A 230686-nucleotide genomic window follows, 5' to 3' on the forward strand; every position below is an offset into this window, starting at 1 on the left:
AACTGGGCGTGCCGGGCGAAACCGAGTACCGCAACAAGGGCGTCGCCTACTGCCCGCATTGCGATGGCCCGTTGTTCAAGGGCAAACGCGTTGCGGTGGTCGGGGGCGGGAACTCCGGCGTCGAAGCCGCGATCGATCTCGCGAACATCGTCGAGCATGTCACGTTGGTGGAATTCGATAGCAAGCTGCGCGCGGACGAAGTGTTGCAGGCCAAGCTGCGAAGCCTTGGCAATGTTGATGTCCTGGTCAACGCCAAGACAACCGAAATCACGGGTGCCGAAGGTCGCGTCAATGGACTGGTCTATGAGGATCGCACCAGTGGCGAAGAGAAAGTGATCGCGCTTGCCGGCGTCTTCGTTCAGATCGGATTGGTGCCTAACACGGAATGGCTCGGCGACAGTGGCCTGGCGCTGTCGCAATATGGCGAAATCGCAGTGGATGATGAGGGTGCAACCAACCTGCCCGGTATCTTCGCAGCAGGCGATTGCACCACTGTCCCTTACAAACAGATCGTCGTGGCGATGGGCGAAGGTTCGAAAGCCGGGTTGTCTGCGTTTGACTTTCTGATCCGCAATGCTCCGGCAGGGGAACTCGCAGCAGCGGCCTGATCCGGTCCTGGTGATCATCGTTGAAGGCGCGTTCTCACACCGATGGGAACGCGCCTTTTCACATCCTCGATCAAGCGTGACACAACAGCGGTTCAATCGATCAATATCTGCCAATTAATCGATTGGACGGATCAGACGGAATCCGCCATCTCGTCCATCATTGTCACAATAGCGATTCTGAAAATCGAAAAAGGAGAGACGAGATGGATGCGAAGACAGGCGATATCAGCGGCGGCTGCCCGTTCACCGGGAATGGTGGCATGCGCGATTTGCTGGGCCGCACGAACCGCGATTGGTGGCCTGATGCCCTGCAACTGGACATCCTGACCCAGCAAGGCCGCACCGTCGATCCGATGGGCGAAGACTTCGACTATTGCGAAGCCTTCAACGCTGTCGATTACGATGCGCTCAAAGCCGACCTGACCGCGCTGATGACCGACAGCCAGGACTGGTGGCCGGCAGATTATGGCCATTACGGCCCCTTCTTCATACGTATGGCATGGCACGCCGCAGGCACCTATCGTACCGGCGACGGTCGCGGTGGTGCGGGCAGCGGGCAGCAACGTTTTGCGCCGCTCAACAGTTGGCCGGATAACGGCAACCTCGACAAGGCGCGCCGCCTGTTGTGGCCGATCAAGCAGAAATACGGCAAGCATATCAGCTGGGCGGATCTGTTCATCCTGACCGGCAATGTTGCGATCGAAAGCATGGGCGGCCCGGTCTTCGGCTTTGGCGGCGGACGTGCGGACGTGTTCGAACCCGAAACCGTGTATTGGGGCACCGAAGAACAGTGGGTCGACACTGGCGCCGAAACCCGCATCATCCCTGATGAAGGAAAGGCATTGGAGAACCCGCTGGCCGCGATCCAGATGGGCCTGATCTACGTCAATCCGGAAGGCCCGGGCGGCAATCCCGATCCGCTGGAGTCGGCCCGCGACATGCGCGAGACCTTCGCCCGCATGGCCATGAACGACGAAGAGACTGTCGCTCTGACCGCTGGTGGCCACGCCTTCGGCAAGGCCCACGGCGCGGCCCCATCCGACACTTTCGGCGGGGCGCCGGAAAGCGAAGCCCTCGCCCTGCAAGGCTTCGGCTGGCTCAACGACAAGGAAGAGATCGCCAAGGGCAATATCACGACCTCGGGCATCGAAGGCGCATGGTCGAACAACCCCACATCGTGGAGCCACGACTATTTCCGTCTGCTGTTCAAATATGACTACGAACTGACGGAAAGCCCGGCCGGGGCCAAGATGTGGACGCCGGTCAATCCTTCCGAAGAAGATATGGCACCTGACGCCCGCGATCCGGACAAGAAGGTTCCGACCATCATGACCACCGCCGACATGGCGCTGAAGATGGACCCGGATTATCGCAAGATTTCGGAGCGCTTCCACAAGAACCCGGAACAGCTGGACGATGCTTTTGCGCGCGCCTGGTTCAAGCTGTGCCACCGCGATATGGGCCCCAAGGTCCGCTATCTCGGCCCGGAAGTACCCTCGGAAGATCTGATCTGGCAGGATCCGGTTCCCACCAACGAGAACCCGCCCATTGGCGAAAGCGAACTGGCAGACCTGAAGCGCGCCATCCTCGACAGCGGGCTGACCGTTTCCGAGCTGGTCAAGGCAGCATGGGCCTCGGCTTCGACCTATCGCAACAGCGATCACCGTGGCGGTGCCAATGGCGCACATATCCGCTTTGGGCCGCAGAAAGACTGGGCTGCCAATGACCCTGAAGAGCTGGCCAAGGTCTTGGCCAAGCTGGAAGAGGTCAAAGGTGCACACCGGATCAGCATGGCCGATATGATCGTGTTGGGTGGTACTGCCGCCGTTGAAAAGGCTGCCAAGGATGCCGGTTACGACGTCAGTGTACCGTTCACCGGCGGTCGCGGAGACGCTGTGGAAGAGCAAATCGATGCCGAGAGCTTCGAACCGCTCGAGCCGTTTGCCGACGGTTTCCGCAACTACCTGCGCACCAAGGCGAGTGTGAAGACCGAAGACATGCTGGTCGACAAGGCCAACCTGCTCGGTCTGTCGGTTCCCGAAATGACCGCGCTGGTCGGCGGGATGCGGGCACTGGGTGCTGTAGCCGGTAATACCGGACATGGCGTGCTGACCGATCGTCCGGGTCAGCTGACCAACGACTTCTTCGTCAACCTGCTCGACATGGCCACCGAATGGAAAGTGGTCGACGAGAGCGGCGATGAAGAATTTGTCGGCAGCGACCGTGCCTCGGGTGAAGAGAAATGGCGCGCAACCCGCACCGATCTCGTCTTCGGGTCCAACTCGCAGCTTCGCGCTGTGGCCGAAGTCTATGCCGAAAACGGTCACGATACGAAGTTCGTCAACGACTTTGTAGCCGCCTGGACCAAGGTCATGGATGCCGACCGGTTTGACATCACCTATCAGCGCTATCACGGCTAAGCCGCCGCGCTACACCAACAGCGAGGGCCCCCGGCAGAGATGCCGGGGGCCTTTTCTTTGGCCATTGGGCGTGTTTGGTGCCAAGGCGCGCGGCTATGGCTTCCGTCCCGACTACTCCACCCTCCCGCCAGGCGCGCCTGTTAGCTGCTGCGATCGCGTTCCTTGCGCTGGCCGCGCTTGGTGTCCAGCCCTCACTGGGTGAAGGAACCCTGCTGGAAAATGCTGGCGGGCTCGTCCGCTTTTTCACCATCTGGGGCAATATTGCTGCGGCAGTGATTATGGGCTGTATCGCGCTGGGCAGGCCGGTCTCGACACCGGTCATGGCCGCGTTGGCGACAATGCTGACAGTCATCGCGTTGGTCTATTGGGGTTTGCTCGCGGCTGATCATCACCCCGTCGGGCTCGATCGGATCACGAACCAGGTCTTTCACACGATTGTGCCGCTTGCCGTGATTGGGTGGTGGCTACGTTTCACCCCGCCCGCACCAGCAATCCTGCCGCTGGTGCCAGTGATCATGGCGCCTCCATTGGCGTACGGTCTGTTCGCTTTTGTGCTGGGGGAATTGACCGGCTTCTACGCCTATTTCTTCCTCGACCTGCCGCAATTGGGCTGGGCCCAATTCCTGCTCAGCAACCTGGTTTTGGCGGTGTTCTTTGCCGTCCTGGGGGCCGGCCTTGTCGCCCTCAAAAACGTGGCAAGCCGATATATTTGACGGCCAGACTGCGGGCTAGATCCAGCCCGCATCCTTGAGCCGCTGAACATTAGCCCGGCTGACAGGCGCTTCCAATCCGCCCCCAAGCACAAGCCGCACATTGCGGCCCTCCCGCTTCACATCCTTCACTGCACCGCGCGCGACCCACCAGCTGCGGTGGACCTGCATCCCTTCAATCCCCCCCAGCTCTGCCATTGCATCGCGCAGCCGCATGAGCACGAGATCGGAACCCAATGCGGTGTGCGCTCGCACATAATGGTCCTCCATTTCCAGCGCCAGCAAACCTGTGCCGAGTTCAGGCGGCAAACGGTCGATGAAGCTCGGCAGGAATTTTGAGGCTTGGGTCGGCTCTTCCTCCGCAAATGGCGGGCAATCACCCTGTACAGCCCCTCCAGCAGTTAAACCGTCGGCCTGCCGGCTCTCGATCAGAACGAAAAACGCCGTCACTGCACCGCCGATCAGAAAGACGTAGAAATAGGATGTCAGCGCCTGTTCCAGCGTCGGCCATTGTATGGGCCCGGGCAGAAAGCCGATACTCCACACAATTGCCGTCATCGGAATGGTGGCGATGGCGACGCCCATCAGCCACAGAAGTGGCTTGGGAAGGTGGAGCGATGCCTCGAGACGGTTCACCAGCCAGCTCATCGGACTGTAAACGGCGTAGCCAATCCAGGCGAAGGCAACCCAGCTGACCAGTCGCAGAGGCAGCGGCGCGTTGATGGTGCCAAAGGGTCCGATGAAGCCGAGAAAAAGGCCAATCGCCGTCATGATCGATAAATCGATGATGATCTTGCGGGCAAGAGATTGGGCAGGTGCGGGAACGGGCTGCGTCATCATTGGCGTTTCTGGCGGCCCATTCGCGCTTCGTAAAGTGGCAGACCCCGCAAAATCAGGGCGTAACCGGCCCGTTCGCGCATGCGGCAATCCAATCGCGCATGGCAGGTTGCGGGCGAATGGGCGGGCGGCATTGTGGAATTCGTATTACAGAGATGGAGACAACAATGACCACACTTTCCCTGCCCTTCTTCACTACCCCCAAGGCCAAGCCAGGCTTTGATATCGGCCCCATCACCCGCGGTATCGTGGGCACTGCCGCGATTGCGATGTCGCTGGCTTGTATCATTGCACTGGCCCGTTTCGCCTTCGGTATGGCGCCCGATCACCCCGCCCTGCGCAACATTCCGGTTCTGATCCATGTCGTCACGGTACTGCCGGCAGTCCCGCTCGGCGCATATTTGCTGGTCGCGCCCAAAGGCACCCCGATGCACAAGATGCTCGGCAAGATCTGGCTTTCGCTGATGGTGATCACTGCGATTGCGATCACCTTTATCCGCGGCGGTACCGATTTCAGCTGGATCCACATTTTCGTGCCGATCACCCTTCATGGCGCATGGAAGACTGTTGCAACCGCGCGTGCCGGCAAGATCGCACAGCACAAGAGCCATCTCGTCGGCATGTATCTGGGTGCGCTGATGATCCCGGGCATCTTCAGCTTCATGCCCAGCCGTCTGATGGGCACCTGGCTGTTCGGCTAAGTGTCGCGTTCGGGCGCGATCATCTCTGGCGCCTGAGCACGACATAGAGCGCACCGTCGCCTCCGTGGCGGCGGTGCGCTTTTCGTATGGCCGCGATGCTTTCGCCGTGTTCGCTAGCCGCAAGCCAATCGAGGATCTTGGCCCGGATCGCACCGCGCCGTGTGGCCCGATCAGCGGGATCGACCGGACGTGCCTTGCCGGTCACCACCAGCACCACCCGCGCGCCGATGCTGCGCGCCTGCTCCATCCCGGCCATCAGGCGCGAATAGGCGGCATCCAGCCCGTGATCGTGCAGGTCGAGCGACAGGTCGGGCGTGATCTCCCCGCCTTTCAGTCGCTTGTCCCAATGCCCGTCGAGATTGCCAACAGGGTTGCGGCCTCGGGCCGCTACGGCCGGAGCAGCAGGGACAGCTGGCGCCGACGGTTTGGGCGTCTTGCGACGAGCGGCAGGCTTGGGCATCGGGCGCGGCGGTGCGTCGATCTTGGTGGCTGCGACGCTGGCCGGGTGGATAGGCTCGACCGTTGCGGCCAGCTTCTCCCACACGGTAGCTTCGGCATCGCTCAGGCCACGGGGATGGGTCACTGCCCTGCTTTGGCGGCCTGGAGACGTGCTACCGTGCCCTTGGGCAACAACACCAGCGCCTGGCCGCGTCCGCTCATTCCTCCGGCAATCTCGCGCGCATCGCCGCCATTGCCCCAGAAAGTATCAAACCGGTTCGCGCCCTTGATTGCCCCGCCGGTATCCTGTGCGATCCACAATCCGTCTGCCACATCGCGATCGAGATCAAGGAACACGGGCGCCCCGTAGGGTACGAAACGGGGATCGACGGCAACGCTGCTCTCGCGGCGGACTGGCACGCCGAGCGAGCCAAGCGGCCCATCGGTGGTCAGCTCGCGAAAGAAGATCCAACTCTGGTTGAGGCGCATCAGGGCGCGGCCATCCTCGGGATTTTCGCGCAGATAGCGGATGATGCCCTGCATGCTGCCTTCGTACTGGCCCGGCCCGTCACCCAGCAGGCCGCGTTCGCGCATGACGCCCCCGATACCGGTATAACCGCGCCCGTTCTGCCCGGCATATCCGATCCGCATCACTGTGCCATCGGGCTGGCGCAGCAGGCCGGAACCCTGGATCTGGAGGAAGAACATCTCTATCGGGTCTTTGGCCCAGGCGAATTCCAGCCCGCGGCCCGCCAATGCCCCGTCTTCGATTGCCGCGCGATCGAAATAGGGAACATGCTTCCCCTCTTCGTTGATCCGGCCCAGTGGGGGCCTACCTGTGCGTTCGGCCTCGGGCATATCATCGGGCCAGGCCCGCACCAGATCATCGGGCACGCGATAGACAGGCACATCATAGCCGGGGAGCTTGGTGCGGCTGCCCTCGATCTCCGGCTCGAAATAGCCGGTCGCAAAGGCCGCACCGTCGCCGATCCGTGCTGTTTCGAAATGCTGGAGGAAAAAGTCAGCGCCACGGGATGCCGGCCACGTGCGTGCAGCATCACAGGCAGGTTGCCAGTCTTCAGGCCGGGTCAAGCCGCTGCGGTCATCCTTGCTGGTCAACCATCGGCAACTTGCCACGAACGCTGAAAGGGCGGAATTGGCATCCGGCCTGGAAAAGCCCAGCGTGCCTACGCCCGGCCCGACCGCAAGCCCTGCGGCAAATGCGCTTTGCGCCACAACAGTAGGCGGCGGCGGATCGATGATGGTGCTGGGCGGCTTTGCGTCGGGCACAACAGCACAGCCTGCAAGCGTCCCGAGCAATGCCAGAATTCCGATACGTCGCTTGGCCACGGCGCCACTCCCTACCGATGTTGATGGGGCCTATGTCAATCGGGCCAGCGCCAATTTGGCGAGCCTCAGCCCTCGTCGGTTTCGTCGAGGATCCAGTCGGGGCTGGCCGAGTTCACATCACGCATGAAGGTCCAGATATCGCGGCTTTCAATCGCATCATCGAGCGAGCCGGCAATGACCTGGCCATCCTTGTCGCGGGTGACGGCAGCGATATCGGATACGAATCGCACTGTGACGCGCGCGGTGCCGCCATCAAGCGAAGCATCACGAATCATCGTGTCTTCGATGCGGATCAGAGTGTTGTCGAGCGTTTCGCCAGCTGCCTCGCGCGCGTCGATGGCGAAGGTGAAGCCCTGGTACACATCGTCGTCGCACAGCTCGCGCAGCGTTTCCTTGTCGCCTTTCCAGAAAGCGTCGAGCACCATGGCATAGGCACCCTTGGCCCCTTCGAGGAAAGCGCTGATATCGAACCCGCGATCGGCGGCTGCAATGGCACGCACGCCCTGCTCTACAGAGGGGAGCATGTCGGGATTGGTATTCAGCTCGACCACGGTGTTGGCCGGTTTCGGCGCGTCCTGCACCTGCGCCGGGGCGTTTTCCCCGTTGTCGAAACGGTTCGGCACGATCTCCTCTTCATGCTCGGCCCGCTGGCCCAGCACAGAGTAAAGCCGCATCCCGAGGAAAGCGGCGATCATGGCGAGAATGACAATTTCGAAAATCACGAGTGACTACACCTATCGATTGCGCTGTGCGGTATAGCAGATTCTTCCGCACAAGTCCTTTGGGTTAACGCCCTAACCTTAAATAGGGTGTGATTACAAATACACAACGCGGCACATGGCCCATCTGCGGACCGTTTGGCCGCAGCTGCGAACCGGCAAGAACACGCAGTGGCGCATTGCGACAACGTCCCGGCAGTGCTAGGCGCGCCGCCGAATGCCTGACCTAAGCGCAAGGCACCTGTTCACAAGATAGACGAAAGACCACGCAACATGGCCGACGAAGGCGATATCCTGACCGACCTCAATATGGATGCAACCGCAGGCAATGGCGCGGACACCCGCCCGACCGCCGGCATCATCACCCAGTATATCAAGGACTTTTCGGTCGAGAACCCGAATGCTCCGGCAGTATACCAGTGGCAGGAACAGCCGCAGGTCGATCTGCAGTTCAACATCGGTGCCGAAGCCGTGAACGACGAAGTGACCGAGGTCGAGCTGAAGATCAACGTCGAGGCCAAGGTCGAGAGCGGCGCGCTGTATATCGTCGAGCTGGTCTATGCCGGGCTGGTCGGCCTGCGCAACCTGCCTGACGAACAGGCCCATATGTTCCTTTATGCCGAGGCTCCGCGGATCCTGTTCCCGTTTGCACGCCGCGTCATTTCCGATGCGACCCGCGATCTGGGTTTCCAGCCGCTGATGCTCGATCCCATCGATTTCAACGGCCTGTATATGCAGCGCCTGCAGGAAAAGGCCGCCGAAGAAGGCACGAGCCAAGGCGATGCCCCGGCAGGCAGCGCGTAAGCTCTTGCCGGCTGCGGGCGTGAAGCGATGAACGTGCCCCGTTTATGAAGCGACGCCCGTCATGAGCCTGCTCAAGAACGTCGGGACAATCGGCGGGCTGACTGCGGTCAGCCGCGTGTTCGGTTTCGTCCGCGACATCCTGATTGCGCGCGTATTGGGCGCAACTGCGATGGGCGATGCCTGGCAGCTCGCTTTCATGCTGCCCAATATTTTCCGCCGCCTGTTCGCCGAGGGGGCCTTTGCCAGCGCCTTTGTCCCGCTGTTCAACCGCCGGATGAAGGAAGATGGCGATGTCAGCGAAGCGCGCATGTTCGCCGAGAATGTGCTCGCGGTGCTGCTGCCGGTCCTGATCCTGTTCGGCGCGGTGGCGATGATCGCCATGCCGTGGGTTGTCGAGTTTTTCGCGCCAGAGGGGCTGGCCACCGATGCCGATGCGCTGGCGATCGCGGTCTTTATGGGCAGGGTCACCTTCCCCTATCTGCTGTTCATGAGCGTTGCGACGCTGATTGCCGCAGTGCTCAATTCCCTGTCACGTTTTGCGGCCGCAGCGGCGGCACCGATCCTGCTCAACATCTGCCTCATCGCCGCGCTTGCCTATGGTTTGACGATGGGTGAGGATCCGGCTGCCCGCTGGACCGCGGCGCAGGCGATGGCATGGGCGCTTTCACTCTCGGGTCTGCTGCAGGTCATCTGGCTCTACAGCTTCATGCGCCGGGCCGGTTTCAGTCTCGCGCTGGTGGCACCGAAAATTACCGGCGGGGTAAAGGAACTTGGCCTGCTGGTCGTGCCCGCCATTTTTGGCGCGGGAGTTTACCAGATCAGCCGGTTCGTCGACCTCTTTTTCCTCTCCACCCTGGAGGTTGGCAGCTATACCTATCTAGCCATGGCCGACCGCTGGAACCAGCTGCCGCTAGGGATCATCGGCATCGCTCTGGGCACCGCAATCCTGCCAGCCCTGTCCCGGTTTCTGAGCCGGGAAGAAGCTGACGAGGCCGCGCGCCTGCAATCCAATGCTATCGAACTGGCTATGTTGCTGACGGTGCCGTGCGCCGTTGCGCTGTTCTTCACCGGCACAGCCTTTGTGCAAGCTTTCATGGTGGGGCAGAATTTCACTGCCGAGGATGCGATCGTGACCGGTTCGGTTGTTTCCGCCCTTGTTCTCGGCCTGCCTGCCTATGTGCTGGTCAAGGTGCTGACGCCCAACTTCTTCGCCCGCAAGGATACCCGCACACCGGTGGTCACTGCCGCCATTTCGCTGGTGGTGACAATCGGGCTCAACATCGTGCTGGTGCCGCGCATCGGTGTGGTTGGCCTTGCCATTGCCGGGGCTGTCGGAGCCTGGATCAACATTGCCCTGCTCGGCGCGATCCTGCATGCGCGCGGCTATTACCGCCTGCCAGCGCGCGTTGCCGGGCGGGTTCTGCGGATCGGACTGGCTGCTGCTGCTATGGGCGCTGCACTTTGGTTCCTGATGCCAGAAATCGCAGACTGGTTCTCGCAAGGGCTCCTGGACAAGGCCGCCGGGATCGCCGCGATTATGGCGACCGGGATCGCCACCTATGGCCTGGCCGCGATGCTGCTCGGCGTGCTTGACCGCGCGACCATCGGCAGGCTTATGCGCCGTCAAGGCTAGAACCCTTTCAACCGATTCTTCAGGACCAGAATTCATGCCCCCCAAAATGAGAGTCGTTTCCGGCATCCAGCCCACGGGCAATCTTCATCTCGGCAATTATCTCGGGGCCATCCGCAACTGGGTGAAAATGCAGGATGAGATGACGGAAGGCAGCGAGTGTCTTTTCTTCCTCGCCGACCTTCACGCAATTTCGACCCCGCATGATCCTGCCGAACTACGCGCGACTACGCTCGAAATGGCGGCGGCTGTTGTCGCCTGCGGAATCGATCCGGATCGGTCCATCCTGTTCAATCAGGCCCAGGTTCCGGCCCATGCCGAACTGCAATGGCTGCTCAATGGCACCGCGCGGATGGGCTGGCTCAACAGGATGACGCAGTGGAAGGACAAGGCCGGCAAGAACCGCGAAGGCCAGTCCATCGCATTGTTCGCCTATCCCGTCCTGCAGGCAGCCGATGTTCTCCTGTACCAGGCCACCCACGTGCCGGTCGGCGAAGACCAGAAACAGCATCTTGAGTTGGCGCGCGACATTGCGCAGAAATTCAACAACGACTTTGCGCCAAAAGACGAGAATGGCGAAGAGAAGCCCGTCTTCACCCTGCCCGATCCCTACATCCCGCCCCAGGCCGCGCGAATCATGAGCCTGCGGGACGGCTCGGCAAAAATGAGCAAATCCGATCCGAGCGAAATGAGCCGGATCAACCTGGTCGATGACGCCGATACGATCATGAAAAAGGTGAAGAAGGCCAAGACCGATCCTGAGCCATTGCCAGCCTCCAAGGAAAAACTGGCTGACCGGCCCGAGGCCCTTAACCTGGTCACAATTTTTGCCGCGATCGAGGAGTCGAGTGTCGAGGACGTGCTCGGCCGGTTTGCCGGCCAGGGCTTTGGCGCCTTCAAGCCAGCGCTTGGTGAATTGCTGGTCGAAACGCTCAGCCCGATCTCGACGCGTTTTCGCGAGCTGCTGGAAGACCGCGAAGCGCTCGACGCCATTCTCGCCAGAGGTGCTGCGCGTGCCCGCGAACGAGGCTCACCCACGCTGGACGCAGCCTATGAGGCGCTCGGGCTATTACGCGGGCGGTCTAACCACCTGTAATCGCCGGTATTCAATCGCGGTTCATGGCCATGCGCCTATTCTGGTGGTAATGATGCATGCGCGTGCGCCGCATTCCTCCGGAGTAGCGGCGCTGCGGATTGAAAATTCAAGGGCTACGCCATGACCAAACCGACCATCACCAGGCGCCTGCTGAAAGCAGCCTCCGTCCCGCTCCTGCTTGCTACGCTTGCGGGGTGCGCCAGCTCGTTCAATTCCGATGTGACGCGCTTCACCACCCAATTGCCTGCACCGCAGGGGCAGACCTTTGCAGTAGTCGCGGAGGATCCCGCCCTTGCTGGCGGGCTTGAGTTTTCGCAATATGCCGATTTGGTCGAGGCACAGATGGAGCGCCTCGGCTACGCCGAAGGCTCGCCCGAAACCGCTAGTCTTCTCGTCAAGTTCGACTATGGCGTAGACACCGGGCGCGAACGCGTCCGGTCGACCGGCTTTGCCGATCCGTTTTACAACCCGTGGTATGGATATTCCCCGCGCAGCCGCTTCCTGCGCAGCCGTTTGCGTGGCAGCCGCTGGGGATACGGGTTCTATGATCCGTGGTTCGGTGGCGCGGATGTGCGCAGCTACACCGTCTATACCAGCGGCATCGATATGAAGATCGACAACCGCGTGACCGGTGAACGCCTGTTCGAAGGCAAGGCGCAAGCCATGTCGACCAGCAACCGGCTGCAACATCTCGTGCCCAATCTGGTCGAAGCGATGTTCACGGATTTCCCCGGCAATTCGGGCGAAACCCTGCGCATTTCGATTGCTCCGGAAAAGGTGAAAGTCCGCCGGGTCAACTAGTCGCGCGCGCCATCGTGCAGGGAGGCCGCCAATGGAAGTAGAATCAGTACGCGAAGTATCGGTTTCGGGTCACTGGCGCTGGGCCTACTTGCTGTTCGCAGCTTGCCTGCTTGCAACCCCGCTGGTGGCTATGCAGTTCACTCGGGAAGTTCGCTGGACTGGCAGTGATTTTCTCGTCTTTGGCGCCATGCTCGCCGGTCTTGGCCTACTGCTTGAAATGGCCGTCCGTTTCGGCAGCACGCCTCGCAAGAGAATGTTCATGGCAAGCACGGCGGCGGCTGCATTCCTGCTCCTCTGGGTCGAGCTCGCAGTCGGAATCCTCGATTAGGGGGTCAGAGCTTCGCGTGGCCGCCGGTTGATCCAAAGCCACCTTCTCCGCGATCGGTTGCATCCAGTTCTTCGACCTCTTCCCAGGCCGCTCGCGTCACCGGGGCAATCACCAATTGGGCAACCCTGTCGCCGCGATGGATCGCGAAGGGCTCGGTGCCGTGATTGATCAGGATCGCTTTCAATTCACCGCGATAATCGGAATCGATCGTGCCCGGTGTGTTAGGCACCGTGATACCGTGCTTGAGCGCCAGGCCCGAACGCGGTCGCACCTGGATTTCATACCCCTGCGGAATTGCCATCGAGAGGCCGGTCGCAACCGCATGGCGCGCGCCGGGCTGGAGTGTGATGTCCTCTGCCGAGACGACATCCATCCCTGCCGCACCTTCGGTGGCATAAGCAGGCAAAGTCAGCCCGTGCCCGTTGGGCAAGCGCTTCAGTTTGACGGGCACGTCAGCCACCGGCAGTCTCCTCCAAAGCCGCCGCGATCCTTTCCACCAGGGCGCGGGCGACATCTTCTTTGGGCATTTCGGGCAAGTCTTCGACACCCTTGGAGGTGACGATATGCACATCATTGTGACTGCCGCCCATCACGTCGCCAGAAACGTCATTGGCCACAATCCAGTCCGCCCCCTTGCGCTTGCGCTTGGCAGTGGCGTGTTCGACCACGTCATTGGTCTCCGCAGCGAAGCCGACCACCAGTGGCGGGCGTTTGTCACTGGCCGAAAGATTGGCAAGGATATCGGGGTTTTCCTCCAGGATCAGCGCAGGCGGTGCCGATCCGCGTTTCTTCATCTTCTGGTCCACGAAATCGCGTGTGCGCCAGTCTGCCACCGCAGCAACCATCACGGCAGCATCGGCGGGCAATGCCGACTTTACGGCGTCGGCCATTTCGCGCGCGCTTTCAACGTCGATGCGGTCGACACCTGGCGGCGTTTCGAGATGGACCGGGCCGGCGACCAGCGTGACCCGCGCGCCTGATGCAGCCGCCGCGGCAGCAATGGCAAAGCCTTGTTTGCCGCTGGATCGATTGGCGATGTAGCGAACCGGGTCAATCGGTTCATGCGTTGGACCCGCTGTGATCAGCACATGGCGTCCATAGAGCGGGCGATGATCCGGGTCGGTTTCGAAATCGGGTTGCCCGGCAAGCGGATTGGGCTCTGGCGGGCTTTCCTGCACCAGAGATCCGGCTCCTGCGACTGGTTCAGGCATTTGTTCTCCCGTGCCTGTCGCGACTGTATGATTGAGAGCATCGGCATCGGTCGGGGGTGCGGAGACAGCGCCGCCTTTGCTGGCTAGCAGCGAGCCGTCAGTCTCAATGGGTTCGCCCAACTCGCCAGCTGCTTCCGCTTCGAGCGCAGCAATATCCACCGCGTCAGGATCCGGGGCCTCTTCCCATTGCGCCTCGAGTTCTTCCTGGCTGCGTTTTGGCGTGGTGCGGGGAATGATCGAGGACAGGATGCCCCCCAGCATGCCCTTGCTTTCCACCTCCGGCTCGGGCTCCAGAGCCTCGACCGGCATGGGGGCAGCATCCTTGACATTGGTTTCAAGGCCCAGTTGCGTTGCAATGGCTGACCAGACCGCCTCGGGTTCGGGCAAACGCCCTGCTCCAAATTCTCCGCACGCCATCGGCCCGACATCGGGTTCGACCACATGCACTCCGGCTTCGCGCAGCCGGGCAACATTCATCTGGGTCGCCGCATGTTCCCACATCCGCACATTCATTGCCGGCACGGCCATAACCGGCTTGTCTGTGGCAAGGATCAGCGTCGTCGCAAGATCATCAGCGATCCCGGCCGCCATCTTGGCCAGCATGTTGGCCGTGGCTGGGCAGACCACGATCAGGTCGGCCTCGCGGCTCAACTGGATATGACCCATCTCGACTTCGTTCTTGAGGTCCCACAAGGTCGTGTGGACTTCGTTCTCGCTTAGCGCCGCAAGCGCCATCGGGGTCACGAATTTCGAACCGCCATTGGTCAGCACGCAGGTTACGCTGCCGCCCTGCTTGCGCACCAGGCGCACCAGCTCGCACGACTTGTAAGCCGCAATCCCGCCACCAATGACGAGCAGGATCTTGGGACCCGCCACGTCGCTCATACTCGCCCCCTTCCAGGACCATTGTGTTGCCGGCCAGCCTAGCCGCGCCAGCGAGCAGGCGAAAGGCCCGTGTGGCCCGGTGCGCATGGGCGGGTTACGAATTGCCTAGCGATGCATGATGGTCCGGCCTAAGCTGCGCCGGATATCGGGGGAGATGTAAGCATGCGATTGGTTTTGACGGCACTGCTGTTCGTTGGCGGATTGTTCTATCTGTTCATGGGCACAGGCTTCCTGCTTGATCCCGCCACCAGCGGCGGCGATTTCGGCCTCAAGCCTGACGGCGCGCAGGGCTTGTCCTCCATCAGGGCCGATCTCACGGCGTTTTTCTGGGTCGCAGGCGGCTGCATGATCTGGGGCGCATGGAAGCGCAATGGCGACCCGTTGCTGGCCAGTGCCGCATTGATGGGCGTTGCCTTGCTCGGCCGGGTAGTCTCGATCCTGATCGATGGCAGCTATGCCGGTTGGCAGGCACCGGTGCTGGTAGAGGCAGCCACGGTATTGCTATGCCTCACGGGCTGGAAGCTCTTGCCCCACCACGCGCTGAACGAGGATTGACAACACGTTTACCCACCCGTTTGCGGCGTTCGTCCGAACGGAGTATACTTGATAAAAATAGAACAACGGATCGCGTTTGCAGTATTCTCTATGGGGAGGAACGAAAATGGCGCGGTTAAGACGAGCACTGGTGGGAACAGCCGCCGTAGCCATGGCGGCCAGTCTCGCGTCCTGTGGTGTGCCCGAAGAAGATAGTTCCCCCACCGGAGAAATCATCGACGATCCTGATCGCGATCCGGGCGATGTCCTGTGCGAGTTGACTGGCACATTCGAAACGGAAGACGAATGCGACCGGTTCGTGCGCCAGTATGACGGGCTGCAAGCCGGGGTCGATGCATTCAATCCCAGCGAAACAATGGTGGCCGACAAGGCAACCACCGTCCGCTATGCGATCACGCGGCTCGACGAGAGCGTCCAGGGCGAAGATGGCGAAATTGCTGATGCCGTGCCCGAGCCAACTCCCACACCTCCTGAACCCGTGCCTGTGCCAGTCCCCAACCCGCCGGAGACTGATCCGGACAGAACCGGAGGCTTCACATCCATCCCGGCGAACGGGCCAGTGGTGGGGACGCCGGGGCCGGTGGTCGTCAGCACGCCGCCTGTAACCGGCCAGCCGGACATTAGGCCCGACACACCTGACCGCATGGCTGTGGAGATGCCGACAGCTACACCTGCACCGCCTCCACCCCCTCCTCCGCCCCCTCCTCCGCCTCCACCTCCAGCAGAGGGGCCGACGCAGGCGGAAATCGACGCAGCACTGGATGAAGCCGGGGGCCGGGTTAGCCGAATCATCGGCCGCGATGCGGAGAGCAACGAAGTCGAGGTCGGGACGATCAAGATGGGTCGGCTGATGTATGCCTGCCTCGAGGCCGATCCCAGCTTCGATATCAAACCCCGCGAGTGCCAGACCCGCAACACGATCGAAGATCCGGACCCCGTCTGGCGCTGGTCGGTAACGCCGACCGAACCAGGCGCTGGCTACGAACTGAAATTGCGCAGCGGCACCGTGGTCCGTGCCTCTGACGGGTCATTGCGCCGGATCGGCCAGCCCAGTCGAAGCGCCGAGATCGATGTTTCTGTGACCACCCTCGGCAAGTTCAAGCGCTTGATGGCTGACGCCGAGGAATGGATCCGCTCCCCGATCGGCGTGCTTGGCGCAATCGCCGCCTTGCTTCTGGCTCTCGCCGGCGTCCGCAGGGCGTGGAAGAAAATGCGCAATGCAGATCCAGGCGACGGCACGGACAATGACGCAGACAAGGGCCTGGCGAACCCGGGTGACGGCGGTGATGGCGACGATCCGCCAACCGGAACCTGATCAGCCAATCCAGCCCAGAGCCAAAGCGCCGGCAACTGCCCCGGCACCGATAGCGGCGCTTATAACGTAGCCGAACCAGCCGCCATTGCGCTTCTTGGCCTTTCGGTCCCACATCAGTTCGACTTCGGGCAGAGGGGCTGCTTCGGGCGCGCCACCTTTGGGCGGGAATTTTTCTTCCACCCGGCGAACCAGGTCGGGAAGGCGCAACAGTGTCGCCATATTCTCTTTCACTGCATCGGCGAGCGCGGCTTCGGGCCCCAGTTCGTCACGGATCCAGCTGCGGACATAGGGTGCGGACGTGTCCCACATATTGATCTCGGGATTGAGCTGGGTCGCAATCCCTTCGACCATCACCATTGTCTTTTGCAGCAGCAGCAGATGCGGCTGGGTCTGCATGTCGAAATCACGGGTGATGGCAAACAGGCCATCGAGCATCTGGCCAACGCTCAATTCCTTGACCGGCTTGCCGCGCATGGGCTCGCCCACTGCCCGCAATGCAGTGGCGAATTCACCGACCGAATGATGGCTCGGAACGTATTGCGCTTCGAAATGGATTTCGGCGACGCGCTGGTAATTGCCGGTCGTCAGGCCATAGAGAATTTCGGCGAGCCATTGGCGCGCGCGACGGTCTATCCGGCCCATAATCCCGAAATCGATCGCGACGATCGTGCCGTCGGCCTGCACGAACAGATTGCCCTGATGCATATCGGCATGGAAGAAACCGCCACTGATCGCTTGCGTCAGAAAGGCCAGTACCAGCCGCTCTGCCAGTTCTTCCAGATCATGGCCGGCTGCGATCAGGGCTTCTCTGTCGCTGATCTTGACCCCGTCGATCCACTCGACGGTCATCACGCGGCCATTGGTCCGGTCCCAATCGATAGTGGGGACGCGGTACCCTTCGAACCCGCGCATAGATTCCGCCAGTTCGCTGGCGGAGGCTGCCTCGCGGCGCAGATCCAGCTCGGTATTGGTCCAGCGTTTGAAATTGGCAATTGTCGCACGCGGGCGCAGGCGGGCAGCTTCATCGCCCATCGCCTCGACATGGGCTGCAGCCCATTCATAGGTCTGGATGTCCCGCGCGAATTTCTCGCGAATGCCCGGGCGCAAGACTTTCAGGGCAACCTGGCGCCCATCGCTCGTCACTGCCTTGTGCACCTGGGCAATGGATGCAGCGCCTACCGGTACAGGATCGATACTCAAAAATAGCGTGTCGAGCGGCTGGTCGAAGGTGGCAGCGACGGCGGCCTCGATCTCCGAAAAGGCGACCGGTGGCAGGCTGTCCTGCAAAGAGAGCAGGTTGTTGGCCGCTTCCTCGCCGACCAGATCGGGGCGCGTCGCCAGCGATTGACCGAGCTTGATCGCGGCAGGGCCAATATCGCGAAAGGCACCGGCATAATCGGGAACAGCAGGCGGAAAAGTGCCCAGCCGGGCCAAGCGGGTCAGGCGTCGCACGGGCGACGGCGTATTGGGATCACGCTCGATCCCGCGCAACGCCCCGTGCTTCGCAGCCGTCCGGCCCCATTTCAGAAGCCGCCAGATATGCGTTGCAGGCCGCGTCATGATGATTGTTCGCCTGATGGCTCAATCGGCACCGGCCCGCGCCCCCTCCCGGCCACCCAACAGGATAGTGCCATGGGTGGCCGGGAGGGGGCGCGGGCTGGTGCCGGACGCAGCACAGCACAAGGTGCGGAGCGATCAGACGTCATTCAAATCTTCCATCCCGAATGGATGTTTACAGCGCCGCCGAGGATCTGCTCGACACGCGTCTGCTCGAAACCTGCATCGCGGATCATCTGCTCGAACACCGGCGGCTTGGGAAAGCGGCGGATCGATTCGGCGAGATAGCGGTAGCTGTCCTCGTCATCCGCAATTGCCTTGCCGATCTTGGGCATCAACTGGTGCGAATAGAGATCGTATATTTCCTTGAACCCGGGCCAGTCCGTGGTGCTGAATTCCATGCAATAGAAGCGCCCGCCATGCTTCAATACGCGGTGCGCCTCGGCCAACGCCTTGTCGATATGGGTGACATTCCGGATGCCGAACACGATCGTGTAGGCGTGGAATTGCCGGTCTATATAGTCGAGCTCTTCCGCGTTCTGGCGTGACCAGACGAGGCCGGCTATGCCGCGCTCCATCGCGCGTTCCACGCCGACGTCCAGCATTTCCTGGTTTATGTCGGCAACGGTCACCTCGGCGCCGCGCTCCGCCATGCGAAATGCAATATCGCCGGTACCGCCAGCCATATCCAGAATGGCTTCACCCGGTTGCGGTTTTACCCTGCGAACGAAGCGATCCTTCCACAGCCGGTGCATGCCGCCCGACATGGCATCATTCATGATGTCATATTTGGCCGCGACATTGGAAAACACCGCGCCAACACGCTCTGTTTTCTCTTCGGGGGCTACATCTTCGTAACCGAAAGATACGCTTTCACTCATCGCCGCGCGCCTTAGATGGAATTGCCACCCCGGCAAAGGGTGTTAGTGGGTTCCGGCTATGCCTGAACTTCCTGAAGTCGAAACAACGGTGCGGGGCCTTGCACGGTTCCTTGAGGGAGAGCGGATCACGCGCGCTGCCGTCAACCGCCCCGATATGCGCCGCCCGTTCCCGCCCCAATTGGTGCAAGCAATGACGGGCGCCACCATTTCCAGCCTGGGCCGGCGCGCCAAATACGGGCTGCTTCATACAGACCGGGACCAGACCCTGATCTTCCACCTGGGCATGAGCGGGCGCTGGCGGATTGATCCGGACAGCCCCGACAAGCATGACCATTTCATCCTGGAAACAGCGGGGCACCATTTTGCGCTGTGCGATCCGCGCCGCTTTGGCTGGGTCGACCTGGTCGATACCCAGAGCCTGCCGACGTGGCCAAGCTTTGCCGCGATGGGCCCCGAACCATTGGGCGACAGTCTGACCGTCGATTACCTGAAACAGGCCCTTGCCGGCCGCAAGCAAGCAATCAAGCTTTGCCTGCTCGACCAATCGATCATCGCAGGCTTGGGCAATATCTATGTCTGCGAGGCGCTGCACCATGCCGGTATCCATCCCCGCAAGGCAGGTGGCAAAGTTTCGAAACCTGCGCTTGCCCGCCTGATTCCGGCAATCCAGAATGTTCTGACCCAATCGATCCACGACGGAGGATCATCGCTCCGGGACTATGCGCAACCCGACGGAGAGCTGGGCTATTTCGCCACCCGGTTCGATGTCTATGGCCGCGAGGGAGACGCCTGCCACCGCGAGGATGGGGGTATCATCCGACGCTTCGCCCAAGGCGGGCGCAGCACATGGTTCTGCCCACGGTGCCAGAGATAGGGAATCACTTGACGATTCGGGGGGTGCGCCTTATGTGGCGCGCTTTCCGGCGGGCTTCCGCCGTTTCCGAGATTTACCAGAGTAGAGCATCCGGCCGCGCATGGCGGTCGAGAAACAAGGACGAACATGGCCAACACGCCGCAAGCCCGCAAGCGTATCCGTCGCAACAACCGCCGCGCCGAAATCAACACCGCGCGCATGAGCCGCATCCGTGGTTTCGTGAAGAAGGTCGAAACGGCTATCGAAGGTGGCGACAAAGAAGCAGCCCAGACCGCACTTCGTGCCGCCCAGCCTGAAATGGCACGCGGCGTTGCTCGCGGCGTACTGCACAAGAACACCGCTGCGCGGAAATTCTCGCGCCTGACCAAGCGAGTCGCAGCACTCTGATTCGGGTCCCTGCGGGGCCAATCGAACAGCTGAAAGCTCGAGGGCTGTCGCAATTTGCGGCGGCCCTTTTTGCTATGTCATCGATTCGTAACAAGGCCACGACGCGTAAGTGTTGGAATTCCTGCGATTCGCACAGGATCATGCGCATTTTATCAACCTAAACAGAGTGTTAAACGCACGTCTGCGGGGTTGCGGTCTGTCAAACGGTTTATTTCAGATTTTTTACCTTATCCCCCCTTGCTTAGAATCGCGCAGCGCTCTTTAACTGCATTTCGCAATCGGCACGGGACAGGCCGAACGCACATATTTCGATCCAATAGGGGGGATGCCCCAGACACGTGTTGTCTGGGCAGTGGCGAAGCTTTGCCAGTCCTTTGGAAGACAAGAAACCAGCCTTGGGGAAGGCTGCATGACAGGCGGGATTAATGGGTAAAGACATAAGCAGGGCCGGGGTCGCAAAACGCAATTCGAAAGAGGATCTGATGGAAGATCAGGAAGCGGTGAACCTGGCTGCCGATTGGGCAGACATCAGCCAGGGGCTCCGCAAGGATCTTGGCCATCAACTCCACAGCCAGTGGATCAAGCCGATCCAGATTGGCGGCTTCTGCGACGATACCGGTACGCTCGATCTATACTTGCCGACCGAATTCTCGGCCAACTGGGTCCAGGATCGCTTTGCGGACCGTTTATCGCTGGCCTGGAAAATCGCCCGTAGCAACGTCCGCAATGTGCGCATTCAGGTGCATCCGGGCCGTCGCAAGCTGCCCGATATCGCCTTGGGTGACGGGCGACGCCCCGCCAATGATGGCCTTGATATGGGCATGATGGTCAGCGGCGCCGGGACGATCAACGATGCCGGTTTCACGTCTTCTGTCGGGCTCGATGCTTCGCTGACCTTCGCCGCTTTCGTTACTGGCGAAACGAACATCCTGGCCTGCAACGCAGCGCAGCGCATGGCCGCGACCGAGCAACCGCAATTCAGCCCGCTCTACCTCAAGGCCGCAACCGGCCAGGGTAAGACGCACCTGCTGCACGCTATCGGCCATCACTATCTGTCGGCCCATCCGCGTGCGCGCATTTTCTACTGCAGTGCAGAGCGTTTCATGGTCGAATTCGTCTCAGCGCTCAAAGCCAACCAGATGATCGAATTCAAGGCTCGCCTGCGCAGTTTCGACCTGCTGCTGGTGGACGATATCCAGTTCATCATCGGCAAGGCGAGCGCGCAGGAGGAATTGCTCTACACGATCGATCACCTGCTGGCCGAGGGCAAGCGACTGGTCTTCGCCGCCGACCGTGCGCCGCAGGCTCTCGACGGGGTCGAACCGCGCCTGCTCAGCCGTCTGTCGATGGGCCTCGTCGCCGACATCCAGGCCGCCGACATCGAATTGCGTAAGAAGATCCTCGAAAGCAAGCTGACCCGCTTTGCGCCGCTGGACGTGCCCGAAGACGTCATCGAATTCCTCGCCCGCACCATCACGCGCAATGTGCGCGAGCTGGTCGGCGGCCTCAACAAGCTGATCGCCTACGCCCAGCTCACCGGCCAGACGGTTTCGCTACAGCTGGCCGAAGAACAGCTGACCGATATCCTGTCCGCAAACCGCCGCCGGATCACGATTGACGAGATCCAGCGCACCGTGTGCCAGTTCTATCGCATCGACCGCAGTGAGATGAGCAGCAAGCGACGCGCACGTGCCGTTGTCCGGCCGCGCCAGGTTGCGATGTATCTTTCCAAGGTTCTCACCCCGCGCAGCTATCCCGAAATCGGGCGCAAGTTCGGGGGCCGCGACCATTCCACGGTGATCCATGCCGTGCGCCTGATCGAGGATCTGCGCCAGCGTGACGCCGATATGGATGGCGATGTGCGTAGCCTGTTGAGACAGCTGGAGAGCTAGCCAAGACCGCTCGGCTCTTCGGGTTCGCATCCACAGCCAAGCCACAATTCGCCAACACGTCTTCGACAGTCCTATGCACAGGGCTGTCGACAGGCTGTTCGCATCCTGCCAACAGCTTTTCCATGAGCTTGTCACCAGAGCGACTGGAACGGTTTGCGCGCCATATTGTCCTGCCCGAAATTGGCGGCGCCGGCCAGGCAGCGCTGGTCGACAAGCATGTTGTTGTCGTGGGCCTGGGCGGCATCGGCTCCCCCGCGCTGCAATATCTCGCGGGCGCCGGAATCGGGCGCCTCACCCTTGTCGACAGCGACAGCGTCGATGCCAGCAATTTGCAGCGCCAGACGCTCTTTTCCGAACGCGATATCGGCCATGGCAAAGCCGTTGCCGCGCGGCGCTGGGTGCAGAATTTCGATCGCTCCTTGCGGGTCACGATCAGCGACCAGCGGATCGATGCGGGGAATGCGCGCGAATTGATGGCATCGGCGGATCTGGTGCTGGACGGCACCGACAATTTCGCCACCCGGCTGGCAGTGTCGGACGCCTGTGTCGCATCAGGCGTTCCACTGCTCTCCGCCGCTGTCGGGCGCTTCCAGGGCCAGGTCGCTGCATTCGCCGGCCATCTGCCTGGCCAGCCCTGCTATCGCTGCTTCGTGGGTGATGCTTTCGACGCCGATGATTGCGACACCTGCGCCGAAGACGGCGTTTTGGGCGCGATGGTTGGCTGGGTCGGCACCTTCGCGGCGATGCACGCCGTGCGGGTTCTGCTCGATGGCACCAACCGCTTCGGTGACGCGCAATGGGGCAAGCTGCAACTAATGGACGGGATCAAGCCCGGAATGCGCGCGATTGCGATCCCCAAGGATCCAGGCTGCAAGGGGTGTAGAGCGAAGGTCAGTTAGCGACCCAATTGCTGACATCGACCAAGGGTTCAATTCTCAAGCGAACATTGACCCTGCATTCCTTATCGTCCAGTTTTTCTGCTTCGCGAATTGTCAGGATTGCTAATCGTATGCGCGTGCTTCTGCTTGATGGTCATCCCGACGAGAATCGGTTTTCCTCGCACCTGCTCCAGCAATACGAGGACGCTCTGCCGCAAGGAACAATCGCCAACAGGATTGCGGTCCGAGACATGGAATTCTCGCCGATCTTGCGGTTCGGATATGCAAAACGCGTAGAGTGGGAGCCGGATGTTGCCAATCTGGCGAAACAAATTGATGAGTGCGATCACTTGGTGGTCAGCTTTCCTATGTGGTGGGGAAGCGAGCCTGCCGAACTCAAAGGCCTGCTCGACCGCGTGCTCTTGCCCGGCTTCGCATTTGCCTATCATTCCGACGACCCTTGGTGGGATAAGCTCATGGAAGGCCGCTCTGCGGATGTGATCGCAACGATGGATACACCGCCATTCTTCTTGCGACTGAGCTACGGCAATGCATTAATCAAACGATGGAAGCGCCAGATTCTCGGTTTCTGCGGTTTCAAGCCAGTCCGGTTTCTGGCTTGCGGGCCTATCAAGCATGGGAACGCAGAGAAGCATGCCGATAAATGGGAAAAGCAGATTCAGCGGCTAGCTCGATCGATCCGGATTGCCTCTGAAGACAAGAAGCAACTTCGTCTCGAGACCTTCCTCAATCGAAAGAATGCGCCGTCAGCTTCCCGTTTCAACCAATAGTAGGAAGCTTGCCAATCGTCCGCCCCCACCACCAGTGGCGGTCGCTAGCTTATCAGCACTTCATCAACCCATTCCGGCACCAACTCCCCGGCCTTCCCCTGGCGGCTCTCGTGGAACCACGCCGAGCCTTCGCTGCGCTCAAGATTGAGCTCTAGCGTCCGCGCGCCAAGGTCGCGGGCATCGCGGACAAAGCCTGCCGCCGGATAGACAGCGCCCGAGGTGCCGATGCTGACGAACAGATCCGCCTCTCGCAATGCGCTGTAGATGCGGTCCATCTGATACGGCATCTCACCAAACCACACGACATCAGGCCGCAGGCTGGGGGCCCGGCATACCGGACATGGCGGGCGATCACTCAGCGTTGCGTCCCAGGGCGAGCGCATTTCGCAGGAAATGCACAGCGCACTCTTCAGCTCGCCGTGCATATGCAGGATGCGACGGGCTCCGGCCCGTTCATGCAAGTCATCCACGTTCTGGGTCACGATCAACAGCTCGCCCGCGAACTGCCTATCCAGCCGCGCCAAGGCCGCATGCGCCGCGTTGGGTTGCACCTTCCGCAGCGCTTCGCGCCGCATGTCGTAGAAGCCGAGCACCAGCTCCGGATCGCGCGCAAATCCTTCCGGCGTTGCCACGTCTTCCACCCTGTGCTGTTCCCACAAGCCGCCGGCGGAGCGGAAGGTGTCGATGCCGCTCTCTGCGGATATCCCGGCACCGGTCAGGATCACGATGTTGCGTATCTCGGCCATGGAGAGCATCAAGCACGCACAAGGTGGAGTTAGCAATGGCGCGTATCGGAATCATTGGCAGCGCGGGGCGGATGGGTCAGGCCATCGCGACCGCCCTTGCCGACCGCGAGCATGATCTTGCCGGAGGCGTGGATGCGGGCGGCGATGCCGCCTCCCTGGCCGACCGCAGCGATGCGCTGGTCGACTTCTCGTCTCCGCAAGCGCTCGAGGCCAATCTCCATGCAGCCATCGGGGCCGGCATCCCGCTGGTGATCGGCACCACCGGGCTGGACGAACCGCACCACACGGCAATCGACAACGCAGCCCGCGATGTCGCGATCCTCCAAACCGGCAACACCTCGCTCGGCGTCACTTTGCTCGCGCATCTCGCACGCGAGGCGGCCAGCCGATTGGGGCCGGACTGGGATATCGAGATTGTCGAAATGCACCACCGGCACAAGGTCGATGCCCCGTCGGGCACTGCCCTGTTGCTGGGCGAAGCGGCGGCGGAAGGGCGCGGGATCGATCTGACTGCCAATACCGAAAGTGGCCGTGACGGGCATACCGGCGAAAGGGCGGCAGGCGCGATTGGCTTTGCCGCGCTGCGCGGGGGCACGGTTGCGGGGGATCACAGTGTGATCCTGGCCGGGGAGCAGGAACGCATCACCCTCTCCCACGCCGCAGAAAACCGCATGATCTTTGCCCGCGGGGCAGTACGCGCGGCCGAATGGCTGATGGGCAAACCGCCGGGCCGCTACACCATGCCGGAGGTGCTCAACCTGTGAGCCGCGCCGCCATTGAAGCCTGCAACTGGCAGGAGCCGGGCGGCCTGCCCGAAGTCAACCGGATGGTGGATTTCATCGAAGGCCTGGGCATCGAGGTCTTTGTCGATACCGTGCCCGATGCGGAAGAGATGGGCATGACGATCCGCAAGGGCGCAATCATTATCGATCCCGCCGCCCCTGTCTACCCGGGCGACCTGCTGCACGAGGCGGGCCATCTGGCCGTTGCCGATCCGCAGCAGCGCGCCACGATGGAACAGATGAGCGATGATCCGGGCGAGGAAATGGCCGCCATCGCCTGGTCTGCCGCCGCCACTGTACCGTGCGAAATCACGCTCGAAGTGCTGTTCCATGATATGGGCTACAAGGGCCACGCAGCCTCGCTGCGAATGAATTTCTCGCAAGGCAATTTCCTCGGCGTGCCGATGTTGGCGATGTGGGACATGACAGCGGAATTGCACCGCCCCACACCCGATATGCCGGCCTATCCGCGCATGACCCGCTGGTTGCGCGGAGGCGATCCGGTCGCATGACCAAGGACCAGATTTTCGAGTTTTTCCGGCGGCTGGCGGATGACAATCCCGAGCCGGAGACCGAGCTGGAGTATGGCAATGCCTACCAGCTGGTGGTGGCCGTGGCTCTATCGGCACAGGCAACCGATGTGGGGGTCAACAAGGCGACGCGCAGGCTGTTTGCCGAAGTCAAAACCCCGCAACAGATGCTGGAGCTCGGTGAGGAAGGCCTCAAAGAGCACATCAAGACGATCGGGCTGTTCAATTCCAAGGCCAAGAATGTGATCCTGCTTAGTCAGCTGCTGGTCGATGAATATGGCGGCGAAGTTCCCGACACGCGCGAGGACCTCGTGCGGCTCCCTGGCGTGGGCCGCAAGACCGCCAATGTCGTGCTAAATTGCTGGTTCAAACAGGAAACCTTTGCGGTCGACACCCATATTCTGCGCGTCGGCAACCGCACGGGTCTCGCCAAAGGCAAAACGCCGGAGAAGGTCGAAGAGAAGCTCGAAAAGCGCGTGCCCCAGCCCTTCCGCCTGCACGCGCATCACTGGCTGATCCTGCACGGTCGCTATGTCTGCAAGGCACGCACGCCGGAATGCTGGCGGTGCGGGCAAGTGGATCTGTGCAGCTTCAGGAAGAAGGTTCTGGAGAAGCCCAAGGGGCGTTAGCTTTAGAGGCATCCACCATAGAATGCGCAGGAATACCAAAGGGCGTAGAAAAAGAGCGCTCCAAAACCGAGCGGCAAATAGATTCCCGTCAGGACCGCCTTTTTCCTTCTCACGACGGGCAAAGCCTCAATCCCGATGATCCCTGGTATCAAGCAAATGCCCAGCCATACAAACCATGGAATTTCGGCCCAGAATTCATATTGTCTAGGGCCGAATCCAGCCAAGCTTATCAACCCGCTCAGGACAAGAAGCGGGCCAATCAGAGAAACTAAAGCAGCTGCCGCATATCGGGTGCTCGCCTGCATGAAATATTGATAATCCTACAAACTAGACATCATCCGCCGAAATCATTTCCTCGCGGTCGATCTCACCTGTCATCACAGCCACCGTGGTCGCAATCGCGGCGTCGCCGCTGACATTGGTGGTGGTGCGCATCATGTCCATGATCCGGTCCACACCTGCCACGAAGGCAATGGTTTCCAGTGGCACTCCGACCGCGCCGAACACCAGCGCCATCATGATCAGGCCCGCGCCCGGAATGCCCGCTGCGCCGATGGCCGCAAGCGTCGCCAGGATCGAGATCAGGAAGTACTGACCGAGAGTAAGGTCTACGCCGAAAATCTGTGCGCCGAATAAGGTCGCGAGACCCAGATACATCGCGGTGCCGTTCATGTTGATCGTCGCACCGAGCGAGACCACGAAGCTCGAGACAGACGGACTGACGCCCAGATTGCGCTGGGTGCAGCGCAAGGTGACCGGCAAGGTCGCGTTGGAAGACGCCGTCGAATAGCTCACCGCCATTGCATCGATGATCCCGCGGAAGAAATCGCGCACCGGCAGTTTGGCAATGAATTTGATGATCGCGGAATACATCACGAAAATGATCACGAGGCAGCCCAGATAATTTAGGCCGACCAGCTTCGCGAGGCCGAACAGCGCGTCCAGCCCTAGCGTGCCCGCGACCCACGCCATCAGCGCGAACACGCCGAATGGGGTCAGCTCCATCACGATCATCGTGACTTTCTGCATGATGACGGCGCCGCTATCGAAGACCTTCTTGACCGGCTCGCCCTCTTTATCGGCCATCAGAATGCCGATGCCGATCAGCATGGCGAAGACGATCAACGGCAGAACCTGCGCGTCGGCCATCACCTGCACCGGGCTTTCCGGAATGATCGAAAGGATCATGTCGACCGCCGTCGTCTCGTTCGGTTCCGGCGTGATGCCTTTGTCGATCGCGCTCGTATCCACGCCCGCGCCTGGCGCGAAGAATGTGCCAAGGCCAAGGCCGAACCAGACGGAAATCTGGCCGGTAATGATGAACAGCAGCATCGCGCGTCCACCCACCGCGCCCAGCTTGCGCAGATCGCCAATTGCCGCGACGCCGGCCACCAGGCTGAAGAAGATCAGCGGCACGACCAGCATCTTGATCGATTTGATGAAGAAATCGCCGATCCACTTGATGCTTTCCGCATCGGGGCCCCAGGCCCAACCGGTCAGAATGCCAAGGATCAGCGCGGTGACGACACGTTGCCACAGCGGAATCTCGAACCAGGTGCGTAGCATGTGTGTGAGACCCCTCAGCCCGTTAAGATGTCAGCGCCGCTGTTGCGATGCGCGTATAGATGCGGCTTAGCGTATCGAGGTCGGGCATGGCTACCGCCTCGTCGCGCTTGTGCATGGTGGCATTGACCAGCCCGAATTCGATCACCGGGCACACTGCACGCAGGAAGCGCGCATCGGATGTCCCGCCGGTAGTGGATTGTTCGGGCGTTACGCCGGTTTCCGATTCCACCGCGTCCGAAACCATTTGCGAAAACACACCCGGCGGGGTGAGAAAAGGCTCCCCCGAGATGATCGGCTTGGCATGGCCCCCATGCTTTTCGGCAATTGCCATCACCTTGTCCGACAAGGATTGGCCCGAATGGACATCATTGAAGCGGATCGAGATGCGCGCCTTGGCCTTTGCGGGGATGACATTGTGCGCAACATTGCCGACCTCAATATCGGTGATTTCGAGGTTGGAAGGCTGGAACCAGTCGGTCCCGTCATCGAGAGTAAGACTGTCGAGCTCCGCCAGCATCGCTACCAGTCGCGGGATCGGGTTTTCGGCCAGATGCGGATAGGCCACATGTCCCTGGTTGCCGACCACCTCCAGCCAGATATTGACCGAGCCGCGCCGCCCGATCTTCATCATGTCGCCCAACCGGTTGACCGATGTGGGTTCCCCCACGAGGCACAAATCCGGTTCTTCCCCACGCTCGGCCATGAAATCGATCAGGGCACGAGTGCCATAGACCGCCGGACCTTCTTCATCGCCGGTAATGATGAAGCTGATCGTACCCGTGTCGGCGGGGACATGGCGAACCGCCTCCACCATGCAGGCAATCGCGCCCTTCATATCGACCGCGCCGCGGCCGTAGAGTAGTTCGCCGCGCTTTTCGGGGGTGAATGGCGCGCTGGCCCATCCCTCGCCCGGCGGCACCACATCCAAATGTCCGGCAAAGGCGAAATGCTTCGAACCCGACGGACCACGACGGATTGCGAACAGGTTCTCGACCGGCCCATCAGGCGCTTCGCCCTTGAGGAAGCGATGCACTTCGAAACCGAGTGGGGCGAGCATCGCCTCCATTTCGGCAAACACATCCCCGGTGGCCGGGGTCACACTGGGCGCGGCGATCAGGCGCTGCGCGAATTCGATAGCGTCAGACATTACCGCTGCGTTAGACCAGCCCAGCCCGCCTTTCCAGCCGGAGACACATGCGATGCCCAAACTCGACCTGGATACCATCCCGCAAACCAATGCGACCGGCTATCCTGCCCCCTTCGATGCGGAGGTAGAGGGGCGCTGGTATCGACGTTTGGCGCCCGCTGCGGGGCTGGACCACATCGCGGCGACCCATGTGGTGTTGAAGCCGGGCGCCTATTCCTCCCAGCGGCATTGGCACCGCGAGCTGGACGAGCTGCTGGTGATGGTTGCCGGGCAGGCCGTGCTGATCGAGGATGACGGCGAAACGCTCTTGCGGCCCGGCGACGTCGTGGCTTGGGCAGCGGGCGCGCAAAACGGGCATCGCTTGCACAACCGCTCGGGCGTAGACTGCGTGTTCGTAGTCACCGCAGCCGGAGATCGGGATGCTGATTCAGGCGTCTATCCCGATATCGACATGGTCTTCGATGCCGACGGTTATGCCCGCAAAGACGGGACCCGTTACGACACCCACCGTATCCCCTAGTTCCGCTGCGGCTCCGGCAGAGGCCCCGGGGCAAACGCCTCATCCAGCAGACGTGCCATGCGTAAGCCCGCCTGGGTCACGCGGCGTTGCGACACAGGGATACTCTGGCGGATATCTTCCTGCGTCAGCTTGGTCGCCCCGGGCAGTTCACGCTCGCATACCTCTTCGGTATCGAAGGCGGTCGGATAAACCCAGTCGCGGCTGATCTGCCAGCTTTCGCGGCCCCAATCGGCAGAAGTGCCGCCCGCCAGTTCCGCCCTTTCGGCCGCGCTATAATGCCGCACCAGCGAAGGCTGCGCCGACGTAATCGCCCGCTCTGCCAGTGGGCCATCCCAAATCCAGTGCAGATTGAGGCCGGGTGCGATGCCATAGTCAGCCTCGCGGTCGTTCCCGCCGCGATCATCCTTGTCGCCGTGGTGCAAGGGCATGTGCACATCACCGACAAAATGGACCATGAAGGCGAGTGCCTGCAGCCGCACATTTGCGGGCAGGCTTTCGTCAGCCAGGATGCGCTGGTTGCGATCAATCTGCGCCAGGATGCAATTGCCACCCGGGCAGTTGCGGCGTGGATTATACGGCTCGCAGATGGGCGTGGTGCGATAATGCCAGGCTGCCGTATGCCCCCAGCGCCAGCGGCTGCGGCGCACACAATCCGGCCACACCGTGGCATCCTGCAATGTCGCCAGATCGCATTCGGGTGTGCCGAGCAGAGCTTCAGCACGGAACAACCGCTCCATCGCGGCGCGGGTCTCGGGCCGGATATTGGCCAGCGCAATATCGCCTGTCACAGTGTGGGCGAAGAAGCCCCACGCCTGCGCCGGTAGCGGTGCCAACAGCGCCAGAAAGCCCAGCGCGAAGCCGATCAGGCGGCTGGCGCGCCTTCGTATTGTTCGATGACCCATTCTTCGTCCTCTGCCGCGGCAATCCAGGCCTGAAGCCATTCATGCTCCCACACAGCCTGCATATAGCTTTCGGCGAAGCCGGGTACACCGAAGCCATAGGAGAGGAAACGGCTAACCACTGGCGCGTAGTAGATATCTGCCGCACCGAATGTGCCGAACAGGAAGGGCCCGCCCGAGCCGAAGCGCGCCCGCGCCTCTGCCCACAGGCCCAGGATACGCACGACATCCTGCTTGGTCCCATCCGATATGCGCGCACCTTCGAAGCGCTGCCGGATGTTCATCGGGCATTCGCTGCGCAGCGAGGCGTAAGAGCTGTGCATTTCAGCCACCATGCTGCGGGCCATGCCGCGCGCGGTATCATCCTTGGGCCAGAAACGGTCGCGACCGACCTTGTCGCTCAGATATTCGAGGATCGCGAGACTGTCCCAGACGACGGTTTCTTCGTCCCACAGGATCGGTACCTTGCCCGAAGAAGGCATCATGCCGCCCTCTTCCTGCAGCTTCTTCTGCTGCCATTCCTCGCCAAACATCGGCACGATGATTTCTTCGAAATGCAGGCCCGATTGCTTCGCCGCCAGCCAGCCGCGCAGGCTCCAACTCGAATAATTCTTGTTACCGATGATCAGTTTCATATGCGCTCCCACCAAATTTGCGCTGCTTCGATGCCCGAGTACCTGTTCAGATATTCGCTGTCGAGGCTGAATGGGTTACGTTTGGAGCGCATCCGCAACCACGGCGGCGCGCAGGGCAGCAATGCCCATACCCTTTTCGCTGCTCGTGATGTGAAGCTCCGGAAAGGCCGCCGGGTGTTTGCGAATTTCGTCGGCCACTTTGGCGGCCGTCGCGTCCAGTTCACTGGCCTTGATCTTGTCCGCTTTGGTCAGCACGACGCGGTAACCGACGGCGGCTTCATCCAGCATCCGCATCATCTCGCGGTCAACATCTTTCAGCCCGTGACGGCTGTCGACCAGCACCAGGTTGCGCGCCAAGACCGGCCGGCCGCGCAGATAGGTCTTGACCAACTTTTTCCATTTTTCGACGACCTTGACCGGCGCTTTGGCGAAGCCATAGCCGGGCATATCGACCAGGCGGAACCGGGTCGGTTCCCCCACTTCGAAGAAGTTCAATTCCTGCGTGCGCCCGGGTGTGACCGATGCCCGTGCAATCGCGCGGCGCCCTGTCAGGGCATTGAGCAGCGAGCTCTTGCCGACATTGGAGCGACCGCAAAAGGCGATCTCGGGCACCGTCGGCTCGGGCAGGAATTTCAGCTGGGGCGCTGACAGCAGGAAGTCGACGCGGCCGGAAAACAGGCGGGCTGCGTCTTTCTCTTCCTGGGTTTCCAGAGTGCCGATCACCCCTCTTGCGCCTTGGCTTTCTCGGCCTTTTCTGCCTCGGCCGCTGCCTTCAGCTGCGGATGCCGGGAATAGAGATATTTCTGCTGGGCCAGCGTCAGAACATTGGACGTGTTCCAATAGAGCAGCAGGCCGGCCGCAAACGGTGCCATGATGAACATCAGCACCCATGGCATGATGTTGAAAATCTGCCGCTGGATCGGATCGGCAATCGGGTTCATCTGGAATGTCAGCCACATGGTGATGCCCAGCAGCACCGCAAGCGGGCCGATCGCAATCAGCGCCGGCACTTCGAATGGCAGCAGGCCGAAGAGATTAAAGATATGGGCCGGATCGGGCGCGGAAAGATCCTGTAGCCAGCCAAAGAAGGGCTGATGCCGCATTTCGATGGCCAGGATCAGGACCTTGTAAAGAGCAAAGAAGATCGGGATTTGGATCAACAGCGGCAGGCAGCCTGCCAGCGGATTGACCTTCTCCTCCTTGTACAGCGCCATGATCTCTTGCTGCTGCTTGGGCTTGTCGTCTTTGTAGCGTTCCTGGATCGCCTTCATCTTGGGCTGCACCGCTTTCATCGCGGCCATGCTGGCGAATTGCTTTTGCGCAATCGGGAACAGCAGCCCGCGAATGATCACGGTGAGCAAGATGATCGCGACGCCGAAATTGCCTACCAGCTCGAACAATTGGTTGAGGAGCCACAGCAGCGGTTTTTCGAACCAGCGGAACCAGCCCCAATCGATGGCGAGGCCGAATTTCTCGATCCCGGCATCTTCATATGCGTCCAGCACGACGCTTTCCTTGCCCCCGGCGAACAGGCGCGTGGTGCGGATCACTTCATTGCCAGAAGCAATGGTGGCCGGCTGGTAGATCACGTCGGCGCGGAAGACGTCCGGTCCCAGTGCACGGAACCCGGTCTGCGGATCGGTGTCCTTTTGCGGAACCAGGGCACCGAGCCAATAGATATCGGAGAAGCCGATCCAGTGCGTGCGCCCTTCGGGTGTCGCGCTGCCTTCGTCGGCCAGATCGTCATAGTCGGGGCCATAATCCGCTGAATCGCCAAACACTCCCATCGGGCCAGAATGGGCGATCCAGGTGTCGGTGCTGGCGTTTTTGCTGGTGCGGGTCACCGTGGCAAAGGGGCGCGCTACGACGGAACCTTCGCCGGTATTGGCAGCGGTTTGCTCCGCCGTGATCATGTAATTGTCATCGATGCTGAACTTGATGCGGAACTGCAGGCCCGCGCCATTGTCCCAGCTCAACGTTACGGGCGTGTCTTGGGTCAGACCCTCGCCATCGGCAGTCCAGACCGTATCGGCCCCGGGCAATGCCACACCTTCGCCAACCCAGCCGAACTGGGCGAATTGCTGCCCTTCGGTCCCTTGCGGAGAGAACAGCTGCACCGGGCCACTATCTTCATCAATGGTCGCGCGGTGATCCTTCAGCTCGATATCGTCGACGCGCGCACCCACCAGATTGATCGAACCTTTGACGCGGGGTGCATCGATGGACACGCGCTGCGGCGATGCCAGCGCCGCTGCGAGATCGACCGCCTCAGCCGCGCCAGCGGTGCCCGCTTCCAGAGTCGCTGTGCCCGAGGCACTTGCTTGCGGTGCTCCGCCAGGCGCAGTTTGTGTCTGCGCGGCCTGAACTGGCTTGGCAGGCTGCGGATAGAACTGGTTCATGGCGGCATCCCAGCCGATGATCAGCAGGCCGCACAGCACCACGGCGAGAAGAAGATTGCGCTGGTTTTCCAAGGTGAAAGGCCCCGTGTCGTCTTTGTAAGGTGTGTTATATAGGTACTACGGCACAGGATCAAAGCCATCGCCGCCCCAAGGATGGCAGCGCAGTATACGCTTCGTGGCCAGCCATCCACCCTTGATTGCACCATGTTTCTCCAGCGCCTCTATCGCATATTGCGAGCATGTGGGGCTGTAGCGGCAGGATGGCGGCAGAATTCGGCTTGGACCCAATTGCCAGCCGCGCGCGATCAGGATGAATATCTGCTTCATCGTTTACCCTTCGTGCGGCGACGGCGGGGCGGATCCCCTTTCCCCTGCGCAAGGCGGGCAAGAGCGACGGTCAGCTCTTCTCGCATCGTGGCAAAGTCGCGTTCGATCCCTGAATCGCGCCCGATCAGGATATGGTCGTGATGGTCCAACCCTTCATCCGGCAAAGCATCCCAAAGCAGCTCGCGAAAACGGCGCTTCATCCGGTTGCGGACCACGGCATTGCCGACTTTCTTGGTCACGGTGATGCCATATCGCTTCCCCAACCCGGCGTTCGGCCGCGCCAATAACACGAATCCCGGCCGTGCGATTCGCAAGCCCCGATTCGCCGCAAGGAAATCTGCGCGCTTCCGGATGACGGTGGGTTTGGTGGTTGTCACGATTGTGAGTGTAACGCCAAGGGAAGTGAGAGTCTTTTTGTTTTCCACACGCCCTCCGGCGCGCGATAGTCTCGCACCTTGCGGTGCTGTGCGCGGCCTTGCGGTTTGCTAGGCGCAATCCGCGCTCCGCGACCAAGCCATTAGGCGTAAATGCAGACGGGCTCCCGACATGGGAGCCCGCAAGGGCGACTGCCCGTCGCGCGGTTAGCGCGGAAGCCTAAGCGAGCGAACGCGAGCGCCGGCGCTTGAGGCTAAATCAAATCAAGCGCTGAGCTTCTTGCGACCGCGACGGCGACGGTTGGCGAGGACCTTGCGGCCGCCGACAGTCGATTTGCGGGCGAAGAAGCCGTGGCGACGGGCGCGCACGAGATTGCTGGGCTGGAATGTCCGCTTCATCGGATCGTCCTTAAGTGTGTTTGTGAGCGCAGATGCGCCAATAAAAAGGGCCGCCCTTCACAAGCGACCGCCGTATGGAGCGCGCGATTAGAAGCTCGTTGCGGCGAAGTCAAGATATTCGAGGCGCGGTTTGGAGGCTTTTGCGCCCGCCAGCGAGGTTTGAACCGAGGCTTGTGCCGGTACCTCACCCAGCCACTTGCGCATGTCCTGCGCACCCAGCCACAGGGCCTGGTTGTGCGGCACCGAATTGGTCATGTCGTAGAAGGCACGCGCCTGGTCGGCCGCCATGCCCATATCCTGGTAATAGGCAAGGTAGGTGCGGTGTTCCGGCGAATCGGCGGCATAGTCGTCTGCTTCGAAACCGCGATCATCGAGCCAGCTATGGACGGCAAATTCGGCACCGTCCTCGATCGTGCGCGTCTTGCCGGCGAGAAACAGCTCCACCGCACCCGAGCGGACCGAGCCGCCCGTTGGCACACGGGTTTCGAGCCCCGCAGCGCGAATCATCCGCCCGACTGCCAGATTGGCACGATCATCGTCGGTGCCCGGGCATTCGATCAGATCGAGCCGCGCGAGTTCCGGATAATCACGCAGCATGGCGCGGAACTGGGCCGGTGTCGCCGGGCCTGTCACCCCGACCAACGCGGCCCGGTTGCGATCGATCACGCGGAACGGGCCGTAGGCAGCAATGGCAGTGGGGGTGCGGGCCCGGCGGAATGCGATGGCCCGATCAGCGGAATCTGCCGGAACCGTATCCTCCACCCATTCCTCGGTAATCGTCACTTGCACGACATAGCCCTGCGCTGCGGCGGGCGAGCCGAGCAGGGTCAGGAAACCAAGGATGGGGGCGATCAATGCACGCATGCCCACCCTTGTGGCGGGCGCGGCTTACACAATCGGCAAGCGAAAAGGTTTCTTTGAGGTTACCGGCAGCGGCGCAGCACCCTGCACCCACCAGCCGCCATCCGCAGCAAAGTCTCGACATTGCAGGCATTTGCGGCCACATCACACCTCAGAGGACACGCATTATGGGGGAATTGCGTGGTCGCTCTGGTCCGGACAGTCGCCTATCTGGGGCTCGAAGCCCGCGCCGTGGAGGTGCAGTGTTCGATTGCGCCCGGCGTGCCCAATTTCAACATCGTAGGCCTGGCCGACAAGGCGGTGGGCGAGAGCAAGGAACGCGTGCGCGCCTCGCTCTCCTCCATGGGCCTTGCTCTGCCGCCCAAGCGGATCACCATCAACCTCTCTCCGGCGGACCTGCCCAAGGAAGGTTCCCACTACGACCTGCCCGTCGCGCTGGCCCTGCTGGCCGCGATGGGCGTTACCGACGCCGAACAGCTGGCGGATTTCGTCGCGGTGGGCGAGCTGGCGCTGGACGGGCGCGTGGTTCCCTCACCCGGCGTATTGCTCGCCGCGCTCCATGCGAGCGAGCAGGAATGCGGCCTGATTGCCCCCGCCGCGCAGGGCAGCGAGGCCAAATGGGCCAGCGACGTGCCGGTGATTGCCGCGCCCGACCTGATCAGCCTGCTCAACCATCTGAAAGGCACCAGCCGCCTGCCCGATCCCGAACCCGGCGAGGTGGACGAACCCGATCACGGGCCGGACCTGAAGCAGGTGAAGGGACAGGAAACCGCCAAACGTGCGTTGGAAATCGCGGCAGCGGGAGGGCACAATTTGCTAATGAACGGCCCGCCCGGGGCAGGCAAATCGCTGCTCGCGTCCTGCCTGCCGGGGATTCTCCCGCCGCTCTCGGCCAGCGAAGCGCTGGAAGTGAGCATGGTACAGTCGGTCGCAGGCACGCTGGAAGGCGGGCGGATCAGCCGCCAGCGCCCGTTCCGCGCGCCGCATCACTCCGCGAGCATGGCAGCGTTGACCGGCGGCGGGCTCAAGGTGAAGCCAGGCGAAGTTTCGCTCGCGCATCTGGGCGTGCTGTTCCTCGACGAATTGCCCGAGTTCCAGCGCGCCGTACTCGACTCCTTGCGCCAACCAATCGAGACCGGTCAGGTCGATGTCGCCCGCGCCAACGCGCATGTGACCTTTCCCGCACGCGTTCAATTGGTCGCCGCGATGAACCCGTGCCGCTGCGGGCATCTGGGCGATCCCGCGCTGGCGTGCAGCCGCGCCCCGAAATGCGCGGCGGATTACCAGGCCAAGATCAGCGGGCCGATGCTGGACCGGATCGACCTGCATGTGGAGGTCGACCCTGTGCGCGCGGTGGACCTTGCCCTGCCCCCGCCTGCCGAAGGCTCAGCCGATGTCGCCGCAAGAGTATCTACCGCCCGCGCGCGCCAGACCGCGCGGTTCGAGGAAACCGGCGCGCGCACCAATGCCGAACTGGATGGCGAGGCGCTGGAGACCTTCGCCACCCCCGACGAGGCGGGGCGCAAGCTCCTGATGCAAGCCGCCGAAGCGATGCGCCTGAGTGCCCGCGCCTATACGCGGATCTTGCGGGTTGCCCGTACGGTTGCGGATTTGGTCGGCGTGGAGCAGGTCGGGCGCATCCATGTGGCCGAGGCACTGAGCTATCGGCGGCAAGCGCCGAGGGCTTAGTGGCTGCGTCCACTACTTCGAAAGGAGGAACGTCATATCAGTACCCACTTTCGTGTATCCTACGAGGTAAATTCCAGACAATTTGTACGATTGAGACCCCTGAATGTCCTCAACTAGTCGCAAGCTTTCAGGCGGCGCAAGGATTGAGATATACTTGTCACATGGCATTTCACTCAGCGGAATAGCTAGCTCGACGGCACGAGGGTTGCCTCGCTCACCAACGCCATTGGCATCCCATATTTCATCACCCCACGACTCGCAGATTTGCTGGAACTCCGAAGCGGAAGATGCGAAATATTCGATCGAGAACGTCGATTCCTGGCCAATATTCTCGAATAGGAAATCGACAAACTTCTGATTTTGCTCTGCACATTCGCCAGAATTATCGTTGCAGACCGCCCCGACAAATGTCGTTTGACTTGCGCGAAAGTCACCGTACGCGGACCGAAAGAACTCAATCGAAGATCCTACGCCTCCAATCAACGAAGTAATGAGAAGAAATAGCGCAATTGGCCACCACTTCTTAAATCGCTCAACCTTCATTGAATTTCATTCTGCTCAAAAGCAGCGCCCTACTCCGCCGCCACAGCCGCTTCGTTTCCATCCTCATCCACCCATGCCGTGCGGGCATTCGGCAGTGCGCCTTCCTGCCAGTCTTGCTTGCCGGCGGGCAGATCCTTGCGGGCGATCATGTTGAGGCCGTGGTGATCGAGGATGCGGCCATCATGGGCAAGGATCGCGATCGGGCCAACCGGCAGGCGATCACGTTCGTCCACCAGCACCGGATCGGTGGTGACGAAATCTTCGCCGTATTTCTGGCCCCACTGGCGTAGCGCCAGCATGGCCGGCAGCAGGTCGAAGCCCTTCTGCGTCAACCGGTATTCGATCCGGCGACGGTCATCGGGATGCGGTTCGCGATCAAGGATGTTGTGCTCGACCAGCCGGCTCAGCCGGTTGGAGAGAATGTTGCGGGCGATGCCGAGCTCGTTGAGGAACTCCTCGAAGTGATGCAGCCCGTTGAAGCTGGCGCGCAGGATCATAAAGCTCCACCGCTCGCCCATCACTTCCAATGCCTCCGGCAGGCCGCATTCCTGCAGCTCGCGGAGGGGTTCTCTTACTTCGCCGCCCATACTTTTATCCTCTCTCGGGAACCTTCTAGCGCTTTTCCCGTATGGCTCAAATCGGAAGTTCAGTTTTTAGTTGCAACTGAAAACCTAATCAACTAGGTAGTGATTCGCAACTGATTATCGCAACCCCGAGTGAAACGTCAGTTCACCCCCGAATTGAACCTCTAGAAGGAACCCTCTCCAATGACTTCTTTTGCCAACACCCTCCGCACTGCCTCCATCGGCGGCATGGCCCTCGTCTACACCGCGCTGACTTTCGGTGCGACGCTCGCCCCCACCCCGGCTTACGCTGCCAGCGGCGTCTATTACCGCGCCGAACTGGCCCAGCCGGTTGAAACCAAGACCGAAGTCGTTCGCGGCACCGCATGGTCGTGCAAGGGCAATATCTGTGTTGCCCGCAAGTCCAACTCGCGCCCGGTCATCGTATGCCAGCGCGCAGCCCGTGAATTCGGCGACATCACCAGCTTCACCGTCAAGGGCGAAGCTATCGCCGAAGACAAGCTGGCGAAGTGCCAGGGCAAGTAAGCCCAACGCGCTTTCTCTCAGTTACTCCCCCACCCCCTACTCCGTCGGGGTGGAACTTCCCCAGGGCTCCCGGTGCGAACCGGGGGCCCTTTTTTTGCGAGGTCAGATCAGGCCGCGCGCGGCAAGGACTTCTTCCAGCGCCCTCGCGCCTGCATCGGTGAAGTGAAGGACATGCCAGCCAAGCGCTGCAGCCGCTTCGATATTGGCACTATTGTCGTCAATGAACAGCATCTCTTGCGGTGCATAACCAAACCGCTTCTGCGCAATCCGGAAAATGCGCGGATCAGGCTTGGCCACCCGCTCATCACCTGACACCACGATGTCGCGCATATGTTGCAAGACCGGCTCCGTCGGCAGGAACTGCTGCCAGAACTCGCTGCCAAAATTGGTGATCGCGAACAAGGGCACGTCGCGCGCAGCCAGGCGTTCGATCAACTCCGCTGTTCCCTCCACGCGGCCAGGCACGGTTTCCACGAAGCGCGTCGCATAGGCATCGATATGGTCGGCATAGCGGGGAAACAGGCTCTTGCGCTCTGGCACCATGTCGGCGAGCAGACGGCCCGCATCATGCTGGAAATGCCACTGTTCGGTCACGACGTGGGCCAGAAACCAATCAAGCTCTGCCGGATCGGTGATCAGCTTGGCGAACAGATGGCGCAGTTGCCATTGGACGATCACCCGCCCGACATCAAAGACAACGGCTTTCACCTCGGTGCTCGTCTTGCCGGTCTCTTCACTCACAATTCAGCCCCTCCAGAAACGGCTCCGGCCCGCCCTCCGGAAAGGAGAGCGGGCCGAGACGTAGCTGCGGGATCGACGCGGTCAATCCCGTTCGATGATCGGATCAGCCCTGACGCGCCTTGAAACGGCGGTTGGTCTTGTTGATCACATAAGTACGGCCACGGCGGCGAATGACGCGGCAATCGCGGTGGCGGTTTTTCAGCGACTTGAGGCTGTTACGGACTTTCATGCGGATGTTCCTGCAAATAAATAGGCACCGGAGATCGTTCCCCGATGCCGGAAATTCAAGGCGCGCGGTTACGGGGAGAATCAGCCTGCGTCAAGTAAGACATCGCCCTTTCGGGCCCGATTGTTCAGTCTTCACCACGCAATTGCGTCAGCTTGCGCTCCCACTGCAACGCATGGCCGATGATCGTGTCCAGATCGGCATGCTGCGGCTCCCACGGCAGGGTTTCGCGAATGCGCGACGGATCGGAAATCAGCGAGGCGGGATCCCCCGCGCGGCGCGGCGACATTACCCGCTTGATCGTCTGGTTGGTGACCCGGTCGACGGCGTCCAGAACTTCGAGAACGGAAAAGCCGCGACCATACCCGCAATTCATCGTTAGCGAGCGTTCCGGCTCGGCAATCAGCGCGTCCAGAGCATGGACATGGGCCGCAGCCAGATCGCTGACATGGATGTAATCACGCACGCCCGTGCCATCAGGCGTATCGAAATCGGTGCCGAACACCGCCACGCTGTCCCGCTTGCCCAATGCCGCCTCGACCGCGACCTTGATCAGGTGGGTGGCGCCGGCGGTCGACTGGCCCGTCCGGCCGTCCGGATCAGCCCCGGCAACATTGAAATAGCGCAGCGCGCAATAATTGACCGGATACGCCGCAGCGGCGTCGGCCAGCATCTGCTCGGTCATCAATTTCGACCAGCCATAGGGATTGATCGGTTGCCTGGGTGTATCTTCGGTCACCGGAGATACCTCAGGGATACCATAGGTGGCGGCGGTCGAACTGAAGATGAAATGAGGGATGCCGGCGTCGACCGCGGATGCCATCAGGGCCCGGCTCTTCACAGTATTGTTGTGATAGTAGTCGAGCGGTTTCTCGACCGATTCCGGCACCACGATCGATCCGGCGAAATGCATTACCGCGCCAATCCTTTCCTCCGCGAAGATCCCGGCCAACAGGTCGGCATCTTCTATGTCGCCCTTGTAGAACGGCACATCTTCGGGAACGGCAAAGCGGAAGCCCGTGGTCAGATTGTCGATCACAGCAACCTTACGTCCGGCATCACGCAGCGCGAGCACGGCATGGCTACCGATATAGCCGGCACCGCCGGTGACGAGGACGGGAACATCTTTGGGGTCGGTCATGACCCGGAGCCTTAGCATTGATGCGGTTCACAATGGTTAACGAAGGCGATGTTTTCCAGCGCTGCAGCGGCGATTGTGGCGGGAAAGGCCGGGGCCTGATACTCACCGCACAAAGAAGGAGTCGCCCATGCCCGCACGCCCCCTGTTCCTGACCGCCCTTGCTGCCACGCTCACGCTAACTGGTTGCGCCACGCCTAACGGCCCGGTCCAGGTCACACGCTTTGTCGAGCCAACCGCGCAGGAACGGCTTGGCACCGGCACCATCTTTGTCGAAACCGCGCCCGGTAGCGATACCGATGCGCAGGATTTGGTGCCCTACAAAGCTGCGGTGGCGCGGGAACTGGCCAGGCTCGGCTATCGCGAAGCGGCGCGTGCCGAAGCCGGCCAGGTGGCGCAAGTCAGCATCGAGCGCGGAGTCTCCCGTGGACGCGGTGGCCGCAACCCGGTCAGCGTGGGCGTCGGTGGCTCAACCGGTAGCTACGGCTCTGGCGTCGGACTGGGGGTCGGCATCATTCTGGGCGGCGGCCAGCGCGAGAAACTCTCGACCACCCTGCGGGTCATGATCCGCGATCGCGAAACCAGCCAGAGCCTGTGGGAAGGCCGCGCGCTGTTCGATGTTGCAACCAAATCGATCCTCGCAGATAGCGCGCAAAACGCGACCGTGATGGCCGATGCGCTATTCCGGTCGTTCCCCGGCAACAATGGCGAGACCGTCGCGGTCTCCGTGCAGTCCAATCCAAGCGAGTGAATGAATGAGCGACATTGCAATCGATACCGGCTTTGACAGCGGCAATATCGAGGTTCTGGAAACACACGGCGCAACGGCGCGACTGGCGCTGCGCAAGGACCATTTGTCCGACTTCGCGCAATGGTTCCATTTCCGCATCACCGGTGCCGAAGGGCGAGAGCTGGAGCTCAGGATTTCGGGGCTGGGCGAGAGTGCCTATCCGCAGGGCTGGCCCGGCTACAATGCATGCGTTTCGGAAGATCGCGCCTATTGGGGCCGCGCTGCTTCTACCTACGACAAGGACGAGGCCGGCGGCACACTGACAATCCGTTACGCGCCGACCACCGATATTGCCTGGTTTGCCTATTTTGCGCCCTATTCGATGGAGCGCCATCACGATTTGGTTTCGGAAGCCGCCAGCAGCGAAGGGGTAACTTACCGCAAGCTGGGCGAGACGCTCGATGGCCAGCCGCTCGATTGTCTGGAAATGGGCGAAGGAGAGAAAGAAGTCTGGCTCTATGCCCGTCAGCATCCAGGCGAAAGCATGGCCGAATGGTGGATGGAAGGCGCACTCGAAGTCCTTACCGACGCATCCGACGCACTGGCACGCGCCCTGCGCCAGAAATGCAGCTTCCACATCGTGCCAAATTGCAATCCTGACGGATCACGTCGCGGGCATTTGCGCACCAATGCCGTGGGGACCAATCTTAACCGCGAATGGGAAAGCCCCAGCGCGGACAAATCGCCGGAGGTCCTCGCCATTCGCGACGCCATGGATGCGTCCGGCGTTCATTTCGCCATGGATGTGCACGGGGACGAAGCCATCCCGGCCGTGTTCCTCGCCGGTTATGAAGGCATTCCCAGCTGGACCGATGATTTCGGCGAGCAATTCTACCGCTACCAGCGCATTCTGGAGCGCCGCACGCCCGATTTCCAGACCGCCAAGGGCTACCCCAAAACGCCAGCTGGTCGCGCCAATCTGGCCATCAGCACCAACCAGGTCGCCGAACGCTATGGTGCGACTGCAATGACTCTGGAAATGCCATTCAAGGACAATGACGACTGGCCCGACCCGGACCAGGGCTGGTCACCCGAACGTAGCAAATTGCTCGCCCGCGATTGCCTGGCTGCTTTGTTGGAGTGGCTTGATTGATTGCCATTCCGAGGCCTGACCGACCGTGGCTCTCATTGCCGCTGGCCATATTGCTCGCGATTGTCGGAACGGGCACGATTGTATCGCTGCTGCCCTCGACCGCCTGGTACATCCGCATCTTCGACTTCCTGCTCGAATTGCTGCTCTACACGTCGTTTCTGGCTGCAATGGCTGCCTTGCTCGCCGGAAAGTGGCGCAACGCCCTGGTCGGCGGATTTGCTTTCCTTGCCGTGATCCATCTGGTGCGAATTTGGCCTTATGTCGTTGTCGCGCCGAATGAAATCGAACTGGGACGACCTGAGGGATCCGAGTGTTTTTCCCTTCTGACGCTCAATGTGCTCCAGTCGAACCGCGACTACGCGCGAACGCTCGATCTTATCCGTGCGCGCGATCCGGACCTGATCCTGCTTACCGAAACCGACCGCAAATGGCTCGATGCCTTGATGCCGGTCTTGCAGAATTATCCGCAGCGAATGGCAGAGCCTCTGGACAACACGTATGGTATGATCTTCGCCACAAGACTGCCCGTGCAAAGCGCAGCGATGCCTATGGACCGGGTCGCCGATGCCCCCACGCTCTACGCCACAGTGACGATACCCGATGCAGGTGATTTTGAGCTTATTGGCTTGCACCCTCGGCCGCCCAAGCCCGGGCAGGACGTGGAACGGCGCGACAAAATGATTGCCGAGGCTGGGATGGCGACCCCGGATGGGCTGGAAGAGGCCTTGACCCTGGGTGACTTCAACGATGTCCCTTGGTCGCAGACCACGCAGGCCTTTCGCGCTCATGGGGGCTATGGCGACCCGCGCGCCGGGCGCGGCACCTTCCCGACATTCCCGTCGTCAGCGGGCAAGCTGGGCTGGCCGCTCGACCACATTTTCGTGAAGGGTAATCTGCATATCCGCAGTTTCGCCGTGCTTGATGATGTGGGTTCGGACCACCGCCCGTTGGCAGCAGATGTCTGCATGATCCCGGAATCGAGTGATTAACGCGTGTGACCGCAGCTAGCTGAAGCTTGTAGCAGTAGGGGCGACGAATTGCGGGTTGGTCGCGAATTGATTATCTTCGTAGAATGATCGATATTTTCTTTGGCTACGTAACTGGGTTGATAGAGAATTTTCAGCGGCTCGGCCCGCTCGATCAAGTAATTGCCATTTGTACAGTCTTTGGTGTGTCCCTGGCCAGCTTCGGGTTCGGTCGGAGGGGAAGCAGGAGGAAGCTGGCGGATGCTGAGCTTCGGATTGCGGAGTTGAACGCCGAGGTTGACCGGCTTCATCGCGATGCCAGCATGGCTGAGAAGAAGCACAAGGAAGAATTGCAGATGGTCAGCCCAGAAGCGTGGCTTCTTGAGGGAAAGGCTGCCCACGAAAAAGGCGAACTCCAGGCGGCAGCCGACATTTGGGAGGCTGGCGTCGAGCGCTCGTCGGCACCTATCGGAGAGGCACTCAAGCTTCTTGCCGAGCACTCGATAAGCATTGGGATCCGAGAGCATTGCCGTGCAGATGTGGAGGATGCCAAGAGGCTTTCCATCGCCGCCAAGGCTTTGAGCCCGGCTGACAAAAGCGCGACCGCGCTATTGGATGACATAGCTGGGCTGCTCCAAGATTGGACCAATGAAGATCCCACCTCAAAGCTCATGCTTTCGAGCAATTCAGGTAAAGCAAGTCCCGATCAACAAGTTGAAGGGTTAATCCAAGCTGCAAGGAAATTGGCGAGCAAGGGCGAATTTCCAGCGGTCTCTTCTATCATGATCAGAGCAGATCTCTTGTGTCAATTGCATGGATTGGAGAGCACCGAACCTCACCTCACCACCTTGTTTTATCTCGCTCAGTCCTACCTCTTCTCCAAGAAAAACGCGCTGGCAAAGATCGTCATTGATCGAGCACATCAGAAGCGCGCTACTGTGTCGGGCAGATTGGCCAAGGACACTCTGGCAACCAATCATCTTCGATTGCAGATTCTGTTGGCTAATGGCTTGATTGCAACGGCAAAGAAATCGACTGGCCCAATCCAACGCGATTTTGCTGCTGTCTATGGACCGAATCACGAAGAGACACTCTTGACCAAGTTCTTGATCGCGCAGATCGACTACGCAGCAGGTGTTGAACGAGACTACGAAGAGCTCTGCAATGAGTGGATCAAGCAGCTCGCCAGTAGAGGTTCTACCGGCAAATACATTGTCGCAGATTTCCTCAATTCATTTATTTTTGATCGGGGTGAGCAGCAACAAGCAATGGCCAACCAGAGTGCCATGATGGATGAGATACGCGAACGATATGGGGCAGACAGCCACCTGTATCAGATGCGAGAATCGGGATTTCTCGGAATGCAGACGAAAGCCGCTAGTTCTTGAGACTTGCCGGTCCGAAGGCATGCGGCAGGAGTGTGCTGAGCCGGACGCGGCGGACTTCATTGTTGCCGACACACAGGACCTCCGGATCTGTGTCGCCCAATTGTGCCAGCTCGTTCAGCACTTGCCGGCACCGGCCACAGGGCGTGATCGGGTCGCCTCCGCCTTTATCATCCGGCCCGATCACCGCGACGGCTTCGAGCCCGCCCCGCATCCCTTGCGCCATTGCCTTCGCGACCGCCACAGTCTCGGCGCACAGGGCCAGGCCGTAGCTTGCATTTTCGATATTGGTGCCGGTGACTACCGAGCCGTCGCGAAAGCGAAGCGCAGCGCCGACGGCGTAGTCGGAATAGGGCGAATAGGAGTGGTGCGCGGCATTGCGAGCAGCTGCGATCAGGTCTTCATCCGTCATGGTCGTACCACCACCCATTCCAGCGGCTCCTCGCTCGCTTCAGTTACCAAGCCTTCATTGGCGCTCCATAGCAACCAGGGCCGCACCGCATAGGTCGGCTCGAAACGCGTCCGGTTGACCCATAGCTGTCGTTCCAGCTTGCTCGAGATAGCGTAGGCGGCCTCGAAATCCGGGCCGACCTTCAGGATGACTGGCTTGGCGGTGTGCTTTTCGACCTGGTTAATGAAGGTCATCAATTCGCTCTCGACCGCCGCTTCGCTGACCCGGTCTTCGCAGGCATCTGCGGTTGCCTCCAGCGCAATAGCGGCGGGTAGCAAGCCGTCGACGCGCGGTACCATGGTCACGAAATTGGCCGACTGCCCATCTGCCTTTGCGCAGGGATCGAACCGGTGCAATGCCCCGACTTGCAGGCCAGCTTCGCGCGCGCGGGCGAAGTTGCGGGCAAAGCGGTCATCCTGCGCATCGCTACCAGAGCTGGCATTCAGATAAGCGAAACGCCCGCCGAGCGCCCCAACGGTGCGGAAATTGACGTTCCCGTCGGCTTGCGAAACCAATACGCCCTGGTCTGGATATGCGTCCTCGGACGGGCGCCAATGCTGGGCTTCCCACCACAGCCATGCCCCGCCAGCGGCCACGAGCAGAACCAGCAGGCCAAGCATGCGCATTCCCCAACCGCTGCCCTGTTTTCGTTTCCTGCGCCCCATTGCCCGTTCAGCCCTTGATATGGAGGACGCAGATCAGGGTGAAGAGCCGGCGCGCGGTTGCGAAATCGGTTTCGACCTTGCCCTCCAGACGCTCGACCAGCATTTCCGCTGCATGGTTGTGGACGCCGCGGCGGGCCATATCGATGGTCTCGATCTCGGCCGGAGTCGCCTTGCGGATCGCCTGATAATAGCTGTCACAAATCGCAAAGTACTCGCGGATTGATCGACGAAATCGGGCGAGGCCGAGAATGAGCATTTCGAGTGGTTCATCCGCGGCGTCGCGAATATCGAGCGCCAGTCGGCCATCCTGGACCGAAAGATTGAGCCGGTAGGGCCCGTTGTGCCCGGCCTCGCTCGACCGGACCGGGCGGAAACTGTTTTCCTCGATCAAATCATAGATCGCCACGCGTCGTTCCTGCTCGACATCGGCATTGCGCCACAGGATCGTGTCCTCGTCGAGCGCGATATGAGAGATGCGATGCTGGGCCATTGGTGGCGAACGCTTTCGCAGATTTGCGGCGCGGTCGGCAAGCACTTCGGCAGTCTTCCCCACTATCCACAAGCAGGCGATGCAAAGTGGCACTTGCGCCGCGCCTGATAGGCTCCCACACAGCGCGCATGTCCGATCAAGATGTTCTCGAACGCCCGATTGAAAATGCCGCTGGGACCGGCAGCGAAACCCGCGCTCTTCCTGCCAATGTGGAGGCTGAGGCGGCGTTTCTGGGCGCCGTGCTGATCGATAATCGCGTCGTCGAAGACCTGCAGACTCCGATTCGGGCAGACCATTTCTACGCCCCGATCCACCAGCGCATCTATGACCGCATCCTGACCCTGCTCGATCGCAGTGCCACGGCCAGCCCGGTCACGCTCAAACCCTATTTCGAAGGGGACGAAGCGCTCAAGGAATTGGGCGGTACGACCTACCTCGCCAAGCTGACCGCCGACGGGCAGGGTCTGCTCGCCGCGCGTGACCTGGCGCAGCAGATCTATGATCTGGCCCTGCTGCGTGAGCTTGTGACAGTGGGAAGGACATTGGTCGAAGGCGCGCTCGATACATCGGAAGAAGTCGAGCCGATGCGGCAGATCGAGGAGGCGGAAGCGTCCCTCTACAAGGTGGCCGAGGGCGCTGCGAGCGGCAACGAAGCCTCGAGCTTCAGCACCGCGACGACCAAGGCGCTGGGCATGATCCAGACGGCGCTCAATTCCGGCGGCAATATTTCGGGCAAGACCACCGGCCTTGTCAGCGTGAACGAGAAAGTCGGCGGCCTGCATGATTCCGACCTGATCATCCTCGCCGGTCGCCCGGGTATGGGGAAGACCTCTTTGGCGACCAATATCGCCTTCAATTGCGCCGAGCGGTGGCTCAATGACAAGCGCGACGGAATCGAGGACAGTGTCGGCGGAGGCGTGGCCTTTTTCAGCCTGGAAATGAGCGCTGACCAGCTCGCCACCCGTATTCTGGCAGAGCAGGCCGAAATCAGTTCCGAAGCGCTCCGCATGGGGAAAATCAGCCGCGACGATTTCCAGAAACTGGCCATGGCGAGCCAGAAACTGGCCGAGCTGCCGCTCTATATCGACGATACGCCGGCATTGACTATTGCCGGATTGCGGACCCGCGCCCGCCGCCTGAAGCGCAAGCATGATATTGGCCTGGTCGTGGTCGATTACCTGCAATTGCTGCAGGGATCGGGCCGCGCCAACGACAATCGTGTCAATGAAATTTCGGAAATCAGTCGCGGCTTGAAGACGCTGGCGAAGGAGCTGGAAGTTCCGGTGATCGCTCTGTCGCAGCTGAGCCGTGCGGTCGAGCAGCGTGATGACAAACGCCCGATGCTGTCGGACCTACGCGAATCCGGCTCGATCGAGCAGGATGCCGACATGGTCTGGTTCGTATACCGCGAAGACTATTACGTGATGGCGCGCGAGCCCAAGGTCCCGACCGAGGCCGATGATATTGTGATCCAGGAAGCGCATGCGGCGTGGCAGCAGCAAATGGAGCAAGTCTATGGCCTCGCTGAATTGATCGTAGCCAAGCAACGTCACGGTTCGACCGGCAAGGTCCGGATGCGGTTCGAAGCGCGTATTACGCGCTTCTCCGACCTCGCCGAGGGCGAGCGCGACGGTGGCTACGACTAGGGCTGCCTACTTGCCGAGGTTGAGGCGCCGCGCGACCGTGTAGTCGAGCACCGAAACAAGGAACCAGCTGACCCGCCAGCTCAGCCATTTGGCCAGGGTCATGCGTTTCGCATGCTCCTTGCGCCGGACCGGCTTGCTCGCCGCCGCAAGATGATCGACCAGCTCCCGCATCTTCCTGGCCAGCCCTGCATCCTCGACCCGCACCATAAGTTCCAGGTTGAGCCTGATCGAGCGCATATCGAAATTGCCGCTGCCGAAATACGCCACATCGTCGATCACCAACATCTTCATGTGGAGCTTGCAGGGCTGGAATTCAGCGATCTCGACTCCGGATCGCAGCAGGGCGCGGTAGAGGGCGCGCGATGCCCCAATGGTTGTGCTGTTATCCGATTTTCCAGCCATGATCAGCCGCGCCGAGCCCCGCTCTCCCAGCCGACGGATCAAACGCCGGATGCTGCGAGGTGGGGAGAAATAGGCCATCACCATGTCGAGCCGGTCGCCGCGAGCAATATCGCGCTTGATCGATCGGGCCCAAGCGCTGGTGATTTGAGTCGGACCACCAAGCAGAAGCTGCACGGCCCCGTCGCCCGGATCCCATTCCCGCACCATTTTGCGAATGGCACGGAATTGCGAGCCGCCGCTGCTGACCCATGCCTCCAATTCACAAAACCATTGCGAGAATTGTCCGGCAACCGGTCCCGTGATCAGGGCTCCCAGGTCGCACCAGCCATTGTCCTGCGGGGTAGCAAAATAGTGATTGGACACATTGAAGCCGCCCGTCATGACCCGGTCACCGTCGGCAATCACGAATTTCTGATGGTTGCGGATCAGGTAACGGACGTTCCAGCGCGGGCTGAACATGTCGAACACTCCGCCCGCTCTCACCAACGGGCCGAAGAAGCTGACTTTGGCATCGGTGCCGAACGCATCGACAATCAGATGCACGGCCACTCCGCGGCGGGCAGCACGGGTCAACGCATCGCGCACACGGGTGCCGGAATAGTCGGCCTGGAACATGTAGAAGAAGACGTGCAGCGTATCCTGTGCGCTGTCGATATGCTCCAACAGGGCGGCGAAACGGTCGGCACCGGCGGGATAGAAGGTGAAAGCATGATCCTGCGCCTCGATCGCAAACGGCTCCGGATCGCGATAGGATGCGCTGTCCCCGTATGTCAGGCTTGCATCCGTCAACTGCTGCATGGTCGCCCCTCTATCCCTGCAAAGTGAACCGTGCAAATCCTTGACTCGTTCCCGCAGCCTGCCTATTTCGCGAGCAATCCTGAAATTCAACTTTTATCCGGAGTGCCCCTATGGCGCGCGTTACCGTCGAAGATTGCGTCGACAAGGTCCCTAACCGTTTCGATCTCGTGCTGCTGGCAGCCCAGCGTGCACGCGAAATTTCCGGCGGTGCGGAAATGACAATCGATCGCGATCGCGACAAGAACCCGGTTGTTGCCCTGCGCGAAATCGCGGAGCAAACGGTTAAGCCGAAAGAACTGCACGAAGCAGTGGTCACCAACCTGCAGAAAATCCTGCCGGATGATGACGACGATATCGATGAAGTCGGCTCGCTCAGCCAATCGGCAGAAGCGCTTCGGATCACGGCCTCTGCGCCGACCCGTTCGACTTCGATCGGGGCCGAATACGAAGGCTGATCCTTGACGGGGCAGAGTGCCTCATAGCGAACAAGCAAAGGCCGTCCCGCTTCGGGGCGGCCTTTTCGTTTGGCTTCCAAACTTGCAGATCAGGGCCAATCCAGTGAGGCATGGCCCGCGAAAGCGGGGTCGAACAAACGGAAGATTGAAACATGGCCGTGATTGCAGTCTACAGCGTGAAAGGCGGGGTGGGGAAAACCACCCTTGCGGCCAATCTCGCTTGGTGCGCGGCCGAAACGTCAAAACGACGGACCCTCCTTTGGGATCTCGACGCCGCCGGAGGGGCTGGTTTCCTGCTCGGCGTCGATGCCAATGCCAAGAAGCGCGCCGACAGTATCATTTCGCTCCAGCGCGATCCGGGCAAGCTGGTCCGCGCCACTCCTTACAAGCGCCTCGATCTGCTGCCCGCAGACGAAAGCCTGCGCGATCTTGACCGGCAGCTGGCCCAAATCGGTCGCGGCAAGCGCATCGGCAAGCTGAGCAAGGCCTTGGCCAAGGACTATGACCGGATCATCATCGATTGCCCGCCGGTGCTGAACGAGATCAGCGCGCAGGTTGTGCGAGCGGCAGATCTGATCATTGTTCCCTTGCCGCCCTCGCCCTTGTCAGCACGCGCCTTCGAAATGGTGGTGGATGAGGTCCGCGCCAACACCAAGGCGCATCCGCCGATCCTGCCCGTCCTGTCGATGCTCGACATGCGCCGCACTCTCCACCGCGAAGCCCGTGATGCCAATCCGAAATGGCCCGCGATCCCGCAAGCCAGCGCGGTCGAGCAATGTGCCGTGCGTCGAATGCCGGTCGGTGCCTTTGCCGCGCGCAGCCCGGCAGCCATCGCCATGGGCCGATTGTGGACTGCAATCGAACGCAAGCTTGCCAAGGGCAAAAAGAAGGGCTGAACCCGCTCTCGCCAGACCCCGCTGCGCGCGCTATCATACCTGCATGTCGGGGGAAGGTATCGAAGCTGTAGGGCAGATCGCGGAAGGCGGACTGGCCGCGCGTGCAGTCGAGAATGAGGCTGGCGAAGGTGGCCAGCCGGCACCCGGCAAGGGGCATTTTAGCGAGAGTGATTGCCTCAATTGCGGCACCACTCTGGTCGGCACGCATTGCCATTCCTGTGGCCAGAAAGCGCATTTGCACCGGACGCTGACAGCATTCTGGCAAGACTTGTTGCATGGTGCCCTGCATTTCGACGGCAAGATGTGGCGCACGCTGCCCAAACTGTTTTTCAAACCTGGCGAGTTGACGCGCCGCTATATTGCCGGGGAACGGGCCCGTTTCGTATCGCCGATGGCGCTGTTCTTGTTCAGCGTATTTGCGATGTTCGCGATTTTCCAGATGGCAGGAATTTCGACGCCGACCGATATCCAGGGCAATGTCGGCGCGCAGATAGGGGAGGCGCTGACGGCAGAGCAGGCCGAACTGACCGAAGAGCTCGCCAAGCTCGATGAAAGGCTCGCGCAAGACGACCTCCCGGATACGGTCAGGACGGATTTGCAGACGCGCCGAACCAAATTGGCAGAGCGGCTTGAAGGGATGGAAGTTGCCTCTGACCTCGCCTTTATTCGAGAAGGAATTTCGAACAGCGAGCCGGAAGTGACCCGCAACGCCGATGGAGACGTGGTGGTGCCGCTGGGCGATGACGGCGATCAGCAAATGACTATGGGCGCCGACCAGTTTGCATGGGTCCGAGAAGCGATTGGGAAATGGGAGAAGAATCCCGGCTTGATGCTCTACAAATTGCAGACCAATTTCTACAAATTTTCGTGGCTGCTGATTCCGATTTCGGTCCCATTTGTATGGCTGCTGTTCGCCTGGAAAAGACGCTTCAGAGCGTATGATCACGCTATCTTCGTGACCTACTCGCTCAGCTTCATGTCGCTGCTGGTGATTGTTCTGACCATGTCTGGCTTGGCCGGCCTAGCCATCGGCTGGGTCGTTGCCGGTTCCACCCTCTTGCCCGCGATACACATCTACAAACACCTGCGCGGTGCCTATGAATTGTCGCGCTTCAGCACGATCTGGCGACTGGCCGTGCTGTTGTTCTTCATCAATGTGATCCTGATGCTGTTCTTCCAGCTCTTGCTTTTGCTGGGCGCATTCTAGGCACGAAAAAGGGCGCCCGATTGCCCGGGCGCCCTCGTTTCCTGATTGATCCATTGCCCTAGGCGCCCTGCGGAGCCGGGCCTCCACCGAACTTCTTGCCGGCCTTGGGGATTGCAGAGCCACTCATCGGCTTCACCGGTGTCGGGCCCTTCGGTTCGTCGGGACGATCCAGTTTGCCATCCTTGAGCAGCTGGGTGATCTCGTCACCGGTCAGCGTTTCGTATTCCAGCATGGCCTGCGCCAGTAAATGAAGCTTGTCTTCCTGCTCGGTCAGAACATCGGTCGCACGTTTCAGCGCGCCTTCCACCAGATCCTTGATCTCGCTGTCGATCAGCTTGTTGGTTTCGGCAGAGCCCATCGTACGGGCCGACTGGCCCATCCCGAGATAACCTTCCTGCTGCTCTTCATACTGGAGCGGACCAAGCTTGTCCGACATGCCCCATTTGGTGACCATGTTGCGGGCCAGATTGGTGGCATATTGAATATCGGAAGAAGCACCGCTCGACACTTTCTCGTGCCCGAAGATAATTTCTTCGGCCACACGGCCACCCATGGCAACCGCCAGGTCCGCATGCATTTTATCGCGATGATAGGAGTAATTGTCCCGCTCCGGCAGGCGCATCACCATACCCAGCGCGCGGCCGCGCGGGATGATCGTCGCCTTGTGGATCGGGTCCGATGCCGGTTCATTGATGCTGACCAGTGCATGGCCTGCCTCGTGATAGGCGGTCATCTTCTTCTCGTCGTCGGTCATCACCATGGAGCGGCGTTCGCTGCCCATCATGACTTTGTCCTTCGCGTCCTCGAATTCCTGCATCGCCACCAACCGCTTGTTGCGGCGTGCAGCCAGCAAGGCCGCTTCGTTGACGAGATTGGCGAGGTCCGCGCCCGAGAAGCCGGGCGTGCCGCGCGCAATGGTGCGGCTGTTAACGTCAGGCGCCAGCGGCACCTTCTTCATATGGACGGCAAGGATCTTCTCACGCCCGTCGATATCGGGGATCGGCACCACGACCTGACGGTCAAACCGGCCCGGACGCAGCAGCGCGGGGTCGAGAACGTCAGGGCGGTTGGTGGCCGCGATGATGATGATGCCTTCATTGGCTTCAAAACCATCCATTTCGACCAGAAGCTGGTTCAGCGTCTGTTCGCGCTCGTCATTCGAATTGCCAAGGCCACCGCCACGGCTGCGGCCGACCGCGTCGATTTCGTCGATGAAGACGATACAGGGTGCGTTCTTTTTGGCCTGTTCGAACATGTCGCGCACGCGGCTCGCGCCGACGCCGACGAACATCTCGACAAAGTCGGAGCCGGAGATGGTGAAGAACGGGACGCCTGCCTCACCCGCGATGGCGCGAGCCAACAGCGTCTTACCCGTACCGGGAGAGCCGACCAGCAAAGCACCCTTGGGAATTTGCCCACCCAGCTTGGAAAAGCGCGAGGGATCTTTCAAAAATTCGACGATTTCCTCGAGCTCTTCGCGCGCCTCGTCGATGCCGGCGACATCCTCGAACGTCACCTTGCCCTGCTTTTCGGTCAGCATCTTGGCCTTGGATTTGCCAAAGCCCATGGCGCCGCCCGCGCCGCCGCCTTTTTGCACCTGGCGCAAGGCGAAGAACGCGATGCCCAGGATCAGGATAAACGGCAGCGACTGGACCAGGATCAGCCAGAAGATGTTCATCTGCTCGGCCGGTTCGCCCGAATACTGTACTTCGTTTTCTTGCAGCAGCTCGGTCAGGCCGACGTCATTCTCGATCGGAACTGTAGTGAATGTCTCGTCGTTCTTGAGCACACCGCTGATCCGGTCGGGCGCAATCTGCACTTCCTTGACCAGCCCCTGCTCCACCCGCTCGCGGAAATCAGAGTAACGGATCTGCGTTCCCGGCGCCGCGTCCGAGTTGCGGAACATGGAGACAGCCAGCAGCAGGGCGAGGAAAATACCACCCCACATCATCAGGCTCTTCATCCACGGATTCGGGCCGCCCTCATTCGGGTCCTGCGGGGTGTTGTGGTCACTCATGGAGACTCAGGTCCTTTCTAACCTGTGCAATGTAGGTGCGCGCGGGTGAATGGCAAGTTAGCCTTAAGGCGCTGTTCGGCGCATTTGTCGATCACAGCAATCGATCTCCGCTACTCCCGATCCAACCACACACTTGATTGAACGCTCAACTCGTGCTTGATTGATCATTCAACCAAGGAGTGATTCGCGTGAATTCCGCTACTCGTCAAAGGATAGTCATGACGGCGTTGGAGCTCTTCTACGAGAAGGGATTCAATTCGACTTCGATTGCAGACATTCTCAGTCGGAGCCAGGTCCATTCCGGTAGCCTCTATCACTTCTTTCCGGGCAAGCAGGACCTGCTGGTTGCGGTGCTCGAATTCTATCGTGACGGCATTCGCGAGAATCTGCTCGATATCGCATGGGTCAATGTCGACGACCCGATTGAGAAGATATTCGCGCTGCTTAACGGCTATCGTACCGGTTTGCTGATGAGCGACTATCGCCATGGCTGCCCGATCGGCAATCTCGCGCTCGAGATATCCGAACCCGATCCGCGCATTCGTGATCTGCTGCAGATCAATTTCACAAACTGGATCGGTGCAATCGAACAATGCCTCGATCAGGCGGGCGGACGCCTTCCGCAGGGAACTGACAAGCGCGCACTCGCCGAATTCATCCTGACCACCATGGAAGGCGCGATCATGCAGGCACGCACGGCTCAGGACATTTCCGTTTTCGATCGCAATGTCGGCGTTTTGCGCGCGCATATCGATCTGCTGACCGAGAAAGCAAAGGAGCGATCATGACAATCAGATCAATATGGGCCGCACTGGTCCTCGCGGCGCTGAGTGTTGCATCACCGATAGCTGCGCAGGGGCCGGACGTCTTATCAAGAGTCGTCGAGGAAACTGACGGTACTCGCACACTGATACACGAAGCGACAATTGATGCGCCGGTAGACGCGGTGTGGGCCACGCTTTCTACCGCTGACGGATGGAAGGCTTGGGGCCCGCGCGAGGCCTGGTTCGATTTTCGTATCGGTGGATCAATAGAGACATCCTATGTCGCTGGCGCAGCGCCAGGCGATGCACAGAACATCCAGCACCGGATCCTTGCCTATGTCCCCGAGCGGATGATTGCACTCGAAGTGATTAAGGTACCGGAGGGGGCCTTCGAGCCAGGCGTCCTCGATGGCATGTGGGGAGTCTACGAGCTCGAGCCGCTGGAGAACGGCAAGACCCGCCTGCGCATTCTTGGCCTCGGCTACAAATCCGACGAGACGTCGAGCCGGATTCTCGAGTTTTTCAAGAGCGGAAACGCCTATTCGATCCGGATGCTCGAACAAAACCTGAAGCAGGCTGGCGGGCAGTAGGGGCGTCAAACAATGACCATAATCGGGAGGGAATGATGGAAGTGAACTGGATCGCCGTGCTGGTCGCAGCAATTTCGGCCTTTGTTCTGGGCGGCCTTTGGTACGGACCGCTCTTCGGCAAGAAGTGGCTAGCCTATAATGGCATGACCGAGGAGGAAGCGCAGTCCGGCCATCCCGTCAAGATATTCGGCGGAGCCTTCCTGCTATCGCTAGTCGCGGCGTTCGTATTCGCGATGTTCCTCGGCCCCAAGCCGGGCCTGCAATTCGCCGTTTTGGCCGGGCTTGCGGCCGGCCTCTGCTGGGTGGCCGCCACTTTCGGTATCAATTACCTGTTTGCGCGCAGGCCCTTCGGATTGTGGCTGATAGACGGCGGATACGCCACGGCTCAATTTGCCCTTTACGGTGTTGCGATCGGTGCGTTGAGCTAAGCTAATCTATCCGGTCAGTCGGAGCGTACGCCTTCAGAAAGACATCTACTGCACCCTGAATTCGCCGACGGGTCTGGTCGGGGGTGGGCAGAGTACCGAACCGTCGCTCCAAGTCACCCATGCCTTTGCACATGGAAACGAATTGCTCTGCGGCGAGCCCTGGCTCTGGCACTTCCAGCTCTCCCTGCGCCTCGGCGGCGGACAGGAACAACGCGAATGCAGCTTTCATGCGCCAAGGGCCCGCCTCGAGAAAGGCCTCGCCGATGGCAGGTTCGTTCTCGGTCTCTGCAGCGATTCGGCGTTCGAACTGGATCATCTCGGGCCGGGAGAGGAAGGCAAACATGGCTTCGCCGATCACCGTCAGGCGATCGCGAATAGAGGTGCCGGACGCTGCCTCGATCGAGAAATGGCCGCGCATTTTCTCGCATTCACGTTCGACAGAGGCGACGAAAAGGCCGCGTTTGTCCTTGAATTGATTGTAGATTGTGACCTTTGAAACGCCTGCCTTGGCCGCCACACCTTCGATCGAAGTCGCAGCATAACCAACATCGAAAAAGGCATCGGAAGCGGCCGCGACAATAGCGTCACGCTTGGCCTGGTCTGTCGGCCTGCCGATACGGCTTTCGGTCTGGGTTGACAAAGTGAACGGCTCCGTTCAATTAAACGCTACCGTTCAATAATGGCGGTTGCCACTCGAAACAGCAACCCCCACCAGCAGGCAAAGGTTCCCCACCACATGCTCTGGATTGCGATCCGTATGCTCACGGGCGACAAGACCAAGTTCTACGGGCTGGTGTTCGGCATTGCCTTTTCGACTCTGCTCATCACCCAACAGCTGACTATTTTCGTAAACCTGATCGAACGCGGGGCGAGCGGCACATACAATGTGGGCGAAGCCGAAGTCTGGGTCATGGATCCCGTCAGCCGCACCACCGAAGTCAATTTCCCTATGCCCTCGACAGCGCTCGACAAGGTGCGCGGTGTGCCCGGAGTCGAATGGGCCGTGCCGCATTTGCGCGCCGCAGCATCGGTCCGCACCAAGGAGGGCGATCTTGAAGGGGTCGCGATAATCGGGGTGGATGACGCCACTTTGATCGGATTGCCCAAGAATATGGTCGCCGGAAGTATCGATGTCCTGTCCCAGCCGGACAGTGTGATCATCGATGACGTGGGCACCATCAATATGTTCGGGGCCGATGTTGATCCGATTGGCGAGCGACTGGAATTGAATGACCAGCGCGCCGTGGTGCGCGGCATTGCCGATGCCATTCCCAGCTTTACGAGCCAGGTGACCCTCTACACCAAGTACAGCCAGGCTCTTCGCTATGTGCCCGGCACGCGCAACCGGATGAGCTTCGTTCTCGCCGGTGTGGCAGACGGCCAGACCGCAGGCCAGGTCGCCGACAGGATCGAAGAGCAAACCGGACTGAAAGCCGAGACGCGCGATGAATTCGCCCAAGCCGGGGTCGACTTTATCGTCCAGAACACCGGCATTCCGACCAATTTCGGTATCACCGTGGTCCTGGGTTTTGTGGTCGGCGTAGCGATCGTCGGCCTCACTTTCAGCCTCTTCATTCGCGACAACATCAAACAGTTCGGCGCGCTCAAGGCGATCGGCGTTACCAATGGGCGCATCCTGCGCATGGTTTCGGTACAAGCCGGTCTGGTCGGTTTTATCGGCTACGGCCTCGGCGTGCTGGGTACGGTCGTGTTCCTGTGGTCTTTCAGCGGCAACCCGTTCTTCAAGGGCTTCTACATCCCGTGGCAAATCCCGCTGATCAGTCTCGTCGCCGTGGTTGTCATTCTGGCGATCACCGGGACGCTGGCCTTGCGCAGCGTCTTCCAGACCGAGCCGGCATCGGTGTTCAGATAATGGCGACGAAAATGGACACTTCAGCCATCGGAGGCTGCGCACCCGAAGCCGCCATCTGTGCGCGCGGCGTAACCCGCGATTTCACCTCGGGTCAGCAGGTCATCACCGTATTGCACGGGATCGATGTAGACATCCAGCCGGGCGAGTTGACCTTCGTGGTGGGCGAATCCGGATCCGGCAAGACGACGTTGATTTCGATCATGTGCGGTATCCTGTGGCCGACCAAAGGCGACATTCGCGTGTTCGGGACGGATATCTACGATCTGTCCGATACCGACCTGGTCAATTTCCGGCTCGAGAATATCGGCTTCATCTTCCAGCAGTACAATCTGATCCCTTCGATCGACGCTGCCTCCAACGCCGCCGTACCCCTGATCGCCAAAGGGATGGATCGCATCGAGGCGCGGGAGAAGGCGAAACTGATGCTGGAAAAGCTCAACATTCTCGACCAGGCCGACAAGCTCCCCAGCCAGCTTTCCGGTGGCCAGCAACAGCGTGTCGCCATTGCCCGCGCCCTGGTGCACGAGCCGCGACTGGTTGTGTGTGACGAGCCGACCGCCGCGCTTGATGCGAATTCGGGCCGCCGCGTGATGGACCTGCTGCGCGAAGTGGCTGTGGCGGAGGACCGCGCCTGCATCATCGTAACCCACGACAACCGCGTATTCGACCTCGCCGACCGTATCCTTGTGCTCGAGGACGGCAAGATAACCCATGACGGCACAGACATGCCGGACGGCCACTAGGAATAGATCATGGCTCTTCTCCCCGAAAATTTCAGTTTCTCCCGCAAGGCGCTGCCGGTCATTGCCGTGATCGGCCTCGTCCTGGCAGTCATCTTCATCTGGAACGGCCTGCCCGATCGCCAGCTGGAAGAACCAGAGCGCGAACCACCGCGAGCGACCGGCGATCTCGCCAATGCCGCGCGCGTCGCCGGAGCCGGCGTTGTCGAGCCGTCGAGTGAGACGATCCAGATCGGCACCGCATTGTCCGGCCTGGTGACGGATTTACGAGTGCAACCGGGTGATTTCGTCGAGAAGGGCCAGCCGCTCTTTACTGTCGACACGCGCGCTATCCGCGCGCAGTTGCAGCAGGCCAATGCTTCGATTGGTGAAGCACGCGCCACTATTGCCGAGGCGCAAACAGCCCAGGCCACAGCATCACGACAACTCGCGCTCTATCGCAATGTCGATGACCCTGCTGCGGTCAGCCAGTCCGAAGTCATTCGCGCCGAGGGCGAGGCATCGGCTGCGCGGACCCGTTTGCAACTGGCCCGGGCCCGCCTCGATGCGGCCCAGGCGCTGGCAGGCAGTGCCCGCACCGAGCTTGGCCGCGCGACAGTGCGCGCACCGATTGCGGGTGAAATCCTGGCGGTGAATATCCGTCCGGGTGAGTTCCTTTCGACCATGGGCGGGGGTTCCACACCCTTCATAGAAATGGGCGAAACCAGGCCGCTTCACATCCGGGTCGATATTGACGAGGAACAGGCTCCGCGCGTTGCCATGGGCGAGCCTGCCATCGTCTCGCCTAGGGGCGCAGCCGATCGCCAGGTGGAAGCCACTTTCGTCCGTGCCGAACCATTGGTGGTGCCCAAGCGGTCGCTGACCAATAGCGCCAGTGAGAGAGTTGATGTTCGCGTGCTGCAGGTGATCTACCAACTGCCCGAGACCGACGGCCTGTTCCGTGTCGGCCAGCAAATCGATGCCTTCATCCCGGCCAAGACCAACTCTGAACCCGCGAAGGCAAGCAGCCAAGCGGAGCAGGGAGAATAGCGATGCGCGCTGCCTATCCCCTGGTCGCAGCGCTCGCTCTGGGCGCATGTGTCGCCGGGCCACCGCCTGAAATCGACACTACGCCTCCTCCTTTGCCGGGCGAATTCGCGTTCACACCTGATAGCGCTACCGGTGCATCGCTGGCTGCCTTGCTGCCCAGTGGCGATCCGGCTTTTGCCGACCTGTCTGCACTGGCATTGTCCGATGCCCCCACTCTGGCGCAAGCTGCCGCACGGATCGAAGCCGCACGAGCCGGAGCGGCTGGCGCGGGCGCGAACCGCCTGCCCAACATCACGGCTGATGCATCGATCACCGGCACCCGCACCAATCCCGCGCAATTCGGAGGTGCGCTACCACCCGGTATCTCGATTGATACCGAGCAGGTCGCCTATGGGGCCAATTTGCGTGCAAGCTGGGACCTGGACCTGTTTGGCCGCCTCCGCGCGCGCGAACGCGCCGCCATGGCCCGACTGGGTGCCGCTACTGCCGAAGCCACTGCGGTCCGGAATGCCTTGCTGGCGGAGATCGCCGCATCGGTGATCGACTGGCGCACCCTCGCCGCACGTCAGAATGCCTTGCAACAGGATCTGGAAGCTTCCGAGGGCCTAGCCCGCCTTGCCGGAACCCGCGAGCGGGCGGGATTGTCGCCCGGCTTTGACCGGGTCCGCGCCGAAAGCGTTGCCGAGGCCAGCCGCAGCAGGATCGCTGCACTGGCCAGCGAACGCGCGCGCATCGCGGGTCGCTTGGTGACACTGACCGGCCAGCCGGGCCAGAAAGTACTGGAATTGCTCCGGCAACCGGCACCCGACCCGGCCCAACCCGCCGCCCCGGCATCCTTGCCCAGCCAATTGCTTGCCAACCGGCCGGATGTCCTTGCTGCCGCAGCCAATCTGGCAGCTGCTGACGCCGAATTGGCCGCATCGGCTGCCAACCGCTTCCCGCAGCTCACGCTTTCTGCTGCCTTGGGACTGCTGGCGTTCGACCTCGGCAATCTTTTTGACGATGGCTCTGCGGTCGGCACCGCCGGCGGTTCATTGCTGGCACCTTTGCTCGATTTCGGGCGCATCCAGGCGCAGATTGATGCCTCGGCTGCCGACAAGCAGCTGGCCTTTGCCAGCTATCGTAATGCTGTTTTCACCGCACTGGGTGATGCCGAGACTGGCTACGGACTGGTCGCGGCCGCTGATCGCGAACTCGCCGCCGCTGAGCGCGAGACCGCCAGTGCCGAAAGGGCAGCCAAGCTCGCCGACACGCGGTATCGGGCTGGCCTGTCAGACTTCCTGACTGTGCTCGAAGCCAGGCGCGCCGCCGATGCCAGCGGCGAGCGAGCCGCAGCGGCGCGGGGCCGTGCCGAACGCGCCCGGGTCTTATTGTGGCAAGCGCTCGGGGGCGATCAGCCGACCAGCCGGTCTATCAGCCAGTAAGTGCCGGTGATCCCTATCGCATAGCTGGCAATACGGATGACAGGCTCCAGACGGGCAGGCTGGATCAGGCGCAGCGCCGCGATCGCAAGCAATACCAGCGCGACCACGGCCAGCTGGCCGGCTTCGACGCCCAGATTGAACGATATGAGGGCGGCAGGCACGTCACCTTCGGGCAGGCCGATTTCGTTGAGCGCACCGGCAAAGCCGAAGCCGTGGATCAGGCCGAACAGAAAGGCGACAAGCCACGGCCAGCGGCGCGTCCAGGTCATGCTATCGCGGCGCAGGCCCTCGACTGCCAGCAAGACAATCGATAGCGCGATGACGGCTTCAACCGGCCTACCTGGCAGGCCGACCAACCCCAGGGTCACACCCGCCAGTGTCAGCGAATGCGCCACGGTAAAGGCGGTAACGGCCTTGGCCACATCCCAACCGCGCCGGACCAGCAGGACCAGCGCAATCACAAACAGCAGGTGGTCCCACCCTTCCAGGATATGCTCGATCCCGAGCACGAAATAGCTACGCCAGACTTCCCAGCCCGTGGGCTCTGCGATGATGGTCGCAATGGGCGCGTTTTCGGTGAGGCGGAATGTCTGCACCGGGTCTTCCAGCGGTGCGACCCGCAGCAAGACGTCACCACCGCCGAAAATCGCCTCGAACCCGATCTGCCCGCCTGCCACCGGGCCGCTACATTGGACCGTGGCCGATCCAATCAGTGCCAGCGGGGCCGAACGTGCAACGGGCTCCCCAAGTATTGTACAAGCTTCAGGCAAGATCGGCACCGCCAATTCGGCAGGGCCAGGCGCAGGCAAGGGTTGTTTCCAGTTGAGTTGCCATTGATCGGCGGCGATCTCTGCGAATTCGACAAAGCCCGGTCGCAATTCATCCGCCCATGCCGGGACAGCCCCCACCAACGTGGCGGACACCAGCGTGGTAATCGCCAACAGGCGAGCAATCACCGGTCGATCTCTACGGTGTAGGCATCGCGCAGAAGGGCGTAGGCCTGGTCTTCGCGCGATTGCGCCGTGGCAAGGCGCCAATCATTCGTCACACGCTGGCGAATATCGGCGAGCGCCGGGATGCTTTCGCTTTTGCGTGCACGCAACCGCACCATGTGCCAGCCAAGACCGGACCGGACAGGGCCGCTCCAGGCATTGCCAACCTCCATCGCAGCAAGTTCGTCGGCAAAGGCTGTGCCGAATTGCGCGCCGACCGCTTGCAATTGCCGCTCCTCGACAACAGCAGGCAGCGAAACCGGCTCACCGACACTGCGCCAATCCTCCCCGGCAGATTGCAGCTGCGCTGTCACTGCGTCCGTATCAGGCGCCTGTGCGAACCAGACCTGGTCGAAACTGGCTGTGCTCTTATCGGCATAGCGCGCAGCATTGGCTGCAAACCACTCTTCCAGTTCGGAATCGCTCGGTTCGACCGCTTCGGCAGAGGAAGCGGCGAGGAAGTCCATCTTCTTGGCCAGGCGTCGGCGCACCACCGGATCGCCTGCATCGAGGCCCAGCCGCAGGGCTTCGCGATAAAGGACCTCCTCACGCACCCATTGCTCGATCAGCCCGTCCAGCTCGCTATCGGTGGGCGGGCGCTGCACGGTACGTTCGAACTGCAACGCGATTTGCGCCTGCGTTTCGCGGTCGACATCGATTAACCTGCTGGCAGGATCAGTTTCTTCGCCCCGCCACGCGAACAGGGCAAATATCAGCAGCCCGCCAAGCAGGAAATGGACGAGTGGTTCGCGCACCCATTGGCGCGCGCGCTCTTCAAGTGTCACGCATCATCGCTCTTCGGCAGCAGCCAGATGGGTGAGGTATAGGCGCGTTCCTGCACCACCTTCACCACCTCGTCCGGCAAGGTCAGGTCAAACATGATCGCATCGAACAAGACCCACCGTGGGGTCGGGATTTCAATCACCCGGACATAGTAGAAAGCGCGCTGGCCCTCGCGATATTCCGGATCGGACCAGACCGTGCGCAATTGGGCTGCGCCGATATCGTTGGTGTAGCTTGCCTTGCTTTCGTCGACCGTGCTGCCAATGGCCGGAACCTTGCTACCCACAGCCGCGCGGTTTTCCTGGTCGGCCCAAACCACATCGAACACGCGTTCCTGCGTTTGACCGCTGGCATCAACCCAGCCTTTCACCACCTGGACACGGTCCAGATTGGCGCCCTCGGGATCCTTAAGTGCTTCGATCACAAAGCTCGGCGCGCTGCCCCTATCATCCAGTACGCCGCCCATCGGCACACCATTGGCATAGCCGTTTTCGACCCAGTCCGTGCCGAAGGAATTTTCGCCGAAATCAAAGCCTCCGAAAACCCGCACACTCATGCGCGAACCGGTGGTGGCGTAAACTTCACGGCGTTTGAAAGCATCGAAGATCTCGGCCCGCGTGTTTCCGCGCGCCCAAGCCGCAGCATACCCGCTGGCCAGGTAATGCCAGCCAAATCGCCCCTGCCGCGTCCCGAGGTTCTGGCCTCTCATCGCTCTTTCGGCTTTTGGCTCATTGCCCGTGTGCTTGCCGAAGAAATTATCCTCATCCGCCGTAGCGAGCGCTGTATGCGAATCCGTCGATCCGATCAGACCGAAGCGATAGGGATTGACGCCCAAGCGCTGCTCGATCGAAAGGCCACGTTTGAGCGCCTCACGAACGTAGCTGCCGCCATACATGTCTGGCGTGGCCCGCTCGTTCATTGGCAAGTTGCCAAGCTCCCACCCCCACACGCCGTATCCGGCGAATTCGTCATTGGGCGAAAGGAACGGGTGGCTCTCGCTATCACCCTTGATCTGTGTGACTTCAACCACAGGCTCCCAACGGGCGCGTTTGGATGCGTAATCCTCGCTCATCGGCTGGCCATCAGGGCCTCTCATTTCGAACATGATGCCATTCGACAGGTTCGAATTATGCGGAATCGCCAGCGCCCCACCACCGGTGCTTTCTTCGTAGGCGGCCAAATAGTCCCACAGCCCTTCGACTTCGCCATCGAGGCCGGGATAGGGCAGAGTATCGCCAATCGTCGGCGCCCCGTCACGGAACATCACCACACGGTGGAGGTTGTTACCGTCCGGCATCAGCGTCCATTCGAAGCCTGCGAACGCGGTGAACTTGCCCGGTTCGTTGAACAGGTCGACGATCCGCAAATGCTCCTGCCAGATGTCTTGCGTGGCTTGCCGGTTGGCTTCCGGGTCGCGCATCGCTTCGGGAATTTCGTCATTGGCCGCTGCATCAATCAACTCTGCCACCGCCCGAACGGAATCGTCACCGCCCGCACGCAGCATTTCCTGCCAGCGCTTAAGCGTCGGATCGCGCACCAGGACGCTCGGCGCATTCATCAACCTCTTGGTAGCGCCAAGAGCGTCCGAGTGGTCGGCAATCACGAGAAAATCGAGCGGCCTTGCCAGTTGCGCTTCCCGGCCCGTGGTCGATGTGACTTTGTCGCCGCGCGCAAACCTCAGCGCCTCTTCGGGTCCGATCCGGACACCGAAGCCAAACGCATCGACGGAGTTGTCCGTATGCAAGTGCGTGTCGCCCCAATAGACACGATCGGGGTAAGCTGCGAGTTCGACAGAGCCTTCGCCATTGCTGGCCTGGGTCGCATTCGCACGCTCCTTGAACATGCCAGTGTACCACGCCGCGCCACCAGCGAGCGCCACTGCCGCGACACCGGCCGCGATCCATCTCTTGCGCATGGTTCCCCTCCCTATGCGTTTTGTTATGCAACCAGACTGCGCACGCGCTACCCAAACGTCAAGGGCGAGGCGACGCCATAGCGCTGCCCCGCCCCGGAAATTGCGACCGAATTCTCCCCGACTACATCGAACGCGCAATCAGCATTTTCATCACTTCGTTCGAACCACCGAATATCCGTGAGATACGGCTGTCGCGATACATTTTCGCAATCGGGTATTCGTTGATGTAACCCGCGCCGCCATGCAGCTGGAGACATTTATCGACCACTTCACTCTGCAGCTCGGTGACCCAGTATTTGGCCATCGCGGCGGTGGCGACGTCCAGCTCGCCTTTGAGCAGCTTGGCGATGCAGTCATTGACGAATACCCGCGCTGCGGTGCCACGGGCCTTGAGATCTGCGAGGACGAACTGCGTGTTCTGGAAATCCCAGATCGTTTGTCCGAATGCCTTGCGCTCCTTGACATATTCGAGGGTGGTTTCGAGTGCTTTCTCGATCCCGGTGGCCGCGCCCATGGCGATCACAAGCCGCTCCTGCGCAAGCTCGCCCATCAACTGGTAGAAGCCCTTGCCTTCGACCCCCCCGAGCACATTCTCTGCCGGCACGAAGACATTGTCGAAGAACAGCTCCGACGTATCTGCCGCGTCCAACCCGATCTTGTCGAGCTTCTTGCCACGCTCGAAGCCTTCCGCGCCTTCGGTCTCCAGCAGCATCAGCGAAATGCCTTTGGCCCGTTCGTTGGGATCGGTCTTGGCGACCACCACGATGAAGTCCGCTGTCTGGCCGTTGGAGATATACGTCTTGGACCCGTTTATGCGGTAGCCATTACCATCCTTGAGCGCCGTCGTGGTGATGCTCTGCAAGTCGGAACCGACACCCGGCTCGGTCATGGCAATCGCGCTGACCAGATCGCCGGTGACCAGCTTGGGCAGATATTTCTTCTTCTGCTCTTCCGTGCCGTGGCGCACGAGATAGGGCAGGATGATGGTGTTGTGCAGGCTAGCTGCGAAGCCGTCGACGCCGTGCTTGGCCTGTTGGTCAAGAATGACCATATCATGACGGAAATCACCACCGTGGCCGCCATATTCTTCCGGTACCGAGACGCCGAGCAAGCCCGCAGCGCCCGCTTCGTTCCAGAATCCGCGCTCTACCTGCCCGTTGTCGCGCCAGCTTTGCACGCGCTTTTCCGGTGCATGCTGAGCAAAGAACTTGCCCACGGCATCGGCGAAGATCGAGATCTCCTCGTCTTCCATGAATTCGGGCTGGGGTACATCAATCGCGGGCATGGATTATCCTCTCACATGTTTTTCGTGTTGCCACGCACCGTATCATGTCGGTAGCGGACTGCAACGCATTCAAAAGACCGTAACCGACCCCCTGCAGCGGAGCGCCCGATGGAATTGATAGGCCCGACTTCACAAAGCTTCATCAGCCAGCGCACACGGCTGCATTATGCAGACTGGGGCAACGAAGATGCCCCGCCTCTGATCCTTCTGCATGGCGGGCGTGACCATTGCCGAAGCTGGGACTGGATGGCGGAAAAGCTGCGCAAGGATTGGCATGTCATCTGCCCCGATTTGCGCGGACATGGTGACAGCGAGTGGACCAATACCGGCGTCTACACAGTCAGTTCCTATGTTTATGATCTCGCCCAGCTGATCCACCAGCTGGAGCTCGCCCCGGTGACCATCGTTTCGCACTCGCTCGGCGGCAATGTGACCATGCGCTACACCGGGCTTTATCCCGAGAACGTGCGGCGATTGGTGGCGATCGAAGGCCTTGGCCCCAGCCCCAAGGTGCAGGAAAAGATCGCCGAAACGCCCTGGTACGAACATCGCAAGCAATGGATGGAAAAGAAACGCGATGCCTCTGCGCGCTCGATCAAGAAATACGATACGTTCGAGGCCGCGCTGGACCGGATGCACGAAGCGAACAGCTATCTCAGCCGCAGCCAGGCCGAGCATCTGACCCGCAACGGCGCGATCCGCAACGAGGATGGCACCTGGAGCTGGAAGTTCGACCCGCACCTCCACGCCTGGCCGCAAGACGATATCTCGCTGGCGCAGCTGGAAGAGCTATGGGGCCGGATAACCTGCCCCACCCTGCTGGTCTATGGCAATGACAGCTGGGCCTCCAACCCTGAAGACGACGGGCGCATGGTCCACTTTGGCGACAACGTGAAGGTCAGCGCCTATGAACGCGCCGGCCACTGGGTGCATCACGACCGGTTCGATGATTTCGTGGCCGAGGTGCAGGCGTTTATTGAATGAGCTGAAGGGTCGCTGATAGCGACCCAATCATGATCGTGGCGTTCTGGCCGAAGCAATTCTAGCTTGGCGAGCGCCAGTCGGGCCCGCTGATCGCAAATTCGCGCGCCTCGAGTTGATCGAGCACGCCGTCCTGTTCGGCCAGGACCCGCAGTGGGACGACTGCCAGCGTCACGCCGCTATCCCTCGCTGCGTCGGCGATCATGCCGGTCCACTGGTCGCGGATCTCGTCGCCCAGATCATCGTCGGCCCAAGGCCAACACGTACCGAGCGCGATTTCGAGGGGGTTTGCCATAACTGCGGGCACATCGAATTTGCGCCAGGCATTGCCGCGTGCCTCGACAATGTCCTGCCCGGCCTCGGTCGCGCTCATGGCCGCTTCCAGGCAAGGAATGTGGCTAGCAGGCTCTGCCTCGGCGAGATCGTCAAGCAAGTCTTCGCCGCGAAATCGCTCTGGCCGGGTGATCGGCACATCTGCCCTGTCAGCAGCCTTGCGAACAATATCCGTCGCGTCCTTGGTCGTGTCATCATCGAAATCCAGACGCCGGGCAAGCAGATCGAAGGACGACATCAGAAAACTACGCCGGTCGTATTTGACATCATACTTGGCCTCGAGCGCGGCCAGCCGCGTGCGCTGGCCAGGGGTCAAATAGTCCGCCGCGACCGACCCATCGGGCAATTTGGTAAAGCTCCCACCGCGAAAGATCAGCCGCAAGACATCACCCGGCGAGAATTTCGGGCTGGCGCGCAGGATCACCCGGCTCGCTTCGGCGGTTGCTTCTTTCAGCCGATCGGGCTGCCACGGAGTGCTCTTGGGCACTGCACGTATCTCGCCGACGAGAATGATTGTGCCGGTCGGGGTATCGATGGTCCACATCGGCGCGCCCGAGCGCTGCGCCGTTACGACGATTTCGTGGGGGGCCGATGGCGCCTGAGCGATAGCGGGCACGCCAAGAGCGAAAACTGCGGCACACGCAGTGGCAAAGCGAAGACGCGGTGACATGGCCATGCCCCGTATCGACTGCTGGCTAGACGCCGGGTGAACGCGGTGGCTTGAGTCGATCAACCCGCACCACTTTCCCCTCAAATCTCCCGCGAAATCACTTCCTTCATAATCTCGCTGGTACCGCCAAAGATGCGGGTGACGCGGGCGTCGCGCCACAGACGGGCGATAGTGTATTCGTTCATATAGCCAGCCCCGCCATGCAGCTGCAACGCAACGTCTACGGCTTTCCATTGCATCTCTGTATGCCACAGCTTGGCTGCGCTGGCCTCGCCCGTGGTCAGATTGCCATCCAGATGCCGCTTGAGCGCCCAGTCCAGATGGGCCCAGCCCACCTGCAGATCCGTTTTGAGGTCTGCCAGCGTGAATTTGGTGTTCTGGAATTCGAACACAGTCTTGCCGAAGGCCGCGCGTTCCTTTGTGAACTTTACCGCCTCGTCAAACGCGCGTTGAGCCCCGGCCTGGCAGCCGATGGCAATAGAGAGACGCTCTTGCGGTAGCTCTTCCATAAGGTGGATGAAACCCATGCCTTCCCCGCCCAGCATGTTGGTCTTGGGCACGCGGCAATCGTTGAAGAACAGCTCCGAAGTGTCGGCCGAATGCTGGCCAATCTTGTCGAGATTGCGCCCGCGTTCGAAGCCAGGAGTGTCGGCATCGACCAGGATCAGGCTGGTGCCCTTCGCGCCCTGGGTCGGATCGGTCTTGGCAACCACAATCACCACATCGGCATTCTGGCCATTGGTGATGTATGTTTTCGAACCATTGATGACGAGGTGATTGCCGTCTTCCTTGGCCGTGGTGCGGATGCCCTGGAGATCGGATCCTGCGCCCGGCTCGGTCATGGCAATCGCGGTGATGATATCGCCGCTGATCATGCCAGGCAGATACTTCGCCTTCTGCTCCGCGCTACCCAGCCGCTCGAAATAATTGACCGTGATGTCGTTCTGCAGCGTGAAACCGGCGGCGCTGCCCATATAGGACAGCTCCTCGGCAATGACCGCATTGTAGCCGAAATCCAGGCCGAGCCCGCCATTCTCTTCGCTCACCGTGGGGCACAGCATGCCCGCATCACCGAGTGCCTTCCATGCCTCACGCGGGACGATGCCCTCTTCCTCGTGCTGGTCGAGAAAGGGCTCCATATGTTCGGCGAACACCTTTCGCACCGTGTCGCGGAACATGTTGTGATCGTCATTATAGGCGAAGCGGTTGGCCAGATCGAGCATCGGTATCAGTCCTCTTAGTTCACAGTGCCGGCATCGCGCAGCGCGGCACGTTCGGCTTCGTTCAATCCCAGCGATTCCAGAACCGCGTCGGTATCGTCTCCGGGCATGGGCGCGGGCTCGGGCGTCGCTGTCGCAGTGCCTGAATAGCGCGGCGCCGGCGCAGGCTGCGTGTCTCCGCCCACATCGATGAAGGTATCGCGCGCCACATTATGCGGGTGCTGTGCCGCCTCGCTCATGGTCAGGACCGGAGCGTAGCAGACATCGCTATGCTCCATGATCGCATCCCATTCCGCGCGGGTTTTGCCCTTGAACAGAGCCGTCAGCTTGTCTTTCAGCGCCGCCCATCCCGCCGGGTTCATCTGGGCATCGAAATCGGCATCTTCTTCCAGTCCGGCGCGCTTGCGCAGCTCGGCATAGAATTGCGGCTCGATACTGCCGAGCGAGATGAACCTGCCATCGGCGGTTTCATAGGTGTCGTAGAAATGCGCCCCGGTATCGAGCAGGTTGACGCCAAGCTGTTCGCTCCACGTGCCGGTGTTTTTCATGCCGTGCATCATGGCCATCAAGACGGCGGTCCCATCGGTCATCGCAGCATCGATCACCTGGCCTTCCCCGCCCCGGGCAACACTCAGCAGCGCCGAGACCATTCCATAAGCGAGCATCATTCCGCCGCCGCCGAAATCGCCGACCATATTGATCGGCGGGGTCGGCTTTCCGCCCTTGCGGCCAAAATGGGCCAGCGCGCCAGCAAGCGCGATGTAATTGATATCGTGCCCGGCATAGGGGCAGTAGGGGCCGGTCTGCCCCCACCCCGTCATCCGGCCATAGACCAGCTTGGGATTGTCTTTCAGCAGCTCTTCGGGGCCAAGGCCCAGTCGCTCCATCACGCCGGGGCGAAAACCCTCGATGATGCCATCCGCACTTGCCGCCAGTTTTCGGGCCAGAGCCACGCCCTCTTCCGATTTCAAATTGAGCGCAATCGACTTGCGTCCGCGAGCCAGCACATCCTTGGTCGTGATGGGCTGCGATCCACCGCGTCCGCCGGTGGCCCGGTCGACCCGGATCACTTCGGCACCGTGATCAGCCAGCATCATTCCGCAGAACGGGCCGGGGCCGATCCCGGCAAATTCTATGATCCGGATACCATCAAGCGGGCCGCCTTTTGTGCCTTGGGCCATTATTTGCCCTTCCAATTGGGTGCGCGTTTCTCGGCAAAGGCAGCGGCGCCTTCGCGGGCATCTTCGCTCATGAAGATCTGCGGCATCAGCTTGCCCTGCTCGGTCCAGCGGTCCGCCAGAGGCCAGGCGCGCGATTCTTCGATGATCTGCTTGGAAACCTTGACCGCCAGCGGGCCGTTGGCAGTGATCTTCTGTGCCAGCTCGATTGCGGCATCCAGCGCCGCGCCGTCGGTTAGCTTATTGATCAGGCCCAGCTCATAAGCGCGCTTGGCGTCGATGAATTCACCCGTCAGCGCCAGTTCCATCGCGATTTTCGGCGGGATCTGGTCGGGCAGTTTCATCAGGCCGCCAGCCGCTGCCACCAGCCCGCGCTTGGCTTCCGGAATACCGAATTTCGAACCCGAATTGGCGACGATCAAATCGCAGCTGATCATCAGCTCCATTCCGCCTGCCAAAGCGTATCCTTCAACCGCCGCAATCAGCGGTTTGGCCGGCGACTTTTCGGTCAGACCGCCAAATCCGCGCCCTTTCACTGAGGGCGTCTCGCCACGCAGGAAACCCTTGAGATCCATGCCCGAACAGAACGTGCCACCGGCACCGGTCAGGATGCCGACACGCAGCGAATCGTCTTCGTCCAACCGGTCGAGCGCAGCCGCAATCGCTTCCGAAGCCGCTTTGGTCATCGCGTTCTTTGCTTCGGGCCGGTTGATGGTCATGATCAAAATGCCATCGCGCACTTCCGTCAGCAGCTCGTCCGTGGTTGCATCGCTCATATCTGTCGCCTCTCCATTTTGATTTGAAACTTTCCTTGTGTCGCTGCTGGCCAAGCTTTACGGAAACGTCAAGCCACAGTTTTGACCGGACTTTTGGCCGGACACATACACCATTGGAGAGGACATCATGCCCGAAGCCTATATCGTAGACGCCTGCCGCACGCCGCGCGGCATCGGCAAAGTCGGCAAGGGAGCGCTGGCGGCCGAGCATCCCCAGCATCTTGCCGCAACTGTTCTGAAAGCGCTCAAGGATCGCAACAATCTCGACACGGCGACGGTCGATGACGTGATCTGGTCGGTCAGTACGCAGGACGGGAAACAAGCGGGCGATATGGGCCGCATGGCCGCGCTCGATGCAGGATATGACATCACCAGCAGTGGTATGACGCTGGACCGTTTCTGCGGCGGCGGCATCACTTCGGTGAACCTCGCAGCAGCACAGGTCATGTCGGGCATGGCCGATTGCGTGGTCGCTGGCGGCACCGAAATGATGAGCCTGACCGCAGAGATGAGCAAAGCCAAGATGCAGGCCGGGATCGCCCCGCCGATGATGGGCAGCTATAACGAGCGTCTTCAGGCCAAACATCCACAAAGCCATCAGGGCGTGTGCGGCGATGCCATCGCCAGCAAGGAAGGCTTCACCCGCGAAGAGCTGGACGAAGTCGGCTATCGCAGCCAGCAGCGCGCTGCGCAGGCCATTTCCGAAGGCCGCTTCGACAAATCTGTAGTGCCAGTGGTCGATGACGAGGGCAATGTGATCCTCGACAAGGAAGAGTTCCCCCGGCCGCAAACGACCATGGAAACGCTTGGCCAGCTGGAGCCTGCCTTCACCAAGATAGCCGACGTGCCGCTGGACAAGAACGGCACCACATTCCGCGGTCTGGTGAACCAGAAATACCCGGATCTCGAAATCGAGCATTTCCACCATGCCGGCAACAGTTCGGGCGTGGTCGATGGCGCTGCCGGCGTGCTGGTGGCAAGCAAGGAATATTGCGAGAAACATGCCCTCAAGCCGCGTGCCCGCATCGTTGCCACCGCCAATATGGGCGATGATCCCACGCTGATGCTCAACGCGCCTGTCCCGGCGGCCAAGCGGGTTCTGGAAAAGGCCAAGATGACGCTCGACGATATCGACCTGTTCGAAATCAACGAGGCCTTCGCCGTGGTCGCCGCAAAATTCGTACGCGACCTCGATCTCGATTGGGACAAGGTCAATGTGAATGGCGGTGCGATTGCGCTCGGCCACCCGATCGGCGCGACCGGTTCGATGCTGATCGGCACCATGGTCGACGAGCTGGAACGGCAGGGCAAGAAGACCGGCCTGGTTACGATGTGCGCAGCGGGAGGCATGGCCCCGGCCATCGTGGTGGAGCGGGTCGACGGCTTCGTCGACTGATTACGCTTTCATAAATCGAGGAAGGGCGCGGCGGCTTGAGCTTCCGCGCCCTTTCTGTTTCAGCTGTTGCCGAGAGCCTTGATAAGTTCGTCCATCAAAGTCGAACCATTGGGCATGATCGGCTGCTGCGAGGCAATCCGGAAGATCTGCTCGGCCTTCTCCTGATTGCCCTGCGATTGCTCCCACAACATGGCTGCAAGAGCCGTCGAGAACGCTTCCCGATCAAGTCGCTTGGCGACTTCGATCCGGCGTTCCGCACTTTCGGTATCGCCTTGCAGCAACTCGATCACCGCAAGCGAGCCGTGCGCTTCGCCAAACGTGTCGTCATGCTTCAGGGCCGTCTCGAACCGGTCACGCGCAGCGTCGAGATCGCCGCCGATGAAATGCGCCCAGCCGGCCGCAATCCAAGTGCCGAGATGATCGACAAACTGCTCTGCCCCTTTGTCGAGCCGGGTCGCCGCGTTCTGCGCGTTACCCTCGGCCAGATCGACCAGGCCCAGCCCGATTTCCGCGCGGGGATTGAAGGGCCGCGTTGCCAGCGCTTTCTCATACTGCCCACGCGCGTCGTCCAGCTTGCGGTCGCCCAGATCCAGCGTCGCCAATGTGGTCAGCGCATCAGGGTGATCGCCGCCCTTTTCTGCAGCCGCACGCGCAAGATCGGGATCGTCGACATCCATGGCGAGAACTGACGCCGCAGCCTGTAGCGGACCGTAGTCGGGAAACTTTTCAAGATAGGCATGCATCTTCCCGGCCGCCTCGTCGAAGTGACCCAGCTCGTGCTCGATTTGCAGATCGAGCATCGCGGCTTGCGGCAAAGCCTCGACCACATCTGCCTCCAGCATTTCAGCCGCGCCTTCGAAATCCTTGGCGAGCGCCTTGCTCCACGCAATGTTGAAGCGCAGCCCGGGATCGCCAAGATTGTCATCCAGGGCCTTCGCAAACCATAGCTGGGCTGCCTGCTGGTCTCCGCTGCGCATGGCGGCGATCCCGGCGGCATTGGCATCTCCGCCCGCCAGTGGTTCGATCGCCTCCAGCCGCTTGAAGAATGCCGTCGCATCTGCCGGTTGGTCGGCTTCCAAAGCTGCTTGCGCGCAATCTGCCAGCAAGGCCGGGTTTTCCGGATCGGCCTTGAGAAAATCCGCCAGCCGTTCCAGCTTCTCGACACTGTCTTGCGATGCCATATCCATACTCTCCTCAGGCAACCGGCTCTGGCGTGCTTGTCTCTTCCAGTTTGACGATGTCAAAGCTGCTCAGCGCAATGCGCAATGGTACTTCATCCACCGATATCACCGAGAGTTGAGGAATGGTGCGCTGGGCCAGCCGCACCATTGCCCGGCGAATCGGCCCGGCACACAGCAACACGGGATTGCGACCCTGGCGCATCATCGTGTCGACCTTGGGCGCAATCGATTTGAGCAATTGCTCTGCCAGTTTGGGATCGGCGGCAATCAGGTTCTCAGCCCCGCCCTCGCCCAATTGGCTGACGATACGGTTTTCCACCCGCGGATCGAGGCTCAGCACGGCCAGATCGCCATGATGCCCACGCAAGGCAGCGCAGATCGAAACCGAGAGACTCTGGCGAATTTTCTCGCTGAGGATAGTCGGATCGCGTTCCTGCCGGCCAACATCGACCAGCGTTTCCAGGATGATGTCGATATTGGCAATAGAGACACGTTCCTGCAGCAGGTTCTGAAGAACCCGCTGGACATCCGAAGCCGTCATCACATTGGGCACCAGTTCTTCTATCAGGCCGGGTTGGCGTGCCCGCACCTGATCGAGCAATTCAACTGTCGCAGCACGAGTCAGCAGGGCCGGAATTTCGGACTTGATGACTTCGTTCAGATGCGTCGTCATCACGGTCTCGGGATCGATCACGCTATATCCGCTCTCGCGCGCCTGTTCAGCCCGCCCCGGTTCGATCCAGACCCCCTCCAGACCAAAGGCCGGATCCTTGCCCGGAATGCCATCCAGCGGCTCGGCCTGGTCGCTCTGGCGCAGCGCCAGCAACCGATCTGGATGGATCTGGCCCACACCATAGGGATCCTTGTGAATGGCAATCTGGTAGTCGAGACCGCCAAGCCCGTCACCCTCGGCAATGCTGACCTTGGGGTGTGAGAAGCCGAAGCTGCGCTCGATTGTCTTGCGCTGGGTCGCGATGCGATCGAGCAACAGCGGCTGGCGCTCTTTCCATGCATCCATCAATTCGGTGCCAAGCTTGATTTCGATTGCCTGCCCTTCGGCAACCGATCCCTTGTCCGTTGCCTCGTCTTCCACATCGCCTTCCAGCGCAGCGAGCTTCTTCGCATTGCGGATACGCACCCACGCCACCAGCGCCACGACACCGACAATAGCGATCGGCCATTTGGGCATGCCCGGCAGCAACATCAGGCCCAGCAGGATACCGGCGACAATCAACGGGATGCGCGGCACGCTGGAGAGCTGGCTGAAGATTTCCATGCTCAGCTGGCGATCAGCCGAAGAGCGGGTCACGATGATACCCGTAGCAACCGCGATAATCAGGGCCGGCAGCTGGGTCGCGATGCCATCACCGATGGTCAGCAGGGTGAAACGCTGCATCGCCTCGCCCCAGCTCATGCCCATTTGCGCCACGCCCACGATCAGCCCGGCGATGATATTGATCAGCAGGATGATGATCCCGGCAATCGCATCGCCTTTCACAAACTTGCTGGCCCCGTCCATCGAACCATAGAAGGACGCTTCCTTCTCCAGTTCCTGCCGCCGTGCCTGCGCCTCTTCCTGGTCGATCAGGCCGAGATTGAGGTCAGCATCGATGCTCATCTGCTGACCCGGCATGGAATCGAGCGTGAAGCGCGCGGCCACTTCGGAAACGCGCTGCGCACCACTCGTCACCACGATATACTGCACGACGACCAGGATCACGAAAACCACCAGGCCGATCACGAAATTGCCCTGCATGGCGTAGGAGCCGATCGAATCAATCACATCACCGGCATAAGCTTCGGTAAGGATCAACCGGGTCGAGGCGACATTAAGCGACAGTCGGAACAGCGTCGCCACCAGCAGGATCGAAGGGAAGGTCGAGAATTCCACCGGTTTGGCGACGTAAAAGGTCAGCAGCAGGATCGTGAAGCCAAGCCCGAAATTCACGATGATCGCGAAATCGAGCAAGGTCGGCGGGATCGGCGAGAACAGGATCGCGATGATCAGCAAAGTGCCGAACACCAGGAACAGATCCTTGTTTCCTGCGAACATCTTCTGGATCATCGCGACTTATCCTTCAACGGCGGCTTGGCCATCGGCAACCGGGGCCGCAGGCGGGTTAGCAAGCGCGCGGTAAAGCCGCGCAACTTCGTGATAGTGATCGGGCCGGATCGGGCCGCCCGATGAACATTCGGCATAGAGTTTGCGCGCGAGCGGCGGATTGGGCACGACGGGGACCGCGTGGAGCCGTGCCTTGCGCTTCATCAGCTGGGCGAAATGATTGCGTCCCTTCACCCGGACTTCGGGCGCGCTCATGGTCTTGGCGTCGTAGCGCAGGGCAACCGCATAATGCTCCGGATTGACGACCAGCAGGTCCGATCCGGGCAGCTTGCCCAGCCCTTCGCTTTGCTCGCGCATCTGCTGGTGAATTTCCTTGCGCTTTTGCTTGAAACGCGGCTCGCCTTCGCGATCCTTGGTTTCACGCGTCAGCTCGCGCCGGCTCATCCGCATCTGTTTGTGAAATTCACGGCGGACGATGATCTGGTCGATCACCATGAAAACAAAGGCGAAGCCGATGAACACCATCAGCAGGCGCGCGCCGCTTTGTTCCATCGCCCGGACCAGCCATTGCGCATCGACCAGGCGCACACCCCAGGTCTCCAGCGCTGCGTAACCGATAAAGCCGGCTGCAGTGCAGTAGGTGAAGAACTTGGTGATGTTCTTCAGGGTTTCCTTGAGCATCTTCATCGAGAAGATCTTCTTCAGGCCCTTGGCGGGGTTGAGCTTCTTGAAGTCGGGCTTGAGCGGATGGGTGGACCATACGAACCCGCGCAGCTGCAGAATCTCCAGCGTAATCAGCACGATCATGATCACCGCGCCCAGGATCACGAGCGGCTGGAATGCGCCCCAATAGGTTTCGGCGACCACACCCAGCGCTTCCATCGGATCGCCGCGGCCGGTGATCCCCGCGGCAAAGCTATACCGCATGATGTCGGCCAGATTGCCGAAGAACGTCTCGCCCATGAACATCGCCACGCCTGCCACCGCGATCAGGCTGCCAACGAAGCCAAGGTCCATTCCGCGCGCAACCTGCCCCTTTTCTCGCGCCTTCTTCAGCTTGAACGGGGTTGGTTCCTCGGTTTTGTTCTGCTCCTGGCCTTCCTCGCTCATGCCGCGACCCCCCAGAAGGTTGCCGGTTCGGTCACGGCCATTCGCATCAGGCGCAGGAACAGTGCCCCGGCAAAGGCAATCGCGATCGGCAGGGTGACAATCATCACCATCGCCTTGGCCTGGAAGCCGAGCAGAAGGACATTCATCTGCGGCAGAGTGCGGCTGAGGAAGGCAACCACCAGGTCGGTCAGGAAGATGGCCAGCATCGCCGCCCCGACCAGACCGATGGCGAGGAAGAACACGCTGGCGAGATAGGCCCCGACCGCCGCCATATCGGGCCTGACCACGCCATACCCGACGGGTAGCGTCTCGACCGAGGCCAACCACAGCGCCAGCAGATCATATTGCGCGCCGGTGGCGAAGAAGATCATCGCGGCGGTGTAAGCCAGGATCGTGCCGGCCAGCGGGATTTGCGCATTGGTGGTCGGGTCCGCCAGCATCGCAAGGCCGAAGCCGGCCTGGATATCGAGCGCGCGGCCCGCCCACAGGATTGCCGCAAAGGCCAGTTGCAGGCCGAGCGCGATGGCAATGCCAAGCACCAGCTCGCCCAGGATCAGGCCGGGCAGGCTCTCGCCCGCAATTTGCGCGCTGGTCAATTCAGGGCGCGCCGCGACAACCCAGAAAGCGAGGCCGATCGCCAGTAAGACACGGATGGTGGCGGGGACGCGCAGCAGGGTGAAGGGGTGCGCAAAAGCCAGCGCAGGGGCAAGCCGCAAGGCTACGAGCAGGCTCGCAATCCAGATGTCGACGAAGCTGGCCATCCCCCCGATGCCCCAGCTACTGCGCGAGCGCGGGTATGGTCAGGTAGAGATCGCGCGCAAAGCTGGTCAGCCGCGAGATCATCCACGGGCCCAGGATGATCAGCATCAACCCGGCAGTGACGATCTTGGGCACGTAGCTAAGCGTGATTTCCTGGATTTGCGTGGCGACCTGGAAGATCGACACGGTCAGCCCCACCAGCAAGGTGGCCAGCATGACCGGCCCCGCAATCACGGCGGCCGCCCACAGCATATCGTTCATAAAATCTAACGCGCGATCCGGCGTCATGGCTGCGACCCCATAACATCCCCCTATGTCAAGCAAGGCCGGTTATGGGTGGGGCCGTCGCGATTCTACAAGGCGGGGCGTGGCACTATGTGGGCAGGTTTGTGGATAAGGTGGGGAGGAAGAGGGATCCTGTTTGCCGCAAACGCCTCCGCGCTCGCGATGTCCTCGCACCGGCGGTGCTGCGGGCGCCCGGTCAGGCTAGCGGCGCTGCGCGCCGTACTCCGCGCCAAAGCCAGAAGATGGGGAGGCGGCAGCCAGCGAGCGACTCCTCGCCGCCCGGTAGGGCGAAGCCATGCGATGCGAACGCATCGCGCCCGGCGTTTGGGGGGCCCAACAAACAGTGGAACACCAACCGCGCGCTTCAAAACTGTGACTTTCCGAAACTTCGCCTGTGTAACTGCGGGTTATCCCACCACTGCAAAGCCAAAGTGTGACTTTCGAGTGCGGGTCTCCAGCAGGGGATCGACTGTGCGAAAGAGCTAGGAAGAACCTAGCAAACACTGCACCTCTAGGACGTGTTCAGGCATCAAGCCGCGAGCCAGATACTACCTACTCAATTAGATTCATCTCATAGAAAATCCGGTCAAATCCTGGATTATCCGCCGAAGCGTTGAGCCTAACATAATCTGTGTGACCAGACTGATCAAAAATCGAGATTTTGCGACAGATTGTATGGGTCACAGTCTGCCGATGGATCGCGCTTTTCGGATTCATCCTCTCGATGGTCGCGATCAATTGATCAATTTCTATTGTCGCCGATTCTGCGGAAATTTTCGGAGATCCATCGCCGCTAATACTGAGTTCGTTCCACGCGTTGCCGCCCTTTAGGAATGACCGTTCCTCAATTCCGAGGTCACCAGAAACAGCCGCATAGATCATCCTATCATAGAGCGGATACTCTCGGCTTCTCACTATCTCTGCTGCCATTTTCTTTAGGGGCGTATCGGCAATAGCATCACACAAATAAGCATTCTTTGCGCTCTGAAAATCAACAGTCGGCCCACACGAGCAAGACATCGAGAGAGCAGCTAGCGTCGCTAAATGTTTTAGCCCTTCCACTTTATCAGCTCCGCTCTCCTCGATGCATCTTCATATGTGTCAACTATTCCCAAAATTCCGTTGTACTCGGCTCTTATATAACCAGCTCCGCCAAGTACTCGCATATTATTTGTTATTCTCAGCGCGATAATCTCACGTGATGCTGAAGAGTTGATTGGCTCCAATTTCGAGTGCCTCGGGTACGGGACCGGCGACTTGAAGTAGGCTGTATCGTCCCAAGCATGAACCAATTCGTGTGCAAAAGCGTATAAGGGGTCAAACATACCGCTAGTCGAGACACGACCTGTAGCGCTTTCAAACTTCACCGGCGCCTCTAGTCTTGAAGTTCCCGCTGCAATATAGCCATATCCGCCGCTCTTCAATCCGGACCTAGTAGCAACGCTCCTGCTAGTGCCAAATTGAGGGAGCTTATCTGTCTCAAACACGCGTGTCACGTCGCCGTCCTCCGCCAGACCTCTTAAGATGGCTCGACCCTGCCTATTTCCAGACAGCGTTCTGATGTAGGATTTTATTGTTTCAGTGTATTCTGCGGTGCCAGCAATATTGAAGCTGGCAGACTTGCCATCGCTAAACCTTAAATTATATCGACGCACACCATATTTCTTTGCATGTCTCCCATAATCCGCAATCAGCTCGGCATCAGTGCTAAATTCGCCACTTGGCAATGCACCCTGCACACCCGCGGATGTGGATTGATCGCTTACGAAGTCTAGCTCATTTTGACGCGCTAGAGAAACCTCAGCATCGACAGTTCTTAGCTCCTCTTCCAGGTCAACCTCGACCAGCTCATACTCCAGCTCTACGTCTCTGGAGATTGGGCTTTCGGTCAGCATCTGTCGCGGGCGAGAAACCCCGATGGTCGCCATTGCGAATATGGCATTCGCGATAACGTCAGGAATTGCCGCCAAGACATTCCTGCCAAAATTTGATCCTTCAACCGCGCTCCTGGTCGCGGCATTTGCGATCAGAGAAGCGCTGCTGGTTCCGAGGTGCGCGAGATGGTTGTTCCATGAATTATCTCTGCTCAGGCCTGACAGTTTCCCGCCTGCCTGATAACCAACGGCAGCCCCTACTCCGGCTGCGGCCACGCCGGCCCAGCTAAAGTTACTGCTGAGACCGGTTGCGGCACCCAGCCCTTGGCTCAGGCCACTGCTAACAGCGCCTCTCACACCTGCATCGACGATGCCGCTCTTGATGCCAAGCTTGCCCGCTTCAAAGGCACCGTTGTTACCAATACTGCCAAAGAGGCCACTCGAGCCAAGGCCGCCACTGATCCCGCCGCTAAGTGCGGCAAGGCCGACGCTCTTCCAGCTGAATTTCTCTTGGATACCTGTCGCAACGCCGATACCCTGACTTAGAACGGAACCCAGAGCGGCTGCAGCAGCACCCCCAATAGCTGCCCCGGCTGCGACCGCCATCGGCGCGATCGAAGCCAGAGTAGCTGCTGCGGCTGCAGCACCTGCTGACGCCGCAGCTGCAGCTGTCGCGCCTCCCGCAATGGCAGTGGCCTGAGCCGCTACGCCAGCGCCGGCCGCTGCTGCAGAAGCAGTCGATCCGGCAAAGGCATTGGCAAGGGCACCACTCAATGGCCCAGCAACAACAGCAACTACAGCAATCGCCACAACAGCCAGAATAATGGCACCCACGACCCCACATTTATTGCTGCCCTTCGGCGGTGTCGGAGTCCCTGGCTGCACATCGCCGATCTTCTCAGCCGGATCATACGGCGCGTGGGTGTTGGCGTTGTGCTGGTTGACCTGCACGCTGGCCGGCACCCGCAGTGTGCGGCCGGCGGCCAGGGTGCTGCCCGCCGATAGCCCGTTGGCCTCGGCCAGTTTGTACCACAGCGAGCTGTCGCCCCACAGCATCGCGGCGACCTGCTGCAGGCTCTCGCCGCCCTGGGCGCGGTAGGTACCGCTGCCCTGCTGGTGGGTCGAGCCGTTGACGGCGGTGTAGGCGAGCCCGAAATCGGCATGGACGGTGCCGTGCTCCGCCCCGCCACGATAGGGGCCGGGATCGTCAGGCCGATCTGCCACGCGGTCGGCAATCGATTGCGCATAATCGGTGTTGGTGGTGCCGTTATTGGTCACCTCGCCCATCCGCTTGCCGCCGAAATAGTACGACCGCAGCGCAGGTGTGTCGCCCTGGAAATTCACGCTCGATTCCGAACGCTGGAGGATCTCGCCGCCCATGGCGGTTTCATAATATTTGGTATGCGAGTTGTAGCCGCCGCCAGTGCCCACCAGCACGAGATGATCGTTGTTGTCGTAATGGTGAAAGGTGTTGGACTGGCCGTCACGGTTTTTCAGCTGGATGCGGTATTGCATCGCCGCATCGCCCCATTCGTACCAATAGCTGGTGTAGCTATCGGCCCAGCGGCCATCGGCGCTGTTGCCGGGGGCGGTGCCGGAATAATAGGTCGGGTTGTCCCAGCTGTTGTCGGTCAGCCAGTTCTTGGTTTCCGAGTGGTAGAGCATGGCGCCGGTGGAGGTGCCGCGCGACGCTGCCGAGCTGATGTCGGTCGGATTGCCGCCGGTTCCGTCGGCGGAATAGTGGTTCACCGTGTGGGTGAAGTGCCACTTGTTGTCGTTGGTCTGCGTCTTGGCGCGTTCGGAAATGACCTGGCCGCGCGCGTCGTAATACATCTCGTAACGAGTATGGGTGAGCGATCCCGACGCATCACGTTCGAGGTGCCCGGTGACCCTGCCCAGTGCGTCAAAGCTGGTGGTGGCGCGCTGGACATTGTTGATCCTGACTTCATCAAGTCGGCCAGCATTGTCGTAATTGTAGACTTCCTGCGCCTTGGTGCCTGTCTGCGCCGTCTTGCGATTGCCCGCCGCATCATAGGAAAGCTGGGTACCGGTCGTGCCGCGCACAATGGTCGACCCGTTGAGGCTCCCATCGGCCATCACCATCCGGTTCATTGTGTCATAGCGATACCACAAATCTTGCGTCGCAGTGCTGGGGAGGAAATTGCCGGTTGCCGACATGTTGCGGTAGGTGGTGTTGATGTTGCGGACATTGCCATTGGCATCATAGGTCCAGTTCTTGTCGACATTATGCTCGCCTGACACGGCATCATCATAATACCGCGTCATCCGGCCCAGGGCATCGTAGAAGGCATGCCCGTCCTGCAGGGTCTCGGTCGTGATCGTATAGACGATGGGCACCGGTATGGGCGCGAATGCATCATAGAACGGTTGATAGAGCATCAGCTGGAATTGGGCGTCGGTGTCGCCCTCTTGCGCATTCAGCCAGATGTTCTTCAGCTCGCTCAACGAGTGCGACATGAAATATGTGTCGTACCACTGGCCATTGCTGCCACCCAGGCCACCGCCATCGTCGCCCGGGAAGAACGGATCATCGACCAGCGGCGGGAATGGGTTGTCAGGGCCATCAGGTGGGCGCGTGGCCCATTCATCGTGTGCCGCTTCCATCGCAGACCAGTCATAGGGCGAGGTCGCGCGCCCTTTGCGGTTGACGACCTTCTCCACCGTGAGCTGGCCAAGCTCGTCATATTCATAGGTGGCCGTTTTGTTGTTCCAGCTGGTGTCGACAACTTCCTGCTGGCCCAGCAGGTGCTGTTTCAGCTTGCCAGTGTTGTAGTAGGTATAGCTGTTCTGGCGGACGGTATGGCCATACGAATTCGTGCTGGTTTCGGACGTGACACGGCCCGCAACGTCATAAGCGTAGAGATAGTCATTGCCGCGCAAATCCTGACGCCATGTCGTGCGACCGAACAGGTCCTGCTTGTTGATCGACTGCTTGCCGGTGGCATGGTCGGTAGTGGTCTCCCACCCGCCAAAATTGCCGACCGCGCTGGTGGTGCTGTCTTGTATCCAGGCATAGCTGGTTGTTGTCATGTCGCCGCCGAAGGCCCGGCTGGAGATGACGCGCCCCATCACATCATAGTCCGAGATCTCCCGATTGCTGGAGGTATAGACATTGTTCCAGTGGCTCAGCTGTTGGCCGTTCACGTCATAGGTGTAATTGTCTTGCAGATTGCTCCCGCGGTTCCAGGTCTGTGTGACCCGGCCCAGCTTGTCGAAAGTTTGCTCGATGGTCCTGTGGAGGAGCGTCCGCCCGTCAGCCTCGCTGATCAAGCGGCGGGCGTCGCCGTGACGATCGTATTTGGTCTCCTTTACCTCGTTATCGGCATGGATGACCCTGGTCACCAATCCTTCGCTGCCGTCAAAACCGGTGCCGGCGAGGTATTCCATCCGGGTCAAGTTGCCGTTGGCATCGCGCTGCGCGACCAGGCGACCGGCCAGATCATGATAGAAATGCTCGGTCGGGCGAGCGGTTGTCGCATTGGCCAGGGTGCCATTGGCATTCTCCTGCCGATAGCTGACCGCCGGGCTTTCGATCATTATGACCTTGCCCATCGTGTTGTAGGTGTAATCGATGCGCGCATCGTTCGCGTTGATTTCGTATGCGACCTCGCCAAAGGCGTTGTAGCCACGCTGCGAGCGCAGTTTCTGGCTGTGGATTGCAGTGCTCAGATCGCGGTCCTGCTCGTCAACGATCGTGGCCTGATTGCGCCCGTCATACTGGGTGTAGGTGGCATTCACGTCGTCGCGCGAAACCAGCGTCAGCGCAGAGGCAAATGTTCTGCTTGAAAGCTGGTAGCCGGCGCTGGTGATGGCTGCAGTCTGGTTGCCGTTGCCGTCGTAACCGAACAGTTTGTAGACGCCGTCACCGGCATTGGTTTTGACCAAGCGGCCGGCCCGGTCATAGGTGTTAATCTGCGTGGCAGCCGTGCCCAGCTGTACCGTCGCGACGTCGCCGAAGGCATTATAGGTCGTCGTGGTAACCGGGCTGACCGCAGTCCAGACGCCGTTCGAGGCCCTCGTGCCCTGGAGTTCGGACACAACCCGGCCCATGGAGTCATAGCTGCGCGAAACGCCCTCGACCCGCGAGACGTTGTAATAGTTCTTGCGGGTTATCCAGACTTCATTCTCGCGTCCGGCCGCATCATATCCATAATACCGGGTCTTCCCATCGGCGTCCGTCATGCTGGCCAGTTTCCCGCCGGTGTAGGTATAACTGGTCACCCGGTTGCTCGCGGATGTTTCGCCTAACGCGGTTGTGCTGGTGAGGTTGCCCAGCCCGTCATAGGCGTAATTGACGACAGGCGAGACCTCATCGTCGAGATAATTGTCAAAAGCGGCCCGCGTCTCGGTGGTGAGCCGTCCGCCATTGTCATAGGTATAGACCGTGTCGTTCCCGGCCACGGCTTCGGACTTCTGGATGACCTGGCCGAGGCCGTTATAGGTGTAATGCACGGAGGCGTGGGAACCGACTGGCGAAGTATGATCGCTGGTTTGCGGATCCCATACCTTTACATTCAATCGCGTTTCAGTGAGGCGGTTGCCCATCAGATCGTAAGTGTAGTCCGTCCGGCGCAGGTCTGCTCTACTTGGTAGGGTGGGAGTGCTTAAGGAAAGCGGCCCTGTGATCTTTTCCGCGTAGGCCATCTCGATGGTTACGTTGCCAACCGCATCGTAGATCCATCCCGTGGCGTGCTTCTCGGGATCAACCTGAAGGATCTTGCGGTTCATCACGTCATAATAGGCCCAGGTCTTGCCGCCATTCGGGTCGGTGGTCTTCACCACATTGCCATTGGCGTCATACTCGTAACGCGTGATCAATGTGCTGCTGGGCACGGCCGTCAGGTTGGTGCCGTCATAGGTATAGGAATTGACCGAATTGACCCGACTTTCGATCATCCGGTTGGCATCGTCATAGAAGAATTGGGTATGCCGGGAATCGCCGGTTGGGGTCGGGGCCTGCTCTTGCGATCCACCATCGGCCGGGCGGGGTAGTGTCTGCGAAGCCCAGACCCGTATCCGGGTCACATTGCCGATCTTGTCATATTCGTATGTGGTATAGGTCCCGGCAGCATTGATCTCGGTCGTCACCCGGTCGAGATCATCGTAAAAATAGACGGTTTTGCCGCCATCAGCGGCGACCTTGCTGGTCATGTTGCCACGACCATCATAGGTGTAGGTTTCCGTCGCGTGGCCGGTAAACATGTCCGTTATGGTGCTGATCAGGCGGCTTGCATCGTCATACACATAATCGGTGGCGTGCCATGTGCTCGAAGACGAGCCTAGCACGACCTCCTGCTTCATCTGCTTGACGTTGCCGCGGGAATCATAGGTGTAGGTCGTATCATAGCCATTGGCATCGACCATTTTGGTGACCCGGCCCAGCTTGTCATAGGTATAGTTGGTGATGTTGTTGGAGCCGCCGCCAATGGCACCGGTTTCCGACTTTCCATAGAGCCGAGTCCGGTTGCTATAGGCATCGTAGAGATAGCTTTCGACGAAGCCGCGCGCGTCGGTGGTCGAGGTAACCCGGCCCAGCTTGTCATAGGCAAAACTGGTTACAGCATTGCGCGCATCCGTTACCGTCGCGACTTCGCCGAACCGGTTATAGGTGTATTGCGTGGCGTGGCGCAGCGCGTCGTAGGTTTTGATCACCTGCCCACGGGTGTTGTACTCGTGCTCCGACGCGAGGACGTTCTTCGCATCCCAAGTCTTGGTGACTTCACCGAACGAGTTGTATTCGTAAGTGTTGGTCAGATTGACCGGCTGGCCGCTGGCATTGAGACCTACCCGGGTCTCTGTCTCGACCTGTCCCCGCTTATCATATGTGAAATCGACCGTGTGACCGTTTCCGTCAGAGATGCGGGTCTGGTTGCCGAGGCCATCAAATGTGTATTGCGTGATGCTGCTCTCTGTCTGTCCATTCGCTTGCTCGTGAAAAACCAGCCGGCCAGCCTTGTCGTAGACATACGCATCACGACTTCTATCGGTATAGTCGTTCGCATTCGAAAGCGAGCCATACGCACGATCGACGTATCTCAGCCTCCCTATGGCGTTATAGCTGTAATACGTTCTTGAACCGATGGCATCATATTCAGAATAGACCCGGCCCTGGGCATCATACTGTTTGATCGTCACGATAGAGCTGTTGTTCGCAGCAAGGCCAGCGACTTGCTGGATCGTGGTATCGTCAGTCACGGTGACTTTGTCCGCGTGCCGGCGCTCATGTGTAACCTGGCCGCCGCTATTGTAGGAATAGCTGCTCAGATATCCCTCGGCATCGACGCTGAAACGGACATTGCCACGCGCATCATGCCACGCACGCGAGGTGCGGTTGCCAGCGACCGTCTTGATGACATTGCCGGCATTGTCATAAGTGAAATAGGTGAACAGGCCTGAGCCGTCATAGACGCGATACAATCTGCCATCAGCGTCATAATAGTTTTGCGAAAAGCGATCTGTAGGTCCTGTTTCGACCTCAGCTTTTACCCCGGTATATGTCCAGTCAGAATGTGTGCCGTCCAGTGCTGCAGCAATCTGTGTCGTTCGTATGGGTTGGCCGCCGGCGGTATAGGTTATGGCCGTAACGAAGTTCGCACTGTCGATCTGATACCGCAAACGGCCAGCGCCATCATAAACGGATCGCATGGTGCGATTGGCGGCGTTGCCAATACCGACATTGCTGCGCAAAGTGTTGAAGCTTGCCGTCAACCAGTCAGAACGTGTTGTTGCATTGGCGTATTGGGTCTGCGCAACCGCCCGGCCAGCATGATCATAAGTGGTTTCGCTCAGGAAGCCTTCACCATCGAGCACCCCGCGAACATTGCCGTCACGGTCGTAGAAAGTTCGGGTGATGGCATCTCCCGCATGGTTCGCAATGCTGACCGGGCCGGATGGCCCGCCGGTGAGCCAGGCGGATGGAACGCTGACTTTGTTGAAATGGTTGCGTTGCAAGACCAGCCGGCCCGCATTGTCATAACTGTTGGCGATGATTTCGCCTTGCCCGTTGATCGTCTGCGAAACCCGCCCATTCGCGTCGTAGGTAGTCCAGGCCCGTACATCGTAGCCGTTGGACGACGGACGTATGGCCCCCATCAAGAGAGTATTGTCCGGGTTAGCCAACTGGTTGCGAACGCTCTGGCTCACCGCATTGAAGTAACTTGCGGTGCCGATCACGCGATTGGCGCTATCGTAGAAATATTCGGTAAGGCCGCCTGACGGATCGACCACACCTGTCTTGCGCCCTGCCCGGTCGTAAATGATATAGCTCGGCCCGCGTCCATCAAACATGTCCTGCGACACGCGCAGCCGACCCATCTTGTCGAACTTGTTCTGTGTTTCGGCAGTGAAGGAAAGCGATGCATCAGCCGTCGTGCGAATGACGCTCGGATCCGACAGGATGACAGCGGAATTCGCCGCCACTTGCCCAGTGCCGCCGATGTAGAAATAGGCGCCGATGCTCTGCGCAGTGTCGTAAGTGCGGGTTATCTCGACCGTGGTTGCCTCTGTCGCGGAAACCCCATCAATTTGCCAAAGGCCGCCAACGCTTTGAGACAGCTTTCCTGGGCCGTCGAGAATGATTGCCTGGGTTTTGGTGTCTTTGCTGGTTCCCCAGCCATTCGCTCCACCATGGAGGCCGAGGCGGTGCATGGTTTGCGCCCCCGATCCCATCATGGTGATTCTGTATTTCACGGTTTCGCCTGCTGCGACGCTATATCCCTTGTAGGTTGCGCCGTAGGGGCCCGCGACCGGCACGGTGTACTTGAAAGCGTCATTTCCGGCGATGGCCGGGGCCGTCGTCCGGTTGGCTCGAGCAACAGACCACGCAGACGAGAGTGATCCGGCCAGATTGCCGCTATTGGAGCCGACCGAGCTTTCGATCTCGCTAACCAGCTCGCCGGCAGTATTGTAGACCATGGTTCGCGTAAGGCCGCTCGACATCTGCATGACGGTGCGCGGGCCACTGCCATCACCCTCATCGTCGAAGAATATGCTGGTTGTGGAACCTGATGCATCGGACGAGCTGACCAGGCGGCCCATGCCGTCATAGACAAATTGCTCCTCGCCTTCGCCCTGGTTGTAGCGCGTGAGCAGGCGCCCTTCCTGATCATAGACAAAGTGCGTGCTGGTATAGCCGCCAAGCGCACCCGAACTGCTGGCAACGCCCGCCGTGGTCGCGCCACCATAGTTGATTGTCCGCGTCAGATTGCCGCGCGCATCGTAAATGTGCCGGATGCCTGCCCGCTGCGTTTTGTCGGACTGGTTAGCTGCAATCCAGGACGCGACGCCCGTCTCTGTTATAACGTCAGAGCCACCGGGATATTTCACATCGAGATAGCTGTATTCCCAAACGACCCGCCCGTAACTGTCATAGCGGTATTCGTAGATTCGTCCGTCATTGCTGACCCGGAAGCGCAAGTGGCCTTCGGAATCGTAGGCATAGCGGACATGTGATGCGGTATTGGCCGACGCCTCGCTGGAACCGTAGCTGCGCGTTTTGGTGAGGTTGTTTGTCGCATCATACCAGCTTTCGATATCGGTGCCGATCGGGCGATCAACCCTGGTGACATTGCCCCGGGCATCATAGGTATACTTCGTCACCTGTCCGTCCGGTGCAGTCGACTCCAGCAGGTTGCCGTCATCATCATATGCGAACGATTGCACCTGCGCAGGAGCGCCGGTATATTCTGGCGGCGCAGTAATTTGCGTCAGCCGTCGTTGGTGGCCTTCCGCCGCCCCCGTCTTCGACAGAACCGGGCCGCTGACCAGCAATTGCTGGCCATCGCGATAGCCACCGGGGTGATCGATATAGAAATTGGCCGCTGCGGTGTCGGCCTGCCCGTAGGTTCGGGTAATGCGGATGCGTGTGTCATCCGTCGTCGAGAGCCCGGAGACGGTGTAGAGCCCCCCAGTATATTGCGCGATCGAGCCCGGGCCGCTGATAATTTCGGCGGTCGTAGCGTCGTTGCCCCAATAATTGGCAGAACCATAAAGGCCGAGCGATTGCGAAGTTGCCGAGCCCTCGACCGCTTGCAGACTGACCTCGAAGGTCACGGTCTCACCTGCTGAAACCGCGCCGAGACCGCGCGAGACGCCCGACCAGCTCACACCAGGCGCCGTGGAGAATTTTGCCGTCGGGCTGCCATCGATGGAATCAACGACTTGCGAGGTTACGTAATTGGGATTGTGCCCCCATTCGATCGCTGCAGGCCGCCCGATATTGCCGCCGGCGAAATCGAGCCTGGTCTCCTGCCCGTTCGGAGCCTTCACGATCGTGTGATCGGCATTGTATGTCAGCTCGGTGACCCTGGTCGTGCCATCGCCAACATGTTCGGTCAGCTTGGTCACACGGCCTTGCGCATCATAGACCATATCCGTGCGCGATCCGTCCGACTGCGTGGCGCGAGTCACCCGGCCTGCGGAATCGTACAAATAGCTGATCGTATATCTGTGACCATCGGACGTGCCGCTCAATTCTGGCGACAAATCAATGGTGACCGTCGCCAGGCGACCATTGCCATCATAGGCATAGTAGGTGCCGATTTCGTTGACCACGACACCGTTGCGATCCGCGTGCGCACTCGTGATGGAGACGATCTTGTTGCCCGACCAATTGTAACGCAAATACTCCGAGCTGTTGGTCGTGATCTGGCTGAGCTTATCGCCGCTATAGGTGAATACCAACGCCTGGTTGTCACGATCAGCCTGTCTGGTGATCCGGAATTCGCCGGCATTATAGGGATCCGCAGTGTAGGTTTCGGTCGCCTGGGTCGAGCCATCGACCCACACCCAGGTGGTGCCGGTCTGCTGGTAAATCCGGTCATGCGACCCGGCCCCGTCAGTGGTCCAGTAAGACCACGTCCCGCCGCGGTTCTCGAAAGCGTAGGTGACGACCGACCCGTCGCCGGAAACACGCTTGATCGTGCTGCCGCTGGCATTCGCGGTCCCGGTCAGGCCGAACACACGCCGCGCAGTCGACATCTGCCATTTGTCGCCATTGTCCCGGTCGGACACTTCGGCAAGCGAATTGTACGTCCGCGAAATCCCGATATCGAGACTGCGGCCGGTGAGGAATTCATCGCGCCGCGAAATCAGCAGATTGCCCGTCGCTGCGTTGACCGAGATAGCTTCGCCAGCCCGGCCGGTCGAAGCCCCGCCAAGCGTTCCGGCCGAACCAAGGTCTGCGGCGGAACTGCGTGCCAGCCCAGCGCCAACACCTGTAAAAATAGCAGTCATTGAATATCCCTGTCGGATCGATCCCCGCGAGACATACGCCTCGCGCCTAGGGCTTAATCCGACGGAATTGGGGGGAGTTTAGGGCGCAGTATCAGGACCGAGCGAGAAGCATATTGAGCTCTTACAATCTTTAGCGAGCAAGATCGACTGATCTGCGCTGCGGTTGCCCAATAGTCTCTCCTACGTCCAATGTCGTGAAGTTTACGGTCAAGTTGCGGCCGCTCTCGTCAAGTTGCCATGCACCCGCCAGCATCTCGCCCGCTGGTGACCAGAACCGGACTCCCTGTCCCACCTTCCCATCTGCTTCGTTCCTGTATGGCCGGCTGACATCAGTGATTTTACGCCTTTCAAGATCAACCACATACAGGCCCGAAAATCTTGTTGCAGCTGATCGATCCGAAGTACCAATCAGCGCGAGGTGGCGGTTGCCGGATGCTACCACATCCATCAGGTAAAACTGGCTTGCGCCCGTCAGATCGATTTCTCGGACTGCATCCAAGGAAATGCAATTCGTCCGCGCTGTATCGACAAGGGAGAATATCTGTCGTGACTGGTACGCCGCATCAAGCGGCACAACCTTGAAGAGTGTCCCATCAGGTTCGGCATCAGTGTCTGTATCGCTTTCGACAACGCAGAGCCATTCGGCACCGGAAAGCAGCTTGGTGCGTCCATCCAGTGAGGCCACGCTGGCAAGGGATGAGGACGGAGCCATCACATCCAATGAAAGACCATCTGCCTCGAGGATTAGGGCGTATCGCCGAGGAAATTGATCGCATTCCTCGACCGTTTCGCATGGCATTGACATAGGTTCCAACGTGCCAATCTCCGCTGGCACGCTGATCAATTCGCGCGAGAGAGTTTCGCTTCCTCTTTCACCAGCCCGCAATACTGTTCGAGACTTCTCAACAACGACCGACGGACCATCAAATCCAGCCAGGACTTCAACCTCGTTCAGCCAGTACTCGTCTCGTTCGGAACAACCCATCGTAATCGTCATCACCAGCCCCAGGGCTAAATAGCGCATCTCAATCGAGCCTTCCCATCACCTCAGCCATCGTAGCCCGCTGACCCAGAGTCGAGCGATAACCACCCCCCACATGCATCTGTGCCTCGGTAATTGGAAGACTGTATTCGCTTCTGATGGAGTTGATAAATCCGATTTCAGTGTTGGCGGCATTATAGAATCGGCGGAAATTCGAGGTGGCACCTTCTTGACCAACTCTTACACTGGCAGTGCTCAATCCCGCTGCGCGATAACCTCTAGAGATCAGACTCCCAAGAGCATTGCTATATTGCGTAACCATACCTGTGCGTAACTTGAAGTACTCAGTTCTGAATTGTGTTGGCCCGTATGGACCGTAGCCAGTTGGTACTCGTCTTGCCCCAAACATGAGATCGGGCGAGGTACCAAACGCATCTACATGGCCGTGCCCGGCAAGACCTCCATATGAACTTCCGTCGTCAAGGGTGTGGGCGTAGAGATCGCCAAATCTGTGGAGCGAGACTCCAGCAGCGAGGTAATTGCCGGCCCGCATGTAATCGACAAACACGTCCGCTGTTTGATCTCTTTCTGCTTGAACGGCCGCTGCACTCCTCCTGATTGTCGGGATGGCGTGAAGACCCTCATAGACCGACCTCAAATGCCGTGCATCAGCATCCGACCATCTGAAAGTAGGTTTCTCCCTTGCCCATTTCTTGAAGTTACTAAAGGCATCGAAGCGCGCGACCATATCCGGCAATTGAGCGCCAAGTGCCAGTTGTTGTGCCACTGCCATCGCCGCATTGCCCTGGATTCCCATGGCGTCTGCGGCACCGATCGCATGCGCAAATACGGTCGCATAATGACCATCCGCATGGAACGCCTCGACACCGCCAACCCTGTTTTCAGTCGCCGTACGGCCCGACATGACCGAGTCGATAGCGATCGCTTTCATAAAGGTTGAATCAGCCCCGATCGAGACTGTGCTGCCATCCGCCATCGGAATGGAGAAGGAGATAATTGAGCCCCCCTCTCCGGCAATACCACCAGCCATGCGGGCGGCAAAGACAGCGCCTTCATCACCCGCGCTGTCAAATCCTGCCACACCCATGATTTGCCCGGCGCGGGCGTCCGCCCAGTGACCGAGCTCCTCCAAGTACGACATCGCAGCATAGGCACCTACCAAGGGATTGTCTGCGGCTGCAGCCAGCAATTGCCCATTCATGGTGATGGTCATTGTCGCATCATTGAACTCACCCAAGGTGTTGGCTGCACCTCCCAAAACCACACCAGGTGCCTTGCCAGCACGATACTCTGCATAAATCTGTTCGCGTACCTTGCGAGGAATGCTAGGCGGAAGGGCATCGAGGAAGCGGCTCTTGAATGCCGCATCTCGGATCGCCTTGTTCGCAACATCACCTATCGCGCCGCCCACAACTTGTCCGATTGCATCAGGCAAGGCTGCCATGATGTTGTCGCCAAAGTTGCTCCCATCAACGACTGACCTCGTCGCGGCATTTGCAATCGTCGACGCTGCCGTAGTCACAGCTCTGCTGCCAAAACTTCCCAGACTGCCTGTCCGGGCTCCTACAAACGAGCCAACGCCTGCACCGACCCCCGCGGCCGCAACGCCAGCCCAGCTGAACTTCTCTTGCAGTCCGGTCGCTACGCCGACTCCTTGTGTAACGGCACTGCTTATCGCACCACGAATTGCATCACCGGCGACTTGACTGCCAAATATGGCGCCCTTGCCAAACACTTCGCCGACACCTTGCGCAACTCCCGCTGCGACTGCCGATAGGGCCAGACTCTTAAAGCTGAATTTCTCCTGGATACCCGTAGCCAGACCCAATCCCTGACTTGCCAAGTTTCCGGCAATTGCCGCACCAACGGGCCCCAAGGTGCCAGCTGTGACGACAGTCACCGCAATCGCCACCACGGCCAGCAGGATTTGCCCGAAGATGCCACACTTCTTGCTCTTCTTCTTCGGCGCGTCCGGGGTCGTCGGCGAGGTATCGCCGATGGCCTCTGCCGGATCGTAGGGCTTGAGCGTGCTGGAATTGTGGTGGACGCGCTGGATGCCGGTCGGGATTACCAAGCTACGGCCTTCGACCAGCGGTTCGCGGCCGGACAGGCCGTTGGCTTCCGCGATCTTGTACCACAGCGCGCTGTCGCCCCACAGCTGGGCCGCAATCGCCTGCAGGCTTTCGCCGCCGCGCACGGTGTAAGTGCCGCCGCCGCTGCCCTGGCTGAAGGAATTGATCGCGTCATAATCGCCGCCAAAATCGGCGTAGCTGGAGCCGTAGCTGGCGCCATTGCGGAACGCCCCTGGCGTGCTCGGCGCAACGGTCGAGCGCTGGGCGATCGACTTCTCATAGGCGACGTTGGCGGTGCCGTTATTGCCGACCCGGCCGATTTCCTTGCCGCCGAAGCGATAGTAAATTTCGGACGGATCGCCCTGGTCGTATTTGTTGTCGCGTTCCTTGCGGCTGATCACCTGGCCTTCGGCATTGTTGATGAAGCTGACCGAACGGGCACGGCCATCATTGACCTGCGCCGATTGCAGCACGCCGAAGCTGTCATAGCTGTAGGTGGAATTATAGATCCGGTCGGACGAGCTGCCGGTATTGCTGTCGAAATCGACCCGGCTCTGCACCGCGCCGTCATACCAGGCATAGGTGTTGGTTGTGCGAGTATGGTTGACCCCGGACGTCGAGCCGTTCTTGTAGTTGTAGGTGTATGAATTGTTGAGAGAATTGTCCGCGTTGTAATAATTGTACATGTTCGCGCGGTAATTGTCCGATCCCTTGCGGGTGGTGCTGTCGTCGCGATAGACGAGCCCTTCGGCATTGTAATAGACATTGCGGCTATAGACGACCGTGCTGCCCGACCAGTCGCGCTGGAGGGTGATGCGGCTCATCGCATCATAGGAATAGTCCGCCTTCTTGGAACCTGTGGTCGGGACGGCGAGGACATAGTCCTGGATGTTGGGAATGTTGATCCCGCCAAATTCGTTGGCCTGTTCCCAGCCCCAGCCGTTGAAGCCGCTCTTGGCGGTATTCACCTGTTTGAGCTGGCCGCCATTGTCATAGGTGTAATCTTCGCGAACCGTGGCGTTGTAGTGATCGGTGCGCCAATAGCCCTGGCCGAACGGCTGGTTGGTCGGCGGCAGGCCGCCGGGCCCATCATTAAAGTCGTTCTCGAAGAAGTCTTCGCCGCCATAGGGATCGTAATACCAGCGATAACTTTCGCGGCTGGTGGTCAGCACCTGTGTCCGCTGGCCCGCCTTGTTATAGACGATATCGCGCCCGCCTGTGCCCCGCACGATCTGGCCGTTTGCCAACACACCGCGCGATGTCACCACACGGTTCATATTGTCGTAGCGATACCAGTTGTCCTGCGTACTGGTGTAGGTCGACACCGTCTGGTCGGACAGGATGTGGCGATATGAGGCATTGCTGCGGCGGATATTGCCGTTCGCATCATAGCTGTAGGCGATGGAGGCAGCCGGAAGATCGCCTCCGCCCGCTTCATTCCATGTCTTCATCCGGCCCAGCTTGTCATAAGTGGCCGTCATGTTCTGCGTGGTGCGGTTCCAGGTGTAGCTATAAACGTCGGGCTCGTAATCGTTCCAATAGAAGTTGTAGAAGGTGGAGCCGCGATCGGTCGTCTTCTGCGATGTCAGATTGCCGACCTTGTCATAGCCGTAAGTGGTCTTCAGCTCCTGGAAGTTCTGGCTGTTGAGGACGCCGGTGACATTGGAAATGCTCTTCAGCTTGCCGGTGTTGTAGAACACATATTGCTGGTTGCCGCCCGCACCAGAGAGCGAGGCCATCTGGCCACCTGCATTGTAGGTGTAGGTGTAATTGTTTCCGCCATAATCGTTCTTGCGTTTCACACGGTCGAACAGGTCGCTCCACTGGGTCAGCGTGCGATTGTTGGCGAGGGTCCTGGTCTCTTCTTTCCAGCCGCCGAAATTGCCGACGGCATTGGTGTTGGAGCTGACTTCCCAGGTGTAGGTCGTGGTTGTCGTATCACCACCGAATGCGCGACTGGAAACGACACGACCCATCGCGTCATAATCCATGATTTCGCGATTGCCGGATCCAAACACATTGTTCCAATGGCTGAGCTGCTGGCCCGCCAGATCGTAGGTGTAATTGTCCTGCAGGTTCGTCCCGCGGTTCCACGTCTGGGTCACGCGGCCCATAGCGTCGAAGGTCTGCTCGATCGTCCGGTATGTAGTGGACCGGCCATCTGCCACACTGATGATCCGTCGCGCATCACCGTGAATGTCGTACTTGGTCGTCTTGACGCCGCCATCAGCGTAGGTTTCCGCGGTCGCCAGCGCCTGGCTGCCGCCGAAGCCCGTGCCATTCAGCAGCGTGAAGCGCGTCAGATTGCCATTGGCATCGCGGCTGCCCGTCAGGCGTCCGCCAAGATCGTGGTAGTAGTACTCCGTAGGACGGACCGTAGCTGTCGAGCCGTTCTCGTTCTGGATCGCAACTGACGGATTGCGGACCCGCCACACCTTACCCATGGTGGTGTAATCGTAATAGATGTCCGCGCCGAGCGCGTCTTTCTCGTAGCTGACTTCGCCAAACGCGTTGTAACGCCGCTCCGTGGTCAGGGTCTGGTTGATCGCGGTGGTCGAAATGTCACGGTCGGTCTCATAGACCATCAGCGCGGATCCGCGCTTGTCGTACGTAGTGTATGTGATGTTTACATCGGCGCGGCTGATGAGGCCAAGGGCCGAAGAGAAGCTGCGATTGCCAATATTGTAGCCAGCACTGGTGATCGCTGCAGTCTGATTGCCGTTGCGGTCATGCGCGAAGATTTTCCAGACCCCGTCGCCCGCATTGGTCCGCTCCAGGCGGCCTGCCTTGTCATAGACGTTTTGCTGGGTGGCGCCGGTGCCCGCCTTGATCGTGGCAACTTCGCCGAAAGCATTATAGGTCGTCGTCACCGTCGGGCTGACAGCGGTCCAGGTGCTTCCGGACTTGGTGCCCTGGAACTCGCTGACGACACGGCCCAGCGTGTCATAGGTGCGCTTGACGCCCTCGGTCCGCGAGACATTCGAATAGTTTGTGCGGGTGTAGTAGACCTCGGTCTCACGCCCGGCATTGTCGTAACGGTGATAGCGGGTCAGGCCGCCTGCATCCGTCATCCTGTCGAGCTGGCCTTTCTTGTAGTAATAGTAAGTGTTGCGCTCTGCCGCGCCGGTCGCGCCGTATTGGCGCGTGCGGGTCAGATTATCGAGGCCGTCATAATAGTATTGGACGGTCGGGCGAACGCTGTTGCCGTTGAAGTCGGTGAAGGCCGCCCGCGTTTCCCGGGTAAGCCGGCCGCCGACATCATAGAGGTAGTCGGTGACATTGCTGGTGATCGCTTCGGTCTTTTTCGTGACCTGTCCCAGGCCATTATAGGCGTAAGTGACTTTCGGATGCCCCGTGGAATGGGCCCCGGCATTGTTGTGATATTTGACGTAGAAGCGTTGCTCGGTGAGCCGGTTGCCCATCTTGTCGTATGTGTAATCCGTGCGCCGATCGAGCGAAGTATCGGTCGCAAGCCCGGGCACTGTGGTGGTGCTGGTCGGCGTGGCAGTCGCATTGGCGTAGCGTATTTCGCGCGTAACATTGCCGCCGCCATCATAAGTCCAGCTGGTGCGAAAATTCTGCGCGTCAACCTGGTGCTGCTTGCGCCCCATCGCATCGTAATAGGCCCACGTCGTGCCACCATTGGGGTCGATCGTTTTCGTCACATTGCCATTGGCATCATAGATGTATTGGGTGGTGAGCGTCGTTCCCGAGTAATTGGCGAGGGCCGAGCCGGTATAATACCGGCTAGTCACGCCCATGACGTGGCTCTTCGTCATACGGTTTGCACCGTCATAATCGAAACGGGTTTCGCGATAGGTTCCGGTGGGCGTCGGGTTGAGCGAAGATTCCTCGGCACCGCCAGTGGAAGGCACGCCTACCGTGGTGGCATAGACCTTCACCGTCTTCACATTGCCATTATCGTCATAGGTATAGCCGGTATACGTGCCCAGCGCGTTGATCTCTGCCGTGACCCGGTCAAGATCGTCATAGAAATAGACCGTCTTCCCGCCATCCGGGGCGATTTGCCGGATCACATTGCCGCGGCTGTCATAGGCATATTGGGTCACATAGCTGGTGCTGTGGCCCTGGATACTCGTCTGCGTCAGACGATTGGATTTGTCAAAGGTGTTGGTGGTCGTACGCGCTTCGGCCCGGCCTGACGCTTCTGTCTTGGTAAGCTGGTTGCCGCGTGCATCGTATGTATAGGCGGTGACGATACCGTTGGCATCATTCATCGACGTCATCCGGCCCAGCTTGTCGAACACATAGCTGATTGTCCCGCCGAGCTTGTTGGTCATGCTCGTACGGTTGCCATAGGCATCGTAATTATAGGTTTCGGTGAAGTTGCGGGCGTCCTTGACCGACTTGACCCGGCCCAGCTTGTCATAGGTAAAGGTGGTCACCGCAGCGAGCGGATCGGTGACCGTCTTGACCTCGCCATACTGGGTGTAAGTGTAGTTGGTCGCGTTGCGCAGCGCGTCATAGGTGCGGGTAACCAGCCCGCGCTTGTCATAGACATGCTCGCTGGCCAGCACATTCTTGGCATCCCAGGTCTTGGTGAGGTCACCGAACGCATTGTATTCGTATCTGACGAGGTTGCCCGCACCGTTTTTCTCGGTCAGCACCTGCCCGCGCTTGTCATAGGTGAAGTCCGCAGTGTGGCCGTTGCCATCTGTGACGCGTGTCTGGTTGCCCAGCCCGTCATAGGTGAAATAGGTGATCGATTCTTCGGACTGGCCATTGGCGCTGTCCTGACGTGTCAGGCGCCCAGCATTGTCATAATAGAAATAGGTTTGCGACAGGTCGGCGCTCGCATTGTCGCCTGTATTTGTATAGGCGAGCTGGCCATTGGTCCGATATGCGTAGCGCGTCCGGTTGCCGACCGCATCATAGCTGTAGTTGACCCGGCCCTGCGCGTCATAAGTCGAGCGCACTTCCGAATAGCCACCGGTCGCCAAAGCTGCCGCCTGGGCAAATGTGGTGGTGTCGCTGGCGGTTTTCTTGCTGTCATAGCGCCGCTCATGCGTGACCTGCCCCCCTTCATTGTAGAGATAGCTGGACAGGTAGCCTTCGGGATCGAGCGAGAAGCGCACATTGCCGCGGGCATCATACCAATTGCGCGCGGTGCGGTTGCCGGCCGTCGTCTTGATGACATTGCCGGCGGCATCGAAATACATCCGGGTATCGAGCCCGACCGGATCGACCGTGCGCCATAGCCGGCCGGCGAAGTCGTAGTAATTGGTTGCTGCGCGGTCGTTGCCGCTGGTGCCCAAAGCGGCTTTGACCCCGGCAATGGTCCAGTTGGAATGGTTGCCGGCAAGCGGCGTAATGTGCTGGGTCGTCGTCGTCAGCTTGCCGGCATAGTTGTATTTGAATTGGGTGACATAGTTGGAACTGTCGATCTGGAAGCGCAGTTCGCCGCGGCCGTTATAGACGCTGCGGACATAACGGTTGGCGCTGCTCGATACATTCGCGGTGCCGCGCAATTGGTTGAATGTTCCGCTGGCCCAATAGGAAGAGCTTGTTTTCTGCGCGTAGGAATAGGCCACCGTCTGCTGGCCGGACTGGTCATAGACAAATTCGCTCAGATAGCCTTCGCCATCCAGCACACCGCGGACATTGCCATCCCGGTCGTAGAATGTGCGGGTTACCGCATCCTTCGAATTGTTTGACAGCGAGACAGGGCTGGCGGGCGGATTGGTCAACCACGCGCTGGCAATGCTGACTTTGTTGAAGTGATTGCGCGTCTCGATCAGCCGGCCGGAACCGTCATATTTGAAGGAGACGACTTCGCCTTCACCATTGATCGTTTGCACCGCCCTGCCATTGGCGTCGTAAGTGGTGAATTCGCGAACATCGTAAGTGCCGTGGAGAGCAGGCCGGATATCGCTCATCTCCAGGCGGTTTTCGGGATCGGCAAGCTGGGCGCGGATCTCTGCGCTGACGGCGTTGTAGTATGTCGTGCTGCCGGTCAGCCGGCTGTTGCTGTCGTAGAAATGCTCGACCAGACGGCCTGCCGGGTCGACCGAGCCGACCTTGCGACCGGCCTTGTCGTAAATGAAGTAGCTCGGGCCACGTCCATCGAAGGCATCCTGAGTGACGCGCAAACGGCCCAGCTTGTCATACTGGTTGTTGGTGGTCGCCGAGAAATCATGTGCGGCATCAGTCGTGGTCTTGATGACCGTAGGGTCCGACAGGATGACCGCTGTATTCGCAGCGACCTGGCCGGTGCCGCCAACATAGAAATACGACCCGCCGGATTGGGCGGTGTCAAAGGTCCGGGTGATTTCGACGGTTGTTGCGGCGGTGGTGGAGATGCCGTCTACTTGCCACAAGCCACCGACACTCTGGGTCAGCTTGCCCGGCCCGTTGATGATGGTCGCCTGGGTCTTGGTGTCCTTGTTTGTGCCCCAGCCGTCTGTGTTCCCGTAGATCCCCAAACGGTGCATGGTCTGGGAACCAGACCCCATTAGCGTGATGCGGTATTTGACTGTCTCGCCCGCAGCAAAACTGTATCCGCGCGATGTGGCGCCATAGCTCCCGGCAACAGGGACAGTATACTTAAACGCTGCCTTGCCGGAGATGGCCGGCGCTGCGGTCCGGTTGGCGCGCGCAACACCCCAACTGGTCAGCGCTCCGGCCAGATTTCCGCCATTGGGACCAACCGAGCTATCGGTCGAACTGACCAGATCGCCCGCCTTATTGTAGACCATGGTGCGGGTCAGCCCGCTGGCCATCTGCATGACGGTGCGCGAATTGGCATCGTCGAAAAACACGCTGGTGGTGGCACCGGCGGAATCAGACGAGCTGACGAGGCGGCCCATCCCGTCATAGACGAATTGCTCCTTGCCACTCTCGCTCTGGCCGTAGCGGGTGAGCAGGCGACCTTCCTGGTCGTAGGCGTAATAGGTGCGACTATAGCCTTCCAAAGAGCCGGATGATGCTGCCCCGCCAGTTGCTGTCGCGGCACCGTAGTTCAATGTCCACGCGACATTGCCACGCGCATCATAGGCGTAACGGAGCCAATCGACCTGGGTCTTGTCTACCAACCCGTCGCGCCAGGCGTTCATCCCGGTTTCGGAGATATTCGCCGAGGCATGAGCAAAGGTATATTTGGTGTAGTCGCCCTGCCAGGTCATCCGGCCATAGCTGTCATACCGATATTCGGTGACATGCCCTTCGGCGGTGACCTTGTAGCGAAGGTGGTTCTCGCTATCATACGCATAGCGGACATAGCTGCCCGTATTCGCCGACGCCTCGTTTGCGCTGTAGCTGAGTTCTTTGATCAGATTGTTGTTGGCATCATACCATTTGGTGACATCGGTTCCGATTGGCCGGTCGACCTTGGTGACATTGCCGCGCGCATCATAGGTATAGCGGGTGATTGTGCCGCTCTCGTCATAGACCACGCCGAATGGATCGGCTGCGTCTGCCACCACTTGCGAGGCATCCAGCGCAACGACTTCCGGGTCCATCCAGTCGGTGGTCCACCCATGATCGGTTTGGTTGTAATAGGTAAAGAAGCGCGCGTGGACACTGTTGTTGGGCCGCGTTTCAGACCACCGGTAATTCGTCACCCCGTGGATTTTCGTGCCGGTCTCGGCGTCGTAAATGCCGCCATGATAGGTCGAGGAGTTGGGCGTACCTTCGGGCAAAACGTAGCTGACGACCTTGTACCATTTGCCGGCCTCCATCCCGATGGACTGCTGCGTGCTTGGCGCGAGAGCCATGAAGTAGGGATTGGTATTGGCGGCACCGCTCGAATGAGTTTTGACATAGGCGCTGCCATGGCTGCTCAGGCCAAAATAGATATTGTGCTTGGTCAGGTCATCCTTGCGGAAGTATTGGGTGAATTTGTATGCCTTGCCCGGATCAATGGTAAACTGGTTCGTATATTGACCGCCGCCATTCGCGCTGGTGTCGAACTGACCGGTCTCAAGCGCAATCTCGCGCGCACCGTCAGGACCATCGACAGCCGACCAGCGCGCTTCATCGTCATTGTTGGCCCAGCCGACATTGTACCAGCCCTCTGCCGTAGGCGCGCCAAAAAGACGGGCGTCGCGGGCAATGTCCAGCTTCTCGCTGCCGCGCAGGATGGCCGTGTCGGTGATCTGGCGCACTTCGGGTCTTACCCAATGCGTGAATTTCCCCTGCCGCTCCGTATTGTAGAAATTGAAGAAACGCATGTAGGTGGAATCTGCAGCGCTGGCGCCGTTCCAGGTGAAATGGCGCATGCCATAGAGCTTGTCGCCGGTTTCAAGATCGTACACCCCGCCGACCGAACCATGGGGCTCGCTGCTCGTCCCATCAGGCAGGACATAGCCGACGATCTTGACCCATTTGTTGGCAGACCACCCCTTTGATGCACTGGGATACTCATAGGTAAAATAGGGGTTATTGTTGACCGCCCCATTGTGGCCATCCTTCACGATGCCGCCGCTGAGGCCGAAATAGGCTCTGTGCTTGTCGAGCTGGTCGGCCTTCATATAGATCGTGAATTCATAGGCCTGCGATTTGTCGACGGCGAAAGATTCGCTGAGCGCCCCGCCGCCGGCGCTGCTGGTATTGGTCTGGCCCGAACGCAACGAAACCACCGACTGGCCATAAGGTCCGGTCGTCTTGGTCCACTCGGTTTCACCGATATAGCTGCTGGTCCACCCTTGCCCGACAGTGCCGGCCGCCGGCAAAGCGCCGTCGCGGTCTTGCGGCCACCCGCTATCGTCAACCAGGTTGTCACCGCGCAATGCCTGCTCGCCGTCACCCCAGCTGCCTGCCTCGACAAGATTGCCGGCAACAGAGGCGTTTTCAGCATCGGTCTGGATCGTCCGAAGCAGATTGCCGTCATTGTCGTATTCGAATTGCTGGACGATCGCCTTGCCGCCACGCGTAGCCGGTGGCGACATCAGCTGGATCATCTGGCCCTTGGCATCGTACCACAGCTTGGTAACCTGCCCCTGCGCATCGGTGACGCTGGTAACATTGCGGCCATAGCCGATACGGGTCGTACGAATTTCGCCAGCACCAACATGCTCGTCCAGCTGGGTGACACGGCCCTGCGCATCATAGGCAATATCGGTGCGCGACCCGTCGCTCTGGGTCATCCGCGTGACGCGTCCGGCAGAATCGTAAAGATAGCTGATCGTGTATTTGTCACCATCGCTGGTGCCCGACAGTTCGGGCGTCATGTCGATCGTGACTGTGGCAAGACGGCCATTGCCATCATAGGCGTAGTAGGTGCCGGTTTCCGTCACGGTGGCGCCGGTTTTGGGGTCTTTGAATTCCGATTTGATGCTGGTCAGTTTGTCCCCCGACCAAGTGTAGCGAACGAATTCGCTGTTATTGGTCTGCACGTAGGAAAGCTTGCTGCCCGAATACCCGAAAACAAGGCTCTGGTTGTCCTTGTCAGTCTGGCGAATGATGCGGAATTCGCCAGCATTATAGGGATCGGCGTCATACCGTTCGGTTATGCGGCTCGATCCGTCCTGCCAGTACCAGTCACCCCCGCTGTGCCACATCCGGTCGTGGCTGCCGGAACCGTCGGTGGACCAGTAGGATGCCACACCCGAACGGGTACCGTAGGTATAGGTTACGACAGATCCGTCACCGGAAACGCGGCTGATGGTGCTGCCAGCGCCGTTCAATGTGCCGGTCTGGCCAAACACGCGGCGAGACGTGCTTTGTTGCCAACCATCGCCATTGTCGCCGTCATGAACATCGGCAAGCGAGTTGTAAGTGCGGGATATCCCGACATCGAGACTGCGGCCGGTCAGGAACTCATCACGGCGCGATATCAGCAAGTTTCCGGTCGCCGCATTGACCGACAGACCCTCGCCGGCGCGGCCCGTCGCAGCATTGCCCAGCGTGCCTGCAGACCCCAGTGCAGTCGCGGAACTCTTCGCCAGGCCTGATCCCAAGCCGGTGAAAATTGCAGTCATGAATAATCCCTCGCCGATAACCCCCACGAGAGCCGTCGCCCCCGCCTGATTGGTCCAATCCGGCGATTTGCGCAGGAGTTTAGGGGAAAAATCACTACTTGGCCGATCAAAACGCAGTCCGAATAGGAACAGGTTTCCAATGAAACGATTCTGTTTGATTCGTATTTGAAATCGGTTTGCAGACTCGTTTTTTTGCCGGGTATTTCCAGACACCGGCTTGGAAGAGCGTTTGCCAACAGTTTTTCCACAGGAACAACAACCGGTTCGGATGCAGTTTTCTGGTCCACTTTCGTGAGTATTCCCGATAGCCAACAGGGATCAAAAAGCGGAGAATTCTGGCGCTTTGATACAAGTCAAAAGGTGTAACTTACATTGCTGTAAAGAACAGCCGTCAGCACATGCCCTGTATATTTTTCTTCTTCCAAGTCGGTTGACGGACTCCACCCGAACAGGCCTTATCGGGGTGCTTGAAAATTGGACTGTGTGAGGGGTCGCACCATGGGGTTGCTTGAAACGGCAGCTGCCACCTTAATAGGTGGTGAGCGCCGTGTAGAAACAGCTGCGCGCAACGTAACCAACGTTAATACGCCTGGTTACAAACGTGAAATAGCTTACACAGAACTGATCGAAAAAGCCGATGCGGCGCGGGGACCTTCGGGGTCGCAACCCACAACCGCATCGACAACGCTTTCCACGCAAGGGACCTTGTCGGAAACCGGAAACCCGCTTGATCTTGCGATCAACGGGTCTGCGCAGCTGCTACTGCGCGACGGTGACCAATTTGTCCTTTCGCGTGGAGGGCAATTCGGTATCGGCGCCGACGGCACGCTGGTTGATGCACTTGGTCGCATCCTCCAGCAGGCCGGCGGCGGCGACCTCGAACTGGCAAGCGCCACAGCCGATATACTGATCGATGGAACCGTGCTGGAAGACGATGTGCCGGTGGGCGCAATCGGGCTCTTCTCGGCAGAGGATATCGACACCGATGCTCGCTTCACGCGTGAACAGGTCGGCACCCTGGTCGAAGACGACACCAGCGAATTGAAGCAGGGGATGATCGAGCGATCGAACGTCACCCTGTCCGAAGAAATGGTCGAGATGATGCGCAACCAGCGCCAGGTCGAGAGCGGCGCCCAATTGGTGCGCGCCTATGACCAATTGATGAGCCAGGCAATTTCTACCTTCAGCAGGAGCGGGTCATGAACGGGGCATTCGAAGTCGGCGCAGTAGCGCTCAAGGCGCAGCAACGGGCGCTGGAAACCATCGCCAACAACGTCGCCAATGTGAACACACCGGCATTCAAACGGGCCGAGGTGCAGTTCGCCGAAGTCGTCAATGCCAGCCCCGATGCCATTACCGAGGCCGAACGGCTCGCAACCGAGACCATGGCGCCCACCGGCGGGGTGCGCATGTCGACCCGCTCAATGATCTCCGAAGCCGGGGAAATGCGCGCATCGGGTGAAGCGATGGACATCGCCATCGATGGCCAGGGTTTCATCGAACTGATGGGCCAGGATGGCGAAACGATGCTGTGGCGCGGCGGCCGGCTGACAGTGGATCGTGACGGGTATCTTTCTGCCAGCAATGGCATGGCCTTGCGGGCGCTGATCACCGTTCCTGACGATGTGACCGAACTGGTGATCGACCGCGATGGTGTCGTCAGCGGATCCGGCAATGACAGCGAGAAGCTGGAGCTCGGCCAGATCATGCTGGTCAATGCCGAAAGCGAGGCTGATCTGGAGCGGCTCGATGCCGGACTGTTCAGGCTCGCTGAGGGTGCGCGCGCACTGGATGCGGTTCCCGGTGAAGACGGGGTCGGCACGATCCAGCAAGGCATGGTCGAAGGATCCAATGTCGAGATGACTGCCGCGATGGTAGAAATGCTGGTGCTTCAGCGCGCCTATGCCGCCAGCGCCCAGGTGATCCAGGCGGCTGACCAGATCTCCTCCATCACCAACAATCTGAAGCGGTAAGGCCCTAATAACAGTGTCTTTCGCCCTCGCCCTTTTCGCCGCGAGCACCGGACCGGTCGCTCAAATTCCGGAAATCCGGCTCGATTCCCGCACTATCCGTGCGGGCGATCTGGCCGATATTCCCGGGCGTGAAAAGGTTGTTCTGGGCGCGCTCCCGCAGGGCAAAGTGCGGGTTGAAATTGCGCCCGATCAAGCCCGCAAACTGGTCTCGAACCGGCTGCCTGGCGCGCGATTTACCCTGCGCTACAGCACCGTGATCGCACTGACTGGACCTGCTGCAGCGAGCCGTAAGAGCCGAACCTGCTTCATCGCCCGCGACGATGTGCCCGCCGGACACCTGATCCACGCAGAGGACCTTTCCCCCACGGATTGTGACGGCCGCGAGATCAGCATTGGTCTGGGTTATGATCATGCCCGCCGGGGCCCGATGGCGAAAACCTATATCGCTGCGGGGGCCTTTCTGGGTCCGGTCCGCGGGGCCATGCCCGGCCAGATCACCAAGGGCAAAATCCTGAAATTCCGCACGATTGACGGTCCCGTCATCGTCGAGCGCGAAGTCGAAGCGCTCCAGCCCGGCCGGCCCGGTCACAAGATGTTTGTCCGCACGCAGGATGGCGATGTGATCGCCGCACCGCTTGCGAGCCCCGCGCAGGAGACTGGCGAATGAAACTGCACTCTGCCCTCCCCATTGCTCTTGCTGCCTTGGCAACGGCTTCGCCTGCCGCAGCAGACCAGCTCTATCGCGGGGACAACTGGGCGGGCGTCGCGTCCGATAACAAGGCCCAGGGCGTGGGCGATATCGTGACCATCATCATCTTCGAATCCGCCAGCGCGACCAACCGCGTCGGGACCCGCAGTGGCAAGGATACATCTCTTGGCGGTGGGCTCGTTACCGGCCCGATCGACGAAACGCTTAGCTTCGGCTTTGACTCAAAGTTCCGCGGGATTGGCGAGACCGAGCGTTCCGACCGGTTCGTAGCCAGCATGGCCGCGCAAGTCGTCGAAGTGCTGCCCAACGGAGATCTCGTGGTGGTCGGGAAGCAGAACATATTCGTCAATGGCGAGAAGCGTGACATCGCGGTTCGCGGGCAGGTGCGCGCGGTCGATATCACGCCGGACAACACCGTCGCATCCAGCCGTCTCGCCAATGCGGAGATCAATTACGACGGCAAGGGCTACATCACCCGCAAAGGCAAACCGGGTTTCCTCAACCGTATTTTCAGCTTGTTGGGACTGTGATGATGCGCTTACTCGCTGCACTCTTTCTTGCGCTTGCAACGCTCGTTCCCTCCACCGCCGCGCTGGCACAGGAAGTCCCGCTCAAGGGGCTTGGCCGGTTTGACGGTTGGCGGGAAAACTCGCTGATCGGGTATGGCCTGGTAACCGGCCTCGCTGGCACTGGCGACACCCGCCGCAGCGAAGTGACACGGCAGGCCCTGCGTAACGTGCTGTCCCGCCTCGGCACCACTGTTACCGAAGACCAGATCAACAGCCGCAACGTGGCGGTCGTGATTGTCACCGCCACTTTGCCGCCCTCGGCCAATCCCGGCGATCGGATCGATGCCGTTGTGTCCTCTATCGGCGATGCGCGCTCGCTGGCTGGCGGCACCTTGCTGATGACGCCGCTGATCGGTCCGAACCAGCAGCCCTACGCGCTCGCGCAGGGTTCGCTGACAGTGGGCGGATATGCTTTCGAAGCCGAGCTGGAGCGGCAGCAGCGAAATTTCCCGACCACCGGTGTGCTGCCCGATGGCGCGACGGTAGAATTCCCGGTCGACGCGCAGATCCTGAAGGAAAACGGTGAAATCTCGTTCCTGCTCAGTGAGGCAAGCTTCACGACGGCAGAGCGGATCGCGCAGGCCGTGAACGCATCGCAGGGCCGGCAATTGGCCTATGTGAAGAACGCCGATGAAGTTGTAATCCGCTATGGCGGCTCGCCCGCGCTGCTGTCCGCTTTTGTCTCGCGCCTCGAAAACCTGCGGGTCGAGCCCGACACCATCCCGCGGATCGTGATCAACGAACGCACCGGTACGATCGTTGCCGGCACCGATGTGCGCATATCGAGCGTGGTGGTAAGCCAGGGCGACATCAAGGTCACTGTCACCAGCGACAACACGGCCAGCCAGCCAAGCTTCATTTCCGGCTTCGCCAACGATGTGTCCAGCCTGATCGTTACCAACACCGATCTCGAAGTGGAGGAAGGCACCAACGACACCGTTGCCACCTTCCCCAACACCACGGTCGGATCGCTGGTGCAGGGTCTGGCGCGCGGCAAGGTCGGCACCCGCCGGATCATTTCCATTCTTCAGGCAATCAAGGCCGCCGGGGCCCTGCATGCCGAAATCATCGTCCAGTAAAGCTTGAACAGGGGGTCATCGAAATGTCCGAAGTCTCGCAAATTCTGACCATCAAGGCGATGGACGGGCTGGCCCTGCGCCAGGCTGCCATTGCCGAGAATATCGCCAATTCCAATTCGCAAAGCTACGCGGTGAAGTCGGTCGATTTTGAGGCCGAGCTGCGCAAGGCTGCTGAATCCGGACCTGACGCGGTGCGCGAGTTCGTCGCCAAGATCGAAACCAAGGGCCCCGCCGCACCTGGTGATGACATCCGCCTCGACCTCGAGATGCAGAGCGCCTCTGCCACTGCGATGCGCTATGCCGCGCTGACGGATATCCTCAACCGGCAGATGCAGCTTGCCCGCACCGCCGTTCGCGGGGGGCAGTAATCATGGAAGCGATGGAAATCAGCCGCTCCGGCCTCGATGTCGAATGGCAGCGCCTGCAAGTGATTGCCGCCAATATTGCCAATATGAACACCACGCGCACCGCCGATGGCGGCGCCTATGTGGCCCAGCGCCTCGTCTCCGGCCCGGTCGAAGGCTTTCAGGCCCTGGTCCAGCCCAACGCCTCGCAAAAGGGCGATGCGCCCGACAATGGCGTGATGGTCTACCAGATCGCCGCTTCCAACAGCGGCACGCGGCAGGTCTACGATCCCAATCATCCGCATGCCAATGATGGCGGCTACATCACAGTGCCCGCGATCAGCCAGGCTGAAGAGATGTCGCTGATGATCAAGACACAGCGTTCCTACGAGGCGAACCTCGTAGCGCTGTCAGCCGCACAGCAAATGTATTCTGCAGCTCTCCAGGTGGGTCGCCAGTCATGAATGAAATAGCCGCAATCGGAGCCATCGGCTCTGCCGATCAGGCCGCCATGGCCACACCCAGCAACGATATCCAGCCGCTGCGCGATATCGCACCCAATGCGCTGAACACCGTGCCCGAGGCGCAGGGGGAATTCTCCAATCTCATCGCAGACGGATTGGCAAAAATGGACGCCAAGGTCGCCCATGCCGACAAGATGGTGACCCAGTTCGCCGTCGATGACAGCACGCCGATCCACAAGGTGACAATTGCCCTGGAAGAAGCGCGCCTGTCGGTCGAGCTCGCGATGCAAGTGCGCCAGCGCTTCGTCGAGGGCTACCGCCAACTCATGAACATGCAGCTGTGACGGGAAATATCTGAGCCATGAACCTCGATTCTCGTCAGATGCGCACTGTCCTGTTGATGCTGGCCGCCGTGATCGCAATCCTCGCGATCCTGTGGTTCGCCCTGCTGCGTACGAATTACGTCCCGGCTTACCAGAATATTCGCGAGGCAGACGCCTCGGCGATCATTGCAGAGCTCGACAATGCCAGCATCCCGTACCGGCTGGCCAATGACGGGCACGATATCCTGGTGCCCGAAGACATGGCGTCGGAAGCGCGCGTGGTGGTTGCCGGATCGAATGTCTCGTTCGGAGGCTCGGTCGGGTTCGAGCTGTTCAATGACAGCGATATGGGCCTCACCGAATTTGCCCAGAAAATCAATTTCCAGCGCGCGATGCAGGGCGAGCTTTCGCGCACGATCATGATGATGGACGGGGTCGATTTCGCCCGCGTCCACCTGGCCATTCCGGAACGCAGCATCTTCCGCGCCGCGCAAGGCTCACCGACCGCAGCCGTAACCATCGAAATGCTGCCCGGTGCCAATCTGACATCACAGCGGATCGGCGGCGTGCGCCAGCTGGTGGCATCGTCGGTACCGGGCCTCGCGACCTTCGATGTCGCGGTGCTGGATGAAAATGGCGATCTGGTCAGCGCGTCTGCCCCGACCGGCGCCACGGACACTGCCAATCCTGTCAGCGAACGCGGCGCACTGGAGAATTTCTATGCCGTCCGCGCCCGCAAGGCGATTGCCGATGTCTTGCCGGGCATGCCTTTCGATCTGGAACTGACCGCTCGCCAACGCGAAGCTGCCCCTGCTGAAGAAGAAGGCGAGGTTGCCAGCGAGCCGGCGCGTGCAGTTCCTGGTCGCGGCGATCTGGCACTGCGCGTGATGGTCCGCACTCCGCAAGAGCTGGGCAGCGAAGAACGGGACATGATCCAGTCGGCTCTGGTCGACACGTTGGGATTGGCTGAAAGTGGCGGCGACGTGCTGTCCTTCACCACCGGCGCATTGTCACAAGCGGTTGCGGCCCCTGCCCCTGCACCGGCCAGTGCCGCCGCACCTGCGACGACAGAGGCTGAAGCGACAAGCTTCACATGGAATGACGGCCTTGGCGAGATGCTGATTTCGCGCTGGACGCTGATCATGCTGGCCCTGCTTGCCATTGCCATGCTGGTCGTGTGGCCGCGCCGCCGGCTGGCCAAGGACGATGCCGAAAGCTTCGCTGAAATGCTGAAATCGGCCTCGAACGAGCGCGAGAGCCTGCGCCATGGCTGAGGGTGAGACCGACTTCTCCGCTCTGCTCGAACGCTTCAGCGGGTTGGGCCGCGCCGATCGCAAGGCGGTGCTCGAGAGCTTTTCGGCTGAAGAACGGCTCGCCTTTGAAAATGCCGCTGCGGCGGAAGAAGCCGCGCGCATTGAGGAAGAGGCACGCCAACGTCAGGCCGATCGCCAGTTTCTCGGCTATTCTCCGTGGCTCGCCGCACTTGTCGAGCCCGCTGTCAAAGATGGTGACAGCAAGCTTGGCACCGCAGCGGTGAAAGCGGTCGCCCAGGAACATGAGGCGCTGATCGCAAGCCGGGGCAGCGAGCCACGACCGGGCTGGCGCGGCGTTTTCGACCGGATGGCCGACCTGTTCGCCATCCCGACAAGGAATGCCAAATGAGCGTGGTGAAACCCGGCGATGGCGCGGCGGCGAGCATCCGCCCGTTTCGCTTTCTCGGCGGGGATGGCGATGTCGCGACAGCAGAGCGCTCGGCTGACGCCACATCGGGATCAAAGAATACCGGATCGGCAGGCACACAAGACCGTCCGGAAGATGAAAGACTGGTTCTGGCGCGTCGTATTTCCGAACTGGAAGCCGCCTTGCGCGCAGCACAAGACGATGCTGCGAAAGAGCGCGACGCCGCACGCGAGAAGGGCCATCAGGAAGGCCACAAGAAAGGGCTTGCCGAGGCCGAGACAAAGGACGCCGAGCGGCTCGAATTGCTGCGCAAGGCGATTGAGGCTGCGCAGGCAGATACTCTCAAGTCGCTGGATCAACAGCGCAGCCTCGCCATCGATATCGCACGGGCGACGATGGGCCAGATTCTGGGCGATGCCAGCAATCACCTGGCGCTGGTGAATGAGACGGCAGCCTATTGGAAAGACAAGCTGGCCGGGGCAGCCGTGTTGAAACTACGCGTAAGCAGCGCCGATTTCGCCGACGCCTATGCGATCGAGGAATTGCAGGCCGGGATCGGCAATCTGGACATCCAGATCGACGACGAGCTCAAGACCGGTGCCTGCATTTTTGACCTGCAATTGGGCGAAGTCGATGCCTCGATCCCGCTCCAAGCGACGCGTGCCGATGCCGTGCTGGCCGAACACGGCGTGGAAGCGGGCGCCGCATGAACACACCTGCCGCCCTGATCGAAACGCTGCGCGCAAGCGATTTTGCCGAATTCACCGGCGAAGTCACTGCCATCGGGCAAGGAGGCATTTCGGCCAGTGGTCCGCTGTGTGCGGTGGGTGAAATGTGCCGCATCGGGGATGGTGGCGATGCGCCGCTGGCCGAAGTTGTGGCGGTCGATGCAGCCTCGATCCAATTGCTGCCGTTGGGGCCGGTCAAGAATATCCTGCCCGGAGCCCGGGTGCGCCGATCCGGAGCTCATTCGACATTTCGTAGCGGGGACGCCTTTGCCGGCCGCGCTGTTGACGGATTCGGCGCCCCGATCGACGGCGGTGCCCCTCTTTTGGCCAAACCGCATCACCGCGCATTGGGGATCGACGCGCTCAGCAAGACGGTCCATCCCGAGCGGGTCGCGACCGGCTTGCGTGCGATCGATGCGCTGCTGCCAATTGCCCAGGGCCAGCGGATCGGCATTTTTGCTGCCAGCGGCGTCGGCAAGACCACCCTGGTCGAGCAGCTTTCCAGCCAGATCGATTGTGATCATGTTGTCGCCTGCCTGATTGGAGAACGCGGTCGCGAGGTAGAACGCCTGTGGGACATGCATCGCAAGGGGTCCCACAAAGACAAGATCACGCTGGTCGCGGCGACTTCGGATGAAAGCGCCAGCGCCCGCGTGCGTGCGATGCATCAGGCGCTCGCGCTGTGCGAGGAATGGCGCACCCAAGGCAAGCATGTCGTGCTGTTCGTCGATTCCGTCACCCGGCTCGCCATGGCCCTGCGCGAAATCGGCCTCGCTGCAGGCGAGCCTCCCTCGGTGCGATCCTACACGCCGAATGTCTTCGCCGCGCTGCCCAATGTCGTGGAACGCTGCGGCGCGATCCGGGGCGGCGGCGCGATCACGGCGATCTTTACGGTCCTGAGTGAAACCGACGATGTCGATGATCCGATTGTCGAGACGATGAAATCCATCCTCGACGGTCATATTGTCTTGTCGCGCAAACTGGCGGAGAAAGGCCACTATCCCGCGATCGACATCGCCGCATCGGTCAGCCGGGTGGCCGACCAGCTACTAGACCAGCGTACACAGGGCGCAGCGCAGGCCTTGCGCCGCAGTTTCGCCGAGTTTGAAGAATCCCGCGCCATGATCGAGAGCGGGATTTACCAAGCCGGATCGAGCACCGCGATCGACCGCGCCATCGCTCTCCAGCCCCGGATCGCCGAGTTTGTCCGCCAGACCCAGCCAGAATCTGCCGACCTCGCCGCCGTCGACGCCAAGCTGGCGCAATGCGTGGCGGAAGGAGGCGTTTTGTGAGCGACGCCAACAAACTCGCCGAGCTGGTTGCAATGCAGAAATTGCGCGAACAACGGTGCCAGAGCGACGTGACCTCGGCTGCAAAGACAAGCTCGGAGAAGGCAGCAGAAGCTACACGGCTCGACGCACTTTCGCACGCTGCCGGCAAGGCCTTGGACGGCGTCTTTGCCTCGCCTCTGCTGTGCCCTGACCGGATGCTGCTGGCGGCCGGACACCTGGCCATTGCCGAGGACAACCAGGCCACGGGCAAGGCGGAGCTTGAGAGCGCCGAGCAGACCGAGCGACTGGCACGATCCGGCTGGCAGCAGGCCACCCACAACACGCGCAACCTGATGCACCGCCATCGTCAACAAAAGCGCACCGAAGAACGCCGCGCGGACGATGCGCGCCAGGCCGACCAGCTGTCGCTGCGCGCCGCCCTATCGAAAGGACCCAAGGCATGAGCATTGCACCGCCTAACGCGTCGATCCTGCCCTTCCATGTGCAGCAAATCCCCGCCTCCTCCGGGCGGGATCCCGGCCAGCAGGGCAAGCAGGAAACTCAGGGCTTCGGCGATATCCTCAAGACGCTGCAGGAGGACGGTACGGATGCCGACGGCAAACCACTGACCGAAGACCGGATGCAGGAAATCACGGCGGCGTTGCAAGACCTGGAACGCGGGATCGAACTGGAATCCGCCCGCCACCGCTATACGTTGCAAGTGCATGTCGGCGACCGGGCACTGGCCTTCAATGCGCGCCCCTTGGTAGGTCCGGCAGCAGCAGAATTTTCGTCAACACTTGTCGCTGACGGTGTCCAGGGCACCGCAGCGTTGGCAGCTGGCCCTGCGGCTGGACAGCAAGCAGGGCAGACCATTGCGGCGCTCGATGGAGTGTCGGTGGAGCCGGACTTCATGCTCAATGCCACGGACGAAAGGCATGCCGCCGCGCGCTTTGCCCGCAGCGCGACTGTCGCCGCCAATACCACTGCGATACCGACCAGCCGGGCAGTGCCTGCTGGCCCGAGCCAACAGTCCGCGCCTCAACAGGCAACCCAGCGCGTTGCGGACAACACCCGCGCACTTGATCCTGCCCGCCCGGCCGAGGCTGCCCGCAGCCCTGCCATGTCCTTGCCGATGCAAGCCCGGGCGCAGCTGTTTGCCCAGCTCGTTGCAGCGGCAAGCGAATACCGTGTCGCAGTGCGCGGCGCGCAGCTCAGCCAGGCCGATAATGACCGCCTGATCGCCGATATCCGCGCTGCCCTGCGCAGCTACGGCTTGGCCGATTTGCCGATTTCCCTGTCCGCTTCTGCAGGAGACGCTTGAGATGCAGGCCGTCGCTCCCGTTGCGCCAGCGCAACCGACCCCGCCAGTCGATGACAGCAATACGCAGGGCGCGAGCTCTGCCACAGACCAGTTCGGACTCGGCTTCGAAAGTCTGCTGCAAATCGTGCTGACGCAGCTGACCTATCAGGACCCGCTCGAGCCGATGGACAATTTCGAGTTCGTCTCGCAGCTCGCCCAGTTCTCGCAAATCCAGCAGACGCAGGAAATGGCCGACAGCCTGGAAACGCTGGTCGCCGCACAATCGACCGGTCAGGCCGCCAGCCTGCTTGGCCGCACAGTTGATGTCGCGGCCGGCAACGGTTCGCTTACCGGGGTGGTGACTGCGGTTGCATTCCAGAACGGCACCCCGGCCCTCACCATCGACACAGAAGACGGCAACACGATCAGCGGGCTGCCGCTGGGCAATGTCACGCAAATCAGGGAGACCCCATAATGTTCGGTTCCATTTATATCGGCATGTCCGGCCTGAGCGCCTATTCCAAAGGGCTCGAAACGGTCAGCAACAACGTCAGCAACATGAATACGCAGGGGTTCAAGGCGAGCGACGTGACCTTCAGCAATGTCTATGGCGTGGGCAGCGAAGGCGGCCTGGAATTCGGCAATGGCCAGGCCGGCAGTGGCCATGGTGTTTCGGTCAACGAACTGGCGACCAATTTCAGCCAGGGCGAACTGCGCCAGACCGGCCGTGACCTTGACCTGGCGATCGACGGCAATGGCTTCTTCGTCCTGATGGACGGCAACGAGCAGCTCTATGCCCGCACCGGCAGCTTCGCCGTGGACGATGACGGCTTTATCGTGCTGCAGGGTACTGACTTCAAACTCGGCATTCTCGACGATCAGGGACGCCCCACCGCACTGAATATCGATGCATCGCGCACCGATGCGCCCGAACCGACCCAGACGATCAAGTTTGCCGACAACCTTTCATCGACCGCAACCGAGTTCAGCATTCCCGACCTGACCGTGTTCGGCGCCAATGGCGAGGAGCATGTGTGGTCGATCGCCTTTGCCCGGCCTGAAACTGTGGCCGACAAATGGTCGGTAACCGTGACCAATGCCGAAGGCAACGAAATCGGCGTCAAATCGCTCGAATTCGAGAACGGCCAGATCAAGGCAGGCTCGGGCGAGCTGGAATTCGAAGACGAGGATAATGATCTCAAGATCACGCTCGATTTCTCCGACGGCGTGACCCAGTTCTCGTCTGGCTCTGTCTCGTCCTTGCGCGCGAATGATATTGACGGCCACGGCACCGGCTCGCTCGCGACCCTGACTGTCAATGACAAGGGTCAGGTCGAAATCACCTATACGAACGAGGAAACGCAGGAGCTCGGCGCAGTTGCACTCGCCGATTTCCGCGATCCGCAAGCGCTGGAGCAGCGGGGCAATTCCGTGTTTGCCTATTCCGGCTTTGGCCAGCGGCAATTCCTGTCGGCCAGCGACACACGGGTCGGATCGATCCTGTCGCAACGGCTGGAGGCGTCCAATGTCGATCTGGGCAACCAGTTCAGCGACCTGATCCTGATCCAGCGCGGGTTCCAGGCCAGCAGCCAGATCATCTCTGTCACCAATGACATGATCCAGCAGCTGTTCGGCATCAGGGGTCAGGGCTGATGGGTCAGCCCGTTCCCTGGCTTCCGGCAAGCTGCCTTACTTCGCGCCGGGCGGTGGAACCGTTCGAGCGGATCGTCGAGGGATGGGCTGCGGAATGGTTTCCTACCACAGGCTGGCAGGTTCTTGGCAGCTGGGATGCCGTTGGCCAGCCCGACGCCACCGACTGGGCCGTATTGCGCGATGCCGCCAAGCTTCAGGTGAAAGGCAAGCCGAAGGCCATGCAGGCCCTGGCGCTGGCAATTCTGGGCAGCGAAGCCCAGACAAAATTGACCGACAACGACTTGCGGCTGATGCGGCGGGTCGCTGGGCGCGCGCTCGATGATTTGCAGTCCCGGATCGAACAAAGTCTGGGCAGCAGCCAGAGCCAACCATCCGGCTATGCCGTCGCCAGCGGGGCAATCTACTCGCTCCTGATCGGCGTGGTTGGCGGCGCCCAACTGGCCGTCGAGTGCTCGGCGGCGGACCTCGTCCAGATTGTGCGCGGCACCTTCCCGGTGCAACAGATCGAAGACCCGCTGGATCCGCGCGGCGAAGGCTATGCCGATGCCGCCGTATCGGTCGCTGCCCATCTGGGCGCGACCCCGATCACGCTGGAGGAGCTTTCCGCTCTCGATGTCGGCGATGTCCTGGTGCTCGACCAACCGGCCGACGCCCCAACCCGCCTGGTCATTGACGGCCACACCACCGACCTGCCCTTCGCAATTGTCGAACAGGGCGGAACCATCACACTCGAACTGCAGGATCTGACATGAGCGAAACAACCGAAACCAAGACGGAAGAAACCGCCAAGGCCACTGTCGGTGCCACACGTGCGCGCCTGGTCGATCACGTCGAAGTCACATGCGAAGCCGTGCTTGGCAGCGGCGAGATCACGGTCGGCAAGCTCAATGCGCTGGCCAAGGGTGATGTCGTCGCGCTTGACCGGAGCCCGGCCGATCCGGTCGATATCCGCGTCAATGGCAAGACCATCGCGCGCGGCGAAATCGTGACTGTCGATGACAAGTTCGCCATCCGCCTGACCGAAATCGGCTGACGCAAGGCCCGATGTCCACGCTTTCCCTTCTCGCCGCGGTCGCTGCGGATACAGCGCCCCTTGCCACCGGCACGGGGCCGAGCATTCCGTGGGGCCGGATAATCCTGGCCTTCGTGTTCTGCATCCTGCTGGCCGTGGCGGCAATCGGGTTCATCCGGGTCAAGAACGGCATGTCGCTGATCCCGGACACGATGGCTGCACGCATGAGTGCGTCGGGAGAGGTCACCGCGCCGCCAGCGGGCAAGATGCAGATTGTCCAACGGCTCAGCGTGACGCCAGCCAGCCAGCTGGTGATCGTGCGCCGCGGCACCCAGAATTACATGCTGCATCTTACCAATCACGGCGCGACCGAGATCGACCGTTTCGGTGACGATGGCGTTAGCACAGGCGAGGTGCCAACGGCATGATCCTGCGCGGCATCGTCTTCCTGATCGGGGTGCTGTTGTGCGTCATTCTGGCGAGCCCCGCTTTTGCTGCCGGCGCTATCGCCGAAACAGTGGTGCGCACGGCGGCTCCGGCCACTGGGGTGGAAACGGAAGTGACCCGTACCGCGTTGGTGCTGACCCTGCTGGCGATTGTCCCGGCGTTCATTGTCAGCTCGACCAGTTTCCTGCGCATCGTGGTGGTGTTGGCAATGGTTCGCCACGCTTTCGGTATGCCGCAAACGCCGCCCAATATCGTGCTCACCAGCCTCGCCCTGTTCATGACCGCCTTCCTGATGGCGCCGACGCTCAACCAGGTGAATGACCAGGGCCTGTCGCCCTTCATGGATGGCACGGCGAGCATGGAGGAGGCGATGGATGGCGCGTCCGGCCCGATCAAGACGTTCATGCTCCAGCACACGCGCGAGCGCGATATCGAGCTGGTCTATTCCATTGCGAAAGAGCCGTTGCCGGCGACTGCCCAGGAAGTCGAACTGCTCAAGCTGGTACCCGCTTTCATTATGAACGAGCTGCGGGTTGCCTTCACCATCGGCTTCGTCATTCTGTTGCCTTTCCTGCTGATCGACCTGGTGGTTGCATCGATCCTGCTTTCGCTGGGCATGATGATGGTGCCACCGCAGACGATTTCGCTGCCGATCAAGGTGCTGATGTTTATCCTGATCGATGGCTGGAGCCTTGTCCTGGAGGGCTTGTTAGGCAGCTTCGGATGAGCAGCGGCGGCGCTTCCCGGGGGCTCCGCCTCCTGATGGATGAAGGGCGTGCCGAAGCGGCAGAATGGCGCCACCATGCCCAACAACCCACCGCGCAGTCGCGCCGCGCGCTGTTTGATCGCTATCGCAATTTCGCACTTAAGGTTTCGGGCGATGAATGGCGCCGGATCGGGGACCTGGGTCTTGATCGTGGCGACACCGACCAGCTTGCCTACGAGGCGTTGCTGGGCGCTATCGACCGGTTCGATCCCCATAAGGGTGTACCCTTCACAGCCTACGCCCGCATCCGGCTGCGTGGAACCATCCGCAACGCCTTGCCCAAGGCGACCGAAGCAACCGCAATCTACAATGCGAAAAAGCGCATCGAACGCGATCGCCTGCGTTCGCTGAAGCATGCCGCGGATTCATCGTCCGACGAACCGTTGGAGCTGCTGCGCGAACTCGCGGTGGGCATTGCCATCGGCTTCATGCTGGAGGATGCTGGCGAAGCCGGGCTGGACGTGATGCCATCTGCCGATCCTTCGGCCTATGATGCTGTTTCGTGGCAGCAGCTGGTCGGCGAATTGAACGAACGGTTGGGCGCCCTGCCCGATCGCGAACGCATGATTCTGGAATATCACTACAAGCAGGACATCCAGTTTACCGAGATTGCCAAACTGCTGGGCGTCAGCAAAGGTCGTATCTCGCAAATTCACAGCCAGGCGCTCAAGCGCTTACGCACATTGCTTTCCAAATTCCGCTGACCGGGGGACACTCAGACCATGGCCGAACAACTTGCTACCGATGAAGAGATCAACACACTGGTTGGTGCACTTCAGACCGAGAATGATGACGACATCGCACCGATCGATACTCTGCTCGGCAAATATCCCGATGATCCGCGCCTGCACTTCATGCGCGGATCGGTGCTGGCCGGGAAATCGCGCCCGCTGGAAGCCCATGAAGCCATGAAACGCGCCGTCGAGATTGCGCCGGGCTTTGCCATTGCGCGCTACCAGCTGGGCTTCTTTGAAATGACCAGCGGGGAGGCCGATCGTGCCTTGTCGACCTGGGGACCGCTGCTGGCCCAACCCGATGACAATTACTTGCGCGTATTTGTCGAAGGCATGACCCATCTGATCCGCGACGAATTTGAACCGACCATCGAGAAGTTCGAGCGAGGCATCGCTTTGAACCAGGAGAACGAGCCGCTGAACAACGATATTCGCCTGTTGATGGGCGAAATCAGGAAGCTGGCCGAAAAGCGGGCCGAAAACCCCGATGCCGATTCCGATGACCTGTCAGCAACCTCGCTGATTCTGGGCCAGTTCGGCGGCAACAAAACGATCAACTAAGGCTGGGCCCGGCGTGCAAACGGACTTCACCCCATGACCCGGGTTGGCAACACCGAACAGGTGATGGCGCTGGTGCGCAACCAGCTCCAGCGCATGGCCCGGCGCGAGAAGAGCGAGAAGACGCAAAAGGCAGGAAAGCCCGAAGCGCGCACGCTCACATCGCGCGAACGGGTGCAGGCCCTCAATGCCATCAAGGACCTGTCGGAAGAGGATTTCACCCAGAGCTTCGTGCGCGCCATGCTGAGCGAGGAATTCGGCGAGAAGGTAAGCAATTCCCCCGGTTTCCAGCAGGTGATCGAACGAACCGCCAGCGCCATGCGGGCCGATTCCGAAATTGCCGCATTGCTCAACCGGGTGCGGGGCGAGCTGTAGGCTATGCTTAAGGGCATCCGTTGCCCTTTGCGCTACTGTATTGCTAGATACAGGCAAAAGACAACGACCGGGACTCGCACAATACTCACCCCCGACGCAGAGGGAGAAGTCCGGTGAAGCGCATTATAATTTGCTGTGATGGTACGTGGCAGAGTCTCGACAATGACTGGCCAACCAATGTGCAAAGAATTGCACAGTTCATCAAACCCACGGGCTCCAACGACATAACCCAAACACTCTACTACAATGGTGGGGTTGGCTTAGGTGATCTTGGCAACCGCATTGCAGGTGGTGTTTTTGGCGCAGGGCTCGACGACGAGATAGAAAAGGCCTTCATTTTCCTGAGCCTGAACTACGAACCCGAGGACGAGATTTATCTCTTTGGCTTCAGTCGGGGAGCCTACACCGTCAGATCACTCGCAGGACTGATCCGAAGCTGTGGAATATTCAAACGAAACAATATCGGCGATATTCCAAAGGCGATGGTTCTCTATCGAAACCGTTTGATCGGGCCCGATCACGACGAATGCATAAATGTCAGGATCGACAATTCGCCTACACGCACTGTGCATCCCCCCAATATCCATTTCATCGGGTGCTTCGACACTGTTGGGTCGCTGGGCATTCCAATCCAGGTACCATTGTTCCCGTTCGATGATTTCTCTCGCAACAAACACCAATTCCATGACACCCAGTTGAGCTCGATTATCAAGAACGCGCGTCATGCTGTAGCAATTGACGAGCAACGCAAAGACTTTGATGTCACCAAGATGCTCCCGCAAAGATCCGGCCCTTCAGATTCTACTTTCGAGGAAAGATGGTTCCCGGGGACCCACACATGTGTGGGTGGTGGCATCCGCTCGAGCCGGGGGCTCGCAGACGGCCCCCTTCGCTGGATGATCGAAGAGGCGAAAGCTTGCGGCTTAGAATTCAACCAGTCGGAAGTAGATGCATTTACGCACGAGGACTCTACCATCGAATTCGAGCCAAGCGAGCGCTCACTACTTGGACAATATCGTCCGCTGACTCCCCGCGAAGGACCAACCGAAGCAGAGGCTTTTTCGCCCCAAGCGATCCAAAGATGGGAGTCACGCTTGGACTACAGACCGGAGCAAATGGCCGAATTCTTTGACTAGTTGGCCGGCTCCTCTTCCAGCATGGCTTTCAGCTTGCCCAGCGCCTGGCTGCGCAGCTGATGAACGCGTGGCACGCTGACTTCGAGGATCTCGGCGATTTCGGTCAGGTTCAGCTCCTCCACGAAGAACAGCTGCAGCACCAGCTGGAGCCGCTCGGGTAACGCGCGCATGGCCTCGATCAGCCGCTCCCGGTCATCCATCGCAGCCAGCATCTGGAACGGATCCGGCGTATCGTCGGCAAAGGCACAATTGGCCTCGTCATAGCTTTCTTCGATCGAGCTCAGGCGCGTTTGCGAGGCCTCGATCGCGCGCAATTCCTCTACGCTGCAGCCAAGTTTTTCGGCGGTCTGCGCGGGTGACGGCGGGTATCCGAGCTGACCGGTCAATACGTCCATGGCGGCCTCGTATCGCCGGCGCTTTTGTACCACGGTCCGGCTATCGGGCATGGCCTTGCGCACAAGATCGAACATCGCTCCGCGCACGCGCATCTTGGCATAGGCGGCAAAGCCGTCCTCGGTCGGACCGTTATGGCGGCGGGCGCATTCGGTCAGCGCGATCATGCCTGACTGGATCAGGTCCTCCACCTCCAGCCCGTCGCGACCGACCCCGAATATATGCCAGGCCGCACGCCGGACCATTGGCACGAAGCGGCGCACGCGCTCCTCCACCTCGGCGGGCGAGGCATAGGCCTGTGCGGCGGCAAATCCGGAGGAGTCGTGCTTCATGCGGTCAAAGTCTCTTCATCGGGTGCGATCAATCCGGGTTGATCTGGCGTGATTTGATCGGGCGCTGCTGGTTCGGGTTCGCCGATCACCGCCGCCACTTCGACCGGTTGGCTCGCGGGCAATTCCTGGATCGACAGGACCAATGCCTGCGGCACGCGGGTCTTGAGCAAGGCCGCAAGAGCTCGCCGCACCGGTGGTTGTACGATCAGCGCGACGACGCCGCCGGTCTCGCTGGTCAATTGCTCCATCCGCAGGGCGATCATGGCGCCGCAATCGGGCTCGATCAGCGGTTGGCCGGTGGCCGGATCGGTCATCCCGCCCAGGATCGCGCCCTCGAGCGCGGCATCCAGAGTGGCGACTTTCAGCGGAGTCCCGACCGGGCAGACCTGGCCTACGATCCAGCCGCCCAGATCGGCACGGATGTGATCGACCAGCTCGTTGAAATCCTGCGTCTTTTGCAGGCCCAGCGCGAGGCTGGTGAAGATCGGCTGCGGGTGCCCGAGGCCGATCCCGTCTGCAATCAGGGCGCGCAGGATGCGGGTAAGCGCGGCGAGCGAGAGCGGTTCGGGATGGATCGCTTCGACCAACCCTGCCGAGCGATCGCGCAGCGCGTCGAGCATCGCCCGCACTTCCTCGGGGCCGAGCAGGTTTTCCCCGCGCGCCAGCAGCAGCTGGTTGAGATGGGTCGCGATGACAGTGCTGGGATCGACGGTCAGATAGCCTTCCGCAATCGCCAGTTCGCGCTGGGCAGGATCAATCCATAGCGCCGGGCAGCCGAAGCTGGGATCGCGGGTCTCGATGCCGGACACACTGGCCGTTCCCGCAACATCGCCGGTATCGATGGCCAGCACCTTGTCCGGCCGGACTTCGTCCTGGCCCAAGATCACGCCGCCCAGCGTTACGCGATAGGAATTGGGGGGCATTTCGATGATGTCGCGCACCCTGAACTGGGGCAAGACAAAGCCGAATTGGCGCGACAATTGTTTGCGGATGCCGGTGATGCGGGCCACCAGCGGAGAGCCGCGGGCCTCGTCAACAAAATGGACTAGGCCGTAGCCGAGCTCGACCGAGACCAGCGTCTGGTCGGTGACTTCCTCGATCCCGAACTGGTCGGGCGGGCTTGGATCGATCTGCAACTCGGCGGGTTCGGGCGTGTTGGCCCGTTTGCGCAAGAGGTACCAGGCACCAAAGGCAAGCGAGGCAGCAGGCAGAAACAGCAATTGCGGCATAGCCGGGATCAGACCGATTGCGCCCAGCACGAGCGCCACCGGCAACCAACCGCGTGCCTCGGCAAACTGGCCACCAATCTGGCCGAACAGATCCTTGGTATCGGTAACGCGGGTCACAATCGTCGCCGCTGCGATCGACAGCAGCAAGGCCGGGACCTGCGCGACCAATGCGTCACCCACAGCCAGCGTGACATAGCGTTCACCGGCCTCGGCCGCGCTCAGATCATGGGTTATCATCCCCAGCGCAAAGCCGGCGATGATGTTCACGCCCAGGATCAGGAGTGCGGCAATCGCATCGCCTTTTACGAATTTCGAGGCGCCATCCATCGCACCGTAGAAATCCGCCTCGATCGCGACTTCGGCGCGGCGTTTGCGGGCCTCGTCTGCCGTCATGAGTCCGGCGGCGATATCGGCATCGATCGCCATCTGCTTGCCAGGCAAGGCATCGAGCACAAACCGCGCCGACACTTCCGAAACACGGCCAGCACCCTTGGTGATCACCACCATATTGATGATCAGCAGGATCACGAACACGAAGATGCCGACGATGAAATTGCCACCGACCAGGAATTCGCCGAAGCTGTTGATCACCTGCCCGGCTGCCGCCCCGCCCTCGTGGCCATTGACCAGAACGATGCGGGTCGATGCGACGTTCAGCGAAAGGCGCAGCAAGGTTGCGAACAGCAGGACCGAGGGAAAGGCCGAAAAATCGAGCGGTCGCACGGAATTGAGTGCAGTGGTCAGGATGGCCACTGACAAGGCGATATTGAGGACGAAGAACACGTCCAGCATGACCGTCGGGATCGGCAAGACCATCAGGACGATCAACGCCAGGATACCGGCTGGCAAGGCAAATGCGCCCGGGATCGAAAGGACCCGCGCAATCACAGGCCGAACGCCTTCAGCCGCGCATAGGCACGGCGGGCATGATCACCGGCACTGCTCGATGCAGGCTCGCTGCCAAGTGCGAAATTGTCGCGCAGCAAGGTACTGATCTTGGGTAACTGCGGCATGGTCGGCGCGGGAATGGCTGCTGCTGCAGCGCCAAGACTCGTGGGATAGCGTTGCATTTGCGGGCGCGTCACCGGCGTTCCGGAGGTGGCCGGGGCAGAGGCTATGCTTGCTGGCGCGAACACTCCTGCTGGCAAGAACGCGCCTGCTTGCGAAAACATGGGAGCGGCATCACCCGCGGGCATCGCCCGCTCGATCTTGGTGCGCAGGACATCCATCACACCGGACAGGCTGCGCGGTGCCCCGCCGGGGGAATAGAAAATTGGCCGGTTGGCGGCTGCGGCCTTACCGAACAGGGCCGGCGCCGGGGCATCGGGCGAACGCTTCAGGGCGGTCAGGAAACGCGAGGCACCGCCGCTGCCCAGAAAATGGGCGAGATAGAGCTCGCCCGCATCCGGCTCCCGCCCCAGCACAGGCACCAGCGCGTCACGATTGTCTTGTGCGAGGGCGCCCGCCATCAGCGAGGCGACCTGCGGATCGTTGCGCAGCGCGAGGATCTGCCCGCGCTGGACGGGATCGCTGACCACCGGTCCACGCGATCCGGGCTGGATCGCGCTCGCAACCTGACCCAGGCCCAGCGAAGGCCCGTGACGACGCATGACGTCGAGCCAGGTCGATTCAATAAACTGGAACAGCCCTGTCGCGCTGGAAGTCGGGGCCTTGGCCGTGGGATTGAGGCTCGATTCAACCTTGGCCTGGGCCAACAGATAGCCGAAATCGACGCCTGTCCGTTCCGAGGCTTGAGCTATCGCCGTTTGCACGCGCGGCGGGGCCGACGCAGCTGGCTGGTGCAGTATGGGAAGAGACCGGGCGTCGCTCACGTAATGGATCCTGTTGCGTCCGGGTTCATTCCGGACTGGACCCGTTCACAGCAAAGGGCGTGCCAAACTGGCCGATCACCTGCGCCCGGCGCTCAATAATTGACTGCCCGCGCCAGCTGATACGTGCCCGCCCCGCCCGAGAGGGCATCGAGCCGGGCCGAAACATTGGCCGCGAGCAGGTTGCGCACACGGCGGTTGATCTCATTCAATTGGCGCGCCGTTTCCAGCAACCCGCGATGATCGTCGCCCAAACCATCGGGTTCACAAGCCTCGATCCGCTCACACATGGCGAGCTTTCCACGGCTGGCTGCCACCAGGCCGTCGAGATCGAGCGCGGCAAGCGCTTGCCGCTCCTCCTCCAGAACGGCAATCATCTGCCGCAAATCTGCGGTAAGCTGCACCCTGTCTTGCGATACCGAAGTGCTCATTCGCCATGCCCCAGCATCAGCCGCGCCGCGATCAGGGCATCGGCAATTTGGGTCGGGACGATCGGGTAACTGCCGTCTTTCAAGGCCGACCGAATTTCAGCGACACGATCACTGTCGACCGGCGGCTGGCCAGGCTCAATTGCGGCGCCCACTTCGACGCGGACCCCTTCGGGCGCAGGCGCGCTGTGTTTCGCGACGTCCTGCCGCGCGCCGGAGTGCCCGGTGGCAGCCCGCGTTCCTGGCCCGATCGGGTGCGAGGGGGCGATGGCTGCCAGCCTCTGGGTGTCTAACGGTGACATGATCAGTTCCTATCCTTTTCCAAACCCCAGAACGGCACTGCGCGCGCGTGTTTAAGGGGGTATGAGAAGAAATCTTGCAGCGGTGCGCTAGTCCGACGGGATGACGACCAGGCCCGGACGTTCGATCCGCGCCCGCACTGATCCGGCCTTGCGGCTGGTGCGGACCTTGATCCAGTCTCCAACTGCACCGCCCTCTTCGGCTTCGCCTTTCTGCTGCACCGAAAATCCGCGGCCGCGCACTGCGATGGTGATCATTTCGCCGCGCGCGACAACCGGCTGAGATGTTTGCGCCACGGCTTCCCGCACCAGGTTGACATAGATGCGCCATCCCCCGGCGCCGGGGCAGGCGACCTGCACTGTCCGGCCAGGCGCGCCATACCAGTCGAGGGCAAGCGGACCGCTGCAAGTTTGCAACCGCAAGCGGCGGTCGACCGGTGCGCGCGCGCCGCCACTGGTGCCAATCGCGTTGCCGGTGAAACCTTCCACCAACCGGTCAATCTGCGCCGCATCTTGATAGGACGGGGCCTGCGCGGCGGCTGGGGCCGCGATCACAATCGCAGCCAGTAAAACGGGGTGTCGCATGGGAGCCTCCTCAGGTTGAATATCCCAGCACCACTCCAGCAAAGCGCGTGCCATTTGGGCCCGGGATGCCCCTAGGTATGACTACCGATCCCACCGGTCGCCGCGCCTTCATCATAAAATGCCAGACATGCAGCAAAGGTCAGGCCGCAGATCGGCGCGCCGGGCCAGAGGGGTCCGTCCCACGGAGAATCAAGCATGGGTTATCAGCAATCGTTCGGCAGTTTTTCGCTGGGGCGCCTCGGGCGTCGGAGGCGGCATTCCGATATGCCGGAGAACGCATCACCGGCCCCGGAGGCGGATACTGGCTTCGGCGATGCAGCCAGGCATGATTTGCTGGACCAGATTGCTGCATTCCTGCTGCGCAATCATCTCGACATCACGCCTGCCAATCTCGGTATCGCGCATGCGGTTCAGTCCGGCAGCGATCTCGATCTCGCACAGAAAATTGCCGACCGGCAGATCGATGGCGAGCCGATCACACAAGGCTGGCTGGACGAAATTACCCTCAAGCCCGACCCCGCCGAGGCCGAACGCGCCGCCATCGAAAAGATGATGGACCAGCTCGAAGACTCGATCACGGGTTTCGCCAAGACGACCGAGACAGCACGCAGCGAGACCGGGGCGTGCCGCGATGAATTCGACCAGCAACTGTCTGCCGCCGATCCCGGTGCAAACGGCATGAACCCGGAGCCTTTCCTGACGATATCGAAGGCCATGTTGAGCACGCTCCAGCGGATCGAAACCAGCATGAAACACAGCCAGGCCGAAACCGAGAAACTACAGACCAACCTTGCCAAGGCCCGTTCTGAAGCCAATTGCGACCATCTTACCGGTCTCCCCAATCGGCGCGCGTTCGAGCGCGAGCTCTATGCCTTTCACAAACAGGCTCTGGAGTCCGAAGAGGATCTGTTCGTCGCCATTTGCGATGTCGATCACTTCAAGCGGGTCAACGACACATTTGGCCACGATACGGGCGATCGCCTGTTGCGGGCCATTGCCGGGATCCTGCAATGCTTCGCCTCCGAAGATTGCTTTGTCGCCCGCCACGGCGGAGAGGAGTTCGTGATCCTGATTCGCGCTGTCGACCAGGAAGGCGCTTTCGAGCGGCTCGACAAGGCACGGCGCGAGCTGGAGGGGCGGAAATTCGTCGATCGCCGGCAAAACCGGCCGATGGGCAAGATCACATTCTCTGCCGGTCTGTCGAATGTGATGGACACCCCCAATCCACGCGATGCCCTGGCCGCAGCCGACGCAGCGCTTTACCGCGCCAAAGAGCAGGGGCGTAACCAGATCATTGCCGATTGACGCCTGCTTTCCGGCACTCAAGCTATCACATCAGGGACGAACAGCCGCGGCATCATAGGCCAGGACCACGTAGACATCGCTGGATGGACCAGGCTCGATAATCAGGCGCGGGGAATAGCCCGCCATGTTCGCTTCCCCTGCCATACGCGATGCCCGCTCCCACACGCGGTTCCGGTCCTGCGCGAGATAACGACCGAATATGGTCAGCCGGATGCGCGGGTCGGGCGCTTCCAGGGCCAGCCACTCGGTCAGACTTGTTCCTCCGTCCACCTCCCGAAACAGCGCGTGGCCCTGCGCAACCACAGTATCACGTGGACGGACAGGCTCCCGCTCACGTGCGGCAACGAAACCCGCCAAAGTGGTCAGAAACAGGATCAGGGCCAGGTCGGCCAGGATGACTTGCCACGCCGATGTGCCGATGCGGATCATGCGGCGTGGCTTTCAACTGTGCTGCGCGGCGGACAGGCCGGTTCAAGCTGTTGCGCCATCCATTGGACCAGTTCCTCCCTGTCTTCCTCCTCCTTGCGTCCGCGCCGCGCAATGGCAGCGGCCAAAGGATGGAAAAGCAGATGCGCGAACATCAATCCGTAAAAAGTAGAGACCACCGCCGTGGAGACCGAAGCCATAACATCGCCTCCACCCGCAAGCTCTGATCCCGGCAGTTGGCTGAGCGCGATAAGGGTGCCCGCAAGGCCCAACACCGGGGCAAGCTCGCCCGCTTGCTCCAGAGCGGCAATCGCAGTTTCGCGGCGCAAGGTGCGTTTCGCGACATGTTGACGATGCTGGTCGAGCAGAGCTGTGGTGGAGCGTTGGCGGATCATGGCCGCAGTCGCATCGCGCAATTCCTGATCGGAAACGGCGGCAGCATGAACACGGATCACGCCATCACGGCGCATCTGTTCAACCTGGCCGGCCAGCTCCGCCCGCTGTTCTGACAAGTCGAACTTGCGCGTCACCAGCGCTCCCAACTGGCGCGCCGTCTCACGACTGTCCCGCCAACCCGTCCGGGCCAGAGCCACCACGATCGTGCCGGTCGCGACAAAACCGGCGCTGACCGGATCGATCAAGAGCTGTGCATCCACGGTTGGTGTCCTTTCGCTTCATTCGTGAGAACGGCAGGCAGGACCCATCCTTAAGGTGCGCCCAATTGCCGGATTAGCGGCAAGCGCTTGCCGGTCAGCGCCCTATGAAATCTAAATTCTCGCTGTTTTTCAATGTCCTAGAGATTTCTGGCACGGGGATTGCTCTAACAGACACCGAAAGGAAGGACGATGAGCGAAAGACTGTTCGGCATCCATGGCGCAGCGCTGGAATTGCGCTCGCAGCGCATGGGATTGCTCACCAGCAATATCGCAAACGCCGCCACACCCGGCTACAAAGCGCGCGATATCGATTTTGCCGCAGCCCTTGCCGCCAAGACCAGTGGTGCGGGCACGGACCAGGCGCTGGCCGGCAACACGCTCTATCGCATTCCGACCATGGATTCCGCCGATGGCAACACGGTGGAGCTCGCCAACGAGCAACTCGCCTTTGCCGAAAACGCCGTCGCCTATTCGGCCACCTTGTCCTTTGTCCAGGGCAAGGTCGATACCGTCAAACGCGCGCTGAAGGGTGAATGACGATGCCCCAGAGCAACCCGCAAACACTGAATATCTTCACTCTCGCCCAGCGCGGCATGTCCGCCCAGATGGTGCGGATGAACGCGGCGGCCTCGAACCTGGCCAATGCAGGATCGGTCGCGGGCAGCGAGGCCGAGGCCTACCGCCCGCTGCGCCCGACATTCGAAGCGGAACTGGACCGGGCATCGGGCCTGACCGGTGTGCGCGTTACCAGCGTCTCCCCGTCCGATATCGCCCCCATCCGCCGGCACGATCCGGGTCATCCGCTCGCCGACGCAAACGGCGATGTGTGGGAGGCCCCCGTCGATGAAACCGGCGAAATGGTCGAAATCATGGAAAGCGCGCGCCAGTACCAGAACCTGGTCGAGGCGCTCCAGACAGCCAAGCAATTGATGCTCGAAACGATGCGGAGCAAATGACAATGACCGATAGTATTTCCCCGACGACAAGTCCCCGGATCACGCCCGTGGCCGCCAATGCGCTGAACGCCCTCAATGCCCCGAGCAACCGCCAACCGGACAGCGGATTCAGCACGTTGGACCAAGGCGATTTCCTGCGCTTGCTGACTGTCCAGCTGCAGCAGCAGGACCCGCTCGAGCCAGTCGATAACAAGGACATGCTGGCCCAGATGGCCCAGTTCAGCGGCCTCGCCGGGACCACCACCACCAATGCCACGCTGGAAGAAATGTCGGGCAAGCTCGACGCGCTGATCGAAGCGCAGCGCCAGTCTGCGGCTGCCAACCACGCATACACCTACAATTCGTGAGGACATGAATCATGACCAGTTTCTACACATCGCTTAACGGGCTCAAGAACGCCGAAACGGATCTGGGCGTGATCGCCCATAATATCGCCAATGCGGAAACGACCGGCTTCAAGAAGTCGAGCACGCAATTCGCCGATATCATCTCCAACGGCTCGGCCGCCGATCCGCGTCTGTCGGTCGGGATCGGTGCGACGGTCAGCTCGATTGACCAGAACTTTTCGCTCGGCGCGATCGAGCAGACCGGCCGCAGCCTCGATCTCGCGCTCGATGGCGATGGCTTCTTCGCCGCCCGCAACACCGAAAACAGCGAAATCAGCTTCACCCGCAACGGCAACCTGCAGGTCGATGGTGGCGGCAATGTCACCGACGCCAGCGGCAACCGCTTGCAGGTGTTCCAGACCGATACCGCCGGCAATGTGCTGAACACGGCATCCACTATCGATGCAACAGTGCCGATCACCAATGCCGGCGGGTCGGATTTGTCCAGTATCACAGTCGAGAAGAACGGTGTGGTCTTCGCCGCCTATGCCGACGGGACCAGTGACGCGATTGGCCGGGTGGCGGTGGCCAACTTTACCGCGCCCAACGGACTGCGTTCGATCGGCCAGACCAAATGGGAAGCAACCGGAGTATCCGGCGCACCCAATTACAATTTGCCGGGTATCGGCAATGCCGGGCAGATCCTATCCGGCGCGCTGGAACGCTCCAATGTCGACCTGGCCGAGGAAATGGTCTCGCTGATCACGGCGCAGCGCAATTTCCAGGCCAATGCCAAGGCGATCGACACCGCGACACAGATTTCCCAGACGATCATCAACCTGCGGACCTGATCGCAATGGACCGCCTGATCTACACCGCCCTTTCGGGAATGGATGCGGCCATGAACCGGCAGCGCGCCGTGGCGAACAACCTCGCCAATGCCAGCACGCCCGGTTTCCGCGCCGAAGAACTCTCGGTCAAACCCGTTACGATCAAGGGCGACGGGTTCGAAGCGCGCAGCCTTTCGCAAGGGGCGGTGCGCGGGGCCAATATGGATGGCGGCACCGTAACCCATACCGGCCAGCCGATGGATATTGCGCTGGTCGGCAATGCCTTGCTGGCGCTACAGGCAAGCGACGGCACAGAAGTCTATTCGCGCCGCGGCGACTTGCGGGTCAGCGCCACCGGCGTGCTTGAGAATGGTGACGGTCTGCCCGTCCTTGGCGAGGCCGGCCCGATCACTGTGCCTGCCGGGAGCCAGCTCGCTATCGGCGAGGATGGCGGCGTGTTCTTGCGCGACCCGGCGACACCCGAAGCACCGCCCGAGCTGGTGGCCCAGATCAAGCTCGCCAACCCTGAAGGCAGCGCCATTATCAAGGACCTCGATGGCTTCCTGCGCGTACCGGGCGGCGGCGCCTTGCCCGGCGACCCGACTGCCCGCGTTATCGCCGGATCCCTCGAAGGGTCCAATGTCGATACGGCCACCACGCTGGTGCAGATGATCGAGGCGCAACGCAGCTTCGAACAGCGCACCAAAATCATCTCTACCGCAGACGATCTCGACCAGGCAGGCGCCCGGTTGATGAGCCTGCGCTGAGCCAATCCGAGACGGAGCTAAGCCATGCCCACTTCCGCCCTTCATGTCGCCCGCACCGGGCTAGAAGCCCAGGACACGCGGATGCGCGTGATCGCCAACAATCTCGCCAATATCGGCACCACCGGGTTTAAACGCGACCGCGCAAACTTCGAGACGCTTGCCTATCAGGATGCGCGCGTGGCCGGTGCCCGATCGACCAACGAAACCGCCTATGCCGTGGGACTCAACCTCGGCAACGGCGTGGGTGTCCAAGGCACCAGCCGGATCGAAACACAAGGCACGCTCAGCACCACCGGCAACGCCTTCGACCTGGCGCTGGACGGGCCCGGCCTGTTCCAGATCGAACTGCCCGGCGGCCAGCAAGGCTACACCCGCGCAGGAAATTTCACGCTCAGCGCGGATGGCCAATTGGTGACCGCGCAAGGATATGTCGTGCAGCCCGCGATCCAGGTCCCGCAGGGCGCGCAATCGATTACCGTCGCACCGGACGGCACCGTCAGCGCCACCCTGCCCGGCGATGCGGCCCCGGCCGAACTGGGCCAGCTGACCATTGCCAGCTTCCCCAATCCCGCGGGCCTGCAGGCCATTGGCGACAATTATCTGGTCGAAACTGCGGCCAGTGGTGCCGCCGAAATCGGCCCGGGCGGCGACAATGGTCGGGGATCGATCCGCCAGGGAATGCTGGAGGCCAGCAATGTCAACGTGGTCGAGGAACTGGTCGAAATGATCGAGGCGCAGCGCGCTTACGAGATCAATTCCAAGATGATCAGCAGCGTCGATGAAATGCTGCGCAACGCCAACCAGACCCTGTGACCCATTCCCAAGCGAGGCCACTTATGAAGATTTTCCAGATCCCGATTGCGCTCGCCGCCCTCGCCACACTGGGCGGTTGCATGGCCGATGGCGTGCGGCCGATGGCCGGTTTCGGACCACCGCCGGTTCCGCAAGCCCGCCCGTCCTTCGCGCCGCCACCCGGTAGAGTCGGTTCTGGGGCCAACGATGGCGCAATCTATCAGGCCAGCACCGGCTATGCCGCGCTGCATGAAGGCCTGCGCGCGCGCAAAGTTGGCGATATTGTCACCATCGTACTGGTCGAAAGTATCGGCAGTTCGAAAAGCACTTCGTCCCAAACGGGGCGCAGCGGGTCGGCCGGATTGACCCCTCCCACCGCCGGCCCGCTTTCATTCCTCAATCCCGATGCCCTTAAAGCTGCGGCAGATTCGTCGTTCAAAGGGACGGGCAATGCCGCCCAGCGCAGCACTCTCAACGGGGCCATTGCGGTCACCATTGCAGATGTACGCCCGAACGGGACTGCGCGCGTGATCGGGGAAAAGCATATGGCGCTGAGCCAGGGTAAGGAGTTCGTGCAATTCGCCGGCATCGTCCGCCTTGCCGACATCAATGGCGACAATCGCATTCTGTCCACGCAGGTCGCCGATGCCCAGATCCTCTATTCCGGCAAAGGCGCCATCCAGCGGGCGAGCAAGCCCGGCTGGCTCTCCAGCTTCTTCGCCAAGATTTCGCCCTTTTGAGGAGATATGTGATGCACAAGATTCTCTTCCTGATCCTCGCCGCCTTTGCCCTTGCCCTGCCCGGCACGGCCCAGGCCGAGCGGATACGCGACCTCGGTTCCTTCCAGGGCCTGCGCGCCAACCAGCTGACCGGATATGGCGTGGTGGTGGGCCTGCAGGGCACTGGTGACGACAATCTGGAATATCTGACCGAAGCCATGCGGGGCATTTCCGGACGGCTCGGAATGCCCTTGCCGCCCGGTGTTTCTCCCGGCCTCAAGAATGCCGCCGCCGTGATCGTCACGGCAGAGCTTCCGCCCTTTGCCAAGCCGGGCCAGCGTATCGACATCACGGTTTCGACACTGGGAAAGGCCAAGTCGCTGCGCGGCGGCGCTCTGATCCTGACCCCGCTTATGGGCGCGGACGGGCAAGTCTATGCCATGGCCCAAGGCAATGTTGCCGTGGGCGGATTGGGCGTGTCCGGGCGTGACGGATCACAATTGACCGTCAACGTACCCACAGTCGGGCGCATTGCCGACGGGGCGAGCGTCGAGCGCGCTGTTGCCACCGGCTTCAACCGCGAGGGCCGCCTGCGCTACAATCTTCACCAGGCCGATTTCCTGACGGCCAGCCGTGTGCGCGACGCAGTCAATCGCCGCTTTCCCGGTGCTGCCAGCATCGTCGATGGCGTGACTCTCGAATTCGTCCTGCCGCTAGGCAATAATGACCGGTCTGCGATGATGGCCCAGATCGAGATGATCGCTGTCACGCCTGCCCCGCAAGCCGCGCGGGTAATCGTCAACAGCCGGACCGGTACGGTGGTGATAAACCAGGCCGTGCGCCTGCAACCCGCCGCCATCAGCCACGGCAAGCTGACCATCCGCATCGATGAGGCCCCACGCGTGGTCCAGCCCGCACCCTTCAGCGAGGGCGTGACGGCGGTGGAGGAATCCTCGACCCTGTCGCTCGAAGAGCAGACCAGCAATGTCATCGCCATGCCAGGCGCCGCCTCGCTGTCGGAAATCGTCGACGCGCTCAATCTGCTGGGCGTGGGTGCGTCGGACCTCGTCGTTATCCTCGAAGCGCTCAAACAGGCCGGCGCCTTGCAGGCCGAGATGGTTGTGCTGTGATACCTCCGGTTGCCCCCAATCTCGTCGGCCCAACTTCCGTCGAACGCAGTTCGGTTGGCCCGATTGACGCGGCGCTTTCGCCCGAACGGCTGGAGCTGCGCGAAGCAGCGCAGGCGTTCGAGGCGATTTTCGTCCGCCGCCTGCTTGCCTCTGCGCGCGCCAGTTCAATTGCCGACCAGACGCCCTTTACCGGGCCGGGTCTGCAGCAATTCGAGACCATGCGGGACGAGCAAGTCGCAGGCCTGGCCGCAGAAACAGGCGCCTTCGGGCTCGCCGACCAGATCGAACGCCAGCTGGCTGCGATGATCGAGCAGAAGGAGCTGAGCAACAATGCCCGCTGACCTGATGCAGATTGGCAAGAGCGGCACGGTTGCCGCCCGTTCGGCGCTGGATGTGACCGCGCAAAACATCGCCAATGCCAACAATGAGGATTATGCGCGCCGCTCGGTCAGCCTGTCAGAAGTCACGGCGACCGGCAGCGTCGCCTTCTATTCCGACAGCGCGCTGTCCGGCGTGCGCGTCGACCAGGTCCGCCGCATGGACTCGCTCTTCCTGCAAAACCAGGCACGGCGCACCGGCAGCGATGTCGCCCGCGCCGATGCCGAACTTTCGGGCCTGCGCAATGCAGAGGCATCAGTCGAACAAGCCGGCATCTATCCTGCGATCGTGGAGTTCGAAGCGTCACTTTCTGCCTTGCGATCCGACCCGCTCGACGGATCGCTGCGCGCAGCGGTGGTCGAAAACGGCCGGACACTGGCGGAGACCCTCCGGATCGCGGACGGTGCCCTGTCCCTGGCAGGAGACCAGATCCGCTTCGAAGCCACCAGCGGAGTGGAGCAGGTCAATCTGGCCTCTGCCGAACTCGTCCGCATCAATACCGCCATTGTCCGCACCCGGCCCGGCACATCGAGCCACGCCACATTGCTCGACCAGCGTGACGCCCAATTGCGGCAATTGTCCGATACTGCCGGAATCGCGGTCAGCTACCAACCCAGCGGTGTGGTCAATGTCCAGCTGGGTGACGCCTCCGGCCCCTTCCTCGTACAGGGTACACAGGCGGGCATACTGGCCACCACGAGCAATCCGGATGGCACCATCGCCTTTGCGCTGGACGGTGCCCCGGCCAATCCCGCCAGCGGCAGCCTCGCCGGCCAGGCTCAGGCCTTGTCGGCCCAGCGTGATATCGGGACTGCGCTCGACACGCTGGCCTCGCAGCTCATGCATCAGGTCAACGATGCGCAGGCCAGCGGGGTCGCCCTTGATGGCAGTACCGGCCAGCCATTCTTCGCCGGAACCGGCGCAAGTGACATTGCGGTGGTCCTTCCCGGCGGCAATGGCCTTGCAACCGCGCCCGCCGGATCGCCCGCCGTCAGCCGCGATACCGCCAATATCGATGCCCTGCGCAGCGCACTCGCCAATGGCGGGCCAGCGTCAGAAGCGGACCGCATCCTGTTCGAGCTCGCCAATGCCGTGTCCAGCCGCGCCACCACGCGCGACGCGCTGGGGGCCATTGCCGAAACAGCGCAGATTGCCCTGTCGCGCGAAACCGCCGTCGACCTTGATGCCGAAGCGGCCAATCTGGTCCGCTACCAGCGGGCGTTCCAGGCCTCGGGCCGGGTGATCCAGGTTGCGAGCGACATTTTCGACACCGTGCTGGGACTGAGATAAGGCCATGACCTTCGACGCTGTCACCAATTCCACCGCGGCCTTTTTCCGCCGATCGCAAGTGCAGATGGATGCGCTGCGGGCAGAGGCCGAGGCGCTCCAGCTGCAAGTCTCGACCGGCGAGCGGCTGGAGCGGTCTTCGGACGATCCGGTGGCTTCGGCCCGTTTGCGCAGCCTCGCCCGGGCGGACCGGCTGGCCTCTGTCGAGGCGAACAATTCCGCGCGCGCCAAAGAGGAAATCACCGGCGCAGCGACCCGGATGGAGGATATCGCCAACGCGCTGATCCGCGCCCGCGAGCTGGCGGTGCAAGCCGCCAGTGATTCGACCGCACAGGACACGCGCGTCGCCATTGCAGACGAGCTGGAGGCGTTACGCCAGACCATCTTTGCCAGCCTCAACGCAGCGGGCAGCACCGGCCGCGCATTGTTCGGCGGCGAGGTCTCGGGTCCGCCCTATGCGCTCGATCCTGCCGGCAACGCGCTCTATACCGGTGGGACCGACCCCGGTGTGCTGGCCATAGCCGAGGGGGTCGAGGTAGAGCGCGGCATCACCGGGCCGTCAGTCACCGAGTTCAGCTTTGGCGGCAACGCGACCGACACGCTCGCTTTCTTGCGCACCATCGCCAACGGATTGCGGGGCGTTGTGAGCGACCCGGCCCAGTTTGCGCGCGACTCTATTGCCGGGTTCGACGCCGCACTCGACACGCTCAATCGCGGGCAGACCGTCCTCGGCGTCCGGTTCGCCTGGATCGATACGGTCGACCAGGCGCAGCAATTGCGCGCCGAGGCTCGCGCGCAGGAAGGCGGCGATATTGGCGGCACCGATCTCGCCAGCGCCATCACCCAATTGCAGCAGACACTGACCGTGCTGGAAGCGAGCCAGGCCAGCTTTGTGCGCCTCGCCTCGCTCAGCCTGTTTGACCAGATTTAGGCCCCCGCGCCGGAAGGAATTGAGCAATGTTCGCAGCAGTCGGGATCATAATCCTGCTCCTCATGGTGTTTGGCGGTTTCGTGCTCGCGGGCGGGTCGCTGGGCCCGGTGCTGGTGGCGCTGCCGTTCGAGATGATGATCATCGGCGGGGCCGCAATCGGCGCGACCGTGATCGGCAATTCCATGCACGAGCTCAAGCTGATCGGCGGCGGCTTTGCCAAGGTTTTCAAGGGACCGAAATATTCGGACACCGACCATATCGACGCGATCGCACTGGCCAGCAAGCTGATGAAAATCCTGCGGGCCGAAGGCGCGGTGGCGCTGGAAAGCCATGTCACCGAGCCGGAAAATTCCGCCATCTTCGCCGAATACCCCAAGCTCCAGGCCGATCCTGCCGTGGTCAACCTCATCTGCGACGCGCTCACGCTGATGGTCGTCTCCAGCGGCACGCTGGAAACCCATGCGGTGGAGGACGTGATGGACAGCGCGATCAAGGCGCAATTGCACGAGATGGACGAGCCCGCCCACGCGCTGCAGACCCTGTCTGACGGCCTGCCTGCGCTGGGCATTGTTGCCGCCGTGCTGGGCGTGATCAAAACGATGGGATCGATCAACGAACCGCCCGAAGTGCTGGGCAAGATGATCGGCGCTGCGCTGGTCGGCACCTTCCTCGGCGTGCTGCTGGCCTATGGCTTTGTCGGCCCGATGGCGGGGCGGCTGAAACAGGTCAACGCGCATGACGCGCAGATCTACCACTCGATCAAGCAGGTGATTGTCGCCAGCCTCCATGGCTACCCCCAGCCGCTGGTGCTGGAGGCCGCGCGCAGCGGATTGCCGCCCGCGCACCGGCCCAAGCTGACCGAGCTGCTCGATATGATGCGGGGCAAATAGCATGGCGACCCAACCCGCGCCCCAATCCGAACCCGCGCAGCCACAGGACGCCCCAGCCGCGCCCGATGGCGCCCTCACCCCCGAAAACGCGCTCGCCCCGATCATCGTCAAGAAGATCACGATCGAGGAAGGCGGGCATCATGGCGGGGCGTGGAAGGTCGCCTATGCCGATTTCGTCACCGCGATGATGGCGTTCTTTCTGCTCCTGTGGCTGTTGGGCGCGACGACGGAGGACCAGCGCAAGGGGCTGGCCGATTACTTCACCCCCACCCTAGTCAAGCTGAAGGAACAGAGCGCGGGCAGCGACGGGATGCTGGGCGGCAGCTCGATCACCGATGCGGACAATTACCCCAACCGCGCCGGGCAGACCGGCACGCAATCGATCACTATCCCTCGCGCGGCCACCGGCGGCGCGCACAAGGATGGCGCGCCCACTGTCGAGGAGATCGAGGCCCAGGCAGAGCACCGCCGCAAGGCAATGATGGCGCAAATCAAACGGCGGCTGGAGCAGGAGCGCGCCTTGCGCAAACTGGTCCGCCAGGTCCGCGTGGTGCGCACCCCCGAAGGGATCCGGATCGACCTGGTCGACGATGCCGATTTCTCCATGTTCGCGCTCGGCACCACCGTGCTGGTGCCCGAGGCCCGCCAGCTGATCGGCGTGATCGCCCAGACGCTGGGCAGCGAAGGCCCCAGCGCCGGCGCCCAGCTGATCGTGCGCGGCCACACCGATGCGCTCAAATGGAAGCCGGGCGTAAGAGCCAACAATTGGAGCCTCAGCACCGGCCGCGCCGAAGCCACCCGCCAGGAACTCCTGCGCGGCGGCCTGGCCGAAGGACGCTTCGCCCGGATCGAGGGCGTGGCGGATCGGGAGCTACTGGTGAAAGAGAACCCGGCTGATCCGCGGAACCGGCGGATTTCGGTGTTGGTGTTGGATTAGGCCAAAGGCAGTCCTTTAACGATCTTCAATGCGGCCCTCAGCAAGGCGCCAATGGCTGAGTCCATACCGAAGTACGAAAGCAGCCAAGTTTCATTTGCTATCATCCATTGGCTTAATCCGTAAGTTATAGTCACCATACCAACTGCGCCTGCTGTGATACTCTTCCGATTCAGCCAAATCCATCTTGATGAAGCGATGACAAAGTTGAAAATAGTCGATTGGACAATCAGGATGTACGATTCTGAATTATTTTCAGTAGTATCACTCAAAATTTTAAGTGCCGATCTAGTTTCATCGTCAAGATACTTTTTCGTCTCTGCAAATTGTACGATTTTCTTCAAGCCTTCATGGGCATTCTCAACGCGACCCTTTCTTGATGTCGTTACAGCCTCGTCAAGCTCCCAAAGATCAGGATGCAACGAAATTAACGCGTTATGCGACCTAATCACATTCTTGAATGTTAGTAGTGTCGTTTCAGATAAGTCTGGCAGGTCGGAATCATAGGCTTTTGAAATCTGCGCTTCGAATAGTTTCCTGACAGCATCCCCTCGCATCACAAGTTGCACATCATCAGACCATTCTTCGACTGAAGGAAATGAAGCCCTATACCGCTGCATAATCGGCTTTAGGTAGGCAGCGCTATTTATCTCGCATTCCGCAAGCATCGTATCGGTGGCGAATATAACCTCCTGTATAGCAGATTTTTTTACTTGGGAGGACTGGGTCTTTGTTTTTGGTTCGTCAATTTTCATCGATCCTTCAGTCGGCAAAAACTCATAGCCCGCTCGAATTTGTGACTGACTTGCTTGATGGTCAACGAGAGACTCTAAGCACTCGAGACATGTTTCAGCCAACAAACTGTTCACTTGCGTGATATTGTCACTTTCAAGGAAAGCTCGATTCTCTAGAATTTTCGACTCTATCTCGGACCACAGGAAGGGTGGGATATTGCTCCCAGCCTCTCCTAGGAACCGGAATTCGAACCACATTACCCAGACATTCCAAGTTTCATTCCTAGATCTCAGCCAACTCTCTGTATTCTTCCATGCTTCGAAGAATGGACTTTCGGAAGTTAGCGCAGGGCGGAGCGCCTCACCCTTATGATGATTTAGGTGATTAATATGGTAATCAAAATCTCCCCAGACATCACTCATTATTTCATTCGGTCCAACCCCAAGATTTGACGAATAGTTCCGGCCATTATCCAGTATTGACTGGATGCAACGCCGCAATTGTTCTTGGTTTTCTATTCTCGAGGTAGGCAAATGAGAATTCAACATAGACCTAAAGGATATTGTGAATAGAGTTCCACTCAAGTATTTTTCTAGTATTCGTACGTAGTCTTGGCATATTGCCGCCTTTTTCGCTGAATATTTATTTAGCGTGCTCGATGATATCAGCAGACTTTTTAGTAGTTGAAGTACATATAGCTCAAGATTTATATTTTTGAACGATACGCTTCTACTTTCTATGATCGACACGATTCCTAGCGCACGACCCGCAGCCCTCCAACTCAGTGCGCTACAAAGGTCGTTCTGACTAGCGAGTAATTGATCTGAATATTCCGCGAGACCAAGACCTTTTGTCACATTCGTGCTCCATTATTGGTTTTTGTACAAAGTTTAGACGAACATTTCAGCTTAGCAATTCGAATCGAAATCTATCCCTGTCCTACATCTTGCGTACCCTTTAACTGATGCACCTCCCCGACAGGAGCGAACCGATGCCTGCCCCCTCCCTCCCCTTCACCCGCGAACGGCGTGCGCTCTTTCTCCAGGCGCTTGCGGCGACCGGCAATGTCCGGGCGGCGTGTGAGCGGGTCGGGGTTTCGCGGCCTACGGTCTATGACTGGCGGCGGCGCGATGCGGCGTTTGCGCGCGGGTGGGAGGCGGCGATTGTCTCTGCGCGCGAGGAGGCCGAGGGCGAGCTGGCGGACCGGGCGATGAATGGCTGGGCCGAGACCGTGTGGTATCGTGGCCAGCCGGTCGGCACGCGCCGCCGCTTCAACGCGAAGCTGCTGCTGACGCATCTCGGGCGGCTCGACAAAATGCATGCCCAAATGCAGGGCGCACCCACCCCCGATGACGCGCTCGAAGTGCTCGGGGATATTTCCGCCGGGGAAGTGTAAGGTGTGTAAGGGAGTCTTTTGTTGGGTCCCTGCGGGCGGGGCGCATCCGCGCCCCTTGCTTCCTCGCATAAGCTCGGGCGCGCGGTCGCGCTTGCGGGCTGCGGGCCGCAGCCCGGGGCGTTTCTTGATGGGTCCCTCAAACGCCGGGCGGCGCACCTCCGTGCGCCTTGGCTTCGGCCTTCCGGCTGGCGCGCCTGCAGGTGTGCGTCGCACGTCTGCGCCTTCGGCTACGACTCCGCGCTTGCGGGCTGCTTGTCGCAGCCCGAAGGTTTTCCGACATCGAGGCTTGGTCGCGGAGCTCGGCCCGCAGGGCCGCAAGGGCGACTGCCCGCCCGCAGCGACCGCAGGGAGCGAGGAAAGCCAAGTGAGCGGAGGCGAACGCCGGCGCTTGAGGCAAAACAAAGACTCCCAAAAACCCGGCACCCCCTTGCAGGAATGCCGGGCCTCGGAGGACTCCGGTGAAGGAGAAGCCAGTCTTACCGCAGCAGCGAGAGGACGTTCTGGCTGCTCTGGTTGGCCTGGGCCAGCATCGCTGTCGACGCCTGGCTCAGGATCTGGGACTTGGCGAGCGCCGTCGTCTCGGCCGAGTAGTCCGTATCCATGATCCGCGAACGGGCATCGGTCAGGTTGGTGGAGTTCGTGGTCAGGTTGCTGATCGTCGAATCCAGGCGGTTCTGCCCGGCACCGAGCGAGGCCCGGGTCGCGCTCACATCATCCAGTGCGTTGTCGACATTGGTGATCGTGGTGGCCGCCAGGGCCGCCGTGTTCACGTCCAGCGCGGTGGCGCTGACATTGGTTCCGTCAATCGCAGTGCTGGTCAGCGTGACGGTTTCGGTGGCGCTGGTGGCGATATCCACCGTCACATCGGTGCCCGCCGTTGTGCTGAACAGGGTGACGCCGTTGAATTCGGTGTTGGCGAGGATATCCCCGATCTGCGCCTGCAGCTGGTCAACCTCGGCATCCATATAGCCGCGGTCGGTCGCATCGTAAGTACCGGTGCGCGATTGCACCGCCAGTTCACGCACGCGCTGCAGCATGTTGCTGACTTCGTCCAATGCGCCTTCGGCCGTCTGGGCCAGTGCGATACCGTCATTCGCGTTGCGGATGCCCTGGTTCATGGCGCGGATATCGCTGGTCATAGTGGTGGCGATGGCGAGGCCGGCGGCATCGTCTTTCGCGCCGTTGATACGCTGGCCGGTCGAAAGCCGCTCCATCGCGACGCCGAGCATCTTGTTCGCATCGGTGGAAGCGTTGGCGGCCTTGAGGGCGCTGATATTGGTGTTGATCACAGTCATGTTTGGTCTCCTGGTGTGTTGCCGCAGCCTGATTGCCAAGTTGCGGCTGCCACCAACCAGAACGGAGGGTCACAATGATGTTTAAGCGCACCAGCCTGTCGCAGCGGATTGGGAGGGTAGGTATTCACCCGAGGGCTTAAATTACCGCGCCCTTAGACGTTGAGGGGCGATCTCGCTCTCCGGAACTTGTGGTTAACCGGGGGCACTGATGAGCCAGCACTTCACAACCGAAGACGCGCGAAAAAAACATGGCGCATTGATCGATCGGGTTCTGCCCGTGATGGCCAATCCGGCCTGTGGGGGCGCATTGCACCTGGCCGATTGCGACGAGCGTGATGTGCCCCACCGGCGCGAAGACCGCATGGTGGTGATGGGCCGCAGCGATGCCCCGGCGCTGGTCCGCATGGGGCCGGCCAAGGCGCGGCTGGCTTATGATGCGGGTGACCTGCACGGGGCCAGCGCGGCATTACTGGCGGCCTCTACCGCGGCAGGCATGCCGATTGCAGGCGATACCGAAACGCTGGCGCTGCTGACGCTGGCGGAGCGGGTCGCAGCGAGCACGATCCCGGTGCTGGTCGAAGGGCCGACGGGCACAGGCAAGGAAGTGCTGGCGCGATACCTGCACCAGGCCAGCCCGCGGCGTGACGGACCGTTCGTTGCGGTAAACTGCGCCGCCATGCCCGAGGCAATGCTGGAAGCCCTGCTGTTCGGCCATCGCAAAGGTGCCTTCACGGGCGCCAGCGAGGCGCATGAGGGCTTCTTCCGCGCGGCTGATGGCGGGACGCTGCTGCTCGACGAAATCGGTGAAATGCCGATCGCCCTGCAGTCGAAACTGCTGCGAGCCCTGCAAGAAGGCGAAGTGGTACCATTGGGCGCGACCAAGCCGGTGCAGGTCGATGTTCGCATCGTCGCCTGCACCAACCGCGAGTTGCCGCGCGAGGTAGAGGAAGGCCGTTTCCGCGAAGATCTCTACTACCGTCTCAACGTCTTCCCCCTCTCGCTTCGCGCCTTGCGTGAAAGGCCCGGAGACATTGCTCCGCTCGCCTTCGGCATGCTCCTCAAGCATGGGGAGGCCGGTCAGGGCCCGCGCTGGATTGCGCCCGATGCGATGGATTTGCTGCGCGCCCACGCCTGGCCCGGCAATGTCCGCGAATTGGAAAACGTCATCCGCCGGGCGATCTTGCTGGCAAGCGATGGCCAGCAGATCGAAGCCAGGCACATCCGCTTTGACCGTCCGGTCCGGGCCGTCGAGGCTTTAGCTGAAACGCAAGGCATCCCGGCCCACGATGCCAGCCTGTCCGACATCGCCTTCCGTTCTGAAGCCGATGCAATACTGCGTACTCTCAATGAATGCGGCGGCAAGCGGGGCGCGACGGCCCGCAAGCTGGGTATTTCCGAACGCACCCTGCGCTATCGCCTGGCAGACATGCGCGATGCCGGCCTGGCCATTGCCGGAGCGGGATCATGAATAGTGTAGGCACCGGCAATGGGTTGCAGCAGGTCATCGCCCTGCGCCAGCAGATCCTCGATCGCAGCAATACGCTGCAGGAACTGCGTCAACCTGGCGAAAAACCGGACGTGGCAGGGGCAGGCTCCGATGGACCAGACTTTGCTGGCACGCTCAAATCGGCGGTACAGGAAGTCAGCGCCGCGCAATCGCGCTCCAGTGAGCTCGCCGCCGCCTATGAACGGGGTGAAGTTACCGATATCGCGCAAGTTATGCTGGCTAGGCAGGAATCCGGCGTCGCCTTTGAAGCGACCCTGCAGGTCCGCAACAAGCTGCTCTCTGCCTATCAAGACATCATGCGGATGGGAGCTTGATAGATGGCTGAACCTTCCCAATCAGGGTTGCCTGAACCCGCGGCAGGGCCTGGCGGAGAGATGGCTGGCTTCGCCGACGCTCCGCTCGCCTCACGGGTCAACGCGTTCCTTGGCCAACCCGCCATTCGCAAAAGCCTGCCCGCCTTTGCAGGTCTGGGCGCCCTGTCCCTTGCCGGTGCGCTCTACCTTGGTCTGTCTTCGGGCCCGCAGCGTGTACTCTATTCCAGCCTCTCGGACGGTGAGCGCGCGCAAATTGTCGAGACTCTGGAAAGCGGCGGCGTCACGTACGACATTGACGCAGCCACGGGTACGCTCACTGTGTCCGAAGATGATCTCTACCGAGCGCGCATGCTGGTCGCGAGCAATGGCGCCTTGGCTGCACCCGAAACCGGTAGTGACATGCTCAATTCGATTCCGCTGGGGGCCAGCCGGACGCTTGAGGGCGAACGCCTGCGCCTTGCGCGAGAGCGCGAATTGACCATGACAATCGCCGAGATCGACGGAATCGAGGCTGCCCGCGTGCACTTGGCGACGCCGGAGCGCAGCGTTTTCGTGCGCGAGAAGGTTGCCCCCAGCGCATCGGTGATGGTGCGACTGACCAGAGGCAGCCAGCTGGAAAAAGACCAGGTCGATGCGATTGTGAACCTTGTCGCAGGCTCGGTTCCCGGCCTCTCCGCAGGCGCAGTGCAAGTGGTCGATCAGAACGGACAACTCCTCTCGGTCGACCAGGACCAGGCAGGAACCAGCCTGACCCTGCAGCGGGAGTTCGAAAGCAAACTTCGCGACCAGCTCGCCAAGCTGCTGATCCCCATGCTGGGCGCAGGCAATTTCTCCACCGAGGTGCAAGTTTCGCTCGACATGCAGGAAAGCACCTCTGCCCGCGAAAGCTACGACAAGGACGGAGCGCTCCGGAACGAAGCCGAAACTCGCTCCGTCAGGGGGGCGGCCGCGCAGGCGGGCGGCGTGCCTGGCGTCCTCGCCAATACGCCACCACCCCCGGCAGAACTCGCTGACGAGGCTCCGGAAGGGACCGCGCCAGACGCAGCACCGGACACCAATGATACCGAAAGCAGCGCCCGCCGAACCTACGCTTTGGGTCGCGAAGTTGCCGTCACCAGCACATTGCCGGGCAGCATTGCGCGTCTGTCAGTGGCCGTCGCGGTAAGCGAGGAAGCGCTCAAGAAGATCGCGCCAGCCGATGAAGCGAAATTGCGTGAGCTGATTCAGGCCGCCGTCGGTGCCAATCCGGACAGGGGCGATACTGTAACGGTGATGGTTGGTGCTTTCGAGCCAGCCACAATTGCCGACACCCCATTCTATGAAACGAGCTGGTTCGCGATGGCCCTGCGCTATAGCGGGGGACTGATTGCTTTGCTTCTCGTCCTTCTGCTGGGCGTGCGACCACTCCTTGCGATTCTGCGCGGAGATACGACCGCGGCCGAAGACACCGAAGACGAAGAAGGCGAGCAATCTGTTAGTGCCACAGAAGGCGCCGAAGCTGGCATTGCAATCGCAGCTTCCCCGGATGCCTCTGGGTCGTTGGCGGGGCCGGCCAATCTGCGTGAACAGGTTGCTCTTGCCCGGCGGATTGCAAACGAACAGCCCGATCGGGCGGTCACCGCCCTCCAGCGTATGCTCGCGGCACCTCGGAAAGAGGCCTGACAATGAGCCTGATTGCCCCCCTATCGGATGCCCAGTGCGCGGCCGTTTTCCTGATGCTTCTCGAGGATGAGGAGGCCGCAGGCCTGCTGGGCCATTTGCAGCCTGAAGAACTCGAGCTGGTCGGCTCGATCATGTGCTCGCTCGAAGATATCGAACCGGGCAAGGTCGCAGATGCTATTGCCGGTTTTATTGCCGAGGCGGAGACAGAAGGGTTGCCTGCCCGAGACCGCCAACAACAAGTCGGAGCCTTGCTCACCCAAGCAGTTGGAGAAGTGAAAGGCGAAAGCCTGATGCAGCGCATTGCTCCCGATACGGCCCCCCGCTCGATCGAAATCGCCCGCTGGCTCGCCCCCGGGATTCTGCTGGCAATGATCGAAGAAGAACATCCCCAAGTCATCGCAATACTTTTGCTTATGCTTGATCCGGAAACTGCAGCCAGCATCCTCGCGTCCCTGCCTCCCGAAACTCAACCGCAGGTGGTGGAACGCATCGCGCGTTTGGGCAATGTACCCAACGATGCGATCGCCATGCTGGACCAGCTCTTGTCGTCCAGGATTACCCGCCGGTTCGGATCCGCTGCACTTGCCCTCGGCGGGGCACGCGAAGCGGCCAATTTGATCAACCTGTCCGAACCGGAAGTGGCCCGGCAAGTCTTGCCCGAGATCGAGCGCAAGGATGCCGATCTGGCCAAGGCTATCGAGGCCGAAATGTTCACCTTTGAAATGCTGCTTGAGCTCGATGCCCAGGGCATGGGTCGCTTGCTGCGCGATGTAGAGAACCAGGATCTTATTACTGCGCTCAAAGGGTTGGATGAGGAGAACCAGACGCCGTTCTTTGCCGCCATGTCCAGCCGTGCTGCCGACGGGGTGCGTGACGAAATGGAGCTGCTGCCCAAACTGCGGCGCGCCGACGTTCAGACGGCCCAGAAAACCATCGTCGATCTCGCACGCAAATTGGCGGACGATGGCGAGATCTCGCTGGGAGCCAGTGATGGCGAATTTATCTGATTTCACACGAAGTTCTGCCGAACCATCCGCCCCTGGTTGGATCGGTGCCCTCGGGGCAAGTCGGGGTTTTGTCCTCGGCCCTGGCTTGCCCCAAACGGAACACGATTGCACGGAAGACGAGATTGCGCCTTCGAAGCATGAAGAAGCGATTGCGCAGGCTTATCGCGACGGCGAACAGGCGGGCGCGGCGGCGTGTGCCGCGGCCGCACAAGCAGCTGCCAAAACCCGTGATGCACTTCGGTTGGAATTCGCAAAATTTGACGATGCTGCCATTGAGGAATTGAAGCGCGTTCTGGCCGAAACGGTCGCCTCACTGTGCCAGCAAATGATCGAGCCTCATCTGGTCAATCGCAAAGCTCTGGAAGAACGTTGCGACGCCGCTCTGTCTTTCCTCGGCGAGGTGCCCACGCGCTGCAAGCTGCATCTTCATCCCGATGACATCGCGGACATTGATCCGGCCACGGCTCGCGACTGGAAAGTGGTGCCGGACAGCACCGTCGCACGCGGAGCATTGCGATTGGTAGGAGACGACGGGATCGTCAGCGATGGTCCGGAAGAATGGCAACGCGCCATAGCCACTGCGCTGGCATCATGATCGAATTGCTCCAGAGAGACCTGCTGCGGATGCAGCGAGCAAAAGTCTCGGCCGCGCCCGTGCAGCTTGGCCGCGTAGTTTCCTGTGACGGCGGATTGATCGAAGTCTCTGGGCTGCCGGTACCGATCGGCGCGCTGTGCAGAATTGAAACTTCAGACGAAGCCCCTGCCTGCACAGCGGAAGTCGTCGGATTTCGCCACGGCCACAGCCTCATGATGCTCTTGGGCGATACAGTGATGCTGAAACCCGATGCCGTGGTTCGGGCCATTGGGCATCCCGGCATGGTCGCGGTTGGCGAGGCTCTACTTGGCCGCGCGATAGATGGCAGCGGACGCCCGATCGACAATGGCATGCGTCCGAAATGCGACGATGTCTGGCCATTGGGCGGGCAGCGCGATCACGCTTTGGAACGCAGCTCCGTAATCGAGCCGTTCGATTGCGGTATCCGTGCTATCAATTCTCTCACTACCATGGGCGTCGGGCAAAGGCTCGGCATCATTGCTGGCTCGGGCGTGGGCAAATCAGTCCTGATTGACATGATGGCCGCAGGTGCGGAGGCGGATATCAAGATCATCGCCCTGATCGGTGAGCGAGCCCGTGAAGTCTCAGACTTTGTGCGACGGCATATGCAAGGAGATGAGGCCAAACGGACGATCCTGATCGCCGTCCCAGCCGACCATGCACCCAACTTGCGCCTGCGCGGGGCACAATATGCCTGCGCCATCGCCGAGTATTTCCGTGCTCGCGGCAAGCGCGTGCTGCTCGTTCTCGACAGTTTGACGCGGGTTGCCCATGCGGCGCGCGAAATCGGTTTCTTGTTGGGCGAACCGGGGGCCGCACGCGGCTATCCCCCATCGGCCCTCGCAACAATCACACGGCTGGTTGAACGGGCCGGCAACTCCGCGACCAGTGGCGGTGCCGTGACCGGGCTCTACACTGTCTTGGCTGATGGTGATGATCAAGATGATCCGGTGGTGGACACTGCCCGTGCCATCTTTGACGGGCATATCGTCTTGTCACGGGATCTCGCCCAGCAGGGCCAGTATCCCGCGATCGACATCACGGCTTCGCTCAGCAGGGTGATGGATGGGTTGGTGACTGAAGAGCATCGCCGTGCAGCGCGGGAATTCCGGCAACTTGTCGCCCACTACCAGGCCAATCACGAGCTGGTGATGATGGGCGCCTACCGCGAGGGTTCCCATCCCTTGCTTGATCGGGCCCTGTCGATGAAGCCGCAATTAGACGCATTCCTGGCCCAGGAGGCAGGCGACATCGTCGGTCTCGAAGCCAGCACCACGGCGCTCTGTTCGGTCATTGCCAATGCGAAATAGCCTCGCGCGCATCAATGTGCTGCGACGGATCATACGTGTTCGCACGATCGAGCACCGCTTGGCGCTCTACCGTCTCGCCGAAGCGAGGCGGGAACAGGCGCGAATGCGCGAGCTGGCCGATCGTAGTGACGCTCTTGCAGTCTCTCCTGCGACAATGCGAGCCTCTCGCGATGGGCAAAGCCTCGCCAGTAGCCACGCATTCGGTGCGCAAACCCGAGGGCTAACAGCGTCCGCTCGCGACCTTCGGGAAAATGCCGATCGCACTGCCGAAGAAGCATCCAACCAGCTTGGAGTGATCGGCCAGCGACGCGATCACGCGATACAGTTGGCCACGGCGCAGAAAGCGCAGCTCAAAGCGAAAGAGCTCGGTCGGGACGCTGCCAAGGCCGGTCAATTGGCACGGAGGTTGCAGTGCAATGCAGGCATCAAGTCGCCCCCGTCCCGCAAGGATCACGCATGAACATCCACTCGATCATCAAACTGCCCGAACGACATGGGGAAACCAGTATTGCCGGCACAGGTCTCGACAATGCCGAGGGTTCTATCGCTCTGGATTTCATGGGAATTTTGGCAAACACTCCCGGCAAATTGGATGTGACACCCGAAGTCTACACAGGACATTTAGGCGACATTCCCGAAACCGGCACAACATTGCCGGTCGCGGCAACGGCCAGCCCTGAAACCGGCAATCCATTGCCGCCCACAACAGAAGCTGCAGATACCGGCCAGAATCTCCCGCAGACAGGTCCGGCCTCAGATCAACATAGCGTAGAACAAGACCAGTCTGAGCTCGTCGCGAAGAGTGTCGACGATCCAATGCTTCTCGAGGCCCGATTGTCGGCGAGTCCGACGCGAGAGATTCTTGGCACTCCTACCACCACATCTTTGCCGCGTTTGACCGTGCAGTCGCCTGATCGCCTGTCTACCGAGACATCGGCGCCAAGTGTCTTGGCCGACTTCGCGAGGAGCCCATACGAGACTCGGCAGTCCCAGCCTGATTTCGAAACGAGCGCCAAAGTGCGATCTGCGGAACCGCCACTGACACAACCAACGCCGACGAATGCCGCGCCTTTGCAAGCTCGGTCACTCCAAATCCCACAAACCATGCCGATGGCTATGGCCACGCAGATTCCCCTTCTGCATGAGGGCATGCCTGCCCGAGCCCTGCCCCCTGTGAGCACCTCTGTCGCAGCTCCTGGCACTATCAGTGGGGCCATTGCGCAGGCGGGTGAAACGTCGCCCGGACCAAGCGAAGTCGCAAATCCTGTGTCAAAGCCCAGCAGATCGCCAAACCAGCTCATGCCCAGCACGGCGGTCGCTACTCATGAGCCCAAGATGCAGGGTCCGCTTGGCATTCTGCCCCTTGCACCCGATCTTGGCTCCGCCCCTACCCCTGGCCTCCTCACTTCGTACCCGGCCCCACAAACGCCGCCAGCAGGTGAGCCTGCCCCTGCGCAGCGACCGCTTGAGACTCTGATCGAAAGCCTCGTCACCGCACGGGAAAGCGGCAAGATCGCGCGGGGCGATATGGTCTTGCGCCATGCAGAGTTCGGCACCGTCACCGTCCAGGTCGACCATGCCGAAACAGACCTGAAAGCGACGCTTTCAAGCCGCGACCCCGGCTTCGCACCGGCTGCCAAGGCTGCATTGGCTGATCGCGCCCATGCCGCCCCGACATTGCCAGATGCTTCCCAAACTCAAGCACGCGGACAGGATCCCGGCTCCGGAGCCATGACGCAGCGCGATACGGGCATGGAGAGCCAGCAGGATCGCAATCATCCACACGGCTCCCATCCAGGACATGGCGGACCAGAGGAGGCCTCCCAACTCCGCTCAGACCCCGACAGTTCACCGTTCAAGACCTCTCTTCCCTCGTCACCATCTGATCGCGGCCTGCTCGCCTGATCAAGTCCCCACCAAGGAATCATCTGCATCATGTCCAAACCCAATTCCGATGAAACTGAACCCAAGCCCAAGGGCGGCAAGCTCAAGCTGGTCGTCGGCGCGATCCTCTTGCTCGGTGCCGGCGCAGGGGGAGCCTACGGCGCCTTTGCGGCCGGCTTGATTGGCGAAGGGCATGCCGAAGAAGGGCCAGACACGCCCAAGCTCGTCACCAAGGGGACCGAAGATCCGTTCGCTCCCGCTGCTGGAAAGGGCAAGGATGACCAGGGCGAAGTTATCTTTGGTGAGGGCGGCAGCGAGTACCGCACGATCTACTATAGTTTCGAAGAGAGTTTCACTTCCAATCTCAAGAATTCCGCCGGCCTTGTCCAGCTGAGCCTTGCAGCGTCGACCCGGCATGACGGCCGTGTGCTGCAGTGGCTCAAGCGGCATGAACTCGCAGTCCGGTCCGCGATCCTGGTCGTGCTCGCCTCGACCCCGGAGGAGGATGTTTATTCCGTCGAGGGCAAGGCGCGCCTGCAGGCCCGACTAACCGAAGCCATTAACACTGTTCTGGAAGAGCAGGAAGGGTTTGGCGGCGTCGATGCAGTCCATTTCAGGACGTTTCTGGTCCAATGAAAACGACCCACGATTTTGTCGCTGAACGGGCGCTTGCGAACCATTGTCCGCAATTGTTGGAGAATCCCGACAAGGGTGAAGAACGCCGTGCTGCCACAGCCAGTTTCCTGACTGCAGCGTGCCACGCGATTCCGGACCGGCTGCAACCACTGTTGCTGGCGAAGCGTCCTGTTGTCGAAGCGGGCGAAGCCGAGACTCAAACAGCTGCATCCTTGATGCGGTCGATCGGAAGCGAAGCAGCCAATTTCGCGGTTGATATGGGCCCGGCAATGCCCCGGATGCTCGTTTCGATCGATCTTGCGACTGCGGTTTCGCTAACGGACCGCTTGTTCGGGGGAGACGGCAAAACCAACGGCGAGGTGCCAGCCTCGCTGCCCCTGTCTGCCAGCCTCGCGCTGGAACGCGTGGTCTTGGCAGTATCCGAGAGCTTCATCACAGCTGCGCGGATCGAAAGGCAGGAACCGGACATAGTTTGCGAGAGCGACATTGCCCGCCTCGCCCCCTTCCCTCGCGGTGAGTACTGCGTGAGCTGGACTTTCAAGGTCACTCAAGAAGGGTCCGACGTCTGGTCGATGCAGATCGCGCTTCTTGAAAGCGATCTGGGCAAGTTCTCCGGGAGCGCCACAAAAGAAGCTGTGGTTCAAACTGCGACGGACGGGGAAGACCCGTCGGGACTGGGGTCATTCGGCCTGATTCCTCTGCCTCTAATTGCAGTACTTGCCGAGTTGAAACTGCCATTGGACCGGCTTTCTTCGCTCGCCGCGGGGGATATTCTCCCCCTCGCACCAGCCAGATCAATCCCGCTTCAGTTGGGATCACGAACGATCGCACGCGGGGCGATCGGTACGCTTGACGAGCGCGTGGCTCTGCAACTTTCCTAAGACCAGTAAGCCGAGAGATTTTCCATGAACATGCATGCCAATAATCTGAAAATGCTGGGCGGCGTAACCGTGACCGTAAGTGTCGAACTGGGACGGACCGAGCTTCCACTCAAGGATGTCCTGGCACTGGGCCCAGATAGTGTGGTCGCACTCGACCGTTTGACCGACGAACTTCTTGATGTGATGGTCAATGGGAAATTGATCGCCAAGGCGGAAGTCACGACCCAGGAGAACCGGTTCGCCCTCCGGATTGTCGAACTCTCCGAAGGAGAGGACAATGGCGATTTTTCTGCTCCCGTAGCAGCGATGGCTCCGCAGTCTTCAGCTGACCCTGTTCCATCAGCGGAGCAAAGTTGATGCTTTGGTACTTCGCCAAGATGGCGCTGCTATTGCCCCTGCTGGGGCTGCTGATCTGGGGTAGCCTGGCGCTCACCAAACGGATGCAGCAAAGACTGAACGGTACAGGTAAAGACACCCGTAGCGTTCGCCTGGTCGAGACCTGTTTTCTCGGCCCGGGCATGAAGGTCGCCGTCGTCGAGTTTCGCGGTCGGGAAATCCTGTTGGGCTGCACAAGGCAGGGTCTGATACGCTTGGGGGACAGCCAGCTCACGAGTGCTCCGCCAGCCGGAGACCAACCGTGACACCGCGTCGGTTGATCCCGCTTTTCGGCATCGCCATCGCGCTTTTTGCCTTGCTGATGCCGGATGTGGCGATGGCACAGGCCGGGCTCGGCGATGCAGTCGAGCGTGCGTTTGGCGAAACGACCAAGGGAGATGGCGAGCCACTGTCGCTTTCGCTCCAGCTGTTGCTCCTGATGGGGCTGCTGACGATGCTCCCCGCGCTGGTCCTGATGATGACCAGTTTCACCAGGATCCTGATCGTTCTTTCCATCCTGCGTTCGGCCTTGGGCTTGCAACAAAGTCCGCCCAATCAAGTGCTGGTCGGCATCGCGCTTTTTCTGTCCTTCTTCATCATGGCGCCAACACTGACGGATGTGAACGCAGCCGCGATTGTGCCTTACGCAGAAGGAACTCTGCCAGCCGAGCAAGCCATTGCGAAGGCGGGGGACCAGTTCCACGCATTTATGCTGCGCCAGACCCGGGAGGCAAACCTGGCCATGTTCGCCGATATTGCCAAATCTGGCCCATTCGCCCGACCGGAAGACATCCCGCTCTCGATTCTCCTGCCTTCCTTCGTCACCAGCGAGTTGCAAACGGCCTTCCAGATCGGCTTCATGCTGTTCCTGCCTTTCCTCGTGATCGACCTGGTCGTGGCTAGCGTGCTCATGTCGCTCGGCATGATGATGCTGTCACCAACGATCGTATCGCTGCCCTTCAAACTACTGCTGTTTGTGCTGGTCGATGGATGGGCCTTGCTGATGGGATCTCTGGCGATGAGTTTCGCCTGAAGAGGATGAGCGAATGAATGACGAAGCATCCTTGCTGGCGCTGACAGATCGCATGCTGTGGACGACCGCGCTGGTCGCCGGGCCCATCTTGCTGGCTGCATTGGCCGTCGGCCTGGTGGTCGGCATCATCCAGGCAGCGACCTCGGTAAACGAGCAGACACTGACTTTCGTCCCCAAGCTGACGGTTATTGCAGTCATCCTCGTGCTGATGGGCGGATCGATGATGATGATCCTGGGTGATTTCATGCGCGAGATCTTCGACCAGATCGGCATGATGGCACAGTGAACACCGGCATCGATATTGCTCTGCTGGGTTTTGGCACAATCGAGCAGGAGCTGTGGGGCATCCTGTTCCTTTCTGTTCGCGCCGGGGCAGCCATGATGGCAGCGCCGCTTTTCGGGGCCATGACAGTACCGGCGCAATTGCGCGCTTTTCTGGGCGTGGCGATTGCTTTCTTCATCCACCACTGGATACCGCTGCCGGCACTGCCCGACCTTCTGTCAGTCGCTGGTATCCTCGCCCTGATGCAGGAGGCCGTGATCGGTTTCGCGCTGGGGTTTGTCTTGCAAGTCAGCTTTGCCGTGCCCCTGATTGCCGCTGAGCAGATTGCGGGGACCATGGGCCTGGCCATCGCAACATCGATTGATCCATCCAGCGGTTCGCAATCCGGTGTTTTGGGCCAGTATTTCAGCATGATGCTGATCTTCATTTTCCTGGCCTTGGGGGCCCACTTGCTGTGGCTTGAATTGCTGATCGAGAGCTATCGGGCGATGCCCCCGGGTGATGCCATGTTCGCAGCGGCATCGTCTGAAGCCATCGTCCGATTCGCCGGAACGGCATTTGCGACAGCTGCCGCGATTGCATTGCCGGTGATCCTCGTGCTGTTGCTTGTCCAGCTAGCCACCGGTGTTCTCAGCAGGTCTGCCCCGTCGCTCAATCTGTTTGCTCTGGGCCTGCCTGCCGGGGTCCTTGCCGGAATTGCAGCATTGATTGCAGCCCTGCCGATATTGACAGAACAATTCAGTGGCCTTTCGGAAGCGGCCATTGTCCAGACTGCTGATCTGATCCGGCCATGAGCGAGCAATCTGCTGGCGAAAAGACTTTCGCGCCGACCCAGAAACGCAAGCAGGATGCGACCAAGAAGGGCGATGTCCTGCGATCAAAGGAACTGGGGACAGCCATCGCGGTCTTCGCGGGCGGCGCATGGTTGATAGCAGCCGGGCCCGCCCTGCTCGACGGAATGGAAACAGTCGCACGCACCAGCTTCCGCTTTGACCGCGCAGCGTTGGAGCATTTCACTCCCGGGACGATCTTCCTTGGCGCGATAGAGGCGATCCTGCCGCACATCCTTTTCCTGGGCCTGACGGTCTTGTTCGCAACCGCAGCGTCACAACTGATTATCGGAGACGGTCGCTTCCTGGCCTCAAACCTCAAGCCCAAGGGATCTCGCATCAATCCGCTCTCTGGGCTGAAACGCATGTTCGGCACCCAAGGCCTGATCGAGCTTGGCAAGGGCTTGCTCAAGGTCATCTTATTGGGAGGAATAGCATGGTGGTGGGGCACTCGTCATTTGACTGCCCTCCTCGGTCTGGGGCGTGGCGAACTCACCGTGCAGCTTTCGGCAGCATGGGACGCGACCATATCCTTGCTGCTAATGCTGGCCTTGGGGCTCGCCATAATCGCGATGATCGACTGGCCGATCCAGTTCGTGCGGCGGATGAACCGGCTCAAGATGACCCATCAGGAAATGCGCGATGAGACCAAGCAGACCGAAGGCTCCCCTGAAAAGCGTGCTGCACAACGTCAGCGACAGCGCGAAATTGCCCGAGGCGGCGTGTCGAAAGCCATGGAGGAGGCGCAATTCCTGCTGACCAACCCGTCCCATTTCGCGGTCGCGCTGACCTATGATCCGGAATTGGCTCCGGCTCCGGTCGTCTTGGCCAAGGGGCGTGACGAGAAGGCACTGGCCATGCGCGAACTGGCGGCCGAACGGGGCCTTCCGGTGCTGGAATACCCGGCGCTGGCTCGGTCGGTCTACTTCACAACCCGAGAAAGCCAGGTCATTCGGGAAGAACTTTATGTAGCTGTGGCAGCTCTGATTGCCTTCGTATTTTCGCTCAAGCGCGGCGAACATCCGCCGCGCCCGGGTGTCGAAGTCCCTGTCTCGCTGCGCTTCGATGCACAGGGGCGTTCGACGGGGGGTTAAACTCTCCGGGGCAGGGCCGTTCTCCAGCCTATGGATAGCTCTGTCTCTTCGATTGTCTCTCGTCTGGGCGCTGGTAGCGGCGTCGACATGGTCCAACTGGCCAATGATCTTGCCGAGGTTCGCTACGCGCCACAGATCGAACGGCTGCAGTCGCGCAACGAAGCACTGCAATCGCAGATCTCCGCTGCATCATTACTCCGCAACCAGATCACGCAGCTCGCCAGCGCATTGGGCGACAGAATCCGCAATGGCGATCTTTCGCCTGCTCCCACCATCGGCAACCCTTCGGTCGCAACTCCGTCAGTGCTTGCCGGCACCAGCCCCAGTGGCACCTATTCGCTCGAGGTGAGCCAACTGGCCAGCGGGCAGACGCTGGCGCTCGACACCTTTACTGGAAGCAATGACCTGGTTGGCGAAGGCACCTTGACGCTGCGTTTCGGCGAAGTGAACGGTGCCAGCTTCACGCCGGATGCAGACCGCCCTGCGGTGGAAATCGCGGTCACAACCGACGATACGCTCGCGACCTTGGCCAACAAGATCAACGCTTCCGGCAGCGATGTAACGGCCTATGTCGCTAATGGGGCATCGGGCGCGCAACTGGTTCTGAAGGGCGCAGAAGGGGCGGCCAACGGTTTCGTGTTAGAAGCCGCAAGCACTGCCCCAACGCCAACCGCTTCACCAGGAGACCTGACCCATCTTGCGTGGGGACCCGCCAGCGATACCGGCCAGTTACGTCAAGGCGCACAAGACGCACAATTCGCGCTGGACACAATCGCCATGACCAGCGCCAGCAATATAGTCACCGACCTTCCGGAAGGCCTCACACTGGAGCTGTCTGGCACCAATAGTGGCGCCCCGACCACGATCTCGTTTGCCGACCGGACCGGGCAAATCTCCGGAGTAATGGGGGACTTCGTGGCCGCCCTGAACGACATCACTAGTGAATTGCAGGCGAACGCTGCCGCGCTCGGTGGGGAACTGGGGAACGACCCGGGCGCGCGGGCGCTCAAGCGCGCCTTGTCGAGCCTTTCCAGCGTTATAGTGATGCCCAATGCAGCCAGCGACGAGCCAAGCACCTTGGGCGATCTGGGGCTTTCGGTGAACCGCGACGGTAGCTTCAGGCTTGATAATGACCGCCTCCAGGAGACCTTGACTGCAAGCCCACAGGGCGCAGCAGCCATGTTTACAACAGGCCTGTACGGCGTGTTTGCGACAATCGATGACCTGGCACGAAGCACATCGGCGAGCGGCGATCCGGGATCGCTTGCAGGTTCGGTCGCGCGCTATACCAGCCAGATCGAACGCAATGACGAAAAGCTGGCCAAATTCCTCGAGCAACAAGACGTCTTGCGCGAAAGGATGACCCGTCAATTCGTCGCCGCTGACCGCAATGTGAGCCAGTCGAACTCTACGCTCAGCTTTATCCAGTCGCAAATCGCGATCTGGAATGCGCAGGACAACTGAGATGATGTTCCAATCACCTGATCCCACCGAAGCCTATCGCAAGATCGAATTCGACGCCCGTATCGAGGGATCCAACGGTATTGGCCTGACGCGATTGTGCCTTGAGAGGGCACTGACCGAGCTTGATCGCGCGCAATCTGCCTATGCGCGCGGAAACCGTCAGGCCTGGGGCACAGCCCTGACACGGGCCGCCTCTGGCATCACCGCCCTGAGCGCCGGCGTCGATAGCGCTAATCCGCTGCGCGAGCCGCTCGTCCACCTCTACGATTCCGCCGCTCTGGCTGTGCGCGCCGCAGTTACCAATTATCGCCAGGATGTAATGGACCGAGTCCGCCGGGATCTCGAAGACATCCTTGCCATCCTTTAGCGCCGAGGTATCGTCAAACTGCCGCGCTAAAGCGCCGCGCCGGCTCCACACGATAGGTATCGAACAATGCAGCGATGGTCCGGGCATAGGGCAGGCCGTCCGGGCAGATCGTCAGGTAATTGTCCGAGATCGAGGCGAGTGCGCGCTCGACAAAAGGCGCGAGGCTGCCCAGCACATCTTGCATGATCCGGTCCGGGACATGTGCATGGCCCTGGCACAGTAGGCGTTCGATCAGATCGCCCCGCGCCTGGTCTTCGACATTTCGGACAATGCCATGTGAAGCGGGCAGCTGGCCTTGCGAGAGCATCATGCGATAGCGGCCGGAATTCTTTTCATTCTGGACCAGCAGATCTGGAAATGAGCTGATAGCAGAACTGCCCAGTCCGATCAGAACATCCGACGGATCGTCAGTGAAGCCTTGGAAATTGCGCCGCAACAGGCCAGCAGTCGTCGCGCGGGCAAGAGGGTCGCCGCCCGGTTTCGCGAAGTGATCGAAACCGACTGGCATGTAACCGTGGGTACAGAGATAGGCATATCCCTGTGCCGCCATGGCAAACCGCTCCTCCTGGCCCGGCAACGCATCACCATCTATCGCGCGCTGTCGCAGAACGATGTGTGGAACATGGGCATATCCGAACAAGGCGATACGATCAGCCCCGAGAACCCGCGTCCGGTGCAAACTATCAATCAGGTCTTCGGAAGACTGGCCAGGCAACCCGTACATCAAGTCGAAGTTCAATGATGAGACCCCAGCATCGCGCAACCAGTCTACTGTCCGCATGATCGTGTCTTCGGACTGGACCCTGCCGATCGCAGATTGGCAATGCGGCGCAAAAGTCTGAACCCCCAGGCTGGCCCTTTCGATTCCTGTCTGACCGATAGCGTCAGCCCATTCGCGCGTCATGGTTCGGGGATCGATTTCTATCGAACTGACCGGATGATCGAGACGAAAATGGCGCGCTAGGGCATCTACCAAATCACCGAATTCCCCGGGTGTAATCGCATTCGGGCTGCCCCCGCCAAACGCAATCCGGCCAACACGAACACTGCGTGGTAAGCGTTGGCCGACCAATTCGATCTCGCGATGAAGGGCAGCCAGATAGGATTTCAGCCGAGACCGCTTCCCAGCCGCCGCCGTATTGCATCCGCAATAGAAACAAATCTTTTCACAAAACGGGATATGCACATAGAGCGATACATCGCCACGCGTCCGGTCCAGTGCCTGCGCAAACGCGTCGGGATGGACCTCTCCAAAATCGGCGGCGGTGGGATAGCTGGTGTAGCGCGGGACGGGGACCCGCAGCAGGTCAGGATGATAATTCCACATGCAGGATAGGTGCAGGCGGAAGCACATAACGTCTTTGCGCTGGATCAAATTCGCTTGCGACAATTGCCCGCATGGCAGGCTTGCTCGGGGCAAGGCGGAGCCTGCTCCTCGTCGCTATCGTCGAGCAAAATCGAAATCGTGCCCCCATTGCAAAGCTGCGCCTCTAGCGTGCGGCTCTGCCCGGGCACCTGCTGGTAGGGTCCAATCATCACGGGTGCCAATGCACCGATCAAGAGCAGGCCCGGATTCATTCCTCATCCTCATCATCGATCAGGATGCGATTGGCTGCCCCATCAAGATCCTCGAACTGGCCGTGCTTCATAGCCCAGAAAAAAACGGCCAGGCCAAAGCCGCCCATCGCAAGTGCGATCGGGATCAGAATAGTAAGCCCGCTCATTTGGCGGCCCTTGCTACGCGCAGTGAGTTGGCGACGACAATCAACGAACTGCCTGACATCGCCAGCGCAGCGATTAGGGGCGTAACCATGCCCGCCAGCGCGAGAGGCACCGCTAGGACATTGTAGCCGATGGCCAGCGCGAAGTTCTGACGCACGATCCGCATCGTTGCTTTGGCAATGTCAAGAGCGACAACAACCGGCCCGAGTTTGTCACCAATGAAGACTGCGTCTGCAGCCTGTTGGCTGGCATCGCTGGCGGTGCCCGGCGCAATCGAAGCATGCGCCGCAGCCAGGGCCGGACCGTCATTCAGGCCATCCCCGACCATCAATGGATGCCATCCTTGCTCTTTCAGGCGCTCCAGTTCGGCCAGTTTGTCTGCCGGGCTCATGCCAGGTCGGCCGAATATGCCCAAATGGCTCGCCACATCGCGCACTGCGTCTGACCGGTCGCCGGACAGCATAGTCGACGTGATGCCCCGGCCTGTAAGATCCTGGATCACATTCTCCACATCGGGCCGGAGGGGATCGGAGAATGGGATCGATATCGCCTCACCACCGATGCGCAGGAGAGAGGCAATTTCGGTGCTTGCGTCATCCGGTCTGCCCAAGGAGGCGTGGGTTTCCCCAATTCTGCCTGTTATTCCCTGCCCTGCTTCTTCGGCGATGCCAGACAATTCGGCGGCTGCAATGCCTTCTGCCTGAAGGGCTTTGCTGAGCCCGCGGCTGAGCGGGTGACGACTGGCCTGGGCGAGCGCAAGCGCGATACTCTTTTGTTCGTTGCTGAGGTTTGCCAACTCGGGAACCGGCTCCCCCAAAGTCAGCGTTCCGGTCTTGTCAAAAAGGATCGTATCGACTTCGGCGATGCGCTCCAGCGCGCTCCCATCCTTGACCAAGACCCCGCGCTTTATCAGCGCACTGGATGCCGTCACCTGCGCTGCAGGCACCGCCAGGCCCAGCGCACAAGGGCACGTGATAATCAGAACCGCAATCGCAATTACAAGGGAGTGATACCAACCGGCGCCGGCCAGCATCCACCCGGCAAAGGCAAGGAAGGCAAGCGAATGGACTGCCGGTGCGTAAAGCCGTGCCGCACGGTCAGCGATGCGGACATAGCGGGACCGTGATTGGCCAGCTTCGTCCATCAACCGCGCGATTTCGGCCAGCACAGTATCGCCGGATGTGGCTGTAATCCGGACGCGGAGCGGTGCTGTGAGGTTCAGGCTTCCGGCATGGACTTCGCTGCCCGGGCGCACGGGTTCCGCCTTACTTTCGCCGGTCAGCATGGCGTTGTCGATCGCGCCGACACCGTCTTCAACAATACCATCAGCCGCCAGCGCTTCCCCTGCAGCGACCTGCATCACCATTCCGGGCGCAAGGTCGTCTGACCCGAGCCTCTGCATTTGGCCGTCTTTACCGACGACCTGAGCGTATTTGCCCATTCTCCCCAGCAAGGCGCCGATACCTTCGCGGGTGCGGCCCCGCATGGTCGCATCTAGCGCGCGCCCGCAGAGCAGGAAAAACAGCAACATGACCGCGCCGTCGAAATAGGCGTGTTCGCCACCCGTCATCGTCTCGTAAACGCTGAGACCGGCCGCTAGCAGAACACCGATGGAAATCGGCACATCCATATTGGTACGGCGGTAGCGCAGGGCCATCCAGGCCGAGGCGAAGAAGGGGCGCCCGGCATAGGCAATCACCGGCAACGCGATCAGTGCCGAAAGCCAATGGAACATGTCGCGGGTCACACCACCGGCGCCGGCCCATACGCTGACCGACAACAGCATGATGTTCATCATGCCGAACCCCGCCACAGCAACCGCGCGCAGCAGCAGTTTGGATTCCTTGTCGTCCTCGGCGAGCGGATTCTCGGCAGCTATCTGGGCCTCGAAACCGATCTTGCGGAATTCTTCGAGAAGATCGAAGGCATCAACCGCCGGATCATGGCGGACGGCGACGCGCTTGGCACTGAAATTGACCCGCGCCGCGTCGACCCCTGCAACTGATCCGATTTCCCGCTCTATCTTGGCAATGCACCCGGCGCACCGGATGGCTGGCACTGTAAAACGGCTATCGGTCAGAGCTGTGGCATCGCCGACCGGTATGGCGGCGTGCGCTGTCACGTCATTTCATCCTGGAAGCGGACGGCTTCGCCTTCTGCCTCGACAGTAATACGGACGATCCACCTGCCAGTTGGCAAGGGCTCAGGAGTGACAAACCGGCCTTCACCGGCAGGCACCAGAGTGATCTGCCTGTCGTCCGGCTCTCCAAGCGGACGTCGGAGGTCTGCGCTTACAACTGCACCCGCAGGAATGGCCTGCGCCGCAACTTCCAGTCGCCCGTTCCCGTCCCGGCCAATCACGCCTTGCCAGCCCAGTGCTTCCTGGCGGCGTGCTTCTTCCAGCCAGCCGTTGAATTGCTGGCTGGCAATATAGGAATTCTGCACCACCACGCCGCTGAAACCGCGCGTGGCCAGCGATGCCATATAGAAATTGACGGCCACGACTATGCCGAAGCCCACAACCAGAACCGCAAGCATGTGACGACCTGTGAATTCGCGCTTCATTGGCCTTCCTCCCCGGCAGTGAAGCGCGTTGGCGCCTCGTCACTTTCGCGTTGCTCGTCCTGCGATGTCAGAATGAATGAGAAGTCCTGCGCGGCGGTGCCGGAAGACGCTTTGACATAGGCGCGCACCGTCTTGGTCGCGTCGGCTGGAACTGCAACAATCTGCGTGCGAGCGGCATTGTCCGGCCCGATTGTATCCGTCCACATCATTGCGCCAGGCAGGCCTGACAATGCAATCTCCATATCGCGCGGCCGGCTCTCCATATTGCGCAATTTGAGCGTGTAGGCATTGCGGACCGACCCGTCACTCAACAGCATGAAGGGCGGGTTGCGATCCGGCGACACCGACAGGTCGGTGTGGCTGCGCACGCCAAGGGCGAACAGCATGGCTCCGCCGATACTGGCCCAGATCAAAGTATATGCGATGGTGCGTGGGCGCAGCAGAGCCTTCCACGCCGGTTGCGGAGGCGCACCTTCGGCCTCCGCATCGCATGCCTCCAAGGTCGCATAGTCGATCAAGCCACGCGGGCGACCGACTTCCTTCATCACACGGTCGCAGGCATCGATACACAGGGCGCAGGTTATACAACCGATCTGTTGGCCTTCGCGAATATCAATACCGGTCGGACACACGGCAACACACTGGTTGCAGTCGATGCAATCACCGAACTCGTCAGGATTCTTCGCCGCTTTCTTGACGCTGCCGCGCTTCTCGCCGCGCCAATCCTTGTAGGTCACGATCAGTGATTTTTCATCGAGCATGGCCGTCTGGATACGGGGCCAAGGGCACATATAGACGCACACCTGTTCACGCATGAAGCCACCGAACACGAATGTCGTCGCCGTCAGAATCCCCACCGTGGCATAAGCAACTGGGTCAGCCTGGAGCGTGAAAAAGTCCCGGAACAATGTCGGGGCGTCGGCGAAATAGAGAATCCATGCGCCGCCCGTGATCAGGCTGATGACGAGATAGATCGACCATTTGAAGCCGCGCCGGGCCACCTTGGCCGGCCCCCACGGCGCCTTGTCCAGCCGGATACGCGCATTGCGATCACCATCGACGAAGCGGTCGACATGCTGGAACAGATCGGTCCAGACCGTTTGCGGGCAGGCATAGCCGCACCACGCTCGGCCCACGGCACTGGTGACCAGGAACAAGCCAATACCCGCCATGATCAACAGGCCAGCGACGAAATAGAATTCGTGCGGCCAGATCTCGATCCCGAACATGTAGAACCGGCGATTGGCCAGATCGATCAACACCGCCTGGTCGGGTGCATAGGGCCCCCGGTCCCAGCGTAGCCAAGGGGTCACATAGTAGATCCCCAGTGTCACCAGCATGACGAACCATTTGAAGCGACGGAACGGGCCGTCGATCCGCTGGTTGTGAACCGTCTTGCGGCTCTCGTAGAGGTTCAGTTCGTCACCGCCATCAACGGGTTTAGGGCTGTTCATCACCATCAACCTCGGGTTCGGTCACAGGGTCATCGGCAGTATTTGCCACCGTCTGCTCTCCGCCCCCCAGCGAATGGACATAGGCCGTCAGCATCTTCACCGTTGCCGGATCGAGGCGTTCTTCCCAGCCCGGCATTGCTCCCATCTTCGGGTTCAGGATCTGGGCCTTGATTTCGGCACGCGATCCGCCGCGCAGCCAGATCGCATCGTCGAGGCGCGGTGCACCCTGTGCGCGATCCCCTTCGCCGCTCGCACCGTGGCAAGCCACGCAATTGTCGGCATAGAGCTGCGCGCCGATCGCGTTCGATTGCGCCTTCTTGCTCAATGACAGGACATGGTCTGTCACGGCATCGAGCTGTGCGGCATCGAAGGCTCCGTCAAAGGCAGGCATCACGCCCTGACGCAGACCATTGTCTTCATCCTGCCGGATTCCGTGCGCAATCGTGTAATGGATGGCATCGAGGTCACCGCCCCAGATCCAGTCATCATCGTTCAAATTGGGGTAGCCCAGCTTCTGGTTACCCGCTGCACCCGAGCCATGGCACTGGGTGCAGTTGACCTTGAAAGCCGCTTGTCCACCGGCCAGAGCCTGTTGGAGCAAATCGGGATTGTCGCGCAGCTTGTCGACGTCAATCGCGGCCAATTGCTCGCGAAAAGTCTGTCGAGCGGCGTCGGCAGCGCCCATTTCGTCGATCAGGTCACCCCGGCTCGACCAACCCAGAACGCCTTCCGTGCCCTTTTCGATCAAGGGCCAGGCTGGGTAGAGGACAACATATACAGCCGACCAGATGATCGTCAGGTAAAAGGTCCACAACCACCAACGCGGCAGCGGTGTGTTCAGCTCTTCGATACCATCCCACTCATGGCCCACCAATTCGGTGCCAGTGGGATCATCGATCCGCTTCCCGTCAGAGGGCTTATCGGCCATCATTGTCCTCCTCGAAGATCGAATTCGCAGCTGCATTGTTCCGGTCGCCAGCCCCGGGGCGGAATGGCCACAGGCAGAAAGTCAGGAACATAATGGTCATCACGACGAGCCAGTAGCTGTCGGCAAAGTGTCGCAGGGTCTCGTAAAAGCTCATCGGCCCTTCTCCCGGCCAAGTTCTTCTTGAGCGGCAGCACTGTTTACATCGACCAATGTCCCCAACATCTGGAGATAGGCAACGAGCGCATCCATTTCCGTCACTCGATCAGGATTGCCGTCGAAATCGCGGATCTGCGACTTCGGATAGCGTTCTTGCAGGTCTTCGGCATCCCGCTCCGGATCGGCTTGTGCCAACAAGTCTTCGGCGGCCCGTTCGACGTCACGCTCGCTATAGGGCACGCCAACCATTTGCAGGGTCATCAGCACACCGGCAGGGTCGGAGATCTTCAAATCCGTATCGGCCAGGAAGCTGTAGGACGGCATGATGCTTTCCGGCACCATGGCCTGCGGATCCTTCAGATGCTGGACATGCCATTCATCCGAATACCGGCCACCGACGCGGGCCAGATCGGGCCCGGTCCGTTTCGAGCCCCATTGGAAAGGATGGTCATACATACTCTCCGCCGCCAGGCTGTAATGGCCATAGCGTTCGACTTCGTCGCGGAACGGCCGGATCATTTGGCTATGACAAACATAGCAGCCTTCGCGGATGTAGACATCGCGCCCGGCCTGTTCGAGCGGGGTGTATGGACGCACACCCTCGACCTTCTCGATTGTATTGTCGATCCAGAACAGCGGCGCGATTTCCACGATCCCGCCGATGGCCACTGTGACCAGCGTTGCGGCAGCCAGCAACGTGACGTTCTTTTCGAGTTTCTTGTGACGTTCGGTCATGCTCATCGGTCGGACCCCTATTCGGCCGGCACGGCGGTGATGGGATGGTCGGCTTCTTCGTCATGAGGTGTGTCCGTCATCGGAGCCTCCTCGCGAATGTGGCCGGAAATCGTCATCCAGACATTGTAGACCATGATCGCAGCCCCGGTGATGTAGAGCAGGCCGCCGAAGGCACGCATCATGAACATCGGTTTCAGAGCGGCGACGGTGTCGACGAAGCTGTTCACGAGATAGCCGTCGAGGCCATATTCGCGCCACATCAGGCCTTGGGTGATACCGGCGACCCACATGCTGGCAGCGTAAAAAACGATGCCGAGCGTCGCGAGCCAGAAATGCCAGTTGATCATGCGCAAACTGTAGAGCCGTTCACGCTTCCAGAGACGCGGCACGAGATAATACATGCAGGCGAAAGTGATCATGCCATTCCAGCCCAAGGCGCCGGAGTGGACGTGGCCAATTGTCCAGTCGGTGTAGTGCGACAGGCTGTTGACCGCCTTGATCGACAGCATCGGCCCTTCGAATGTGCTCATTCCGTAGAACGCCAGCGCCATAACCATCATCCGGATGATCGGATCGGTGCGGACTTTGTCCCAGGCGCCATTCAGCGTCATCAGGCCATTAATCATGCCGCCCCAGCTGGGCATCCACAGCATGATCGAAAAAACCATGCCGAGTGTCTGCGCCCAGTCCGGCAACGCAGTATAGTGGAGGTGGTGCGGCCCGGCCCAGATATACAGGAAGATCAACGACCAGAAGTGGATGATCGACAGGCGATAGGAATAAACCGGCCGCTCCGCCTGTTTGGGCACGAAGTAATACATCATCGCCAGGAAGCCGGCTGTCAGGAAGAACCCGACCGCATTATGCCCGTACCACCACTGTGTCAGAGCGTCCTGCACACCGGCGAATACGCCATAGCTCTTGGTCCCGAGCAGGCTGACTGGGATCACCAGATTGTTGACCACGTGCAACATGGCAACGGTGATAATGAAGGCCAGGAAGAACCAGTTGGCGACATAGATATGCGGCTCGTGGCGACGCACAATCGTGACAACGAAGACCAGCAGGTAAGCAAGCCAGACAATCGTCAGCCACAGATCGACATACCATTCCGGCTCGGCATATTCCTTCGACTGGGTGATTCCGAGCAGATAGCCGGTCGCCGCCAGGACGATGAAGAGCTGGTAGCCCCAGAATACGAACCGGGCGATCTTCGGAAAAGCCAGTTGGGTCCGGCAGGTGCGCTGGACGACGTAGAAGCTGGTTGCGATCAGCGCATTCCCGCCAAAAGCAAAAATGACCGCTGAGGTATGGAGCGGGCGCAGGCGACCAAAGGTCAGGTAGGGTTCGAAATTGAGCTCCGGGAAGACCATTTGCAGCGCGATGAAAACGCCAGCCGCAAAACCGGCCATGCCCCAGAACAAGGTCGCAATGACGCCCCAACGCACGGGATCATCGTCATATTTCGACGGGCCGTCGGGCATCTTGAACATGCTCTGCGCTTTGGCGAGCGGGTCATACGTGCTTGCTGTCGCACAAATGACCACGAACGCCACAATCGCGATGATGGTCGCGTGCGCGGCAAACCCCGCATCCGGCGTCGCGGCAATAACCATGATCGCCGCGAGCAACACAGCGAACCACAAGCCGATGCGGCCTACTACTGATTCCATTGGTCCCAAGCCTCCCTTTGAACCCCTCCTACAAAGTTCACCGACCGGCGACTTTGATCGAGGTCAAATTTTCCAATTTTCCGAGTGAGGAGCACTTATGCCCCGCTCTCGCCGCGAGAGTGTCGGGCTGCAACAAGGTCACGCCGGACCTGCCTTTTGTCTCGATCAAGCCGCTTTCACGCATCCGGCCAATCTGTCGGCTGACCGTTTCAATCGTGAGGCCAAGCGCATCGGCGATATCCCGTCGTGACATCGGCAGCACGAGATCGCAGGCGCTATTGCGATACGCACCGATCCGTTCGGCCATCATCACGAAGAAGCTGCAGAGCCTCTCTTCTGCGTTCTTACGCCCGAGATCGGCTGATTTGTCGCGACAACGATGCAACGCCAGAATCATCCGCTGCACCACCGTGCCCGCCATGCTCGAAGACCTGGAAACAGACCCCAGGAATTTCTCCGCGGGAAAAGCCAGCAAATGCGCATCGCTCAGGGCGTAGAGGGCGTAGGCATGGCGGGCTTGCGTGGGGACAGAGACGAGATCGCCGGCAAAATGGAAAGCAACGATCTGCTCCCTGTCTCCGCTCGTTTTGGCCACCAGCTTTGTCGCCCCGTCGGCAACAAAAACAAGTTGGTCGAGACAGGGATCGATATAGGCAGCTTCGCCTCGCTTGGGCGAGACAGGATGCCCCAGCGCCACTAGTTCGAGCAGGACCTCCCGCTCAATGTCGTCCGGCACCAGAGCTTCGACAAAGTCACCGAACGGTGTGTGCGGAAGCGCTGCTGCAGAATCCAGAATACCATGAAGCATGCCGCAGGTATGCTCGGCACCTCAGATGAAGTCTTTGACCCAGATCAATGTCACCAGCTTGCTCTCGCCCTAATCCGGCCCTGTTCCGCAAGAGCCTTGGTCGCATGGGGCGGCCGCTGCGGGGCGTGAAGGATAGATTCATGAAAGCCGTTTTCTTGGCCGGGCTTGCAGTCGCGGCCCTCAGCAGTACTCCTGCTCTTGCCCAGGACAATGAAGGTCCGCTGCAGATCAAGGTCTTTGCCACTGGCGTGCTGCCTGACGGGGAAATTACCCAGGTCAACACCGACATTGTCGGCCTCCCGGCCAACACCCAGACCAAGGCGAACGACAATTACGTGCCAACGATCGCGATTGAATACTTCTTCTCGGACAATTTCTCGGTAGAAACGATCTGCTGCCTGACCCAGCATGATGTCGACGGCACAACCGGTCTGCCCGGCGCCGAACTGGTTTCCAACGGCAAGCTGATCCCGGCAACGGTCACCGCTAAACTGCATTTCGATGTAGGCGGCATCAAGCCCTATGTCGGCGCTGGCCCTGCCTATTTCCTCTGGATCGATGATGAGCCTGGTGCCGCTACGATCCCGCTCGGTGTGACCGATTTCAACCTGTCTGACGAACTCGGATTTGCGTTACAGGCCGGCTTCGATGTGCCCCTGAACGACAAGGGCCTTGGCCTCAGTGTAGATGCGAAGCGCTATTGGGTCGATACAACTGCGACATGGTTTGCTGGCAACACGGTTGCCATTCAGACGGAACACAAACTGGACCCGTGGGTCGTCAGCGCGGGCCTTTCGTACCGCTTCTGACCCCGGCTGTTCCGGCATTGCGACCCGCGAGCCTACTGGCTGGCGGGTCGCTCTGTTTCCCGCGCGGGCAAACTACGCTGACTGAGAGCAGGCAACCCTGCGATAGAGATGCCAGGTCGCATGCCCCAGAACAGGCAATGCCACCAGCAACCCCAGGAACAAAGGGATCATCGCGACGAACAACAGCACCGCAATCAGTACGGCCCAGAGCAGCAACACCCTCTTATTGGAGCGAACCGCAGCCAGACTGACAATAATGGCGCTGATAAAATCGACGTCCTGATCGACCAGCATGGGCAGACTGGCAACCGTTATCGCATAGAAGGCCAGCGCCATAAGACCGCCCACGATGCTTCCGACAACCAGCATGGCGATACCCGGCAACGTCGCAAAAACAGCGAGCGGATCCGAACCGATGCCTGATTCACCGAGAAAGATCGCGAAGATCCCGTGGGCAACCATGAGCCAGAACGCGAATGCGACAAAGACGATCACGCCCATGCTCAGGATTTGCTCGTCGCCACGCCCGCGCATCGCGCCCAGTATGGCGCCCCAGCTCATCGGAATACCCGCCTCGCGCCGGCGACTGACCTCATACAGGCCCACCGCGACAAACGGGGCCAATAACGGGAAGCCGGCCGTCGCCGGGACAAGCCACGCCAGTTCATCGCGCGTCAGAAGCGCATAATACAAGAAAACGCCTGCCGCGACGTATACACCCGCGAAAAACAGTCCGTATTGTGAGTGAGCGCGGAAGTCGGCCAATCCCGCTTTCAAGGCTGCTCCCAGATCCCCCACCGTCAGGTCGTTTGCAACGGTCGTCGGCGATATGGCTGCTTGTTCTGCCACGATGGGTATCTCCCTCTCCAAGAGCCCACCGATCTATGGTGCAACAGTTCGCCCGCTGCATCAAGCGCCAAGCCGGTCGTTGGGGAGATATCTCGGCAAGAGACCGCCAGCCCCATGCCCCTTTTCGAACATCGATGATCAATGATTGAGTGAAAAATGGTGCCAGAAGAGTAACCACATCGGGCTTCTATCAATCAGAAATTGCCTGCAATTTTTGCAATGCCTTCGTGCTTGCCCCTACGGTTGCCCCAGGACTTTTTGGCTGTAGCGGTTCGAGTGCGACAAATATGACGCTAACCCGCATCTAGGCTTCGGACACCCCACCGCGACCGTACAATTGGTCCCAATTAACAGATGGGACTGTTGGAACAACGCGGTCATAGAGAAACGGATCTCCGAAGTCAGTAGCCAACAGTTAGCGAAGAGCCTCGAGCAATTCGTCATAGTTCTGAATGCGACCTTTGTGTCAAAGGCGTCTTCGCGCCCCAATCTAAGACATAGCCACTCGGTACCTTGATCCTGAGAGCGGACATTCTTGACGGCCATTGCGGCCTAAGAGAATGAATTTGCTAAAGTGCGAGCGGCTTTCGTGAAATAGTCGCGTTCGAAAACGAACGATTCCTTCAAGCACCCGCAGTTCATGGCCGTATCTCGGTGATTGTGCTTAACCGCCTAACGAAAGCTTGAAATTCACTAAAATGGTTATATTCACCGTGCGATGAATATGACCGAATCATTGAATGAGAAGCGAGCCGCCGAGCATCTTGCCGATCTCCTTGAAGGCATGAGCTCGGTGCGTAGCGTTGAGATTTTGCATCAGGCGGCGGCTCGCGATACCGGTATAGACATCTTGGCGACGTTCGTTCGCGGAAAGAGCCGGCACTCGCTGATTGTCGAGGTCAAAAGGAATGCCGAGCCAGCGCGAGTTCGACAAGCGCTCTGGCAATTGGAAAAGGCCACCACAACCTATGGCGAGAAGGCTTATCCGATCCTAGCAGCGCCATATATTTCACCTGCTTCCCAGCAAATCTGCCGGGATAGCGGCGTGGGCTACCTCGATTTTGTTGGGAACGCCTATCTCGCAATCGGAGGGTTGGAAATCGACCATAGGACAGATGCAAAGCCCAAAGCGGAAAAGCGCGCGCTGCGCTCATTATTCAAGCCTAAAGCTGCCGCCATCCTTCATGTCATGCTCGGTGCGCCCGAACACCGGTGGCGGGTCGGCGAGCTCGCCGAGAAGGCAGGCGTAAGCGCTGGTCACGCTAGCCAAGTCGGCCAGCAATTGCGTCAGCGCGAGTGGGCTGAGCAATCAAGCGAAGGTTTATGGCTTAGCGACCCAGGCGCACTTCTCGATAGTTGGCAGGACGAATACGACGTGCCCGCAGGCGAGCATGTGCAACTCTACACCCACTTGCACGGCGCAGAGCTTCAGGAAGCGGCCCGTTCCATCATTGGCGAGATCCCGCGTGCAAACGTGCTCTTCGCCTCCTTCTCCGCTGCAGAGTGGATCGCCCCCTATGCAAGAACGGGTCGCACCTACTTCTACGCCGACGAGCATGGGCTTGGCGAACTGTACACACGTCTCGATCTTCGAAGCGCGCCAAAAGGCGCCAACATCGATATCCGCATGCCCAACGACAGTGTCGTTTTTCAGGCGAGGACGATACTCGAGAACGGGTTGCAGATTACCAATCCGATCCAGACCTATCTGGATCTTACGACAGCTGGCGAACGCGGCCGCGAGGCAGCAGCGCACCTTCGTGAGGAGGTCCTGCAGTGGTGAGGCGCGGTGAACCGAGGTCCGCTGCCGACTATGACGGGCGCTCGAGCGCGGCCGTCAAATCGGTCATCGTCGAGATTGGTCAAATTCTGGGCAGCTATCGCGGAAAATACACGATCGTTGGCGGGTCGGTACCTTGGCTTTTGCTCGAAGACGCAGAGATGGCGCATGTCGGCACGCAGGATCTCGATCTCAACCTCGATCCCGTTGCCTTGGATGACGGAGAATACGCCCTCCTCGTCGAGAGCCTCCTCGAGAAAGGCTATGAACAGTCGGCATCGCTCGCGAAGTTTCAGCTGCAGCGGGAGATCGACCTCGAAGATGGCGGGCAACCGGTCAAGGTCATCATCGATTTTCTCATGCCGCGCGACAGCGCCGTAGCCAAAAAAGGTCCGAAGCTGATCGAAGGCTTCGCGGTCCAGAAAGCCAATGGCGCAGACTTGGGCGTTGCTTACCAAGAGATGATCGAGGTCGCCGGACGAATGCCCGGGGGCGGCACAAACCGTGTAACAATCGCAGTCTGCACAATTCCAGCTTTTCTGGCGATGAAAGGCTATGCGCTCGATGGCCGAATGAAGGCGAAGGACGCTTACGACATCTACTACGTCCTGCGGAACTATCCCGGCGGCGTTACGGCATTGGCGGAAGCTTGCCGGCCCTTGCTGGATGAGCCGAGCGGGAACGAGGGCTTCAGTCTAATCGACGCCAAATTCGAGACGCTCGAAAGCTACGGGCCAACATCGGTTCGCAATTTCGTGGACGAAACCGATGTGCTCGATGGCAGAACCGCTGATGAATGGCAGCAGGACGCCTTTGGACAGATCGATGCCTGGCTGCGCGCCTTGGGGCTTCGCAAAACGTGACTACACAAAGTGTTATTCCGATCCCGCCAGACGAAGCGATATTCGAACAGAACATCGCTATCTTGTTCCGCAGTATCCTTGGCGACCCAAACGTCAAACGCGTGGCAAAGCGCGGCAAGGTCCAAAAAGGTATCGATGTAGTCGGAAAACGCGACCGTGATCCGGCACAGCCCGTCGGCATTCAGTGCAAACTGCGCACTACCGGGCGCAAGCTAACCGAAGATGAAGCGCGCGCCGAACTGGAGAAGGCGCTTTACTTCAGGCCCAAGCTGACCGAGTTCTTCATTGCGACGACCGCCGAAGACGACGTCACCTACGATGAGATCGCAGCGAAGCTGTCTCAGGAACAGGCGGCGCAAGGCCGCGCGATCGATGTTCAAATCTGGGGCTGGAACACGCTGCAGGATCGCATCGGCGAAGATCAGAAAGCCCTCGATGCCTTCTATCCAGATTCCACGCCCCTCACCCGGCGTCTCGAAGCAATAGGCGAAGAGCAGGCCAAGCAGACGGAGCAGCTCAGCGCCAAGGTCGATACCACGTATCTCGTTCAGCAGGAAACGCTGACCGTTTTGCAAGGGGTCGCTGGCGAGACAGCCAAGGGCCAGCAGCTGCTGACGCAGTGGGACGCACAAATTGACGCTTACCGTGACATGCTCAACGACGGCAGGGTGAACAGCGCGTTCGAGCTGTTTACGAAGCTCGAGGATCGCCTAGCTTCATCGGACGAGCCCCGGGTAAGAGCGCGTGTGCGTGCGAATATCGGTCTTTGCCATCAAAGACTGGGCGATGAAGAACGCGCAGGCGAATGTCTTCTCGAAGCCTACGCAATCTATCCCGATGATGACCGCATCGCCACGAACCGAATCCTGGGACTGCAACTGCTGCGCCGGTTCGACGCTTCGATTGAGGCAACCGAGGAGCGGCTGCAGGACAATCCGGACGACGAACATGCGGCAGGATTTGTATTCCAAGGCGCGATGTTTCTCGGCGAGGAAATCGACCCGTATGCAATCGTGCCACCCCATCTCCTCGATCGGACCCTCGTTCGCATTTATGAATGTCACTACCTGCGCCAGCGAGGCAGGATGGACGAATTCGTAACGCGCGCGCTCCAGACCCTAGAGACCGACCCCGATAACGATGACGTAAAGCGAATAGCTGCGGATGCTTTACTGGAGAAACGCCTTGGCGATGGACAATTCAGTCGTTCGCCCATCGTTGATAGCGAAAGCCGCCGCGATCTGGAGACAGCCGAGCGGCTGCTATCCGAGCAATGGGAACGCACGCGCTGCTACGACAATGCCGATCAAGATCCCTTTTTGACGAGCGGCTGCAATTTGGTCACGCTGTACCGCGCCTTGCAGCGGCCAGCTGACGCTCGGCGCATAGCTGCGCAACTGCTCGGAATTGCACCCGAAAGTCCGAAGGTTTTAACGGTCGCCGCGCACGCAGCACTCGATGAAGAAAAGCTGGAAGAAGCCGATGCGCATGCGTCGGCGCTTCCCGAGAGTTCGGAAAGAACATCGCTTCTCCTCAACATCTGGTCGGCGACCGGTGCATGGCAGAAGATCATTGAACATGCGAATGATGAACGCCGAGCAGCGACGGAAGGCGAGCTGCTTCAACAGTTCGATACCATGGTCTTCCGGGCTCGTTTTTTGTCCGACCCGCCGAGCGCGACCCTCGCCGATGCCGAAGAAATGCTTGCCCGATGGCCGGACTCCCTACCAGTGCACATTATGGTGGCGGACTTCTTCAGCCAGCAATCGCCCGACCGGTTCGAAGCGGTTTTCGAGATCGCAAAGCAAATGGCCGGAGGCGACATTCCCTACGCACACCGGCTCATGTTCGCCAATCTTTGCTATCTGACAGAGAAATGGTCGGAGGTGGTGGAAGCATTGGCCGGGTATGTCGCTACCGACATCGATACGCCGCCTCTTCGATGGCTCGCGATGGCTTATACGAATGCCGATCGCGCTAGCGGGACGAGCGCCTTTTTCGGCTCGCTTTCAGAGGAATTTCTGAAAGAGGGAGGGTATGCGCGCATCGCTGCCGGGGCGCAGTACAATCGCGGCGACCTGAAAGAAGCGGAACGCTATGCGCGCATCGCGATTACTGCCTGCCCTTCCGACTTGAGGTCGCACCTTCTTCTTCACGGCGCGCTCCATCGCCGAAACGACCTTCGCGCTGCCAGCCGACATATTGCAAAGCTCGACCCTGAGAAGCTTGAAGGCAGCCCTCTGGAAAAGCTGCGGCTTGCGCAGATCCTTCGCCAAGACGTCGATGTCGAGCGCGGCATGGCGCTCGGGTTCGAGGTCGCCGCATACAATCGGAATATTAGGGAAGTTGCGGTCGCATGGCCTGGCTTTGTTTTCTTCGACCAGAACCTGCCCGACGACATTGCCAAAGTCCCGGTCGCGAGGGAGAACCTCTGGTTCCATCTACGCGGCATCGACGGTGACGATGACGTGCAAGGAATCCTCACCGACGACGAAATCCCTGAGGCTCGATGCTTCCCGCTCGATCATCCCTTAGCAAAGCTCGTTATCGGCAGGAAGGTAGGCGACAGGTTCAACTTCCCGCAGCCGGTCGGACCAGATCGCGAATACGAGTTGGCCGCACTCAAGCATCGTGTGGTCTGGCTGCTGCACGATATCATGGAAACCCACGCGGACCGGTTCCCTGAAGAGACCTCGATGTTCACCGTCAAGATGAAGGGTGATGACGTCTCGTCGGTGCTAGAAATCGCGAAAGATCACTCCGAGCATGCGCGTAGCATGCTCGATATCTATGATGAACATCCGATACCTGTCTGCGTGCTCGCCCCAATGTACAAACGCAGTGTGGTTGGAATGGCCGAGCATATCGCGGGTAGCGGCAGGGAGATTAGGACCTGCCACGGGATCGGCGCGGAGCGTATTTATGCGGAAGACGTCGTGCGAGAAAGCAAGGGCAAGGGTGCAGTGCTTTGCACGCTTACCGCATGGCGGGCGATGCAGTTCGGGATGCTGCCTGCGCTCAAAGAATGGTTCGGCACCCTTTTCCTGGCACAATCGAGCTTCGATGAATTCCTGCAGATGCGCAGCGAGAGTGAGCTGTCTGCCAAGCACGATCATGGATCGATCGGTTATATCGATGGTGAATACGTCCGGACTGAACAGAGTGCCGCCGAAAGTCGGATCATCGTACAGAGGATCGATGAAGGCATCGCTTTTATCCAGGAGCATTGCGAAATCTGCCCGGTCGATGACGAGGAGTTCTCTGGCGCAGACCTTGGGGTCGTTGCCTGTGACGCAGATTTGCTCGTGGATCCGATCCTGCTAGCGCGCGCGAAGGTGGCGACGCTCTTGTCGGATGAGCTCAACCTGCGCCAATTGGCGCAGCAGTTCGGGATTGAGCGCCTTGCTTGGCTCCAGACATGCGCGACGATCTTAGCAGAGAATGAGCTTCTCACCGAGGAGGAAGAATGCGGCGTCGTAGCCAACCTCGCGGTATGGCGACATGGTCATGTCTCACTAAATGGCCGCACACTTGCCGGAATTGCCGAGAATGGGCCACCTCCGTCATACGCGCATTTCAAGGCGGCGGCGGAATACCTCGGTGGGGCAGATGCAGACATGCCGTCACATATTCTCGCTACGATTGGGGCTATGGAGCGGCTTTGGCAGTCGGACCTTCCGAGCTTCGAGCAAGGGCGCTGCGCCGGCCATCTCCTTGACCGCCTGATCGCGGATAGAGAAAACTGGCGGGAGGTTCTCGACGCGCTGGGCCAACACTTGGATCGGGTGCGTCGTAGGACGTGGACGGGCGAACGCTCAGCAGAATACTTGAACAGCTGGCGGCAAGGACATTTTCTGTAGCGCCAGTTCTTACCTCTCCCTCATCCAGCATTGAAGTATTCGTTATTGGTCTGATCTGAGGCCGGAAGCTGAATGGCAGCTTTGAAGCGATTACCGCCAAAACCGGACTGTCAGCTATCGCCCCAAAACGTGCGCCGCCACTTAGCGACTGAGATGGAATGAGAAGCGGACGGTGACAAGCTTCCTTTCGCATACGCTCTAGAGACGAGTAAGAGAGGTTGAGGAGTCGCGAAATGAACTACCCGCCATTCACCGATCTGTTGGCACTGTCGAATGATCTCAAGCGGACTGGAAAGCAAAAAAAGCTGAAGGGAACCCTCCTGCAGGCGTGGCGGGCTGAAGCCTGTCTCGGCGATCTCTTGCAGGCCAGCGATTGCTGTGAGCGGCTTCGGGCGATCGTAGATCAGGAGGGCAAATCACACGGCCCTGCCGAGCAAACGGTCATCAAGGCTCTGCAGACAACGGCTGTCATGCTCTACGCGCGAGCGACATCAACAGGTGGGAAAGGTGTCGAGCGTGGATCGATCCAATTGAACAAGCAAGGCCTATCGAGTGAACAGAAAGAGGATCATGAAGCTCTAATTTCGCTTCGAAACGAAGCTTTGGCCCACGTTAACCCAACCCACAAAGTGGGAGATCGCCTATGGCACAAGGTCTCTCTGTTTGCGGTTCCGAATGCTCATGGCCAATGGACCCCAGCGGCAGCAACCAATGAAACCACTTGGCATCGCGAAACGCTTGAACGGTTAGAGCGGATGCTCCCATTGGCGATAAAGTTTGTCGCCGAGAAATTCAAAATTCGGCTTAAAATGGTCGGAGATAGTATGGGCGAAGCGGGGATTGATGAAGCCATGTTTCGTAGATACCTCTTCGATCCAATCGAAGTTTTTGGCAGCGAGGCGGTAGTAATGCGGTTACTGTCGTCACGCGGAAAAGCATCGGAACGTTTCTGGGTAAATGAATGAGCGTGCGTACCTGGGGCGTCAGCGGAACGTCCGCTCTTCAGATACTAGGTTCAAATGCGGCCAGTCGGCTAACGGCCCAGAAGGAGACCTTCAGAATTTGGGTGCCTGTCGTTCCGTTTTCACGCTGTGGATACAAATGCAGAACAGATTTGCGCGGCGGGAAGGTTGGTGCCATCCTGTCTCATAATTGCCTAGGCTCAGGATGGTTAGATGTCGCACGACCCAATTTTTTTCGAAATGGAATTGCACAAAGCTGGACTAGACCCTGCGACTGCGGCTGACGAACTCGGACTGTCTCCTAGACAGATCAAAAGGTACATTAGTGGCGAGTGTCATCCATCGAAACTGGTCAGAGGAAAGATCAGCGAATTGGTTGCGAGACGGGTTTCCCCTAATCAGACTCAGAAAAGTTTCAAATTTATCGATCTTTTCGCAGGTATCGGCGGAATGCGTTTGGGATTTGAGGCGATCGGCGGCAAATGCATTTTCACCAGCGAGCGAGACCGGTTCTCACAGAAGACCTACCTTCACAATTTTCCTGATGGCGAAGACCATAAGTTCGCCGGCGACATTCGCCCATATGGCCAAGATCCCTCGAAAATTCCGGAGTTTGATGTTCTTCTGGCCGGCTTTCCGTGCCAGCCGTTCTCGCTTGCCGGCGTGTCGAAAAAAAACTCGCTTGGCCGTGCCCACGGATTTGCGTGCGAGGACCAAGGCAATCTGTTTTTCGATATTGCGCGCATAATTGACCATCACCGTCCAGCCGCTTTCTTGCTGGAAAACGTCAAAAATCTTCAAAGCCATGACGAAGGAAATACCTTCGATGTTATCCGGCGTACTCTCACTGAGGAACTCGGTTACAAAATCGACTTCCGGATAATAAACTCTGCCCCCTTCGTGCCCCAGAAGCGTCAGCGCATCTTTATAGTTGGCTTCAGAGAGGACGTCGGATTCAGCTTTGAGCAGATCGAGAAGAAATTTCCTCCGAAAGAGGAATGGCCAACCTTGGGTGCAATCCTTCAGGGGCACAATGAGATCGATTCGAAGTACACCCTGACGCCGAAGCTGTGGGCCTACCTGCAGGCCTATCGCGAAAAACACGAGAAGGCAGGGAACGGATTCGGTTTCACGACAAATGGGCCAGGCGATGTCGCCCGAACGCTCTCGGCCCGCTATCACAAGGACGGCTCCGAGATCCTCATCAGCCAGAAGGGTACTCGTCCTCGCCGACTGACCCCTCGAGAGTGTGCGCGTCTCATGGGGTTCGAGCGGAATGATCGCGAGTGGATTATTCCCGTTTCTGATACGCAGGCCTACCGCCAGTTCGGCAATGCGGTAGTCGTCCCGGTTGTCGAAGCGATTGCCCGGCACATGGAGCCTGCATTAGGACGGGCGCTGGCCAAAGAGCAGGTCGTAGCCTCCCGGACGATGTTCGAACCGGAGGCGTCCGTTGCCTGACATTGTGGGTCCGGAAACCCGGAGCCATATGATGTCTCGTATCGGCGGAAAAAACACAAAACCGGAACTGCTCATCCGATCTGGCCTCCACAGGCGCGGATATCGATATCGACTGCATGACAGAACCTTGCCCGGCCGCCCAGATATCGTCCTGGCGCAATGGAGAACGATTATCGAAGTTCGGGGATGCTTCTGGCACGGTCACGACTGTCACCTGTTCCGATGGCCTGAGACGAGGGCACAGTTCTGGCGGGACAAGATCAAAGCGAACGTCCAGCGTGATGAGAAAAATCGAGCGGCAATTCTGGGGATGGGATGGCGCCTGGCTGAGGTATGGGAGTGCCAGCTGAAAGGCAGGATGCGGCGACCGCTGGCGGACGTTCTGGATGAGTTATCGAGATTTATTGAAGGGGCCAATGAAAGGTGTGTCGTGGGCCCCGATAAGACCGTGCTCTAATCATAGCGCCCTGCTTGCGACGGCTTCGTCCATAAAACAAAGCAGGATAGTCAAACCTAATCATCGTGTTATTCAGCTTGAGGAATTTTTGGGGGCTTGCATGACTGATCCATCACTAGTCAATAATCCTGACGCTGATCGCCTTATTCACGGGCTTCGGGATACCGGCTACAATTTCAATACGGCTGCAGCCGATATCATCGACAACTCAATCGCAGCCGGCGCAAACCGGATCGATGCCCTTTTCGATATGGACACGGAGGGGCGCAAGATCGTCACTTTCGCAGATAACGGGCATGGAATGGATGCCGAGCAGCTTCATGCGGCCATGCGTTATGGTGCGCCAGTCAGGAACAATCTCGCCTCGCTCGGAAAATTTGGTCTGGGCCTGAAAACCGCCTCGAGCTCGGTCTGCCGCCGATACACCGTGTACAGCAGGCGCTCGGTCGACCAACCCATCGCCAAACTGGCTTGGGATCTCGATCATGTGACCGAGGTCAACCAGTGGGAGATGCTGCGCGAGCCAGTCACCGATGAGGAGGAGGAGCGCTTCGAAGATCTGGTTGGCGAGCGCGGAACAATGGTCGTCTGGCAGAAATGCGACCGAATACTCGACAGGGAATACTCCGCCCCGGGTGGCACACATGAAATGAACGCACTCAAGAGGAAAGCGGCCAGCCTCTCACGTCACTGTGCACTCGTCTACTATCGCTTCCTCGACGGTACAGATCGCCGCGAGCGCGATATCCGTCTGACGATCGACGGCGAGGAGGTCCTCGCTTGGAACCCCTTCTATCTCGAGAAATCAGAACAGGTTCTCGATGAGAAGCACCAGAGAATCCCTCTCGAGCTTTCCAATGGGGAGGTGCATGAGGCGACAATGAGGGCCTACATTCTTCCGCGCGCCAAGGAATTGTCCAAAGAAGAGCAAGGCATCGCCCGGATCGCAAACCATGCACAGGGCTTCTATATCCATCGCGAGGGGCGCGTCATTCACAGTGGTGGCTGGCTTGGTGTCTTTGGTGGTGTTGAGCCACATACTTCACTTCTCAGGATCGAATTCGACTTCGGACACGAGCTTGACGATGCCTTCAGGGTCGACGTGAAGAAGTCACGGATTCTTTTCGATCCTGCACTTGAGGATCTGCTCAAGGAAATCCTCCAGCCTATATACCGAGAGGCCAACAACCGATATCGCAACAAGGCAAGGCAGGACATCTCCGGTGGTGGCGGAGTAGATCACTCGGCATCAAATACGAACATCGACAATACGTCAGGCAGGAAGGAGCCGCGGGGAGAGTCCTACGACGAGAAAACCGGTGAAGCGACAATCCAGAACCGGAAAGGGCGGGTGGTGCTCCACAATGTCGAAAAGTCCGACGTGGATCCGGGCTCGGTCTACATTCAGCCGGTCGAATTTCTGCCATCTGGCGATCTCTATGAGCCGGCCATGTATCCGGTCGGAGGATCGGACGTTCTCCGGACTGGCGTTCGGATAAACAGATCGCACGACTTCTACACCAAGATCTACATGCGAGCGCAGGATAACGGGTACTCCATCGAAGGGATGGATTACCTGCTCTGGGCTCTTGCTGCTGCAGAGCTGGACAATACAAACAAAGATCTCGAGCCGCTGTTCGAGGACATACGGGAAGAGGTTTCGACGAATCTGAAACGCCTGCTGCGTGTGCTCCCGCTTCCGGACGAGGAAGATCTGAACGGTGGCGAATAACCTTCCTACACTTTCCTCAGTTGATCCGATCGTCCGGGATGAGGTTGCTGAAGGAACCGGGGCCGAAATTCTCACGCGGATGGTTTCGGGAAAGCCACCTGCTCTGGAGATCGGCTTCGCAGACCTCGGCTGGAGGCGCAGCCCACGCCTGCAAATCCAGCCGCATGGCATGCATGCATTCAGAGCTTCTCTCGCCTTCGGGGATTTCAGCCGGACAGTCTTCGAGCGCATGAACTTGGCTGATGACGAGTCACATGAGCTCGCCATTTCGCTGATAGAGTCAATAGAGGGTGATGCCCGCGCACTTGAATTTCCCCGGCCGGAGGCCCGTCGGTGGTCCCTCGACAGCGAGTTTACGCTCAACATCGTTTCCAAACGGGCCAAGCACGACAATGCGGAAGATCGCATTCGGGGTCTCGCCTCAGAGATCATTGTGCCAGTGATGGCAGCGATGGCCGAACTAAACGGATATGACACTGTGGGCGAGGTCGAATGCGACGCTGAAATGGAGGGTGCAATTCGCGTATCGACCATAAGACGACGCGAGCGGAATCCCCGCAACAGACTTCTCGCAATCAGGATACATGGAACGATCTGCAAGGTCTGCGGTGAAGACCATGGCAGACAGTTCGGCTTTGAGGACTCACTCGTCGAGATCCACCACTCGCAGCCGCTTTCTCTCAGCGACGAGGGTCGACTTTATGATCCGCGAACGGACCTCGTGCCATTGTGTCCGACCTGTCACCGCGCCGCACACCGGAGGCGCCCGCTGCCCTTCACAGTAGAGGAGCTTCAGTCGATGCTCTCGTCAACGGGAGATCTCTTCTGACCAGAATGGCCAATCCGCCCCGATTCAGTGAAATCGCGTCCACGCAATTCGAGGGTCTGCGTGTGGATTCCCGGTTTCTCGAACCAGTCCTATCGATCGAAAGAAATGCAGACGAGGCCTTCGTCGCCGTTCTGGAGGGATGGAAACAGACCCGCGATGGACCGTTAAGGTACAGGATGCCTTCGATCAATCACGACTGGGTCGAAGCCGATCAAGTAATACGACGAATTCCTCCTGACGCCCCGTCGATCGCCGAATCAATGCTCGATGGTCTCGATTGCAACAGTCTGACACTCGCGCAGGCTTTGGAGCTCTCTCGCGTCGCCGATGGCCTTCGGCTCCATCTTCGTCCGGAAGTTTTCGATCTGACTGGAACGGCGGATCTCGAGACCGATGTCTCTCCCCGAGGGCTTCAGGGCAAATTATTTGAGTATCAGGCCAACGGAGTGGCTTGGATGGCCGACAGGGCCAGGCGTGCGGGCGGCTTTATACTGGCCGACGAAATGGGGCTCGGTAAGACGATCCAGATCATAGCCCTGCTCCTGAAATTTCGTCCGTCACCGGCCAATCCGGCGCTGATTATTGCTCCCACTACGCTTTTGACCAACTGGCAGCAAGAACTGCTCCGCTTCGCCCCCTCGTTCACCCATCTCCTGCATCGCGGTTCCAATCGCGCAGGTATCTCGAACGATCTAGCGAGGGCCGATATTGTAATCACCACCTACGACACAGTGGCATCGGATCGCGCGCTGATCGAAAGTGTGAACTGGCGATGGATCATCCTCGACGAGGCTCAGGCAGTTCGCAATCCGGAGACGGCAAGACGGAAAGCAATCGAGAATATTCCGCGTGAGCATATGGTGCCAATGACCGGGACACCTGTCGAAACCAGTCTGAGGGATCTCTGGTCCCTGATGGACCTCGCTGTCCCGGGTCTTCTAGGAAATCTCAGTAGTTTCGAAGCAAGCTACACTGACGATGTTGCAGGTGCCGGCGCCCTTTCCTCAATCGTCGGAGGGCTGATACTCCGGAGGCGGGTCGAGGACGTGGCCAAGGACCTGCCTGAGCGCATAGACATCGATCTCCCAATTGATACGGGTGTCCAGTTTTCCGATGACTACATGACGCTGAGGAACAGAGTCTTGGAAAAATATCCGCAGGCGGGGCATCTGGTCGCCGTGAATCAGCTCGCGATGCTGTGCGCGCACCACGTCTTTCCGGACCGGGATGGCATGGAGATCGATGAAGCGATCCGTCTGCTGCCACATTCCGAGCTGATGTCACCGAAGCTCGAAGCCACCCTGGAGCTCCTTCAGGAGGCCTTCGCAAACGGACGCAAAGTACTGCTGTTCTCGAATTTCAACGGCACGGTCCAGCTTCTCGAGCGAGTGGCTGGGTTGCTACCCGATGCCTACTGGAATGCAATCAACGGCTCCACTCCACAGGCCGAGCGTCAGGAAATAGTCGACGCCTTTACCGAGTTTGCCGGACCAGCGTGTCTCGTGCTCAATCCCAAAGCCGCCGGAGCCGGGCTCAACATCACAGCGGCGACAATCGTCATCCACTACACGCTCTACTGGAACCCTGCGCTTGAGGCGCAAGCGAGTGCCCGCGCCCATAGGCGAGGGCAGACGCAACCCGTACGCATCTATCGCCTTTTCTATCCCGACACTGTCGAAGAGGTCATGCTTGAGCGGTCGTTGCGCCGCCGCGAGATGGGCGATGCCGTAATGGAGGATGCAGAGGCCGAGAAAGCCGATCTCCGCAAGGCGATCGATATGGGCCGAGGCGGGTCGTGACTGCATTCAGCAAGACACTGACGAGAAACGACACTGGCGCGAACGGGAGCCATCAGGCTGGCATCCTTGTGCCCAAAGGTGATCGCGAACTGCTCACCTTCTTTCCCCCGCTCGATCCCGCCATCAAGAACCCCGATCGGCTGATCGACTGCAGGGACGAGACAGGCAAATGGTGGCGCTTCCGATATGTCTACTACAACAACAAGCTTCACGATCCCGATGGAACGCGCAATGAATACCGTATCACGCGGATGACTGCCTACTTCCGTAGCGTGGGGGCGCGTGAAGGGCAGAGCGTTGTCTTTGAGAACCGGTCCGATGGCTCGTTCGAGATCCGGTTGCATGCAGATTCGCCGGAACGGCCCACAGTCACAAAGCTGTCCGGTTGGCGCCGGATTCACTGATCCATGGATAGTCTGGCCAGCATTCCGACGGAATTGCACGAACTGAATTTCCGGCATCTTCAGCTGGTCCCGGATTGCGTAAATTCGCTCGAGCAGGCCGGCATTCTGACCGTGGGCCATGCCGCGAACGGGAATGCTGCGACGCCGCGCGCGCTTGAGGAGAGCACACCCGACATACTTGATCAGTGCCGACGCCTGATGCGGAATGTCAGTGATCAACAGGTCGATTGGGTGTCTTTCTGGCGCGATTGCGGCAGCGATATCTACTGGCTTTCATCACGATTCGGCATGGGCAGCTTCAGTGAGCAGGAAAGGTCCATCCCACTGGAAGCCTTGCGCAAGGAATTCGGTGCGCTCCTGAATATCCCGATCGCGGAAGGCGTAAAAAACCTCGGCGAACTCATTGATCTTTTCGAAACCGGCATCCTGCCCTGGAGAGGGTTCGGCAGAGCGAAAATCCTTAGGCTGGGGGAGAAATTGGCGCAGATAAGCGGCACTCCGCGATTGTCGCAGATCTACCGCGACAGCAACGAGCACCACGAGGAAAAACCGGAGCTGTCGGAAGAGTTCTGTGCGTTGAATATTTCGATACTTGGTCTGGGTGCCGCGATTTCGAAACTTCGGCGGCATGGGTTCCGGACCATCGGATCCCTTGCAGAAGATCCCGCAAAACTCTGGCGACTTCCCGGCGTCGGCAGAAAAACAGTCGGGCTCGCACAGGAAAGGATTCAGATCCTGAGAAAGGCTTGGGGTGAGAGCGGACCTGATCTGCAAATGCTTGCCCGGATCCAGTCTGTCAGAGTCGTCCCAGATTCAGGTGAGGCGGTTTGCTGTGAACCGGCGGCTGCGCTCACCTCTCTGATACGCGAAATATGCGAGGAGGACCCGTCCGATCATGCCGCCCAGATACACACAAATCGTATCGCGCGATCCGGCTCGGATGCCGCCACCCTAGAGGAGGTCGCCGCCATGTTCGATCCGCCGGTGACACGTGAAAGGGTCCGGCAGATCGAGAAACGCATCCTAGTAAAGGTTCGTGAACTGCTGATGGCGCCGCATCCGATCTTGGGCTGCGTCATTGTACATCCTGAGCTCAGATGCCGCTTCCAGTCTCTTGCTCTCGAGTTGTCTGACCGTGAACAGGTAGCGCCTGCCGAGCTTGCTGGAATCATCGCCGAACAATGGCAGTGCACCATGGGAGAGGCGATGAAGCTTCTCCCGCTCATCATTGCGATATATGAAGGAACCGCGAGGACCTCCGCAGACCTGCGTCGCCTCGGGAACACGCCCGATCATCTTTTCCGATCCCTTCCTGAACCTGTGAGGCAGTGGCCGACGACGAATATCGGGGCGTCCCGAAGTCTCGCGAAATGTCTCGCGGAAAACGGCGTCACGACGCTGGACGAACTTCGGCTCGAATGGCTGGAGGGTAGGGATTTCGGGAAGCAGCAGGATTATGTATTCCGCGTGCTCGGCGCAACGCGACCGAAACTGATGGCAGCGGGCTCGCCGGCAGCAACTCTAGGTGAAGCGACCGGGAGGGCCTTGGTCCCTTCACGCGACGGGACGCCTGCACAATACCTTGGGAATCTGAAATCGGATATCGCGCTGATAATCCGGGAGGGTAAATTCTGGACGGATTCAGAACGAGTTTTTCTAGATCGCATATGCAAGCTGCCTGATGAGCGCCCCACGCTGGCAGCGCTGGGTGAACGTCTGGGCCGGCTGGGGAATGATCTCAAGCGTACCGAAACAGAAACCCTGGCTCGCCTTGCCCATTCCATTGCAGGAGAGACGGGCGGTCATGCCCGTTGTATTTTCCGCGAGGACTGGCTGGCCATGTGGCAAGAGATGAAAGGGATCTATCGCCAGTTTGCGCACGACCAGAGAACGTTTCGCCGCAGCCTTGAGCAGGTCTATGAGGTCGAGGAAACTGCCATGACCATGGCGATGCCGACGATCTGGGCGGTGCTGTCCGGACTGCCCACAAGGAAGAGCTACGGGTCAGTAAAAAACAACCGGCGCAAAGCGACTCCCATCGCTACGGTGAAGCTGACTGGATTTCGCAGCGTGCACTAGTCGGCTCGCGAATTGGTTATCCAGTAACCCGTGGATCAGCACATTCGTTACTGTGACGTTCATCGTCGCGTCGTTGCACCATGATCCTCGGCTCTGGCGTGCGACGAGACGTCCAAGCCTGAGCACCATATGTCGACCATCGCCGGGCAAATACACATTCTGGCTTGGATCTCAGGTTAGTAGTGAAGATCGCGAGGAGATGCCAGCCTGCGGGTTCTTTCAGATCAGTCCGCCAGCTTATGTGTTCACGTCTGATCGTTACGATATGCGTGGCGTTTTTGTGATCCGTGCGAAACGAGAAGACCAGCATGCCGACCGGAGCTTCGACATCTTTGGCGAGACGTCGGACCATCGGTGACACGCGGGATTTACCGTCCGATATGCTTCGACACGCGGAGAACTACCCCCCCCCCTCAAATTTCAACCATGCAAGATTTTTTGCACCCCGCCGGTGTCCGTTCGAGAGGCTCCAGAGTTTTTCACTCCCCCCTCCCTTGCAGTGCACTGTTGAAAGCTGAATTTGGATTTGAGGCTTCACCGGCAGGTCGAACAGTGACCTATCACTAATCGCGGCGCTCAATCCGTTCTTGGATCCACTCCTCAATCTCGGCCTCTACCCATGCCACTCCGCGCGCGCCGAGAGGAACTCGCTTCGGAAAGGTCTCGTCCGCGTAGATACGAGAGCGAGAGAGGCCCGTCTTGTGCCTTACCTCGGGAAGTCGAATAAGTCGCATTAACCGATCCTTTTTTCAGTATCGGTCCCAGAAGATAGTCAGATGTCCCAGGGGCGCCACAAGAGTCCTGAGGGACTATCGAAGTTTTTCGAGCCTTTGGTCCCCAGACTTCAGCGTATCTTTGACACTCGAACGAATGTCCAAGCTGTGCCTGAGCTCAAGGCCATCGAGAGTAATTGTGGCCAATCTGGTGAGTTGCGAGCCAAACTTCTTGTCCCATGGAGCGCCAGCATAGCGAAGTTGCCGAGCAAGCTTGATGATGAGGCCAGGCATAGGATGAGGGAGGCTACGCGCGTCCATACCAGAGGAAAGCTGCTTGAACCGATCTGTCTCCGCGACCAGAGCTTCGACAAGTTCGACCGAGCTTTCGTAAAGCGACGCCGAGCCGGATTCCCTTTCCAAAGTGCCCAGGGAATGTCGCGCAGGAAACGCACAGCTTTGTAGAACTTTGAGCAGCCTCGCGGACGCCGCCGACAGGCTCTCGATATCATCGCGCCAGCCGACAAAGCCTTCTCGATTGGATCCCTTATTCGCCCAAGCAACCTCGAACTCGCGCGCGGCTAGATCCACCCAAGGCAGATCCAATTCGGGCCATGCCGCAATCATCTTATCGCGTGAGACCTTTGTCAGACGCCAAGTCGTATAGACCCAGCCGTCCTTGCCTTCCTCTTGCTTGAGATCGCCTGCGTTGGGCTTTCCGCTCGGAGTAACTTCAAAGGCCATGGACCTCGTTCGTATCGCGTTCGGCAGCAGAGTCGAGCGTCTCTAGCCTTTATATCGCTGCCTCCGGCTGGCTAGGCTGACCACCTTTCCGGGCTCTGCATCTGTCAACGATCCATATGGAACCACTTCACCGCCACTGCGAAGCTGGTCCAGATAATCGCTCCACCATTGATGCATCTCGACACGTTCGTGCCAGAAGCTCGAGCGATTGTAGACATGGCGCACTGCATTGCGATCCGTATGGGCCAGTGAGCGTTCAATCGCATCTGGGTTCCACTTGCCGGATTCATTGATCAGCGATGATGCGGTTGACCGCCAGCCGTGCGCGGTCATTTCATCTTTGGAGTAGCCCATCCGACGTAGAGCCTGATTGATGGTGTTCTCACTCATCGGCTTTCTCGTCGTGTGAAAAGCTGGAAAGACAAATCCCGCCGGCCCGGTCTTGGTCAACGGAGCGAGCTCCTCAAGATAGGCTATGACCTGACGGGATAGCGGTACCTTATGAGGCTTACGCATTTTCATGCGCTCGGCAGGGATACACCATTCGGCCTTCTCGAAGTTGAACTCATCCCATCTCGCCAAGCGCAACTCTCCCGGCCGCGCCATCACATGTGGCAAAATCTGCATAGCTATGCGGGTAATAAGGTGACCTTCATACTCATCGATCCCGCGCAACAGATCAGCCACCTGCTCCGGCTTCTCAAGTGCCGCATGGTGCTTTGGCTTTGGATTGCGCAAGGCTCCTCGCAAGACTGCTGCTGGGTCGTTTTCACATCGAAGAGTAGCGACCGCGTACCGAAAGACGCGGCTCGCGAAAGCTCGGCAACGTCGCGCAGTCTCATGCTTCCCGTGTGCCTGAATAGGTTTGAGTGCAGCGAGTACATCAGCTGGCCGAATCTGACCGACAGGCAGAGGCTGAAGTGGCTTCAGCTGATCGAGATACCACAGGTTCTTTTCGACCGTGGACTGAGCGCGCCCTTCGCCGACCATCTTGTTCTCGATGAACTCGCGCGCAACCGAGATAAAGGTCGTTTCAGCGGCAAGCGCTGCGACCAGTTTCGCCTGGCGGCGTTCGATGGCCGGGTCCTTGCCAGCGCTTACGAGTGCTTTGACCTCGTCACGCCGTTTCCGTGCCTCCGCCAATGAGACATCAGGATACCGCCCCATGGACTGCCGCTTCTCGACGCCATGCAATCGGTACTTTACCCGCCACAGCTTGGAGCCGTTTGGCATGACTTCGATATAGAGCCCGCGCTCATCGGCCTTCTTGTACGGCTTCTTTTTGGGCTTGAGTGCGCGCAACGCGAGATCAGTGAAGGCCTTGATCCAACTCCCTGTTCGGACCCAGCCGAGATTTTCGAATTACAGCCAAGCCGGTTTTGGGGGCAGATACTGTTTCGCAGGTGATTCCTGAAAGGCTCACTTGCCCCCAACATGCCCCCAAAACCGGCTTGGCTGTTATGAAATCTTGCTGGACATTCCGGGACTAACAACACCTCGAAAGTGGCAGAATTCTGCCGTTTTGTCGAGATATCGTTGGATATTTTGGAACGTTGTTTTGGTGCCCAGAAGAGGACTCGAACCTCCACATCCTTGCGAATACTAGCACCTGAAGCTAGCGCGTCTACCAATTCCGCCATCTGGGCACACCAGCGATCCGCAACTTTATGTGCGGATCGCGAGTAGGAGCGGGCGGATACGGCTCGTACCACAGCTTGTCAATGCGCCATTGCAGGTGCAGGGCAATTGGACGTCTGACCCAATCCGGAGTGACCAATAATGCGAGGCCGAAGCAGCTTTGCGATCACGCTGGCCGGTATCGGTGTTCTCGCATTTGCGATCCGCTTTGCTTTGCGGGCAGCGCGCGGCAGCGCGGAGTTTGAAGCCAGTGGATACACGCTGTTTCTGACCCTTGCTAAGCATTTGGCCGCAGGCTCTGGCTATACGCTCGACGGGAGCATCCCGACCGCGTTCCGGGTTCCGCTCTATCCGCTATTTCTTGCAGCGACCGGCGGAACACAGGGCAATTTCTGGACCATCGCTTTGGCACAATCCCTTGTCTCAGCCGGGTCGGTGGTCTTGACCGGCGTGATCGGCAGGAGACTGTTCTCGCCGCAGTGCGGCGTTTTGGCGGCATCGATGGCCTTGCTTTGGCCCTATGCGGCTGCACACGATACCGCCCTGCAGGAATCTGGGCTGTTCGCAGCCCTGACTATGCTTTCGGTCTGGCTTTTAGTGGAGCTTCATCAGCGTCAGGGCATTGTCACGGCGATTGCGGTAGGTATTGCACTGGGATTGGCCATTCTGACTCGCGCGACACTGCTGCCGTTCGCTCTCTTCGCCATCGCGTGGGCAATCATTCCGGCGGCAAGCGGTTCGCATCCACTTGGCCGGAGGCTACGATCCTCGGCGATTGTTACAGCGTCACTTGGGCTGACTTTGCTTCCCTGGCTCGTCTATTCTCAGGATGTTGCAGGCAAGCCTTCCCTAGGAACCGAAGCCGCAACGGCAATCTATGCCGGCAACCATGAACTGACCTTCTCCCACTATCCGATCGGCAGCATCGATGCCTCGCGCAGGGTTGTTTTCCAAGACACTCTCCGGGTGCACGGCGAGGCGATCAAAGTCATGTCGTCGGCCGAACTCGGACAATGGTTTGAAGACCGGGCTTGGGCAGCTGTCACCCAGGATCCGGGCCGCACAGTGTCCTATGCCGGAGCCAAATTGTGGGCCGCTTTCGGGCCGCAGAAGGTCCCCCGTGAGCCGCGCCTCTTCAACGCGATCTATGTGGTCTCCTGGACGCCTGTCTTCCTGCTTGGCTTGGCTGGGTTGTGGCTAGCACGGCGCGATTGGCGACGTGGGGTTTTGTTCTGGGCTCTGATCGGCAGCTTTGCGGCAGTGACAGCGCTGATCTGGAGCCAGACAAGTCACAAATCTTATCTCGATTACACCTTCATCATATTCGGCGCTTACGCGATTTCACATGCACTTTCATCGGAGCGGGCGAGGCGAGTTCTTGCCCGCATGCCGCACCCTGTGCAAAGGATCATCAGGCGCAATTTGATTCCCCATTTGCAGGATAACAACTAGGTCATGGCTCGCAGCAATCCTCTCGCAGACAAGCTTGTAACCGTGTTCGGTGGCAGCGGATTTCTGGGCACTCACGTTGCCCAGGCATTGCTGGAACGCGGGGCACGATTGCGCATTGCCAGCCGAAACCCGGAAAAGGCCTTCACGCTCAAGCCACTCGCCAATCTGGGGCAGCTGCAGTTTGCCCGGTGCGACATTACCAATGAACGCAGCGTAGCGGCTTGCCTGCATGGCGCCGATGCGGTGATCAATCTGGTCGGATCATTCGAGGGTGACCAGATCGCCCTGATGGGAAAATCGGCCGGTACGATCGCCCAGCTTGCCAAGGAAAACGGGGTGCAAGCTCTGGTGCAGGTTACCGCAATCGGGGCCGACCCTGAGGGACAAACGGATTATTCGCGGGGCAAGGGCATTGGCGAGCAGTTAGTTCTGGACGCGTTCCCCAAGGCGACGATCCTGCGGCCATCGATCGTTTTCGGGCAGGACGACAACTTCCTGAACATGTTTGCCGGGCTAATCCAAATGCTCCCAGTCCTTCCGGTCTTCGGCCCGAAAGCGCAGCTTCAACTGGTCCATGTCGATGATGTCGCTGCTGCGGTCGTTGCAAGCCTGGCCGATCCGGCCAAGCACGGCGGCAAGACCTTTGAGCTGGGCGGGCCGGAAGTCCTGACCATGTTGGAAATCAATCAGCGCATCGCCGACGCACAACGCCGACAGCGCAGCTTCATCGAAGTCCCCGATTTCGCCAGTGCGACATTCGCGACCTTGCCATTGACCCCAATGAGCCGCGACCAGTGGACCATGCTGAAACAAGGCAATATTGTTTCAGGAGACCATCCCGGATTCAAACAATTGGGTATCGAGCCGAAGCCTTTGAGCCTGTTTCTGGACAAGATGATGGTTCAATATCGCAAGCAAGGTCGTTTCACGACCACTTCTGCCACCACCGGCAACTAGTCCGAAGACACATCTTCCCGGCCCTGTTCTTCGATCAGATTGGCAGGTTCCACCAGCAGGATCGCGCCCTCGCTGCCAGTGACGCGGACACGTTCACCGATAGCCATGTCGACGCCCTTAGCGAGCCAGTCGGTATCGCCTAGATGGACCCGGCCCGTGCCGCCTTCGAATGGTTGCACCACAACAGCGGATTCCCCCACCAGGCGTCCGCCCCGTTTGTTCATCAGTGGATCGGAGCTGAGGATCGGGCGATCCCGCAGGATCCGCTTCGCACTGAACGCGGCAATCAGCGAAATGAATACGAAGTTGACGATCTGCAGCGGCAAACCGGGGTCGAGCACAAAGGTCAGCACGCCGGTTAACAGCGCAGCGACGGCGAGCCAAATCAGATAGACGCCGGGAACAACGATCTCGAGAGCGGCCAGAACCAGCCCGATAATGACCCAGATCCAGTGCGGTTCGATGCCGTCGAGCATGCCCCGCCTCTAACCCTTGTCGCCCGAACGCGAAACGCTGGTGCGCGCTCGCGTCTTTGGGATCGGGGTGCCGGTGTTTACGGTTTCTCCGCCAATTGCATCTTTGACCAATTCGCCGATTCCTCCGAGGGAGCCGATCAGCTGGGTCGCCTCCATCGGGAACAAAATGGTTTTCGCATTGGGGCTGTCGGCAAACTTGCCGAACGCCTTGGTGTATTCCTGGGCAACGAAGTAATTGATCGCCTGGCTGCCCGATCCTGCAATGGCATCGGACACCATCTGGGTAGCTTTGGCTTCGGCCTCAGCCTCGCGCTCACGCGCCTCGGCATCGCGAAATGCCGCTTCACGCTTGCCTTCTGCCTTCAGGATCGCGCTTTGCTTGTCGCCCTCTGCGCGGAGAATGTTCGAAGCCCGGTCACCCTCAGCCTCGAGGATTTCGGCACGCTTGAGACGCTCGGCTTTCATCTGGCGCGCCATCGCCTCGGAAATGTCCATCGGCGGACGAATATCCTTGATCTCGACCCGGGTAATCTTGACGCCCCATGGCGAGGTTGCATGGTCAACCACACTCAGTAGGCGAGCATTGATCTCGTCTCGTTTCGACAGGGTTTCATCAAGATCCATCGAGCCCATGACCGTCCGCAGGTTGGTGGTCGTAAGCGCCATGATCGCGTTGTAGAGATTGGACACTTCGTAAGCGGCCTTGCCAGCATCAAGCACCTGGAAGAACACTACGGCGTCCACGCCGACCATGGCGTTATCCTTGGTGATGATTTCTTGTCCGGGAATATCGAGAACTTGCTCCATCATATTGATCTTGCGCCCCACCCGATCAACAAAAGGAATGATGATGTGCAGGCCCGGCTCGGCAGAAATGGTGAATTTGCCCAGGCGCTCAATCGTATAGACGAAGCCTTGCTTCACTACGCGCACGCCCATGAGCAGGAATGCCACCAGCAATATGAGCAGCGCAACGAGCACGAATTCCATTTTTCAGTTCCTCCGATTGGACTGGCTACAGACTAGCCCGACCCGCCTTCAATACCAAGTGCAACCCACGCAAGTGGTTTGACTGCAAACCGCAGACACAAAAAAGGCCGCCCGAGGGCGGCCTTCTTCGATGAATTATGTGGCATCAATCAGGCGCTAGCCGGATCGTCGCTGTCAGTCAGAATGATTGCACCGGCGATGACACCAGCAACCAACGCGATAATCGCAAACTGGCTGCCATTGTTGAGGCCGCCAATCTCGCTTTCGCTGTCTACCGGTGCAGCGACGCGCGAGGCATCCGCCTGGACCGCGATCGGCGCAACCGCCAAAGTCAGTGCAGCTGCAGCCGCGGAAATCTTTGCAATACGCATTATTATGCTCCTGAGAGGTCTTTTGTTTGCAATGGGGAATATGCACTCTCGATTTTGCATTGCAACAGCCGAGGTGCGAACGAATTTCAGAAACGCATAGGAGCGTTCTATTATTGCAACGGCCAGCAATAATGAAGGTTCCAACCTTTTCGATGCGACTGCCGAACCTTGTGCCTGGCGGACCCGCCTATCATCGACGATAGACAGACAATGATTCGCGCGGCACAGTGTGCCACGCAGGATGGACCGGCCACGCACAAGAAGGGCCGGTATCACAGTGAGAGGACATGGGGATGCGAATTTGGGGGATGGCCATTGCGGCCACGGCGGCGCTTACGCTGGCAGCATGTGGCGAGGCAGAAATGAGCGAGGCCGGGATCGACTCGGTTAGGTTGCTGAATGCCGGCGAAGACAGCGGTAACTGGATCACCCATGGCCGGACATATTCCGAACAGCGCTTTTCCCCCCTATCGCAGGTAAACCAGGGAACCGTCGGCGAGCTGGGCCTGGCCTGGTATTCGGACATGGACACAGCGCGAGGGCAGGAAGCCACGCCGCTGGTGATGGACGGCAAGCTGTTCCTCACCACTGCGTGGAGCAAGGTCAAAGCGTTTGACGCTGCGACGGGCGAGCCCTTGTGGGATTACGACCCTGAAGTGCCGGGCGAGACAGCAGTCAAGGCTTGCTGCGATGTCGTCAATCGCGGCTTGGCCGCTTGGGGCGATCACCTGTTCCTCGGCACGCTGGACGGACGGTTGGTGAAACTGGAACGCGACACCGGCAAGGTCGTATGGGAAAAAGTCACTGTTGACCAAGACGCGTCTTACACCGTCACTGGTGCTCCCCGTATCATCGATGGCAAAGTTCTGATCGGCAATGGTGGCGCAGAGTTTGGCGTACGCGGCTATATCGCCGCCTATGACGCGAATGACGGCGATGAGCTGTGGCGGTTCTACACAGTGCCCGGCAAGCCGGATGAAAACGATGCCGAATATCTGAAAGCGGCAGCAGAGACCTGGAGCGGGGAGTATTGGAAACTTGGCGGTGGTGGCACTGTCTGGGATTCAATGGCCTACGATCCGGAGCTTGACCTGCTCTATTTCGGGGTCGGCAACGGAAGCCCTTGGAATCGCGCCTACCGGAGCCCCGGTGAAGATGGCACCGGAGAAGGCGACAATCTCTATTTGTCGAGTATCGTCGCTGTTCGTCCCGACACCGGTGAATATGTCTGGCACTATCAGACCACGCCCGGCGAAACGTGGGATTATACCGCCACACAGCACATCATCCTGGCCGATATCACCATCGACGGCGAAGAACGTCAGGTCTTGATGCAAGCGCCCAAAAACGGATTCTTCTACGTCATCGACCGTGCGACGGGCGAGTTCATCTCTGCCGAAGACTATATTCCGCAGAATTGGGCGGAGGGCATCGATGAAGACGGACGTCCGATTTTCAACGCAGCTGCACGTGTCGACAAAACCGGCGAGCCTGCTCTGGTGATGCCAGGCCCGCTGGGTGGCCACAATTGGCACCCGATGGCATTCCACCCCGACGAGGGGCTGGTCTATATCCCTGCATTCGAGGCAGCCACAATCTACGCCCCAGAGGCAGATTGGAAGCCTGACACGGCACGCGGGTTCAATGTCGGTTTCGATCTCGGGGCAGGTGACTTGCCGCCCGATCTGGGAATCAGGCGCGAGGTCTATGGCACCGTCCGCGGCAAGCTGATGGCGTGGGATCCGGTCAAGCAGGAAGCCCGTTGGGAAGTTGAGTATCCTGGGCCATGGAATGGCGGCCTTCTGGCCACTGGTGGCGGGCTAGTGTTCCAGGGCAACTCGTCCAGCGAGTTCAACGCTTTCGACGCATCGTCGGGTGAGAAATTATGGAGCTTCGGAGCCCAGACCGGCATCGTGGCACCGCCTATCACTTACACCGTGAATGGTGAGCAATATGTTGCGGTGTTGGCTGGTTGGGGCGGCGCATATGCGATCACAGCCGATGGCGAACTGGTCAATGATGCGAAGCCGGTCCAGAATATCAGCCGCTTGCTGGTCTTCAAGATCGGCGGCACGGCCGAACTGCCCGAACAGCCGGAACTGGCCCGCCTTCCACTGGATCCTCCACCAAGTCGCGCCAGTGCAGAAGTCATTGCGCTGGGTAAGCAGAAATATGCCCGCTATTGTGCGGTCTGCCATGCGCCTGCGGCTGTCGGCTCGACGGTGCTGCCCGATCTTCGCCGTTCGGCAACCATTGCCAATGCCAGTGCCTTTACTGCCGTGGTCCATGATGGCATCCTGAAGGATAACGGCATGGCAAGTTTTGCCGGGTCCCTTTCGAAGGAAGAGATCGACGCGATCCGCGAATACATCATCAAGCGGGCCAACGAAGACAAGGCGATCGAACCAAGCGGCAGAGTTGCTACGCGCTAGAGGGTGTACAATTCGCTGGGCTGCACGAAATGAGTTCGGCAGTGCGGCCCCGCATCAATCGCCTTCTGCACTGTCACAGAGCCTCCGGCTGTGGCCGCGCCGCGGCAAGGCCGCGTGGGGCACAGCTTCGCACTACAAACTTGAGCCGTAGAGAGCTAGCAACTGGCCCCAGGCCCGCTCTGCCTCAGCCTCGAGGTATGCAGGATTGTCTCGGGCACGGTCCAACCGTGGTCGCCTGCATAGACCTCGATCTGCGCATCCCGTTTGTATTCATCAACAGCAGCAGCCAATTTGTCCTTGTCATCGGGGGTTCGGGCATGATCGTTCTTCGCGATCGCGAAGATGTAAGAAGTCTCGGGCGTATCGGCGATCAGGCGATGGGGGCTGTGCGGGTCCTCTCGCACCAGCCCGCCACCATGAAAGCTCGCCGCAGCCCTGATCCGGTCGGGCCGCGCATGCGCGCTGTAGACAGCAAACGGCCCGCCCATGCAGTACCCCTGCGTCCCGATGCCGCGCACGGTGTCGACAGCATCCTGTTCATCGAGCCAACTGACAATGGCATCCGCATCGCGCATGATGGCATCACTGCTTAGCTTGTCGCGCCACGGTTCAACTGTTTGAAACCCGCCCTCGGCACGGAATGCGACCGAACTTTCGAACTGCTCGCCGGCAACGTCGCGATAGTAGGGATTGACCACCAGCACCGCATAGCCTTCGCCTGCCAGCCTGCGTGCCATCATCCGCTTTGAATCCCGGATCGAAGCAATGTCTGGCCAGAAAATCACCGCCGGGCTGGAACCCGTAGCAGGGTGGACAAAGAACGCATCGAGCAGCCCGTCAGGCGTCTCAATTGTTACGCTGTCTTCCGCTATGCCAGCCGAGAGCAAACCCTCATCCTCGCCGGCAACACCGGAAGAGCAGGCCGCCAGAGCAACTGCTCCACCAGCCGCGCCGAACTCGCGCCTTGTCCATCGCCAATTGCCAGTGTTGCCCGCACCTTCGGGGAAATCACTCTCTTCGCACATCGGGCATCTCCTGCTGGATGGCGTATCCTAGCACGGTTCAACCAATCGAAAAGATGTCCGATTTGGGGCCGAAAGCTAGCGCAGCTGCATCCGCGCGCTCTGGCCATCATCCACCTTGATGACCGCGCCGGTCACGCATTCACTGGCCGGGCTGACCAAATAAAGCAGTGTACTATCCAATTGGGGCGGTACCGGAATGCGTTGGCGCACCACATTCTCACTTTGGTCGCCGATCCGGGCAAACATGCCATCGGTCATTTCGGTCACGAACATTCCCGGACAGATCGCGTTTACATTGATGTTGGCATAAGCCCATTCAACGGCCAGCGCTTCGGTCATGCGGGCAAGCCCTGTCTTCGTGACGGCATAGAGCGCCGCGCCTCCGCCATCATAGCGATAATGCGCGGTGGAGCTGATGTTCACGATAGTGCCCGGTTTCTTCGCAGCGATCAGTCGCCGCGCCACCTCGGTAGACAAGAGCCACGGCGCCCGCAGGTTTACGCCCAACACGCGATCGACCAGGTCAAGCTCCATCTTGTGGGCGCGCTGTGCATCGGGGATTCCAGCATTGTTGACGAGGATATCGACCAGCCCGAAAGCTTGTTCCGCTGCATCCACCGCCGCAACCAGAGCGGCGGCATCTGTCGCGTCCATCGCGACGGCAATCGCACGCCCGCCAGCATCGTTGATCTCCTTGGAGAGCGATTCCAGCCGGTCCACCCGCCGCGCGCACAAAGCGACTGCGGCGCCCTGCGAAGCCAGAACCCGGGCGAAACGCTCACCAAAGCCGGACGAAGCACCCGTCACGAGGGCAACCTTTCCAGACAAATCGGTTGATGCGTTGGGAAGATCGAATTCGCTCATCATCTCATCCTTTGAAAACAACTGTGCGCTGGCCATTCATCAAGACGCGTTCTTCCAGATGGAGCCGCACCGCCTCTGCCAGGACGCGACTTTCGATATCGCGGCCTTTCCGGACCAGATCATCGGGGTTGTCGGCATGGCTGATCGCCTCGACATCCTGATGGATGATCGGCCCTTCATCGAGATCGGTTGTCACATAGTGGGCGGTCGCACCAATCATCTTTACGCCGCGCGCATGGGCTTGGTGGTAGGGCTTGGCACCCTTGAAGCCAGGCAGGAAGCTGTGGTGGATATTGATGCACTTGCCGGCAAAATGTCCGGCTTGCTGGTCCGACAGGATCTGCATGTAACGCGCGAGTACAACCAGCTCCGCGCCGGTGTCCCGGGCAATGGCGCGCACTTGCTCTTCTTGGTTGCTTTTGGTGTCCTTGGTTACCGGCAAATGATGGAACGGCACACCACCGATATGGGTGTGGCTGATCGCTTCGCGCGGGTGGTTCGAGACGATGGCGACAGGTTCAAGCGGCAGCTCACCGATACGCCAGCGGTAGAGCAAGCTGGCGAGGCAGTGATCGAACTTGCTTACCATGAACAGCACACGGCGCGGACGATCGCGGCGCACCAGGTTCCATTCCATTTCCATACGCGCAGCATAAGCGGCAAGATCAGCCCGCAGGTCTTCCCGCCGAGAACTCTGCGGGTCAAATTCGATCCGCATGAAAAACCGATCACTTTCGCGATCATTGAACTGCTGTGCTTCGAGAATATTGCAGCCATGTTCGAACAGAAAGCCCGTGACATTGGCTGTGATGCCCGGCCGGTCCGCGCAGGAAAGGGTCAGGATCAAAGGCTCGGTCATGTCAGCGGCGCGCCAGGGCCTCTTCGCTTTCGCGCATCAATTGCTGGATGATATCGGCAACGGGCTCTTCCTGCTTGACCATCCCGACCGACTGCCCGGCCATCAAGCTGCCATTCTCCACATCACCATCAATAACAGCGCGCCGCAATGCGCCAGCCCAATAGTGCTCGATCTGGAGCTGGGCCTCACCCATATCAACCTCTTCCCGGTCAAGATTGCCAGCCACTTCGATCTGCTTGGCTGTGAACTCCTCGGTACCCTTGTTTTTAAGGGCCCGGACCGGAATCACCGGAAGCCGGGGGTCGACCTGCACGCTGGCCTCTGCGTCACGTGCCTTGGCGCGGAAAAAGGCCTTCTTGAAATTCGGATGGGCGATGCTTTCGCTCGCGCAAGCAAACCGCGTACCCAACTGAACACCTACCGCGCCCATTTCCAGATAACCCGCAATCGCCTCGCCACGCCCGATGCCGCCAGCCACGAAGACAAGATGGTCTTCGCTCAGTTCGGGCAAGAATTCCTGGGCAAGGACGCTGGTGGAAACGGGGCCGATATGGCCGCCTGCTTCCATTCCTTCGATTACCAGCGCATCGCCACCGGACCGAAGCAGCTTCTTGGCCAGCGCAAGAGTCGGAGCGAACACGATGACCTTGGCTCCAAAATCCTTTATCGCCTCAACACTTCCCTTAGGCGGGATACCACCAGCCAAGACAACATGGGTCACGCCATGCCTTTTGCAGACGGCAATCAGGTCAAATAGCTGCGGATGCATGGTGATAAGATTGACGCCGAAAGGCTTGTCTGTGCGGGCTTTGGTCTCGGCAATTTCGGTATCGAGCAAGTCAGGCGTCATGGCCCCGCAGGCAATCACACCGAAGCCGCCGGCATTGGAAATGGCAGACACCAGATTGCGTTCGGACACCCAGCTCATCGCACCGCACAGGATGGCGTGCTTACAACCAAGAAAATTGGTTCCGCGCTGCATCAGGGCAGCGGATTTTGGAAAATCGGTCATGTCGGGCGATTACGGCGCGAATGCGGGCGCGGCAAGCGGCTCAAGCCGCGTCTTCCTCATCCAGCCCGTAGGCCGTGTGGAGAACCCGCACAGCCAGTTCTGTTTCGTCCTCGTCGATCATCACGCTGACCTTGATTTCAGAGGTCGAGATCGCCTGGATATTGATGCCGCGATCACTCAATGACCGGAACATGGTGCTGGCGACCCCGGCGTGGCTTTTCATACCCACGCCCACCACACTGATCTTGGCAATGTGGCTGTCAGTAATGATACGGTTGAAGCCGATCTCTTCGCGCTTGTCTTCCAGCAATGCCTGGGCGCGGGCAAGATCGGTTTGCGGGACGGTAAAGGTAACGTCCGTTTCACCCTTGTCGCGGCCGACATTCTGGATGATCATATCCACATTGATCGATGCATCGGCCAGCGGCTCAAAGATATGCGCCACCGCGCCTGGCTTGTCGGGCACGCGCGTCAGGATGATCTTCGCTTCGTTCTTGTCGTGGGCGATACCGGTTACGAGCTGGCGTTCCATTTCGCCCTCCTCCAGGATTTGATCCATTTCTTCCTCCGACACGATCAGCGTGCCGGGCAAGTCGTCTGCCGGGGTGGCGTTGTCGTCAACAAAGCTGGAGAGGACTTGCACCCGTACCCCCTCTTTCATCGCCAGCCCAACCGAGCGGGTCTGCAAGACTTTCGCGCCCACCGATGCAAGCTCCAGCATCTCTTCGTAGGTCACCGCTTTCTGCTTGCGCGCGCGGGCCACGATGCGGGGGTCAGTCGTATAAACGCCGTCGACATCGGTGTATATGTCACACCGGTCGGCGCCGATCGCAGCTGCGACCGCCACAGCGGAAGTGTCAGATCCACCGCGACCCAGAGTAGTGATCCGCCCCTCGGCCGAAACGCCTTGAAACCCGGGAATGATGGCGATCGTGCCTCCGGCCATACTGGCCTTGAGTGCATCGCTGTCGATGGTTTCGACCCGCGCTTTGGAATGAGCTTCGACCGTATGGACTGGCAGTTGCCAACCCAGCCAGCTGCGTGCCTTGCATCCCAAGGACTGGAGAGTCAGTGCGAGAAGACCGGAGGTGACTTGTTCCCCAGACGCGACCACAACATCATATTCGGCGGGATCATATAGTGCGTTGGCTTCGCGGCAGAAATTGACCAGCCGGTCTGTTTCTCCCGCCATCGCAGAAACGACAACTGCAACCTGATCACCGTTGGCGGCTTGTTTGCGGACAATCTGCGCCACACGGCGAATCCGTTCGGTCCCTGCCATCGAGGTTCCGCCGAATTTCATCACGATGCGCGCCACTGCCCCACCTTTCAAAAGGTCCGCCTGTCCAAGCGCCAAGGGACTAAGGACGACATCGGTCAATGACAAGCAGACTTGCGGTTTACGCTGCGATAGCGTTGATTGAGAGCCCGACAGGAAGAGGAGAGGCTGTGATGCCCGAGCTCAAGCATTTTGGCAGCACAACTGACGCCGCGACCCTTGCTGATGCGTTGCGCGAGGATGGCGCCTGCATCATTGACGACGCGATGGGCAACGGACAATTGGACCAGCTCAAGGCAGAGATCATGCCCTATGTCGAGGCAACATCGATGGGCCAGGACGACTTCACCGGTCGCAATACCAGCCGGACCGGTGCGCTCGTGGCGCGATCAGAGGCCTGTCGCCAACTGGTAATGGATGAACGATTGATCGGGGCTTGCGACGCGTTTCTCAAACCCTTCTGTGACGCGTACCAGCTGCATTTGACCCAGCTGATCCGCATCTTTCCGCAACAAGGCGAACAACCCCTGCACCGCGACCGACTTGCCTGGGGCGGATATCTGCCCGCCTCGCTGGAGCCGCAGCTCAATACAATCTGGGCCGTAACCGACTTTACCCGCGAGAATGGCGCAACCAGGGTGGTGCCCGGCTCCAATCATTGGGAGCCTGAGCGCACCGCAGAGGATCACGAAATTGGCTACGCAGAAATGACTGCTGGCTCTGTGCTCGTTTATTCCGGATCGGTCATTCACTCGGGCGGCAAGAACCAGTCCGACAGCAACAGGATGGGCCTCAACATCACCTATTGCCTCGGCTGGCTGCGTCAGGAAGAGAACCAGTATCTTTCCTGCCCGCCCGATATCGCCAAGGATTTCAGCCCGGAATTGCAGGCCCTGCTGGGATACGCCATGGGCAGTTATGCATTGGGCTATTTCACTCCTCCTCTGCCCCCCGGTGAAGGCCCGGAGATTACGCCACCTGACTGGTTGTTCGGCGCTTCTGCCAAGAGCTGGGGCGACAGCTTGTATGACAGCGTCAGCGAACGTGCGGCGAAGGGAGCCATGTGAATGCCCGTAAACGGAGACACCTCCGCCACTATCCGGCCAGAGGAAGCCGCGCATTTCGGCGCGCTGGCGGCGGATTGGTGGGATCCGCAAGGGTCCTCCGCAATGCTGCACCAACTCAACCCGGTGCGGCTGCAATTCGTGCGCCAAGCAATCGATGTGCATTGGGGTGGCGATATCGAAGGCTTCGCTCCGCTTGAAGGCAAGACTGCGCTGGACGTCGGTTGCGGTGCCGGCTTGCTATGCGAGCCCTTGGCGCGGTTGGGTGCACACGTCACAGGTGTGGACGCGGCGGCGGAGAACATTGCGGCAGCCAAGGTTCATGCGGACGGTGTCGGGCTCGCCATCGAGTATCGCCATGGCGAATTGGGTGAACTCGGTCTTGGTACCTATGATCTGGTGACTTGCCTCGAAGTGATCGAGCATGTCGCCGACAAAGAGGCATTTCTGGCCCAATTGGCTGCAAGGCTGGCGCCCGGTGGCCTGATGATCATCTCCACGCCCAACCGCACCGCTGCCAGCAGGTTGCTTCTGGTTGGTGCTGCCGAAGCGACGGGGCGAATTCCCAAAGGCACCCATCATTGGGACGATTTTGTCACGCCCGACGAGTTGGAGGCTTCACTCGGATCGGTCGGCCTACGATCTTGCGAGATGCGCGGCATTGCCTGGTCGGTGGGCAAGGGCTTGCATCTGTCTGACGACGTATCGCTCAATTACATCCTCAGCGTTGTAGCCGAAGGCTAGCCTTCTCCTCCTGCAGGTTCCCGAACGCACGCGCTCTCGCCCGATGCCAGCGCCGAAATGACGGGCGCCGGATCATCCGTGAACAGGCCATCGACCCCGGCATCTTCCAGCATCGACACGAGGGTAGACAGACACCCGGCATCGGCTGGGTTCGCACCGCGCTGCAAGGCGGGCGGCAGGAACGCATTCTCCTTGCGCAAGGTCCAGGCATGCACCTTCATCCCGGCCGCCCTCGCATCGGCAACAAGTGATGTCGGCGTGCCATCCGCGTTCAGCACCAGCTGGAGATTGGCACCGACCCCGTCCGCATAGCGCGCCAGCACGGCCAGACCCTTGGCGCTGCTCATGAAAGCGTAGTTGGTGGTTTCGACATCCCATGGACGGCCCTCGGCCTTGATCAGCTGGATGAGGCGCATGTCGGTGACGCCATTGGCATCGATCAGCGGCGTTACCTCGAACGACTGGATAAACACCGGATCTTCTGCCGTGTCGTACCCGGCCGCATTCAGCTGCGCGACCAGGGCGTTGACCATGTTCAGGCCGGTCGCCTGTTTGAAGTAGGTCGGGTGCTTCATTTCGGGATAGAGACCGATCCGGCGTCCGGTCTCGCTCTCCTTTCGCTTCACCAGATCGATGATTTCGGCCAAGGTCGGGACATCGTATTTCCCGTCAAAAGCGGTATTTTGAGGTCGCAGGTCCGGCAGCCGCTCGATTGCGCGCAGTGACTTCAATTCATCCAGTGTAAAGTCTTCGGTGAACCAGCCGGTAATGTCTGCTCCGTCGATCGACTTGGTCGTCTTGCGGCTGGCAAACTCGGACCGTTTAGCCACATCGGTTGTGGCAGATATGTCGTTCTCGTGGCGGGATACGAGCACGCCATCCTTGGTGAACACCAGATCGGGTTCGATGTAGTCGGCACCCTGGTCGATCGCGAGCTCATAGGCTGCCAGCGTATGTTCGGGCCGTTCCCCACTGGCTCCGCGATGGGCGATTATCAGCATATCATCCTCCGCATAGGCGGGCACAGCCAACACCAGCATAAGCGCCGCAGACAGCCACTTCAGCACCAGGCGTTCTCCCACTCGCTCTCGGCAAAGCCGACCAGGATACGCGCGCCATCCTCATGCTCGGCGACGGGACGTTTGATCATGCTGGTGTGTTCTTCCATCAGCGCGATGGCTTTGGTGCGATCGATGTCGGCTTTGTCCGCATCATCCAGTTTCCGGAATGTCGTGCCTCTTCTGTTGAGCAGCACTTCCCATCCCACACGATCGGCCCAACGTACCAGCTGGCCGCGCTCGACGCCTTCCTTCTTGTAGTCGTGGAACGTGTACTCAATCGCATTCGCATCGAGCCATTTGCGCGCCTTCTTGACCGTGTCGCAATTGGGGATGCCGTAAATGTGGATCGTCATCGGTAAGTCCTACAGGATGGAACACATGGAACACGGTCCTGGCGTCAAAAACGCCGGACGTGAAAGGGTGATGACATCGTGCCAGAAAGTGCGGAACTGGACGACAGCTTGTATCCCATGGCCGCGACTTAACCACAGCTGCTGCTGTAGGACAGTCATCAACCTTTACGGAAAGCGATGGATGCGCGGATCGTCGCAGGCAAACAAAGTGTACTCCGAATAATAGTCTGAACGCCCCCGCGCCTGCACCTGGGCATGATCGTGATGGCGCCGCCATGCGAGGGCAGCGGCTTCGCTGGCCCATTCCGATAGCGCAATCATCTCGCCATCATCGGCAGCATAGGTCTTGAAGGACACAAACCCCGGCTGCTGCGCCGCGAGATCCTCCATCGCCTGCGCCTCTGCATCATAGGCCTGCTGGTCGATATCGGCCCGTTTGCGATTGCGGAAGACGACCAGGAACATGGCTACATCCCCCGCCCGAGATGCGCGTCAGCAATCGCCACCGCCAATGCGTCCGCAGCATCCGCGCCCGCGACCTCTGCTCCGGGCAACAGCACTTTCAACATCGCTTGCACCTGCGCCTTGTCGGCAGCCCCTGTCCCCACAACGGCCTTCTTCACCTTGCGCGCGGCGTGCTCGTTGACCGTCAGGCCGCTTGCGGCACATGCGGCCAAAACCACCCCGCGCGCCTGCGCCAGTTTCAAGGTCGATTGCGGGTTCTTGTTGACGAAAACTTCCTCAGCCGCAGCGCGGTCAACCTGGTGCGTTGCAACCACAGAGGCAATTGCATCGTGAAGGTGATGCAGCCGCTCGGCAATCGGCGCCTTGGCATCGGTTTTCACCTGCCCGTTGGCAATGTGGATCAGGCGTGCACCCACGGCCCGCACCACGCCCCAGCCGGTGCAGCTGAGCGAGGGATCAAGGCCGAGGATCAGCACAGCCCGCCCGATCAGCTGTCGAGCTTGGCCATGATCTCGTCGGAGATTTCGTAATTGCCCCAAACGGTCTGGACGTCATCGTCATCGTCCAGCGTATCGATCAGTTTGAGCAGCGTGCCAGCGCCCTTCTCGTCGAGATCGACCGTAATGTTGGGCTTCCACGCCAGCTTGACTTCCTTGGCCTCACCCAGCGCTGTCTCAAGACTGGAGGCGACTTCGTGCAGATCCTCGGCAGCGGTCCAGATTTCGTGGGCATCGTCAGACGATTGGATGTCTTCGGCACCCGCCTCCAGCGCCGCTTCGAGGACTTTTTCCTCGTCGCCGGCTTCGGCGCCATACTCGATATAGCCAAGCCGTTCGAACCCGTGCGCAACCGAACCTTCGGTGCCCAGATTGCCGCCATTCTTGCTGAATGCGGTGCGCACAGCGGTGGCAGTGCGGTTGCGGTTGTCGGTCAAGGCCTCGACAATAATTGCCGATCCACCCGGGCCGTACCCCTCGTAGCGCACTTCTTCGTAGTTCTCATCATCCCCTGCGCTCGCCTTGTCGATTGCGCGCTGGATATTGTCTTTGGGCATCGACTGCGCCTTTGCGGTGTTGACCGCCAGCCGCAGGCGCGGGTTCATGTCCGGATCGGGCGTGCCCATCTTGGCCGCAACGGTAATCTCGCGGCTGAGCTTGGAGAAGAGATTGGACCGTTTCTTGTCCTGCGCACCCTTGCGGTGCATGATATTCTTGAATTTGGAATGGCCTGCCATGGGAACTCTGTTTCGATTGGCTGAAAAGACTAAGGGCGCGGCCTAGCCCAGCCACGCCCATGCTTCAACATCCAGCGGAGCGTCACACCTTCACCGCTGTGCCGCTGGCGCTGACCATCAGCATCGAGCCATTGGCACCGATCACTTCATAGTCGAGATCAATCCCGACCACGGCATTGCCGCCGCGACTGGCTGTTTCGGCCTGCAATTCCTCGATCGCCTGGTTGCGCGCATCGGCGAGGATGCGCTCATAGCTGCCCGAACGCCCGCCAACGATATCGCGAATATTGGCAAACATGTCGCGAAACACGTTTGCACCAACAATCACTTCGCCCGTCACGATGCCGAGATATTGCTGGATCGGTTGCCCCTCGATGGTGGGTGTGGTCGTTACAATAACGCCGCGCGCGTCTTTCCAGGGACCTGCCATAGTCGTTCTTCCTCGCCTTGAATTGGTGTATTACCTATATAATACGGGGAGCATGAAATTCAACCGAGCCCGAGCGCCGCCTTATAAGTATCCAGGACCATTTCCATTTCGCTGCGATCATCCGGCTTCATCTTGCGCAGGCGCACCACCTGCCGCATGATTTTCGGATCATAGCCGACCGCCTTGGCCTCGGCATAGACGTCGCGAATATCGTCGGCGATGCCCTTCTTTTCTTCCTCGAGGCGTTCGATGCGCTCGATCAGCAGGCGCAGGCGGTCGTCGGTGGCTTCAGCCATGGTCAGTCAGCTCCAGAATATGTGAGAATCAGTTGACGTTGCGATAGCGGCACGGATGCAAAGGCGGAACCGGCTTGTCGGATTTTCCTGCGACTAAATGGCCTTGTTCTTTGCCAGGCTCGCTTCCATCGCCTTGATCTGCGCATCGGTGGCCGGCGTCTGACGGGTGGCTTTCCATTCCTCCATCGGCATGCCGTGGATCAATTCGCGCGCGGCAGCCTTGTCGCCATCGTAGCCCGCGTCGCGGATCCAGTCGGCAAGGCAATTGCGGCAAAAGCCCGATAGCGCCATCAATGCGATATTCTGCGCATCATGGCGGTGCTGCAAATGCCGGACCAGCCGGCGGAATGCGGCAGCGGCGACGGCATCATCGAGCTGGTCGAGAGCTTGGGTTGAATTCGTATCCATTGTTACTATTCCTTGAGTTGCAACATGGCTGTGCCATAGCATCGGCCCATGCAAAAGCTTGATCCCCGTGGCCGCAAGGTCAAGATCCTAGCCACCACCGGCCCGGCCTCCAATTCCCCGGAAATGCTGCGTCGCCTGTTCAAGGCGGGTGCCGATGCGTTTCGAGTCAATATGAGCCATGGCGAGCATGCCCAGCATGCCAAGACCATGGCAGCCATCCGCGAGCTGGAGCGCGAGTTTTATCGGCCCGTAGCCATCCTTTGCGATCTGCAAGGGCCCAAGCTGCGAGTCGGTTCGTTCAAGGACGGCAAGGCGGTGATCCGCCATTCGGGCCACTTCACCCTTGATCGCAATCCGGAGCCGGGGGACGAAACCCGCGTCGAGCTGCCCCATCCCGAGTTATTCGGCCTTTTGGAAAAGGGCCAGCGCCTGCTGATCAATGACGGCAAGATCCGCCTCCGGGTGATCAAAGCCGATGACGAGAAGATCCTCTGCTCGGCCGAAGTCGGCGGGGTCATATCCGACCGCAAGGGCGTGAATGTGCCCGACGCGGAAATCCCGATCCCCGCACTGACCGAGAAGGATCGCAAGGATCTGGCTTTCGCGATGGAAAACGGCGCCGACTGGATCGGCCTCAGCTTCGTCCAGCGCCCTGAAGATCTGGCTGAAGCGCGCAAGCTGATGGTTGGTCCTGATGGCAAGCCGCGCGGCGCGCTGTGTGCCAAGATCGAAAAGCCGATGGCTGTACGGCGTCTCGATGAACTGATCGAAATGTCGGATGGCATCATGGTCGCGCGTGGTGACCTGGGCGTGGAGCTGGAGCCGCAGGAAGTCCCGCCACTACAGAAGAAAATCGTCAACGCCACCCGCCTCAAGGGCAAGCCGGTGATTGTGGCGACACAGATGCTGGAAAGCATGATCGAAAGCCCGGCCCCGACCCGTGCCGAAGTCTCCGATGTCGCCAATGCCGTTTATGATGGCGCCGATGCCGTCATGCTGAGCGCCGAAACCGCAGCCGGCGACTGGCCCGAGGAAGCCGTCACCATCATGCACAAGATCGCGGTGCAGGTGGAGCAGGACGAGGACTACGTCGAACGGGTCCGCTTGCTCGATACGCCGCCCGACCCGACCACTGCCGACGCGCTCAGCCACGCCTGCATGACCATCGCCGACACGGTACCGATTGCTGCGATAACGGTGTTCACTGGTAGCGGCTCGACCGCACGGCGCGTGGCGCGTGAGCGGCCCAGCGTGCCGATGCTGGTCTTGACCCCGGAAATGCGCACCGCCCGCCGCACCGCGCTGCTGTGGGGCGCCCATTCGGTCGCGACCAAGGATATCGGCAGCTTCGAAGAAATGATCGCCAAGGGCAAGCGCATGGCCCTGCGCCACGGATTTGGCACGGCAGGCAGCAAGCTGATCGCCTTGGCCGGCGTTCCTTTCGGGACACCGGGCAGCACCAATCTGTTGCATGTCGTAACACTCAAGGGTGACGAGCTGGACAAGCGCGAGGACTAGTTATCAGCCTTCGGGGTTCAGTTCGTTCCTGGCGCTCGAGAACCAATTCTCAGTCACGGTTGCCATTGAGCGGCCTAGACAAGACAACTTCATTTGCGGAACCGGAATTGGCAAACACGATGTCGGGCAGGCCGTCTGAGTTCATGTCGCCGATTGCCACTCCGTAGGTATCCGATGCACTCGGGATGATCTGACGTGAGAACTTCCCTGCTCCATCATTTCGGTAGAGTATATTCGGCCCGTCTGCCCCGGCGACAAGATCGATGTCGCCATCTTGGTCCAGATCACCGGCAGCCAAGGCCTGCACAGCTTCACCCGCTTGGCCGAAGACTGTCGGATCCGCGTTCAATCCGGCAGACTCCTGCAGATACAGCAAATGTGGGCCGTCTGTGGAGGCTAAAACAATATCCGGTCTTCCATCGCCATTCAGATCCTCCAGCGCAGCCTTGCGGTGATCCCCTTCGCTCTCGGGCAGAGGGTGAACTCGAAATGCGCCGGTACCGTCATTGACCATGACCACGCTGGCTGCGCCATCCCGCCGGGCGATAACGAGGTCGACATCACCGTCACCATCCACATCTCCGTCCACGACTCCTGTCGATCCGAACCCCTCATCTGGAAAGTCGGTGCCACTCTGAAAGCCGCCGCGCCCATCTCCACGATAGAAACGATCCGGTGTGCGGCGTGTCACCACAACTAGGTCCAGGGCTCGGTCGCCGTCCAAGTCAGCAAGAACGGCCGATCGCGCAGGCCCTGCACTTTCCGCCAATTCGCCCTGCAAAACCATGTTTCCATGCCCATCGTTCAGAAACCACTGCACAGGCAGCATGTCTCTCACCACGACTGCATCAACATCACCGTCACCGTCTATATCGCCAGCCTGGACGGTGTAGCTTGCCGATCTTGCGACGCCCAAGGGCCGGGCTTCAAGCAGTTTGCCCGATCCGGAATTCAGGAAGACAAAATCTCGCTGGGCCCAATGGCGACCATTTGCCAGAACCACATCCAGATCACCATCGCCATCCATGTCGGCAAGTGAAACATCTGCTGATCGGTTGGCTTCTATATCGAATTCCAGAAAGGGGTGCTGCCGGAATTCCAGCAGCACATCTTCCGCTCCAGCAACGCCTCCGGTCAAAAGGACAATGGCAGCGACCACCTTGGCCAGGGAGTGCGAATAGGACATCTTCCTTCCCCTTTCATCATCGGCCATCGACCGGTTTTCAAACGATTGGCCAGACACCCGACGCTAACTTGCTGCTGCCAGTTGTAACCGCCTGCACGCCTCAACCTCGCCGATCAGCGGCAGCAGCTCGCCCATATCGGGGCCGTGGTTCATGCCGGTTAGTGCTTGGCGCAGTGGCAGGAACAGCGCCTTGCCCTTGCGTCCCGTGCCCTCCTTCAGCGTCGCTGTCAGCGCGCCCCAAGGATCGTCACCCCATGCGAGAGCTTTGGCAGCCTGCGCCAGATAGGCCCGGTCCTCTTCGGAAAACTCCGGCGGGGTGATCGGGCCCGTGACCAGGCGCCACCATTCGGCCGCCTCGCTGATCGTCGTCAAGTTTGGCCGGATGGCGTGCCAACCAGCCTCGTCGATCCCTTCCGGCAGGCGATCTGCGACGTCGGCAAATTCCGTCTGATGGACCAGCGCGGTGTTGATCCGCTGCAGCTCCGCATCGTCAAACTTGGCCGGGGCACGGCCAAAGGTGGACAGGTCGAAACTGTCCAGCAGGACCTGCGGGTCGGCAATCGGCTCGACCGGCTGAGACGTACCCAGACGCGCCAGTAGCGCGATGATCGCCTGCGGAGCGATATCCTTCTCCCGGAAAGCGTCACAGCCCAGCGATCCCAGCCGCTTGGATAACTTACCTTCCTTGCCCACCAGCAAAGCAGTGTGGGCAAAGCGGGGCAAATGCTGCGCTTTATGCTGCGCAGCAAAAAGTGCGGTAAACATTTGAATTTGCACGGCAGTATTGGATACGTGGTCTTCGCCGCGCAAAACATCGGTGATACCCATATCGATGTCGTCAACAGCGCTCGGTAGCATATAGAGCCAGCTGCCATCGGCGCGCCTGATGACCGGATCAGAGAGTGTCGCGGGATCGAATTTTTGCGCGCCTCGCACTCCGTCATCCCAGGTGATAGGCTCATCATGGTCGAGCTTGAATCGCCAATGCGGGCGAACGCCCTCAGCTTCTTTGGCCGCCCGCTCCGCGTCGCTCATTTTCAGCGCACCGCGATCATAAATCGGCGGCAAGCCCCGCCCCAACTGGATCTTGCGCTTCAGCTCCAATTCCTGCGCCGTTTCGTAGGCGGGATAGACCCGGCCTGCATCCTTCAGCGCTTCGAACGCCGCATCATACAGCGCCATCCGCTCTGACTGGCGCTCTTCACCATCGGGCTCCATCCCCAGCCACGCCAGATCGGCGCGGATCGCCTCGACATATTCCTCTTTGCTGCGGGCAGCATCGGTGTCGTCAATCCGAAGCAGAAAGCGCCCGCCATTTGTGCGCGCCAGCATCCAGTTGTGCAGCGCGGTGCGGATATTGCCGACATGCAGTCGCCCGGTGGGGGACGGCGCGAAACGGGTGATCGTAGTCATGCCGCCTCTATAGGCACTTTGGCGGTGCGGTGAACCCGTTCCGGCAGTCTGGCAGTGTCTATTTCGGCCGGATCACGAATTCGTGGTTGATGTAGAGGAAGACCTCGGTCTCGCTGGATTGTTGCCAGAACAATTCTGAATCGAGACCTTCGATCGATATCCCGTAGTCGCTGCCGAACATACCGGCATAGCGCTTTGCCTCATTAGCCACCGCGCGAACCACATCGCCGCGATACTGGTCCGGATTGGTCAAGGCGAGACTGGTTGATCCAGTCTCGATATAGGATCGTCCCGTGGCAGGGACAGCCTTGATAAAGGCCTGGATGCGCTGGTCGGCATCGCGCACGCGTGTGGTCTTTCCATCGACCGGGATGCGGGCGTAGATGCTCACCCTGTTAGTATCCGGCCGGCGTCCGCCCGTAACTTGCAACTGCTCGACATCCGCCATCGTGACCGTGGTAAGGGTGTAATTGCCCGCAACCAGCGAAATGCCCGATTCTGCAGCCCGCGAGATCGTCTCTCGCAGCATGGCCCGCAATTCCCGGACGCGCAGGCTGGAATCGCGCGAATCCGAACTGACATAGAGCGGCTTGACGAAATAGTCGGCCTTGCGGGTGAGGCCGATCGCTGCCTGTTCGCGATTGTAATATTCGTCAAAACTGGCCCGATCAGAACGCGACCCCGTGACGACCACCAGTTCGTCCTGCGCTTGCGCGCCAACAGGCACGGTCAACGCCAGCGCCCCCATTGCAAGCAGAAATCTTTGAACAGTCATAGAACCCTCCCTTTCTAGCCAAGGCTATTCGCGGGAAGGTGACGGCATTGTGAACCGGTGCCAAGAAAAACCCCGCCGGAAGCGAGCTTCCAGCGGGGCAATTCCAGATCAGTTCTTGAAGCTTATTCGCCTTCGGTCGCTTCAGGAGTTTCCGTCGCAGGCGCTTCTGCTTCAGGTGCAGCTTCTGGGGCCGCTTCCGGTGTCGGGGCAGCGTCACCACCACCCATGGCTGCGGCCATTGCGGCTGCGTCCATCACTTCACCTTCCGGCTCTTTCTCGGCTTCACCAGCGGCAGCAAGGGCGTCCTGCTGTTTCTTCCACTGGGCCCGAAGCGCAGCATCGCGGCTGGAGGCGGTTACGCGCATCCGGTTCATCCCTGCGCCGGTACCGGCGGGGATGAGACGGCCCACGATCACGTTCTCCTTCAGGCCAATCAGCGTGTCCTTCTTACCTTCGACCGAAGCCTGGGTAAGAACACGGGTCGTTTCCTGGAACGATGCAGCGGAAATGAAGCTGCGCGTCTGGAGCGAGGCCTTGGTGATACCGAGCAGTACCGGAGTACCCTGCGCAGGCTTCTTGCTGCGCGTCAGCTTGGCATTGGCTTCGTCCATTTCCGCCCGGTCGACCTGTTCGCCCGGAAGCAGAACCGTGTCGCCACCATCGGTGATCTCGACCTTTTGCAGCATCTGACGGACAATCGTCTCGATGTGCTTGTCGTTGATCTTCACGCCCTGCAGTCGGTAGACTTCCTGGATCTCGTTGACGAGATACTCGGCCAGTGCTTCGACGCCCAGGACATCAAGGATGTCATGCGGGTTCGGGCTCCCCGAAATCAGGGTGTCGCCCTTCTTCACGAAGTCGCCTTCCTGAACGTCGATGACCTTGGTCTTCGGGATCAGATACTCGACTGCATCCCCTTCCTCGGGAACGATCGCGATCTTGCGCTTGGCCTTGTATTCGCGAACGAATTCGATCTTGCCCGAAATCTTGGCAATGATCGCATTGTCTTTCGGAATACGGGCTTCGAACAGCTCGGCAACACGCGGCAGACCGCCGGTGATGTCACGCGTCTTGGCCGCTTCACGCGACGCACGGGCAAGAATGTCACCGGCATCGACCGTCTGGCCATCTTCGACCGAGAGCGTGGTACCCGGAGCAAGCATGTAGCGCTGTGCTTCGGTTTCGTCGGCATCGGTCTGGCCTTCGCCCAACAGAGTCATCCGCGGACGCAGGTCTTCCTTCTTCTTGCGGCCGGTCGCCCGGTTCTCGGTAACGACACGCTGGGCAATACCCGTCGCGTCATCCACACGCTCTTCCATCGTCGTGCCGTCGATCAGGTCCTGGTATTTCACCACACCCGACTGTTCGGTGATGATCGGCAGAGTGAACGGATCCCATTCCGCCAGACGATCGCCTTCCTTCACCTTGCCGCCATCCTTGTGCATCAGCACGGTACCGTAAGGCACTTTGTGGATTTCGCGCTCGCGCCCTTCGGCGTCGATCACGGCAAGTTCACCGTTACGGGCCATCGACAGGATGCGGCCCTTCTTGTCGGTGATCGTGGGCATGTCGCGATATTCGACCTTACCGTCCGAAATCGATTCCAGGTGGCTGGTCTCGTTGAGCTGCGCCGCACCGCCGATGTGGAATGTCCGCATCGTCAGCTGAGTGCCCGGCTCACCGATCGACTGCGCAGCGATCACGCCGACAGCTTCACCGATATTAACCGGCGTACCGCGCGCGAGATCACGGCCGTAGCACGTGCCGCACACGCCCTGATCGGCTTCGCACACCAGTGGCGAGCGGATCTTGGCAACCTGAACTTCGGCTTCCTCGATCGCCTTGACCATCGGTTCGTCCAGCAGGGTGCCAGCTTTCACAATCACTTCACCGGTCTTGGCATTGACCAGATCCTCGGCCGTAGTGCGGCCCAGGATACGTTCACCAAGTGATGCGATGACCGAACCACCCTGGACAATCGCACGCATTTCCAGCGCGTTGTCGGTCTTGCAGTCCTCGACCACGATCGTGCAGTCTTGCGACACGTCAACCAGACGACGGGTCAGGTAGCCCGAGTTCGCCGTCTTCAGAGCCGTATCGGCCAGACCCTTACGGGCGCCGTGGGTGGAGTTGAAGTATTCAAGAACGGTCAGACCTTCCTTGAAGTTCGAGATAATCGGCGTTTCGATGATCTCGCCGCTCGGCTTGGCCATCAGGCCGCGCATACCGGCAAGCTGCTTCATCTGGGCGGGTGAACCACGCGCGCCAGAGTGGCTCATCATGTAGATCGAGTTGATCTGGGCTTGCTTCCCGTCCTTGTCGATCTTCTGCGCCTTGATCTCGTCCATCATGGCGTCCGCCACCTGGTCGCCGCAACGGCTCCAGGCGTCGATCACCTTGTTGTACTTTTCCTGCTGCGTGATCAGGCCGTCCTGATATTGCTGCTCGTAATCGGCGACCAATTTCTTGGTGTCCTCGACCATGCCGTCCTTGCTGTCCGGAATGATCATGTCGTCCTTGCCGAAGCTGATGCCGGCCTTGAACGCGTGCTTGAAACCAAGGCTCATAATCGCATCGGCAAACAGGACGGTGTCCTTCTGGCCGGTGTGACGATAGACCTCGTCGATCACGTCGCCGATATCCTTCTTCGTCAACAGGCGGTTGACGATATCGAACGGAACCTTGTGGTTCTTCGGCATGCACTCGCCCAGCAGCATCCGGCCCGGCGTCGTTTCAAAACGCACCATCGAGATGTTGCCCTTCTCATCGGCCTGCGGGACGCGGGTGATGATCTTGGTATGCAGCGTAACGGATTTGGTTTCGAGCGCCTGGTGCACCTCGGCCATATCGGCAAAGCGCGGCAGCTTCTCGATCTTCTCGCCGTTTTCACCCTCGACATATTCCGGCTTCTTCTCCTGCCGTTCCATCGACAGGTAATAGAGGCCCAGGACCATATCCTGCGAAGGCACGATGATCGGCTTGCCGTTGGCGGGCGAGAGAATGTTGTTGGTCGACATCATCAGCACACGTGCTTCGAGCTGGGCTTCCAGCGAAAGCGGTACGTGAACGGCCATTTGGTCACCATCGAAGTCGGCGTTGAAGGCCGAACAGACGAGCGGGTGCAGCTGGATAGCCTTGCCTTCGATCAGGACCGGCTCGAACGCCTGGATGCCCAGACGGTGAAGCGTCGGCGCGCGGTTCAGCAGAACCGGGTGCTCGCGGATCACTTCGTCGAGGATATCCCAGACTTCCTTGCGCTCTTTCTCGACCCACTTTTTCGCCTGCTTGAGGGTCATAGAGAGACCCTTCGCGTCGAGGCGGGCGTAGATGAACGGCTTGAACAGCTCGAGCGCCATCTTCTTGGGCAGACCACACTGGTGCAGTTTGAGTTCTGGGCCGGTCACAATGACTGAACGACCGGAATAATCGACGCGCTTGCCCAGAAGGTTCTGGCGGAAGCGGCCCTGCTTGCCCTTGAGCATATCGGAGAGCGACTTCAGCGGACGCTTGTTGGCACCGGTGATGACCCGGCCACGACGGCCATTGTCGAACAGCGCATCGACAGCTTCCTGCAGCATGCGCTTTTCGTTGCGGACGATGATGTCCGGCGCGCGCAGCTCGATCAGGCGCTTCAGGCGGTTGTTACGGTTGATTACGCGGCGATAGAGATCGTTGAGATCCGAGGTCGCAAAACGACCCCCGTCCAGCGGCACCAGCGGGCGCAGCTCGGGCGGAATGACCGGCACAACTTCGAGGATCATCCATTCCGGTCGGTTGCCGGATTCGATGAAGCTCTCGACGACCTTGAGGCGCTTGATGATCTTGGCAGGCTTGAGCTTCGACTTGGTCGTCGCCAGCTCTTCCATCAGATCGTCACGCTCTTGCTCGAGATCGAGGTCCATCAGCATGATCTTGACGGCTTCTGCACCGATTCCGGCCGAGAAAGCGTCTTCGCCATACTCGTCCTGCGCTTCGAGCAGTTCGTCTTCGGTCAGCAGCTGGAATTTTTCCATCGGCGTGAGGCCGGGCTCTGTAACGATGTAGCTTTCGAAATACAGCACCCGCTCAAGCTGCTTGAGCTGCATGTCGAGGAGCAGGCCGATACGGCTCGGGAGCGATTTCAGGAACCAGATATGCGCCACCGGAGCCGCCAGCTCGATGTGACCCATCCGCTCACGGCGAACCTTCGTTACGGTGACTTCGACGCCGCACTTCTCGCACACAACGCCTTTGTATTTCATGCGCTTGTACTTGCCGCACAGGCATTCGTAATCCTTCACCGGACCAAAGATGCGGGCACAGAACAGGCCATCACGCTCAGGCTTGAACGTACGGTAGTTGATTGTTTCCGGCTTCTTGATCTCACCGAAAGACCAGCTGCGGATGCGCTCTGGCGAGGCAATTCCGATCTGGATCTGGTCGAACGTCTCGGGCTTGGCGAGCTGGTTGGTGAATTTTGTCAGTTCGTTCATGGCGTCTTTTCGGTTCCTGATGCGCCTTGCGGCGGCTTTGAAAACTGAATCTGGGAATTCTTTATCTGGCGGGCGGCGTTAGATTTCAGGGTATTCCGGATAGTGTGGGCGGCAACTGGATCGGAGGCCTGTCGGGGACATTGTCGCGGTCCAGCGGATGCGGCAGCGCAGTCACGAGATCGCGAGTTTGCGAGCGGTCCTTGCGCAGCAACGTAATCTCAACCAGCTCCACCAGCTCCCCATCACGGGTCGCCAGCGTATCGGCATGGTTGTTGGCATGCATATGCACGACATCGAAGTGCCGGGTCAGGCGCTGGATCACCGGACCGATGACCTGGCGACCGAAATCGGTGGTCAGGGCATCGAGATGGTGCAGTTCCAGAACCATGACACGAAAGCGTTTGAGCAGCGCGTCACTGATCTGGGCCAATGACAGCCATTCATGGCCTTCGATATCCATTTGCAGCATCAGCTCGGCAGAACCGGGCTGCTTGGCAGCCACCCAATCATCGAGCGTAATCGTATCGCCAACAGTTTCGATGCCGATGAACTTCGCCAGGAAGTCATTGGCATCATCCGTCAGCGGCGATTGCTCGATCGAGCCATCGGCCTGGAAACTGGCCATTCCGCGCGCAATGCAATCGCGTTCAAACTCGGCCGTCTGATCGACACCGGGCGAGAACACAGCTGCAATCCCGTCGAGATCGTCAGGAACCAGGTAGCCCCCATCAGCCTCTCCGCCGAAGCGGACAAGGTCATGCTCGGTGCGTACCGGATGGAGACCTGCCAGCATCGCGCGTAGGGGCGCACCATCCGACTCACGCCGAATGATGAGGCCCTGTGAACCGGCCAGGTTTCGGATCATCCTGCTGATACGCATCTCTTCGCTGGCCCCTCACCCCGTAAGGAGTGAGCAACCCACGACCTCCCTCTTACTCGGCTGCGATCTTCATGCCGTCATCATCCTCGTCGCCATCCGACAGCGAGGAAAGTTCGACATTGAGACCAAGCGAGCGCATTTCCTTGACCAGCACGTTGAAGCTCTCCGGAATGCCCGCTTCAAAGGTGTCATCACCCTTGACGATGGCTTCGTAGACCTTCGTACGGCCGATCACGTCATCCGACTTGACGGTGAGCATTTCCTGCAACGTGTATGCTGCGCCGTAGGCCTGGAGTGCCCAGACCTCCATCTCACCGAAGCGCTGGCCGCCGAACTGCGCCTTACCACCCAGCGGCTGCTGCGTGACGAGCGAGTAGGGGCCGATCGAGCGGGCGTGGATCTTGTCATCGACCAGGTGGTGCAGTTTGAGCATGTAGATAATGCCCACTGTTACCTTTCGGTCGAACGCTTCACCGGTGCGGCCATCGTAGAGGACCGACTGACCCGAACTGTCGAGGCCTGCATTCTGCAGTTCGATCGTCACGTCGCCTTCGCGCGCACCATCGAACACCGGCGTACCCATGGGCACACCTGCCGTCAGGTTGCTGGCCAGTTCCACGATCTCGTCGGTGCTACGGCTGCCGATATCATCGTGATATTCGTCGCCATACACATCCTTCAACTTCTCGCGGACCGCCTCGGGAGGCTTGGCCGCAGTCGCATCGGGATTGGCGGCACGCCATTCTTCCAGCGCATCAGAAATCTGATGGCCAAGACCACGCGCTGCCATGCCGAGGTGGGTTTCAAAGATCTGGCCCACGTTCATACGGGAAGGCACACCCAGCGGGTTTAGCACAACGTCAACCGGCGTACCGTCTTCGAGGAACGGCATGTCTTCAGCCGGAAGGATGCGCGAAATCACACCCTTGTTGCCGTGGCGGCCGGCCATCTTGTCGCCCGGCTGCAGCTTGCGCTTCACAGCCACGAAGACCTTGACCATCTTGAGCACGCCCGGGGCGAGTTCATCACCACGCTCGAGCTTTTCCTTACGGTCTTCGAATTTCTCGTCGATGCCCTTTACGGCCTCGTCATACTGGCTTTTGACCGCTTCGATCTGGGCCTGACGCTTGTCATCGGCGACGGCAAACTTGAACCATTCGTGCTTCTCGATCGTATCAAGAAGGCCTTCGTCGACCTTGGTCCCCTTCTTGACGCCCTTCGGCGCGGCAGAAGCGGTTTGGCCAACCAGCATGTCACGGAGGCGGTTATAGGTCGCACGGTTGAGGATGGCGCGTTCGTCGGCGCTATCCTTGCGCAGACGCTCGATTTCCTCGTTCTGGATCGCACGCGTACGGTCATCGATCTCGATCCCGTGACGGTTGAAAACCCGAACCTCGACGACGGTGCCGGCCACGCCGGGCGGCAGACGCAGCGAGGTGTCACGAACGTCCGACGCTTTCTCCCCAAAGATGGCGCGGAGAAGCTTTTCTTCCGGCGTCATCGGGCTTTCACCCTTCGGCGTGATTTTGCCTGCCAGAATATCGCCCGGATGCACTTCGGCACCGATGTAAACGATCCCGGCTTCGTCGAGGTTGCGCAGGGCCTCCTCGCCGACATTGGGGATGTCACGGGTAATGTCTTCCGGGCCCAGCTTGGTGTCGCGGGCCATGACTTCGAACTCCTCGATGTGGATCGAGGTGAAGACATCATCCTTCACGATACGTTCGCTGATGAGGATGGAATCCTCGTAGTTGTAGCCATTCCAGGGCATGAACGCGACGAGGCTGTTCTTGCCCAGCGCCAGCTCACCCAGATCGGTCGACGGGCCGTCGGCAATAACGTCGCCGGCCTCGATCACTTCGCCCACTTTCACCAGCGGACGCTGGTTGATGCAGGTGTTCTGGTTCGAACGCTGGAACTTCTGCAGCGTATAGATGTCAACGCCCGACTGGCCGGGCTCAACATCGCCCTGTGCACGGATCACGATACGGGTCGCGTCGACCTGGTCGACAATGCCGCCGCGCGTTGCGGTGATCGCAGCCCCGGAATCGCGGGCCACAGTTTCTTCCATACCGGTGCCGACCCAAGGCGCTTCGGCCTTGACCAGCGGCACAGCCTGACGCTGCATGTTTGATCCCATCAGGGCGCGGTTGGCGTCATCGTTTTCCAGGAACGGAATGAGCGATGCAGCAACCGAAACCAGCTGCTTGGGCGAAACGTCCATCAGCGTGATCTGTTCACGCGGCGCCATGAAGTAGTCGCCGTTCTGACGCGCAGAGACGAGCTCTTCAACGAAGGAGCCGTCATCGTTGAGCTCGGCCGAGGCCTGCGCAACGGTGTGCTTCTGTTCTTCCATTGCCGAAAGATAGCTGACTTCGCTGGTCACCTTGCCATCGATCACGGTGCGGTACGGTGTTTCGATGAACCCGTATTTGTTCACACGGCTGAACGATGCGAGCGAGTTGATCAGACCGATATTCGGGCCTTCCGGCGTCTCAATCGGGCAGATCCGGCCATAATGGGTCGGGTGAACGTCGCGGACTTCGAAGCCTGCGCGCTCACGCGTCAGACCACCCGGGCCGAGCGCCGAAACGCGACGCTTGTGCGTGACTTCGGAAAGCGGGTTGGTCTGGTCCATGAACTGCGACAGCTGCGAAGAGCCGAAGAATTCACGCACGGCAGCAACAGCCGGCTTCGCGTTGATCAGGTCGTTCGGCATGACGGTCGAGACATCGACACTGCTCATGCGCTCCTTCACGGCGCGTTCCATGCGCAACAGGCCGACGCGATACTGGTTTTCCAGCAATTCGCCGACCGAACGGACACGGCGGTTGCCGAGATTATCGATGTCGTCGACATCGCCCTTACCGTCCTTCAGGTCGACCATTTCCTTGACCACAGCCAGGATGTCTTCCTTGCGCAGCGTTGTCACAGTGTCTTCGGCATCGAGCTCGAGACGCATGTTGAGCTTCACGCGGCCAACAGCGGAGAGGTCATAGCGTTCGCTATCGAAGAACAGGCCTTCGAACAGCGCTTCAGCGGTTTCCTTGGTTGGCGGTTCGCCCGGACGCATAACCTTGTAGATTGCCTCAAGACCTTCATCACGGTTCTCGGCCTTGTCGACCTTGAGCGTGTTGCGGATCCACGGACCCGTATTGATCTCGTCGATATCGAGCAGTTCGATCCGGTCGATCCCGGCTTCATCGAACACTTCGATATGCTCAGCAGTGACTTCGTCACCTGCCTCGATGTAGATCCGGCCGGTTTTCTCGTCGATCATGTCGACAGATGCGTAGCGACCGATGATTTCCTCAGCCGGCAGCAGCAGAGTCTTCAAGCCGTCCTTGGCCGCCTTGTTGGCAGCGCGCGGGCTGATCTTCTGGTTGGCGGGAAATACTTCCTCGCCAGTCTTGGCATCGACTAGCGCGAAGGCCGGCTTCTGGCCGCGCCATGCTTCGGCGTCGAACGGGATTTTCCAGCCGTCGCCTTGTTTCTTGGAAGCACGATCCCAGGTCATGGTGTCGTAGAAGAAATGGAGGATTTCTTCGCTGTCCTGACCCAGCGCGTAAAGGAGGCTGGTGACCGGCAGCTTGCGCTTGCGGTCGATCCGGACATTGACGATGTCCTTGGCGTCGAATTCGAAATCGAGCCACGAACCACGATAAGGGATCACGCGGGCCGCGAAGAGCAGCTTGCCCGAAGAGTGGGTTTTCCCGCGATCATGGTCAAACAGGACACCCGGCGAACGGTGCATCTGCGACACGATGACACGCTCGGTTCCGTTGATGATGAAAGTGCCGTTGCCCGTCATGAGCGGCATATCGCCCATGTAGACTTCCTGCTCCTTGATATCGAGAACGGAGCGGGTTTCGGTTTCCTGGTCGACTTCGAAAACGATCAGGCGAAGCGTAACACGCATCGGTGCCGCGTACGTAATCCCGCGCTGACGACACTCGGTGGTGTCATATTTCGGAGGCTCGAGTTCGTAGTCGACGAAATCCAGTTCGGCGGTGCCGGCAAAATCGCGGATCGGGAAAACGCTGCGCAGCGTCTTTTCCAGGCCGGAAACATAGTCTTCCGCCTTGTTCGAACGCAGGAACTGTTCGTAGCTCTCGCGCTGGACTTCGATCAGGTTCGGCATCTGCACCACTTCGTGGATATCGCCGAAAATCTTGCGGATGCGCCGCTTGGCTGTCCCGGTGTTGGCCCGCGCTTTTTGCGGGGTCAGCTTGCCGGAGCTCTTCTTAGCCTTGGTTGCCATGGAAGGAGTGTCGCCTCTTCTCGTGTGACCCGGCGATGCCCATGCACCACCGGAATATGTAAATCTCGTGATGCGGGTCAGTCCATCATTCCAGAGACGAAAAAAGGCCGCAGCGTAAGGCGCAAGGCTCTCACCCTGCAAAGCTGCAGCTCAATCAATCGTCGCGAATATGGAGCTCGCCGCTTCCATCCTGAACTGATCCCCGCGCATGAATCAGTTTGCTCGAAGCGTGCGGTCACCAAGGCAGATAGGAATGAGTCTCCCCTTTGTCAAACGCTTCGCCCAGCGGGCGTATCAAGGCAGCGCCCACGTGAAGCTACATCCTGCAAAACGATGCGGAGGATATTGAATAACAATATTATTGTTTGACAATAAGACGAATCGCTCTTATTGATTTTCGATATTGAGCATAATGGAGATCGATAATGCCCCGCTTTGCAAACCAGTTCACTGCTGCCCTTGCTGCGATCATGATCATGGCCGGTAGTTTCGGTGCGATCCTTACCGTGCCCGCCCCTTCAGCTGATGCTGCCGTAGCTGCAATCGCCACGCCGGCCGTGGCTTGAGCCAGCCGGAAAGGAGACCAAGACCATGACCAATCGCCCATCCGACCCCTTGCTCGCCGCCGGGAAAATACTCTCCGGCATACTTATGGGGCTGACCGGCCTCGTGACGATCATCCTGATCGGGGTCATTCCGATCCTGCTGCTCAACCAGGCCGATTTTGCCAAAGCGGTCGTCGAACATGGCGGAGACAACGCTTCAGCGGCCATGGCGGCATCGATTGGCCTCTTGTTGCTCGCAGCAGCCGTTACAGCGACCGCTTTCATCTTCTTCCGCCTGCTCAAGGATATCGTGAACAGCGTGGGCGAGAATGACCCGTTCACACTCGACAACGCCAAACGCCTGAGTACGATGGGCTGGATCGCGCTGGCCTTTCAGGTGGCAAGCTTCCCGATCGCCGGACTGGTTGCCTATCTGGGCACGCTCGTCCCGCTGGAGAACCTGACCGTAGATTATGACTTCTCGCTGACCGGCGTCTTGCTCGCCATCGTCCTGTTTATCCTTGCCCGGGTGTTCCGGTACGGCGCAGAACTGCGCGAAGACGTGGAAGGAACAGTCTGATGCCCCCTACCCCTGAACCAGGCCATGGAGGATTTATCGTGGTGAAACTTGACGATCTTTTGCACGAACGTCGGATGACCCTGACCGAGCTGGCCGAGAGGGTCGGTCTGACCCTGGCCAATCTTTCGATCCTGAAAACCGGCAAAGCGAAGGCCATTCGCTTCTCGACGCTGGAAGCGATCTGCCGGGAATTGCGGTGTCAGCCAGGTGATCTGCTAGCTTACGGAGATGCGGCGTCGTTTAAGCCACGCACGTAAGCCTGATCACACAGTCGGGTTGACGCACACATCTTCTTTGCTGTGCCTGCCTTCCGCTTGCAGCGCGGCTCTGGGGCCAACGTGACTGCTTTGGGCACTTCCACTCAACCTGAGAGAAGAAATTCAGGGTAGGCTGACAAAATGCGACAGAATTGTGGCATTTCTTGGAACCCTGACCTATGCCACTGGTTGATTGCGTGAAGCCGGAGACACCGGCATTGTTCAGGAAGGAACTCGAATTATGAAAAAGCTCATCCTAGTCGCGACGCCTCTCGCCCTCACCCTCGCTGCATGCGACGGCCCGGCCGAAGAGGTTGCCGAAGAACGTGACGATGTCATGGAAGCGCAGGGTGAAGTGGTCGATGCCGGTGCCGGCGTCGTAGAAGCCCAGGCCGACCTGGCTGAAGAACGCGCCGATGTTGCTGAAGCCGAAGGCGATGTAGGCGCAGCTGCCGAGCTGGAACAGCAGGCAGAGGCTCTTGAAGACAAGGCCGCGGCGATGGAAGATACTGCCGACGGCATGTAATTTGGCAGTTCTGTCATGAAGGCGCCCCGGCGTGCCTTGACAGAATCGGCAAAACCCTTAGAGGCCCGCCTTCGAACGGCGGGCCTCTTTTGGTTTGCCTGTTCATCCGTCCGAGACAGTTGGTGAAGGCAATCTGGCCTTCTTAATTTCCAGCCTAGACGGGGAAAAGAGTTTCCGGCCAACCTCCTATGGATGGCCACCTGCGTGCCTGGCACGTTCTCCTTCCCCATCAACGGACCTCTACCCCGTGTCGATTTGCGGCATGGGCAAATGTGAGCCGGTCACCGGCGTGTTCGCTTGTTGCGGATATCGTGGGTGGCCATAGTGAAGGAGTAAGGCATGGATCGTTCGCAAAAATCCGAAGCGGTCGCCGAGCTGAATGCAATCTTCAACGAGGTTGGCGTGGTTGTTGTGACCCGCAATCTCGGCCTGACAGTGGCCCAGTCTACTGAACTGCGCGGGAAGATGCGTGAAGCCGGTGCATCGTACAAGGTTGCGAAGAACCGTCTTGCCGCACTCGCCCTGAAAGACACGCCCTATGTGGATCTGGAAGATCTGCTGTCGGGTCCGACCGCTCTCGGTTATTCCGAGGATCCGGTTGCAGCAGCCAAGGCTGCCGTGGAATTCGCCAAGTCGAACGACAAACTTGAAATTGTCGGCGGCTCGATGGGCGGACAGATGCTCGACGAAGCAGGAATCAAGGCACTCGCCTCGATGCCGAGCCTCGACGAACTTCGCGGTACGATTGTTGGCCTCGTTAACGCACCGGCGACGAAAATCGCTCAGGTCGTCAACGCGCCTGCCAACAAGCTTGCCCGCGTCTTCGGTGCCTATGGCGCCCAAGAAGCAGCGTAAGCGGTTTTTTGAATTGAACATTCTGGGGCATTTTTCGCCCCGCCCAGTTTTATATTGGGGCCATCTAATTGGAGTAAAGCATCATGGCCGATATCGCCAAGCTTGTTGAAGAACTTTCGAAACTGACTGTCCTCGAGGCAGCCGAACTCGCCAAGGCACTGGAAGAAGAGTGGGGCGTTAGCGCCGCTGCTGCAGTTGCTGTTGCTGGCCCCGCCGCTGGCGGTGGTGATGCCGGTGCCGCTGAAGAGAAGGACGAATTCGACGTCATTCTCACCGGCGACGGTGGCAAGAAGATCCAGGTGATCAAGGAAGTCCGCGCCATTACCGGCCTGGGCCTGACCGAAGCCAAGGGTCTTGTCGAAGGCGCGCCGAAGCCGCTCAAGGAAGGCGTCAACAAGGCAGAAGCCGAAGAAATCAAGGGCAAGATCGAAGCAGCCGGCGGTACCGTCGAACTGAAGTAATCTTGTTCCAGGATTTTGTGGGTGTCTTGAAGCGCCCGCAGATAGGAGGGCGGTGCCGCAAGGTGCCGCCCTTTTTCTTGCGGTCGAGCCAGCCCGTCCAGCTGTGACCGGATTGACGCGCCAAGAGGTGAAAACTTCCGGATAGCGCGCGCACGCCTTGGGCGATGATACGGTTGGGTATATTCGGGCCGGCTTTATGGCGCAGATGCAGCCTGAAACGGACACAGCCGCAAGCTGGCGAACCGAGATTGCCGCGACACTCAAACTGTCGTGGCCGCTGGTGCTCGCCAATCTCCTGCAGATGCTGATTTACGCCGTCGATGTCATCTTCATTGCGCGACTGGGGGAGGTGCCGCTGGCTGCTGCCTCCTTGGCGGTCTCCCTGTTCGGCCTGGTCTTGTGGAGCCTTTCCTCGCTGACCGGCGCCGTTGCCCCCGTCATCGCTGCGGAGCTGGGCGAACGGGCCCCTGCCCTGCGCCCGATCCGGCGCGCCACGCGGATGGCCCTCTGGCTTGGCATTATTGTCGGGATTGGCGGCATGGGCATTTGCCTGCTGCTCGGGCCCATCTCTCGCGCAACCGGGCAACAGGACAGCATTATTGGCCTCAGTACTGACTATAACGCGCTGCTGATCTGGTCGATGGTGCCGATGATCCTGGCCAGCGTGTTGCGCAATTTTGTCGCGGCGCTGGGACGGCCTTTCTTTGCCACCGCCATCACTGCCGGGGGCATCGTGGTCAACTCCATTGCCAACTACGCCTTCATCTTCGGCAATCTGGGAGCTCCGGAGCTGGGCCTGCGCGGCGCCGCCATTGCAACCATCCTGACCACGCTGGCGACGCTCGCCGCCTACATCGTCGCGATCCGCCTCAACCGGGATCTGAACCGTTATCATATATTCGGGCGGTGGTGGGCACCCGACTGGCAACGGTTCCGCGACATCGTCCGGATCGGGACGCCGATTGCACTGACAGTGGCGGCAGAGGCCGGGATTTTCGGCGCAGCAGCCTTCTTGATGGGCAAGTTCGGAGCCTCGCAATTGGCCGCGCATACTCTTGCATTGCAAGTGGCAGCACTCGCCTTCCAGGTCCCATTCGGGATAGGACAAGCCGCGACCATCCGGGTCGGCTTTTTCTACGGCGCGCGCGACAGCGAGGGCATGAAGCGCGCTGGCTGGACCGCGATCATTATCGGCACCGGATTCATGGCCAGCACTGCACTGGCGATGGTCATGGCGCCCGAATTGCTCTTGTCGATCTATGTCGATCCCGATGCCGCCAAGAATGCCGTGCTGGTCAGCTTTGCTGTGCGGTATTTGATGATTGCAGCAGCGTTCCAGCTGTTCGACGGACTGCAGGCGGTGGCCGCAGGTGCGCTGCGGGGTTTGCAGGATACGCGTGTGCCGATGTGGATTGCCATCTTCAGCTACTGGATACCCGGCTTCGGTGTCGCGCTCGCGCTCGGGTTTGCCACACCGCTGGCGGGAATGGGCGTGTGGTTCGGACTGGCAATCGGACTGACCGTGGCCGCGATCCTGCTGATCTGGCGCTGGGGATTGCGCGAAAAACTCGCGCTTACGCAACGCCAATAGACCTGCTCCAAGCTTCGAAAAAATTCGCCAGACTCGTGTTGACTCTGATCCAGCGCATCCCCATTTGCGCCGCGCTGGCACTCTTTAGAGGAGAGTGCCAATTCCGTTTGTTCAACCTTACAAAGAAAGGTCATCATTATGGCATTTCGTCCGCTGCACGACCGCGTTGTGGTCCGCCGCATCGAAGCCGACCAGAAAACCGCTGGCGGCATCATCATCCCTGACAGCGCCCAGGAAAAGCCGAGCGAAGGCGAAATCGTCTCCGTTGGCGAAGGCGCGCGCGACGATGACGGCGACCGTATCGCTCTCGACGTCAAGGCAGGCGACAAGGTCCTGTTCGGCAAGTGGTCCGGCACCGAAGTCAAGATCGACGGTGAAGACCTGCTGATCATGAAGGAAAGCGACATCATGGGAATCATCGGCTGAGCCGCTGACACCATCGCTTCCTAACCCAACACGAATTTCTCAGGAGAAACCAACATGGCAGCCAAGGACGTAAAGTTCGGTCGCGACGCTCGCGAAGGCATCCTCAAGGGCGTTGATACGCTCGCAAACGCCGTCAAGGTCACGCTCGGCCCGAAAGGCCGTAACGTCGTGATCGACAAGAGCTTCGGCGCACCGCGCATCACCAAGGACGGCGTTACCGTCGCCAAGGAAATCGAGCTCAAGGACAAGTACGAGAACATGGGCGCACAAATGCTGCGCGAAGTGGCCTCGAAGACCAATGATCTCGCCGGTGACGGCACCACCACCGCCACCGTTCTGGGCCAGGCTATCGTGCGTGAAGGCATGAAGTCTGTCGCAGCCGGCATGAACCCGATGGACCTGAAGCGCGGCATCGACCTGGCTGTTGGCAAAGTCGTCGAGAACCTGAAGGGTCGTTCCAAGGACGTCGCCGGGTCCGATGAAATCGCCCAGGTCGGCATCATCTCCGCCAATGGCGACAAGGAAGTCGGCGAAAAGATCGCCGAAGCCATGGAGAAGGTCGGCAAGGAAGGCGTGATCACCGTCGAAGAAGCCAAGGGTCTCGAGTTCGAACTCGATGTCGTCGAAGGCATGCAGTTCGATCGTGGCTATCTCAGCCCGTACTTCATCACCAACCCCGAAAAGATGACGGTCGAGCTCGAAAATCCGTACATCCTGATTTTCGAGAAGAAGCTCTCTAACCTCCAGGCGATGCTTCCGATCCTCGAAGCGGCTGTCCAGTCGGGCCGTCCGCTGCTAATCATCGCAGAAGACATCGAAGGCGAAGCGCTGGCGACCCTGGTCGTTAACAAGCTGCGCGGCGGCCTGAAGGTTGCTGCGGTCAAGGCCCCGGGCTTTGGCGATCGTCGCAAGGCGATGCTGCAGGACATTTCGATCCTCACGAAGGGCGAAATGATCAGCGAGGACCTCGGCATCAAGCTCGAGAACGTCACGCTGGGCATGCTCGGTGAAGCCAAGCGCGTCACCATCGACAAGGACAACACGACCATCGTGGACGGTGCCGGTGAAGAAGCCGACATCAAGGCCCGCGTCGGAGAGATCCGTGCGCAGATCGAAACGACCTCCAGCGATTACGACAAGGAAAAGCTGCAGGAACGTCTCGCCAAGCTTGCTGGCGGTGTTGCCGTGATCAAGGTTGGTGGCGCTTCGGAAGTCGAAGTGAAGGAACGCAAGGACCGTGTCGACGATGCGCTCCATGCAACCCGCGCTGCTGTCGAAGAAGGCATTGTCCCGGGCGGCGGTACCGCGTTGCTTTACGCCACCAAGGCTCTCGATGGCCTGAAGGGCGAGAATGACGACCAGACCCGCGGCATCGACATCGTCCGCAAGGCGATCGTTGCTCCGGTCCGCCAGATCGCGACCAATGCCGGTCATGATGGTGCAGTCATCTCTGGTAACCTGCTGCGTGAAGACGACGAAACGCAGGGCTTCAACGCTGCGACCGACACCTATGAAGATCTGGTCAAGGCCGGCGTTATCGACCCGACCAAGGTCGTCCGCGTTGCCCTGCAAGACGCAGCCTCGGTTGCCGGCTTGCTGATCACCACTGAAGCAGCGATCTCCGAACTGCCGGAAGACAAGTCTGCAGCCCCTGCAATGCCCGATATGGGCGGCATGGGCGGCATGGGTGGCGGCATGGGCTTCTAAGCCCACCGCTCCTCAGCTTGCTGAAACACAAGAGGCCCGGCGGGAGCGATCCTGCCGGGCCTCTTTTTTTGCCGGTCCGAAGAGACGCCGGGCTAGCGCCGCTTTTCGATCAAATCGACCAGCTCGTTGAACTTCTGACGCTGTTCCGCCTCGTCACCACTCGCGATAGCTTCCGCCACACAGCAGGCGGCATGCTCTTTGAGCACCGCGCTTTCCACCTTACCCAGCGCTGATTTGATCGCCGAGAGCTGGGTCAGCACGTCGATGCAATACCGATCTTCCTCGATCATGCGCGCTACGCCCTGAACCTGACCAGCAATGCGGCTGAGGCGGTTGATGCTGGATTTTGCACTAGCGGACAAGACTTCAGACATGGCCAAACAAACTCTTTCAAATACCCTGTGGGGGTATATATAGACGCGCATGTCGCGGATCATCAAGCCATCAATGCCAACGGTTTCCCGGCGCGGTCTGATTGCCAGCACCGCCGCCCTGGCAGCGGCTGCCGCATTGCCCACGCCTGCCTGGGCCAAGGGCGGATCGATGCGGCATGTGAAGAAGGGCTTTGGCACCTACACGGGCGAGGATATCAACCTCGCGATTGCCGGTGCGCATTATGCCACCGGCGGCCGCAGCGGCCATGCAATTGCCGTTGACGGTATGATCCCCGGCCCGTTGATCAAGCTGCGCGAGGGGCAGGATGTTCGCCTCAATGTCACCAACAATCTTGATGAAGACAGCTCGATCCACTGGCATGGCCTGCTGCTGCCATTCCAGTTCGACGGGGTGCCAGGCGTCAGCTTCCCCGGCATTAAGCCCGGCGAGACCTTCACTTATGAATTCCCGATCCGGCAGGCAGGCACATATTGGTGGCATAGCCATTCCGGATTGCAGGAGCAGATGGGGCATTATGGCCCGCTGGTGATCGAGGCCAAGGATGGTTCGGACGATCGCTTTGACCGTGATTATATCGTGCTGCTGAGCGAATTCACGCCGATCCACCCGCACGCAATCATGCGCAAGCTGAAGGTCGGTGAGCACTATTTCAACAATTCCATGATGACCGCGACCGAGGGCGACATGTCCGGCGGGGAGCGGCGCATGTGGAGCGGCATGCGCATGAACCCGCGCGACATCGCCGATGTTTCAGCGCCCGCTTACACCTATCTGATCAATGGCCACGGCCCGGCGGACGATCTGGAATATCTGTTCACCCCGGGCGAGAAAGTTCGGCTGCGCATCATCAACGGCTCAGCCATGACATTCTTCAACATGCGCATCCCCCGCGTGCCGATGACCGTGATCCAGGCCGACGGGCAGGATGTCGAAGATGTCGAAGTCGACGAGCTCCAGATCGGTGTGGCGGAGACTTATGACGTGGTGGTCACCCCGCCCGATGGCAGCCATGCGCTGGTGGCCGAAGCGATGGACCGCAGCGGCATGGGCATCGCCAGCCTGACCTCGCATAAGGGCCACAAGGCCGTAGCCCCGTCCCTGCGCGAAGTGCCGACGCTGACCATGGCTGACATGGGTATGGCCGGGATGGAAGGCATGGACCATGGCTCCGGCGGGATGGACCACTCCATGCGCGACAAGAATTTGGTGCCGTCTGATGTGGAGGTCGGCCCCGGTGTCGACATGATCGCGCCAATGCCCGTGGACCGCATGGACTTTCCCGGTCTCGGCCTCGACACTGTCGATCACCGCGTGCTGCGCTATACCGATTTGCGCTCCAAAGCCATGAACCCGCACCGCATGCCGGAGCGGACGATTCAGATCCATCTGACCGGTAATATGGAACGCTATATGTGGTCTTTCGACGGCAAGAATTTCACGTCCGTCACCGATGATCCGATCCGTTTCGGCTTTGATGAGCGCGTACGGGTGAAGCTGGTCAATGACACAATGATGGCGCATCCGATCCATCTGCACGGACATTTCTTCGAGCTGGTGAATGGCGACAACCCGCACGATATGCACCAGCCGCGCAAACACACCGTTATCGTGCAGCCCGGTAGCAGCGCCACTTTTGACCTGACCGCTGACGAGCCAGGCGACTGGGCATTCCACTGCCATCTGCTCTATCACATGCATGCCGGGATGATGCAGGTGGTAACGGTTCGTCCGTTTCCGCAGGAGGCATGATGCGCCGCCTGGTTGCCCTGCCCCCGTTGGCGATGTTGTTGATGCTGGCCGCACCGCTGGCTGCGCAGTCGCATGACCATCCACCTGACAAGGCAGGCGAAAAGGCCAAGGCCAAAGAAGGCAAGCCGGCTGCACCACCACTCACGCCGATGGCTGCGCCGGTTGTCCCCTTGCGCCTGCCGGGGATGCCCCAACCAGAAGCGCCGCCGCCAGTGGATCATAAGGCGATGGGGCATGGCGCGATGGATCATGGCGATATGGATCACGGCACTGCTCCGGCAGAGGATGCCCCGCCACCTGCCCGCGCCATGTCGGGTCCGCGCCACGCCGCCGATGCGATCTGGGCCAAGGACGCTATGGCATCTGCTCGCCAGCAATTGAAAAAAGAGAATGGCGGCATGTCGACCGGCATGTTCCTGATCGAGCGGTTAGAAGCACGGGTGAGCGACAGCGCGGAGGCGTTCCTTTGGGATGTCCAGGGCTGGTATGGCGGAGACATCCATCGTGTCTTCCTGAAGAGCGAAGGCGAAGGTGAATTCGGCGGCACTGTAGAAGATGCCGAAGTGCAGGTTCTCTTCAGCCGCGCCATCGGGCCGTTTTTCGACCTGCAGGCTGGTGCCCGGGTCGATCTGGAACCGGAAACCCGCAGCCATCTGGTGCTAGGCGTGCAAGGGCTGGCGCCTTATATGTGGCACGTCGACGGTGCGCTGTTTCTTTCGGATCAGGGTGATCTGACTGGACGGATCGAAGCGGAACATGACCAGAAGATCACCCAGCAGCTGATCCTGCAACCACGCATGGAGCTTGAACTTTCGGCTCAGGATATTGCCGAGCGCGCTGTCGGCGCCGGACTAACCAAAATCGAGGCAGGCCTGCGCCTGCGCTACGAAATTCGGCGCGAATTCGCTCCGTATGTCGGCGTAGGATATGAAGCCAAGCTGGGGCAAACCGCAGATTTTGCTCGTGCAGCCGGGGAAGGCGCCAGCGGTTTCGCCTTGCTGGCGGGCATTCGCGCCTGGTTCTGATCAACGTCTCCTATCGGCCAACTGTTTACTTGGTTCCACCGGCGGGCTTCACTTTGCGGCGGCGCTGATCCATGCTCCCCACAACAATTCTTGGGGGACTGAACCGATGACTCGTATCCTTGCTATTTTGCTCGCTTCAACCGCTGTTGCCTCCTGTGGCCAGATGGGGGCGCCGGTCGCGACCTTTGACTGCGCTGCGGAAAGCGAGACCGAGTGCATCAATCTGTGGTTCGATTCCAAATTCGAGGAAGAGCTGGCGTTCAGTCCGCTGCGCCAAACAGCACTGGGGCTCAAGACCGATTACGACAAGATCGACGACATGAGTGTCGCGGCCGAGCAGGAGCAGCTCGAATGGTGGCAGGCAACTGCTGCCGAGATGGAAGGCAATTTCGACTACGACGCCCTGTCGGATGATGCCAAGCTCTCCTGGGACATGTGGATGTTCCGCAAGGAACAGGCCGAAAAGGCCGCCGAATTCCGGGATCAGGGTTACATCCTGCACCAGATGAACGGCACGCACACCGCGCTGCCGAGCTTCCTGATCAGCCAGCACAAGGTCGAAAGTGAGGCCGATATGAAGGCCTTTATCAGGCGGGTCAGCGGGATCGGCACGGCGATGGACCAGCTCCTTGAGCGGGCCCAGAACAACGCCGAGGCCGGCACTCGTCCGCCGCGCTTTTCCTATGACGCAGTGATTGCGGAATCCAAGAAGATCACCAGCGGCGCACCGTTCGCAGAAGGCGATGCCTCGGCCTTGTGGGAGGCCAGCGAAGGCCATCTCGCCAAACTGGTTGCTGACGGCACGATCACGGCCGAACGCGCCGGAGAGCTGCGCGAAGAAGCGCGCGCTGCATTTGTGGATGACATGGCACCCGCCTATGCGCGCGTCGTCACTTGGTTCGAGGAAGACTTGCCCAATACCGATCAAGAGGC

General features: G+C 60.0%; 220 protein-coding genes and 1 tRNA gene (2 of these 221 running past the window's edge). 126 read left to right on the forward strand and 95 right to left on the reverse strand.

All coding sequences use genetic code 11. The annotated features are described in order from the left end of the window. The 3 genes from ahpF to ABD653_RS07010 form a co-directional block, all read left to right on the forward strand. On the forward strand, window positions 1-608 hold the final stretch of the coding sequence (gene ahpF / locus ABD653_RS07000) for an alkyl hydroperoxide reductase subunit F (RefSeq protein ID WP_160778018.1). Its footprint begins 982 nt before the window's first position; the window shows 608 of its 1590 coding nt (coding positions 983-1590); the start codon falls outside the window, past its left edge; the stop codon is at window positions 606-608. A 203-nt stretch (window positions 609-811) separates the two neighbouring features. Then, window positions 812-3028 (forward strand): catalase/peroxidase HPI, encoded by a 2217-nt coding sequence (katG, locus tag ABD653_RS07005; protein WP_160778019.1) that lies wholly within the window; start codon window positions 812-814, stop codon window positions 3026-3028. A gap of 95 nt (window positions 3029-3123) precedes the next feature. After that, complete coding sequence (locus ABD653_RS07010; RefSeq protein ID WP_160778020.1) at window positions 3124-3741, forward strand: Pr6Pr family membrane protein; 618 nt, start codon at window positions 3124-3126, stop codon at window positions 3739-3741. A gap of 15 nt (window positions 3742-3756) precedes the next feature. Here the strand turns inward: ABD653_RS07010 and ABD653_RS07015 are convergent, their stop codons facing one another. Then, window positions 3757-4578, reverse strand: coding sequence for a LytTR family DNA-binding domain-containing protein (locus ABD653_RS07015; protein ID WP_234032109.1), 822 nt, complete (start codon window positions 4576-4578; stop codon window positions 3757-3759). Between the two features lie 164 nt (window positions 4579-4742). Here ABD653_RS07015 and ABD653_RS07020 point away from each other — a divergent pair, with 164 nt between their 5' ends. Then, complete coding sequence (locus ABD653_RS07020; RefSeq protein WP_160778021.1) at window positions 4743-5276, forward strand: DUF2306 domain-containing protein; 534 nt, start codon at window positions 4743-4745, stop codon at window positions 5274-5276. A gap of 19 nt (window positions 5277-5295) precedes the next feature. On the opposite strand, the gene ABD653_RS07025 is transcribed toward ABD653_RS07020, so the two are convergent. The 3 genes from ABD653_RS07025 to ABD653_RS07035 form a co-directional block, all read right to left on the reverse strand. After that, on the reverse strand, window positions 5296-5859 hold the full coding sequence (locus ABD653_RS07025; RefSeq protein WP_160778022.1) for a Smr/MutS family protein: 564 nt from the start codon (window positions 5857-5859) through the stop codon (window positions 5296-5298). Beyond that, entirely contained in the window at window positions 5856-7064 is a 1209-nt protein-coding gene (gene mltA, locus ABD653_RS07030) for a murein transglycosylase A (protein ID WP_325065351.1), read from the reverse strand. Before mltA ends, ABD653_RS07025 begins: the two co-directional genes overlap by 4 nt. Before the next feature lie 65 nt (window positions 7065-7129). Continuing rightward, the gene (locus ABD653_RS07035; protein ID WP_160778023.1) at window positions 7130-7786 is read right to left on the reverse strand and encodes a Tim44/TimA family putative adaptor protein; all 657 of its coding nucleotides are present in this window, start codon (window positions 7784-7786) and stop codon (window positions 7130-7132) included. 270 nt (window positions 7787-8056) lie between these two features. On the opposite strand from ABD653_RS07035, the gene secB reads away from it, so the two are divergent. From secB to ABD653_RS07060, 5 genes are all read left to right on the forward strand, one after another. Beyond that, window positions 8057-8587, forward strand: a complete 531-nt coding sequence (gene secB / locus ABD653_RS07040; RefSeq protein WP_160778024.1) for a protein-export chaperone SecB — start codon at window positions 8057-8059, stop codon at window positions 8585-8587. 61 nt (window positions 8588-8648) lie between these two features. Further along, window positions 8649-10220 (forward strand): murein biosynthesis integral membrane protein MurJ, encoded by a 1572-nt coding sequence (gene murJ, locus ABD653_RS07045; RefSeq protein ID WP_160778025.1) that lies wholly within the window; start codon window positions 8649-8651, stop codon window positions 10218-10220. Between the two features lie 46 nt (window positions 10221-10266). Then, window positions 10267-11313, forward strand: a complete 1047-nt coding sequence (gene trpS, locus ABD653_RS07050) for a tryptophan--tRNA ligase (protein ID WP_160778026.1) — start codon at window positions 10267-10269, stop codon at window positions 11311-11313. A 120-nt stretch (window positions 11314-11433) separates the two neighbouring features. Continuing rightward, a complete protein-coding gene (locus ABD653_RS07055; RefSeq protein WP_160778027.1) occupies window positions 11434-12114 on the forward strand; it encodes a DUF4136 domain-containing protein in 681 nt (226 codons plus the stop codon). A gap of 31 nt (window positions 12115-12145) precedes the next feature. Next, window positions 12146-12442: a hypothetical protein gene (locus ABD653_RS07060; RefSeq protein ID WP_160778028.1), complete on the forward strand. Its 297-nt coding sequence runs from the start codon at window positions 12146-12148 to the stop codon at window positions 12440-12442. Between the two features lie 4 nt (window positions 12443-12446). Here the strand turns inward: ABD653_RS07060 and dut are convergent, their stop codons facing one another. Continuing rightward, window positions 12447-12902, reverse strand: coding sequence for a dUTP diphosphatase (gene dut, locus ABD653_RS07065; protein WP_407672731.1), 456 nt, complete (start codon window positions 12900-12902; stop codon window positions 12447-12449). After that, window positions 12895-14538: a bifunctional phosphopantothenoylcysteine decarboxylase/phosphopantothenate synthase gene (locus ABD653_RS07070; protein WP_160778030.1), complete on the reverse strand. Its 1644-nt coding sequence runs from the start codon at window positions 14536-14538 to the stop codon at window positions 12895-12897. Before ABD653_RS07070 ends, dut begins: the two co-directional genes overlap by 8 nt. Window positions 14539-14700: 162 nt before the next feature. Between ABD653_RS07070 and ABD653_RS07075 the strand changes: the two genes are divergently transcribed. Both ABD653_RS07075 and ABD653_RS07080 read left to right on the forward strand, forming a co-directional pair. Continuing rightward, the gene (locus tag ABD653_RS07075) at window positions 14701-15093 is read left to right on the forward strand and encodes a DUF4345 family protein (RefSeq protein WP_160778031.1); all 393 of its coding nucleotides are present in this window, start codon (window positions 14701-14703) and stop codon (window positions 15091-15093) included. A 106-nt stretch (window positions 15094-15199) separates the two neighbouring features. Then, complete coding sequence (locus tag ABD653_RS07080; RefSeq protein WP_160778032.1) at window positions 15200-16408, forward strand: hypothetical protein; 1209 nt, start codon at window positions 15200-15202, stop codon at window positions 16406-16408. Here the strand turns inward: ABD653_RS07080 and ubiB are convergent, their stop codons facing one another. Both ubiB and ABD653_RS07090 read right to left on the reverse strand, forming a co-directional pair. After that, window positions 16409-17968 carry a 2-polyprenylphenol 6-hydroxylase gene (ubiB, locus tag ABD653_RS07085; protein ID WP_160778033.1) on the reverse strand — a complete coding sequence of 520 codons (1560 nt, stop codon included), beginning with the start codon at window positions 17966-17968 and terminating at the stop codon, window positions 16409-16411. A gap of 146 nt (window positions 17969-18114) precedes the next feature. Then, window positions 18115-18846, reverse strand: coding sequence for a class I SAM-dependent methyltransferase (locus tag ABD653_RS07090; RefSeq protein WP_160778034.1), 732 nt, complete (start codon window positions 18844-18846; stop codon window positions 18115-18117). Window positions 18847-18904: 58 nt separating this feature from the next. Here ABD653_RS07090 and mutM point away from each other — a divergent pair, with 58 nt between their 5' ends. The 5 genes from mutM to ABD653_RS07115 all read left to right on the forward strand — a co-directional run bounded on the left by mutM (window position 18905) and on the right by ABD653_RS07115 (window position 23668). Continuing rightward, the gene (mutM, locus tag ABD653_RS07095) at window positions 18905-19720 is read left to right on the forward strand and encodes a bifunctional DNA-formamidopyrimidine glycosylase/DNA-(apurinic or apyrimidinic site) lyase (protein WP_160778035.1); all 816 of its coding nucleotides are present in this window, start codon (window positions 18905-18907) and stop codon (window positions 19718-19720) included. A gap of 126 nt (window positions 19721-19846) precedes the next feature. Then, window positions 19847-20107, forward strand: coding sequence for a 30S ribosomal protein S20 (gene rpsT / locus ABD653_RS07100; protein ID WP_160778036.1), 261 nt, complete (start codon window positions 19847-19849; stop codon window positions 20105-20107). Window positions 20108-20532: 425 nt separating this feature from the next. Further along, complete coding sequence (gene dnaA / locus ABD653_RS07105; RefSeq protein WP_160778037.1) at window positions 20533-21999, forward strand: chromosomal replication initiator protein DnaA; 1467 nt, start codon at window positions 20533-20535, stop codon at window positions 21997-21999. 122 nt (window positions 22000-22121) lie between these two features. Further along, window positions 22122-22898 (forward strand): HesA/MoeB/ThiF family protein, encoded by a 777-nt coding sequence (locus ABD653_RS07110; RefSeq protein WP_199801066.1) that lies wholly within the window; start codon window positions 22122-22124, stop codon window positions 22896-22898. An 8-nt stretch (window positions 22899-22906) separates the two neighbouring features. After that, the gene (locus tag ABD653_RS07115) at window positions 22907-23668 is read left to right on the forward strand and encodes an NAD(P)H-dependent oxidoreductase (RefSeq protein WP_234032110.1); all 762 of its coding nucleotides are present in this window, start codon (window positions 22907-22909) and stop codon (window positions 23666-23668) included. A gap of 44 nt (window positions 23669-23712) precedes the next feature. On the opposite strand, the gene ABD653_RS07120 is transcribed toward ABD653_RS07115, so the two are convergent. Further along, a complete protein-coding gene (locus ABD653_RS07120; RefSeq protein WP_160778038.1) occupies window positions 23713-24414 on the reverse strand; it encodes an NAD-dependent deacylase in 702 nt (233 codons plus the stop codon). A gap of 35 nt (window positions 24415-24449) precedes the next feature. Here ABD653_RS07120 and dapB point away from each other — a divergent pair, with 35 nt between their 5' ends. From dapB to nth, 3 genes are read left to right on the forward strand one after another with little or no spacing between them, the layout of a single operon-like run. Beyond that, window positions 24450-25178, forward strand: a complete 729-nt coding sequence (gene dapB / locus ABD653_RS07125) for a 4-hydroxy-tetrahydrodipicolinate reductase (protein WP_160778039.1) — start codon at window positions 24450-24452, stop codon at window positions 25176-25178. Then, complete coding sequence (locus tag ABD653_RS07130) at window positions 25175-25708, forward strand: hypothetical protein (protein ID WP_199801067.1); 534 nt, start codon at window positions 25175-25177, stop codon at window positions 25706-25708. The genes dapB and ABD653_RS07130 overlap by 4 nt, the downstream gene beginning before the upstream one ends. Further along, the gene (gene nth, locus ABD653_RS07135; protein WP_160778040.1) at window positions 25705-26355 is read left to right on the forward strand and encodes an endonuclease III; all 651 of its coding nucleotides are present in this window, start codon (window positions 25705-25707) and stop codon (window positions 26353-26355) included. The genes ABD653_RS07130 and nth overlap by 4 nt, the downstream gene beginning before the upstream one ends. Window positions 26356-26682: 327 nt before the next feature. Here nth and ABD653_RS07140 read toward each other — a convergent pair whose 3' ends face one another. Then, window positions 26683-27921, reverse strand: coding sequence for a dicarboxylate/amino acid:cation symporter (locus ABD653_RS07140; RefSeq protein WP_160778041.1), 1239 nt, complete (start codon window positions 27919-27921; stop codon window positions 26683-26685). 22 nt (window positions 27922-27943) lie between these two features. Further along, window positions 27944-29068, reverse strand: a complete 1125-nt coding sequence (dapE, locus tag ABD653_RS07145) for a succinyl-diaminopimelate desuccinylase (protein WP_160778042.1) — start codon at window positions 29066-29068, stop codon at window positions 27944-27946. Window positions 29069-29120: 52 nt separating this feature from the next. Here dapE and ABD653_RS07150 point away from each other — a divergent pair, with 52 nt between their 5' ends. Continuing rightward, complete coding sequence (locus ABD653_RS07150) at window positions 29121-29588, forward strand: cupin domain-containing protein (protein ID WP_160778043.1); 468 nt, start codon at window positions 29121-29123, stop codon at window positions 29586-29588. Here the strand turns inward: ABD653_RS07150 and ABD653_RS07155 are convergent. The 8 genes from ABD653_RS07155 to ABD653_RS07190 all read right to left on the reverse strand — a co-directional run bounded on the left by ABD653_RS07155 (window position 29585) and on the right by ABD653_RS07190 (window position 35485). Then, window positions 29585-30490: a S1/P1 nuclease gene (locus tag ABD653_RS07155; RefSeq protein WP_160778044.1), complete on the reverse strand. Its 906-nt coding sequence runs from the start codon at window positions 30488-30490 to the stop codon at window positions 29585-29587. The genes ABD653_RS07150 and ABD653_RS07155 overlap by 4 nt on opposite strands. Beyond that, window positions 30451-31122 carry a glutathione S-transferase family protein gene (locus ABD653_RS07160; RefSeq protein ID WP_160778045.1) on the reverse strand — a complete coding sequence of 224 codons (672 nt, stop codon included), beginning with the start codon at window positions 31120-31122 and terminating at the stop codon, window positions 30451-30453. The genes ABD653_RS07155 and ABD653_RS07160 overlap by 40 nt, the downstream gene beginning before the upstream one ends. Before the next feature lie 75 nt (window positions 31123-31197). After that, window positions 31198-31845, reverse strand: a complete 648-nt coding sequence (gene yihA / locus ABD653_RS07165) for a ribosome biogenesis GTP-binding protein YihA/YsxC (protein WP_325065352.1) — start codon at window positions 31843-31845, stop codon at window positions 31198-31200. Continuing rightward, complete coding sequence (gene yidC, locus ABD653_RS07170) at window positions 31842-33593, reverse strand: membrane protein insertase YidC (protein ID WP_160778046.1); 1752 nt, start codon at window positions 33591-33593, stop codon at window positions 31842-31844. Before yidC ends, yihA begins: the two co-directional genes overlap by 4 nt. Window positions 33594-33638: 45 nt before the next feature. After that, window positions 33639-33848 carry a membrane protein insertion efficiency factor YidD gene (yidD, locus tag ABD653_RS07175; RefSeq protein ID WP_160778047.1) on the reverse strand — a complete coding sequence of 70 codons (210 nt, stop codon included), beginning with the start codon at window positions 33846-33848 and terminating at the stop codon, window positions 33639-33641. Further along, entirely contained in the window at window positions 33845-34225 is a 381-nt protein-coding gene (gene rnpA, locus ABD653_RS07180; RefSeq protein ID WP_407672734.1) for a ribonuclease P protein component, read from the reverse strand. The genes yidD and rnpA overlap by 4 nt, the downstream gene beginning before the upstream one ends. A 261-nt stretch (window positions 34226-34486) precedes the next feature. Next, entirely contained in the window at window positions 34487-34621 is a 135-nt protein-coding gene (gene rpmH / locus ABD653_RS07185; protein WP_160778048.1) for a 50S ribosomal protein L34, read from the reverse strand. 87 nt (window positions 34622-34708) lie between these two features. After that, window positions 34709-35485, reverse strand: coding sequence for an alpha/beta hydrolase (locus ABD653_RS07190; protein WP_160778049.1), 777 nt, complete (start codon window positions 35483-35485; stop codon window positions 34709-34711). Between the two features lie 177 nt (window positions 35486-35662). On the opposite strand from ABD653_RS07190, the gene ABD653_RS07195 reads away from it, so the two are divergent. Further along, a complete protein-coding gene (locus ABD653_RS07195; RefSeq protein WP_160778050.1) occupies window positions 35663-37171 on the forward strand; it encodes a YifB family Mg chelatase-like AAA ATPase in 1509 nt (502 codons plus the stop codon). 572 nt (window positions 37172-37743) lie between these two features. Here the strand turns inward: ABD653_RS07195 and ABD653_RS07200 are convergent. After that, complete coding sequence (locus ABD653_RS07200; protein ID WP_160778052.1) at window positions 37744-38301, reverse strand: winged helix-turn-helix transcriptional regulator; 558 nt, start codon at window positions 38299-38301, stop codon at window positions 37744-37746. Window positions 38302-38481: 180 nt separating this feature from the next. On the opposite strand from ABD653_RS07200, the gene ABD653_RS07205 reads away from it, so the two are divergent. Further along, the gene (locus ABD653_RS07205; protein ID WP_160778053.1) at window positions 38482-38823 is read left to right on the forward strand and encodes a CC_3452 family protein; all 342 of its coding nucleotides are present in this window, start codon (window positions 38482-38484) and stop codon (window positions 38821-38823) included. A gap of 102 nt (window positions 38824-38925) precedes the next feature. Here ABD653_RS07205 and ABD653_RS07210 read toward each other — a convergent pair whose 3' ends face one another. The 3 genes from ABD653_RS07210 to galE form a co-directional block, all read right to left on the reverse strand. After that, complete coding sequence (locus tag ABD653_RS07210) at window positions 38926-39564, reverse strand: HAD family hydrolase (RefSeq protein ID WP_325065353.1); 639 nt, start codon at window positions 39562-39564, stop codon at window positions 38926-38928. Between the two features lie 103 nt (window positions 39565-39667). Next, window positions 39668-39793 (reverse strand): type B 50S ribosomal protein L36, encoded by a 126-nt coding sequence (gene ykgO / locus ABD653_RS07215; protein WP_011415100.1) that lies wholly within the window; start codon window positions 39791-39793, stop codon window positions 39668-39670. 124 nt (window positions 39794-39917) lie between these two features. Then, window positions 39918-40931 (reverse strand): UDP-glucose 4-epimerase GalE, encoded by a 1014-nt coding sequence (gene galE, locus ABD653_RS07220; protein WP_160778054.1) that lies wholly within the window; start codon window positions 40929-40931, stop codon window positions 39918-39920. Window positions 40932-41058: 127 nt separating this feature from the next. Between galE and ABD653_RS07225 the strand changes: the two genes are divergently transcribed. From ABD653_RS07225 to ABD653_RS07240, 4 genes are all read left to right on the forward strand, one after another. Next, window positions 41059-41679 (forward strand): DUF4136 domain-containing protein, encoded by a 621-nt coding sequence (locus tag ABD653_RS07225; protein ID WP_160778055.1) that lies wholly within the window; start codon window positions 41059-41061, stop codon window positions 41677-41679. Between the two features lie 4 nt (window positions 41680-41683). Continuing rightward, a complete protein-coding gene (locus ABD653_RS07230) occupies window positions 41684-42811 on the forward strand; it encodes a M14 family metallopeptidase (RefSeq protein ID WP_160778056.1) in 1128 nt (375 codons plus the stop codon). Window positions 42812-42846: 35 nt separating this feature from the next. Next, complete coding sequence (locus tag ABD653_RS07235; protein ID WP_344705317.1) at window positions 42847-43800, forward strand: endonuclease/exonuclease/phosphatase family protein; 954 nt, start codon at window positions 42847-42849, stop codon at window positions 43798-43800. Between the two features lie 83 nt (window positions 43801-43883). Further along, entirely contained in the window at window positions 43884-45164 is a 1281-nt protein-coding gene (locus tag ABD653_RS07240) for a hypothetical protein (protein ID WP_160778058.1), read from the forward strand. Here the strand turns inward: ABD653_RS07240 and ABD653_RS07245 are convergent. The 3 genes from ABD653_RS07245 to ABD653_RS07255 are packed head-to-tail and all read right to left on the reverse strand — an operon-like array spanning window position 45154 to window position 46767. Continuing rightward, the gene (locus tag ABD653_RS07245) at window positions 45154-45573 is read right to left on the reverse strand and encodes a cytidine deaminase (protein WP_160780281.1); all 420 of its coding nucleotides are present in this window, start codon (window positions 45571-45573) and stop codon (window positions 45154-45156) included. The genes ABD653_RS07240 and ABD653_RS07245 overlap by 11 nt on opposite strands. After that, entirely contained in the window at window positions 45570-46238 is a 669-nt protein-coding gene (locus ABD653_RS07250; protein WP_234032112.1) for a glycoside hydrolase family 25 protein, read from the reverse strand. The genes ABD653_RS07245 and ABD653_RS07250 overlap by 4 nt, the downstream gene beginning before the upstream one ends. A gap of 46 nt (window positions 46239-46284) precedes the next feature. Then, a complete protein-coding gene (locus ABD653_RS07255; protein WP_160778060.1) occupies window positions 46285-46767 on the reverse strand; it encodes a UPF0262 family protein in 483 nt (160 codons plus the stop codon). Window positions 46768-46895: 128 nt separating this feature from the next. On the opposite strand from ABD653_RS07255, the gene ABD653_RS07260 reads away from it, so the two are divergent. After that, window positions 46896-48413 carry a replicative DNA helicase gene (locus ABD653_RS07260; RefSeq protein ID WP_160778061.1) on the forward strand — a complete coding sequence of 506 codons (1518 nt, stop codon included), beginning with the start codon at window positions 46896-46898 and terminating at the stop codon, window positions 48411-48413. 6 nt (window positions 48414-48419) lie between these two features. Here ABD653_RS07260 and ABD653_RS07265 read toward each other — a convergent pair whose 3' ends face one another. Next, entirely contained in the window at window positions 48420-49613 is a 1194-nt protein-coding gene (locus tag ABD653_RS07265; RefSeq protein ID WP_160778062.1) for a phospholipase D-like domain-containing protein, read from the reverse strand. 110 nt (window positions 49614-49723) lie between these two features. Between ABD653_RS07265 and rpoZ the strand changes: the two genes are divergently transcribed. The 3 genes from rpoZ to ABD653_RS07280 all read left to right on the forward strand — a co-directional run bounded on the left by rpoZ (window position 49724) and on the right by ABD653_RS07280 (window position 52171). Continuing rightward, on the forward strand, window positions 49724-50068 hold the full coding sequence (gene rpoZ / locus ABD653_RS07270) for a DNA-directed RNA polymerase subunit omega (RefSeq protein ID WP_160778063.1): 345 nt from the start codon (window positions 49724-49726) through the stop codon (window positions 50066-50068). A 152-nt stretch (window positions 50069-50220) separates the two neighbouring features. Next, entirely contained in the window at window positions 50221-50964 is a 744-nt protein-coding gene (locus tag ABD653_RS07275; RefSeq protein WP_160778064.1) for a ParA family protein, read from the forward strand. Between the two features lie 43 nt (window positions 50965-51007). Then, window positions 51008-52171 carry a DUF3667 domain-containing protein gene (locus tag ABD653_RS07280; protein WP_160778065.1) on the forward strand — a complete coding sequence of 388 codons (1164 nt, stop codon included), beginning with the start codon at window positions 51008-51010 and terminating at the stop codon, window positions 52169-52171. Between the two features lie 58 nt (window positions 52172-52229). On the opposite strand, the gene ftsH is transcribed toward ABD653_RS07280, so the two are convergent. After that, entirely contained in the window at window positions 52230-54188 is a 1959-nt protein-coding gene (ftsH, locus tag ABD653_RS07285; protein ID WP_160778066.1) for an ATP-dependent zinc metalloprotease FtsH, read from the reverse strand. Between the two features lie 188 nt (window positions 54189-54376). Between ftsH and ABD653_RS07290 the strand changes: the two genes are divergently transcribed. Genes ABD653_RS07290 through ABD653_RS07300 form a run of 3 tightly spaced genes read left to right on the forward strand, consistent with a single transcriptional unit; the run spans window position 54377 to window position 55970 of the window. Continuing rightward, complete coding sequence (locus ABD653_RS07290; RefSeq protein WP_160778067.1) at window positions 54377-54976, forward strand: TetR/AcrR family transcriptional regulator; 600 nt, start codon at window positions 54377-54379, stop codon at window positions 54974-54976. After that, window positions 54973-55542: an SRPBCC family protein gene (locus tag ABD653_RS07295; protein ID WP_160778068.1), complete on the forward strand. Its 570-nt coding sequence runs from the start codon at window positions 54973-54975 to the stop codon at window positions 55540-55542. Before ABD653_RS07290 ends, ABD653_RS07295 begins: the two co-directional genes overlap by 4 nt. A 32-nt stretch (window positions 55543-55574) precedes the next feature. Further along, window positions 55575-55970 (forward strand): DUF1761 domain-containing protein, encoded by a 396-nt coding sequence (locus ABD653_RS07300; protein WP_160778069.1) that lies wholly within the window; start codon window positions 55575-55577, stop codon window positions 55968-55970. 1 nt (window position 55971) lies between these two features. Here ABD653_RS07300 and ABD653_RS07305 read toward each other — a convergent pair whose 3' ends face one another. Next, on the reverse strand, window positions 55972-56610 hold the full coding sequence (locus ABD653_RS07305) for a TetR/AcrR family transcriptional regulator (RefSeq protein WP_160778070.1): 639 nt from the start codon (window positions 56608-56610) through the stop codon (window positions 55972-55974). A gap of 96 nt (window positions 56611-56706) precedes the next feature. Here ABD653_RS07305 and ABD653_RS07310 point away from each other — a divergent pair, with 96 nt between their 5' ends. From ABD653_RS07310 to ABD653_RS07325, 4 genes are read left to right on the forward strand one after another with little or no spacing between them, the layout of a single operon-like run. Further along, window positions 56707-57843, forward strand: coding sequence for an ABC transporter permease (locus ABD653_RS07310; RefSeq protein WP_160778071.1), 1137 nt, complete (start codon window positions 56707-56709; stop codon window positions 57841-57843). A gap of 11 nt (window positions 57844-57854) precedes the next feature. Next, a complete protein-coding gene (locus ABD653_RS07315; protein WP_160778072.1) occupies window positions 57855-58586 on the forward strand; it encodes an ABC transporter ATP-binding protein in 732 nt (243 codons plus the stop codon). A gap of 9 nt (window positions 58587-58595) precedes the next feature. Next, window positions 58596-59612, forward strand: a complete 1017-nt coding sequence (locus ABD653_RS07320; protein ID WP_160778073.1) for an efflux RND transporter periplasmic adaptor subunit — start codon at window positions 58596-58598, stop codon at window positions 59610-59612. 2 nt (window positions 59613-59614) lie between these two features. Beyond that, window positions 59615-61036, forward strand: coding sequence for an efflux transporter outer membrane subunit (locus tag ABD653_RS07325; RefSeq protein ID WP_199801069.1), 1422 nt, complete (start codon window positions 59615-59617; stop codon window positions 61034-61036). Here the strand turns inward: ABD653_RS07325 and ABD653_RS07330 are convergent. From ABD653_RS07330 to ABD653_RS07345, 4 genes are all read right to left on the reverse strand, one after another. Then, window positions 61006-61992: a HupE/UreJ family protein gene (locus ABD653_RS07330; protein ID WP_160778074.1), complete on the reverse strand. Its 987-nt coding sequence runs from the start codon at window positions 61990-61992 to the stop codon at window positions 61006-61008. The two genes, ABD653_RS07325 and ABD653_RS07330, sit on opposite strands and share 31 nt — an antisense overlap. Beyond that, complete coding sequence (locus tag ABD653_RS07335; protein ID WP_160778075.1) at window positions 61989-62813, reverse strand: peptidyl-prolyl cis-trans isomerase; 825 nt, start codon at window positions 62811-62813, stop codon at window positions 61989-61991. The genes ABD653_RS07330 and ABD653_RS07335 overlap by 4 nt, the downstream gene beginning before the upstream one ends. Further along, complete coding sequence (locus ABD653_RS07340) at window positions 62810-64726, reverse strand: DUF3604 domain-containing protein (protein ID WP_160778076.1); 1917 nt, start codon at window positions 64724-64726, stop codon at window positions 62810-62812. Before ABD653_RS07340 ends, ABD653_RS07335 begins: the two co-directional genes overlap by 4 nt. Window positions 64727-64847: 121 nt before the next feature. Continuing rightward, window positions 64848-66011, reverse strand: a complete 1164-nt coding sequence (locus tag ABD653_RS07345) for an acyl-CoA dehydrogenase family protein (RefSeq protein ID WP_160778077.1) — start codon at window positions 66009-66011, stop codon at window positions 64848-64850. Window positions 66012-66119: 108 nt separating this feature from the next. Between ABD653_RS07345 and ABD653_RS07350 the strand changes: the two genes are divergently transcribed. Beyond that, a complete protein-coding gene (locus ABD653_RS07350) occupies window positions 66120-66995 on the forward strand; it encodes an alpha/beta fold hydrolase (RefSeq protein ID WP_160778078.1) in 876 nt (291 codons plus the stop codon). Between the two features lie 58 nt (window positions 66996-67053). Here the strand turns inward: ABD653_RS07350 and ABD653_RS07355 are convergent, their stop codons facing one another. The 4 genes from ABD653_RS07355 to ABD653_RS07370 all read right to left on the reverse strand — a co-directional run bounded on the left by ABD653_RS07355 (window position 67054) and on the right by ABD653_RS07370 (window position 71169). Next, entirely contained in the window at window positions 67054-67995 is a 942-nt protein-coding gene (locus ABD653_RS07355) for a TraB/GumN family protein (RefSeq protein ID WP_234032113.1), read from the reverse strand. A gap of 80 nt (window positions 67996-68075) precedes the next feature. Next, window positions 68076-69218: an acyl-CoA dehydrogenase family protein gene (locus ABD653_RS07360; RefSeq protein ID WP_160778079.1), complete on the reverse strand. Its 1143-nt coding sequence runs from the start codon at window positions 69216-69218 to the stop codon at window positions 68076-68078. A 14-nt stretch (window positions 69219-69232) separates the two neighbouring features. After that, window positions 69233-70396, reverse strand: a complete 1164-nt coding sequence (locus tag ABD653_RS07365) for a CaiB/BaiF CoA transferase family protein (RefSeq protein ID WP_160778080.1) — start codon at window positions 70394-70396, stop codon at window positions 69233-69235. Further along, a complete protein-coding gene (locus tag ABD653_RS07370) occupies window positions 70396-71169 on the reverse strand; it encodes a crotonase/enoyl-CoA hydratase family protein (protein WP_160778081.1) in 774 nt (257 codons plus the stop codon). The genes ABD653_RS07365 and ABD653_RS07370 overlap by 1 nt, the downstream gene beginning before the upstream one ends. 127 nt (window positions 71170-71296) lie before the next feature. On the opposite strand from ABD653_RS07370, the gene ABD653_RS07375 reads away from it, so the two are divergent. Then, complete coding sequence (locus tag ABD653_RS07375; protein WP_160778082.1) at window positions 71297-72565, forward strand: acetyl-CoA C-acetyltransferase; 1269 nt, start codon at window positions 71297-71299, stop codon at window positions 72563-72565. A gap of 59 nt (window positions 72566-72624) precedes the next feature. Here ABD653_RS07375 and ABD653_RS07380 read toward each other — a convergent pair whose 3' ends face one another. From ABD653_RS07380 to ABD653_RS07420, 9 genes are all read right to left on the reverse strand, one after another. Continuing rightward, window positions 72625-73746: a tetratricopeptide repeat protein gene (locus tag ABD653_RS07380; RefSeq protein WP_160778083.1), complete on the reverse strand. Its 1122-nt coding sequence runs from the start codon at window positions 73744-73746 to the stop codon at window positions 72625-72627. Between the two features lie 13 nt (window positions 73747-73759). After that, window positions 73760-75811 (reverse strand): flagellar biosynthesis protein FlhA, encoded by a 2052-nt coding sequence (locus tag ABD653_RS07385; protein WP_160778084.1) that lies wholly within the window; start codon window positions 75809-75811, stop codon window positions 73760-73762. 6 nt (window positions 75812-75817) lie between these two features. After that, window positions 75818-76918 carry an EscU/YscU/HrcU family type III secretion system export apparatus switch protein gene (locus ABD653_RS07390; protein WP_160778085.1) on the reverse strand — a complete coding sequence of 367 codons (1101 nt, stop codon included), beginning with the start codon at window positions 76916-76918 and terminating at the stop codon, window positions 75818-75820. Further along, window positions 76915-77679 (reverse strand): flagellar biosynthetic protein FliR, encoded by a 765-nt coding sequence (locus ABD653_RS07395; protein WP_160778086.1) that lies wholly within the window; start codon window positions 77677-77679, stop codon window positions 76915-76917. The genes ABD653_RS07390 and ABD653_RS07395 overlap by 4 nt, the downstream gene beginning before the upstream one ends. Before the next feature lie 16 nt (window positions 77680-77695). Then, the gene (gene fliQ / locus ABD653_RS07400; protein ID WP_160778087.1) at window positions 77696-77965 is read right to left on the reverse strand and encodes a flagellar biosynthesis protein FliQ; all 270 of its coding nucleotides are present in this window, start codon (window positions 77963-77965) and stop codon (window positions 77696-77698) included. Window positions 77966-78514: 549 nt separating this feature from the next. Then, window positions 78515-79024, reverse strand: coding sequence for a hypothetical protein (locus ABD653_RS07405; protein WP_160778088.1), 510 nt, complete (start codon window positions 79022-79024; stop codon window positions 78515-78517). Further along, on the reverse strand, window positions 79012-90090 hold the full coding sequence (locus tag ABD653_RS07410; RefSeq protein ID WP_160778089.1) for an RHS repeat protein: 11079 nt from the start codon (window positions 90088-90090) through the stop codon (window positions 79012-79014). The genes ABD653_RS07405 and ABD653_RS07410 overlap by 13 nt, the downstream gene beginning before the upstream one ends. A 130-nt stretch (window positions 90091-90220) precedes the next feature. Then, a complete protein-coding gene (locus tag ABD653_RS07415; protein ID WP_344705318.1) occupies window positions 90221-91087 on the reverse strand; it encodes a hypothetical protein in 867 nt (288 codons plus the stop codon). Window positions 91088-91115: 28 nt separating this feature from the next. Then, window positions 91116-103103: a LysM peptidoglycan-binding domain-containing protein gene (locus tag ABD653_RS07420; protein ID WP_160778091.1), complete on the reverse strand. Its 11988-nt coding sequence runs from the start codon at window positions 103101-103103 to the stop codon at window positions 91116-91118. Between the two features lie 498 nt (window positions 103104-103601). On the opposite strand from ABD653_RS07420, the gene ABD653_RS07425 reads away from it, so the two are divergent. The 24 genes from ABD653_RS07425 to ABD653_RS07540 all read left to right on the forward strand — a co-directional run bounded on the left by ABD653_RS07425 (window position 103602) and on the right by ABD653_RS07540 (window position 120227). Then, the gene (locus ABD653_RS07425; protein ID WP_160778092.1) at window positions 103602-104306 is read left to right on the forward strand and encodes a flagellar hook-basal body complex protein; all 705 of its coding nucleotides are present in this window, start codon (window positions 103602-103604) and stop codon (window positions 104304-104306) included. After that, the gene (locus ABD653_RS07430; RefSeq protein WP_160778093.1) at window positions 104303-105076 is read left to right on the forward strand and encodes a flagellar hook-basal body protein; all 774 of its coding nucleotides are present in this window, start codon (window positions 104303-104305) and stop codon (window positions 105074-105076) included. The genes ABD653_RS07425 and ABD653_RS07430 overlap by 4 nt, the downstream gene beginning before the upstream one ends. A gap of 13 nt (window positions 105077-105089) precedes the next feature. Next, entirely contained in the window at window positions 105090-105743 is a 654-nt protein-coding gene (locus ABD653_RS07435) for a hypothetical protein (RefSeq protein ID WP_160778094.1), read from the forward strand. After that, a complete protein-coding gene (locus ABD653_RS07440) occupies window positions 105740-106315 on the forward strand; it encodes a flagellar basal body L-ring protein FlgH (protein WP_160778095.1) in 576 nt (191 codons plus the stop codon). The genes ABD653_RS07435 and ABD653_RS07440 overlap by 4 nt, the downstream gene beginning before the upstream one ends. Further along, entirely contained in the window at window positions 106315-107433 is a 1119-nt protein-coding gene (locus ABD653_RS07445) for a flagellar basal body P-ring protein FlgI (RefSeq protein WP_160778096.1), read from the forward strand. The genes ABD653_RS07440 and ABD653_RS07445 overlap by 1 nt, the downstream gene beginning before the upstream one ends. Window positions 107434-107456: 23 nt before the next feature. Continuing rightward, window positions 107457-107801: a flagellar basal body rod protein FlgB gene (locus tag ABD653_RS07450; protein WP_160778097.1), complete on the forward strand. Its 345-nt coding sequence runs from the start codon at window positions 107457-107459 to the stop codon at window positions 107799-107801. 2 nt (window positions 107802-107803) lie between these two features. Continuing rightward, window positions 107804-108241: a flagellar basal body rod protein FlgC gene (gene flgC, locus ABD653_RS07455; RefSeq protein WP_160778098.1), complete on the forward strand. Its 438-nt coding sequence runs from the start codon at window positions 107804-107806 to the stop codon at window positions 108239-108241. Continuing rightward, the gene (fliE, locus tag ABD653_RS07460; RefSeq protein ID WP_160778099.1) at window positions 108238-108585 is read left to right on the forward strand and encodes a flagellar hook-basal body complex protein FliE; all 348 of its coding nucleotides are present in this window, start codon (window positions 108238-108240) and stop codon (window positions 108583-108585) included. The genes flgC (ABD653_RS07455) and fliE (ABD653_RS07460) overlap by 4 nt, the downstream gene beginning before the upstream one ends. A gap of 17 nt (window positions 108586-108602) precedes the next feature. Further along, complete coding sequence (gene fliF / locus ABD653_RS07465) at window positions 108603-109838, forward strand: flagellar basal-body MS-ring/collar protein FliF (protein ID WP_160778100.1); 1236 nt, start codon at window positions 108603-108605, stop codon at window positions 109836-109838. Further along, window positions 109831-110226, forward strand: a complete 396-nt coding sequence (locus ABD653_RS07470; protein WP_160778101.1) for a hypothetical protein — start codon at window positions 109831-109833, stop codon at window positions 110224-110226. Before fliF (ABD653_RS07465) ends, ABD653_RS07470 begins: the two co-directional genes overlap by 8 nt. Next, complete coding sequence (locus ABD653_RS07475) at window positions 110223-110954, forward strand: FliH/SctL family protein (RefSeq protein WP_160778102.1); 732 nt, start codon at window positions 110223-110225, stop codon at window positions 110952-110954. The genes ABD653_RS07470 and ABD653_RS07475 overlap by 4 nt, the downstream gene beginning before the upstream one ends. Further along, window positions 110951-112264 carry a FliI/YscN family ATPase gene (locus tag ABD653_RS07480; RefSeq protein ID WP_160778103.1) on the forward strand — a complete coding sequence of 438 codons (1314 nt, stop codon included), beginning with the start codon at window positions 110951-110953 and terminating at the stop codon, window positions 112262-112264. Before ABD653_RS07475 ends, ABD653_RS07480 begins: the two co-directional genes overlap by 4 nt. Continuing rightward, window positions 112261-112707 (forward strand): hypothetical protein, encoded by a 447-nt coding sequence (locus ABD653_RS07485; protein ID WP_160778104.1) that lies wholly within the window; start codon window positions 112261-112263, stop codon window positions 112705-112707. The genes ABD653_RS07480 and ABD653_RS07485 overlap by 4 nt, the downstream gene beginning before the upstream one ends. Beyond that, a complete protein-coding gene (locus ABD653_RS07490; RefSeq protein ID WP_160778105.1) occupies window positions 112704-113567 on the forward strand; it encodes a serine/threonine-protein kinase in 864 nt (287 codons plus the stop codon). Before ABD653_RS07485 ends, ABD653_RS07490 begins: the two co-directional genes overlap by 4 nt. Window position 113568: 1 nt before the next feature. Continuing rightward, window positions 113569-114021, forward strand: a complete 453-nt coding sequence (locus ABD653_RS07495; protein WP_160778106.1) for a flagellar hook assembly protein FlgD — start codon at window positions 113569-113571, stop codon at window positions 114019-114021. Further along, window positions 114021-115199: a flagellar basal-body rod protein FlgF gene (flgF, locus tag ABD653_RS07500; protein WP_160778107.1), complete on the forward strand. Its 1179-nt coding sequence runs from the start codon at window positions 114021-114023 to the stop codon at window positions 115197-115199. Before ABD653_RS07495 ends, flgF begins: the two co-directional genes overlap by 1 nt. Further along, the gene (locus tag ABD653_RS07505; RefSeq protein ID WP_160778108.1) at window positions 115199-115951 is read left to right on the forward strand and encodes a FliM/FliN family flagellar motor C-terminal domain-containing protein; all 753 of its coding nucleotides are present in this window, start codon (window positions 115199-115201) and stop codon (window positions 115949-115951) included. Before flgF ends, ABD653_RS07505 begins: the two co-directional genes overlap by 1 nt. Further along, window positions 115948-116232, forward strand: a complete 285-nt coding sequence (locus ABD653_RS07510; protein ID WP_160778109.1) for a FliM/FliN family flagellar motor switch protein — start codon at window positions 115948-115950, stop codon at window positions 116230-116232. Before ABD653_RS07505 ends, ABD653_RS07510 begins: the two co-directional genes overlap by 4 nt. Window positions 116233-116243: 11 nt before the next feature. Next, on the forward strand, window positions 116244-116639 hold the full coding sequence (locus tag ABD653_RS07515) for a hypothetical protein (protein ID WP_160778110.1): 396 nt from the start codon (window positions 116244-116246) through the stop codon (window positions 116637-116639). Further along, window positions 116636-117385, forward strand: coding sequence for a flagellar type III secretion system pore protein FliP (gene fliP, locus ABD653_RS07520; protein ID WP_160778111.1), 750 nt, complete (start codon window positions 116636-116638; stop codon window positions 117383-117385). Before ABD653_RS07515 ends, fliP (ABD653_RS07520) begins: the two co-directional genes overlap by 4 nt. Beyond that, window positions 117382-118128, forward strand: a complete 747-nt coding sequence (locus tag ABD653_RS07525) for a sigma-70 family RNA polymerase sigma factor (RefSeq protein WP_160778112.1) — start codon at window positions 117382-117384, stop codon at window positions 118126-118128. The genes fliP (ABD653_RS07520) and ABD653_RS07525 overlap by 4 nt, the downstream gene beginning before the upstream one ends. An 18-nt stretch (window positions 118129-118146) precedes the next feature. Further along, window positions 118147-118719, forward strand: coding sequence for a tetratricopeptide repeat protein (locus ABD653_RS07530; protein ID WP_160778113.1), 573 nt, complete (start codon window positions 118147-118149; stop codon window positions 118717-118719). 33 nt (window positions 118720-118752) lie between these two features. Further along, window positions 118753-119091, forward strand: coding sequence for a hypothetical protein (locus ABD653_RS07535; protein ID WP_160778114.1), 339 nt, complete (start codon window positions 118753-118755; stop codon window positions 119089-119091). A gap of 113 nt (window positions 119092-119204) precedes the next feature. Continuing rightward, the gene (locus ABD653_RS07540) at window positions 119205-120227 is read left to right on the forward strand and encodes a DUF2235 domain-containing protein (RefSeq protein WP_160778115.1); all 1023 of its coding nucleotides are present in this window, start codon (window positions 119205-119207) and stop codon (window positions 120225-120227) included. On the opposite strand, the gene ABD653_RS07545 is transcribed toward ABD653_RS07540, so the two are convergent. The 6 genes from ABD653_RS07545 to ABD653_RS07570 all read right to left on the reverse strand — a co-directional run bounded on the left by ABD653_RS07545 (window position 120224) and on the right by ABD653_RS07570 (window position 125322). Next, window positions 120224-120952: a sigma-70 family RNA polymerase sigma factor gene (locus ABD653_RS07545; RefSeq protein ID WP_160778116.1), complete on the reverse strand. Its 729-nt coding sequence runs from the start codon at window positions 120950-120952 to the stop codon at window positions 120224-120226. The genes ABD653_RS07540 and ABD653_RS07545 overlap by 4 nt on opposite strands. Beyond that, window positions 120949-122997, reverse strand: a complete 2049-nt coding sequence (locus ABD653_RS07550; protein WP_199801167.1) for a flagellar biosynthesis protein FlhA — start codon at window positions 122995-122997, stop codon at window positions 120949-120951. The genes ABD653_RS07545 and ABD653_RS07550 overlap by 4 nt, the downstream gene beginning before the upstream one ends. Window positions 122998-123065: 68 nt before the next feature. Further along, window positions 123066-124013, reverse strand: coding sequence for a transglycosylase SLT domain-containing protein (locus ABD653_RS07555; RefSeq protein ID WP_199801070.1), 948 nt, complete (start codon window positions 124011-124013; stop codon window positions 123066-123068). A 92-nt stretch (window positions 124014-124105) separates the two neighbouring features. Further along, window positions 124106-124441 carry a flagellar protein FlgN gene (locus ABD653_RS07560; protein ID WP_234032114.1) on the reverse strand — a complete coding sequence of 112 codons (336 nt, stop codon included), beginning with the start codon at window positions 124439-124441 and terminating at the stop codon, window positions 124106-124108. After that, window positions 124438-124740: a flagellar biosynthesis anti-sigma factor FlgM gene (locus ABD653_RS07565; protein WP_160778118.1), complete on the reverse strand. Its 303-nt coding sequence runs from the start codon at window positions 124738-124740 to the stop codon at window positions 124438-124440. Before ABD653_RS07565 ends, ABD653_RS07560 begins: the two co-directional genes overlap by 4 nt. Before the next feature lie 87 nt (window positions 124741-124827). Continuing rightward, on the reverse strand, window positions 124828-125322 hold the full coding sequence (locus ABD653_RS07570; RefSeq protein WP_160778119.1) for a flagella basal body P-ring formation protein FlgA: 495 nt from the start codon (window positions 125320-125322) through the stop codon (window positions 124828-124830). A gap of 195 nt (window positions 125323-125517) precedes the next feature. On the opposite strand from ABD653_RS07570, the gene ABD653_RS07575 reads away from it, so the two are divergent. Further along, the gene (locus tag ABD653_RS07575) at window positions 125518-126627 is read left to right on the forward strand and encodes a GGDEF domain-containing protein (protein ID WP_160778120.1); all 1110 of its coding nucleotides are present in this window, start codon (window positions 125518-125520) and stop codon (window positions 126625-126627) included. A 30-nt stretch (window positions 126628-126657) separates the two neighbouring features. Here the strand turns inward: ABD653_RS07575 and ABD653_RS07580 are convergent, their stop codons facing one another. Next, complete coding sequence (locus tag ABD653_RS07580) at window positions 126658-127056, reverse strand: hypothetical protein (protein ID WP_160778121.1); 399 nt, start codon at window positions 127054-127056, stop codon at window positions 126658-126660. Then, window positions 127053-127709: a MotA/TolQ/ExbB proton channel family protein gene (locus ABD653_RS07585; protein WP_160778122.1), complete on the reverse strand. Its 657-nt coding sequence runs from the start codon at window positions 127707-127709 to the stop codon at window positions 127053-127055. The genes ABD653_RS07580 and ABD653_RS07585 overlap by 4 nt, the downstream gene beginning before the upstream one ends. 189 nt (window positions 127710-127898) lie before the next feature. Here ABD653_RS07585 and flgB point away from each other — a divergent pair, with 189 nt between their 5' ends. Genes flgB through ABD653_RS07650 form a run of 13 tightly spaced genes read left to right on the forward strand, consistent with a single transcriptional unit; the run spans window position 127899 to window position 137652 of the window. Then, the gene (gene flgB / locus ABD653_RS07590) at window positions 127899-128246 is read left to right on the forward strand and encodes a flagellar basal body rod protein FlgB (RefSeq protein WP_160778123.1); all 348 of its coding nucleotides are present in this window, start codon (window positions 127899-127901) and stop codon (window positions 128244-128246) included. Window positions 128247-128248: 2 nt separating this feature from the next. Then, window positions 128249-128665 carry a flagellar basal body rod protein FlgC gene (gene flgC / locus ABD653_RS07595; protein ID WP_160778124.1) on the forward strand — a complete coding sequence of 139 codons (417 nt, stop codon included), beginning with the start codon at window positions 128249-128251 and terminating at the stop codon, window positions 128663-128665. A gap of 2 nt (window positions 128666-128667) precedes the next feature. After that, entirely contained in the window at window positions 128668-129012 is a 345-nt protein-coding gene (locus ABD653_RS07600; protein ID WP_160778125.1) for a flagellar hook assembly protein FlgD, read from the forward strand. A gap of 11 nt (window positions 129013-129023) precedes the next feature. After that, the gene (locus ABD653_RS07605) at window positions 129024-129842 is read left to right on the forward strand and encodes a flagellar hook-basal body protein (RefSeq protein WP_160778126.1); all 819 of its coding nucleotides are present in this window, start codon (window positions 129024-129026) and stop codon (window positions 129840-129842) included. A 5-nt stretch (window positions 129843-129847) separates the two neighbouring features. Further along, a complete protein-coding gene (locus tag ABD653_RS07610) occupies window positions 129848-130588 on the forward strand; it encodes a flagellar basal body rod protein FlgF (RefSeq protein ID WP_160778127.1) in 741 nt (246 codons plus the stop codon). Between the two features lie 24 nt (window positions 130589-130612). Continuing rightward, window positions 130613-131401 (forward strand): flagellar basal-body rod protein FlgG, encoded by a 789-nt coding sequence (gene flgG, locus ABD653_RS07615; RefSeq protein ID WP_160778128.1) that lies wholly within the window; start codon window positions 130613-130615, stop codon window positions 131399-131401. A gap of 23 nt (window positions 131402-131424) precedes the next feature. Next, window positions 131425-132120 carry a flagellar basal body L-ring protein FlgH gene (locus ABD653_RS07620; protein ID WP_160778129.1) on the forward strand — a complete coding sequence of 232 codons (696 nt, stop codon included), beginning with the start codon at window positions 131425-131427 and terminating at the stop codon, window positions 132118-132120. Between the two features lie 11 nt (window positions 132121-132131). After that, a complete protein-coding gene (locus ABD653_RS07625; RefSeq protein ID WP_160778130.1) occupies window positions 132132-133229 on the forward strand; it encodes a flagellar basal body P-ring protein FlgI in 1098 nt (365 codons plus the stop codon). Then, window positions 133226-133570, forward strand: coding sequence for a rod-binding protein (locus ABD653_RS07630; protein ID WP_160778131.1), 345 nt, complete (start codon window positions 133226-133228; stop codon window positions 133568-133570). The genes ABD653_RS07625 and ABD653_RS07630 overlap by 4 nt, the downstream gene beginning before the upstream one ends. Continuing rightward, window positions 133560-134897 carry a flagellar hook-associated protein FlgK gene (gene flgK, locus ABD653_RS07635; protein ID WP_160778132.1) on the forward strand — a complete coding sequence of 446 codons (1338 nt, stop codon included), beginning with the start codon at window positions 133560-133562 and terminating at the stop codon, window positions 134895-134897. The genes ABD653_RS07630 and flgK overlap by 11 nt, the downstream gene beginning before the upstream one ends. 4 nt (window positions 134898-134901) lie before the next feature. Continuing rightward, window positions 134902-135825: a flagellin N-terminal helical domain-containing protein gene (locus tag ABD653_RS07640; protein WP_160778133.1), complete on the forward strand. Its 924-nt coding sequence runs from the start codon at window positions 134902-134904 to the stop codon at window positions 135823-135825. Between the two features lie 26 nt (window positions 135826-135851). Further along, window positions 135852-136715: a flagellar motor stator protein MotA gene (gene motA / locus ABD653_RS07645; RefSeq protein WP_160778134.1), complete on the forward strand. Its 864-nt coding sequence runs from the start codon at window positions 135852-135854 to the stop codon at window positions 136713-136715. 1 nt (window position 136716) lies between these two features. Next, on the forward strand, window positions 136717-137652 hold the full coding sequence (locus ABD653_RS07650; protein WP_160778135.1) for a flagellar motor protein MotB: 936 nt from the start codon (window positions 136717-136719) through the stop codon (window positions 137650-137652). Here the strand turns inward: ABD653_RS07650 and ABD653_RS07655 are convergent. Then, complete coding sequence (locus ABD653_RS07655; RefSeq protein ID WP_160778136.1) at window positions 137649-138806, reverse strand: hypothetical protein; 1158 nt, start codon at window positions 138804-138806, stop codon at window positions 137649-137651. The genes ABD653_RS07650 and ABD653_RS07655 overlap by 4 nt on opposite strands. 569 nt (window positions 138807-139375) lie before the next feature. On the opposite strand from ABD653_RS07655, the gene ABD653_RS07660 reads away from it, so the two are divergent. Next, complete coding sequence (locus tag ABD653_RS07660; RefSeq protein WP_160778137.1) at window positions 139376-139780, forward strand: helix-turn-helix domain-containing protein; 405 nt, start codon at window positions 139376-139378, stop codon at window positions 139778-139780. 476 nt (window positions 139781-140256) lie between these two features. Here the strand turns inward: ABD653_RS07660 and ABD653_RS07665 are convergent, their stop codons facing one another. After that, on the reverse strand, window positions 140257-141075 hold the full coding sequence (locus ABD653_RS07665; RefSeq protein WP_160778138.1) for a flagellin N-terminal helical domain-containing protein: 819 nt from the start codon (window positions 141073-141075) through the stop codon (window positions 140257-140259). Window positions 141076-141283: 208 nt separating this feature from the next. Between ABD653_RS07665 and ABD653_RS07670 the strand changes: the two genes are divergently transcribed. From ABD653_RS07670 to ABD653_RS07755, 18 genes are all read left to right on the forward strand, one after another. Then, window positions 141284-142543: a sigma-54 interaction domain-containing protein gene (locus ABD653_RS07670; RefSeq protein ID WP_160778139.1), complete on the forward strand. Its 1260-nt coding sequence runs from the start codon at window positions 141284-141286 to the stop codon at window positions 142541-142543. Then, window positions 142540-142896, forward strand: a complete 357-nt coding sequence (fliE, locus tag ABD653_RS07675) for a flagellar hook-basal body complex protein FliE (RefSeq protein ID WP_160778140.1) — start codon at window positions 142540-142542, stop codon at window positions 142894-142896. Before ABD653_RS07670 ends, fliE (ABD653_RS07675) begins: the two co-directional genes overlap by 4 nt. 3 nt (window positions 142897-142899) lie before the next feature. Beyond that, window positions 142900-144558, forward strand: coding sequence for a flagellar basal-body MS-ring/collar protein FliF (gene fliF, locus ABD653_RS07680; protein ID WP_234032115.1), 1659 nt, complete (start codon window positions 142900-142902; stop codon window positions 144556-144558). A gap of 2 nt (window positions 144559-144560) precedes the next feature. After that, entirely contained in the window at window positions 144561-145565 is a 1005-nt protein-coding gene (locus ABD653_RS07685; protein ID WP_160778141.1) for a flagellar motor switch protein FliG, read from the forward strand. Window positions 145566-145650: 85 nt separating this feature from the next. After that, on the forward strand, window positions 145651-146160 hold the full coding sequence (locus tag ABD653_RS07690; RefSeq protein WP_160778142.1) for a FliH/SctL family protein: 510 nt from the start codon (window positions 145651-145653) through the stop codon (window positions 146158-146160). After that, the gene (locus ABD653_RS07695; protein WP_160780287.1) at window positions 146157-147491 is read left to right on the forward strand and encodes a FliI/YscN family ATPase; all 1335 of its coding nucleotides are present in this window, start codon (window positions 146157-146159) and stop codon (window positions 147489-147491) included. The genes ABD653_RS07690 and ABD653_RS07695 overlap by 4 nt, the downstream gene beginning before the upstream one ends. Further along, window positions 147481-147951, forward strand: a complete 471-nt coding sequence (locus ABD653_RS07700) for a hypothetical protein (RefSeq protein WP_160778143.1) — start codon at window positions 147481-147483, stop codon at window positions 147949-147951. The genes ABD653_RS07695 and ABD653_RS07700 overlap by 11 nt, the downstream gene beginning before the upstream one ends. 875 nt (window positions 147952-148826) lie before the next feature. Beyond that, window positions 148827-149396, forward strand: a complete 570-nt coding sequence (locus ABD653_RS07705; RefSeq protein ID WP_160778144.1) for a hypothetical protein — start codon at window positions 148827-148829, stop codon at window positions 149394-149396. Window positions 149397-149426: 30 nt separating this feature from the next. Continuing rightward, a complete protein-coding gene (locus tag ABD653_RS07710; protein WP_160778145.1) occupies window positions 149427-150011 on the forward strand; it encodes a flagellar basal body-associated FliL family protein in 585 nt (194 codons plus the stop codon). After that, entirely contained in the window at window positions 150008-150892 is an 885-nt protein-coding gene (locus tag ABD653_RS07715) for a FliM/FliN family flagellar motor switch protein (protein ID WP_160778146.1), read from the forward strand. The genes ABD653_RS07710 and ABD653_RS07715 overlap by 4 nt, the downstream gene beginning before the upstream one ends. Window positions 150893-150916: 24 nt before the next feature. After that, window positions 150917-151249 (forward strand): FliM/FliN family flagellar motor switch protein, encoded by a 333-nt coding sequence (locus ABD653_RS07720; RefSeq protein ID WP_160778147.1) that lies wholly within the window; start codon window positions 150917-150919, stop codon window positions 151247-151249. Then, the gene (locus ABD653_RS07725) at window positions 151249-151533 is read left to right on the forward strand and encodes a flagellar biosynthetic protein FliO (RefSeq protein WP_160778148.1); all 285 of its coding nucleotides are present in this window, start codon (window positions 151249-151251) and stop codon (window positions 151531-151533) included. Before ABD653_RS07720 ends, ABD653_RS07725 begins: the two co-directional genes overlap by 1 nt. Before the next feature lie 56 nt (window positions 151534-151589). Beyond that, a complete protein-coding gene (gene fliP / locus ABD653_RS07730) occupies window positions 151590-152300 on the forward strand; it encodes a flagellar type III secretion system pore protein FliP (RefSeq protein ID WP_160780288.1) in 711 nt (236 codons plus the stop codon). Window positions 152301-152313: 13 nt separating this feature from the next. After that, window positions 152314-152586: a flagellar biosynthetic protein FliQ gene (locus ABD653_RS07735; protein WP_160778149.1), complete on the forward strand. Its 273-nt coding sequence runs from the start codon at window positions 152314-152316 to the stop codon at window positions 152584-152586. After that, entirely contained in the window at window positions 152583-153377 is a 795-nt protein-coding gene (fliR, locus tag ABD653_RS07740; RefSeq protein ID WP_325065354.1) for a flagellar biosynthetic protein FliR, read from the forward strand. The genes ABD653_RS07735 and fliR overlap by 4 nt, the downstream gene beginning before the upstream one ends. Beyond that, window positions 153374-154507, forward strand: coding sequence for an EscU/YscU/HrcU family type III secretion system export apparatus switch protein (locus ABD653_RS07745; RefSeq protein WP_160778150.1), 1134 nt, complete (start codon window positions 153374-153376; stop codon window positions 154505-154507). The genes fliR and ABD653_RS07745 overlap by 4 nt, the downstream gene beginning before the upstream one ends. Window positions 154508-154537: 30 nt before the next feature. Then, window positions 154538-155971 (forward strand): flagellar filament capping protein FliD, encoded by a 1434-nt coding sequence (gene fliD / locus ABD653_RS07750; RefSeq protein WP_160778151.1) that lies wholly within the window; start codon window positions 154538-154540, stop codon window positions 155969-155971. Window position 155972: 1 nt separating this feature from the next. Next, the gene (locus ABD653_RS07755; RefSeq protein ID WP_160778152.1) at window positions 155973-156338 is read left to right on the forward strand and encodes a flagellar protein FliS; all 366 of its coding nucleotides are present in this window, start codon (window positions 155973-155975) and stop codon (window positions 156336-156338) included. Between the two features lie 13 nt (window positions 156339-156351). Here ABD653_RS07755 and ABD653_RS07760 read toward each other — a convergent pair whose 3' ends face one another. The 11 genes from ABD653_RS07760 to ABD653_RS07810 are packed head-to-tail and all read right to left on the reverse strand — an operon-like array spanning window position 156352 to window position 166379. Further along, window positions 156352-157665, reverse strand: a complete 1314-nt coding sequence (locus ABD653_RS07760) for a radical SAM protein (protein WP_160780290.1) — start codon at window positions 157663-157665, stop codon at window positions 156352-156354. 44 nt (window positions 157666-157709) lie between these two features. Continuing rightward, complete coding sequence (locus ABD653_RS07765; protein ID WP_344705319.1) at window positions 157710-157916, reverse strand: hypothetical protein; 207 nt, start codon at window positions 157914-157916, stop codon at window positions 157710-157712. Next, window positions 157913-158062 carry a cbb3-type cytochrome oxidase assembly protein CcoS gene (gene ccoS / locus ABD653_RS07770; RefSeq protein WP_160778153.1) on the reverse strand — a complete coding sequence of 50 codons (150 nt, stop codon included), beginning with the start codon at window positions 158060-158062 and terminating at the stop codon, window positions 157913-157915. The genes ABD653_RS07765 and ccoS overlap by 4 nt, the downstream gene beginning before the upstream one ends. Beyond that, complete coding sequence (locus ABD653_RS07775; RefSeq protein WP_325065355.1) at window positions 158059-160182, reverse strand: heavy metal translocating P-type ATPase; 2124 nt, start codon at window positions 160180-160182, stop codon at window positions 158059-158061. Before ABD653_RS07775 ends, ccoS begins: the two co-directional genes overlap by 4 nt. After that, entirely contained in the window at window positions 160179-160625 is a 447-nt protein-coding gene (locus ABD653_RS07780; RefSeq protein WP_160778154.1) for a FixH family protein, read from the reverse strand. The genes ABD653_RS07775 and ABD653_RS07780 overlap by 4 nt, the downstream gene beginning before the upstream one ends. Beyond that, the gene (gene ccoG / locus ABD653_RS07785) at window positions 160622-162079 is read right to left on the reverse strand and encodes a cytochrome c oxidase accessory protein CcoG (protein ID WP_160778155.1); all 1458 of its coding nucleotides are present in this window, start codon (window positions 162077-162079) and stop codon (window positions 160622-160624) included. Before ccoG ends, ABD653_RS07780 begins: the two co-directional genes overlap by 4 nt. After that, window positions 162066-163010 carry a cytochrome-c oxidase, cbb3-type subunit III gene (ccoP, locus tag ABD653_RS07790; RefSeq protein ID WP_425566723.1) on the reverse strand — a complete coding sequence of 315 codons (945 nt, stop codon included), beginning with the start codon at window positions 163008-163010 and terminating at the stop codon, window positions 162066-162068. The genes ccoG and ccoP overlap by 14 nt, the downstream gene beginning before the upstream one ends. Then, window positions 162997-163161 carry a cbb3-type cytochrome c oxidase subunit 3 gene (locus ABD653_RS07795; RefSeq protein WP_160778157.1) on the reverse strand — a complete coding sequence of 55 codons (165 nt, stop codon included), beginning with the start codon at window positions 163159-163161 and terminating at the stop codon, window positions 162997-162999. Before ABD653_RS07795 ends, ccoP begins: the two co-directional genes overlap by 14 nt. Further along, window positions 163158-163904: a cytochrome-c oxidase, cbb3-type subunit II gene (ccoO, locus tag ABD653_RS07800; RefSeq protein ID WP_160778158.1), complete on the reverse strand. Its 747-nt coding sequence runs from the start codon at window positions 163902-163904 to the stop codon at window positions 163158-163160. Before ccoO ends, ABD653_RS07795 begins: the two co-directional genes overlap by 4 nt. 11 nt (window positions 163905-163915) lie before the next feature. Next, a complete protein-coding gene (gene ccoN / locus ABD653_RS07805) occupies window positions 163916-165571 on the reverse strand; it encodes a cytochrome-c oxidase, cbb3-type subunit I (RefSeq protein WP_160778159.1) in 1656 nt (551 codons plus the stop codon). Window positions 165572-165608: 37 nt separating this feature from the next. Then, window positions 165609-166379 carry a Crp/Fnr family transcriptional regulator gene (locus ABD653_RS07810; RefSeq protein WP_160778160.1) on the reverse strand — a complete coding sequence of 257 codons (771 nt, stop codon included), beginning with the start codon at window positions 166377-166379 and terminating at the stop codon, window positions 165609-165611. 140 nt (window positions 166380-166519) lie between these two features. On the opposite strand from ABD653_RS07810, the gene ABD653_RS07815 reads away from it, so the two are divergent. Next, entirely contained in the window at window positions 166520-167188 is a 669-nt protein-coding gene (locus ABD653_RS07815; RefSeq protein WP_160778161.1) for an OmpW/AlkL family protein, read from the forward strand. Window positions 167189-167260: 72 nt separating this feature from the next. Here the strand turns inward: ABD653_RS07815 and ABD653_RS07820 are convergent, their stop codons facing one another. Further along, complete coding sequence (locus ABD653_RS07820) at window positions 167261-168037, reverse strand: DUF2189 domain-containing protein (RefSeq protein WP_325065356.1); 777 nt, start codon at window positions 168035-168037, stop codon at window positions 167261-167263. 718 nt (window positions 168038-168755) lie between these two features. On the opposite strand from ABD653_RS07820, the gene ABD653_RS07825 reads away from it, so the two are divergent. The 11 genes from ABD653_RS07825 to ABD653_RS07875 all read left to right on the forward strand — a co-directional run bounded on the left by ABD653_RS07825 (window position 168756) and on the right by ABD653_RS07875 (window position 184263). Then, window positions 168756-169820 carry a type IV toxin-antitoxin system AbiEi family antitoxin gene (locus ABD653_RS07825; protein ID WP_344705320.1) on the forward strand — a complete coding sequence of 355 codons (1065 nt, stop codon included), beginning with the start codon at window positions 168756-168758 and terminating at the stop codon, window positions 169818-169820. Further along, the gene (locus ABD653_RS07830) at window positions 169817-170680 is read left to right on the forward strand and encodes a hypothetical protein (RefSeq protein WP_160778163.1); all 864 of its coding nucleotides are present in this window, start codon (window positions 169817-169819) and stop codon (window positions 170678-170680) included. Before ABD653_RS07825 ends, ABD653_RS07830 begins: the two co-directional genes overlap by 4 nt. Continuing rightward, the gene (locus tag ABD653_RS07835; RefSeq protein ID WP_344705321.1) at window positions 170614-174540 is read left to right on the forward strand and encodes a tetratricopeptide repeat protein; all 3927 of its coding nucleotides are present in this window, start codon (window positions 170614-170616) and stop codon (window positions 174538-174540) included. Before ABD653_RS07830 ends, ABD653_RS07835 begins: the two co-directional genes overlap by 67 nt. A 233-nt stretch (window positions 174541-174773) precedes the next feature. Next, complete coding sequence (locus ABD653_RS07840; RefSeq protein WP_160778165.1) at window positions 174774-175505, forward strand: hypothetical protein; 732 nt, start codon at window positions 174774-174776, stop codon at window positions 175503-175505. Window positions 175506-175715: 210 nt separating this feature from the next. Continuing rightward, window positions 175716-176963: a DNA (cytosine-5-)-methyltransferase gene (gene dcm, locus ABD653_RS07845; protein WP_160778166.1), complete on the forward strand. Its 1248-nt coding sequence runs from the start codon at window positions 175716-175718 to the stop codon at window positions 176961-176963. A gap of 4 nt (window positions 176964-176967) precedes the next feature. Next, window positions 176968-177420 carry a very short patch repair endonuclease gene (locus tag ABD653_RS07850; protein ID WP_325065417.1) on the forward strand — a complete coding sequence of 151 codons (453 nt, stop codon included), beginning with the start codon at window positions 176968-176970 and terminating at the stop codon, window positions 177418-177420. Beyond that, window positions 177350-179152 carry an ATP-binding protein gene (locus tag ABD653_RS07855; RefSeq protein WP_234032117.1) on the forward strand — a complete coding sequence of 601 codons (1803 nt, stop codon included), beginning with the start codon at window positions 177350-177352 and terminating at the stop codon, window positions 179150-179152. The genes ABD653_RS07850 and ABD653_RS07855 overlap by 71 nt, the downstream gene beginning before the upstream one ends. Beyond that, window positions 179142-179981 (forward strand): HNH endonuclease, encoded by an 840-nt coding sequence (locus ABD653_RS07860; protein ID WP_160778168.1) that lies wholly within the window; start codon window positions 179142-179144, stop codon window positions 179979-179981. The genes ABD653_RS07855 and ABD653_RS07860 overlap by 11 nt, the downstream gene beginning before the upstream one ends. Before the next feature lie 5 nt (window positions 179982-179986). Further along, window positions 179987-181780 carry a DEAD/DEAH box helicase gene (locus ABD653_RS07865; protein ID WP_344705322.1) on the forward strand — a complete coding sequence of 598 codons (1794 nt, stop codon included), beginning with the start codon at window positions 179987-179989 and terminating at the stop codon, window positions 181778-181780. Next, a complete protein-coding gene (locus ABD653_RS07870; protein WP_160778169.1) occupies window positions 181777-182184 on the forward strand; it encodes an EcoRII N-terminal effector-binding domain-containing protein in 408 nt (135 codons plus the stop codon). The genes ABD653_RS07865 and ABD653_RS07870 overlap by 4 nt, the downstream gene beginning before the upstream one ends. A 3-nt stretch (window positions 182185-182187) precedes the next feature. Then, window positions 182188-184263 (forward strand): helix-hairpin-helix domain-containing protein, encoded by a 2076-nt coding sequence (locus ABD653_RS07875; protein ID WP_160778170.1) that lies wholly within the window; start codon window positions 182188-182190, stop codon window positions 184261-184263. A gap of 563 nt (window positions 184264-184826) precedes the next feature. On the opposite strand, the gene ABD653_RS07880 is transcribed toward ABD653_RS07875, so the two are convergent. From ABD653_RS07880 to ABD653_RS07895, 4 genes are all read right to left on the reverse strand, one after another. Further along, a complete protein-coding gene (locus ABD653_RS07880) occupies window positions 184827-184997 on the reverse strand; it encodes an AlpA family phage regulatory protein (protein ID WP_160778171.1) in 171 nt (56 codons plus the stop codon). A 75-nt stretch (window positions 184998-185072) separates the two neighbouring features. Beyond that, window positions 185073-185720, reverse strand: a complete 648-nt coding sequence (locus ABD653_RS07885; RefSeq protein ID WP_160778172.1) for a hypothetical protein — start codon at window positions 185718-185720, stop codon at window positions 185073-185075. A gap of 42 nt (window positions 185721-185762) precedes the next feature. Beyond that, window positions 185763-187046, reverse strand: a complete 1284-nt coding sequence (locus ABD653_RS07890; RefSeq protein ID WP_160780295.1) for a tyrosine-type recombinase/integrase — start codon at window positions 187044-187046, stop codon at window positions 185763-185765. A gap of 233 nt (window positions 187047-187279) precedes the next feature. After that, window positions 187280-187366: transfer RNA gene (locus ABD653_RS07895), tRNA-Leu, on the reverse strand. A 133-nt stretch (window positions 187367-187499) separates the two neighbouring features. On the opposite strand from ABD653_RS07895, the gene ABD653_RS07900 reads away from it, so the two are divergent. Both ABD653_RS07900 and ABD653_RS07905 read left to right on the forward strand, forming a co-directional pair. Then, the gene (locus tag ABD653_RS07900; protein WP_160778173.1) at window positions 187500-188810 is read left to right on the forward strand and encodes an ArnT family glycosyltransferase; all 1311 of its coding nucleotides are present in this window, start codon (window positions 187500-187502) and stop codon (window positions 188808-188810) included. A 3-nt stretch (window positions 188811-188813) separates the two neighbouring features. Further along, entirely contained in the window at window positions 188814-189767 is a 954-nt protein-coding gene (locus ABD653_RS07905; protein WP_160778174.1) for a complex I NDUFA9 subunit family protein, read from the forward strand. Here ABD653_RS07905 and ABD653_RS07910 read toward each other — a convergent pair. The 3 genes from ABD653_RS07910 to ABD653_RS07920 form a co-directional block, all read right to left on the reverse strand. Then, window positions 189764-190243: an NfeD family protein gene (locus tag ABD653_RS07910; RefSeq protein ID WP_160778175.1), complete on the reverse strand. Its 480-nt coding sequence runs from the start codon at window positions 190241-190243 to the stop codon at window positions 189764-189766. The genes ABD653_RS07905 and ABD653_RS07910 overlap by 4 nt on opposite strands. A gap of 9 nt (window positions 190244-190252) precedes the next feature. Further along, window positions 190253-191233, reverse strand: a complete 981-nt coding sequence (locus tag ABD653_RS07915) for an SPFH domain-containing protein (RefSeq protein WP_160778176.1) — start codon at window positions 191231-191233, stop codon at window positions 190253-190255. Between the two features lie 149 nt (window positions 191234-191382). Then, complete coding sequence (locus tag ABD653_RS07920; RefSeq protein WP_160778177.1) at window positions 191383-191604, reverse strand: hypothetical protein; 222 nt, start codon at window positions 191602-191604, stop codon at window positions 191383-191385. Between the two features lie 287 nt (window positions 191605-191891). Between ABD653_RS07920 and ABD653_RS07925 the strand changes: the two genes are divergently transcribed. After that, window positions 191892-194036, forward strand: coding sequence for a PQQ-dependent dehydrogenase, methanol/ethanol family (locus ABD653_RS07925; RefSeq protein WP_199801074.1), 2145 nt, complete (start codon window positions 191892-191894; stop codon window positions 194034-194036). Between the two features lie 155 nt (window positions 194037-194191). Here ABD653_RS07925 and ABD653_RS07930 read toward each other — a convergent pair whose 3' ends face one another. From ABD653_RS07930 to ABD653_RS07950, 5 genes are all read right to left on the reverse strand, one after another. Beyond that, a complete protein-coding gene (locus tag ABD653_RS07930; protein WP_325065358.1) occupies window positions 194192-195061 on the reverse strand; it encodes a dienelactone hydrolase family protein in 870 nt (289 codons plus the stop codon). A gap of 75 nt (window positions 195062-195136) precedes the next feature. After that, window positions 195137-195928 (reverse strand): SDR family NAD(P)-dependent oxidoreductase, encoded by a 792-nt coding sequence (locus tag ABD653_RS07935; protein WP_344705323.1) that lies wholly within the window; start codon window positions 195926-195928, stop codon window positions 195137-195139. 1 nt (window position 195929) lies between these two features. Beyond that, window positions 195930-196784: a formyltetrahydrofolate deformylase gene (purU, locus tag ABD653_RS07940; RefSeq protein WP_160778179.1), complete on the reverse strand. Its 855-nt coding sequence runs from the start codon at window positions 196782-196784 to the stop codon at window positions 195930-195932. Window position 196785: 1 nt separating this feature from the next. Continuing rightward, on the reverse strand, window positions 196786-197796 hold the full coding sequence (locus ABD653_RS07945) for an NAD(P)H-dependent flavin oxidoreductase (RefSeq protein WP_160778180.1): 1011 nt from the start codon (window positions 197794-197796) through the stop codon (window positions 196786-196788). Between the two features lie 40 nt (window positions 197797-197836). Continuing rightward, on the reverse strand, window positions 197837-199114 hold the full coding sequence (locus tag ABD653_RS07950) for an aspartate kinase (protein ID WP_160778181.1): 1278 nt from the start codon (window positions 199112-199114) through the stop codon (window positions 197837-197839). A gap of 134 nt (window positions 199115-199248) precedes the next feature. Between ABD653_RS07950 and ABD653_RS07955 the strand changes: the two genes are divergently transcribed. Continuing rightward, window positions 199249-200142: a phytanoyl-CoA dioxygenase family protein gene (locus tag ABD653_RS07955; RefSeq protein WP_160778182.1), complete on the forward strand. Its 894-nt coding sequence runs from the start codon at window positions 199249-199251 to the stop codon at window positions 200140-200142. After that, window positions 200143-200883 carry a bifunctional 2-polyprenyl-6-hydroxyphenol methylase/3-demethylubiquinol 3-O-methyltransferase UbiG gene (gene ubiG, locus ABD653_RS07960; protein WP_160778183.1) on the forward strand — a complete coding sequence of 247 codons (741 nt, stop codon included), beginning with the start codon at window positions 200143-200145 and terminating at the stop codon, window positions 200881-200883. Here the strand turns inward: ubiG and ABD653_RS07965 are convergent. From ABD653_RS07965 to ABD653_RS08000, 8 genes are all read right to left on the reverse strand, one after another. Further along, on the reverse strand, window positions 200880-201950 hold the full coding sequence (locus tag ABD653_RS07965; RefSeq protein WP_325065359.1) for a glycerophosphodiester phosphodiesterase: 1071 nt from the start codon (window positions 201948-201950) through the stop codon (window positions 200880-200882). The genes ubiG and ABD653_RS07965 overlap by 4 nt on opposite strands. Beyond that, window positions 201944-202297, reverse strand: a complete 354-nt coding sequence (locus ABD653_RS07970; protein ID WP_160778184.1) for an ArsC family reductase — start codon at window positions 202295-202297, stop codon at window positions 201944-201946. The genes ABD653_RS07965 and ABD653_RS07970 overlap by 7 nt, the downstream gene beginning before the upstream one ends. A gap of 165 nt (window positions 202298-202462) precedes the next feature. Then, window positions 202463-202762 (reverse strand): antibiotic biosynthesis monooxygenase family protein, encoded by a 300-nt coding sequence (locus tag ABD653_RS07975; protein WP_160778185.1) that lies wholly within the window; start codon window positions 202760-202762, stop codon window positions 202463-202465. A 2-nt stretch (window positions 202763-202764) separates the two neighbouring features. Then, entirely contained in the window at window positions 202765-203238 is a 474-nt protein-coding gene (ruvC, locus tag ABD653_RS07980) for a crossover junction endodeoxyribonuclease RuvC (RefSeq protein ID WP_160778186.1), read from the reverse strand. A gap of 11 nt (window positions 203239-203249) precedes the next feature. Then, entirely contained in the window at window positions 203250-203996 is a 747-nt protein-coding gene (locus tag ABD653_RS07985; RefSeq protein WP_160778187.1) for a YebC/PmpR family DNA-binding transcriptional regulator, read from the reverse strand. 82 nt (window positions 203997-204078) lie between these two features. Further along, window positions 204079-204426, reverse strand: a complete 348-nt coding sequence (locus ABD653_RS07990; RefSeq protein WP_160778188.1) for a heavy metal-binding domain-containing protein — start codon at window positions 204424-204426, stop codon at window positions 204079-204081. Window positions 204427-204485: 59 nt separating this feature from the next. Beyond that, a complete protein-coding gene (locus ABD653_RS07995) occupies window positions 204486-204722 on the reverse strand; it encodes a DUF2312 domain-containing protein (protein ID WP_160778189.1) in 237 nt (78 codons plus the stop codon). Between the two features lie 93 nt (window positions 204723-204815). Beyond that, a complete protein-coding gene (locus ABD653_RS08000; RefSeq protein ID WP_160778190.1) occupies window positions 204816-205130 on the reverse strand; it encodes a DUF1244 domain-containing protein in 315 nt (104 codons plus the stop codon). A 48-nt stretch (window positions 205131-205178) separates the two neighbouring features. On the opposite strand from ABD653_RS08000, the gene pyk reads away from it, so the two are divergent. After that, complete coding sequence (gene pyk, locus ABD653_RS08005; protein ID WP_160778191.1) at window positions 205179-206648, forward strand: pyruvate kinase; 1470 nt, start codon at window positions 205179-205181, stop codon at window positions 206646-206648. A gap of 49 nt (window positions 206649-206697) precedes the next feature. Here pyk and ABD653_RS08010 read toward each other — a convergent pair whose 3' ends face one another. The 6 genes from ABD653_RS08010 to rpoB all read right to left on the reverse strand — a co-directional run bounded on the left by ABD653_RS08010 (window position 206698) and on the right by rpoB (window position 219635). Further along, window positions 206698-207834 (reverse strand): FG-GAP repeat domain-containing protein, encoded by a 1137-nt coding sequence (locus tag ABD653_RS08010; protein ID WP_160778192.1) that lies wholly within the window; start codon window positions 207832-207834, stop codon window positions 206698-206700. A gap of 63 nt (window positions 207835-207897) precedes the next feature. Beyond that, on the reverse strand, window positions 207898-209247 hold the full coding sequence (gene gltX / locus ABD653_RS08015) for a glutamate--tRNA ligase (protein ID WP_160778193.1): 1350 nt from the start codon (window positions 209245-209247) through the stop codon (window positions 207898-207900). A gap of 58 nt (window positions 209248-209305) precedes the next feature. After that, window positions 209306-210022, reverse strand: coding sequence for a hypothetical protein (locus ABD653_RS08020; protein ID WP_160778194.1), 717 nt, complete (start codon window positions 210020-210022; stop codon window positions 209306-209308). Between the two features lie 122 nt (window positions 210023-210144). Then, complete coding sequence (gene rpoC / locus ABD653_RS08025; protein ID WP_234032118.1) at window positions 210145-214494, reverse strand: DNA-directed RNA polymerase subunit beta'; 4350 nt, start codon at window positions 214492-214494, stop codon at window positions 210145-210147. Between the two features lie 85 nt (window positions 214495-214579). Continuing rightward, on the reverse strand, window positions 214580-215374 hold the full coding sequence (locus tag ABD653_RS08030; protein WP_160778195.1) for an FkbM family methyltransferase: 795 nt from the start codon (window positions 215372-215374) through the stop codon (window positions 214580-214582). Between the two features lie 52 nt (window positions 215375-215426). Beyond that, window positions 215427-219635 carry a DNA-directed RNA polymerase subunit beta gene (rpoB, locus tag ABD653_RS08035; protein WP_160778196.1) on the reverse strand — a complete coding sequence of 1403 codons (4209 nt, stop codon included), beginning with the start codon at window positions 219633-219635 and terminating at the stop codon, window positions 215427-215429. A 425-nt stretch (window positions 219636-220060) separates the two neighbouring features. On the opposite strand from rpoB, the gene ABD653_RS08040 reads away from it, so the two are divergent. The 9 genes from ABD653_RS08040 to groL all read left to right on the forward strand — a co-directional run bounded on the left by ABD653_RS08040 (window position 220061) and on the right by groL (window position 226583). Beyond that, window positions 220061-220201, forward strand: coding sequence for a hypothetical protein (locus tag ABD653_RS08040; RefSeq protein WP_160778197.1), 141 nt, complete (start codon window positions 220061-220063; stop codon window positions 220199-220201). A gap of 25 nt (window positions 220202-220226) precedes the next feature. Beyond that, window positions 220227-220760: a DUF2975 domain-containing protein gene (locus tag ABD653_RS08045; RefSeq protein ID WP_160778198.1), complete on the forward strand. Its 534-nt coding sequence runs from the start codon at window positions 220227-220229 to the stop codon at window positions 220758-220760. Then, window positions 220760-221017, forward strand: a complete 258-nt coding sequence (locus tag ABD653_RS08050) for a helix-turn-helix domain-containing protein (protein ID WP_160778199.1) — start codon at window positions 220760-220762, stop codon at window positions 221015-221017. The genes ABD653_RS08045 and ABD653_RS08050 overlap by 1 nt, the downstream gene beginning before the upstream one ends. Window positions 221018-221258: 241 nt before the next feature. After that, window positions 221259-221543: a hypothetical protein gene (locus tag ABD653_RS08055; protein WP_160778200.1), complete on the forward strand. Its 285-nt coding sequence runs from the start codon at window positions 221259-221261 to the stop codon at window positions 221541-221543. 339 nt (window positions 221544-221882) lie between these two features. Then, on the forward strand, window positions 221883-222398 hold the full coding sequence (gene rplJ / locus ABD653_RS08060; RefSeq protein ID WP_160778201.1) for a 50S ribosomal protein L10: 516 nt from the start codon (window positions 221883-221885) through the stop codon (window positions 222396-222398). 83 nt (window positions 222399-222481) lie between these two features. Next, the gene (rplL, locus tag ABD653_RS08065; RefSeq protein WP_160778202.1) at window positions 222482-222859 is read left to right on the forward strand and encodes a 50S ribosomal protein L7/L12; all 378 of its coding nucleotides are present in this window, start codon (window positions 222482-222484) and stop codon (window positions 222857-222859) included. Window positions 222860-223055: 196 nt separating this feature from the next. Continuing rightward, on the forward strand, window positions 223056-224450 hold the full coding sequence (locus tag ABD653_RS08070) for an MATE family efflux transporter (RefSeq protein ID WP_407672736.1): 1395 nt from the start codon (window positions 223056-223058) through the stop codon (window positions 224448-224450). Window positions 224451-224588: 138 nt separating this feature from the next. Then, window positions 224589-224876 carry a co-chaperone GroES gene (groES, locus tag ABD653_RS08075; RefSeq protein ID WP_160778203.1) on the forward strand — a complete coding sequence of 96 codons (288 nt, stop codon included), beginning with the start codon at window positions 224589-224591 and terminating at the stop codon, window positions 224874-224876. A gap of 54 nt (window positions 224877-224930) precedes the next feature. Then, the gene (gene groL / locus ABD653_RS08080; RefSeq protein ID WP_160778204.1) at window positions 224931-226583 is read left to right on the forward strand and encodes a chaperonin GroEL; all 1653 of its coding nucleotides are present in this window, start codon (window positions 224931-224933) and stop codon (window positions 226581-226583) included. A gap of 92 nt (window positions 226584-226675) precedes the next feature. Here the strand turns inward: groL and ABD653_RS08085 are convergent, their stop codons facing one another. Next, window positions 226676-226957 carry a metal-sensitive transcriptional regulator gene (locus tag ABD653_RS08085; RefSeq protein WP_160778205.1) on the reverse strand — a complete coding sequence of 94 codons (282 nt, stop codon included), beginning with the start codon at window positions 226955-226957 and terminating at the stop codon, window positions 226676-226678. Window positions 226958-227006: 49 nt separating this feature from the next. Between ABD653_RS08085 and ABD653_RS08090 the strand changes: the two genes are divergently transcribed. From ABD653_RS08090 to ABD653_RS08100, 3 genes are all read left to right on the forward strand, one after another. Then, on the forward strand, window positions 227007-228728 hold the full coding sequence (locus ABD653_RS08090; RefSeq protein WP_234032119.1) for a multicopper oxidase domain-containing protein: 1722 nt from the start codon (window positions 227007-227009) through the stop codon (window positions 228726-228728). Further along, the gene (locus ABD653_RS08095) at window positions 228725-229753 is read left to right on the forward strand and encodes a copper resistance protein B (protein ID WP_160778206.1); all 1029 of its coding nucleotides are present in this window, start codon (window positions 228725-228727) and stop codon (window positions 229751-229753) included. The genes ABD653_RS08090 and ABD653_RS08095 overlap by 4 nt, the downstream gene beginning before the upstream one ends. Before the next feature lie 106 nt (window positions 229754-229859). Next, window positions 229860-230686 carry the start of a DUF885 domain-containing protein gene (locus ABD653_RS08100; RefSeq protein ID WP_160778207.1) on the forward strand. 1012 nt of this gene lie beyond the right edge of the window, so the window shows 827 of its 1839 coding nt (coding positions 1-827); the start codon lies at window positions 229860-229862; the stop codon falls past the right edge of the window.

The sequence above is a fragment of the Parerythrobacter jejuensis genome, assembly GCF_039536765.1.
GTDB lineage: Bacteria > Pseudomonadota > Alphaproteobacteria > Sphingomonadales > Sphingomonadaceae > Parerythrobacter > Parerythrobacter jejuensis.

Excerpts from the sequence above, each read along its gene's own strand:
- ABD653_RS07225 (WP_160778055.1), top strand. The coding sequence starts at position 41,059 with ATGCCCGCACGCCCCCTGTTCCTGACCGCCCTTGCTGCCACGCTCACG.
- yidD (WP_160778047.1), bottom strand. The coding sequence starts at position 33,848 with ATGAAGCAGATATTCATCCTGATCGCGCGCGGCTGGCAATTGGGTCCA.
- ABD653_RS07970 (WP_160778184.1), bottom strand. The coding sequence starts at position 202,297 with ATGACGATCCACATTTACGGCATCCCCAATTGCGACACGGTCAAGAAG.
- ABD653_RS07780 (WP_160778154.1), bottom strand. The coding sequence starts at position 160,625 with ATGAAGCGCGAATTCACAGGTCGTCACATGCTTGCGGTTCTGGTTGTG.
- dapE (WP_160778042.1), bottom strand. The coding sequence starts at position 29,068 with ATGTCTGACGCTATCGAATTCGCGCAGCGCCTGATCGCCGCGCCCAGT.
- murJ (WP_160778025.1), top strand. The coding sequence starts at position 8,649 with ATGAGCCTGCTCAAGAACGTCGGGACAATCGGCGGGCTGACTGCGGTC.
- ABD653_RS07920 (WP_160778177.1), bottom strand. The coding sequence starts at position 191,604 with ATGCGTATTGCAAAGATTTCCGCGGCTGCAGCTGCACTGACTTTGGCG.
- flgK (WP_160778132.1), top strand. The coding sequence starts at position 133,560 with ATGCCCGCTGACCTGATGCAGATTGGCAAGAGCGGCACGGTTGCCGCC.
- ABD653_RS07670 (WP_160778139.1), top strand. The coding sequence starts at position 141,284 with ATGAGCCAGCACTTCACAACCGAAGACGCGCGAAAAAAACATGGCGCA.
- rplJ (WP_160778201.1), top strand. The coding sequence starts at position 221,883 with ATGGATCGTTCGCAAAAATCCGAAGCGGTCGCCGAGCTGAATGCAATC.
- ABD653_RS07470 (WP_160778101.1), top strand. The coding sequence starts at position 109,831 with ATGGCTGAGGGTGAGACCGACTTCTCCGCTCTGCTCGAACGCTTCAGC.
- ABD653_RS07055 (WP_160778027.1), top strand. The coding sequence starts at position 11,434 with ATGACCAAACCGACCATCACCAGGCGCCTGCTGAAAGCAGCCTCCGTC.
- mutM (WP_160778035.1), top strand. The coding sequence starts at position 18,905 with ATGCCTGAACTTCCTGAAGTCGAAACAACGGTGCGGGGCCTTGCACGG.
- ykgO (WP_011415100.1), bottom strand. The coding sequence starts at position 39,793 with ATGAAAGTCCGTAACAGCCTCAAGTCGCTGAAAAACCGCCACCGCGAT.
- ABD653_RS07995 (WP_160778189.1), bottom strand. The coding sequence starts at position 204,722 with ATGGCTGAAGCCACCGACGACCGCCTGCGCCTGCTGATCGAGCGCATC.
- ABD653_RS07945 (WP_160778180.1), bottom strand. The coding sequence starts at position 197,796 with ATGACCGATTTTCCAAAATCCGCTGCCCTGATGCAGCGCGGAACCAAT.
- rplL (WP_160778202.1), top strand. The coding sequence starts at position 222,482 with ATGGCCGATATCGCCAAGCTTGTTGAAGAACTTTCGAAACTGACTGTC.
- ABD653_RS08085 (WP_160778205.1), bottom strand. The coding sequence starts at position 226,957 with ATGTCTGAAGTCTTGTCCGCTAGTGCAAAATCCAGCATCAACCGCCTC.
- ABD653_RS08045 (WP_160778198.1), top strand. The coding sequence starts at position 220,227 with ATGACCAATCGCCCATCCGACCCCTTGCTCGCCGCCGGGAAAATACTC.
- ABD653_RS07695 (WP_160780287.1), top strand. The coding sequence starts at position 146,157 with ATGATCGAATTGCTCCAGAGAGACCTGCTGCGGATGCAGCGAGCAAAA.
- ABD653_RS07315 (WP_160778072.1), top strand. The coding sequence starts at position 57,855 with ATGGACACTTCAGCCATCGGAGGCTGCGCACCCGAAGCCGCCATCTGT.
- ABD653_RS08055 (WP_160778200.1), top strand. The coding sequence starts at position 221,259 with ATGAAAAAGCTCATCCTAGTCGCGACGCCTCTCGCCCTCACCCTCGCT.
- ABD653_RS07070 (WP_160778030.1), bottom strand. The coding sequence starts at position 14,538 with ATGAGCGACGTGGCGGGTCCCAAGATCCTGCTCGTCATTGGTGGCGGG.
- ABD653_RS07395 (WP_160778086.1), bottom strand. The coding sequence starts at position 77,679 with ATGGCCAGCTTCGTCGACATCTGGATTGCGAGCCTGCTCGTAGCCTTG.
- ABD653_RS07120 (WP_160778038.1), bottom strand. The coding sequence starts at position 24,414 with ATGGCCGAGATACGCAACATCGTGATCCTGACCGGTGCCGGGATATCC.
- ABD653_RS07510 (WP_160778109.1), top strand. The coding sequence starts at position 115,948 with ATGAGCGAAACAACCGAAACCAAGACGGAAGAAACCGCCAAGGCCACT.
- ABD653_RS07015 (WP_234032109.1), bottom strand. The coding sequence starts at position 4,578 with ATGATGACGCAGCCCGTTCCCGCACCTGCCCAATCTCTTGCCCGCAAG.
- secB (WP_160778024.1), top strand. The coding sequence starts at position 8,057 with ATGGCCGACGAAGGCGATATCCTGACCGACCTCAATATGGATGCAACC.
- ABD653_RS07580 (WP_160778121.1), bottom strand. The coding sequence starts at position 127,056 with ATGATCCGCATCGGCACATCGGCGTGGCAAGTCATCCTGGCCGACCTG.
- ABD653_RS07365 (WP_160778080.1), bottom strand. The coding sequence starts at position 70,396 with ATGGCCCAAGGCACAAAAGGCGGCCCGCTTGATGGTATCCGGATCATA.
- dapB (WP_160778039.1), top strand. The coding sequence starts at position 24,450 with ATGGCGCGTATCGGAATCATTGGCAGCGCGGGGCGGATGGGTCAGGCC.
- fliD (WP_160778151.1), top strand. The coding sequence starts at position 154,538 with ATGGATAGCTCTGTCTCTTCGATTGTCTCTCGTCTGGGCGCTGGTAGC.
- ABD653_RS07835 (WP_344705321.1), top strand. The coding sequence starts at position 170,614 with ATGGCAGCAGGACGCCTTTGGACAGATCGATGCCTGGCTGCGCGCCTT.
- ABD653_RS07525 (WP_160778112.1), top strand. The coding sequence starts at position 117,382 with ATGAGCAGCGGCGGCGCTTCCCGGGGGCTCCGCCTCCTGATGGATGAA.
- ABD653_RS07795 (WP_160778157.1), bottom strand. The coding sequence starts at position 163,161 with ATGAGCTTTTACGAGACCCTGCGACACTTTGCCGACAGCTACTGGCTC.
- ABD653_RS07380 (WP_160778083.1), bottom strand. The coding sequence starts at position 73,746 with ATGGCATCGCAAGACAGTGTCGAGAAGCTGGAACGGCTGGCGGATTTT.
- ABD653_RS07605 (WP_160778126.1), top strand. The coding sequence starts at position 129,024 with ATGACCAGTTTCTACACATCGCTTAACGGGCTCAAGAACGCCGAAACG.
- ABD653_RS07370 (WP_160778081.1), bottom strand. The coding sequence starts at position 71,169 with ATGAGCGATGCAACCACGGACGAGCTGCTGACGGAAGTGCGCGATGGC.
- ABD653_RS07425 (WP_160778092.1), top strand. The coding sequence starts at position 103,602 with ATGGGGTTGCTTGAAACGGCAGCTGCCACCTTAATAGGTGGTGAGCGC.
- ABD653_RS07765 (WP_344705319.1), bottom strand. The coding sequence starts at position 157,916 with ATGAATCCGGGCCTGCTCTTGATCGGTGCATTGGCACCCGTGATGATT.
- ABD653_RS07075 (WP_160778031.1), top strand. The coding sequence starts at position 14,701 with ATGCGATTGGTTTTGACGGCACTGCTGTTCGTTGGCGGATTGTTCTAT.
- trpS (WP_160778026.1), top strand. The coding sequence starts at position 10,267 with ATGAGAGTCGTTTCCGGCATCCAGCCCACGGGCAATCTTCATCTCGGC.
- ABD653_RS08070 (WP_407672736.1), top strand. The coding sequence starts at position 223,056 with ATGGCGCAGATGCAGCCTGAAACGGACACAGCCGCAAGCTGGCGAACC.
- ABD653_RS07620 (WP_160778129.1), top strand. The coding sequence starts at position 131,425 with ATGAAGATTTTCCAGATCCCGATTGCGCTCGCCGCCCTCGCCACACTG.
- ABD653_RS07345 (WP_160778077.1), bottom strand. The coding sequence starts at position 66,011 with ATGCCCGCGATTGATGTACCCCAGCCCGAATTCATGGAAGACGAGGAG.
- ABD653_RS07190 (WP_160778049.1), bottom strand. The coding sequence starts at position 35,485 with ATGCGTGCATTGATCGCCCCCATCCTTGGTTTCCTGACCCTGCTCGGC.
- rpoC (WP_234032118.1), bottom strand. The coding sequence starts at position 214,494 with ATGAACGAACTGACAAAATTCACCAACCAGCTCGCCAAGCCCGAGACG.
- ABD653_RS07310 (WP_160778071.1), top strand. The coding sequence starts at position 56,707 with ATGCTCTGGATTGCGATCCGTATGCTCACGGGCGACAAGACCAAGTTC.
- ABD653_RS07410 (WP_160778089.1), bottom strand. The coding sequence starts at position 90,090 with ATGACTGCTATTTTTACAGGTGTTGGCGCTGGGCTGGCACGCAGTTCC.
- ABD653_RS07340 (WP_160778076.1), bottom strand. The coding sequence starts at position 64,726 with ATGCGCAAGAGATGGATCGCGGCCGGTGTCGCGGCAGTGGCGCTCGCT.
- ABD653_RS07610 (WP_160778127.1), top strand. The coding sequence starts at position 129,848 with ATGGACCGCCTGATCTACACCGCCCTTTCGGGAATGGATGCGGCCATG.
- ABD653_RS07360 (WP_160778079.1), bottom strand. The coding sequence starts at position 69,218 with ATGCTCGATCTGGCCAACCGCTTCGCCTATAATGACGATCACAACATG.
- ABD653_RS07375 (WP_160778082.1), top strand. The coding sequence starts at position 71,297 with ATGCCCGAAGCCTATATCGTAGACGCCTGCCGCACGCCGCGCGGCATC.
- ABD653_RS08020 (WP_160778194.1), bottom strand. The coding sequence starts at position 210,022 with ATGACTGTTCAAAGATTTCTGCTTGCAATGGGGGCGCTGGCGTTGACC.
- ABD653_RS07760 (WP_160780290.1), bottom strand. The coding sequence starts at position 157,665 with ATGTGGAATTATCATCCTGACCTGCTGCGGGTCCCCGTCCCGCGCTAC.
- ABD653_RS07385 (WP_160778084.1), bottom strand. The coding sequence starts at position 75,811 with ATGATCCAGAAGATGTTCGCAGGAAACAAGGATCTGTTCCTGGTGTTC.
- ccoN (WP_160778159.1), bottom strand. The coding sequence starts at position 165,571 with ATGGAATCAGTAGTAGGCCGCATCGGCTTGTGGTTCGCTGTGTTGCTC.
- ABD653_RS07350 (WP_160778078.1), top strand. The coding sequence starts at position 66,120 with ATGGAATTGATAGGCCCGACTTCACAAAGCTTCATCAGCCAGCGCACA.
- ABD653_RS07935 (WP_344705323.1), bottom strand. The coding sequence starts at position 195,928 with ATGATGAGCGAATTCGATCTTCCCAACGCATCAACCGATTTGTCTGGA.
- ABD653_RS07150 (WP_160778043.1), top strand. The coding sequence starts at position 29,121 with ATGCCCAAACTCGACCTGGATACCATCCCGCAAACCAATGCGACCGGC.
- ABD653_RS07245 (WP_160780281.1), bottom strand. The coding sequence starts at position 45,573 with ATGACGGATGAAGACCTGATCGCAGCTGCTCGCAATGCCGCGCACCAC.
- ABD653_RS07650 (WP_160778135.1), top strand. The coding sequence starts at position 136,717 with ATGGCGACCCAACCCGCGCCCCAATCCGAACCCGCGCAGCCACAGGAC.
- nth (WP_160778040.1), top strand. The coding sequence starts at position 25,705 with ATGACCAAGGACCAGATTTTCGAGTTTTTCCGGCGGCTGGCGGATGAC.
- ABD653_RS07735 (WP_160778149.1), top strand. The coding sequence starts at position 152,314 with ATGAATGACGAAGCATCCTTGCTGGCGCTGACAGATCGCATGCTGTGG.
- ABD653_RS07090 (WP_160778034.1), bottom strand. The coding sequence starts at position 18,846 with ATGAGTGAAAGCGTATCTTTCGGTTACGAAGATGTAGCCCCCGAAGAG.
- fliP (WP_160780288.1), top strand. The coding sequence starts at position 151,590 with ATGCCGGATGTGGCGATGGCACAGGCCGGGCTCGGCGATGCAGTCGAG.
- ABD653_RS07815 (WP_160778161.1), top strand. The coding sequence starts at position 166,520 with ATGAAAGCCGTTTTCTTGGCCGGGCTTGCAGTCGCGGCCCTCAGCAGT.
- ABD653_RS07545 (WP_160778116.1), bottom strand. The coding sequence starts at position 120,952 with ATGAAGCACGACTCCTCCGGATTTGCCGCCGCACAGGCCTATGCCTCG.
- ABD653_RS07420 (WP_160778091.1), bottom strand. The coding sequence starts at position 103,103 with ATGACTGCAATTTTCACCGGCTTGGGATCAGGCCTGGCGAAGAGTTCC.
- ABD653_RS08050 (WP_160778199.1), top strand. The coding sequence starts at position 220,760 with ATGCCCCCTACCCCTGAACCAGGCCATGGAGGATTTATCGTGGTGAAA.
- ABD653_RS07140 (WP_160778041.1), bottom strand. The coding sequence starts at position 27,921 with ATGCTACGCACCTGGTTCGAGATTCCGCTGTGGCAACGTGTCGTCACC.
- ABD653_RS07275 (WP_160778064.1), top strand. The coding sequence starts at position 50,221 with ATGGCCGTGATTGCAGTCTACAGCGTGAAAGGCGGGGTGGGGAAAACC.
- rpmH (WP_160778048.1), bottom strand. The coding sequence starts at position 34,621 with ATGAAGCGGACATTCCAGCCCAGCAATCTCGTGCGCGCCCGTCGCCAC.
- ABD653_RS07625 (WP_160778130.1), top strand. The coding sequence starts at position 132,132 with ATGCACAAGATTCTCTTCCTGATCCTCGCCGCCTTTGCCCTTGCCCTG.
- fliF (WP_234032115.1), top strand. The coding sequence starts at position 142,900 with ATGGCTGAACCTTCCCAATCAGGGTTGCCTGAACCCGCGGCAGGGCCT.
- ABD653_RS07575 (WP_160778120.1), top strand. The coding sequence starts at position 125,518 with ATGGGTTATCAGCAATCGTTCGGCAGTTTTTCGCTGGGGCGCCTCGGG.
- ABD653_RS07505 (WP_160778108.1), top strand. The coding sequence starts at position 115,199 with ATGGGTCAGCCCGTTCCCTGGCTTCCGGCAAGCTGCCTTACTTCGCGC.
- ABD653_RS07715 (WP_160778146.1), top strand. The coding sequence starts at position 150,008 with ATGAAAACGACCCACGATTTTGTCGCTGAACGGGCGCTTGCGAACCAT.
- fliP (WP_160778111.1), top strand. The coding sequence starts at position 116,636 with ATGATCCTGCGCGGCATCGTCTTCCTGATCGGGGTGCTGTTGTGCGTC.
- ccoP (WP_425566723.1), bottom strand. The coding sequence starts at position 163,010 with ATGATGGCCGATAAGCCCTCTGACGGGAAGCGGATCGATGATCCCACT.
- ABD653_RS07745 (WP_160778150.1), top strand. The coding sequence starts at position 153,374 with ATGAGCGAGCAATCTGCTGGCGAAAAGACTTTCGCGCCGACCCAGAAA.
- motA (WP_160778134.1), top strand. The coding sequence starts at position 135,852 with ATGTTCGCAGCAGTCGGGATCATAATCCTGCTCCTCATGGTGTTTGGC.
- ABD653_RS07010 (WP_160778020.1), top strand. The coding sequence starts at position 3,124 with ATGGCTTCCGTCCCGACTACTCCACCCTCCCGCCAGGCGCGCCTGTTA.
- ABD653_RS07255 (WP_160778060.1), bottom strand. The coding sequence starts at position 46,767 with ATGGCCCAGCATCGCATCTCTCATATCGCGCTCGACGAGGACACGATC.
- ABD653_RS07080 (WP_160778032.1), top strand. The coding sequence starts at position 15,200 with ATGGCGCGGTTAAGACGAGCACTGGTGGGAACAGCCGCCGTAGCCATG.
- fliE (WP_160778099.1), top strand. The coding sequence starts at position 108,238 with ATGAATGAAATAGCCGCAATCGGAGCCATCGGCTCTGCCGATCAGGCC.
- ABD653_RS07825 (WP_344705320.1), top strand. The coding sequence starts at position 168,756 with ATGAATATGACCGAATCATTGAATGAGAAGCGAGCCGCCGAGCATCTT.
- ABD653_RS07915 (WP_160778176.1), bottom strand. The coding sequence starts at position 191,233 with ATGGAATTCGTGCTCGTTGCGCTGCTCATATTGCTGGTGGCATTCCTG.
- ABD653_RS07910 (WP_160778175.1), bottom strand. The coding sequence starts at position 190,243 with ATGCTCGACGGCATCGAACCGCACTGGATCTGGGTCATTATCGGGCTG.
- ABD653_RS07810 (WP_160778160.1), bottom strand. The coding sequence starts at position 166,379 with ATGCTTCATGGTATTCTGGATTCTGCAGCAGCGCTTCCGCACACACCG.
- flgF (WP_160778107.1), top strand. The coding sequence starts at position 114,021 with ATGTTCGGTTCCATTTATATCGGCATGTCCGGCCTGAGCGCCTATTCC.
- ABD653_RS08040 (WP_160778197.1), top strand. The coding sequence starts at position 220,061 with ATGCCCCGCTTTGCAAACCAGTTCACTGCTGCCCTTGCTGCGATCATG.
- ABD653_RS07110 (WP_199801066.1), top strand. The coding sequence starts at position 22,122 with ATGAGCTTGTCACCAGAGCGACTGGAACGGTTTGCGCGCCATATTGTC.
- galE (WP_160778054.1), bottom strand. The coding sequence starts at position 40,931 with ATGACCGACCCCAAAGATGTTCCCGTCCTCGTCACCGGCGGTGCCGGC.
- ABD653_RS07450 (WP_160778097.1), top strand. The coding sequence starts at position 107,457 with ATGTCCGAAGTCTCGCAAATTCTGACCATCAAGGCGATGGACGGGCTG.
- ABD653_RS07705 (WP_160778144.1), top strand. The coding sequence starts at position 148,827 with ATGCAGGGTCCGCTTGGCATTCTGCCCCTTGCACCCGATCTTGGCTCC.
- ABD653_RS07250 (WP_234032112.1), bottom strand. The coding sequence starts at position 46,238 with ATGCGCATGCTTGGCCTGCTGGTTCTGCTCGTGGCCGCTGGCGGGGCA.
- ABD653_RS07390 (WP_160778085.1), bottom strand. The coding sequence starts at position 76,918 with ATGAGCGAGGAAGGCCAGGAGCAGAACAAAACCGAGGAACCAACCCCG.
- ABD653_RS07230 (WP_160778056.1), top strand. The coding sequence starts at position 41,684 with ATGAGCGACATTGCAATCGATACCGGCTTTGACAGCGGCAATATCGAG.
- ABD653_RS08010 (WP_160778192.1), bottom strand. The coding sequence starts at position 207,834 with ATGTCCTATTCGCACTCCCTGGCCAAGGTGGTCGCTGCCATTGTCCTT.
- ABD653_RS07990 (WP_160778188.1), bottom strand. The coding sequence starts at position 204,426 with ATGGCAGGTCCCTGGAAAGACGCGCGCGGCGTTATTGTAACGACCACA.
- ABD653_RS07700 (WP_160778143.1), top strand. The coding sequence starts at position 147,481 with ATGCGAAATAGCCTCGCGCGCATCAATGTGCTGCGACGGATCATACGT.
- ABD653_RS07655 (WP_160778136.1), bottom strand. The coding sequence starts at position 138,806 with ATGAGTGATGTCTGGGGAGATTTTGATTACCATATTAATCACCTAAAT.
- rpsT (WP_160778036.1), top strand. The coding sequence starts at position 19,847 with ATGGCCAACACGCCGCAAGCCCGCAAGCGTATCCGTCGCAACAACCGC.
- ABD653_RS07495 (WP_160778106.1), top strand. The coding sequence starts at position 113,569 with ATGCAGGCCGTCGCTCCCGTTGCGCCAGCGCAACCGACCCCGCCAGTC.
- ubiG (WP_160778183.1), top strand. The coding sequence starts at position 200,143 with ATGCCCGTAAACGGAGACACCTCCGCCACTATCCGGCCAGAGGAAGCC.
- ABD653_RS07200 (WP_160778052.1), bottom strand. The coding sequence starts at position 38,301 with ATGGGCGGCGAAGTAAGAGAACCCCTCCGCGAGCTGCAGGAATGCGGC.
- ABD653_RS07905 (WP_160778174.1), top strand. The coding sequence starts at position 188,814 with ATGGCTCGCAGCAATCCTCTCGCAGACAAGCTTGTAACCGTGTTCGGT.
- flgC (WP_160778098.1), top strand. The coding sequence starts at position 107,804 with ATGGAAGCGATGGAAATCAGCCGCTCCGGCCTCGATGTCGAATGGCAG.
- ABD653_RS07325 (WP_199801069.1), top strand. The coding sequence starts at position 59,615 with ATGCGCGCTGCCTATCCCCTGGTCGCAGCGCTCGCTCTGGGCGCATGT.
- ABD653_RS07550 (WP_199801167.1), bottom strand. The coding sequence starts at position 122,997 with ATGGTCTTGCCGATCCCGACGGTCATGCTGGACGTGTTCTTCGTCCTC.
- dnaA (WP_160778037.1), top strand. The coding sequence starts at position 20,533 with ATGGGTAAAGACATAAGCAGGGCCGGGGTCGCAAAACGCAATTCGAAA.
- ftsH (WP_160778066.1), bottom strand. The coding sequence starts at position 54,188 with ATGAGTGACCACAACACCCCGCAGGACCCGAATGAGGGCGGCCCGAAT.
- ABD653_RS07660 (WP_160778137.1), top strand. The coding sequence starts at position 139,376 with ATGCCTGCCCCCTCCCTCCCCTTCACCCGCGAACGGCGTGCGCTCTTT.
- ABD653_RS07725 (WP_160778148.1), top strand. The coding sequence starts at position 151,249 with ATGCTTTGGTACTTCGCCAAGATGGCGCTGCTATTGCCCCTGCTGGGG.
- ABD653_RS07415 (WP_344705318.1), bottom strand. The coding sequence starts at position 91,087 with ATGACGATTACGATGGGTTGTTCCGAACGAGACGAGTACTGGCTGAAC.
- ABD653_RS07755 (WP_160778152.1), top strand. The coding sequence starts at position 155,973 with ATGATGTTCCAATCACCTGATCCCACCGAAGCCTATCGCAAGATCGAA.
- purU (WP_160778179.1), bottom strand. The coding sequence starts at position 196,784 with ATGACCGAGCCTTTGATCCTGACCCTTTCCTGCGCGGACCGGCCGGGC.
- ABD653_RS07865 (WP_344705322.1), top strand. The coding sequence starts at position 179,987 with ATGGCCAATCCGCCCCGATTCAGTGAAATCGCGTCCACGCAATTCGAG.
- ABD653_RS07600 (WP_160778125.1), top strand. The coding sequence starts at position 128,668 with ATGACCGATAGTATTTCCCCGACGACAAGTCCCCGGATCACGCCCGTG.
- ABD653_RS07710 (WP_160778145.1), top strand. The coding sequence starts at position 149,427 with ATGTCCAAACCCAATTCCGATGAAACTGAACCCAAGCCCAAGGGCGGC.
- ABD653_RS07205 (WP_160778053.1), top strand. The coding sequence starts at position 38,482 with ATGACTTCTTTTGCCAACACCCTCCGCACTGCCTCCATCGGCGGCATG.
- ABD653_RS07300 (WP_160778069.1), top strand. The coding sequence starts at position 55,575 with ATGATGGAAGTGAACTGGATCGCCGTGCTGGTCGCAGCAATTTCGGCC.
- ABD653_RS07885 (WP_160778172.1), bottom strand. The coding sequence starts at position 185,720 with ATGGCCTTTGAAGTTACTCCGAGCGGAAAGCCCAACGCAGGCGATCTC.
- rpoZ (WP_160778063.1), top strand. The coding sequence starts at position 49,724 with ATGGCGCGCGTTACCGTCGAAGATTGCGTCGACAAGGTCCCTAACCGT.
- ABD653_RS07020 (WP_160778021.1), top strand. The coding sequence starts at position 4,743 with ATGACCACACTTTCCCTGCCCTTCTTCACTACCCCCAAGGCCAAGCCA.
- groES (WP_160778203.1), top strand. The coding sequence starts at position 224,589 with ATGGCATTTCGTCCGCTGCACGACCGCGTTGTGGTCCGCCGCATCGAA.
- ABD653_RS07880 (WP_160778171.1), bottom strand. The coding sequence starts at position 184,997 with ATGCGACTTATTCGACTTCCCGAGGTAAGGCACAAGACGGGCCTCTCT.
- ABD653_RS07490 (WP_160778105.1), top strand. The coding sequence starts at position 112,704 with ATGAGCATTGCACCGCCTAACGCGTCGATCCTGCCCTTCCATGTGCAG.
- ABD653_RS07355 (WP_234032113.1), bottom strand. The coding sequence starts at position 67,995 with ATGTCACCGCGTCTTCGCTTTGCCACTGCGTGTGCCGCAGTTTTCGCT.
- ABD653_RS07925 (WP_199801074.1), top strand. The coding sequence starts at position 191,892 with ATGGGGATGCGAATTTGGGGGATGGCCATTGCGGCCACGGCGGCGCTT.
- ABD653_RS07480 (WP_160778103.1), top strand. The coding sequence starts at position 110,951 with ATGAACACACCTGCCGCCCTGATCGAAACGCTGCGCGCAAGCGATTTT.
- ABD653_RS07430 (WP_160778093.1), top strand. The coding sequence starts at position 104,303 with ATGAACGGGGCATTCGAAGTCGGCGCAGTAGCGCTCAAGGCGCAGCAA.
- ABD653_RS08030 (WP_160778195.1), bottom strand. The coding sequence starts at position 215,374 with ATGCGTATCAGCAGGATGATCCGAAACCTGGCCGGTTCACAGGGCCTC.
- ABD653_RS07855 (WP_234032117.1), top strand. The coding sequence starts at position 177,350 with ATGAGTTATCGAGATTTATTGAAGGGGCCAATGAAAGGTGTGTCGTGG.
- fliE (WP_160778140.1), top strand. The coding sequence starts at position 142,540 with ATGAATAGTGTAGGCACCGGCAATGGGTTGCAGCAGGTCATCGCCCTG.
- ABD653_RS07320 (WP_160778073.1), top strand. The coding sequence starts at position 58,596 with ATGGCTCTTCTCCCCGAAAATTTCAGTTTCTCCCGCAAGGCGCTGCCG.
- ABD653_RS08090 (WP_234032119.1), top strand. The coding sequence starts at position 227,007 with ATGTCGCGGATCATCAAGCCATCAATGCCAACGGTTTCCCGGCGCGGT.
- ABD653_RS07515 (WP_160778110.1), top strand. The coding sequence starts at position 116,244 with ATGTCCACGCTTTCCCTTCTCGCCGCGGTCGCTGCGGATACAGCGCCC.
- ccoO (WP_160778158.1), bottom strand. The coding sequence starts at position 163,904 with ATGAGCATGACCGAACGTCACAAGAAACTCGAAAAGAACGTCACGTTG.
- ABD653_RS07930 (WP_325065358.1), bottom strand. The coding sequence starts at position 195,061 with ATGTGCGAAGAGAGTGATTTCCCCGAAGGTGCGGGCAACACTGGCAAT.
- ABD653_RS07840 (WP_160778165.1), top strand. The coding sequence starts at position 174,774 with ATGAACTACCCGCCATTCACCGATCTGTTGGCACTGTCGAATGATCTC.
- ABD653_RS07900 (WP_160778173.1), top strand. The coding sequence starts at position 187,500 with ATGCGAGGCCGAAGCAGCTTTGCGATCACGCTGGCCGGTATCGGTGTT.
- ABD653_RS08000 (WP_160778190.1), bottom strand. The coding sequence starts at position 205,130 with ATGGATACGAATTCAACCCAAGCTCTCGACCAGCTCGATGATGCCGTC.
- rpoB (WP_160778196.1), bottom strand. The coding sequence starts at position 219,635 with ATGGCAACCAAGGCTAAGAAGAGCTCCGGCAAGCTGACCCCGCAAAAA.
- flgC (WP_160778124.1), top strand. The coding sequence starts at position 128,249 with ATGCCCCAGAGCAACCCGCAAACACTGAATATCTTCACTCTCGCCCAG.
- ABD653_RS07475 (WP_160778102.1), top strand. The coding sequence starts at position 110,223 with ATGAGCGTGGTGAAACCCGGCGATGGCGCGGCGGCGAGCATCCGCCCG.
- dcm (WP_160778166.1), top strand. The coding sequence starts at position 175,716 with ATGTCGCACGACCCAATTTTTTTCGAAATGGAATTGCACAAAGCTGGA.
- ABD653_RS07640 (WP_160778133.1), top strand. The coding sequence starts at position 134,902 with ATGACCTTCGACGCTGTCACCAATTCCACCGCGGCCTTTTTCCGCCGA.
- ABD653_RS07975 (WP_160778185.1), bottom strand. The coding sequence starts at position 202,762 with ATGTTCCTGGTCGTCTTCCGCAATCGCAAACGGGCCGATATCGACCAG.
- ABD653_RS07280 (WP_160778065.1), top strand. The coding sequence starts at position 51,008 with ATGTCGGGGGAAGGTATCGAAGCTGTAGGGCAGATCGCGGAAGGCGGA.
- ABD653_RS07160 (WP_160778045.1), bottom strand. The coding sequence starts at position 31,122 with ATGAAACTGATCATCGGTAACAAGAATTATTCGAGTTGGAGCCTGCGC.
- ABD653_RS07535 (WP_160778114.1), top strand. The coding sequence starts at position 118,753 with ATGACCCGGGTTGGCAACACCGAACAGGTGATGGCGCTGGTGCGCAAC.
- ABD653_RS07720 (WP_160778147.1), top strand. The coding sequence starts at position 150,917 with ATGAACATGCATGCCAATAATCTGAAAATGCTGGGCGGCGTAACCGTG.
- ABD653_RS07955 (WP_160778182.1), top strand. The coding sequence starts at position 199,249 with ATGCCCGAGCTCAAGCATTTTGGCAGCACAACTGACGCCGCGACCCTT.
- ABD653_RS07985 (WP_160778187.1), bottom strand. The coding sequence starts at position 203,996 with ATGGCAGGCCATTCCAAATTCAAGAATATCATGCACCGCAAGGGTGCG.
- ABD653_RS07685 (WP_160778141.1), top strand. The coding sequence starts at position 144,561 with ATGAGCCTGATTGCCCCCCTATCGGATGCCCAGTGCGCGGCCGTTTTC.
- ABD653_RS07265 (WP_160778062.1), bottom strand. The coding sequence starts at position 49,613 with ATGCAGCAGTTGACGGATGCAAGCCTGACATACGGGGACAGCGCATCC.
- ubiB (WP_160778033.1), bottom strand. The coding sequence starts at position 17,968 with ATGACGCGGCCTGCAACGCATATCTGGCGGCTTCTGAAATGGGGCCGG.
- flgG (WP_160778128.1), top strand. The coding sequence starts at position 130,613 with ATGCCCACTTCCGCCCTTCATGTCGCCCGCACCGGGCTAGAAGCCCAG.
- groL (WP_160778204.1), top strand. The coding sequence starts at position 224,931 with ATGGCAGCCAAGGACGTAAAGTTCGGTCGCGACGCTCGCGAAGGCATC.
- ABD653_RS07060 (WP_160778028.1), top strand. The coding sequence starts at position 12,146 with ATGGAAGTAGAATCAGTACGCGAAGTATCGGTTTCGGGTCACTGGCGC.
- ABD653_RS07565 (WP_160778118.1), bottom strand. The coding sequence starts at position 124,740 with ATGTCACCGTTAGACACCCAGAGGCTGGCAGCCATCGCCCCCTCGCAC.
- flgB (WP_160778123.1), top strand. The coding sequence starts at position 127,899 with ATGAGCGAAAGACTGTTCGGCATCCATGGCGCAGCGCTGGAATTGCGC.
- ABD653_RS07445 (WP_160778096.1), top strand. The coding sequence starts at position 106,315 with ATGATGCGCTTACTCGCTGCACTCTTTCTTGCGCTTGCAACGCTCGTT.
- ABD653_RS08095 (WP_160778206.1), top strand. The coding sequence starts at position 228,725 with ATGATGCGCCGCCTGGTTGCCCTGCCCCCGTTGGCGATGTTGTTGATG.
- ABD653_RS07665 (WP_160778138.1), bottom strand. The coding sequence starts at position 141,075 with ATGACTGTGATCAACACCAATATCAGCGCCCTCAAGGCCGCCAACGCT.
- ccoS (WP_160778153.1), bottom strand. The coding sequence starts at position 158,062 with ATGAGCGGGCTTACTATTCTGATCCCGATCGCACTTGCGATGGGCGGC.
- gltX (WP_160778193.1), bottom strand. The coding sequence starts at position 209,247 with ATGACTACGATCACCCGTTTCGCGCCGTCCCCCACCGGGCGACTGCAT.
- ABD653_RS07260 (WP_160778061.1), top strand. The coding sequence starts at position 46,896 with ATGTCCGATCAAGATGTTCTCGAACGCCCGATTGAAAATGCCGCTGGG.
- ABD653_RS07875 (WP_160778170.1), top strand. The coding sequence starts at position 182,188 with ATGGATAGTCTGGCCAGCATTCCGACGGAATTGCACGAACTGAATTTC.
- fliQ (WP_160778087.1), bottom strand. The coding sequence starts at position 77,965 with ATGACGCCGGATCGCGCGTTAGATTTTATGAACGATATGCTGTGGGCG.
- ABD653_RS07155 (WP_160778044.1), bottom strand. The coding sequence starts at position 30,490 with ATGGGTCATCGAACAATACGAAGGCGCGCCAGCCGCCTGATCGGCTTC.
- ABD653_RS07530 (WP_160778113.1), top strand. The coding sequence starts at position 118,147 with ATGGCCGAACAACTTGCTACCGATGAAGAGATCAACACACTGGTTGGT.
- katG (WP_160778019.1), top strand. The coding sequence starts at position 812 with ATGGATGCGAAGACAGGCGATATCAGCGGCGGCTGCCCGTTCACCGGG.
- ABD653_RS07295 (WP_160778068.1), top strand. The coding sequence starts at position 54,973 with ATGACAATCAGATCAATATGGGCCGCACTGGTCCTCGCGGCGCTGAGT.
- ccoG (WP_160778155.1), bottom strand. The coding sequence starts at position 162,079 with ATGAACAGCCCTAAACCCGTTGATGGCGGTGACGAACTGAACCTCTAC.
- ABD653_RS07240 (WP_160778058.1), top strand. The coding sequence starts at position 43,884 with ATGATCGATATTTTCTTTGGCTACGTAACTGGGTTGATAGAGAATTTT.
- ABD653_RS07560 (WP_234032114.1), bottom strand. The coding sequence starts at position 124,441 with ATGAGCACTTCGGTATCGCAAGACAGGGTGCAGCTTACCGCAGATTTG.
- fliF (WP_160778100.1), top strand. The coding sequence starts at position 108,603 with ATGAACCTCGATTCTCGTCAGATGCGCACTGTCCTGTTGATGCTGGCC.
- ABD653_RS07570 (WP_160778119.1), bottom strand. The coding sequence starts at position 125,322 with ATGCGACACCCCGTTTTACTGGCTGCGATTGTGATCGCGGCCCCAGCC.
- pyk (WP_160778191.1), top strand. The coding sequence starts at position 205,179 with ATGCAAAAGCTTGATCCCCGTGGCCGCAAGGTCAAGATCCTAGCCACC.
- ABD653_RS07440 (WP_160778095.1), top strand. The coding sequence starts at position 105,740 with ATGAAACTGCACTCTGCCCTCCCCATTGCTCTTGCTGCCTTGGCAACG.